A 230,686-nucleotide genomic window follows, 5' to 3' on the forward strand; every position below is an offset into this window, starting at 1 on the left:
AAAGATTACACAACGAAAATTGATCAAAACACATATACAATTGTGAACCGTCATCGTCAACCGGCTAAACCAGTTCCAACACCAAAAGAACCAACTAAACCGGTGAAACCAGTTCTACCAAAAACCGGGATGAACACAAATGATTTAATGTCATTTATTGGTTTATTGTTCTTAATTACAGCTGGTGGCTTTATGTTGTTAAAACGTGAATTAATGAACTAGTATCAATAAACAAAACACCTCACATTTTGTGGGGTGTTTTGTTATTCGAGCGGTCTGAGTAGATAGTTTGACACTGGAGTAAATCAATGATAAAATGAATTAATATTAAAAAATATACAAAAATAAAACTATGAAGGGATTATATTTAGAGGTGAGGTTATAAATGTTCAAAAAAACTAAAACCTGGGTAATGTTAGCAAGTATGTTGGCGTCATTTGCGGTGATACCAGTTAGTAGCGTAATCCAGGCTAATCAGATCAAAGAGGCGAAAGTTACACCGCAAGTAACTCAGCCCGCACCAGCAGAGCAAAAAAGGAATGATTGTCGAGACAAATGTCCGTTGGGCAAATGCAGCTTTCAATCATCCATCATTACTAATACTAATGACAGTCAAAAAATTTCCGTTGTGATAAAATGGGATGATGATCAAAACCGTGACAAGCTACGACCAAATCAAATTAATATTCAATTATTAGCGAATTGGCAAGTGGTAGGCGAGAAGTACGCATATGAAGGTAATCAATGGCAAGTTGATTTTACTAAATTACCAATTTATGAAAATGGTCAAAAGATTAAATATACGGTTCTAGAAGATCTAGTTAATGGTTATCAAGCAACACTCGAGCAAAAAGATAATAACTTTATTATTATTAATAAGCACGAAGTGGCTTTAACAACGATTGCCGGAAAAGTTGTCTGGGATGATCAAAATGATGTCAATCATATCCGACCAACAGCTGTTAACGTGACGTTATACGCCAATGGAAAAGAAGTAACAACGATTCCTGTCACAGCTGATTGGAAATTTACTTTCAAAGATTTACCAATGAACGAAAACGGAAAACCAATTGTCTATACAATCGGTCAAAACGTAATTAAAGATTACACAACGAAAATTGATCAAAACACATATACAATTGTGAACCGGCATCTTCAACCAACTAAACCGGTGAAACCTAAAGAACCAACTAAACCGGTGAAACCTAAAGAACCAACTAAACCGGTGAAACCAGTTTTACCAAAAACAGGGATGAACGCCAATGATTTAATGGCATTTATCGGTTGGATTTTCTTAATTACAGCTGGTGGATTTATGTTGTTAAAACGTAAATTAACTAACTAGAAGCGAACTAAAACACCTCACAAAATGTGGGGTGTTTTTTTGTGTTTTAGGAGTAAGCATATCGATTGACTCTGGTTTTGAGAGTAATATATTAAAGGTGAAGGGATATATTAATGGAGGGGATTCGATTGAAAAATAAGAATCATGTTAAATCGCGGTATATTGCACAAGCGGTTGTCTGGTTAATTTTATTAATTGTCGCCATTGTGGCCTTACCGAATATTAATCAGTTAGTTCGGGAAAAAGGGCAAATCACAGTTCCAAAATCGGCAACGAGTCAAGTTGCGGATGTTATCCAAAATCATTGGGGACGTCATGAAGATAATACGCGCCAAGTTGTAGTCGTGTTTAATAATGGTGAACAACCACTCACGACCAAACAACAAGCAAAGATTGATCAGACGATTAGTTCTTTACAAAAGCATTCCAAGCGTTATCACATTAAGTCCATGACGGCTCCGAACGAAAATAAATATACAAAAAAACAGTTAATCTCACATGATAAAACAACGCAAATCTTAGAATTAAACGTTGATAAAGATCAAGCCGTTGGTGAGATGACGCAAACAATTACCCAAGCTGCTAAAACGCCCGGTGTGAAAACTTACGTCACGGGGGCGGATATTTTAGATGATGACTTTATTAATGAAACACAAAAAGGCATTAAAAAGACGGAATTCATCACAATTGTCTTTATTTTTATTGTGTTGATGATTGTCTTTCATTCGGTGATTACACCAATTATTTCTTTATTATCAGTTGGTGTGTCGATGTTAATTTCTTTAAGTGTTGTGATGAATTTAGCGAGTCACTTTAACTTTCCTTTATCCAATTTCACCCAAGTTTTTATGGTTGTGGTGTTGTTTGGGATTGGGACGGATTATAATATTTTACTATTTGATCGCTTTAAAGGTGAACTCAGTGATGGCTTAAGTCCGATTGAAGCGACACATTCAGCGCTCAAGAGTGCCGGGAAAACTATTTTATTTAGTGGTTCCTCGGTTTTAATCGGGTTCTCGACCTTAGGTTTAGCCCGCTTTAGTTTGTATCGTTCCGCAGTTGGTGTGGCAGTCGCCGTGGCCATCTTGTTATTAGCGTTATTAACTTTAAATCCATTCTTTATGGCGATTTTAGGGAAGTATGTTTTCTGGCCTAGCAAAAAATTTGACGGTGACGCCAAAAATAAAATGTGGCACGGTATTTCCAAAGCCATGGTGAAACGACCATTTATCGGTTTAGGGATCGCTGTGTTATGTGCTATTCCTTTATTATTAGCTGGTAAAAATGCTTTGAACTATAATACTTTAGTTGAACTACATGATAATATTCCGGCTAAAGAAGGTTTCAAAGTCGTTCAAAAACATTTCTCGAAAGGGACAGCTGAACCAACTACAATTTATATTAAGAGTGACCATCCGTTAAATAATGAAGCTGCCTTAAAAGATATTGATCAAGTTGCGAATAAAATCAAAGCAGTTTCCGGCGTAAAAACAGTTGCTACAGTTACGCAACCGGGTGGGAAAAAGATCAAAGAATTGTATGTCAATGATCAATTAAAAACAGTCACTCAAGGAACTAAAGAAGCCCGCCAAGGTTTAAGTCAAATTAGTAATGGTTTAAATCAAGCGCGGCAAAAATTACAAAACGCCAACCTTGCAGCCGGAATTGCGGGCGTTAATGAACTTTATCACGGCAGTCAAGAACTCCAAAATGGTGCGCAACGATTGGCAAATGGTAGTTCCCAATTCCAACACGGTCTGATTAAATATGCGAATGGCGTTTATTCAGTCCAACAAGGGCTCAATCAGCTCGCCGAGGGAACAGAACCACTTCAAGCGGGCGTTAAACAGCTCACGAATGGCGCTACACTATTAAATAATGGTTTAATGACGCTTAACACGAAAACAACCGCTTTAGTGAATGGTGTTGGTCAATTAACAACTGGTAGTCAACAATTAGCGCAAGGAACGACGGAATTTTATGATAAATTAAACGCCGTGGCACATAATCCGCAAGTTGTCATCATGAACAATCTCTTTAATGATTTGAAAACAGGGGCCGCCGATTTAGCACAAGGTTTACAAATGATGCAAAGTAAACTCACTCCAGCGCAAATTCAAACCCTCGATCAACAAATTAGTGAGTTGGTTAAGGCTTTAAATCAATTACAAGCTGTGGCAACACCGGATATTTCTAAGTTGCAACAAATGACAACTGATTTAGCGCAAAATAATACGAAAGTTCAACAAGATGCCACCAAATTGAAGAACTCTTTAACTCAATTACAAAACACAACAACAGGTATCTTGAATAACCAACAACCAGTTCTTTCGGATGCAGAAATTACCCAAATTATTCAACAAATTAATCAAAAGAGTGGGCAAACATTAACCCCACAACAAGCTCAAGCTGTGACGGCCACATTAAAACAAGTTTCCCAACAAATTGGTCAAAAACAAAAAACAGCTTTACAAGGTTTGATTAGTGGAATTAAGACGGTTAACCCACAAACAACGACTTTACAAAATGATTTACAAACATTAAACGGAACGGGCAATGACTTACAACAACAGCTCCAACAACTAAAAGTCGTTACGGATCAACTTACCAAATTGAAAGTCTTATCTTCGAAATTTAAGACGGTTCAAGCTCTAACTGAATTAAATGCGGCTTTACAAGAATTTCATCTTTTAATTCAAAAATTAGCGCCCGGTGCGGATCAAATCGTGAACGGTTTAAATCAATTTAGCCAAACAATTGGTAAAGTTCAACAACTGATGCAAGCAACATTAAACGGTTCCCAACAAATTAATCAAGGGGCCGTGCAATTAAAGAATGGTTTAGCTGAATTGAACGCACAAATGCCAGTCATGAAAAATGGTATCGCTAAATTAAGTCATGGTTCAACTGAATTGAAGAATGGCTTAGTCACGATGCAAGGCAAGATTCCTGTCTTAGTTAATGCGATTACAGCACTTAACCAAGGAACAAATGAATTAGCTGCGAATAATCCAAAACTCCTCGCTGGCGCTAGTCAAATGGCCACAGGAGCACAATTACTCGCACAAAATCAAGGTCGCCTCACAAATGGTTTAGGCCAAATGGCTACCAAAATTAAGAGCTTAGTTGGGCAAATGGCCGCCTTAGAATCTGGTTTAGCCGCAGCGAGCGATGGAGCGCAACGAATCAATAACGGAATGGGACAAGCTAATGATTACCTCACTGGTTTGATGAATTCCGCTGCAGCCGACACATATTATGTACCACAAAACATTTTAAACGGTGCAGAATACGGACAAGCCTTGTCAGCCTTCCTTTCAGAAGATAATCACGCTGTGAAGTTAGTTGTGATTTTAGATGAAAATCCAGAATCATTGAAAGCAATGCATTCCGTTGAAAAGATTCAAAGTTTAGTTAAAAAATCAATTAAAGGAACATCCTTAGCTGGTGCGACAGTCGCAACTGGTGGGCAAACATCTTATATTAATGATATTCGCCAATTAGCTTCGAAAGACTTCATTCGCACAGCAGCGATTATGTTAATCGGGATTTCCTTAGCGTTAATGTTTATTACGCGTTCCATCTTACAACCAGTTTATATTTTAGGAACGTTGATTTTAGCTTATATTATGGCGCTAGATTTAACGGCGATTATCAGTAAAATAGTCTTACATCAAGATATGTTAACGTGGAATACACCATTCTTTGGTTTTATTATGTTAATCTCACTTGGTGTTGACTATAGTATTTTCTTGATGAATAAGTACCAAAACACCGCCACCTTAGTACCTGATCCAAAAGAACGTATTATCCAAGCTGCCGCCGAAATTGGAGCCGTAGTAGTCTCGGCCGCCTTTATTTTAAGTGGGACATTCGCAGCTTTAATGCCTTCCGGTGTTTTGACTTTAATTCAAGTCGCAACGGTTGTAATTGTTGGTTTAATGTTATTAATCTTCTTAATTCCAACGATGATTCCAAGTTTGATGAGTTTAACGTATGCCGTCAAACAAAAACAATCTAAAAAGAAATCAGAATAACTAAAAATCCCCCCTGGACGCAAGCAGCTAGTCGAGGGGGGATTATGTTATGATAAAGGTATCTTAATAATCAGGAGAAAGAATTATAAATAAACAGATCGCATAACTGGATATTTTAATTCATTAAAAAAGACAAAACATAAAATGAAAAAACTAAAAACGCACAACATCCAAAAAATATTAATCATCTTGGTCGTCATGTTGCTGTCGGGGTGTTCCATCACAAATCAACGCTTGAATATGTTAAACGAAACGTCCCAAACAGAAAGAGACTCAAGCAACCAGATTGAAAAAACGGTTATTAAAGCTTTAGACACAAAAGATCGGAACTTGATTAAAAGTTTATTTTCCAAGCGTGCTTTAAAATATGCGGCTGATATCGATGAAGGAATCGATTATATGTTTCAAATCTATGAAGGACAGTTCAAGAAAAAATATCTGATAACTATGCCTCGGATATGGAGCTGGATGCCGGTAAGAAAAGCTTAGATTACAGTGCCTGGTATGAATTCGCTACAACTAAAGGGAATTATCGCTTAGATTGGGCCACTTATGTCGTGAATGATTTTGAACCAGATAAGACCGGGTTGAAATTTTTAAGATTAAGAAAACAATCCCAACCAGGATCGGACTATTTTGGAATCTTAGGTGTCGCTTATCCTAAAAGAATGCATATTAATCAAACACTTGCTAAGATAGCTGATGCTTTTGAGGGGGATACTTTACAACCTCAAGCAATCTTAGACGTCTTATCAACTCGCACGCTCCAAAATCCAACAACAGCGCAAAATGTACAAAGAATTGTCAAAAAATTAGACATTAGTTCTTATGACGATTTCTGGGTGGAAAATATGGACGTGAATGGTCATCAAAAACAAAATGTCTATGCATATATCAAAAAACATATCAAAGGGACAGATAAGTATAAATTGTATATTTTATATTTTAATTATGATCCGGTCGCTCTCGATAAAATCTCCGTGATGAAATTAACGCAAATCAATCATTTGAAACATAAAGACAAGTATCAATTAGGTGATGCAATTACGACACCGGGAGTGTATTTATCTGAATAAACCGCATAATAAAACCCTTGCTTGAGCAGCACACGCTCTCAGGCAAGGGTTATTTTAATATTATTAATTACGACTGCGCCAACGAGGATCTGTTAAAACACGGGCGACAGTTAAGCCTAAAGGTAAGCTAATCGCTAAAATAATTGCTTTCGAAATCCATAAAGCAGCTGGGGCAACGGCGACATTACCTAAATAATAAAAGGCTTTATACATATCTAAACCGGGCACCATAATCACTAAGGAAGGAACAGTAAGGGAAATGCGTGGGAAACCCGTTTGTTTAAAGAATAAAACAGCTAGTAAACCGGCTGTCATCGCACCAATAAAAGTTGCAGGGGCAGGAAACATTCCCTGACCAATTAAAGCTAAACGTAAAGCATTCGCTAAAGTCCCAATGATGCCGGCACTGGCAGCCATTTTAACGGTACTGTTGAACATAATCGAAAAGCCAAAAACGCCAAAAAAGCCAAAGAATAAACGTAAAGCTAATAATAACCAAGTGTTTAGATGCATTGGTGTAAAGTCACGGGGGGCTAGATGTAAGACGCTGGCAACCATCCAACCAATAATCGTAGCGACAATAATAACAATCAAAGCATGAAAGAAACGTTCAATCCCGGAACGCATATCTTGTTTTGCTAAATCCAAGCCACTCGTAATCAAAGGAAAGCCCGGAATCACGAATAACATGGCGCCGATATAACCGGTAATGTGACCGGCGCTCAAATGTAATAAAGGCATCGAGATCATCACGCAAATCCGATAAATCGTACAAGCCACCGTCACGGAAATGGCGATAGCGACGAGGGGCATTAATTTCTTCGCTAATAATTTAGCCCGGGTAAAACTCCCGGCACCGGCACCCAAGAAGGCGAATAGCATCGCAATCGGATGACCGCCTAATAAAAAGACGAAAGAAGCACACGCAAAACCAGCCGCTAAACCAATTTGCCACGGACGATAAAGAATCGGTGTTTTTTCGATGTTTTCAATTTCGGAACTAATTTGGTGGAGCGTTTTGTTGACGGATGAGAACTCGAAATTCGCAATATATTCTTCTAATAAGCTTAATTTAGCTGTGTTCACGCCACTAGTGGGGATCGTGAGACTCGTTGAGTGGGATTCACCCGAATTCGCATCAAAACAAGTATAGTTAATATTCACTAAACCGATATCAGCATCACAACTAATGCCTAATGCGGCCGAAATAATATTCATCGCTTCCCGAATGCGCCAAGCACCCGTCCCACAACTTAACATCCCCATGCCAATTTGGCCGACGATTAAAGCTTTGTCTTTTAAATCAGCTTGCTTAATCGTACAGTTGGGATTTTGACACATTTTGTCCCAGGGAATCGGGGTATGATGACACATCTTACTGTCGGTGCGCTCAATTTGTGTTCGATTTTCCATAATAATCTCCTACTATTTTTAATCTATTAGTATAATTATAAAACTTATTGTCCGTTTAATCATCTAATGTGACTATTAGTTTTCTTTTTTAAATGAAAAATTATATAATAAAATTATCAAGATAAGAAAGGTTCTGATTAGATGGCGACTATCTTGTTACATGGATTAGGACAAACGGCGGCGAGTTGGAAACAAACACTGCAACATATCACACAAGAAGATGTTGTTTGTCTAGAGTTAAAAGACTTGATTCAAGATCAAACATTGAACTATCAGAATTTGTATCAAAGTTTTGAAGATTATTGTCAAACATATGATGAACCATTAAATTTGTGCGGCTTATCATTGGGTGGGATTTTAGCTTTAAATTATGCGCTAAACCATCCAACGAAAACCCAGTCACTCATCTTGATTGGAATTCAATATAAAACACCACAAAAATTAATTAAATTACAAAATAAAATTATGAAATTTTTACCGGAGCGTGTTTTTGGATCGGCTAGTTTTAGTAAAAAAGAGTTCTTAAGCTTGAGCCAAAGTATGCTGGAGATAGATTTCACGCAAGATTTAACTACAATTACATGTCCGACTTTAGTTATTTGTGGTGAAAAAGATCACTGGAATAAAAAAGCAGCCATTACCTTGAATGATCAACTCGTACACGCGAAATTAAATATTATGCCCAATGCCGGCCATGAAATCAATCGTGATAATCCAAGTGAGCTCGGCCAGGTGATGCAAGAATTTTTAGCGAAAAATAATTTATCAAAGAGATAAAGAGTTAGATAGCAAGATTTATAAAAACAAAAAGAAGTGAGGTTATTTAGATGAATAAGTATGTCATGATTTTTTTGTTGCTAGTATCAATTTATTTAATGATCAAACAATATACAGAATATAAAAACACTCAAAAAATTAATTATTTTGTATTAATTTGTACATTGATTTGTTTTATATGTGCTGTCGCATATATCGTGTTAATGTGGATGGGACTGGCATAATTCACCTCTGTAGAGATTGGTAATATAAAAAGAAAGCATAGGAATTGGTAGATGAATAAAAAAATTCGAATTTTAAATCTGTTAGTCAAGTTGACGGCGATTGTTCTTATAATCGATGGTATCTTAATTCTGGGCGGTATTTATTTTAGTACATTGTCATGGGTGGTTAATATGATTATTGGCCTGCTTTGTTTGGGCGTTGGATATTATTATTACAAAAAAGAAACCTTATTAATCCAACTATACTCACAGCAGTTTACATTCCATGCTCCACCAAAAGCACAAATTGTGGTGGAAGTGGTAGTAATAATCATGAAGTTCATCTTGGCACTTGTTTGTTTAAATGGGATTTTATTTAGATTATTCATCGAACATATGGCAGTTTTTGGTTAAATAAAGCAAAAGAGTATCTCACAAAAAATGTGGGATGCTCTTTTTTGCGTTAAATTGCAATTTTATACATGAAATACGTATTAAAATACTGATTTCCATCTAAAATATTCAAGAGAAGTGATATAATATACTCTGTATACTTATATAGAAAATGATTATAATAATAATAGCGAAATTATACGAAAAAGTTCAAATAACAAGGAGGATTAGATGAATCAAAATACACCTTATTTAGCTTCTCTGACAAGGGAGCCTTTTATGTATGTTGAAATGAAAACCACTGCTTCTCTTTTAAACCAAGGACTAAATGAATTTGAAATAATCGAAAAAGTATTAAATGAAAATCTCTTCCAATATCCTACAGAAAGAACACTAGAAAGAAGAGCAAAAGCCTGTCTCAAACGCTTAAATCATCTTGATAAAGAAATGATTGAGTGGATAGAAAATAGATCAATGGAAGCTTCCAAACAAATTTGTTTATACGCTTTTATGAAAGATAGTCGCTTGATATATGAATTTATGTTGACAGTGATTGGCGAAAAATATGAAACCTTAGATTTTTCATATAGTAGAAACGATATCGCGAAATTTTTTAATAGATTACAAGAACAAAATGAACAAATAGCTTCTTGGTCTGATAGTACTATCAATAAGCTCATCTCAGTATTGGGTGGTGTCTTACGTGATGTTGGATATATTGATACTACTAGAAGTAAAAAATTAAACAAACTGCTACTAGACTATAAACTAAAGGAAAAAATCATAGCAAACGGAGATGCACATATGCTTCCTGCTTTTGATTGTTTTGAGGTATAACTATGAGCGTATTAAACGAAAAAATGGATCGGTTAAAAGTCAAAATGTCAGATGAAGACTTTTTGCACGGTAAAGGATTAAGTAATGAAGTCAATATAAGAATGTTTACCTATGATCCCCAAGATGAAATGGAAGTTCGATATTTTATAGAACAACTCAAATCAGATACACACCTTAAATGTAATATCAAAGAATATAATCTCTACAGTATATTTTTAGGTATTTGTGAAGACAAAAAACTGTTACATAAGATACCTGATATGGAAGCTAAAAAAGGATCTGATTTCTTGCTTAGTAAGATATTAAAGTTTTCAACTACTAAGGCATTTATAGATAAGATGCAAGATGAAGATAGACAACATGGTGATGTAATTTTTCTAACAGGAGTAGGCGAAGTATTTCCGTTTATGAGAGTTCATTCATTACTGGAAGAAATGCAAGTAGCCTTTGACGATGTACCAATCATTGTGATGTATCCAGGTGAATTCAATGGTAGAGAAGTAGTATTATTTAACGAATTTAAAGCGAATGAATATTATAGAGCTTTTAATCTGATATAAAGTGAGGATAAAATTATGAAAATACAAAATATGTTTTATGATGACATTAATCGTAAAATCAATGGTGTTATCAAAGTAGATCAAGACACATTAGATGTAACAAAACAAGAAGTCGATGAATATGTTATTACAAGAGAATTAAAAAAACATTTTATTACATTTTTTAATTCTTATTCAGACTCTTTTAAACAAGAAACAGATGATATTGGTGTTTGGATCTCAGGTTTCTTCGGCTCTGGTAAATCTCACTTTCTTAAAATACTTTCATATATCTTAGAAAATAAAGAAATAGACGGCAAAACTACTGTTGAGCGATTTAGAAATAAATTGGAAGATGATCCAGAAACTTTTATGTTAATTGATCAATGTACGAAAACACCAGCTGAAACTATCCTCTTTAATATTGATATAGAAGGTCCAATGAATAAAGATAAAACTGCAGTCATGCAGGTCTTTGCCAAAATGTTCTATAATCATCTGGGATATTATGGAGATAATTTCAAAGTTGCAAAACTTGAACAATATATTGATAAAAAAGGCAAATTAGATGAGTTCAGACGAGTATTTGAAGAGAAAAATGGTAGTTCTTGGGTAGATTCAAGAGATTCATTTGATTTCCTTGAAGATGAAGTAGTAGAAACACTAGTAGAAGTAGTAGGTATGAGTGAAACTGCAGCAAGAAACTGGTTTGATTCAGAAGAAGAAATCAATCTATCTATAGCAAATCTTGTCAAAGAAATGAAAGACTATGTCAAAGATAAGCCAAAAGACTATCGACTCTTATTTATGATTGATGAAGTTGGTCAATATGTCGGTGGCGATACAGATATGCTATTGAACCTTCAATCTTTAGCTGAAAAAATAGGTTCAGAGTGCGGTGGTAAGATTTGGATCATGTGTACCGGTCAAGAAGCTATCGATGAAATCATTCGCACAAGAACAGATGAATTCTCTCGGATCCAAGCCCGTTTTAAAACTAGATTATCATTATCTTCATCTTCTGCTGATGAAGTTATTCAAAAGAGAATACTTAGAAAAAATAATGAATCCAAGCTATTTTTAGAAAACACTTATGAAAATAGAAGAAATGAAATGGCAAACCTCTTTAAATTTAGAGAATCTGTAGGTGATATTAGAGGATTTGAAAGTGCTGAAGAATTTTCTGTTAACTTTCCATTTGTGCCTTATCAATTTATCCTAATGCAAAAAGTATTTAGTGAAATCAGAAAACACGGGAATGCTGGTAAGCACTTGTCTGGTGGAGAAAGATCAATGCTTTCTGGATTCCAAGAAGCAACACAAAGAATTCAAGACAAAGATGAAAATGCTATTGTGCCATTTTATATGTTCTATGATACAGTTCACACATTCCTTGATAGTTCTATTAGACAGGTCGTAGAAAGATGCGAAAGAGCTATTCAAGATAATAAAGGTCTGGAACCAGGCGATGAAAATGTGCTGAAGCTGCTCTATATGATTAGATATGTCGATGATGTTCCTGCCAAACTGGATAATATTATTATCTTAATGGCAGATGATATCCGAGTAGATAAAATCAACGAAAGAACTAAAATTCAAGAGTCTCTCGATCGCCTTATTAAGCAAAATTATATTGCGAGAACAGGTGATACTTATAACTTCTTAACAAACGAAGAACAAGATGTTGAACGTGAAATTAAAAATGAATATGTAGAACCATCAGAAGTTAGTAGAGATATTGCTGAAATTATTTTCGGCCAAATTTATAATGCTAAAAAATATCGCTATAACAATAAATACGACTTTGATTTTGATAAAAAAGTAGATGATTCCTATATTGGAAAACATTCTGACAATATGGAAATCCAAATACTAACACAAGCAACATCTCAAATAGATAAATATGAGCTTAAATTAATTGCAGCTTCTAACAAAAAAGTGATATGTGTGCTTGCAGAGACAGAGTATTATAACTATCTTGAAGAAGCGAAGAAAATTAAGAAATATGCCCGGAAAAAGAATGTATCTCAACTTCCAAAAACAATGCAAGATATCATTAGAACGAAGCAAGAATTAGCAGAAACATATGAACAAGATGCTAAAGAACAATTAATAGAAGCATTCAAGCAAGCTATCTTCTATATTGATGGAGAAAATGCAAATATCACTTCAGGTACTCCAAAAGAAAAAATTGATATGGCTTTTTCAAATCTTGTAGGTGATATTTATAGAGATCTTAACATGATTGAAGAAAACGCTGATTCAGATGAAGATATCTTGAATTTATTAAGTGGTAAAAACGATGATGGTACGATGAAAGGTTTTGAACCAAATAGAAAAGCTGCCAATGAAGTAGAAACATTTATTGATTTCCAACATAATCAACAACTACCTACTACTATGGCAGATGTACAAAAACGATTCCAAGCAATTCCTTATGGTTGGAAAGAAATAGATGTAGCCTATGTAGTTGCGAGACTGATTTATGAACAAAAAGTAACCATTAAATATGGTGGCGAAACTATTAGAGCAGATAACAAAAGACTACCTGACTTATTAAGAAAGAAAACTGAAATCGGCAAGACACGGATTCAAAAACGTAAAGCAATAGCTTCCAAAGATATCAAAGAAGTAAAAGAATTCCTAAGAGATTTCTTTGGAGCTATGACTTTACCACAAGATGATGATGGCTTAAGTATTTATATTGTAGATAAGTTTGAAGAACTTCAATCACACTATAATAATCTTTTACAAAAATATCAGACTAGAACCTACCCAGATAAGAACAAAATTCACGAAGCAGATAGTACTATTTCAGCATTACTAAAAGCTAAAACTGATAACATAGCTCTAGTTAAAAAACTAATAGATATGCAAGATGATTTATACGATATGCAAGATGATATGGATAAAGTTGAAAGTTTCTTTGACTCTCAAGTAAATACGTTCAATGCAGCGGTAAAACTCGAAGCTGATTTAAAACATGATAGAGAATATTTAGTAGAAGAAACAGAAGTAAATGAAGCTCTTAATCAAATTAGACTAATAGTTTTAATAAACCCTTCAAAAGATAATTATAACTATACAGATATTACAAAGCTTAATAATCTTATGAAGATAGTTCATGATGGTCACGATAAACTTCTTGATGCCAAAAAAGAAGATCTGTTTGAAATAGTGAGAGCATGTATGGAAGAAATTCACTCTGCTGATACTGATACTTTAGATACTAATATAAAAGCTGTAATTAAGCGAAGTGATGATTTCTATACTAACAGAAAAGAAAGTATTACAAATGCAACATCACTAGCAATCCTTGAATCTTATATTCCAGGATTATGGACGCAAAAAGATAAGTTCACAAAACATATAACAGACTTAACCAAGTCTAATCAACATGAAAAAGATTTACTTGAAAAGAAAAGAACTGCACAAGAAAATAAAGCTGTTAAAGAAGAAGTCAAAGAACCTGTAAAAGTTAAGCATATTAAAAGCTTGCATAGACAGATTTTATTCCCAGCTAAAAGAATTGAATCTGAAGAAGAAGCAAGAGCTTATGCCAAAGAAATAGAGCAAAAACTCTTAATATCTATTAGAGATTGTGATGGAATAGATATCAGCTAATAGCTAAAAAGTACAATGAGAGGTAATTTATGAATAAAACTGCGATTAAAAACTTTGCTATCTGGGCTCGTCAAGAGTTGATAGCTTCAGTTAAAAAAAGAGCAAAAGAATATGAAATAGAAAAAGATAATATTAAACCTGCTATAGAGGCCACGATACAAGGTAAGTTATTATCTCTTGAAGAAAAACGGCAAAGACAAATACTGATAGAAAAAATTGAAAAAGATGGCTTTGATGAGACTGTAGAAGAAGTAGCCTATACTTGGTTTAATAGATTTGTTGCAATCAGATTTATGGAAGTCAATGGATATCTACCAAGTCATATTAGAGTCTTTTCCAGTGAAAATGGCGACTTTTCGCCAGAAATACTAACTGAGTGTCTGAACATCGACATGAATGGACTGGATCAAACTAAAGTATTAGAACTTTATCAAGCAGCTGATAAAGAAGCTCTATTTAGATATCTTTTTATTACTCAGTGTAATGCATTATCTGATATCTTACCTGGAATGTTTGAAGAAATATCAGACTATACAGAGTTACTCTTGCCTACAGGACTTTTAAAAGATGAATCTGTTCTCCACTCTTTAGTAGTTGATATTCCAGAAGAAGATTTTAAAGAGCAAGTTCAGATTATTGGATGGATGTATCAGTATTATAATACTGAACCTAAAGATGAAGTATTTAGTCGACCAAAGTCAAAAAAAATCAACAAAGAAGATATCCCTGCAGTTACTCAGTTATTTACACCAGATTGGATTGTAAAATATATGGTAGAAAATTCTCTAGGTAGACTTTGGTTAGAAGGACATCCTAATGAATCAATCCAAGAAAATTGGAGATATTATATTGCTGAAGCAGAGCAAGAACCTCAAGTGGAAGAAAAGTTAAAAGAAATCCGCAAAGAATATGAACTTATTGAACCTGTAGATATTAAATGTATAGATCCATCTATAGGAAGTGGTCATATAACTTGTTATTTATTTGATGTTTTGATCCAAATTTATGAATCTTATGGATATAGATCTAGAGATGCTGCAAAACTGATAATAGAAAATAATATATATGGACTGGATATTGATGAACGAGCAAGACAGCTAGCGTATTTTTCTGTCATGATGAAGGCCAGACAGTACGACAGAAGATTCTTATCCAGAAAAGATAGTCCACAGCCTAAAATTTATGCAATTGATGAAAGTAATTTATTTATTACAGAGAATGGTAAATATGCATTAGACTATTTTATAGATGGAAGACCTGAGTTATCAGAAGCTATCCACTCAATTGTTAATGATATGATTGATGCCAAGGAATATGGATCTATTATCGATGTAAAACAAGTAGATTTTAAAATTCTATATGATAGATTTGATGAACTGATAAACGGAAATCCAGATATGTATAGTATGTTCCTGATTGAAAGTTTATTACCTCTTGTTAAACAAGCTGAAATTTTAAGTCAAAAATATGATGTTGTTGTAACAAATCCACCATATATGGGTGGTTCTGGTATGAACAAAAAGTTATCTAAATATGTAAAAGATAATTACAAAGATAGTAAATCAGACCTCTTTGCTGTATTTATTGAAAAATGGAATGATATGATTAAACCTTATGGGTTTAATGCTATGGTTACAATGCAAAGTTGGATGTTCTTATCATCATATGAAAAATTCAGAAAGAAAGTTATTGAAAATATGACTATATCTAATCTAATGCATATGGATAATATGGTTATGAGAATAGCGTTTGGGACTGCAGTAACTGTATTTAGAAATATGCGTTTAGATGGATTTAAAGGAACTTATAACCATATAAAACTTGAAGATATTATTGAAGATGAAAGAACTAAAGAAGATCGACCTAAAGAATTTCCAGTTCAAGGTAATAGATTTGCTAAAATTAGTACTGAGAACTTCAAGAATATTCCTGGAATGTCAATAGCTTATTGGGCGAGTGATAGTATTTTGGATGCTTTTGAACATGGGGTAATTTTAAAAACTGAAGGTGATACTAGACAAGGAATGGCGACTTCAGATAATAATAGATTTTTAAGATTATGGCAAGAAGTGGACTTTAATAAAACTGGAATAGGTTTTCAAAATTCAAATGTAGCAAAAGAAAGTAAAAAGAAATGGTTTCCATATAATAAAGGCGGAGAATTTAGAAAATGGTATGGAAATATAGATTATTTAATAAATTATGAAAACGACGGTAAAGAAGTTAAAGACTTAGCAGCCCACAAATATAAATCATATACAAGAACTATCAAAAGTATTAGTGAATATTATAAAAAATGCTTAAGTTGGTCTAAAATATCAAGTGGTAGTATAGCGTTTAGATTTTATCCAGAAGGATTTATATTTGATGTTGCTGGATGTTGTATTTTTTATAAAAAAGATGAATATATGTTGTATGATTTTGCACTTTTGAATAGCAATGTTTCTAAATATATTTTTAGTATGATATCACCTACTTTGAATTATGAAACAGGTCATATAGCATCACTTCCAGTAATACGAAATAATTCTAATAAATATAATATTTCTGAAATTATTTTTCAGAATATCAGTCTAGCTATGAGCGACTGGGATATGCACGAAACTTCTTGGGATTTTGAGAAATCACCATTACTTGCCAACAAGCAAGATGGCTTACTTTCATCTGCCTATGAATCATATAAAGAGGAAATTAATACTCGTTTTGCTACATTAAAAGCAAACGAAGAAGAGCTTAATCGTATCTTTATAGAAATTTATGGTCTTGAAGATGAGCTTACTCCGGAAGTATCAGATAAAGACATTACAGTTTCCAAAATCTTTGATAACAAAAAAGACATCTATGAAGAAATCAAGGGGAATAAATATATTCTTACTAAAGAAGATGTAATCAAGAACTTCTTATCATACTTTATAGGCTGTTCTTTAGGTCGCTATTCTCTTGATGAAGATGGTTTGATTTATGCTGGTGGTGAATTTGATCCAAATAAATATACTAAATTCCCTGCTGATGAAGATGGAATTATTCCATTTACAGATAAGGAATATTTTGAAGATGATGTACTAGTACGTCTTAGAAACTTCTTGAAAATAACTTTTGGTGAAGAGACAGTCAATGAAAACTTAGATTTTATCGCCAGTGTTCTTAAAGGCAAAGCTTCTGATAATTCAACTGAAAAGATCAGAGCTTACTTTATGAATGATTTTTATAAAGAACACGTTAAGAAATATAAAAAACGACCAATATACTGGCTTGCAGATAGTGGCAAGTTAGGATCCAGTAGAAACTTGATTTATATGCATCGATATCAAAAAGACACCATAGCACGACTTAGAATCCGCTATCTCTTTGAGATTCAAGATAGATATAAGCAAGAACTAGAGCATTTAGAAAAACAAATAGAAAGTGCTAGTTCAGATAAAGTTACCTATCAAAAACAAGCTAATAGACTTAAGAAACTAATTCTAGAAACAGAAAAATATGAAGAAAAAGTACAACACTTTGCCGATGCAAGTTTAGCAATAGATCTTGATGACGGAGTCAAAGAAAATTACGCCAAATTTAAAGATATACTCGCAAAAATATAGGAGGTATGCTTATGGACTTAAACGATATTACAAAAGATTTAAATAAGAAATTTGCAGCTGAACTTCCTGAATTTTATAACCGACGAATTGTTATATGGATGGATCAGGAACAAGAGTTTGAAGATCTTATAGATGAAGTATCTATCGAAAATGTAAAAGTCCTTAAGATGACCGATAATAACAAATTTTTCGTCAAAAAGACTTTATGTTTTGATGATACGGAGTCTGATTATTTGCTATATTGTCCAATTGAATTCAAGTCAAATGAAGACAATTGGATTACAGATATCTTTAAACTTAAAGGAACAGAAGATTTTAGAGCAGATAGAGTCTCTATTGAAATAGCTGAAATGGGACTGGATGATTATAGACCCTTTAGAAAAATAGTTAAACAATATAAAAAATTCTTTAATGCCAAGAAAAGACGCGAAGATATCAAGAAATTATCTAACAAGATTGATAGTGAGTCTAAATTTGTACTTGCTATTATGAGTGTTATAGCAAATTGTGAAATGATACCTGCTACTATCATTAGAGAAGTCATCAAAGCTGGGTTAGATAAAAATGAAAACTCAATCTATCAAGAAATGAAAAAATATGATATAGATAAAGCTTTCTGGGAATTAGCTAATCAAGGCAGTGGATATCATGCAGAAGATCCTTCTATTAAGGATCTCTTTGTAAGTATTTTGCTAACAGCTTCATTAAGAAATATAGATAAGTCTGTCTTTGATGACTTGGATAAGTATATTAATATCCCACAAGAAACATTTTGTTTTGAGTTTGTAGAAGATTGGATACGAGATACTCATGATAAAGAATTGTTTAAACAATTTTCAAAAGAGATTGCTGCAGAAATAAATCTTTATGACAGATTAAAAGAGACTGATTTGGTGAAATTTGAAAATTCAGAGGCTTTCGAAGAAGTTGATGAAGCTATTTTGTATAAACTACTCGATAATATTGCCAACAATATCATAGATACAGAAAGCTTGATTAAAATTGTAGAAAATAGACGAGTTATGGCTTGGCATCACGATTTTGAACATTATTATGAAGGTATTTATTACATGGCGAAGATGAAGGAATTTTACAATCAACACCAACAATCTTTCCATGAAATAGAACCGCAAAAACTTTGGGAAAATTATGCTAATGACTTTTATATTATGGATACTTACTATAGAAAGTTCCAAAGAGCTTTACAGGAAAGTTTAACCAATCATAATTTAAGACTGGATGATGTGTTCAAAAGAGCAAGTGAACGTGCTGAAGGTATATATAAAAACTGGTTCTTAGATAATTTACTAAACAACTGGTGTAATATAGCTGGAGAAAGTTTAGAAAAATATGGTTATATTCCAGAGTTAAATAGACAAGTCGATTTTTATCAGGATAATATCAAATATGCTAAAACAAAGATGTTTGTTATTATTTCAGATGCAATGCGTTATGAGGTTGGGGTCGAGCTTGCTGAAGAACTTAAGAAAGAAATGCAATGTCAAGTAGAAATGAATAATATGGAAGGGATTTTCCCAACTATTACACCTTTTGGAATGGCAGCCTTACTTCCTAAAAAAGAGCTTAGTATAGATATTAAAAATGATAATATCAAGGTCTTAGCTGATCAAGAATATACAGATTCCAACTATCGAGAAAAGATACTCAAAAAAGCTAATGATAAATCTGTAACTTTAAAATATGATGATTTAATACAGATGAAACGTGACGAAAAAAAAGCTTTAGTGAAGGGTATGGATGTAGTTTATATTTATCATGATAGAATTGATGAAGCTGGACATGGATCTGGCAATGAAGTCTTCTCTGCTTGTGACGTTGCAATCAGCGAACTCAAAAATTTAGTTAGAATTATTGTGAATGATTTTTCTGGTGTCAATATTATGATTACAGCAGATCACGGTTTTATCTATACTTATAATCCATTTACTGAAGAAGATAAAATCCAAAAGAAAGGCTTTGATGGTGCAGTAGCAGTTGGTAGAAGATACGCTGTTATGAATGATACTGCTGAGCCGGATTATTTGATGCCTGTGAAAATAATCGCTGACAATCCAGGTCTGAAAGGTTTTACACCAAGAGAAAATAGCCGTATCAAAAAACAAGGCGGTGGAATTAATTTTGTTCATGGTGGTATCTCCTTACAAGAAATGATGGTTCCGCTAATTTCTTATAAACATCTAAGAAACGCTAGCAAGACTTATCAGGAAAACAAAAATAAGTATGATACAAAACCAGTTGAACTGAAAGTTCTTTCAAATAGTAGAAAAATTAGTAATATGATATTTAAGATGTCATTTTACCAAAGTGAAATGGTGTCAGTTAATCGGGTAGCAGCTAATTTTACATTGTACTTTGTTGATGAATATGGAAGTAAAATTTCAGATGAAGTCAGAATAATTGCTGATAGAAAAAATGTAACTGATGATACAGATAGAAAGTTTGATGTTAGTTTTAACCTCAAAACTGGAAATTATAACAGTAAAAACCCTTATTACCTGATGATAATAGAAGAATCAAATCAATTACCACCTGAAAAAATAGAATTCTCTATCGATATTCCTTTTCCTACAGGTGAATTAGATTTCTTTAGTTAAACCCCAAGCCAGCAGAATTTCTGCTGGCTTTTTATTGTACTTTATAGAAAATCAGATAACTATATAAAATGAAGCGGTCTATAATGTTTTTCTCAAAGATCTGTATGGATTATGGAAGAATATAACATATTACGGTAGAATAGGATTAGATTTAACTAAATAAAGGAGTCCCAAAAGATGGCAGAAAATAAGCATAAACCAGAGCAAGTTATATTGACGAATATGTGCGTCATAGAAGACGATCAGGGAAATGTTGTTGCCATAGATAAGGTAACAGGTTCATACACAGGAACTACATTTCCAGGTGGGCATATAGAGAAGAATGAGATTTTTAATGACTCAATTATTAGAGAAGTAAGAGAAGAAACAGGTCTTATAATTAAACATCCTAAGCTTAAAGGAGTCTATCATTGGTACAGAAATGATATTCACTATGTGCTATTTATCTACCACGCAAAGGACTTTACAGGAGAATTGACAAGCTCACGTGAAGGCAAGGTTTACTGGATAGAGCTTGAAGAACTAAAGAAGAAAAAGCTTGCCACAGGCACAGAACACGTCATAACTATGATAGAAAATGATGATATAAATGAATGCTTTATGAAACCTGATGGAGATACGTATAAGGGTGAGTTGTATTGATTAGAGTTAATACATATTAAATAAGAATACTTCTGATAGATATCGAATTATATTATTGGAATTCTTTTAACTGTTATAGTATTCATTTTAGTTTTAGGAGAGTGATTGTAGTAATGGAAATAAACAGGGACATTTGTCAAAACAAAAGTCTTAATTTTATATACTGTAATCATCCGCTATATAAAAATAAAGTTGATTTTGGTTATGAAGAAGAATTTGAAATCAGCAAAAAATTAGGCAATAATTGTGCTTTATTTAGCTTTGAAGATATGGCAGATGGAAAATTAAAACTCTCTGGAGATGAAATAAAAGGTCAAGCGATTTATAGAGGTTGGATGATGAAACCTAAAATGTATAGGACTTTTTATGAAGCCTTATCTCAAAAAGGGATCGAACTTATTAATACTCCAGAAGAATATGAAAAATATCATCTTTTGCCTAATTGGTACGATGAATTTCAAAAATTAACAGCTAAATCTGTATGGACAGAGGACTTGTCAGATGAGTCGCTAAAAGAGATTTTGCAAAACTTTTCTGAAGATGTTATTGTGAAGGACTATGTAAAAAGCAGAAAACACGAATGGGATGAAGCTTGTTTTATTCCAGATGTTAAGGATGTAAATAAAGCTCTGGAAGTAATAAAGACCTTTATAAAAAGGCAAGATGAATACTTAGTAGGAGGAATTGTTCTTAGAGAATTTCTTGAATTAAAAACTATTGGACATCACGAGAAAAGTAATATGCCGATATCAGAAGAATATAGAATATTTATTTTGAATAATATTCCTATAGTGATGGATTCATATTGGCATCACGCAGAAAGTAATTTATCATCTGAAGAAAAAGAATGGATATCAGACATTTCTAAGCAGTTGAAAAGCAAATTTGTAACCATAGACCTTGCAAGAAAAACGGATGGAAAACTGGTTATTATGGAACTTGGAGATGGTCAAGTATCCGGACTTCAAGATATACCTGAAGATATATTTTATAATGCTTTTGAAAATTATAAATAAACCAATTGATCAAATTAATCACCATTTAAATATTCCAAATTAAACCACCAGCCAGCAGGATTTCTGCTGGTTTTTATATTGTACTTTATAGAAAATCAAAAAATGCTAAAGTTTGCTATAATAATATCAGATAACTATAAAATAAAATTAATATTGTAATCTGAATTTTAAATGTTGAACACTTAGGAGAAGAGAAAATGGAAAATATTCAACTAGGAAAAGAAAGCCTGTTGAAACTTTTTATCAAATATGTTCTACCTGCCATTATTTCTATGGTAATTACAGGTATTCAAGGAATGATAGATGGTATCTTTTTGGGGAATTATGGCAGTATCAATTCAATGGCTGCTGTCAATGTCGCTACGCCATTTATGCAACTATGGATAGGGACCGGAATGATTATCTGTATCGGCACATTAAGTTATTTAGGTATTACCTTAGGTCAAAACGATAATGCTAAAGCCAAGGATATTTTTAAAAGTGCTGTAGTCGGACTAAGTATTATATCTATGATTATTACTGTTTTAGGCGTATGCTTTTCAGGTGATTTTGCCAGATTATTAGGTGCCAATCAAGTCCTAATGAATGATACAAAAGCCTATATCTTTACCTTTTCATTCTTTATCTTTTTTGCTACATTTATGCTTTTATTTGGCTTTGTCGATCGACTAATTGGCAAGCCGCGACTCTATTTATACGCTACTATTGGTGCCCTGATTACAAATATCACCGGCGATTTTATAGCTATAAAAATTCTCCATTTAGGAGTAGTCGGTGCTGCGATTGCTACAGGATTAGCATATTTAGTAGGTTTTTTAATTACATTACCACCACTTATGAAAAAATCTTCTGCTGTCAATATTTTTGATGGTAGATTTAGATTAGATATTTTTATCAAGGCATCCGTTAATGGATCATCAGAAGGTATTAGCTATTTAGCAACGGCACTTGCTTTATTTTTATTTAATCGTGCTTTTTTACAGTTTGCAGGAGAAGGTGGCATTGCTGCTTTTACCGTAATTATGTATATTCAAAATTTTGCTGTTCTTTTAATGTTTGGAGTATCTGATGGTATTTCTTCAATAGTCAGTTACAACTATGGAGCAGGCAATCATCACAGAGTTCGCAAGGTCTTTTATCTATCAGCAGTGCTTAACTTTGTCTTTGGTTTGCTTTCGTTTTTAGTTTTATTCTATTTTGGAGAAGATTTGATCCTGCTCTTTATTAAAGATAATCCTGCCATTTTAAAATTTGCCCTCGATGGAATGAATCTCTTTGCGCTTAATTTATTTTTCTGTGGCTTTAATATACTTCAGTCTGGCTTTAATACAGCAGTCGACAATCCTATTACTTCTATGTGGATAGCTATTAGTCGGGGCTTTCTGCTGATTCCGCTGGCAGTCCTTGTCTTGCCTCGAGTTATGGATGTCCAAGGTCTCTGGTTAGCACTTCCCATGGCAGAGCTTGGAACAGCACTTATTTGTCTCTGGATAATGTTTAAGAAAAGGGATTTATATTTTAAATAGTTATATTGTAAACAATTAATTATCTAACTATAAGCTTTCCTTAAATTAATCTTAATTAGATAGTATTTTCAACTTGTAATTTATATAATTAAGTTGAAGGTTAGTCTTGTTATTAGTGTTTGGAGGAGGATATCTTGAAAAATAAAAAAGTTATTATCGTCTTTTCTGTCATTATCGGTGTTGTTTTAGCCGTTGTTTTAGGTAAGAATCTCGTTAGTTCCAATTCCCAGCATCACTCAGATCATGCGCCGTTAGCTGATAAATATTTAATCGCGCAATATCACGCCAAAAGTTGTGAAAATTTCAAAGTCTTTCAAAAAGATCACGAACTTGTCTTTTATAGTTATAATACGAGTGATGATCCCAAACTGAACGACCAATATCAAGTCTACAAGATGAAATGTGACCATAAAATTACGAAAGATGATATTAAAATCATTTGGGAAGATCAAAAGCATCATGTCGTGAGTCATAATAGTCCAAAAGCGACACTGATGCATGTCAAAGTCCATCACGATCAACAGTTAGTCTATGAAGGTGAATGTAATCACGCGAAAAATCATTGTAATTTCAAAGATGGCATGAAACATCATCCGGTTCCAGCGCCAGCTGCTGCTTCTCACGCGCAACAAGCTAGTGAGCATCATAATGAACCACATCATGCTAATCAAACGCCCAAACCAGCTCCTGTGGCTCCACAGCAGCATCACACAGAGGTTCAGCATCAACAACCGCAACATCATGAACCAGTGCAGCATCATCAGGCTAAACATCACCAAAATAAACATCATCATCAAGCAAATCAACAATAATATTAATAACTACAAGCCATCACATAAATTGTTATGTGATGGCTTTTTTGAATTGTTTTATGATATGATGATAAAGAATATTATTTAAAAATATTAAGATGATAATTACATAAATCGGACTAAGGAGTTGAACGAATGTATGGAGGAAATTATTAACTTTATCAAATATGTGAACTGGTTTTTATGGTTAACGAGTATTAGTGCGTTCTGTTTTATTGTGCTAGCTTTTATCACATTGCTAGATAAACCACTGGTAATGGCTTTAATCATGGGAATCGGGTGTATGATCATTACGATGTATTTAAAAATTAAAAAAGACTATTTATTAAAGTTAGTTATTGATGATAAGATTACGAATTTTGATTTTCTCTTTTATGCCAATATTGCGCTCTGGATTGCGATTCCTTGTTTCGTGGCAGCTTTTGTGATTCCACTTTTGCGTATGATTCGTGATACTCTGATGGGAGGTATATCATGAAAAAGCTCAAAAAACAGCAACGGCGCATCAAACGTCTCAAAAGATTAAATATCACAACTTTTGTGCTAGTGATTTTCCAATTTATCTTACAGATTATTATTCATCCGCATCAATTTAAATACGTGGCATATTTGTTGATCAGTATTTTTTGTTATTTAGCGCTTTATTATCAAGTTAAAAGCTTAGTAAAATTATTTAAAGATAATGATTATTATGATAAACACCTCGTGAATTGGAAGGTAATGTTTTTGATAGTATTGGTATTAGTTTTCATCGTGCTGGATTTTCGCGCACTCGACTTCTTATTAGGTTAAGTCCTCAAAGTCAAAAGGCCCTGAACCATACAATTAAGTATCGTTCAGAGCCTTTTTTATTTGATAATTAAATTAGTCTTTCACAACACCTGAGCAGACAACATCAACACCATTTGTTAAGTTATCGAAAACAGGGCAGCGTGATTCTACGAAACGAGTGAATTCTTCACAACGTTCTTGTGATTCATCTGTCTTAAAGTGCATTTTAAAGCGGATTTCTTGGAAACCGTTCCGGACATGTTTAGAACCTTTGAAACCAGCAAAGTCTAAATCGCCTTCTAATTCAACCCAGCAATCTTCGAAAGTGAAGTTTTGTGATTTCGCAAAAGCAGCTGCTGTAATAACTTCGCAAGCACCTAATGCACTCAACATTGCTTCAACAGGGTTCATTCCTTTATCAGATCCACCTAATGATTTTGGTTCATCTAAACGAATTTCAAAATCACGCGCTGTGGTGGAGACTTCTAAACCGATTGGAGTTTTCTTTGCGTTTGCCTTAAATGTATGTAACATAATTTATCATCCTTTCAAAAAAACATCTTCCCTTACTACATATTTATCGTACGCTTTTACGTAAGCGTTTTCAAGTATTCCGCTCAGAACTGTTCTTTTTTTCGATATTTAAGGAGGGGCGCTTAACTCAGCGTAAATAATTTATTAACTAGTTTATGAATGGAATAATTGTCTTTTTGATGAGAAAGACATGTAAATTATAAAAAAACATTAAGCCGGTCGTTTTCGGGTCTAAAAAATCGATAATTATTGTTATAACAACATTATGTATTATACATATTATATTTATGTAATATACAAATATATCGCTATTTTTAGTCAAAAAGAAGATTTCAGCAGTTTAAAACTGATTAAAAAGTCCGTTTTTAAAGCGGTCTGCAGTCGTTATTCGTAAGCAATTTAGTTTAAAACATTAAGTTATCATGATACGATGAAGGGGAAGGATATAAGGGAGGCTTTATTATGAAAAAGAAGTTAGTTATTGTCGGTGGGGTTGCTGGCGGTATGTCGGCTGCAACCAGAGCTCGTCGTTTAAATGAAGATTTAGATATTACAGTTTATGAAAAAGGTGATTATGTCTCATTTGCCAACTGTGGATTGCCTTATCATATCTCAGGAACGATTCCTGAAGAAGAATCATTGCTTGTGCAAACACCACAAGCTTTGAAAGATCGTTTCAATATTAATGCTTTAGTTGCTCATGAAGTAATTGATATTGATCCTGAAAATAAAACAGTCACCGTGAAACACAATAATGAAACATTTACAGATTCTTATGACTCTTTAGTACTTTCTCCCGGGGCAGCACCTTTTGTTCCACCAATTAAAGGGTTAGCAGATGCTGATAATGTCCATACATTAGTGAGCATCATGGATTTAGAAGATATTATGCACCAACTTAATGATACAGAAGTGAAGAATGCAGTTGTGATTGGTGCTGGGTTTATCGGTGTGGAAGTCGCTGAAAACTTAGCTCAACGCGGTTTAAATGTGCATTTAGTCGAAAAAGCACCACATATCTTGCCACCAGTTGATATTGAAATGGCAACATATTTACAAAATGTTTTACGCAAAAACAAAGTAAACGTCTTAACAAATGTCGCTGCCCAAGAATTCCAAAATAACGGTCACAAGATTATTTTAGATGATGGTAGTTTCTTAGAAGCTGATTTAGTCGTGATGTCTGTTGGTGTCCGTCCAAGAATCGCACTCGCTCAAAAAGCAGGCGTTCAAGTTACAGAACGTGGCAGCATTATCGTTGATGAACATTACAAAACAAATGTGGCTGATATTTACGCTGTCGGTGATGCAATTGCTGTTAAAAATCAAATTAGTGGTCAGTTAGGGATGATTGCTTTAGCTTCACCTGCTAACCGGGAAGGTCGCCAAGTAGCTGATAATATTATCGGTCATTTACCACATAAAAACCGTGGTAGCATCGGAACATCGATTGTTGGTGTCTTTGGATTTGCTTTAGCATCAACTGGTTTAAGTGAAAGAGCCGTACGTGCTTTAGATATTGAACCAGGAATCTTACATGTGTCTGGTCCAGATCATGCGAAATACTATCCTGGTGCTAAAGGAATCACTTTGAAAATCATTTTCGATCAAACAACTGGTAAAATTTACGGCGCACAAGCCTTTGGTCCAGTCGGCGCTGATCGTCGGATTGATGTGATTGCAGCCGCTATTAAAGGTAATTTAACGATTCAAGACTTACCAGAAATGGAATTAAGCTACTCACCTCCATATGGTGTCGCAAAAGATATCGTGAATATGGCTGGTTATGCCGGAATGAACTTATTAGAAGGCTATTCTCATAATGTGCAATGGTATGATTTACCAGATAAAATGAAAGACGGCGCGATTGTTTTAGATGTGCGTGCTCACCAAGATTTCATCAAAATGGGACATTTACCAAATGCGATTAATATTCCGTTAAATGAGTTACGTGCTCGGGTCGGTGAACTTGATAAAGAACAAAGTTATCTAATTGCTTGTTACTCTGGCCAACAAAGTTACATTGCTGAACGTTTCTTAGTCGGAACAGGTTTCAAAGATGTGAAGAACTTTGATGGTGGTTACGCCGTATACAACGTGATGTTCCCAGATTTATTAATTAAATAATTTATAATCACAAAAAAGCTATGAGCTGTACTAATTTGTACGACTCATAGCTTTTTTAATTAATCTTTTAAAACATCGTTCAAGGCTTCTGTCATAGTCGGATGCGTATAAATTTGATCACGTAAGATTTGATATGGAAGGTTATTTTGCATAGCTAACGTAATTAGATTAATAACTTCATGTGATTCAACTGCATAAATAGTTGCACCTAAAATTAAATCTGTTTTTGGATCAACTAAAATCTTAAAAATACCGCGTGTTTCATTCATAACACGTGCTTTAGGAATAGCAGCAACTGCTAGTTTAAAGAGTTTATATTCAATCCCTTGTGCTTTGGCATCTTGTTCATTCAAACCAATCCGTGAGAGTGGTGGTGTTAAAAAGACACTATAGGGAACTAATGTCCGATCAGATAACTTATATTCTTTTTTACCAAAAAGTTGATCTACAACAATTCTTTGATCATCAAGTGAAATATAAGTAAATTGGGGACCACCTTTAACATCACCTAAAGCCCAAACGCTGGGAACTGTAGTTTGTAAATCATCAGCTACCACAATTGAACCTGTTTGATCGGTTGCAATATTGGTATTTTCCAAACCTAATTCAGCTGTGTTTGGACGGCGACCAGTTGCCACTAAGATTTTATCGGCTGTGATTGTATGCAATTTGCCATCTTGTTCAAATGTAATAATATCTTGGTTAACTTTTTTAATCAGCACATTCATTTTAATGTCAATTTTTTCGGCAATCATATCGTGATAAACGGCATCAGCCACATCACGATCTTCACGGGGGATAAATACATTATTATGATCTAACACAGTTACCTTGGAACCATAATGTTGGAACATGGAGGCAAATTCTAATCCGATATACCCTCCACCAATAATGACCAGATGCTGCGGTGCTTTTGTTAAATCCATCGCTTGAGTTGAATCAATCCGATATTTGGAAGCGGCTAATCCAGGAATAGGCACCATAAAAGGGGTTGATCCAGTATTAATAAAAATCCGTTCTGCTTGATAGTTAATTTTACTACCATCTGGTTGGAGAACTTCGACTAGATGATCAGCTAAAAAGCGTGCTTTACCATCGATAACTGTAATTAAATCTTGATCAGCTAATAAATGATAGTTCTTATCACGTAAAAATGAAGTCATCTGATTTTTATCATGAACAGCTTCTGGGAAAGGGACTTGTTGTTCACCTTGCAAAATTAATTTTTTAGAAGGTAAGCAACCAACATTAATGCAAGTTCCGCCATACATTTGATTAGATTTTTCAATAATAACAACGGGTTCACCTTGATTAGCTAATTTTCCTGCAAGAGTTTTACCACCTTTACCAAAACCGATAATTAAATTTTTAACTTGATATTCCATAAAATAACCACCTTTATAAGTTAATCATTTTCTTATTTATTGTAAGGGAATTTTAACACAAAAATATAATTGTGCGCAATCTTTTTTATCAGGTTAATTCCTACTAGATATCATATTGACTAAAGAACCGAGAAAGGTTATTATGTTTTTGACAAGCGTACTTGTCAAATTAAGGAGTGATTAAATTGAAAAAAGCAGAACTTTTCTTCGTTTTCTTATTATCAGTAATCACAGGACTAAATAATCTTTCGCCCGTACAGGAACTTTAGACGATGAATGACGAATTAAAATTAAAAAACAATCTAGCAAAAGTCCGCAAAGAACACAAACTCTCACAAACGGCCTTAGCGAAATTAGTCGGTGTTTCACGACAAACGATTAGTTCTATTGAAAACGGACAGTTTAATCCAACGGCCAAACTAGCCCTGATATTATGTATTGCACTTGATAAGAAATTTGAAGAATTATTTTATTTTGACTAAACAGCTCAACTTTTTTAGTGGGGCTGTTTTTGATTGTTTAAGATTCAACTAACTTACTAGCACTTAAATAGTTAATATTGTAAAATGAAAAAAGTATATTATTTATTAAAGGGAGTAAAAACAAAAAATGAATGTGTTAATCCTGACCGGAAAGTTTGGAATGGGGCACGTCTCAGTTGCTGAAGCGATTCGCCAAGAAACATTAATGGATGATGAAGATATTAACGTCACCGTCCTTGATTTTGTGGAGTATATTACACCCAATATGGCGGACTCAATTTATCGCAGCTTTGCCTTTTTCGTCAAACATAGTTCCGATTTATATAATAAAGTTAATCTACTCGCCGATCGGCATACCATGGTTCCGTTCAAAAGTATGATTGAAAAAAGAATTAAAGAAATGATTGATGAATATCAACCGGATATTATTGTGACCACTTTCCCAAGTTGTGGGAAATATATTGGTCATTATAAAGCTGATTATCATGATGATATTCAACTCTACACTTATATTACTGATATTACCCTCCATGATGAATGGGTAGCTTCCAATACTGATTTATACTTTGTTGGGGGCGATTCGACCAAAGAAGCGCTCGTGCAGCGTGGTGTGCTAGCTGAAGATATCAAAGTGGTCGGTATTCCCGTGAAACAAGCCTTTAAACAAGCGACACAAACGATTGCACCACCTGAAAATGCCACACAAAAACAAATCCTATTAATGGGTGGTGGTCTGGGGTTAATTCGCGGCATTGATGAATTAATTGCGGAATTACTCCAAAATCCCAACGTGGCACTAACTGTGATTGCTGGTAATAATCATGAACTCTATGAAAAATTATCGACTGAATATCCTAACGTGCGCTGTGTCGGTTATACAACGAAAGTCAATGAATATATGCGCCAAGCTGATATGATCATTACAAAACCGGGCGGCATTACGATGTTTGAAGCAATCAATTGTGAAACACCTTTATTAATCTTACCGCCATTTTTATTACAAGAAATTGGGAATGCGCGCTTTATTGAAGATGAAAAGATTGGTGTTGTGGCTTGGGAAGATGATCAAATCGTACCGCAAGCCCAACAATTAATTAATGATGATCAATTTTTAACTGAAATCAAAGCTAAAATGGCTCATTTAAAAGCCCAACATTATGATGTTTCACCCGTGACTGCTTTTCGAAAGGAAGAAGAACAACGATGTCAAAACATCTAACAACCATTGCTAAAATCAGTGCCGGTGTGCTGGCAACTGCTGCTTTAGTTTATACCGGTTTACCAACGGCTTATTATCGGGGACGCCAAAAACTCAAAAAACAGTCTACAACTGACAAAGTTGTTTATTTAACTTTTGATGATGGACCTTCCCAAGATACACCAGCATTATTAGCTTTATTGGAAAAATATCATGTGCCGGCTAGTTTTTTTGTAGTTGGTGATTTTGTGAAAGACCATCCCGAAACTATTTTAGCGATGCAAAAGGCGGGGCATGCGATCGGTACACATTCCAAAGATCATACTAATGCGATGTTTTTCACACCGCAACAGACAGTGACTGATTTTGCAGCTAGTCAAGCTAGTTTACGTGCTATTGGTGTCGAGCCACATTTTTATCGTCCACCTTGGGGGCAGTTTAATCTCTTGACAGCACCCGTTGCTCACAAGGCCCACACGAAAATTATCCTGTGGGATGTAATGGCTGAAGATTGGCGTGCTACAAGTACTGTGCAACAAATCACGCATAAATTAAGAAAACGGGTCAAACCAGGTAGTATCATTTGTTTACATGATGGACGCGGTCGTAACCAAGCACCAAAAAGAACGATTGCTGCTTTAGAAATCTTTATCCCAGAATTATTAGCTCAAGGGTATCGTTTTGCGACAGTTGCTGAAATTGAATAAATATCACAAAGACATCTTAACCGCTTCGTGTTAGGGTGTCTTTCTTTGTGGTCTATGTTACAATAATTTTTGAAAATTAAATGTTTGGAGGTGAAAAATTGGACAAGTATCCAATTCCCAAAACAAAACCTGAATATCATTATGTTGCTACGAAAAAGAAAAAGAAAGCCCGCGTCTATATTGCGGTTGATCGCTTTTTAACTGTTTATGGATTCTTATTAGTTTTTGCCTATGCTTTAACTTTATTACTGTCATCATTCCATATGAAATTATCAAGTCTGATTTTCTTTGTTTTATTTTGGTGTATGTTATCTTATATCGCTTTGCCGCGCTTGCATAGTTTCTTAACGACTTTATATTTACCTGATTACTTCCTTTCCCGAACTAAAACTGGTGATGGGATTCTCGGTGATCCCGTTAATATAAGTATTTTAGGGACAGAAGCTGATATTCACGCAGCGATGCGGCAAGCCGGTTGGACGAAAGCTGATCCAATTACTTTACGTTCTTCACTTGGAATTATTTTTTCAACATTGAAACATAAACCATATCCAGCGGCACCCGTTTCTAGTTTATATTTATTTAATCGTAAACAAGACTTTGCCTATCAAATGGAAGTCAATGGTAGTGCTTCACAGCGCCACCACGTGCGTTTTTGGAAAGTGCCTGAAGGTTGGCATTTGCCGGGTGGTAAGAAGGTGGAATGGTTAGCGGCCGGAACTTTTGATAAAGGGGTCGGGTTAACTTCTACGACTTTACAAGTAACGCATAAAATCGATAAAGATGTTGATAAAGAACGTGATTATATTATTGAATCATTACTATACATTGATCATGATATTACTGTTGATGTGATCGATGAGTTCACGATTCCTTACCATGATGAAAATGGTGGGGGCGATCCGATTGAAACAGATGGTAATATGCCAATTGTTGATTTACATGGAGTTGCCAAAAGAGCGCATGAGCATCACGTTGATTTAATCCAACAAGATAATTTGAAAATTACTAAAGACAATAAAGCTTTAAATAAAGAATTACCACCGAAATCATTAATCTATATCGGAACTTTTATGATTATTAAACTAGTTTTAGTCGTTTTAAGTTTCTTCTCTTTCGTTTATTTAATTAATGACCAGCTTAGTATGTCAGAAATAGAAGGTGTCATTACTTTATTTGGTATGTTAATCGGTAGTATCGTTAACTTAGTGTTATATATCTTAACTTTGAAAAAATTCAAGTGGAGTCGCTTGATTTTCTTAATTATTGCTTCGATTTCCGCCACGTTAGGTATTATTAACACCTATACTGATCATTCATCACTACTTTACAATCTTGTTTATACCGGGGTCTCAATTGCGGTGGTTATTATTTTATCATCACCTGATATTAGACAATGGGTTTACACGATTCAACGGCGGGGTGAATAATTCAAAAGAGTTGCCATTTTTGGTAACTCTTTTTTACTGTTCTGAGATAACTTGTTATAATGGAAATAACAACTATGTTAAGAAAGAGGTTTCATTATGCCACGTAAGAAAAAATATCATAAAACACAAGCCAAAAAACAAGCACCTGTTCAACAACAGCCATCACAAGCTGATGTGAAAAAGGCCACAATTAAAAATTTAGTGTTCGGAACAATTAGTATTGTAGTCTTATTCTTGATTTTCCATTTCTTTTTCTAAATTAAATCCAACATGTAAAGTCTGTTAATCACAGGCTTTTTTGTTAGGTTCTAAAATGTGTTAGAATGAAGATGAAATTTAAGCTTTATTCACGAAAGGAAGAGTAATATGCGTAAATTATTCAAAACAATCAAAACCTTAAATAAAATTCTCGTCTTTGCATCGATTTTTGCCCGTTTCTTATTCATCGGTGTCTTAGTTGGTCTGCAATTGAAAAAAACATTTGAATTTGGTAAAAAAATTTTGGTGAAAACAGGCGTTATTCTACCTAAAAAATTAGAGGGCTAAAAATGATTTTAAATCAACATCTGACCTCAAAAGAGGCCGAACTTTTTTATCAAAAATACCAAAATCCACTTACATTGCACCAATTTTTTCATAAAAATAAACTTTTAAAGAAAATCAAAAACCAAAATATTCTCTTACTGACCGTACTTGTGATGACCTTGATTAGTTTCTTGATAGCTTGGTGGTCAGTAAAGTTATTTGGTGTTAATATCGGTCCAATCATTAACTTAATTATGTCGTATGTGGGTGTCTTTTATAGTGCCATTTTAATTTTGCTTTTAATGAGTCGAATTAGCCAAAAACGGACTTCTCGCTTTTTAGAAAATGCTGATCTTAGCTATCAACCGGATGAGCAGACTATCACATTTAAAAAGTACACATATCCAGTCGCTATTGTAACTCAGCTGGCTTTTTATGATGGTTATGTCACATTTATTTTGAAAAATAACAAACAACTGCATTTTAAATTAGCAACTGATTTAACGCTGGCTGACTTGGAAAGTTTCTTCCCACAAGCCGAAGTTATCAAACCAGCTGCCAGCCAAGAACTTTTAACTCCACCACAGAAAAAGAAAAAATATCAACGCCGCCTACACGGGTTAATGCTGCTGAATGCTTTGACCGTAAGTGTGTTGTTCATTATACTTTCAGTTCCCAAAGGGCTGTCTTTACGTTGGTATTGGTTGAGTATTGTTATTTTGATTTTAGAAATTGGTTGGTTTTATTATTTTTATCTATTGATACATCACTTTGATAAAAAATATGCCTTTATCAAACATAATACCGTCCAACCAAGTGCTACCTGGCGGACTTTGCAGTATTACGTTCAGATTTTGCTGTTCTTTTTTGTGACAATTATGTTCATTTTACTAGCAGTCTACTTGTTTTTATTCGCTAGTGAGTCAAAAGAAAAACCACTACCAAAGCAGCCAAATTATATCCAAATCCAAACAGACTCATACGATCCCGTCATCTATGTTTACAAAAAAGTCGGCTGGTTATACAAACAACCAGCAATCAATCAGTTTGAATTGCCCAAGGTCACTCAAAAACCAAAAATTAAAGCGCCAAAGACACCAGTCCAACCACAAGAAAGCGAACCGAAACAGGAGTCTTTGTCCGTTCAAATTGAAAAAGGGATGCACCAAATTTTCGCACAAGAATTCGCAAGTCATAGCGGTTTTCAATATCGTCAAGATTACAACGCTCAAGGCCAACCGATAGGTATTGTTTTTGAAAATCAACACCACATTAATTATTTACTATTTGATAAAAAAAGTTCCAACCAAAAATGTTTACTGTATATCTATTATCAAAGTCAAAAAAATTCGGATGGATCATATAGTCCATCCGAGGCGGAATTTTTAAATAGTTATGCTTATAATATAAATACGCAAAAAGTAGTCGCATCTGGTCAAAAAGATTGGTCAGATCAACCGACACAAGCCTTTTTAAATATGACTGAATAAACCTTTAGAATTAAGTTTCTAAAGGTTTTTTTGTGCTATGATATAAATGAAAAGAGTTTTAACTAGGGGGCTTTGGAATGGAAGATTGTATTTTAAATGAAATTACCGCAAATTTAAATCATAATGATGAATTACCACGTGATTACCATCTACCCAAGCAAATGACGGCTACTGATGAATTATCAGAATTGGCGTTCGCTGATGGAGCTTTAGATGGTATTCGCATCTACCATACAGATCAACCGACTGATGTCTTAAATCACCAAGAACTCAAATTACTTGATACGCTAGTCGCCGCAATCGGTGAAAATGATGTTGATTTAGTGAGTGAACTTTATCGAAAACTAATGCAAAATCATAGTACGTTGTCTTTAATTGATGCTTTAGAAGAACGCTTTGATACATTTACTTATGAAAAAAATTTCAATAATATTTATCAAGTCGGTGGAACATTAATCGTAACATCCGATTACCATGAATTAGTTAAACTTGGGATGTTGCTGCTGGAAAGACTGTCTTATCCGCAAGATGCTAAAAATGTCATTCGGGTCCTGGGATTATGTAATGAATTCACTTTATACGCCATTTATAATATGCGTCATTGGGAAGATGGCCAACAAGAAATCTTCAATTTAGCCCAAAAAGTTCATGGTTGGGGCCGAATTCATGCCTTGAATTGGTTAAAACACCCGACAAAACCGGCCGTGAAGGATTGGATTTTATATCATGGTTTAAATAACACGATTGATCCGGTCTATTCTAGTTATAACGTCTTTATTAAAGCTGAATGTGGTGAACGCCTCGCTAAAAAGAATTTATCAGACAAAGAATTTGCAGCACTTTCAAAAGTTATGACGACTTTAATTTCTGGGGGACCTTGTTTAGGAATTAATAATATTGCTGAAGCATACGATGTAAAAACTGTCTTATTAGATTATTTACGGCATTTACAACAACATCCTTTACCAAAAAACGCCTTACAAATTAAAGAATACTTACTAATTTTAATGGATAATTCAACTTTAGATTTAACAACTGAAATTAATGAAGCGTTCAAAATCGCCGCTCAGACACCCCCGGTAGAACAAGAAGTATATAATTATTGTGAAGTTATCCCACGTGATATCAAAAAAACATATCATTACATTTATCAAGGAGATCTCTTACCAAGTGGTACAAAAGTTCTCGTTCCATTTGGCTATGACAATAAATTACGCATCGGAACAATTAAATCCAGTGAGTTTTACACGAAAGATGAAGCACCATATCCAGTCGCTAAAACCAAACGGATTCATAAAGTTTTAACGGAAGAAGAAATTGCTGAAGAATTCCCGGAACCAATGGAAAGTTTAAGTGATTATGAAAAAGAAAAACTCTTACAATTAGAACTTTATTTAAATGAGAAAAATTATGACGCGCTCTATAAATGGGTTTTCAAATGGCTAGATAAAGATGAGCTGCCACTCGCAATTTCCCAAAAAATCGTACCTGTCTTAGAAACTTGTTTTGCGGCCACGCAAGATACAGCGACTGCAACACTTTTAGGGAGCTTATATTATTCAGGAACCTATGTAGAACAAGATTTCCAAAAAGCTTATAAATATTATGCGATTGCGGCAGATCATAGCTCGATCGATGCGATGAGAAATCTCGGTTATTGTTATTACTATGGCCGGCATACGGCTGTTGATTATGCACAAGCAGGCCGTTATTTTACTAAAGGCATGTTACACCAAGATATTGAATCTTTCTATAAATTAGGTGATATGTATGCGAAAGGTTATTTTTATGTTCAAGATACTGATTTAGCAGCTGATTTTTACAAACAGGCTTATAATCTTTTGAACCAAAAATTAAAAAACACGGACGTTGACTACTTAATTGATACGAAAGATGATAAGTTAGCTTATGAAAAATCCATCTTACCCGATGTATTGTTGCGCATGGGTAAGTGCAATTTACATGGTTGGGGGCAAGAGCCAAATATTGATCAAGCTTATCAATATTTCATGAAAGCTTTGCCACTCTTTTACAGTCGCCGGAAATCAGATCCTTTTGTCCGCGGACCAATTAAAGACTGCCAAAATCTCATTAAAGAATGTGAATTATTGTTAAACCAAGATTTAATCTAAAAACTGGGCTAATTGCGCTAATCCACGCGTAGTTAGCTCTTTTTATTTTGTAAGTCATTATATTTTTCAAAACCAAAAGACTATTTTATAATAAAAAACAGACATTTTCTGACCAGAAACTATCGTTTTTGATTGGAAACAATATGCTAAAATAATGAACAAGGATGAGGAAACTGATGCATTATCTCAAAATTCTTAACGCTATGTTACATTACATTGAACAAAATTTAAAAAAAGAAATTGATCTTCAAAGCTTTGTGAAAGGAACTGCTTTTTCATACGATTTATTATCGAGACTATTTAGTATTTTAGCCGGAATTTCCTTAAAACAATATATCCGCGCGCGTCGTTTAAGTGAAGCTGCTAAAGAATTAAATATTTCTCAAGTTAAAATCAATCAAATAGCGAACTTTTATGGTTATGATTCCGTTGATAGCTTTAGATATGCTTTTAAAAAATATCATGGTGTGACACCATCGCAAGTCAAAAAGGGTGCCAGTTACAAATATTTTCTCCCTTTAGAATTTCAAACAAGTTTAAAAGATGGCTGTAATATTCCTGTTGAAGTTCTTTCCTTACCACCATTACAAGTTAGTGGTTATCGTGTTCCGATTGTTGCTGAAACGATTGTAAAAGAGAATTTATTTGCGCAACTGTGGGAAGAATTTCTTACTAAATTGAATTCTGTCACAAATTCCAACAAATTAAAGCTTTATGAGTTTTTTGATTTTACAATGGAAGGCGAAAAAGTTTACTACTTAGCTTGTGAAGGTTTATCCTTGGCTGACCAACAAAAGATCGGTTTTGCCCAGTTGAATTTTCCAGCAGGTAAATATGCAGTTTTTACAATGCCAGCTCAAGAAATTCAAAATAGTAGTGAACCATCCAAATATATTCGTGAAACGTTTTTTGTTGATGAAAATGATATCAACTACGATGTTCCGGATTTCTTTTGCCACCAAATTGGTAATCGTCAACAACGTAATTATGATATTAAAGCTTATATTGCGTTAAAAAATTAATTATTTTAAACAGAAAGAATGTGTTTTTATGAGTAAAAAAGAAAAAGCTGCTTTATGGGCAGCTCTAGTTTATATGGGAATTATGATGATTGGGATGTATGTGATGAAACATCACTTCCAGATTAATTATGACCAACCACAAATGGTTTCCGTTTTAGTATATTTCATGCCATTTTCAGCAGGTAGTGCTTTAATTTTTTATTATAAATTTTTCCGCGGCACAGCTTTTAAAAAACTAAAACTAAACTTTTGGATTATTGAATTTTTTATTGCCGCAATTATTTTAGCCGCTTTACAAATTTATTTTGGCAATTATCAAGGAAAAGATATGTCTTTAGTATGGACGATTGTCGGGACAACTTTCATGGTGGGAATTGGTGAAGAAATGTTATTTCGGGGCATTATCTTTAATGCTTTCAAAGAAAAACACGGTGTCTATGCTGCGGTATTAATCTCAGCTGTGATTTTCGGTGCTTTACACATTACTAATATTTTAGGTGGCGAATCACTCTCAAAAGCAATCTTCCAATGTTGTTCTGCCGCTTTAACGGGAATTGTCTTCGCGTGGGTTTACTATAAAACAGAAAACCTTATTCCAACAATGCTTTATCACTGGGTGTGGGATATGTTCTTAATTTTAGGTTTATATGTCCATGTTGATCAAACCGCTAGCATTTTAATGTTCCAAAATATTTTCTCTATTATTGCTTCAATTGTTTTATTATTTATTTGTATCAAAAAAATTATCCAAGCTAAAAAAACAACTTTAAAGCTTTAGAACTGAAAAAGCCTTTAGAACTTAGTTTCTAAAGGTTTTTTTGTGCTATGATAAACTTGAATATAATTAAATTAATAAAAAACCTGTGAGAGGAGCTTGAAAATGAAATTAAAACAAACCTTAGCACTAATTGGTTTTAGCTGTTTAATCAGCTTAACTAGCTTGTTAAATAGCCACGTCCAGGCGCAATCTTTATTGTTAGCGGCTAAAACGTCCGACCAAGCCAAAAAAGGCGGTCTAATTATTGGAATTTTTATTATTTTAATCGTGATCAGCTTAATTGCCGGACGCAAGAAAAAACAATAATCACTAGGTATTTGTAAGAATATCTAAAAAAGTTTTCGAATGCTTTACCACCGAAAACAATTGCTGTAAAATTTTAAGAGTAGAATTAATATTTTTGTTAGGAAATGAGGGTTTCAGATGATTAATGAAAATGCCAAACGTTTTTTTGAAGACTTAGCTCAAGAACACTTAGTAGTCGAAAATCCATATTTCGCGTTTTACGATACAGTTAACACCACAGCTTGGGATGCTAACAAAACTTATAATGCTTTTATGGTGAATAAGCTGGAAAACACCGTTGCGTTTTTAAAACTTGAAAAGAGTGATTTTGCTTTACTCAAAAAACAAGTCCAAGACCAACAAGATTTCATTGATTATGCAACAATTGAATATCAAGAATATGATTTAGATTTAGAAAAATAAGATCGAGGAGTTTTTGAATGAACGCAAATAACAAAACACCCAAACAAATCGTAGCGGAATTAGATCAATTTGTAATTGGTCAACAAGCCGCTAAAAAAGCGATTGCGATTGCTTTACGGAATCGTTATCGTCGTATGCAGTTATCCGCTGACATGCAAGAAGAAATCACACCAAAGAATTTATTAATGATTGGACCTACTGGGGTCGGTAAAACAGAAATCGCGCGGCGTTTAGCTAAGATTGTAAAAGCTCCATTTGTGAAAGTGGAAGCAACTAAATTTACGGAAGTAGGTTACGTTGGTCGTGATGTAGAATCAATGGCACGTGATTTAGTCGAAGTAGCTTATAAGATGGAACAAGATGAAATGTTCGCTAAAGTCCGGAGTCAAGCCAGCCAACGTGCTAATGAACGTTTATTGAAATTAATTGTCCCAGCTGAAAAGAAAAAAGACGATAATGCCTCTAATCAAAACTTCTTCAAAATGATGCGTGATTTACAAGCTGGTAAAATGCCAGAAAACTTCGCCAACTTACAAGAAGAACCAGAAGAAGTCTTAACTGACAGCATTCGTCAAGAACGTCAAACAACAGCCGAAAAATTACGTAATGGCTTCTTAGAAAATCAAGAGGTCACGATCGAAATGGATGATCCTGCTCAAAAATTCCAAGGTCAAGCCGGCATGTTAGGCCAAATGGGGATTGATTTATCAGATACACTAGGAGCTTTAACTCCCAAAAAACGTGTTACTCGGACAATGCCTGTTAAAGAAGCACGGGAAGTTTTAATTAAAGAAGAATCACAAAAATTAGTTAACGAAGCTGATTTAGCTGATTTAGCTATTAAACGGGCTGAAAATACGGGGATTATTTTCATCGATGAAATTGATAAAATCACATCCAAAGCAAAACAAAATTCCGGGACAGTTTCACGTGAAGGTGTCCAACGTGATATCTTACCAATTGTCGAAGGTTCCCAAATTAAAACAAAATACGGGATGGTCAAAACAGACCACATTCTCTTTATCGCATCTGGTGCTTTCCACGAAAGTAAACCAAGCGATTTAATTGCCGAATTACAAGGTCGATTCCCAATTCGTGTGGAACTCGATGATTTAAGTGCTGATGATTTTGTGAAGATTTTAACAGAACCAAATAATGCTTTAGTGAAACAATATATGGCTTTAATTGGAACTGATAATATTAATATTACTTTTACCATCGAAGCCATCCAACGTTTAGCTGAAATTGCTTACCAAGTAAACCATGAAACAGAAAATATCGGGGCACGTCGTTTGCATACGATTTTAGAAAAATTACTCGAAGATCTGCTTTATGAAGGTCCAGATATGCAGATGGGTGATATTCAAATTACACAAGCTTATGTTGATCAAAAGATTGGTAATATTGTCGCTGATAAAGATTTAAGTCGTTATATTTTATAAGACAAAAATAAGAGACTATGGAAAAATCCATAATCTCTTATTTTTTTTGTTCATGTTGTGCTGCTTGTTCTTTTTTTAAACGATGTTTATAGCCTAAACCAAAATGAACCATATTTTCAGTTCCATTTTTAATGCGGGCAATATTCCCCCAATGGCGATAAAAGACAAATATCGTTAAAACTAAGGCCACTAAAGTTAACACTGTATCATTGAAAAACAATGAAATAATTGTAATTAAAGTAAAACCTAACATGCTGGCAACACTCACCATACTTGTCACATATAAAGTTGTTAAAAAGATCGCCCAAACAACACAAAAGAAGATTGGATTATAAATTAATAAAACACCAACACTCGTTGCAACGGCTTTACCACCTTTAAAATGTGCAAAAATCGGAAATGCGTGCCCAATAATAGCTGATAAACCAATTAAGAGTGCATTAACTTGAACACCGAAGAAAAGCGGTAAAAGAGCAGTTAATGTCCCTTTTAACATATCCATTAATAAGACAATGATGCCGGCTTTTTTCCCGAGAACCCGAAATGTATTCGTTGTTCCCATATTGCCGCTACCATAGTCACGAATATCTTTACCGTAAAAAAGCTTGCCAATCCAAACTCCAGACGGAATGGAACCGAGTAAATACCCGATCACTATCATAATAAATATTTTAAGATCCAATTATCGTGACCTCCTTGATAAATTCAGGCTTTATTGTATCATTAATCGGCTAACTTCTTCAATAATTCTTTCAAAAGCAATTGGAGACAGCACTTTTTTAAGAATATGTTATGATAGAAGATGTGGTATCTACGTTAACACTAGTTAGGATATAGCTTTATTAATTAGATATAATACGTTATGATATTAAAAGTTGTCGAATTTTATTCGATTCAAAAATATACTCCCAAGAGTTTAAGAAGGAGTTTTTTAAATGGGAAAACCAAATTATGATGATTCATCTATTCAAGTTCTCAAAGGGCTTGAAGCTGTTAGAAAACGACCTGGGATGTATATCGGGTCAACAGATGCACGTGGTTTGCATCATTTAGTTTATGAAATTGTTGATAATGCGGTCGATGAAGCATTATCAGGTTACGGAAATGAAATCAATGTCACTATTCATGCAGATAACTCAATTACTGTTGCAGACTCCGGACGGGGAATGCCAGTCGGAATGCATGAATCTGGTATTCCAACTGTTGAAGTTATTTTTACAGTGTTGCATGCCGGTGGTAAATTCGGCCAAGGTGACTATAAAACATCCGGTGGTCTCCACGGGGTAGGTGCTTCAGTTGTTAATGCCTTATCATCACATTTAGTTGTTAATATTGTGCGTGATGGCGTTGAATATGAAGAAAGATTCGCTGATGGTGGTCAACCACAAGGAACTTTACGTGAAATTGGTAAAACGAAAAAAGCCAACGGAACAATCGTAACTTTCAAACCAGATGAAACAATTTTTACAACAACCAAATTCAACTATAATACATTAGCAGAACGCTTACGAGAATCTGCTTTCTTATTGAAAGGTGTTAAGATCACTTTAACTGATGAAAGAACAAGTGAAGAAGATGTCTTTCATTTTGAAGAAGGTATCAAAGAATTCGTTTCTTACTTGAACGAAGATAAAGATACTTTAGGCGATGTAATGTATTTTGAAGGCGAAAAAGATGGAATTGAAGTAGAAGTAGCCGCTCAATATAATGACGGTTACTCAGAAACTATTCTGTCATTCGTTAATAATGTCCGCACTAAAGATGGTGGGACACATGAAGTCGGGATGAAATCAGCTTGGACGAAAGCATTCAATGAATATGCCCGCAACGTTAACTTACTCAAAGAAAAAGATAAGAACTTAGAAGGTAGTGACGTTCGTGAAGGGTTAGCGGGAATTGTTTCTGTGCGCGTCCCTGAAAAATTATTACAATTTGAAGGACAAACAAAAGGTAAATTAGGTACCTCAGAAGCACGCTCCATTGTAGATAGTGTTGTCAGTGAACAATTAAGTTATTACTTACTAGAACATGGTGAATTCGCGCAAAACCTTGTCCGAAAATCTTTAAAAGCTCGCGAAGCTCGTGAAGCTGCCCGGAAAGCCCGCGATGAAAGTCGTAACGGCAAGAAAAAGAAACGGAAAGAACGTCTTTTATCCGGTAAATTAACACCTGCTCAATCACGTAATGCGAAAAAGAATGAATTATTCTTAGTCGAAGGGGATTCTGCTGGGGGATCTGCTAAACAAGGTCGTGACCGCAAATTCCAAGCAATTTTACCTTTACGTGGGAAAGTGTTAAATACTGAAAAAGCTAAATTACAAGATATCGTTAAAAACGAAGAAATTAATACAATGATTTATACAATCGGGGCTGGTGTCGGACCAGAATTCAACTTAGAAGACGCTAATTACGATAAAGTTATTATCATGACCGATGCGGATAATGATGGTGCTCACATCCAAACCTTATTATTAACTTTCTTCTATAAATATATGCGCCCAATGATGATGGCCGGTAAGATTTATATTGCTTTACCACCATTATATAAAGTACAAAAGAAAATTCAGAAAAAACAAGTGCTCCGTTATGCTTGGACTGATGAAGAATTAGCTGAAATTACCAAAGAATTCGGCAAAGGCTACTCCCTACAACGTTTTAAAGGTTTAGGTGAAATGAATGCCGATCAGTTATGGGAAACAACTATGAACCCGGAAACACGGACTTTAGTGCGCGTCACAATCGATGATGAAGCAATTGCTGAAAAACGTGTCACAACCTTAATGGGTGATAAAGTTGAACCAAGAAGAAAATGGATTGAAAAGAATGTTAAATTCACACTTGAAGAAGATGGCAGTTTACTTGATACAACTGACGTTTCTCAAAGTGAAACAGCTCCCGTAACGGAAGTTAAAGTCCAACCTACAAATACAGAAAATGAACAAACGAGTCTCTTTTCCGATTAAAGAGCTTAAAAAGGAGTGAAAGCATTTGAAGATAAAAGAAGCAGCCGGCCATATTGAAGAAATCTCCCTTGAAAATGTGATGGGCGATCGTTTTGGACGCTATTCTAAATATATTATTCAAGAGCGTGCTTTACCTGATATTCGTGATGGTTTAAAACCGGTACAACGCCGGATTCTTTTCGCAATGAACGAAGATGGAAATACTTTTGATAAAGCTTTCCGGAAATCAGCGAAATCAGTCGGTAATGTCATGGGTAATTACCACCCTCATGGTGATAGCTCAATTTATGAAGCAATGGTTCGTTTAAGTCAAGATTGGAAACTCCGCGAACCTTTAATTGAAATGCATGGTAATAACGGTTCGATGGATGGCGATCCACCAGCTGCCATGCGTTATACAGAAGCACGTCTTTCAGAAATTTCATCTGAATTATTACGCAATATCGATAAAGATACCGTGGAAATGGTACTTAACTTCGATGATACAGAATATGAACCAACTGTTTTACCAGCTGGTTTTCCAAACTTATTAGTGAATGGTTCTACAGGTATTTCTGCTGGTTATGCCACATCAATTCCAACACATAACTTAAAAGAAACCATTGAAGCAACAACTTACTTAATTGATCATCCCCAAGCTAGCTTAGATAAATTAATGCAATTTATTAAAGGACCTGATTTCCCAACTGGGGGGATTATGCAGGGGCTTAGCGGGATTAAAAAAGCTTACGAAACTGGTAAAGGGCGTGCTGTTTTACGTGCACGTACTAAAGTGGAAGACCTCAAAGGTAATAAACAACAAATTATTATTACAGAAATTCCATATGAAATTAATAAAGCCATGTTAGTCAAACGCATCGATGAGTTACGCTTATTGAAAAAAGTGGAAGGGATTGCTGAAGTTCGTGATGAAAGTGACCGTGAAGGGTTAAGAATTGTAATTGAATTGAAAAAAGATGCCAATGCATCCGGTATTTTAAATTACTTATTCAAAAATACTGATTTACAAATTTCTTATAACTTTAATATGGTTGCCATCAACAACAAGCGTCCGGAATTAGTTGGTTTACACCAAATCTTAACAGCTTATATTGAACATCAACGTGTGATTACAACACGCCGCATTCAATATGACTTGAATAAAGCACAAGCTCGTCAACATATCGTATCTGGTTTAATTAAAGCTTTATCAATCTTAGATTTAGTAATTAAAACAATTCGTGCCTCTAAAAACAAGAAAGACGCGAAACAAAATTTAATTAAAGCGTATGAATTTACTGAAAAACAAGCTGAAGCAATCGTTTCTTTACAATTGTATCGTTTAACAAATACTGATATTACAGCTTTAGAAACAGAAGCAGCTGATTTAGCTTTCAGCATTCAACAATATGAACTAATTTTAGGCGACGCTAAAGAACTTGATAAAATTATCAAAAAAGAATTACGTGATTTAGCTAAAAAATACGGAACTTCTCGTTTAACAGAAATCCAAGCCGAAATTAGTTCCTTAAAGATTGAAACAGAAGTCCTAGTTGCTCAAGAAGATGTACAACTCTTAGTTTCTCATGATGGTTATCTGAAACGTTCTTCCTTACGTTCTTTCAAAGCCTCTCCCGGAAATGAAAACGGCTTGAAAACTGAAGATTATCCAATCTTACAAGAAACAGTGAACACCTTAGATCATCTCTTTATTTTCACTAACAAAGGTAATTTAATTTATCGTCCAGTGCATGAAATTAGAGAAGTTCGTTGGAAAGATATGGGTGAACACTTATCCCAATCTGTTGGTTTGAACCAAGATGAAAAAGTCGTCAATGCTTATTGCATTAAAGATTTAAAAGCTGATTTAAGTTTCTTATTCGCAACTGCAAACGGCTTTATCAAGCGGACTGCATTAAGTGATTTACAACCCGGACGCACATATAAAACACGTCCAAGCATGTACATGAAATTAAAAGGTGATGACCAAGTCGTTGCTGCACTTGATTTAGCGAACGCTACAAGTGATAGTTTACAAGTCTTTTGTGCCACTGAAACAGGTTATGGTTTACGTTATGCCATAAATGAAATCTCTACCTTAGGTGCTCGCGCTGCCGGCGTCAAGGCGATGGATTTACGTGATGATCATTTAGTTAATGTCTTACTCGTGACAGAATTAAGCCAGGTGGGCATTTTAACGCAACGTGGAGCCTTTAAACGGATGAAGGTAGCTGAAGTTGCCGTTTCATCCCGAGCTCGTCGTGGTGTCCAAATTCTCCGTGAATTAAAACGTGAACCACATCGGATTAAATTTATTGATGTTGTAACTGATGATTCTTTAATTAATGTCATTACTGATCAAAGCGAAGAAATCATGTTAGAACCAAAAGAATATCCATTTGGTGATCGTTATTCCAATGGATCCTTTGTAATTGATATTCTCAGTCAAGGTGCAATTGATCGTGTTTACTTAATTGAAAACTTAACTGAATAAAACAAAAAAGCATTTTGGTAGATTAAATACCAAAATGCTTTTTATTATGCTTTTAATTGTTGTACTAGCTCAGCAGAAGGGATCACTGATAATGTTTTTTGACCTTCATAAATCACGAATCCTGGTTTGGATCCATTTGGTTTGCGGACTTTTTTCACGACCACATAATCCACTAAAACGGAAGCAGCTGAATTACGTGCTTTCGAATAATAAGCTGCCAACACAGCTGCTTCATATAATGTTTCTTCACTCGGATCACTACTATCAATAATCACGTGGGATCCAGGCAGATTCTTCACATGTAACCAAATATCTGTTTTATGAGCTGTTTTGAAAGTTAATTGATCATTTTGTAAGTTATTTTTACCAACTAAAATAGTTGTACCATCAGTTGCTTGGAATTTTTCCGGCTTACTAATTTTAACTTTGCGTTTTTGATTCTTTTGTTGGAATCTTTGTTTTAAATAGCCTTCTTGTTTTAATTCAACTTGAATATCTTCTAAATCTTTCGGTGTTGCTAGTTCGATTTGACTCGCAATATTTTCTAAATAATTAATTTCTTGCGTTGTTAATTCGATTTGTTGCGTAATAAAAGCAACCGCATTTTTTAACTTTTGATATTTTTTAAAATACTTTTGCGCATTTTGAGAAGGGGTTAATTGATTAGAAAGACTAATTTTAAGTAGTTTTTCATTATCATAATAGTTTGGTAATTCAACTTCTGTCATTCCGCGTTTAATTTGGAATAAATATGTTGTAATCAATTCACCTTTAACTTTGAAACTCTCAGCATTATCCGTATCTTTTAATTCTTTAGTTAATTTCTTTAATTTTTTCTTGTTCTTTTTCAATTCATTTTTAACAGTGGCAATTAATCCCGATCCTAATTGTTGCACACGATCAAGATTAGCTTTTTCTAAATAATAATTATCGAGTAATTCGCTCAAACTCGTAAAATGTTTTTGCGGTAAATCAGCCGCTTGCGCATAACAACTAAACTGAATTTTACCTTTATTTTGATATTGCGTAGGTGTGGGATGATTCGTTTGTTGTAAAAAGTCATTAAACCCAACTGTTAAATCTTGTGCCTGATGTAAAGCATCAGCTAAATTCAACGCTGTATCATAGGCAAAACCTTGATAATTAGCGACAATTTCTTGTGCCAAAACTTCTCGATTCGGAAATTCCTTCACTAATGTTTGATAACGATGTGTTTCATCTAAGAAAGGATTAATTTTTTCTTGTTTTGGTGGTAAACGATAGGTCGAACCAGGTAACAATGTCCGAAAACGGTTTTGATCCATGCTGATATGACGAATAGTATCAATAATTTTATTTTCTTGATTATTAATTAAAATAATATTACTGTAACGATTCATCATTTCTAAACTTAATGTCAAATCCATTTGATCGCCTAATTCATCACGTGTTTTAAAATCAAGATTGATAATTCGATCATTTTCCACTTGGCGAATCGCAACTAACTTAGCACCATCTAAATATTTGCGTAAAATCATGGTGAAATTCGTTGGTGTTGGTGGATTTACAAAAGGGATTTGCGTAATTTGCATCCGTGCATAGTTCGGGTGAGCTGATAATAGCAACGGGTGATTTTTACGATTAGCTCTGATTGTTAAAATAATTTCATTTGGATATGGTTGTGAAATTTTATTGACACGACCATCTAGTAATTTTTCATTTAATTCATGAACCATCGCATGAGCAAAAACTCCATCAAATGACATTTTTAATCAACTCCTTATTAAAAGTATGTTTATCTATTTTACCGTTATTTTTGAGAATGTGCAAAAATTAATTTTTTAAATTTAAACCAAGATCAATTACTTTTATTTGCTATTTTATTTTAAGTAGCGCATAATTTAATTATTGTATTATACATACAAACAAAGGAGGCGGACGATTTTGAAAGATTCACTCGAAAGTTTGCTTGATATTCAAAAAATTTACCAAAAGAAACTTCAAACTTTAGCTAAAAAACATCATTTAACAATTTCTGAATGGCGGATTTTACAACAAATTCAAGCTGGGCAAAACACCCAAGCCTTGCTAGCTGCTGAAAGTGATCTTGATGTTTCAACTTTAAGTCGCCAAATTGCTCGTTTAGTCAATAAAGGTTACTTAGATATTGAAAAATTAGCGGCACAACAACGCTATGCACGTCGCATTAATGCTTATCATCTGAATGATTTAGGTGCGACCCAATTAACAAATATGAATCAAGATTTTCAAAAATTATCCCAAATTATTTTTTCTCATTGGGGTGACGAAGAAAAAAATCTCCTAAAGATCTTATTAAATCGATTAGAAAAAAGTTTAATTCGTTCTTTAGAAGCTTAAAAAATAATTAATTCAACAAATAAAAACTGACCGATTCTAGTAACCATATTTAAATTATGGTATTATAGTGTTTATCAGAAACTACAAAGCAGGTGTATAATCTATGAAAATTGCTGTTGTTACGGACAGTACTGCTTATTTAACTCAAGAACAAGCAGAAAAATATAACATTCATGTAGTTCCAATGCCTTTCGTGTTAGATGGTGAAACATACGAAGAAGGCGTTAATATTACTACTGAAGATTTTTACTATAAACTAAAAAATTCTAAAAATTTTCCTAATACTTCACAGCCACCTGTTGGAGAAATGATTAAATTATATAAATCATTAGCAGAACAAGGTTATGACACAGTTATTAGCATTCATTTATCAAGTACAATTTCCGGATTTGTACAAACTTTAGAAAATTTAAAAGAAGAATTAACAGAAATTGATATTGTTCCTTTTGATTCAGAAATTACTGTAATCTTAATGGGTATGATGGCCATTGCCGCTTCTAAATTAGCTGCTCAAGGTGCCTCAGTTGCAGAAATTATGAATAAATTAGAAGAATTACGTCAAACAACCGGTGAATGGTTCGTTGTTGATGATTTACAAAACCTCGTGCGTGGTGGTCGTTTATCTAATGCATCCGCTTTTATTGGTAGTGTTTTAAAAATCAAACCAATTTTAACTTTTGATAACTCCACACATAAGATCTTCGCTTATGATAAAGTTCGTTCTACTAAACGTGCTTTAAACCGCGCTGAAGAACTATTCGCAAATGAAATTGCTGATGTCAATTATCCAATTCATTTATTCGTGATTCACGCTAACAACGAAGAAGCCGCTATGAAATGGCGCGATCAATTAGTTAAAAAATTCCCAGATATGAAGATTAGCATCAGTCATTTTGGACCAGTTGTTGGGACTCATCTCGGTGATAAAGCCTTAGCACTTGGTTGGATTGAAGACGTAGAAGCATAAGCAACACAAATAATAGGTGAATAAACATGAAACTTTTAAAAAAGATTTTTAGTTTTGTCTTACCAATTTTAATTGGTCTTGCTTTAGCATTTGTAATTAAAACATATGTCTTTACAATTGTTAAAGTTGACGGTCTATCTATGTATCCGAACTTACAAAACAATGAACGTGTGATTGAATTAAAATCACATAACATTAAAAGGGATACAGTAATTGTCTTTGACGCATATGGCGTTGATAAACACAATTCAGCCGTCAAACCGGATACTCAATACGTAAAACGCGTTATCGGGTTACCAGGTGATCATATTGAATATAAAAACAATGGTAAACTTTATATCAATGGTAAATTCCATCAGCAAAAATTCATTTCTAAATATGAAAGCATGCAAGGGACTTTACATTTACAACTACCAGAAGCAAAAGGTGTCACATTAGGAACTGGTCATATTTTTACAGTACCTAAAGATAAATATTTTGTTTTAGGTGATAATCGTTCCATTTCCAATGACAGTCGTTATTATGGATTTGTTCCTAAAGATAAAATCCAAGGAATTGTTAAAGCACCATTTTGGAATGATAAAAAAGATATGATTAATAATTAATAAAATAAATTACTTTGAACTAGAATGATAACTTCATTCTAGTTTTTTTGTTATCTAGGGCAGCTGGGGCGGTTTTTCTTTTTAGATTCTACTTTATATAATGTATATTATGTAAACTAGATAAAACAAATTTTTAAGCAAAGCCCCCCTCATTAATTAGCTACTAACAAGTGCTAAAAACCAATGTTTTAGCTAATTTGTAGCAATTATTTACAAAAAATAAAATAAATTTTCCATCATAAAGATAAAAAAATAAGTTCCGCATAAATTTATGTACACAAAAAAACGATCTTCAAACATGAAATTTTCCGCTTAAAAATCGTTTTTTGATCTCTATATATAATAAATTCAGCTAATTAACAGCTAAATTATTGTTTTTTTTGTAATATACATCTAATAAAAATGTATATTACAGAATCCTTGATATTATTGACTTTTGTTATTTCTAATCAATTTCATTTTAGTTTTACAACGTTCTTCATAAGCTCGTTGAATCTTACGTTTCGGCCATTCGGAAACCGGCGTGAATTCATAGTTTACGTAGAACAAACCATCTTCAATTCGTGTATTTAAAATATTAGTTACGCGTACCCAAATCTCGGCGTTTTTATCAAAAACAACTTCGCCGACTTTGGCAATTTTAAAATAATCATGACTATTATATGGAATTTCTGCTTGGGTCACCGTATAATTTTTCGATAAATCAGGTGTTCCCATTTCTTGAGCTAAGCAATCAATCACTTGAAACTTATCTTGCTCTAAAGGATGGTATATATGAATACTCATGATATTGATGATGACATAAGTTCGCTTTTTATATTGAATCACTTCGCCAACTTGGACTGCTTCAGAAAGTGTTCTTTTTAAGCGAATTTGCTCAAGCATGTCAATCGACCTCCAAAGTTTAAATTAATTATAGTATATCATTTTTTATATATATCAGTCATTAATTTTAACTTATTTTGGAAAAAAGATGGATATTTACTATTGAAATATCCATCTTCCCCCTTTTATTATACTTAATTTTTAAAGCTGAAATAACTTTTGACTTAAAGCAATTTCATTTTGATCTTGTTTACTATTCGTAAAATGAACTTGCCCTTGACGTGGTATTGTTCGCAACAAATGCCGCTGTTCTAAAGATGATTTCAAAACGCGTGCTACACCCGCCCCGCCATCAATCACTGCAACATCTGCCGGGATAACCGCAGCCAGAGCTTCTTTAATAAATGGAAAATGTGTGCAGCCTAAAACAATTGTATCAACATCATCTTTATACGCTGCTAATAAACTATTTAAATAACTTTGCACAGCAGGACTATTCAGTTCGCCATTTTCCACGAATTCTACTAATTTAGGTGCAGGCACATCAATGATTTTAGCCGCTCTTGGTAAGCAACGTTGTTTTAAGTTTTGATATGGTGCCCCTTTTAAAGTTAACGGTGTGGCCATAACAACGACACGAGCTTGTTCTTTAGCATCCACAGCCGCTTTAACAGCTGGTTCAATCCCAATAATTGGTAAGTCTGGGTATTTTGCCCGTAACATCTTAACAGCCGCACTAGTAGCCGTATTACAAGCAATCACTAACGCCTTAATATCTTTTTTTAGTAAATGTTGTGTCACAGCATCACTGAGTTCTTGTACTTCTTGAATTGATTTTGTTCCATAAGGTGCATTTTTAGAATCACCGAAAAATTCAAAATCTTCATACGGCATTAATTTTGTTAATTCTTTTAAAACACTAATTCCACCCAAACCAGAGTCAAAAACTCCGATTGGACAGTTTTGTTTTTGTGAGTTCATCAAATCCCAACTTTAATCTTTAATTTAGCTTAGAAGCTACTTTAATTTGTGTATGTGGTGAAAATAACATCTTTTCTTCCGGTGATAATTCTTGATCTGTAATAAAGACGGAAACTTGATCTAAACTACAAATTCGATAATATGATTTATTAGTAAATTTTTGATGTTCAGCAACTAAAATAACTTGACGAGCTCTTCTAGCTGCCCGACCAACAATCTCAGCGTCTTCTTGATCTAATAAATAAACACCATGTTCATCAATTCCTGACGCAGCAATAAACACTGTATCAAAAACGATATTTTCCAATTCACGCATCGCTGTATTGGAATAGAAAAAGCGATTCTCGTGGTTCAATGTTCCACTTAACACTTTAACTTTAACTTTATTTTGTTCCGCTAACGCAATACAGTTATCTAAAGAGTGTGTCACAATAGTTAATGGTAAGCTTAAATTTTGGCATGTTTTTAATAAGATTGTTGATGCATCAACAAAATAAACATGATGCGGTTTAAAATATTTAGTTGCTTCTAAAGCAATTTGTGTCTTTTCGCGGGTAAAGCTTGCGAGACGATTTTGGAAATTTGGTACACTACGGCCAAAATCTAACGGTAAGATCCCACCATGTGTTCTTCTAACTTCTCCCCGTTTAGTTAGTAGCACAATATCGCGGCGGGCAGTATCTTGTGAGATACCAAACTCTTCCATAATATCTTTCGTTGATAATTCTTGGCGTTCATCTAATAATTGTTTAATTAATTCTACTCGTTTTTCTTGACTCAAAAAATCCAATCCTCTCCCAATTTATTCACTAGTTATACAATATCTTATTATAAATGTTTTCCTTATAGAATAAAAGGATTTATAAGGGTTTAATTAAAAAATCATTAATTATCTTGCATTCCGGTTTAAGGGAACGTTTTATTTCAGTTTATTACCTTATTTTTATACATAAAAAAAGCCCGCCAAAAACTGGCGAGCTTGCTTAATTATTCAATTAAAATGCTTGTTGCATTTGTGGTACGATTTGTTTTTTACGTGATACAACGCCTGGTAATTCAGCTTTGTTATCAACTAATTTAGTTGCGAAAGCTTTTTCTACGACGTCTTGTGGTTCACCGACAACTAATAAACGTGTATGTGAGTTTAAGATGTCTGTCACCATTAATAAGAATAAGTCATAGCCTTCAGCAGCGTTTTGTGCTTCAATGGCTTGACGTAATTCAGCTTCGCGTGCAAACACTTCATCAAGATCAACTGTATTAACTTGATCGACACGAACTGTTTTTCCACCCATTTCAAATGATTTAGCATCAGCTGTAATTAATTCTTCAGCTGTTTTAGTTGCAAGGTTTGTACCAGCTTTAAGCATTTCTAAACCATAAACTTGGCAATCAACGCCAGCAATTTCAGCTAATTTTTCTGCAACTAATTGATCCATTTCAGTTGTTGTTGGTGATTTGAATAATAATGTATCAGAAATAATAGCTGATAACATTAAACCAGCAATATGAGCTGGGATTTCAACCGCATGACGTTCAAATTCACGGAAAATAATTGTACATGTACAACCAACTGGTTCAAGGTGTGCATATAATGGGAATGCTGTTTCAAAGTTAGCAATTCTGTGGTGATCAATTAAATCAGTCACAGTAACTTCACGAATATCTTCAATACTTTGTTGCGCTTCATTATGATCCACTAAAATAACTTCTGGATATTCTGGTAAAGCTTTTGTCACTACACGTGGAACTGGTTCGTTAAAGTAGTTTAAAGCGTATTTTGTTTCTTCATTTGGTGTTCCTAAAGCAACAGCTTCAGTTTCTTCACCTAATTGATTTTTTAAGTATGAGTATGCTTTTGCGGCTGCAATCGCATCTGTATCTGGGTTTCTATGACCGAAAACAATTTTCTTCATAATTATTCTCTCCTTAAATTAAAAAATTTAAACCTTTAATATATCTAATCTTATTTCTCTAATTCTGTCAAGCGTGTAATATAATCTTTTTCGAGTAAATATTTGTCAAAAGATTTCAATAAATGTTCAATGCGTGGAATCTTATCTTTTCCTTTACGATAAACAAATGCTAAATCAAAATTGATTGCTGGTTCAAAATCAGCTGTATAAACACCTTGATCTTTGTTATGTGGAATCACAAAACTATTTGGCAAAGCAGAATACGTATTTGTTTCTTTCACAAAGTTGAAAATCCGATCTGGTTTAGAATAATATGCCACACAATTTGGTTTTGTAATCATTTCTTGTTCAAACAGATCTGTTAAAACATCATTCAAATAATATGTTGGTGGATAAATTACCCAGTTATTATCAATTGTATCTTTCAACTTAACTTTCTTACGTTTAGCCATTGTTTCATCAGTATGAATAAAGACTAATTTTTCTGAAATAACTTTTTTCGTTTCATATGGTTTCCAGTTTTTAATGTTTTTATCTGGAAGATACATCACAGCTAAATCGATTGTATTGCTTTCAAGGCGTTCCCAAAGTTCTTTTCTGGTTAACATTTGAATAATCAATTTAACATCTTTATTAGCTTTATAATATTCAAGACCAAAATCAAAGAAAATCTTTTCTTCTAAAGTTGTTAAACAACCAATTGTAATTTCCCCTTGCGTAGCACTTGTTGATTGTTGAATTTCATCTAAAGCTGTATTTAAAATACCATAAATTTGATGAGTAGCATCTAACATTGTATAACCAGCATCTGATAAGTGTAATTTCTTACCAACTGAATAAAATAAAGGTGCTCCAACTGTTCTTTCTAATTTTTTAATTTGTTGCGTTAATGCGGGCTGAGTAATACCTAAAATATTAGCAGCCTGAGTATAGCTCATCGTTTCCGCTAATTGTAAAAAATAACTGAGCGTTTTCGATGAAAAGATGTTCTCTTTTTTCGTTTTCATATGCTATTACTTCTTTCTAATGAAATTATTAAATTAAAAGTTAGTTAACTCCAAAACAAATTATAATATAAATTCTATTAAAAGTATAATATAAAGTTATGATTTTCTAACTTTTTCTGAATTAAAAAACAGGCTAACTTTTCTACAAAAGTTAACCTGTTTGAGTGCATCTTTTTATTCGCTAAACGCTTTTTCCGGTAAAATTAAGTTTAAAACAATTCCGAATAAAGTTGCTAAAGCAATACTTGTTAATTGGAAGTTACCAAGTTGTAAGTATGTGCCACCAATCCCCATAACTAAAACGACCGATGTAATTACTAAATTCCGTTTTAATTCATAATTAATCTTATTATCAACTAAAATTCTTAAACCATTTGAAGCAATAATCCCAAAGAGTAAGAAAGAAATCCCGCCGATAACTGGACCTGGAATTGATTGAATCAAAGCCGAAACCTTACCACAAAAACTAAAGAGAATGGAAAAGACTGCGGCACCACCAATTACCCACACTGAGTGAACTTTTGACATGGCTAAAACCCCAATATTTTCACCATATGATGTTGTTGGTGGGCCACCCGCAAATCCGGCAATAATACTGGATAATCCGTCACCTAATAAAGTCCGATGTAAACCGGGATCTTTAAAGAAGTTCCGTTTTGTTAATTTATTCAAGACCATAATATGTCCCATATGCTCTGTCATTGTTACAAAAGCAATTGGTGCCATACCTAAAATCGCTGCTGGATACCATTTGAAATCATAGTTCACAAACATCACATCAAATGCTGGCAATGAGAACCAAGATGCTTCCATCACATGTGTGAAATCAACAATTCCCATAAAGAGCGCAAATAAATATCCCGAAACAATTCCTAATAAGACTGGAATCAAACTGGTAAAGCCGCGTAAAAACATATTAAAGATAATTGTAATAATTAATGTAAACAAAGCTACACCAAAATATTTTAAATCGTAAACTGAATTATTCATCATAGCATCATTGGCTGCTGTAGTTGCTAATGATAACCCAATCACAATGATAATGGGCCCCACAACAACTGGTGGTAATAATTTATCAATCCAACTAGAACCATAAAAACTAATAATAATAGCTACTACAACATAAACTAATCCTGCTGCAATCGCACCTTGACCAACTGCTGGATAGCCGTAAGCTTTCATTAAAGCTTGCATCGTCATAATAAAGGCAAAACTTGAACCTAAATAAGCTGGGATCTTAGCTTTCGTACAAATTAAATACACGATCGTCCCGACACCCGAACAAAATAAAGCAATACTAGGATTGATTCCCACTAATAAAGGTACTAATACAGTTGCACCAAACATAGTAAATAAATGTTGCACTGATAACAGAAACCACTGTGGAAATGGCGGTTTATCATGAATATCTAAAACGGCTTCTTCATTACGAAATTCTTTTTTTGTAGTCATAAATTACTCTCCTTTTTTATCTTGTAAGACAAGTTCTTGAAAAAAACTTTTTTCACTCCGAGTCTGGCAAATACAAAAACAATTGAGTAATTTCTGTATTATTTAGACAACCTGTTGGGCTCTCTCTGGAGTCTTTTAAACTGTTGTAAATATTATTTTTTTAAATCTTTTAAAGTGATTTCATCGATACCATCGATTTCTTTCACACAAACGGCTACTTGTTCATTTAATGATGTCGGAATATTTTTCCCAACAAAATCAGCCCGAATTGGTAATTCACGATGACCACGATCAACTAAAACTGCTAAATTAATTCGTTTGGGACGTCCTTGATCCATTAAAGCATCTAAAGCAGCCCGAATCGTCCGACCTGTATATAAAACATCATCGACTAAAATCACAATTTTATTGTTAATATCAAAATCAAGTTGGCTATCTTTGACGATTGGTTCTTTATCTAAAGTACTATCATGACGATCATCGCGATAAAGTGAAATATCTAAAGCTCCGACCGGAATTTGACAATCTTCTAATTCATTGAGTCGTTGAGCAATCCGTTCAGCTAAATAAATACCGCGTGTTTTAATCCCAACAATCACAACATCTTCAATGCCTTTATTTTTTTCGATGATTTCATACGTCATCCGTGTCACAGCACGTTTCATGGCGATTTCATCTGTAATAATTTTTTTCGTCATTTTTTCATCCCTTTCCTAATAAAAAATGCTTAGCCCCATCCCTGAGACTAAGCAGTTAAATTGTCATTTTATGAAATATCTTCATTTAAATTCTGATTTAACTTTTTAGCCTCACGGGACTAATTAAAAGTTTCTTAATTAAATTAACTTTACTGAATTGCATCTTCTTTGTCAAGTCTTTGTAAAGTCCGTTGGAAGATTTCTGGCATTTCTTTTTCAAAAATCAGCTCTTCATCTGTCCCGGGATGTTTAAAGCCTAATTTACCCGCATGTAAGAATTGACCCGCACCAGCAATTGTCTTGCGTGGTCCATATAAAGGATCTCCCACTAATGGATGACCGATATATTTTAAATGAACTCTAATTTGATGAGTCCGACCTGTTTCTAAAATACATTTTACCAATGTATAGTTCCGATAGCGTTTTAACACTTCATAATGCGTTACAGCCGGACGCCCATTCGCTACGACAGCTTGTTCTTTACGTTCCTTAGGATTACGACCAATTGGTGCATTAATGGTTCCTTGATCATATTTCATACGTCCATGAACTAAAGCCACATATTCACGCACATTGGTTTTTTCACGTAATTGTTCCGTTAAAGCATAATAAGCGCGCGGACTTTTAGCAACCATTAATAAACCGGATGTATCTTTATCGATACGATGGACAATTCCTGGTCGCATATCTTCGTTAAATTGAGCTAAAGTCGTATGTGCTAATAAACCATTCACTAAAGTATGATTAGGATGTCCTGGTGCTGGGTGCACGACCATTCCTTGCGGTTTATTCACAACTAAAACATCATCATCTTCATAGACAATATCTAACGGCATGTCTTCTGGTTCCATTTTAATTTCAATTACTTCTGGTTCTTCTAAAGTAATCACATCTCCTGGTTTCACCGCATAACGTGCTTTAGTTTGTTGTTGATTAACCATGACTTTTTGCGCCGTTAATAATTTTTTAATTTGTGAGCGGGTAAATTCTGGAAAAGCGTCCGCTAACACTTTATCTAAACGTCCAGTTTCATTTGTAATTGTTAGTTCTTTCATCATAGTGTGTCATCCTTTGCCATTGCGATTAATAAAATAATAACTCCCACCGTCAGCGCGCAATCCGCTACATTAAAAATTGGGAAATTAATAAACTCTAATTGGAACATATCAATCACATAACCTAAATGAATCCGATCGATAAAATTCCCGATTGTTCCGCCAATCATCAACGAGATACTGACGGCATATAAAATATTTTGATGTTTTCGTTTAAATGCATAACCTAATATAACCAACGCAACGATACTAATAATGAAAAAGAACCATCTTTGGCCAATTAAGATACTCCACGCAGCGCCATAATTACGAATATACGCTAATGATAAGAAATGCGGAATTGCATTCACCGCTGTATTTAAAGCAATATGTGTTACGACATAATATTTTACAAATTGATCAATAGCGACAATCACCGCCATCAAAATTAAATAAATTGGCATTTTGTCTACCTCAACTTTATTATTTCTGTTTAAATATTAATTATACCTTATCTCTCCTTAATTTAGATATAAAAAAAGAAAATATCGCGTAATCTTTAACAAACTACGCCATATTTTCTCGCATTAATTTTTAATAAATACCGGATAATTTACCATCTGCATCAATATCCATACCATCAGCAGCTGGTTTCTTTGGTAAGCCGGGCATTGTTAAAACATTACCTGTTAAAGCTACTAAGAAGCCGGCACCAAGTTTTGGTACAAATTCACGAATATGAATTGTAAAGTCTTTTGGTGCTCCTAAGGCTTTGGCATTATCAGATAATGAATATTGTGTTTTAGCCATACAAATTGGTAATTTATCCCAACCTAACTCAACGAATTGAGCCATTTGTTTTTTAGCCTTCAAACTATATTCAACATCAGAACCACCATAAATTTCAGTTACAATTTTTGTGATTTTTTCATCGATTGAATCTTCAACTTGATAAAGTGGTTTAAAATCAGCTTCATTTTCGCATAAAGAAACAATTTCTTCTGCTAATTGTAAGGCACCTGCTCCACCTTGAGCCCACACATCAGCCACAATTGCTTTTACGCCATCATCTTGACATGCGGCTTGTAAAGCGGCAATTTCTTCTGGAGTATCACTCACAAATTTATTAATCGCTACTACTACTGGGACACCATAACGTTGCATGCTGCCAAGGTGTTTTTGTAAGTTTGCATAACCTTTTAATAAAGCTTCCACATTTGGTTGTTCTAACTCGTCTTTTGCAACACCACCATGCATTTTCAAAGCACGGACAGTAGCGACAATCACTACCGTATCTGGTGATTTACCTAAAGCTGGAACTTTAATATCGAGGAATTTTTCAGCACCTAAATCAGCACCAAAACCAGCTTCAGTAATTGTATAATCAGCTAAACTCATACATGTTTGTGTCGCAATAATACTATTGCAACCATGAGCAATATTTGCGAAAGGTCCACCATGAATAATCGCTGGTGTATGTGCTAGTGTTTGCACTAAGTTTGGTTTAATCGCATCTTTTAATAATAAACTAATAGCACCAGTTACACCTAAATCACCAACAGTTACAGGTTCTTTCGTGAAAGTATAACCAATGACAATTTTACTAATTCTTTCTTTTAAGTCGTTAATATCAGTTGCTAGACACAAGATAGCCATCATTTCTGAAGCAACAGTAATATCAAAACCATCTTCACGTGGAATACCTTGCATCACACCACCTAAACCAACAACAACATGACGCAATGCACGATCATTAATATCTAAAACACGTTTCCAAATCACACGTCTTTGATCAATGTTCAAAGCATTACCTTGAAAAATATGATTATCAATTAAAGCTGATAATGTGTTATTAGCAGCTGTTAAAGCATGCATATCACCTGTAAAGTGAAGATTAATATCTTCCATTGGAATTACTTGTGAATAGCCACCACCTGTTGCGCCACCTTTAATCCCCATCACAGGTCCTAAAGAAGGTTCACGCAAGGCAATCATTGCTTTTTTATTTAAGAGATTAAATGCATCCCCTAAACCAACTGTAACAGTTGATTTACCTTCTCCCGCAGGAGTGGGATTAATTGCAGTTACTAAAATTAACTTTTCCTTTGTCTTTGGATGTTCTCCTTTTAAAGGTAAGGTTAACTTTGCTTTATATGGTCCATATTGTTCGATTTCATCTGAATCTAAATTAACTTTTTGAGCAATTTCAATAATAGGTTTAATTTGAGCGTTTTGTGCAATTTCGATATCTTTCAAAGTTTTGGCGTCCTCTCTGTTTAATCTAGCTACATTATAGCCTAACTCCGAACGTTTGTCAGTTACTGTTCAACGTTTATTTGTGTCTTTAGATAATCATAAAAAACTCGTGCCTTTTTAGGCTTCATTAAAAACGCATAATTTCTAAAACGCGTTTTGATTTTAATTTGATATTTACCAATTTGAAGATCAGTAATATCAGCATAATTTATTTCTTTTTTATTTAAAGGTACAACCGTCTTTAAGACTACTTTATCGTCTAGAACTTGGATTTTACGTAACACAATTTGTAATCCCGCTACGATTAAAAAGAGGACAAACGAGATTACTGTCCAAATTTGAAAAACGGTAATTTCTAACCAAAGAAATAAACTAAACACTAATAACATCAATGTATATGACCAGCAAATTATACTAGTCGAAATGTTAGGTTGATAATAATAATTTTTCTGCAAATTCATCATCCTTTTTAAATAAATGTATAAACTCCCCAAATGGCCATCACAATAATAATAATCACGAAGACTAATTCACGATATGAGAATACGCGTTGATCACGTTGATATTCTTTGCGTGCCCAAATATATACTGGAATTCCTAAAGCATAAACAATAAACGAAATTAAAATATAGTGAATACCTGCAGCGTATCCCATAATTAATGTATATAAGAACGCTAAAATCCCAATCACTAATGCTTTATTACGACTATGTTTATCATGTGTTGGGAATTGATCTTTTCGCCAACTTAACTTAATTAAGAATAACGCACTTACCATGTAAGGGGCAACTGTCATTGTCCCCGTAATCGTTAATAACATTTGATAAGCATTGTGGTTATAGTGTGCCATAATAATAATAATTTGCATCACAACAGTCGCAATTAAGACTGAAGTTACTGGTACATCTTTATTAGAACGTTTCGCAAAAATCTTAGGAAATGTATGATCTTCTTGAGCTGCTCTTTGTGGTAATTCCGCTAACATTTGCACCCAAGAAATCCAACTAGATAAAATCGCAATTAATAAAGCAAAAGTAATTAAATTTCTTCCCCAATTATTATGCCATAAACTCATTAAGATTTGGGCAGTTGATGGTGAAGTCATATTAGCTAATTGTCCATATGAAAATGAACCTAATGGTAATAAATTAATACAAGCAAAAAGAATCGAACAAAATACGAAACCTAAAATGGTTGCTTTAGGGACTTGTTTAGGATCACGAGCTTTCCCAGACATAACAACTGCACCTTCAATCCCACCAAACAACCATAAAGTAATCATCATTGTTTGAAGCCATTGGTGACTAATAGAACCTTTATTTGTATCCATTAAATGTGGAATAGTTTCTTGGGCATTCATATTAGTGAAAAAAGTACCTAAATCAAAGTGCCATAAACAAGTTACGATAAAGATAATCATAATTGTTAAGGTTGTTCCTGTTACGATTTTTTGAATTTTACCTGATGTTTTATTACCACGTAACACTAACAAAGAAATAATCCAAGTAATAATGGAAGCTCCAATCGTTGCTAACCAATTATTCCCACCCGAAAATTCTCCCGGGAAAAAATAATTAAATGTGCTCATAATTAAAACTGCATACGCCACATTCGCAAAACATTCACAAATAAAATAACCCCATGCAGTAAAAAAGCCGACAAAAGGTCCAAAACCAACTTCTCCGTATTTATAAAGTCCTGCAGTTAAATCAGGACGTGTTTCACTTAAAATCACAAACATTTCAGCAATAAACCAAATGCCGACAATCGTTGTCCCCCAAGCTAAGAGTTGCGCTTTTAAACCGGCAACTTGTGCCATGTTTTTAGGCAAATCGAAAATCCCACTCCCAATCATGGCACTCATTACAAGGGCGATCATCCCAAATAAATTTAATTTTTTAATATTCTGTCTTTCTGTTTCCATCTCAAACGCCTCTCGTTTTACTAATATCAATATTTTTTTCTGATCTAAAGATAAAAGTAATTATAACACTAGATATTTCCAAATACTACATTTCAATTCTGAGTTAAGAATATATTAAAAAAGCAACCTTCCTAACGAAAAGTTGCTTAATTTCTAAAGTAATGGCGCGATTAATTTCGCTAATTTACCACTAATTTTCAATGATAGTTTTTCATCTTTAATTGTTTGATACGTCACACGTTCACATTTAGCCATTGTGTCATTAAAATCAGCTGCAATTTGGGAAATATTAGCTGTTTTATACATATAAGTAGCACATTCAAAATGATGATACAAACTCCGATAATCTAAATTAATCGTTCCTACTACTGCTCTGACATCATCACTGACGAAGACTTTCGCATGCACAAAGCCAGGCGTATATTGATAAATTTGAACACCAGCATCTAACAATTCTGCATAATGAGATTTAGCTAAAGAATAAGCTACTTTTTTATCCGGAATTCCCGGTAAAATAATCTTCACTTCAACACCACGTTGCGCCGCAAATTTCAACGCTGTAATCAATTCTTCATCTAAAATCAAATATGGTGTCATAATATGCACATAATGTTTAGCACGGTTTAAAATATCTAAATAAACCATTTCACCAACTTTATTCTCATCTAAAGGTTCATCTGCATATGGTAAGACATAACCAGCCGCTTCTGGATAGCGTTTAGGTTCAATTGCTAAATATTGCGCAAAGTCTTGATCATGTTCATGAATAATATTCCACATTCGTAAAAACATCAACGTGAAATTCTTAACAGCTGGTCCTTTTACTCGGACAGCAGTATCTTTCCAATGACCAAAACGGTGTTCTTTATTAATATATTCATCAGCTAAATTCACACCACCCGTAAAACCAACTTGACCATCGATGACTAAAATTTTCCGGTGATCGCGATAATTATAATGCGTCGAAATAAAAGGGACTAATGGTGAAAAAATCTTACATTCAATTCCCACTGCCGCTAATTTTTCTGGATAATCATGTGGTAAAGCGGACAACTCATTCATGCCATCATACATCACCCGGACAGTCACACCTTGTTGGGCTTTTTTAATTAGCACATCTAAAATATTTCCCCACATATAACCTTCTTTAATAATGAAATATTCTAAAAAGATAAATTTTTCGGCCTTTTCTAGTTCTTCCATCATAGCTTGAAACTTATCTTCCCCCAAAGGAAAATACGTTACTTCACTATTACGATAAACCGGATAATTACCGACTCTTTCTAAATAAGTCGCTAAATTTGCTTCAGCTAAATTATCCGCTGCTAAAGCTTGATATGTTTGCGGATTTTGTTTTAAATCATTTTTCGATAAATTAATTAATTTATCAACTTGTTGTTTTATTTTCCGGTGCCCAAAATCATTTTCAACATAAAGTAATAATAAGGATCCAAAAATTGGCAAACTTAATATAATTAAAAGCCAAGTAATCTTCGCCGTCGGATCCATCCGATTATTAAATAAATAAATCACCATAATAGCATCTAAAATAAATGTTGCCCCTAAAAAGTGGGGTAATAGATTAATAAAATAGGCAAACAAGCCAAATAAAATTACAAATTGAATAATTAACAGTACGAAAATTAAGCCAAAACGGCTAAAAATTGCTCTTTTAAAACCATAATGACCTTTATTAATCAAATGTTTTTCTTCGTGTTTCATTGGTAAACTCATCTTATGCATCACCTTTATTATTCATGATTTCCGAACACACAACTATTAATTAATAATTCAAAAGCTTTAATAGCCTGATATTCTTCCGGATTATCAAAATTCGCAATATCTTCTTTAAAATAATTCTCATCTTGATCGACATCATAGATTGCCAACGGTTCTTGTTCATCTGGTTGATATAAAGCATAACAATCATTTTGATTGATAATAGCATGCTCAATCCGATATAAGTCCGGTAAATTCAGTCCATTATCAGCTAAACTAATGAGATATTCAACTAAAAAGCGTCCGGCGTGTGGGTTTTCATCAAATAACGGCTTAACTTCTTCTTTTAAAGTGATTAATTCTTCTTTTGATGCCGTTAAATTACTCGTTAAATTATAGCGAACTGCATTTAAAATTTTAACTTCTTCATCTTTATATTCAGTTAAATACAAACGATTATTTTCACGTATAATACTTAACCCTTGTGTAAAGACTAATTTATCCGCTTGAACCAACTCATTAATATAGTCCATCGTTTCCCAATCAACTACTTGGGCAAACACGTTTAAGGCTTTGAGAGCTTTACGATCAACTAAACGTAAATACTTTTTATCTGTCACGATTTCAGTCCGATTTTCGATATGAGCAATCGCTTCCCAACCTTTTTTTAAACTCTTTTTACGAAACATATAAATAGTATCTGGGTTATCATTATGCATTCTAAAATTAACAATCGCATAACCTGCTAATAAGCGTATTTTTTGCTGACGACAAGCTTCAAAAAAATGAATCAATAACAAGCGTGTCACAGCATCTTCTGGCGCAGTGGGACAATCCTCTTCTTCGGTATAGAAAATTTTACCTGGTTTTTTAAAATACATTTCTGCAATTTTACGATCCGTTTTATTATCTTCAACCCGTAGTAATTCGTGTTCAGCAACAATCCGACAATCTGGTGGTAAAATGCCTCGATCGATAATAATCACTCCCTTTTAAAATTATTTAACATTATTATATACCATTATTATGGAAATGTCGGTTTCAAACGTTTTTAACCAACAAAAAAGCGCACTACCATTTTGGTAGTACGCTTTAAAACTGATTTTATTCTAAGTTAGCATGTTTGCCATACATTTTATTTGTATCAAGTCCTCTTTTTTCCATAATGCGTAAAATTGTTGCATCAAAGAATAAAAGCATGATTTGTTCAAATAATGATCCCATTGGTTGAATTGTTTTATATTCACCTTGGTCTTGATCTTTTGGTGCACCTGGTAATTGAACAATTAAATCAGCTAATTTCCCAATGGATGAATCAGGTGATAAAGTAACTGCTGCTACTTTGCCGCCTAATTTTTTAGCTTTTTGTGTAATTGGAATTAAAGTGTTTGTTTCACCAGATCCTGTGCAAACAATTAATAAATCATCTTCTGTATATGTTGGTGTAACTGTTTCACCAATTACATAAGCATCAAATCCCATGTGCATCATACGCATCGCAAAAGCTTTACCCATCATACCGGAACGACCTGCACCAACTACAAAAATTTGTTTTGCATTTAAAATTTCATCAGCTAATTTTTCAGCATCTTGTTCAGAAATCAATGGAACAGAATTTTGTAATTCATTAACGATTGTTGTTAAATATTCAACTGTTTTCATTTGATTTAATCCTCTTTTTAAGTTTAGCCTTCGTTAATCATTGCTTTCATTGCTTTAGCAACTTCTTGTTTGTTATCAACTGTTGTGATACCACCACCAACGATGATTAAGTCTGGATGTTGTTCAACAGCTTCTTTAAGTGTATCTAATTTGATACCACCAGCGATAGCTGTTTTAGCATTTTTAACTGCTGCTTTGATTGTTTTTAAGTCTTCAAATGAGTTTTTACCAACTGCTTGAAGATCGTATCCTGTGTGAACACAAATGTAGTCTACACCAAATTCATCTACTTCTTTAGCACGAGCTGCTAAATCTTTAACTGCGATCATATCAACAAGAATTTCTTTACCATCTTTTTTAGCTTCGGCAACAGCACCTTTGATTGATTCGTCTTCAGATGCACCAAGAATTGTGATGATATCTGCACCGGCTGCAGATGCTTGGTTTACTTCATATCCAGCAGCATCCATAATTTTTAAGTCAGCTAAAACTGTTAAGTTAGGGAATGCTTCTTTGATTGCTTTAACAGCATGAAGTCCTTCGTTGATTACGACTGGTGTACCAATTTCAACAACGTCAATATTTTCTTGACCTACTTCATTCACCATATCAATGGCACCTTGAATATCTACTAAATCTAACGCTAATTGTAATTTCATTTGTTAATACACTCCTTAAATTTTTTATGTTTAATCATTTCCGTTCCAGTGTTCTGATTAGAATAGATTTAACATTACTAATATTATAATCTGAATTGATTCAATTTACAATATAGGAACGAGACAAAAAAAGCTAGGTAAATCACTTTACCTAGCTCTTTTCATACAATAACTTGTAACTTATTTTGTTGCGACTAATTTAATGATTTCAATAATCACATCTGTTGCTTTTTCCATTGTTTGAACAGACACATATTCAAAACGAGCATGCATATTTTCGCCACCTGCAAACAAGTTTGGTGTTGGTAATCCCATAAAGGAAATCATCGATCCATCTGTACCACCACGAACTGGGAAAATATCTGGTTGCACGTCAACATTTTGCATAGCTTCTTCTGCAATATCAACAACTGTCATATCTTTTTGGATAACTTCAGCCATATTATAGTATTGATCTTCTAATTCAACGATTACACGTTCAACACCATATTTTTCGTTCATTTGTTGTGCAATTTGTTGTAAGAAAGCTTTTCTGGCTTCAAATTTTTCACGGTCATGATCACGAATAATATATGTCATTTTAGCAGCATCAACGTTTCCTTCAATCGCAAAGCCTAAGAAGAAACCTTCACGGCCATCTGTTTTTTCAGGAACTTCACCAGCTGGTAACATACTATCAAATTCCATTGCTAATTTAATTGCATTCACCATAATATCTTTAGCTGATCCGGGGTGAACATTTTTACCGATAAATTTAACTTCAGCTTGAGCAGCGTTAAATGTTTCGTATTGTAATTCACCTAAAGGGCCACCATCAACTGTATACGCGAAATCTGCGCCAAAATCATCAACTTCAAAACGAGTTGCACCTTTACCGATTTCTTCATCAGGACCAAAACCGATTTTAACTTCACCGTGTTTGATTTCAGGATGTTGAATTAAATATTCCATCGCTGTCATAACTTCAGCAACACCGGCTTTATCATCCGCACCTAATAAAGTTGTTCCGTCAGTTGTAATTAAATCTTGACCTTGATATTTTTTAAGACTAGCAAATTCAGCTGGTGATAAGGAATAACCACTGTCACCTAATTTAATTTCAGAAACACCATCATAATTTTCGATAATTTGTGGTGCCACACCAACTGCATTAAAATCAGCTGTATCAATATGTGCAATAAAACCAACCTTTTTAACATCTGTATCATCATCTAAGTTACTTGGTAAAGTAGCTAACACATAGGCACTTTCTGGAGAAATCCGGACATCTTGCATCCCGATATCTTTAAGTTCTTTAGCTAAATCTTGTGCAAATTCAACTTGTGTATGTGTTGATGGAACTGTTGTTGATGTTTCATCAGAACGTGTTTCTGTTTTAACATATTTAATAAAACGTGGAACTAAGTTTTGATAGTTTTTCATAATTGCATCTCCTTAAATTAAATAAAGATAAATGGATCAGTATTAACTGTTGATATCATTATATCAAAATTCCAATCATTTTCAGCAGACCATTTGTTAAAAATTTTCAACATTTCTGGTTTGCAGATGGATTCAATGTAATGTCCTGGATCTAAAACACTTAATCCGCTGGCCAACATATCATGTCCTGTATGGTATGTGACATCGCCCGTAATATATAAATCGGCACCTTTTTTAACAGCAGCTGGATAGAATTTACTACCACTACCACCTAAAATAGCGACTTTTTTAATAATTTTATTTTTTTGTTGGCTGATCAAACGTAAACCCGCTGTTTGGAATTTACTTTGACAAAGTTCACCACACGCTTGTAAAGTCATTGGTTTTGGTAATTCACCCACACGACCTAAAGCATATGTTTCGCTGCTATCATTTTCCAAGGCGAAAATATCATAAACAACTTCTTCATAAGGATGAACCGCTAAAATCGCATCAATAACTTGTTGTTTATTCTTTTCTGGAATCACGACTTCAATCTTTTGTTCACGAACTTCTTGCATTTTACCAACTTCACCAAAAACAGGTTCGGCACTTTCGTTGGGAATAAATCGACCTAAACCAGTCGAAGTAAAGGAACAACCAGTATAATTACCGACTTCACCAGCACCTGCTTCTTCTAAAGCTTCAAGTACATGACGAACATGACTTTCTGGTACATAAACTACTAACTTACAATTTTTTTGACTATGAACAGGAATTAAATTAGTTACATTTTCTAAGCCTAAACTTTTAGCTAACCAATCATTCATCCCACCATTAGTATTATCTAAATTAGTATGAGCTGCATACACAGTAATATTATGCTTGATTAATTCCGCATACATTTTATTTTGCGGATCACTCAAATCGAATGTCTTAATCGGTGAAAACATCATTGGATGATGTGCAAAAATAAAATCAACATTATTTTCAATTGCTTCTTGGACAACTTCTGGTCGCACATCTAATGTGATCATCATTTTATGCACTTCTTGATTTAAATCACCAAGTTGTAATCCAACATTATCCCATTTTTCCGCTAACCATTTCGGTGCAAATTTCTCAAAACGAGCAACAACTTCACTAACCTTAGTCATTTAGCATCCCCTCAATTTCTTGATATTGCGTTAAGAGCGCTTCTTTTTTCGCAACTGGCATGTTTTTAGCTTGTTCCAATTGTTTTAAAACAGTTTGGATTTTAGCTTGTTCACTTTGCCATTTTTTGATAAAAATTTCACCTTTATTTTTACGTAAATAAGGCCCAAAAGTCAAATCAGCTAAACTTAATTTTTCCGCTGTTTGTGGTGCATATTCAGCAACAATAATTTCATAAATATGATGATCTTCTTCTAAAATTTCTTCATTTAAAATACGATAACCATGATCAACAATCCATTGGCGGACATTTTTTTCACCAACATTAGGTTGTAATACTAAGAGGGGATGATTGTTTAATTTTTCTGGATTAGCATTCAAAATTTCAGTAATCAAAGTCCCTCCCATACCACAAATTGCGATTGTATCAATTTGATCTTCAGGGTGAATCGCTGCTAAACCATCCGCTAAACGGACAGTAATTTTATCGTTCAAATTTTGTTTTTTGACTTCGTGACACGCATTTTCATAAGGTCCAGGGACAACTTCACCCGCAACCGCAAAAGAAATTGCATCATTTAATAATAAATAAGCTGGTAAATAAGCATGATCTGAACCAATATCGGCTAAACGTGCTCCTTGCGGGATGTAGTTAGCCACTTTTAATAAACGTTGTGATAAATTATTAGAATCCATTGATATAACACTAATTTGCAATATACATTTAAAATGATTGTATATTACAAATTAACTCCTTTTCTTTCATTATCTTCTAAAAAAGGATAATCACTTACTAGCAATTATCCTTTATTTTATAAATCTTTTATTCTAAGAAATCTTTTAATTGTTTGGAACGTGATGGATGACGTAATTTACGTAAAGCTTTTGCTTCAATCTGACGAATCCGTTCACGTGTAACACCAAAGACTTTTCCGACTTCTTCTAAAGTCCGTGTACGTCCATCATCTAAACCGAAACGTAAACGTAAAACATTTTCTTCACGATCTGTTAATGTGTCTAAAACATTTTCCAATTGTTCTTTCAATAATTCATAAGCAGCATGGTCAGCAGGACTTGTTGCTTCTTGATCTTCAATGAAGTCACCTAAATGAGAATCATCTTCTTCACCAATTGGTGTTTCTAAAGAAACTGGTTCTTGTGCGATTTTAAGGATTTCACGAACTTTTTCGGTTGGCATATCCATTTCTGCACCGATTTCTTCTGGAATTGGTTCACGTCCTAAATCTTGTAATAATTGACGTTGGATACGAATTAATTTATTAATTGTTTCCACCATATGAACTGGAATCCGGATTGTTCTTGCTTGATCGGCAATCGCACGTGTAATAGCTTGACGAATCCACCATGTTGCATATGTTGAGAATTTGAAACCTTTACGGTAGTCAAATTTTTCAACGGCTTTCATCAAGCCCATGTTACCTTCTTGAATTAAATCTAAGAAGGACATACCACGACCAACATAACGTTTTGCGATCGAAACAACTAAACGTAAGTTAGCTTCAGCCAAGCTTTGTTTAGCTTCTTCGTCACCTTGTTCAATTCTTAAAGCAAGTTCAACTTCTTGTTCACCTGTTAAAAGATCAACACGACCGATTTCTTTTAAATACATCCGAACTGGATCATTAATTTTAACACCGGAAGGAGCTGTCACCTTAGAGCTTTTTTTAGCTTTAGGTTTTGCTTTTTCTTCTTCTTTTTCAGCATCACTTACAAGACGTAAACTGTGTTGACTTGGTTCACCATTTTCGTCAACAACAGCAATCCCAGCATCTTCCATCGAACCGATTAATTCATCCATTCCTTTGGCTTCTAATCCAAATGGTGTTGCCATGATGTCTGTTAAGTCATCATATTTAATTTGTTTAGCAGGCTTGTATTGCTTGATCAATTCTTTCAATGCTTTTTCGTATGCTGCTTTATCAAGTTGGTTGTTATTTTTTTCTACCAAAATGAAGTCCTCCCTTATATATCTGAGTTATCAATTTGTTTTTTCTTTAATAAATTAACTAAATCAATCGTTAATTTAGTTATTAAATTCGTATTATTAACGCGTGTTGCTTGTTGCAACTGCATTTGCAGATCTTTAATCTGCTGTTCTAAAGGTGTTGTTTTCATAATGACATGTAAACAATCATTTACTTCTTCAGGGCTAACTTCCTCAGCATAATTGGCCATTTCTAAAGCAATAATAACTTGCTGTAAATGCTCATTATTAATATAGTCTAAAAAACTAGCGCTATCATAATTTTGATATGCATTAAAATACCCTTCTGTTAAAGTATAAATCGACTGATAATTATCATGAATAAATGAAAAATCAGGAATCTGACTAACTTGACCTCGCACCGTGTAATTATGCAACATCCGATATAACAACAATCTTTCCGCACGTTCAACTTTTGAAAGTTGATGTGTTTCTGTTGCTAGCTTCGTTGAGCGTTGTTGACTTGGTGGTAGATAATTTGTCTGTACTTCTTTTTGCTTTTGTTGTAAATATTGTTGACGAAGCGTTTTTAATTTTTCTTCTAAATAATATTTATCTAACTGTAAGCGTTCGGCCAATTTATTCAAATATAAATTCTGTTCTAAAGGATCGTTAAGTTTTGCAATTTCAGCTAAAACATCACTTAAATAATCCAATTGATCAGCTTCGTTATCCATATTACGCCCTTGTTCATAAAAATGCATATAAAACGCAAGGGGTGTTTCATGACTATCATTAATTAACGTCCGGAATTTTTCCGCACCATATTTTTGCAGATATTCATCTGGATCCATCTTATCTGGTAAAGCAATCACCCGCAAATTAAATTTGTTTTGCGGCGTTAATATTTCTAACGCCCGTTTGGTAGCTTTTTGTCCAGGTAAGTCTCCATCATAACAAAGATCGATATTTTTCGTGTTCTGTTGTAACAAATAAATCTGTTCATCTGTCAAACTCGTCCCCATGGAGGCAACACTATTTTTGACACCGGCACTATAGGCAGCTAAAACATCCATAAAACCTTCAAACAACAGACATTTCTTCTCGCGCCGAATAGCTCCTTTGGCTTTATCAAAGTTAAAGAGTATTTTTCGTTTGTTGAAAATAGTTGTCTCTGGAGAATTCAAATACTTCGGTGTATTCGGATCATTAGCTAAACTTCGACCGGAAAAAGCGACAATTTTACCCGTGGCATTGCGAATCGGAAACATCACCCGATCTTTAAAACGATCATTTAAAGAACCATCTTCATAGACTGAAAACAAACCTGATTTACGTAAAATTTGATAGTCTAAGTTTTTATTTTTTTCTTTTAAGACCGCTTGTAAGACTGCTTTAGGTGGTGCATACCCTAATTGAAACTCCGCAATCATATCATCATTTAAACCACGTTGATGAAGATAAGCTAACGCCTGCTCCCCAATCTGGGTATTAACTAAAATATGATGATATAACTCATTAGCAACTTGATACATGGCCGTAATTTGACCATTTTCAGAACTTGTTTCACCACCAACTTGCTGCGTTGCTTGATTTTGATATTGTTCATCAACTGGGATATTCCCCAATTCAGCAACTTTTAAAACAGCTTCAGGAAATGATAAGCCTTCGATTTCCATAATGAATTTAAAAACATTCCCACCTCGATGGCATGAAAAACAGTTAAAAATCTGTTTTTGTTCATTTACGGAAAAAGAAGGCGTTTTTTCAGGATGAAAAGGACAGAGCCCAAACCAGTTTTTCCCTGAACGATGGAGCTCAACATATTGTCCAACAATATCTAAAACATTAACACTTGAACGAATAGAATCGATAACTTCTTCTGGAATTCTCCGACTCAATCGACCACCTCTTTTATCAATTATAAGAGCTTTTCAGTAATGAAAAAGGCTAAATAGTAATTCTATGCCCATTTTCAATAATCAACGTTAATGATACATCAAAAAAGACTGCTTGACAAGTCCTTTTCCCACGATGAAAAAGGACGCTGTTTACACAACGTCCTTTCATTCAAATCATTTATTCTAATTCAGGATACAACATTTTTAAAATATCCATCGTTAAGCGATGACTTGCTCCTTTATATGGATAAGCATGCATATGCATTGCTGGATTAAAATTCGCTTCAATAATGCTGTACGCTCCAGGAGCTGTCACCTTTTGTTTTGGATCTGTAATAATGACATCCAAACCACAAACTTTCGCACCTAAAGCATCACTCGCTGCAGCAATGACTTTTTGATATTCAAATGGAATCTGATCCGTGACATCAATAGAATCTCCGCCGGTACTAACATTTGAATTAACTCTTAAAAAGATTTTTTGGTTTTTAGGCAAGATATCAGCAACGGTTAATCCTTGTTGAGCTAATAAAGACTGTTCAATTTCTCCTAACTTGATGAATTCTAAAGGAGTTTGATAATGTGAACCACGTAAAGGACTCTCATTCTTCAAAGCCACTAATTGTGCAATTGTATGTTTACCATCACCAATCACATTCGCAGGTTCTCGTAAAATAACTGATTTAACTTCCCCGTCTAACACGAAGAAGCGATATTCTGTTCCTGGTACATATTCTTCTATTAAAACAGTTTTATCTTGCTGAAAAGCTCTTTCTAAAGCTAATTGATATTCCGGCTCTTTAGCACCCGATTTAAAAATAGTAATACCTAAACCAAAATTAGTTGATTTTGGTTTGATAACGAAACCACTTTGGGCAAATTTTGGATAATATTTTTTAGCTTCTTCTATGGCATTGCATTCTATCCCTTTTGGAACTTGATATCCGGCTGTTTGAAGAACTTTTTTCGTAACTAATTTATTCTCCATCATTAACGGTACAATATAGTTATCTTTGCTTGTCATATTAGCATTTTTGACATACTCAATATGCCCTTTATATTGTAATTGAATAAATTGTTCAGATTCATCTAACACTTTCACTTGAATTCCTTTTTGAATTGCATCAAACATTAAGATTTGCGTTGATAATTCCATCGTTGTAAAACCAGCTAATTGATATGGTTTTAAAAGCGCTTCTTGTTTATTTTCTAAAGCGAATTGTACACTGATTTTTGTTTGATCAAAATGAATTTGTTGTAACCAGCGTGCAGATAAAGTTTCTTTTGGTTCTTCAAAATAAAGCTTAGCTTGTTGGATAACTTGATCATCGATATCTGCATTAATTCGTTGTATCCATTCTTCAAAACCGGCTAAGAATTGTAAACCTAACATTTGGTATTGCGACACTTCATTAGGTTTTTCGGCTGCAATTATTTTACTAATTTTATTTCCTTGTTCCATTGTATTTAATTCATCGTTTTCTGGTAAATAAGCTAAATACACCATAAGAGCTTGTAAAAAACTAATTTGTTCATTTGTGACACCATATGCTGAAAATGGATTTAAATCAATATTACGTAATTCAATATATTCAATTCCATTTTCTAACAATTCCGTTAAACTAGCTCCACCTTTCAATCTGACTGGTGCATAATATTCTTTTTCACAAATAATTTTTTGTTGTTGAATCAATTTTTCTAAATCATGTACATAATCCGCTAGATTATCATATGAAACATTTAATTTTTCATGATTAGTATATCCATAAATACTATTTCGAATACTTCTCATCGTCCCCTGGAAATCACCGGCACGACTTGTATAATTAGCATTCGCCACTGGGGAAGCTCCCATTAAATACGTAATTAACCATTGATATCGTAAATAGTTACGCGCAACTTTTAAATATAAATCATTTTTAAATGTTTTAAAAGAATCAGTCGTCTGACTAACTGTATATAATTTGTCTAACAACTCATCATCAAAAGAAAAATTAAAATGAATACCACAAATCATTTGTTGGGCTTTTCCATAAGTTTTCGCTAAATAACGACGATATAAAACATCACAATATTTTTCTAACCGAGCAATTTTAATTTCTGTTAAATCATCACTAAAACTAGGCGGCATACTCAAAGGTGATAATAATTCATTTTCTGGCAAAGTACGATAAATCACATCATGTAGGGCTGCTAACCATCTCATTAATTCTGAAACTGATTTAGTTACAGGTGTAATAAGTTCAACTTGTGATTCTGAAAAATCCGTCTGAAGATAAGGATGATATCTGCGCTTGCCTAATAAACTAGGATGATTAGTCTGTGCTAATTGACCATGAGTTGTAACACGTTGACTTTCTTTTTCCAAACCAAGGTTATGTTGCCATAAATACGGTAAAACCCTAGAATCCATAATAATTTCAGCTAATTCACTCATAATCCATTTCACCCTTTCTGATCTTTAGCGTTTTTTAATTACTCGCGCTAAGATGCCACCCACTGCTGCCGCAAAAATATAAATAAAAACATATACTAATGCAGTTGAGTTGTAATAAATATACACGGCCGGAATAAATAACGCCCCATATAATCCGTACAACAAATGAGATGTTTGGCAGAAACACATTTCATTACGTGTATAAATATAACTCAAAATCAAATTAGCTAATGGATTAACTACTAAAATCACCCAGATGATGCCATTCATAGAAACTATTAACGGTAAAATATAATAAACCGCTGCTAGGATCAACATATTCAACGCAACTTTTTTATAATTCATAATTTTCTCCTTATATCTTTCAACTTAATTACATTATACCTGATTACTGAATTTTTTCGTCAAAAAAACACCTCATATTTCTATGAGATGTTTCCTAGGCAATCTTTATTTAACGTTTAATTCTGTTAAATCACCAAAGACACTTGTTAAAGCTGCTAAGCGTGATAATACTAATAAACGATTATTTTTAACTTTTTCATCATCAACCATAATCATTGTTTCATCAAAGTAAGCATTGATCACTTCACGTAAAGCATGTAAAGCTTCATATTTACCATCAAGATCTAATGATTGGTATTCAGTTGTTAAATGTTCTAAAGCAAGATATAAGGCTTTTTCACTTTCATTTTCAAAGAGAGCTTGATCAACTTGCGCATCTACCGCAAATTCAGGAGCTTTCTTAGCTAAACGAATCACACGTGTTAAAGCTTCAATTGTTTCTTTGAAATCTTCATCAGCTAGATGATTTTCTAAAATTTGTGCTGCTTGCATAATTTTCACAAAACTATTGTCTGGATTAGCTACAACAGCAGCCACGATATCATGACGAACGCCTCGTTGTAACAACATCTTACGAACACGTTCCATAATAAATTCATCTTCAACAGCTTGATTTGCGAATAAATCACCACGATAAAGGTCGCCGCCTTCTTTTGCGACTGTTTGTGCCATTTCATGTAATGTCACTAAACCATTATCCCAACCACGGTCAATAATAATGCGAATCAAACCTTGTGCTTGACGACGTAAGGCATATGGATCATTAGAACCGCTTGGAATCATACCTGCAGCGAAGAATGTTTGTAATGTATCTAACTTATCAGCAATTGATAATACAGCCCCAACTTGACTAGCAGGTAATTCACCTTGCGCACTTGTTGGCATATATTCTTCACGGATTGCTTGTGCTACGGCTGGTCGTTCACCTTGTAATGTAGCGTAAATTTCACCCATTACACCTTGTAATTCAGAAAATTCACCAACCATACCTGTGACTAAATCAAATTTATAAATTTCAGCAGCGCGTGCCACATCAGCTTGTTCTTGTTCTGTTAAACCTAATTTTTCAGCTAAGTAAGCTGCAATTAATTTAACACGAGCCATTTTTTCATAAATAGTTCCAATTTTTTCATGGAAAGTAACATTTTTCAAACGTTCTACATAATCAGCAATTGTATGTGTTTGATCTTCTTTGAAGAAGAATTCAGCATCTTCTAAACGAGCTGTTAACACTTTTTCATTTCCGGCAATCACATTTTCTAAATGATCTGCATTCCCGTTTCGTACTGAGATGAAGAATGGTAATAATTCATTATCTTGATTCATCACATAGAAGAAACGTTGGTGATCTTTCATCGATGTAATTAAAACTTCATCTGGAACTTGTAAATATTCATCCGCAAAGCTACCTGCGAAAACAGTTGGATATTCAACTAAGTTATTTACTTCTTCTAGTAAATCTTCATCAATATCTACTTTCCAATTACGTTCTTTCGCTAAAGCGTTAATTTGTTCTCTAATCATTTCTTTTCGAACAGCGGCATCAGCAATAACACTTTGTGCTTCTAAAGCTGCTGGATAAGCAGTTGCATCAGCGATTTCAGTTGTTTCACCTAAGAAGCGGTGTCCTCTAGTTGTCTTACCTGTTTTAACTGTTAAAATTTCAAAATCAATTACTTCATTATCTAACAAAGCAACTAACCATTGAATTGGACGGATATATTCAAAATCATTTGATCCCCAACGCATCATTGTTGGGAATTTAAGATCCATCACAACTTCTTTAACACCTTGAAGAACTTCTTGAGCTGATTTGCCGGCGATAAATTTATTAACGTAAACATATTCAACGCCTTTTAATTCTTTAAAGAAGATATCATCAGTTGTCACACCTTGACCACGTGCGAAACCTTGTGCAGCTTTAGACCAGTTACCTTCAGCATCTAAAGCGATTTTTTTCGCAGGTCCTTTAGCTTCTTCTTGGATATCAGCTTGTTTATCAGCTAAACCTACAACTTCAACTGCTAAACGACGTGGTGTGGAATAAGATTTAATTTCAGAAAAGTCTAAACGTTCTTCCTTTAAAAAGTTGGACATTTTTTCGACTAATTGTTCCACACTAGGTGTCACAACATGAGCCGGCATTTCTTCTAAACCGATTTCTAATAAGAATGTTTGTGTCATCTTATTTGTCCTCCTTCAATAATTCTTGGCGTAATTCTTCATCTTTAATTAATGGGAAACCAAGTTTTTTTCGTTCTTGTACGAATACTTTCGCTACGGATTTAGCCATGTTACGGATACGTGATAAATAACCTGCACGTTCTGTTACAGATACGGCACCGCGCGCATCTAATAAGTTAAAAGCGTGGCTACATTTCAAAATATAATCGTAAGCTGGGTGAACTAAACCATTTTCAATTTGTTTTTTAGCTTCTGCTTCATAAGTATCAAAAGCTTTTAATAACATATCTTGATCGCTATCTTCAAAAGCATATTTTGAGTTTTCATATTCTGGTTGTTTGAAGATATCACCATATTTAACATCATTTGTCCAAATTAAATCATAAACAGAGTCTACATTTTGCACATAAGATGCTAAACGTTCTAAACCGTATGTGATTTCAGAAGCAACTGGACGTACTTCTAAACCACCAACTTGTTGGAAGTAAGTGAACTGTGTGATTTCCATCCCATCAAGCCAAACTTCCCAACCAACACCGGCACAACCAAGTGAAGGGTTTTCCCAGTTATCTTCAACGAAACGAATATCGTGAGCAGCTGGATCAATTCCTAAAGCACGTAAACTATCTAAGTATAATTCTTGAATATTACTTGGAGATGGTTTCATTAATACTTGGAATTGATGGTGTTGATATAAACGGTTAGGGTTTTCACCATAACGGCCATCAGCGGGACGGCGTGAAGGTTCAACGTAAGCAACGTTCCAAGGTTCTGGACCAATCGCACGTAAAAATGTATAAGGGCTCATTGTACCGGCACCTTTTTCGGTATCATAAGCTTGCATTAACATACAACCTTGTTTAGACCAAAATTGTTGTAATGTTAAAATCATATCTTGTACAGATAATGTTTTTGTCATCGATAAAACTCCTTTGTAATGTTAAATTATTTCGACTGGCTGAATAACATAGAAAAAGCCCCTATGCGACTCATCCAAGTCACATAGGGACGATAATTGATATATCGCGGTTCCACCCTACTTCTAGAAAATTCTAGCAGCTTAATTCGTTGTGCATTCGACTCCAAAAACGCCTACTACATAGTCCTTTTGCCTTGCTTACACTATCCAAGGTCGCTGTTCAAAATTACTAAATAGCCTTTTTTATCATCATCAAATTGCATTATTAAATTCTATCTAAGAATAAGGGATTGCTTCTTTTTTGTCAATCTAAACCTTTTAATTCTGGCAATTTATTCATTTCATCTAAATACTTCTTAGTTTTCAAATAAATACCGACACTATCTTCATAAATTAAGTCTAAAGTTCGCCGCAAGTTTTGAATAGTTTGCGGATTCACTTTAATGGAATTAATTTTGTGTAAGTCCAATTCGGAAAACATCCGCAAATAATAAAGCGTCTTTTGATCTAAATGTAACCGCTGCGGATCAAGATGCCAGTGTCGTTGGCATAATAAACCACCATAACTTTGTGAATAATCAAACGGTAAATCACATCGTTGACAAATAACGCATTCCTTCAAATTAGGTTTAACCCCAAAATAAGCTAGCAGCTGAATTTCAATCACATTAGTAATGATTTCCGGGGCTAAACCAGCATCGATTAAATGCAAAGCTTGTTTAATCTGCGGATACCACAACATTGCCGCTTTTTCTTGGTCACGCAAAGCCACTTGCGCTAAATTCAAAATATAAGAAGCATATGCATTCAACATAATATCACTACAAATATTTTGATATTGTTTAATTTCTTTAGCTGTTGTGATAAATGACAAATGTTGATCACTAACATCGCCAATATAAGTTCCCTGCGTAAACGGTAAGATGGCAGCCGCCAATTTAAAACCTCTTTTCCGAACTCCCCGGACGAAAAAAGTCTTAAAACCAAAACGATTAGTGTACATCTGAACTAACATATCACGTTCTTTATAATTTTTACGCGAAACAATAATACCTTCAAACTCTTCATTTTTATAGACTGCCATACAACTCACCACCTTTGAAAATCTTATCTGTTTGATTTTAGCACAATTCCGTACTTTTGAAAAAAGAAGCTGCCGAGATTTCTCAGCAGCTCCTTAATTTAGGGTTGATTTTTATTTTTTGATGAAAATGATTGTATATGATTCGTGTAAACGTTGACTAACACCAACGTACTTAGGTAATGTTAAACCTAATTTAAGTTCACGTTTCTTGTATTCTTTCTTGTCATATTCACTGTTTGGACTTTCGATAAAGTTAATATAACCACTAACATCTTCTAAAGACATATCTTTGTCATTAACTTTAACAGATTGAACCTTCAAGTTAATCATTTTACCGTTTGAGTTTTTATCGACAACTTTTTTATTAATTTCATATTTACCTGTCACTACTAAGGTATAGTTATCTTTTGGAAAATATTCATTACTGTAAGACATATTTAAAACAAAAGTATCTTTTTTGAAACTCAAATTATAATTTTCGCGATTTTCACCTTGCCATGATGTTTCAGGTAAAGTTTTTTGAGCTGTTTTAATCGCCTTTAATTCTTTTTCTTTACGATTTTCTTCTTTGCGCAATTCTTCTTTACGACGTTTTTCACGTTCTTTTTCAAATTTAGCTTCACGAGCTTTTTTAATCTTTTTGGCACCTTCTTCAGTCTTGCACCAATATGGTTCTTTACTGTTATCGATGAAAATACAATCTTCACCTTCGTATTCTGCAAAGTGTAATTTATGTTTAACATCACCAAAACGAGTTAAAACAATAGCATCTTTGTCATCTTCATCTTTAGTGTATTCATATGTTTGTAAATCATAATTATCAATGATTTCTTTATCTTTGATTTCTAGTGTATGTTTCGCACTTTCTGGATTATAGATGGAATAATATGTACCTTCAAAATTATGTCCACACCCAGCTAAGATTAAAACCATTGAAAAAATCATCCCGAATGCAGCGATTATTTTCTTCATAAAAACGCCTCTTTTCTAATATATTATTAACTTATACCCTATAATTTAATAATACTACAAGCTAATAATCAATATCAACAAATACTATAACATCAGCAAGAAAACGTTTTAAAAACACAATAAACTTCATTGTTAACCAGAATCTATTAGTTAACAATGAAGTTTAAGTTAGTCAAATTCATAATTTTATTTGAGTAATAACAATACAAAAACGATTAATGTTGCGATTGAAAGAATTAAGTTAACAATCGATAATTTTAGTGTGAGTTTCATTTTTGTGCAGCTTATGATAATATAAAGATACAAAGGGGCGTTAACCTCTTCGCATTACTTTAATAGCGATATGATACCGACTATTAAAGATAACATACTGATAATTACTGAAATAAATTGTAATCTTATTTGTACAATTTCAAATTCAGTAAATTGAGCCTTAGGTTTGGTCGAACCTTGAGGCTCTTTTTTATTATCATATACTGCTTACGCCTCCCTTCTTATTTTATTGATATAGCCATTTCATTCAATTAATTAAAAAAACAGTGTTTCGTCCATAATCATAATGTGGTTAACTATTTTCTAACATATTTTTTCTATCTTGAAGTAATTGTTCAATTTCTTCTAAATCTTCTAATGTGGCTAATTTTTTGATAAAATTACGGCACGTTGAACGTCTATTTAAATATTGTATACATTGTAGCCAACCATAACAATATCAGCGCCACTATTCTAAGCAATTCATGTTTATCTAATTTCATTTTATCCTCATTTTTGATACAATTGAATTGAGTATTAACTCAATAAATAAATTAACCACGCGGTTATGATTGCTAAGATTGATAGAACATTTGACAAACTCATCAATCTGTGTGGTTTTTCAATTAAGATGATAACGATTTTCATTTCGTTATCGTCTTTTTTATTTTTGTTCAATAACAATTTAAGTCAATAATTTATAAATTATAACCCCAAGCACAATTAATGATCCTGTACTAAGTAACGCTTCTTTCCAAGTTGCTAATCTTATGTCTACTTTTAATTTACCTTTCATAATAAAGTGATATCTGTTAAAATTTAGGTACACAAAGCAAGGGTTTTATTAGCCACTTACTTTGCTAATTGGTTATCTATCCCAACTATATGTTATTGATAAGCTTAGAAAAATCACGGTGATTTCGAATGTTAAAGTGATTTCTTCTGAGCTTATTTTATTTCAATAGATATCACCATCACACCACCTTTTATTTATTAATCCAAACTAATATTAACATATCAACTACACTTTTATCAAAGTTCACTTACCAATAATATTTAACTTTAATGCATTAAAGTTTTTCTGTATCAAAAAAGCACTCACTAGTTAGTGAATGCTTTAGTATTTTTATTTTTCATTTTTGCTAATATTATACATGTATTCAATAATAAAATCCTCTTCTTCTTCTGTTAAAATTTTAAAAGGGTTAGGCGTTTCAATATCACATTCATTTTCTATCCCAAAACCTTGAGTATAAGTCACAAAATCAAACCCTAATTTTTTATCAATGCTTTCCTTTGTAACTTTCATACTAATCACCCCAATATAGATTATTATCATCTTAATTGTAACACCAAAACAAGTCGAAAAAACATATCTATGTTAACCAGAATCTATTAGTTAACAATGAAGTTTAAGTTAGTCAAATTCATAATTTTATTTGAATAATATTAATACCAAAACAATTAATGTTGCGATTGAAAGAATTAAGTTAACAATCGATAATTTTAGTGTGAGTTTCATTTTTAGGCAGATTATGATAATATAAAGATATAAAGGGGCGTTAACCCCTTCGCATTACCTTAATAGTGATATAATACCAACTATTAAAGATAATAAACCAATAATCACTGAAATGATTTGTAATTTAATTTGTACAATTTCAAATTCAGTGAATTGAGCCTTAGGTTTGTCCGAACCTTGAGGCTCTTTTTTATTATCATATACTGCTCACGCCTCCCTTCTTATTTTATTGATATAGCAATTTCATTCAATTAATTAAAAAACAGCGTTTCGTCATAATCATAATGTGGTTAACTATTTTCTAACATATTTTTTCTATCTTGAAGTAATTGTTCAATTTCTTCTAAATCTTCTAATGTGGCTAATTTTTTGATAAAATTACGGCACGTTGAACGTCTATTTAAATATTGTTTTCTTTCTTTATTTGCATTATCCCATTTAAGATTAGCTTTCTTTTTGGATTCAGTTACCGCCATGTTTATCACTCCTATTTCAAGAATATATACATTAACAACAATATAATATTAAGAATTTGTAGAGCTATAATATATGTTGTTTTGTCTTTTTTCATAATATCATCCTCCTAATTCAATTAAAAAATCTCATGTTTACTATCTATTGTTTGTTCAATAACAATTTAAGTAAATAATTTATAAATTATAACCCCAAGCACAATTAATGATCCTGTACTAAGTAACGCTTCTTTCCACGTTGCTAATCTTATGTCTACTTTTAATTTACCTTTCATAATAAAGTGATATCTGTTAAAATTTAGGTACACAAAGCAAGGGATTTTTTAACCACTTACTTTGCTAATTGGTTATCTATCCCAACTATATTCTAACGATAAGCTTAGAAAAATCACGTTGATTTCGAATGTTAAAGTGATTTCTTCTGAGCTTATTTTATTTCAATAGATATCACCATCACACCACATTTTATTTATTAATCCAAGCTAATATTAACATATCAACCACACTTTTATCAAAGTTACCTTATCAATAATATTTAACTTTAATGCATTAATTTTTTCTGTATCAAAAAAAGCACCCACAAAAAGTGAATGCTTTTAAATTATTGATTCTTTGTCGTTCTTTCTTAGGTTATACCTGTATTCGAGAATACATTATTCCAAGATCTACAAAAGAGTACAGTGTTCTTACATACACATTTTTAAACACAACGTGGGAATCGAACCCACCAAGAAGCCTTTCTTTTGTGTTCTTTTAAGTACAAGGTGGTTGTACTCAACTAACTTACAATAACTATATTACACTATATTCTACATGATTATCAATATATCTACTGAAATTCATCAATTTTTTTATTTTAATCAAAACTGATAAATTTTTATAACCTTTTGCCCATTCTAGAATAATCATATTGTTATGAGTGAGTACTTTATTTTTTATCGTTCTTTCTTAAGTTATACATATACTCAATAATAAAATCTTCTTCTTCACTTGTGAGTCCTACAAAAGGGTCAGGTGTTTCTACATCACATTCAGTACCTAATCTACATCCTGAACTGTACGTAACAAAATCAAATCCTAATTTTTTATCAATGCTTTCTTTTGTAACTTTCATTAAAATCACCTCGCTACGATTTAAAACAAACAACCTTGTTATAAGTAATTGTATTCACATATTCATTTAAATCAAAATTATAAATATCATACGTTACAAATTGATCATCATTACTTACCAGTGTCTACCATCATTTAATTTAATCACCTTAACCCATTTTGAATAAATATTTTTATATTTTTAATCAGTAGATAATCTATTTTTCCTGGATTTTTGACATTTGTTTAAGCTTTAAGTCTATCAAATAATCAGTTACAAAATCTAATTCATCATCATCTAACACATCGAATGGATTCATCGGAATGATATCACACTCTTGTTCTATGCCATATTTAGACGGATAATCTGTCCAATCAAACCCTAATTTTTTATCAATGCTTTCCTTTGTAACTTTCATACTAATCACCCCAATATAGATTATTATCATCTTAATTGTAACATCAAAACAAGTCGAAAAAACATATCTGTCCTGGATTCTTTAGCTAAACACTGCTGATTTTTCCACTTTTTGAATAATGAAAACCAAAATAAAAAAGCACTACACAAAAATTGTTTTACCAACATTTGTGTAGTGCATCATTATTTTTTAATAATCATCTTGCTTATAGCCAAAGGAAGCTAAATCAATTTTACGATCTTTCCAGTTAGGTTGAACTTTAACCCAAAGTTCTAGATATACTTTATCACCTAACATGAGCTCGATATCTTTTCTAGCTAGCACACCGATTTTCTTCAACATGCTACCGCCTTTACCGATAATGATCCCTTTTTGACTCTTACGTTCTACCATGATCGTTGCTTGGATCAAGACTTTTTCTTCATCTTCACGCGCAATTCGTTCCACCACAACAGCTACAGAGTGCGGAATTTCTTCACGTGTTAAGTGTAAAACTTTTTCACGAATTAACTCACTTGCGATAAAACGTTCCGGGTGATCAGTAATTTGATCTTCTGGATAGAATTGTGGTCCTTCAGGTAAATCATTAATTAAACAATCTACTAATTCAGGACAGTTATTTCCTTCTAAAGCAGAAATTGGGAAAATTTCTTTATAATCTAAAGTTTGACGATAATCATCCATAATTTCTAGTAAACGATCTGGATGAATTTGATCAATTTTATTAATTACCAAATAAATTGGTTTTTTAACATTTTTAAGTCTTTCAATAATGAAATTATCACCAGGTCCACGTTTTTGAGTTGCATTGACCATAAATAAAATCGCATCGACTTCATTTAAAGTTGATAAGGCAGATTCCACCATAAAATCACCTAAGCGACTTTTTGGTTTATGAATCCCTGGAGTATCGATGAAAATAATTTGTGCATCATCAGAAGTATAGATACCTTGAATCTTATTACGCGTTGTTTGCGCTTTATCACTCATAATGGCAATTTTTTGTCCTACCACACGGTTTAAAAATGTTGATTTACCAACATTCGGACGGCCTAAAATCGCTACAAAGCCGGAATGAAATTCTTTATTCATTTATTATATCCCTTTCATAGTGCTTAGTTTCAAAACCAAGCTAACACTTTCGGCAAAAGAATAACCGCCGCAATAATCAATGAGAAAATCGCCGCAATCAAGACAGCACCCGCTGCCATATCTTTTGCTTTTTTAGCTAACGGATGTTTTTGATAATCCGTCGCCAAATCAACAACACTTTCAATTGCAGAATTAATCACTTCTGTAATTAAAACAATACTAATACTTAATAATAACCAAAGCCAGTCACTTAAACTAACTTGTAAGACGAAACCTGCAATCACGACCAGGATTACAGCTAAAATATGAAACCGGAAGTTGCGTTCTTCTTTATAAGCCGTTTTTAAACCTGCTAGGGCATAATAAAACGATTTATAAAAACGCCGATTCTTCCAAATTCGATTATCTTTTGAGTCCATAATTATCCAAGATTTTATTTTGTAAAGCAAACATTTCTTTTTCATCTTCGGCGCGCATATGGTCGTATCCGTTGAGATGCAAGAAACCATGGACAACAAGAAAACCTAATTCACGATCTCTAGAGTGACCTAGATATTCAGCTTGTTCTGCCACACGATCCATCGAAACCATAATATCACCAATATTTTTCGCTTCGCTAAATTCCATATCTTCTGGAATAATAATCGGTAAAGCATCGATGTCATCTTCTTCAATCGCAAAACTAATCACATCAGTTTCTTTATCTACTCCACGATATTCTTTATTGATTTTATGAATAGCTTCATTGTCCATTAATGTAACTGACATTTCTGTATTTTCTGGTAAATCCAATTCTTTACCGGCAAATTCTAAAATATCTTCAATTAACGCAATTTGTTCTTTTGAAACTTGTTGTGTTTCATCATAGATTTCTAAATCCATTAGCGTCTCCCTTATTTCTTCTTATTTTCTTTCGCATAAGCATTAATAATTTCAGAAACAACTGGGTGTCTTACAACGTCAGCTGCATCGAATTTCACAAACGCAATATGTGGTAGATGTTGCAAGATATGTTCCGCATCAACTAAACCACTCTGGCTATGACCTTTAGGTAAATCAATTTGTGTTTTATCACCATTCACAACCATTTTTGATCCAAAACCTAAACGAGTTAGAAACATCTTCATTTGCGCACTTGTTGTGTTTTGCGCTTCATCCAAAATGACAAAAGCTTTTTCTAAAGTCCGTCCCCGCATATACGCTAGTGGAGCGATTTCGATAATCCCACGATCAATTAACCGTTCAGTATGTTCTACACCTAAAACAGCATGTAAAGCATCATAAACAGGGCGTAAATAAGGATCGACCTTTTCTTTTAAATCACCTGGCAAGAAACCAAGTGATTCTCCAGCTTCCACCGCCGGACGTGTTAAGATCAAACGATCAACTTCATTCCGTTTCAAAGCTGCAACCGCCATTACCACCGCTAAATATGTTTTACCGGTTCCGGCTGGTCCAATCCCGAAAATCAAATCATTATCACGAATTGCTTTGACATATTGCCGTTGACTATAATTTTTCGCCCGAATAGAACGCTTTTTAAAGTCTTTCAATAATGTTTCGTTATATAAATCGCGGAAATACTCTAAAGTTTCCCGTTCCGCCATATTTAAAGCTGAAACAACATCGGCGCTACTAATCTTAATACCTTTTTCTAAAAGGTTAGTTAATTCTTCCAACACCATATAAGCTTGTTGGACATCGGCTTGTTGACCAATAATTTTAATTTTATCCCCGAATGGTTGGATTTCTACCGCACGTGTTTCTTCGATTAATTTTAAATGGGCATCATTGACCCCGAATAAAGAAACTTCTAATTGCGGATTACGCATCCAATATTCTTTTTCAAATAATTGTTCTTTTGACAAATAAATGTCTCCTTTTATCAATATTAATTGGTTAGTCCTAATTTATTTCCGATTCATGTATTATATTAGTTTAATTTGACCCGTTTTTCAATCAAAAGAGCCGTTTTTTCAAGCACTTTCACCTAAAATTAAGATTTATGATAACAATAAAAGCACCCCAAACGAGATGCTTTTGTAATTTAATAAAAATTAAGCTGAACGCCCTTCTTCGATTAGTGTCACTAATGTCTGAACATCTTGTTTCGAACGAATCACCACCTGCATATCGTTAAGCTGAATCGTCTTCACAAACAATCCTTTTTGAACTTTTAGAGTTGTAATATCTTTACACCAAATTAACTCTGTGTATTTCACCTGAGAATAGACTAATTTACATAACTTAGGTTCTTTCATCGGATACAAAACAATTCCTGCTTCACCTGGAATCTGCCGGTTAATAAACACTACTAATTGTTCTTTGCCTGCATATTTGCCTGTCGTCACATAATCAATACTCTGAAACATCACATCAGCTGTAAAATCATGTATTAATAAACTAATTGGATACTCAGTATCAGCTGTCAACTTCACACCTAAATCGGCTAAATTTTGTTGGATTTGAGCTTTAGTCATTCTTTGAATTCCCATTCATCCGTGCTCCCTTCCTAATTCTCTTTAAATTAATTATAGCACCACCAGCCCTGGTTCTCATCCGAAACGCCTCTTTTTATTTCGTTAACTTATAAAAATCATTAGTTTCTTCTATGGTGTTACGTTTAATTTTATACCTAAAAGAAAAAGTTATCTAAATGTTGTTAAATCAAACTTTAGCCAAATAAAAAAGCACCTACTATAAGCAGATGCTTTTACTATATATTATTAATAATTAATCTTCAGAACTTAAATCTTCACAAATAATATTATGGTTTGTGAAAATATCAATATCTCCAGCAATTGTAATTGCCGCTTTCGCCATTTCAGCTGCTGTCATATTTGTAGCATGTTTTTTCAAAGCTTTAGCTGCTGCATAAGCATAGTTCCCGCCTGAACCAATCGCTAAAATACCATCATCTGGTTCGATCACTTCACCAGAACCGGACACCATTAATAAATCTTTGTCATCCATCACAATCAATAAGGCTTCTAATTTTTGTAAAGCTTGATCACTGCGCCATTCTAAAGCTAACTCAACAGCCGCTCTTTGTAAGTTACCACTATATTCATTTAATTTCTTTTCAAAACGTTCTTCTAAGTTAAATGCGTCCGCCACACTACCAGCGAAACCAACAATTACTTTATCATTATAAATCCGGCGTACTTTACGCGCTGTGCCTTTCATAATGACACGTTCTCCCATTGTTACTTGACCATCACCGGCCATTGCGTTGTGACCATTATGTTTAACGGCACAAATTGTTGTTGCGTGAAATGAAACATTTGCCATTTTCAAATCCTCCTCAATTTTCTTCTAATTATATCTTAGCTTATTTTTAAGCTCGGGGGAAATACTTTCGATAATCCCGTTGTAAGTGTTCTGTCGTCACATGGGTGTAGATTTGTGTTGTCGATAAACTACTGTGACCTAATAATTCTTGTACAGCACGTAAATCAGCACCATTACTCATTAAATGTGTCGCAAATGTATGCCGCAATTCGTGCGGATGAATCGTTGTTGTCAAACTACTTCTTTTGACAATTTGATTTAAAATATAAGTCACTCCAGCCGCCGTTAATGGTTCACCATGATGATTCACAAAAACTTTTTGATGATCTTTTTGATATTTTTCCATTAAAGGTTGGCGTGTTTTCACAAAATATTCATTTAACGCACTTTCACAATATTGCCCAAAAGGTACGTAGCGTTCTTTTTTCCCCTTCCCTCTTAGCAACATCGCTTTCGCACTATAATCAATATCATTCATTTCCAAACCAATACACTCACTAACCCGCATCCCGGTGGCATATAAACTTTCCAATAATGCATTATCTCGCAACATTAAAGGATCGTCACCTTGCGTTGCTTCAAATAAAGCCATCATTTCCTTTTCATAGAAAAAATGCGGCAAAGAACGCGGTTGGCGTTTCAACTGCACATACGCAAACGGATTCTCAGTCACATATTCACTTTTATCTAAAAAACGATAAAACGAACGCATACTCGAGATAATACGTGAGATGCTGGTCGTTTTGTATTCTTGATCATATAAAAAACTCATATAAACATGAACATCAAAATTATTAATCTCTGCAAAAGACTTCGCACCACCATTATCAGTAATAAACTGACAAAAAGTTTGGATATCACGACTATAAGCTTTCACTGTATCATCAGAATATTGTCGTTCAACACGTAAATATTTTTGAAATTCTGTAATCCATTCTTGTTCCATCTTTTCACTCACCATTAAAATTATTAAATACTACTCTTTTATATTTTCTAATATCCTCGCCCGAGCGTCAAGGTATGTCACGAATATTAACAAGTCTTTAAACAATTAAAAACACCCCTTATAAAAAGGAGTGTTTCCAAATTATAAATTCTTATCCATATCAAAAGTTAATTTCGATAATGTCAAACCTTCCACAACTAAATCCGCAATCATTTGCATGGTTTTATCTTTCATGGCAGCTGAAATAGCGTAATTAGCTTGGGTTAATTCATCAGTAATTTCTGCTGGTGTTAAGTTTTGCACTTTTTGATCAAAGTCCGCAATCATCGTTCTTTGTTTTTCACGTAAATCTTTCAAATAATCCAAATCTTTTTGAATAAAATTACTATGATGTGATTCAACTAACATGGATAATGTGCGATACATCCAATAAGCACTCTTAATATCATATTTAAGCGGTGTTTCACTCCAAGCTGGATCGGTATCATGTGCATTCGTATAAAATGGCACAAATGGCGCAAACGAAGGAACCCCAAAACAGATCCACATTAAAGCGGCATTTTCTTTTGGTACATCATTTCTGATTTGTAAGACGTGTGCATTTTGAGTACGATTGAGCGAAATCGGACGAAAACGAACTTTATCTTCTTGTGATCCTTGGCCCAATGGATCATATTGTGTTTCATTATAGTGTGAACCTAAAATATATTCTAAATCTTCCACCGCTAACAGACGTTCTGCCCGACAAATGAAAGGCAAATCGCTAGAAGTTGGTTCTTGGATAGTACTTGGATTAAAGCAGCGTTGGCCATACCAAACACGTGGTGTATTGTAATGACGATCTTTATTATTATCCGTACCAAAGATTCGTCTAAAGTTAAAACCTTCTCGATCAGGATTAAGATGATGTTCTATCACAAATTCTTGTAATCCAGCGGACCACATATAATTATCTGGATCATTAAAATCAATTTGTTGTTGCGCTACTTGATTAGCCGCAATCGCATAAGCATCATCCGGAATTCTCGTAGCAGCCCAATGATGTCCAGTTACAATTTCCATATACCAAACTTCATCTTGATCAGCAAATAAGACACCATTTCCTTCAGCAGAACCATATTTTTTAATTAAATCACCTAAATATCGCACACCTTCTCGCGCAGAATTAATAAATGGAGCGACCATATGTTGCATACAATCTTCAGCCAAACCATCAGATACCAAAGGATCATACGCTAAGGCTTTTTCATTACCATAAACACTTTCCGTACATGACATAGCGACATTTTTTTCATTAATGGAACTTTCACCATAAAGGCCTTTTTCTTGCACTTCAACATTCGGTGTCATTGTGGCACGATATCCTGTAGTAGGTAGTGGTGCTTGAAAACCATTTTGTGTTGATTTTAAAATTTCATGACGATTTTGCGCAGCTGGCTGCATCAAAAATCTTTGTGGTGTAATCGGCATAAAAGTATCATCGTTACGGGCAATCATTGTGGATCCATCGATTGTTGCTTTTTTACCAACTAAAATTGAAGTACATGCTTGTTCATTCATTGAAAATTCCTCCCGAAACACTTTTTAATTGTTCTTAGTTTATACCTGTTTAATCCAAACTACCAGAATTTAAATCTTAATTTTAGTTAAAGCTTTTATCTGTTAATCAATAAAATTCTAATTGCAAGCACGGACAGAAATTGATATAATTTATTATTGTTATGGAGAGTTGGCAGAGTGGTAATGCACCGGACTCGAAATCCGGCGAACCGGCTAATACCGGCGCGCAGGTTCAAATCCTGTACTCTCCTTATCAGTGTGCATTAGAATGAATTATGAAAAATAAAACGCTCAAGCCTAGTGAATCAAATCACTTGCTTGAGCGTTTTTATTTTGTCTAGTTGTTTTTAAGAAAATTATTTTTATCACTTTAAATAAATGCTTATACGTTAGGAATCTTTGGTAAAGATTCTCCTAAAAGAGTTTTAACTGTTTTAACTCATCGATAACTTGATGCATCTAATTAATTTTTCTTGTTTCTTCTGTTTATATAAAAATATAATACAACCATTCCAATAAATATAATCAATGTACTCTTCATTGTATTATCTCCTTTTGTTTATTTATTATTTTTAACTAAACCACAGAGTCCATACAGATTTTAAAAATATCATTACAATAATAAGCGCCATACATATCAAAAATAAAACATACCCACCAACCATAGCATATTTCGCCCATTTTCTGTACTTTTGAAATTTATCGAATAAAGAAAAAATGAATATCACTGGTCCAACGATGAAAACTAAAATCAAGCTTATTTTACCTAAAAAGCCTATAATGTTATCAGTCGTTATAAAATATCCGCCGCATACTAAATATACAAATATATCCCATTTTGTTAAATGGACACTATTTTTTCCTACATCTTCCATTTTTATTGTTCACTCTTTTTCTACCTTGACTAACTACTTATATAATTACTACACTATCTATCTTTTTGTTTAAGCGAAAATAATCACTGAGAACGATTTACATATTAACATCAAAAAAAGAAGCGCCATACTAAGTCCAAATAACATATACCCACCAACCATAGTATATTGCACCCATTTTCTGCACTTTTGAAATTTATCGAATAAAGAAATAATGAGTAGCGCTGGTCCAACTATGAAAAATAAAATCAAGCTTATTTTACCTAAAAAGCCTATAATGTTATCAGTCGTTATAAAATATCCAGCACATAATAAATACACAAATATATCCCATTTAGTGAAATGCACGTCATTTTTTTCTTCATCTTCCATTTTTATTGTTCACTCTTTTTCTACCTTGACTAACTGCTTATATAATTACTACACTATCTCTCTTTTTGTTATTAAATAATCATAGATATTGATTGCCACATTAACATTACTACTACTAAAAATACACCCAATCCAAACAATGCCATTCCTGCATGAAATGTTTTTTGTGCATATTTATCTAATGAATTAAACTTTTTAATTAAAGATACTAAAAATAATATTGGCGATACTATAAAAATCAACGCTAGACTAATTTTTCCTAAAAGCCCTATTAAATTATTTTCGGTTAAAAAATATACACTACAAATGAAATAAAAAAATATATCCCATTTAGTGTAATGAACGTCAATTCTTTCTTTATCTTCCATGTTTAATGTTCACTCTTTTTCTACCTTGACTAACTACTTATATAATTACTACACTATCTCTCTTTTTGTTTAAGCGAAAATAATCATTACGAATGTTAGCACTATGCTTAACGAAAGCAAAGCTCGTCCTGCATCAAATGTCATTTTTACATATTTATCTAATGAATTAAACTTTTTGATTGCAGATAATAAAAATAATATTGGTGCTACTATAAAAATCAACGCTAGGCTAATTTTTCCTAAAAGCCCCAACAAATTATTTTCAGTTAAAAAATACACGCTGCAGGTGTAATACAAAAATATATCCCACGCTGTAAAATGGACGCTAATTTTATCTTTATCCTTATCTTCCATGTTTAATGTTCACTCTTTTTCTACCTTGACTAAATTCATATCTACTCTCTTATTATACCATATTCAGACATTTAGTTATATACATTTAGGTAAACTTTGCCTCCCTAAACCTTGTTATATCACCTTTGCGGGCGTTTTCTAAAAGGTACTGATCACCTAAACAACATCTTGAATAACTGTTAAAACAAATGTTAATAGTACGGAAATATTTCACGGAGTTCTTTTTGTTTTGTCACTCCCCCTTGTCGATAGTGGTTAATTCACATTAATGTTATAGTAACTTATTACATATTATAAACAAAAAAAACAAGCTACCATATTCGGCAGCTTGTCTAAAAATTATTTTTATTTAATGTATGCTTCTTTCCAGTTATGAGAAACTCCGGCTGAGTTATGCACGACATCTTTCACGTTTGAACGAAGCATTTGTGGTGTATTACGTTGTACCAATGGGATAACACCTTGTTCACGGTTAAGCAATTTAGCAGCTTTCACTAAATCATCCCAACGTTTGTCTGGATCGCCTGCATCTGTTGTCTTAGATGCTTGGATTAACTTATCGTATTCTGTATTTGTCCATTTACCGTTGTTATAAGGACTACCTGAAACCATTAAATCTAAGAAACTAATTGGATCAGAGAAGTCAGCACCCCAAGCGGATAAGACGATATCAAATTCACCTTTTTCAGAACGGCTTAAACGTGTCTTAAATGGAATGTTATTTACACTAACTTTAATTCCTGGTAAAGTTTGTTCTAATTTACTTTGTAAGTATTCTGTTAATTTCTTCGTTAAATCAGAATCATCACCTAAGATATTGACAGAGAAGCTTGTTTCTCCAACTTCTTGCATACCTTCTTTGAATAATTTTTGTGCTAAAGCTTTATCATATGTGACACCAGCTTTTGTAGCTGCATCTGTTGTAAAGTCTTTACCATCATGTTTAGCCAAACCTTGAGATACGAAACATTTAGCTGGTAAAGTACCACTACCTAAGATTGTTTTAGCAATTGTTTTCCGGTCAATAGCATATGAGATAGCTTGACGGATTTTCTTGTTAGCTAAGAATTTATTGTTTTGGTTTAATTCTAAATAACTTAAGTTAGAATTTTTCACAATTGAGAAATCAGGATTATCTTTCAATTGTTTTGCTTGTTCTGGACCTAATGTTGATTGATCCAATTTATCAGATTGATATAAACTATATGATGTTGTTGTACTCTTATTAACTTGGAATTTAATTTTATCTAATTTAACTTTTTTAGCATCCCAGTAATTTTTATTCTTCTTCAAACTCCAGCTCAAGTTCGTTCCTGTCCAACCTTCCATCTTGAATGGTCCGTTATACACTACGTACTTAGCAGATGTTCCGTATTTCTTACCAAATTTTTCAACTGCTTTTTGGTTTTGTGGGAAGAATGATGGGAATCCCATTAATAATTTGAAATATGGAATTTGTTTATCTAATGTAACAACTAATTCATATTTACCTTTAGCTTTTATACCTAAATCTTCAACCGGTTTTTTACCTTCATTAATATCGAGGGCATTTTTAATACCTTCATACAAATATGCGTATTGTGAACCAGTTTTTGGATCAACTGTTCGGCGCCAGCTATACACGAAGTCTTGTGCTGTTACAGGGTCACCATTGGACCATTTAGCGTCTTTACGTAGTTTAAATGTATATGTTAAACCATCTTTAGAAACTTTAGTTGCAGTCGCAATCCCAGGTTCAATCTTACTATCTTTACCTAAACGATAAAGACCTTCCATACTATTGCTTAACATATCAAAACTATAGTTATCAGTTGCTAAGGACGGATCCATTGTTGAGATTTCTGCTGGTAAACTCCATTTTAAAACTTGATCTTTTGACTCTGTGCTTTTTTGACCACATGCTGTTAAAGCCACAGCTCCTGTTAAGACAACACCACTTAAACTTAAAACTTTACTCCACTTCATACACATCTCCCTCTCGATTAATATTAAGTAATAATTAGCTTGTGATTAATATACATTAGAATAACATTAAAAGTCAACTACTTTTTTATAATTTATTTTACAGCTTTTTCTGATCCCTTTGGTAGATATAAGTTTATCCAGGGTATATCTATTCTAATTTATTTTTAATTTAATTATAATCACTCTAAAAAAAGAGTTACAAAACAGTTGGTTGCACTGCTTTGTAACTCTTTTTTATTTTTCACATTTTTGCCAAACTTCTTGTAAATAAGCTAAATTCAAATCCTTCGTTGTCTCAACAATGTCGATATCAGCACCTAAATCTTGTGCTTGGCCCACACCAACTGGCACAGCTCCACTCGCTTGAATCGCTTGTATTCCAGCTAAGGCATCTTCAATACCTAAACATTCCTGAGCGTTTAAACCAATTTCTTTAGCTGCCAACAAATAAATATCTGGTGCTGGTTTCCCCGCAGCTACTTGCTTGGGATCAGCTATCCCTAAAAAACAATCCGCTAACCCTAATTTTTCTAAAATAACCGGACCATTTTGACTCGCTGATGCTAAAGCGATTTTAATATTAGCTGCTTGTAATTCAAATAATAACTCTTTAATACCCGGCAATATATCGGCCGGGGTAATTTTTTGAATCATTTTTAAATAATTTTCATTTTTTCGTTGCATCAATTCTTGAAAAGCTTCACCTTGATAAAGTTCAGTTTGTTGACCTTTTTGTAAAATCAACCGTAATGAATCAGCACGACTCAAGCCTTTTAATTGTTGATTAAATTGACGATCAATTTCAATACCTAACTCCGCTGCCAAAGCGCGCCAAGCTAAATAGTGATACTCAGCCGTATCTGTAATCACACCATCTAAATCGAATAACACACCTTTAAACATGTTTACTCCTCATTTCTGTGTACAGGAACTTGAATTTCATTTTGTAAAGTTAATAAATATTTTTCTGCATAAACGTTTAATTCTAACGGTTCACCCGCTAACAATGTTACTTGCACAGTTGTAGGCGTGACATTCACTTTCAATAATCGTTGGCGATAATTAATCCGAAAACGATAACCTGACCATTGTTTAGGTATCACAGGCGCAAACGATAATTGATTATGATCGGTTTTCATTTGGGCAAAACCGTGTACTAAAGCTAACCAACTACCTGTCATCGATGTAATATGCAGTCCATCTTCGGTATCATGATTATAATTGTCTAAATCTAGTCGTGCTGTGCGTAAATATAATTCTAAAGCTTTACTCGTTAACCCTAATTCGGCCGCTAAAATCGCATGAATACATGGTGATAAAGATGACTCATGCACTGTTAAAGGTTCATAAAATTGATAATTACGCTCTTTTTCTGCCTGACTAAACTGATCATTGAAAAAATATAACCCTTGCAGCACATCGGCTTGTTTAATATAACAAGAACGTAAAATCTTATCCCAGGACCAGTTTTGATTTAAAGGTAAATCTTTTTCGCTTAACTCAGTAACTGGTTTTAATTCTTTATCTAAAAAAGTATCATGTTGCACAAAAATTCCCAAGTCAGCTGAATACGGTAAATACATCTTATCAATAATTTGTTGCCAGTCAGCTAATTCTTGTTGATCAACTGTAATAGGACTACTTGCTGCATATTTGCAATACATTTCTTTAGTATATTGTAAAACCCATCGCGCCAAATAATTAGTGTACCAGTTATTATTCACGTTATTTTCATATTCATTCGGACCGGTCACACCATGGATCATATATTGATCTTTGTGTGGGACATAATGAACCCGATCCGCCCAAAAACGGGCAATTCCGACTAAAACTTCTAAACCAGTTGTTTTTAGATAAGTATCATCACCAGTGTAATTTGTATAATTATAAATAGCGTAGGCAATGGCTCCATTACGATGAATTTCTTCAAAAGTTATTTCCCATTCATTATGACATTCAACACCCGTAAAAGTTACCATCGGATATAATGCACCCTTTAAGCCTTGTTGTTGGGCATTGTGATAAGCTTGTGGTAATTGTTGATGACGATATTTCAGTAATTGCAATGGTACTTTCGGCTCAGTTAAGGCTAAATATAAAGGCAATGCATATGCTTCCGTATCCCAATACGTTGCGCCGCCATATTTTTCACCGGTAAAACCTTTGGGACCAATATTTAACCGTTCATCTTCACCATAATATGTTTGGAATAATTGAAATAAATTAAATCTTAACCCTTGTTGAGCAGCTGGATCACCACTAATCGCCACATCAGCTTTGTCCCACCGTTTTTTCCAGGCCTGAGCTTGTTGTTGTAAAGCTTGCGAAAAATCATTTTGACTAAAGCGATTTAATAATTTTTGTGCTTGTGATAACTGGTTCTCCAATGGATAATCACGGTCCGTCACTACTGCCACATATTTAGTGAATTCTAGTTTGGCATCCGCTGTGGTTAAAGTTTTTTGATACTTTTGTTGCACACCAGCTTGATCAAAATGTTCTGTTTGTAATGTGCCATTAGTTTTGTTTTTCATCATCGTTGTCACTACAAATTGCGGCACACCAAACGCATTCTCTTTTGTTTGATTAGTGAAATAAGCATTTTTATCTTCGGTAATCCCGCTTGCTTTAGTTTTCCAAAAATATTCTTCATAATTACTATCTTGATTTTGAATATCGCCTTGCAGCTCAGAGCTAATCTGCACTTCACAGCCCGGCCCAGCTAATAATTCAACTTCCAAATTAAAAACTGCAATCTCTTTTTGAACTAAACTAAAAAATCTTTGCCAACGAAAAGCTAAATGATTGCCAGCGATGTTCACAGTATAACTCCGCCGTAAGACCCCGGCTTGCAAATCTAATTCTAAGAAATAATCACTTGGTGGCTGTTTTGTTAAATCCAATACTTCTCCAGCTACTGTAATTTTTAACGCACTAAAATTAGTTGCATTAATCACTTTGCCAAAATATTCCGGATAACCATTCTTCCACCATCCAACTCGTGTTTTATCTGGATACCAGACCCCGGCTATGTATGTACCTTGATGTGTTTGACCACTATAATCTTCTTCGAAAGTTCCCCGCATCCCCATATAACCATTCCCTAAACTTGTTAAGGATTCTTCTAATAAACGTGTCTGAGGATCAAAATTAGTTTTACTTAATTCCCAGGAATCAGTAACCGCAAATAACTTTTGTTGTGCTTGTTCCATAACAACCAACCTCTCTTTAACCTGCTATTAATTTTAATTATACGTTGCAGCGAACTTTTTAACAAACAACATTACTTACTACTGTCTGACTTAGACCCGTTAGCCTTTTAAAAAGCAGTAACAAAAAAGGACAGCTAACACTGTCCTTGTTGTTCTTTAGAATTATATTCACGGCGCGCCTTCACTAACTGTACAATTTAATCATTGTACACTCCTTTTTAAGGATGTAAGATAGCAAACATAGTTGCCAACCACAATGAAATTAAAGCTATATATCTAAACATTTTAGAATAATTAATTTTCATTTTAGGCACGAATTTGTTATACTCAAACAAGAGGCAAGCTGTAATCTTACCTCTCGATAGCTAACTTAGTAAGTTAAAGTTAGCCAACAAATGAGCCACGCGCTGACAATTCCAATTATAGTAAAGACATCAGAAAAAGTTAACTTTCTCTGAGTAGGCTCGTTAATTTTGACGACGACAATGAATATTTTGTTGTCGTCTTTTTTGTTTGAGTTTGACACTTCGTATCACATCTCACGAATATATCATATAACAATATCATAATATATTCGTGAGTATTCGTTAAAAAACATCAAAAATATCCTATCGATTTAATTTTATTATCTTTTTTTATTTTTTAATTTGGTTTAATTTATCATTTAGTTCTTTTACATTCTTTTTATTTTTGAAATATGTTACTACCCATATAGCTATAAAAATCACTATATACACAGATAAAAAAGAAAAATAATTTTTTATATTATGAGAAAACCAGTATAATCTATATCCTGCACAGCTCATAACTAAAAGATTAATTGTAAAATATACGAAAGAGCTTTTTACTAAACTCCATTTTTCTATATCCCAAATAAATTTTGTTCCTGCAAATACAGCACCTACAAGCCCTGAATATAAAGCCAACATTTCAGCTGCCTTTATATTTCCTACCTTTTCTACAAGAACTAAAGGTGCTGGAGAAAATGCTCCCCATTTCACAGAAAAACACAAAGCAATAATATAACCTATACCTACTCCCATCAAAGCACCTACTAATATTTTTCTGATTCTGTCATAGAGATTTTGCTCTTTCATTTTAAACACCTAACCTTTCTTTAATCCCCTTTACATACCTTCTTGACACATAAGTTTTTTTGTCGTTTTTAAATACAATCTCAATAGTTCCTGTAAACCCTGATTCAAAATACTTTACATTGTCAATATTTATAATTTTCGACTTACTTATCCTTATAAATGATAGATGAGATAATTTTTCTTCTACCTCATATAATCTTAACTTAATTTCAAATTTATCATCAGCCGTTTCTACAAACACTTTGCCACCTTCAGCAAAGACTGTAAAAACATCAGCTAATTTTATCAAGAGAATTCTTTCATCCTTGATGACAGTAAGCTTTCCTGTATTATCTTTATTTATAAACTCCATAATCTTACGTATTTCTTCAGTCATCTCATAAGATTGAATATTGATTTCTGTTTCTTTATATTTTTTATCTATATCAAGATTTATTATCATCTCTATCATCTCCTTTCATTGATAGTATAGCAAAACTTTTTCTGTATGTACGCAAATTCCTATAAACGGTTATTATTAGGCTACAAGTGGTAAAAAATAAAGCGATAGCCGTTTAATCTATCGCTCTAATGCTTATTAATACTGTTGTAATTTACTTTCTCATCTTTCTTTATCACCAACAAACAGGTCTATCTTTCATTGCGTTTTCTTTTTAGTCATAACATTTCTTAATCCTTTTATAACATCATATTTATTATATTAACTTTATTATGACATAAAGGCAAAGTTATCTATACAAAGTAAGCGCATTTATGATAAACTGTATTTGAATGAGAGGTGTTGTCTAATGGGAAAACAAATCGCAGTCATTGTGTGGAGTGTATTATATGGTGAAATCTTAGCCTATGTAGTTTCTGCTCTAACAGGATTAACATTCGATCCTAAACTAGCTGCTATTATTCCTATTATTGCCGGATTAGTTTTAAATAACGTTCTTAATGTATTCATTAGCGATCCGAAAGCAAAACAGGAATAACAACCTACATAAAAAACGTCGCAAAAGATTAATTAATCTTTTACGACGTTTTTTATTTTGTTCTAATAATCTTCTAAAGCTTCTTGAAGTTCTAAAACTTCGCTATCATTTGGTCTTTCTTGCAAATAAAGATTCAAACATTCTAATGCTAGGTTTCGTTCCCCTGCATTACGATAAACAAAAGCTGCATCTTTTAAGAAATCTAAATTATTATGCAATGCTTCTTGAACTGCTTGATAATTTTTAACAGCTTCTGGATAATCATCAATTGCCGCATAAGAACGACCTAAATTCCAATGAATTTGCGGATCAATTTCACCTTCTGCTAAATACTCATTTAAAAAGGCAATATTTTCTTGATGCATATCATGTTGTAAATATAAATTACTCAACGCTAACACTAATGTTAAATTATGTTCATCTTGACTCAATGCTGTTTTTAAATAACGTTGTGCTAATTCAACTTCACCTAATTGTAAAGCTAATTCACTTGCTTTACGATAAAGTTCAATATTATATTCATCAACTGCTAAACCTTCTTGATAAGTCTTTAAAGCTTCACCGAGTTGACCTTTTTCTTGTTGAATATCAGCTAAATATGGGTACGCTGTCGCATATCCTGGGTCTAATTCGATTAATTTTTCAAAACTATTTTGAGCTTCATCTAACATCCCTAATTGTAATTGGGTAAAAGCTAATTGGAAACGTGTATCAATATCCAATTTTTCTTCATGAATTTGATCTAAATAAGCTAAAGCTTTTTCAAATTTACCTTGTCCTGCATAAGAAACACCTAATCTTTGGACTAAATCAACCCGTGATAATTCAAGTACACCGTTTTTAATTAATTCTAAATAAAGTTTTTGTGCTTTGTGATATTCTTTAATATTAAAATAAAATTCTGCTAAGGCAAATTGGATAATTGGCTCATCTGGTGCTAAAGATAAAGCTCTTAATAATTTACTTTCACTTACTTCAAACATCGCTTGTGTTTGATAATAATCTGCCGCTACTAATAATGATTGTAAATAAGCATCAGAATCTGGTTTAATATCTGCTAAATATTGAATAACTTCATCATCATGCCCTTCACTAATCGCAATATCAGCTAAAGCGGTCCGAATTTGATCTTCATCCGGATAACGTTCTAATAATAATTGATAAGCTTTTTTTGCTAAATCAGAAAAACCTAAAGAATATAATTCTTCAGCTAAACTGTATAACATCTCATCGTCATCATTTTCTAAAGCTTTTGGAAAAATCGCATAAGCTTCATCAATTTGACCCATTTCTAACATGTCGATTAATTGTTCTGAATATGTCATATATAACTCTCCTTTTTTGTTTGAAAACATCTGACAAACATCCCAGCGCGCTAAATTCAGCGTTTTAAAAAAGCCGGAACTTTACAGTCCCGACTTTATGCAAAATAAGTTTAAATCTTATTTAACAGCATCTTTTAAAGCTTTACCTGGTTTGAATGCAGGAACTTTACTTGCTGGAATTTGGATTTCTTCACCTGTTTGTGGGTTGCGACCTTTACGAGCTGCACGATCACGAACTTCGAAGTTACCAAAACCGATTAATTGAACTTTTTCGCCTTCTTTAAGAAAATCTTGGATTGAACCAAAAACAGCATCAACAGCAACTGTTGCGTCTTTCTTTGTAAGACCTGTACGTTCTGCTACTGTTTCAATTAATTGTGCTTTGTTTGCCATATGTTTCACCTCCTCAAATGAAGATTAGATGTAATATCATCATCTCTTGATAGCTCATTTTGGGTTTCCCAAAAATGATGAAACAATGACTTACAAATCATTGTCCATTTGATAGAATAGCATAAAAACCTTACTATAACAAGGTTTTTAACCTCTGATTAAACTTTTTTTATCTAAGATTGACCCTTAGTTTATTTACGACGTCTTTCGATTAAATGAATTGGTGTTCCTTCAAAATCAAAGGCTTCCCGAATTCTATTTTCTAAGAAACGTTCATAAGAAAAGTGCATTAATTCTGGATCATTTACGAAAATTACAAATGTTGGTGGCTTAGTTGCCACTTGAGTTGCATAGTAAACACGTAAACGTTTGCCGTTATCTGTTGGTGTTGGATTATAAGCAATCGCATCCATCACAACTTCATTTAAAACAGCTGATGGAATTCGTTGCGCATGGTTAGCGTTAACTTTTTCAATCAATTCTGGTAATTTATTCAAGCGTTGACCTGTTTTAGCAGATACATACACAATTGGTGCATAGCTTAAATATTGGAATTCTTGACGAATTTTTTGCGTGAATTCTTGCATAGAACGACCATCTTTTTCGATGGCATCCCATTTATTTACCGCAATAATGATCCCACGACCAGCTTCGTGCGCATAACCAGCAACGTGTTTATCTTGTTCACGAATACCTTCTTCAGCATTCAAGACCACCACAACAACGTCGGAGCGATCAATCGCTTGCATCGCACGTAAAACAGAGTATTTTTCAGTATTTTCATATACTTTACCCCGTTTCCGAATTCCGGCTGTATCGATCATAGTATATTCAGTACCATCATCAGTTGTGAACTTCGTATCAATCGCATCACGTGTTGTACCTTCAACATTAGAAACAATTACACGATTTTCACCTAAGATACTATTAACTAATGATGATTTACCAACATTAGGACGACCAATAAAACTAAATTTAATTGAATCATCTTGTTCTTCTTCTGTTTCAGATGGGAATTCTTTCACAACGCAATCTAAAAGATCACCTGTTCCGATCCCGTGAGATCCAGCAACTGGTACTGGTTCTCCAAAACCTAAGGCATAAAAGTCATAAATTTCTGAACGTAATTCAGGATTATCAACTTTATTAACAGCTAAAATAACTGGTTTATCTGAACGATATAAGATTTTAGCTACTTTTTCATCAGCTAAAGTTAAACCTTCTTTGATACTTACTACAAAGACAATAACATCTGCTTCATCAATCGCAATTTGCGCTTGTTCTGTAATTTGAGTTAAGAAAGGTTCATCACCAATATCAATCCCACCAGTATCAATAATGTTAAAAGAGCGACCTAACCATTCACTTGTAGCGTAAATACGATCACGCGTTACACCCGGAATATCTTCCACGATGGAAATTCTTTCACCGGCTAAACGGTTAAAAATTGTTGATTTACCAACATTTGGACGACCAACAATCGCAACAATTGGATTTGCCATTTAACATTCCTCCTTTTATTTTTTCATTTTCTTTAATAATTATTTGTTTTTTAATAAATAAAAAACTGACCCAGAAGATCCGATCCTTTGGGTCAGTTTAAAAATCGACTTTATTAATGATTATTCGTTAATTTCGTCACCAATAAGATCACCAAGTGTGAAACCTGTGTTTTCTTCAGGAATTTCAACAACTTCTTCCACTACTTCTTCAGCAGCTTCTTCAGTTTGTGGTCTTTCTTGTAATGCTTTAATAGATAAAGCTAAACGATGTTCTGGTGCATTAACACTTAAAACTTTAACTTTAACTGTTTCACCAGAAGTTAAAACTTCACTTGGTGTTGCAATATGTTTGTGAGCAATTTGTGAGATGTGAACTAAACCTTCAACACCTGGCATAACTTCAACAAAAGCACCAAAGTCTGTTAAACGTTTAACTGTTCCTTCTAATTCATCGCCTTCAGCAATTTCTTCTGCAACAACATCCCATGGTTCTGGTAATGTTTGTTTGATAGATAATGAAATACGGCCTTTTTCTGTATCTACGCCTAAAACTTTAACTTTAACATCTTGACCAACTTCTAAAACATCTGAAGGTTGGTTAACACGTTCGTATGAAATTTCAGATACGTGAACTAAACCATCAACACCACCTAAGTCAACGAATGCACCAAAGTTTGTTAAACGAGCTACTTTACCTTCAATAACATCGCCTTCAACTAATTTAGCCATTGTTTCTGCGCGTTGTGCTTCACGTTTAGCACGTGCAATATCACGGTGTGATAAGATTAAGCGGTTTTCGCTTGGATCGATTTCGATAATCTTAAGTTCTAATTCTTGACCTTTGTATTGGTTTAAATCATCAACATATTGGTCTGAAACCATTGATGCTGGGATGAAACCACGGATACCAGCGTCAACTACTAAACCACCACGTACTACTTGAGTAACAGGTGCTGTAATTGTTTCACCAGCTTCAAATTTTGCTTTAACATCTTCCCAAATCTTACGGGCTGCTAAACGACGTTGTGATAATAAGTAGCTACCGCCTTCTTTATCAGAACCGATGCGTGATACAACTACTAAATCAAGTACGTCACCCATTTTAATTTCTTCTTTAATATCATCTCGTTGTACTGTTAATTCACGGACAGGTACGACACCTTCAACGCCTGCACCTTCAATTCCGACAATAACTTGCATTGAATCGTCAATAGCTAAAACTTCACCTTTAACTACATCACCTACGTTTACTTCTTGAACACTGTTCAATGCTTCTAATAAATCCTTGTTTGCTTCTTTACTCATGGACTATGTCCTCCTTAACGACTAACTTCGTGTACCATTTTACCTTATTTTTTAAACAAATACCAGCTAAACATGTTTATTTAGCGTTCTTTTTTATAATTTTTTTGATTTCAGCAACAACTTGTTCAATATTTAAGCTTGTTGTATCAAGTTTAATTGCATCTTCAGCACAAATTAATGGTGCTTCTTTCCGTGTTGAATCTTTATAATCACGTGCCGCAATTTCTTCTTCTAACACTGCTAAGGGAGTTTCAATTCCTTTAGCTTGATTTTCGCGATAACGACGTAATGCTCGTTCATGAACTGTTGCTTCCATAAAGACTTTGACTTGGGCATTTGGTAAAACAACTGACCCAATATCACGTCCATCCATCACAATTCCACCAGCATCAGCAATTTCTCTTTGACGTTGAGTCATAGCTTTACGAACACTAGGTTGTGCCGCAACTAAAGAAACATTATTTGTAACATCTGGCATCCGAATTGCATCAGTAACTTCTTCACCATTTACAAAAACTTTTTGTACTGGTTCAGCTGGTACAAATTCTAATTGAACATCTTTTAACATTTCTTCTAATGCTTGATTATCATCTAAAGCTACATTATTTTTCAATGCATACCAAGTTGCCACACGATACATCGCACCTGTATCACAATAAATGTAATTCATTTCTTTCGCAACTAGCTTAGCAACCGTACTTTTACCAGCAGAAGCCGGTCCATCGATTGCAATTTGCATTTTCGTAGTATTTTCATCCATCTTTATCTATCCTCTTTCCAGCGCTTAATTCAAAATAAATAGAGGTCATAAATGACCTCACATTTACTTAACTCTAATTTGTTGTCCTGGTGTGATTGTTGAATTAGCTGTCATACCTGGATTTAATTGTAATAATTGATCAACTGTTAAACCATTATTAACTGCAATCCGGTAAATACCTTGTCCATTAGCAACTGTCACATATTTTTTAGCACTATCATTTGTAGATGCTTGTGAGCTAGCTTCATCAGCTGGCTTTTCAGGTTTTTGATCAGGATTATCTAAATCTTGATCAACATCATCTTCTGGATCAACTTCTTCAGCTTTGTCTTTTTTAGAACTAGCTTTTTTAGCTGATTTTTTCTTTTTCTTAGCTTTACTTTCTTTTTTAGATGTTTCTTTATCAACTGAAGTTACCACTTCAATCTTATCATCGTTCATTGTATCGTTATTAGCTTTCTTTTGTGACACAAAATATAAAGCAATTGTTCCTAAAATAATGACTAAAAATATCACTAATAATGATGTTGTTAAGACCGTATGATTTTTGCTTTTCTTACGTGTTGCTGTCCGTGAATAGTTACCTTGTTCATCACGTTCATCTTCAAATTTCTTTTCCCAAGGTTTGTTTTCTTGTTCTGGATTTTTCATTTCTGGTTCTTGATGCTCGTTTTTTGGATCCATGTTATTCCTCCTCAGACCTTTTATAAATTATTTTATCATATTCTCGATTTGATTGCCTACAATTAGCTAAAGTTTTCTGCTGCTTTTAGTAATATTCACAATCTTTTAATTATTATATGATGGTTTTCATTCCAAACTTACTTAGTTTTAAATAACTTAGCTAAAACATCTTGATACGTGGCTATTGGTTGTACACTTAGTTTCTGAGCATCACTTTGATGCATTAAACCTAATTGTTCATAACTAACACTCGTTTCACAACAACAATATCGCGGTTTTTGCGTTTGTTTTTCTTCACCAAAATAACTTAGAATCTCATCACGTTTGCAACCATCACTCGTTAAATAAGTAATCATTCCGGCAATCCCTTGATATTTTTCATTTCGCCGTTGTTTAAAATACTGCAAAATTTGCTCTTCAGTTTGTTTTTTAGCTAATAAATGTTGAATTAATTGAATCCTTTCTGGTGAATCCGCCGTAATCAATTCTGGATTTTGACTATAATAACGAATTTCATTTTGATCGGGAATTGTTTTTTCTAATAAATTAACTTGTAAATTATAATCTTGCTTCGCATATATCAACCCCGCATAACTTTGTTGACCGTCACGGCCAGCTCGGCCAATTTCTTGCACATAACTTTCTAAATCACTTGGATAATGATAATGCAATACATAACGGATGTTTTTCTTGTTCACACCCATTCCAAAAGCACTCGTTGCACAAATAATATCTAATTCATCATCTAAAAATTGATGTTGAATCATATAGCGTTGTTCCAAACCTAAATCCGCATGATAGGTCGCAACACGTAAATTGGTTTGAGCATTTAATAACGCGCTAATTTCTTCGGCTTTACGTTTACTTGAAAAATAAATCAAGCCCGGGCCTTGTAAATTTTGTACCATTTCAACTAATAGATCTTGTTTAGCTTGATCATCAGTAACTTCTTTCACATCTAAATAGATATTAGGACGATCCACTGAGCACCGCACAATATTAGCTGGATTTAATTCTAAATTCTCCAAAATATCTTGTGTAACTTTAGTTGTGGCTGTTGCCGTTAAAGCTAAAGTCAAGGGATTACCTAATTGCTTTTTCAATCGGCCTAACTCTAAATAATCAGGTCGAAAATCCGGTCCCCACTGCGAAATACAATGTGCTTCATCGATTACTAATAAACCTAGATTAAGTTTTCTTATCAAAGGAAAAATATCCTGATTTTGTAACATTTCTGGTGACATATAAATAAAATCATACATAGATAAATGCTGCATCACATACTGACGTTCGGCATAGCTCAACTGTGAATTTAAAGCCACCACTTTTTTATCACCTAAATATTTCAATTGCTCAACTTGATCTTGCATTAAAGATATTAAAGGCGAAATAATCAAGACAGTTTTCCGCTGAATTCTTTGATAGAGTTGATAACATAAACTTTTACCCGTCCCTGTAGGCAAAACTGCTAAAGTCGCTTCATTATTTAATAATTTTTGGAGCGTTTCTACTTGTCCAGGTCGAAAACTCGGATATTGATATTCTGTTTGTAAAATTTCTAATAATTTTGCTTCTTCCACGCCTAATTATTTCGCTCCTTTCGTAATAAATCTATTTGGAACATTCTAAATTGTAAAAAAGTTAATTCAGGAAGTTTTTCTTTCAGCTCTTTATACTGAATAGTTGCCACATTCTGAATTGACATCATTTGACTTAAAGCTGTTTTTAATTCCGGTGTTAAAAATGCATCCCGGGGGAAATCCCGTTTAATAATAGCTACATCAATCAAATGTTCTTCTACTGTTGCTGGTTTAACATGTCGCCGTTGACTAATCGTTGCAATATCAAACCCTTGTAAATACATTTGATATGTAACTAAGGCACTTTGTGGTACACGACGTTCATTTTTCGTCCAAGCAACTAATTCTTTTAATATACTTTGTTCTTGAACGATATATTGAGCATAGCGCAATAAGAAATCAACTTGCATCAAGGAAATTTCGGCTGGGCTATATGGCGTCATTTCCGCAATTTGTAGAGCTGTTTTCCCGTTAACTTGATAGCCGACCAAACTAGCACTAAAAGCTGCAGCTAACTGTGGATCTTCTTGTGCTAAAAATTTATTTAAAGTTTCATTTAATTCAGTCACTAATTGAGCTAATGAATATTTTTTAATCCATTGTTTAACATAATATTGGGCCTGTAAATTAGAAGTAATCACATAATAACGTTTTTGGTCATAAGCATATTCTGAAGCAGCTTGTACACTTAAATAAAAAACATCTTTCCATAATGGGTAATCAATTTGGGCTAATAATTGTGGCTTATGTAAATATAATCCAGCCTCTATCATAGCTTGCTTTTTTTGTTCCCCTTGTGGTGTTAATTGATAAAATCCTTGTTGTGGCATCATCAAATCGCCTAATTTAACTAGTTGAGCTAATTCTTTTAGAAAAATACTTTCTTGTAATTTAGGTTCTTCATTAATATATCCTAACCAATCATAATAAAAACCCCAAAACAAACTCGAACTGGTAATTTTATTTGTCATTAATTGTCGCAAGACACTAGCTTTTTTTAATTTTTCTGGCTCAAAATACAGAATCCATGGTTGGTGCATTAAAAAATCACACTCCCTCTTCCAATCTCTCTCACTTTATATAATACGTCTTCTCTCCTTTTTTAGCATGCTTTTTCAACTTTTTTATTGAATCAATTATTTTTTAAATGGTATTAGTTGAATTATTAGAAAACAAATATTATTATAATAATTAAGGCGCACCTAAAAAAAGATTTCTTTTAGACAAAATAAGGTGTAAAATACAATTGTTAATTTAAACATTAAGAAAGTGAGGGTTGATTCTACTGTGAGTCATACACAAAACAAACATAAATTTATTGAATACGCGAATGGTCCTTCGCTTGAAGAAATTAATGGGACAGTTTCTGTTCCTAAAGGACAAGGTTTTTGGAAAACATTATTTGCTTACTCAGGTCCTGGTGCCTTAGTAGCGGTTGGTTATATGGATCCGGGTAACTGGTCCACTTCCATCACTGGTGGGCAAAACTTCCAATATCTTTTAATGTCAGTTATTTTAATGTCAAGTTTAATTGCCATGTTATTACAATATATGGCCGCCAAACTTGGGATTGTTAGTCAAATGGACTTAGCTCAAGCAATTCGAGCTCGGACAAGTCGTTCCTTAGGGATTGTCCTCTGGGTTTTAACTGAGTTAGCTATTATGGCAACTGATATCGCGGAAGTTATCGGGGCTGCGATTGCTTTATATCTCTTATTTGATATTCCTTTAGTCGTCGCCGTCTTTATTACTGTTTTTGACGTTTTATTACTTTTACTGTTAACTAAAGTTGGTTTTAGAAAAATTGAAGCTTTAGTTGTTGCTTTAATCTTAGTAATTTTATTCGTCTTTACTTATCAAGTTATCCTCTCAGATCCTGATTGGAGTGCTGTTTTCGCTGGATTTATTCCTACTTCCCAAACATTCGCATCTAAACCAGTAATTGCTGGGATGGATCCTTTACATGGGGCTTTAGGTATTATCGGTGCAACAGTTATGCCGCACAACTTATATCTTCACTCAGCTGTTTCTCAAACAAGAAACATCGATCATAATAACGAAGATGACGTGGCAGAAGCAGTTCGTTTTAGCGCATGGGATTCTAACATCCAATTAACATTCGCTTTCGTTGTTAACTCATTATTATTAATTATGGGTGTTGCTGTTTTCAAATCTGGTGCTGTTAAAGACCCTTCATTCTTTGGTCTTTACCATGCCTTATCTGATTCCTCGATGTTAAGTAATGGTGTTTTAATTAAAGTAGCACAATCTGGTGCTTTATCTGTCTTATTCGCAGTTGCTTTACTTGCTTCCGGGCAAAACTCGACAATTACCGGGACATTAACAGGACAAGTTATTATGGAAGGTTTCATCCATATGAAAATGCCACTTTGGGCACGTCGTTTAATTACACGTTTAATTTCTGTTATTCCAGTTTTAGTCTGTGTCATGTTAACCAACAGCAAAAATCCACTCGCACAACATGAGGCCCTGAATAATTTGATGAATAACTCACAAGTCTTCTTAGCCTTTGCCTTGCCATTCTCAATGATTCCATTGCTGATGATGACAAATAGTACCGCTGAAATGGGAAGTCGTTTTAAAAATGGTCTCTGGTTACGGATTTTAGGTTGGCTCTCTGTTATTTCATTAACACTCTTGAATTTACGTGGTTTACCAGATTCAATCGCTGCCTTCTATGGTGATAATCCAAATGCTGCTCAAATGCATCAAGCTTATATTATTGCTTACTTTGCAATCGCAGCTATCTTAGCCTTACTTGTTTGGACAATTTGGGATCTCCATCGTGGTAATAAAGAACTTGCCTTAAAACAAGCAGCTTTACAAAATGATGCAAAATAAATAAATAAAAAAGAACGATATAAATTGATTTAATTAATCAACTTATATCGTTCTTTTTTATGCACTAATTTTTTCTTGAATTGCTTTACTTAATTTCGGATAAATCACACCAAAGATAATCCCAATAACAATTCCTTTAATTAAATTAAAAGGAATCACACCATACAAAATCATTTGGCCTAAACTAATATTTAACTGCATACCCAACACATTCAAATATAAAGGTGTAATAACCAACCAGTTAGCTAAAGCCATCGCTATTGTTAATAACAATGTCGCTAATAATACAATACCTGCATATTTTTTACCGTGTCGCGCCCCACGTTTTAAACCAGCGTAAATAGTTGTACAAAAGATTGCACTCGCTAATAAACTAGCTCCAACACCAATTAAGTTCGGTAAACTCGGACCACTTAATACAAAATAAATGACTGTCCGCAATAATAAAATTTCCCATCCACCACGATAACCTAAAACAATAAAACCTAATAAAACTGGTAAATCGCTTAGATCAAGTTTCATCCAAGGTACTAGTGGAATAATACTAACCGCTAAAAACATTAATAAGTAAGCCATCACAGCCAAAACTGCTATTAATGTATATTTTTTGGTTTTGCTTTGTTGCATGTTCAACCTCCATTGAAGGTTATCTTCACCGCGGACTTTTAACTAAAAAAACTCTACCAACTTAGCTTGTTGATAGAGTTTTATTTTTAATCATCATTAAAAAAGCCCTATCTTCTTCCATCCAGACTATACTGTCGGTACTGGAGTTACACCAGTTCAACTCTATTACTAGAGGTCGCGGACTATTACCGCCGGTCGGGATTTACACCCTGCCCTGAAGATAAACCAAAATATTATTTAATTTCTTTTAAATTATAACACAACTTATTTAAAATAAGTTATTAATTATTTGCCTTTACGAACTGTTTTTTTCAATTCACTAACTTCTAAACTTGTTAAAGGTCTGAAATCGCCTGATGTTAAGCCATTTAAGTTTAAAAAGCCATATGTTTCACGTTTTAATTTTTGTACGGGATGGCCAATTGCTTTAAACATTTTCTTAACTTGATGGTTACGACCTTCATGAATTGTTAATGACACAACTGATGTTTTCTTTTGAAAATCACTTGATAAAACTTTACATTTTGCTCGAGCTGTCTTTTTACCATCGATCACAACACCTTGACGAAGTTTTTGTAATTCTTCATTTGTTGGTGTTCCTTCAACTTTAGCAACATATGTTTTATTAACTTTATAACGTGGGTGCATTAATTGATTAGCTAATTCACCATCATTCGTCATTAATAATAATCCAGATGTATCATAATCTAAACGTCCTACTGGGTAAACCCGTTGTTCAAAATCAGTAAAGTAATCTGTAACTACTTTACGACCTTTATCATCTTTCGCTGCTGAAATCACGCCACGTGGTTTATATAACAAGAAATACACTTTCTTTTCTTTATCAATAGGATTTCTATCGACTAACACGAAATCTTGTGAGCCAACTTTCACTCCTAATTCCGTCACGATTTTACCATTCACGGATACCCGTCCTGCTTGAATTAATTTTTCGCTTGCGCGACGCGATGCCACACCAGCATTTGCCATAACTTTTTGTAATCTTTCTGCCATTATATTCCTCCTAATTTAATCTATTTCTTCTGTAATTGTTGTTTCAAATAGTTCTAAATAATCATTAACTTCTAATTCTTCCGACTTTTCATCTTGAATCTTAGGTAATTCTGGTAAATCAGCTAATGTTGTAATTCCAAAATAATCTAAGAATGCTTCTGTCGTCACATAAATCAAAGGTCTTCCCGGTAATTCTAAACGACCAGCTTCTGCAATCAAGCCTAATAAAAGTAATTTTTGCAGCATCGAACTCGATTTCACTCCGCGAATTTCATCGATATCAACCCGTGTCACTGGTTGTTGATATGCAATAATTGCTAAAGTTTCTAAAGCTGCTGCCGACAGTTTCACAACTGAATCCGTTTCAAAATAACTCTTCACTAAAGTTGCTAAAGGTTTTTTAGTTGCTAAACGATACCGTTCTTCAGCACATAGTAACATTAAACCACATGATTGATCACTTTGATATTTTTGTTTTAGTTTTTCAAGTTGTTCTAAAACGGCCGGCTTTAACAGACCTGTTAAATGAGCAATTTCAGTCACGGTAATGCCTTCATTCCCACTAACAAATATTAAACTTTCAATTTTAGCTTGATTCGCTAACATATGATTTTACCTCACTTTTTAAATACAGTGGTCCTAAGGTTTGTTTTTGTTCTAAATGAACTTCTGCTCTTTTATTTAATTCTAAAACTGCCAAAAAGACAGTCACGATTTTTTCTAAATCGACATTTTGTTTAAATAAATCAGAAAATAAAATTGGTTCCTTAGTACTTTGTAATAACTGCCGAATGTTTTTAATTTCATCTTTAATTGTATATTTTTCAGAATTAATAACTCTTTTTTGTGGTTTACTAATTTCTTTTTGCAATAACAATCTTTGCAAAGCTTGTGTTAATAACTGAACATCCAAGCCTTCCGCACTTAATTGTTGTTGCTGAATATCATCCGGAGGCGTTAATTCTTCACGTGTATAATTTAAAGAACGTTCTGCTGCAGCCACTTGTAAATTTTCGGCAGCTTCTTGATAACATTTATGTAATAATAACTGTTTTACTAAAAGTTCGCGCGGATCTTCTTGAAAATCAGATTCTGCCAATTCCATTTGTTCTTTTTCATTTGGCAATAACATTTTACTTTTAATATTCAATAACATTGCCGCCATAACTAAATACTCCCCAGCGATATCGAGCTTCAAGCTTTGCATTTGCTTTAATGACTCGATATACTGCGAAGTAATTTTGGCAATTGGAATATCATAAATATCCATCTCGTTTTGTTTAATTAAATGTAATAATAAATCCAACGGACCTTCAAAACTTGGTAATTTGAAAGTTAATTCCGTTTGTGAATTTTCTTTAGTCATCTTTTTTACATTCCCATTTATTAATAATACTTGCTGTTTCAATATTCCCCATCAGCTTACAATGCGGATAACGTGCTGCTAAATCGGATAACATAGCATATGTTAACCCTTCATTTCGTGCACTAGGTGAGACAGCAATATGCCGAATAATCAACAAATCATCAGTGATTTCAACACCTAAGATTCCAATAAAGTCACCATTTGGATTTTTCCATAAAAAGAGACTACGATCATCTTCTGCGGTGTACCATTTGATTTCAGATTGTAAATGAGCAATGTCTTTTAAATCTGGTATAAAGGATAACAATCCCATTGCAATTTTTTCATAATCACTTTTATATTTATAAAGCATTTTGACCTCCTGTGATCTTGCCAATAAACTATCCCTTAATTTACCATATTTTCCAACTTATCTCAAATCGCTTAAGCTCGCGGATGTGCTTGATTATAAATCTCTGCTAAGCGTCGTTTGGAAAGATGGGTATATATTTGCGTCGTGGAAATATCAGCATGACCTAACAATTCCTGCACGATTCTTAAATCAGCACCATTTTCTAAAATATGCGTTGCAAACGAATGTCTTAATGTGTGCGGACTTACTTCTTTGGTAATCCCTGCTTGTTGGACTTGTTTTTTTAAATTCTTCCAAATTCCTTGGCGTGTTAATTGATTACCATGAAAATTCAAAAATAAATAGGGACTCCGTTTATTTTTCAATAATTTTGGTCGACTTAATTGTAAATATTGTTCCAACCAATGAATCGCTACATCGCCAATCGGGATAATCCGTTCTTTTTGACCTTTACCAATTGTTTGAATGATACCTAAACTCAAATGCAGATCATTTAATTTCAGATTAACAATTTCACTCACACGTAACCCTGTAGCGTACATCACTTCTAAAATCGCCCGATCACGCATCCCTAAGGCTTGGCCCGTATTCGGTGTGTTCAACAAAGTTTCCACTTCTTTAGTCGTTAAAACTTCTGGTAAATGTTGTTGTTTTTTCGGTGTATCAATTAACAACATCGGATTTTGTGTAACAATTTGATCCTGAACTAAATATTGATAAAACTTGCGTAAACTTGTAATACGATGAATAATCGTTGCGTTAGTTTTACCAGTATCCATCTCTTTTTGAAGATAAGCTAAAACATCGTCTTTAGTAACCGATTGATAGCTTAAGTTTTGTTCTGCTAAATAAAGTGCAAAGGTTTGTAAATCATTACGATAACTAGCCACTGTATTGGCAGAAAGCCCTCGTTCAACTTTTAAATAATGCAAATAATCATTTAAAATCTGTTCTATTGTAATTCACCCTCACCTTAGCTGTTTTAAGCTTCGTTTAAACGTAATTCACCATCGATTTGTTGGACTAAACCAGCTTTCATTAAATGGCCCACAGCACGTTTAAATTGTCCTTTACTAATACCAAAATATGCTTTGATTTCAGCTGGAGAACTTTTATCTGTATATGGTAAATGACCATTATTATGTTGTAACGCTGCAATTAACATTTGTGCATCATCACTAATTGCTTCATAAGCACGTGGTCGTAAGGATAAATTCATTGTTCCATCTTCACGCACACCAATGACACGTGCATTCACAACTTCACCTAAACGTGGTTCTTGATCACGTTCTGTATTATGAATAAAACCTAATTGATAATCATTTGTTAAAACATAAGATCCTACCATTTTCAAACGATAAACTGTCCCAGTAACATCTTTATTACGTAATTTCGCATCTGCTTTAACACTAATTGCTCTAAACATTTCTTCTGTCGCTAAATCTCCCCAAAGTCGACCTTTATGATCTACTTTTAAACCAATTAAAAGACGATCATTTTTCTTAGGCCAAAGATGTGTTAATTCTGGTAATTCATCACAAGAAACAACAATATCTTTATTAGGTAAGCCAATATCAACAAAGACTCCTAAGTTTTTGCGCACAGCAACAACATCACAAAATGCATATTTACCAATCCCGATTTTAGGAATTGTTTTTGTAATTTGTAATTGATGCTTATCATTTTCATAGGCAAATCCAGAAACATTTGCCCCCATTTTAGGAATACTCCGTAATTCTTCCTTAGCTAAACGATATGTTTCGCCATCATGTTGTCCAAAAACATACTTATCATTTTCATCAATAATTTTAATCGTAATAACGCGTCCAATTTTATTTTCCATCTTGACACCTTTTCTTTCTTCTAAGATAAACTTAAATTCAATAAACTAACAATACAATACGTAATCCCGCTTGCAATAACCGGGCCTGAGGCAATCCCTTTGAAAAAAACAACACCAATAATTGTTCCGAAAACAAGAACAACGGTAATTTGTGGTGATGTTGCTAATAAGGAAACGCCATTCTTAGATAAAATAGCAACTAAAGCCCCACACGCTAAAGCAATCCAACCGACAGGTGATTTTAATATTTCTAATAAATCTTTAAACCCTATTTGTCCTGTGGCAATTGGAATTAAGATGGCAATTGAAATAATTGTCACACCCCAGTTAATACCTTTAGCATGAATTAAAGGAAACAACTTATCACTAATTGGTAATAATTTAATTAAAATTACAACACTCGACGCTATAATTAAAGACATATTTTTACCAAATAAGGCTACTACTAAAATTACAGCTAAAAATAACCAACTTTCCAATTTATAACACCTACTTTTATTTATTAATTCTAACATATTTTAATTCAACAATACTTTTTCATTTCCGATTATAATTCATTAGAACTTTAATTTTAACACATTTTATCTTTTGGTTTTTAATTTTTTGTAATTCTCAGCAATTAAACCCCACTTTTTGAAAAAATGATGTATGATAGTTTTAAATTTAATTTTGAAGGAGCATTTAATAATGAACATTTATGACTTTGCTGTCCTTGATCATCAAAATCAAGAAGTTTTATTAAAAGATTTCCAAAACAAAGTAATTTTAATCGTGAATACAGCTGAAAATGATCCCCTTTTTCCTGAACGATATGAAAAATTAACCGAACTTTACCAAAAATATCATCAACAAGGTTTAGAAATCATCGATATCCCATGCCAAGAATTCACTCCTGATGATGTAGAAAATATACGAACAGCTCAACATGTTTTTCCAAAAATGCAAATTTCAGCTGTCAACGGAAATTATGAACTACCTTTATATACTTTCTTAAAGACTAATCGTGGCTTTGCCGGATTTGGGAATGATGAGTTAGCTCATAAAATGGAAGTGCTAGCCGCTCACAATGATCCTGATTACAAAGCTACACCCGATATTAAATGGAATTTCACCACTTTTATTATCGATCGCCAAGGTGATATTTTTGCCCGTTTTGAACCTAATTATAGTTTTTCTGATTTAGAAAATATCGTCAAAATGTTACTCGCCTCAAACTAAGAAATCTTTTTAGGGTCTTTGCTAATATATTCGCAACTTGGTATAATATAGTGATAGGAGTTTGATAGCATATGGTTATTAATTACCCTAATGGGGAAAAATTTCAAAAAGCTACCTCCGCTCAACCGTCACTAACTAAAAAAGTTAATTACGGAAACCGCGGGATGTCTTTAGAACAAGAAATCAATAAAACTAATCAATATTATCGTGAACGTGGAATTGCTGTTATTCATAAAAAACCAATCCCTATTCAAATAGTCAATGTTGATTATCCCAAAAGAAGTGCCGCAGTAATTAAAGAAGCCTATTTTCGTCAGGCTTCAACGACTGATTATAACGGGGTGTACAAAAGTCACTATTTAGATTTCGAAGCCAAAGAAACTAAAAATAAAACATCTTTTCCTTTAAATAACTTTCATGAACATCAAATTGACCATATGAAAGCATGTCAACAACAAGGTGGAATTTGTTTTACAATTATTAAATTCTCTTTAACACAAGAAATTTATTTAGTTCCGGCAGAAATCATTTTTGAATATTGGGATCGACGTTTCAAAGAACGAAAATCGATTCCAAAATCAATTATTCAAGAAGCTGGTTATTTTATTAATTATAAAATCCAACCACTTATCCCCTACCTTAATATTGTCGATCATTTAATTTCACAACGGCAAAAATAAACTTATTAAAGGAGTTCATTATGGCAAATCAAGAAAAACCACAAGAGCAAAACTCGCGTGTTGCTCGCCGGAAGAAAAACAAGCCGAAAAAAATGGCTATGTGGAAAAAAGTTCTCATTGGACTTGTGAGCTTTTTCGTTATCTGTTTAATAGCTGGTTTTACAACTTTTTATGTTTATGCATCAAAAGCACCTAAATTAGACGGTGATAAATTAGCTAGTTCCGGTTCGACCATCATTTATGATGCCCATGATAAAAAAATCACTACACTTGGAACGGAAAATCGGATCTATTTAAAAGAAAAGGATATTCCTAACCAATTAAAAAATGCGATTACTTCTATCGAAGATCGTCGTTTTTATAAACACAACGGGATTGATCCCCTTCGAATTATTTCTGCTGCCTTTTCTAACTTGACTCACTCATCAGGTGGTTTACAAGGTGGTAGTACTTTAGATCAACAATTGATTAAACTATCATTTTTCTCAACTAAACATTCTGACCAAACACTTAAACGTAAAGCACAAGAAGCTTGGTTAGCACTTAAAATGGATAAAAAATATTCTAAAGATCAAATTTTAGACTTTTATATTAATAAAGTCTTTATGGGTCATGGTTGTTACGGAATGCAAACAGCAGCGAACTATTACTATGGTAAATCACTTGCAAAATTAGACTTACCTCAAACAGCTTTAATCGCTGGTATTCCAAATGCTCCTTCAGATTACAACCCTTATTCCAATCCAAAATTAGCTAAAAAACGTCGCGACGAAGTTTTAAATGCAATGGTTGATAATGATAAAATTTCACAAGAAGTAGCTGATAAAGCGAAGAAATTACCAATCACACATGGTCTTTTACCAAAAAATCATAAACATCATTTATCAACAAAAGCAAAAATTGCTGATCCATATTTAAAACAAGTTATTTTAGATGCTAAGAAAAAAGGCTATGATCCTTATGCTGGCAGTTTAAAAATTTATACAAACTTAGATATGAAGATTCAAAAGAAAATGTACGACGTAGCTAACAATAATGTATCTATCCACTTCCCTAATAATCGGATGCAAATTGCTGCAACTATTATTAACCCTAACAACGGTAAAGTGGTCGCTATGTTAGGTGGTCGTAAGATTCCTGATGATGTAACATTTGGCTTAAACCGTGCAGTACAAACTGATCGTTCCAACGGTTCTACAGCAAAACCTTTAATGGATTACGGTCCTGCAGTTGAATATCTTAGTTGGGCAACTTACCACGCTTTAGCTGATAAACCTTACAAATATGCAGGTACAAATATTTCCCTTTATGATTGGGATTTTAAATACCGTGGCATGATGACAATGCGTGATGCTCTTGTACAATCTCGTAACATCCCTGCTATTCATACTTTAAATGCAGTCGGTGTTACACGTGCACAAAACTTTATTGGTAAATTAGGTTTTAAATATAAAAAACGTTTAGAAACACAAAACGGGATTGGTTTACCAAGTTCTACTTTACAAAACGCTGCTGCCTACGCTGCTTTTGCTAATGGTGGTACTTACTACAAACCAAGCTTTATCCGGAAAATCCAAACAGCTGATGATCAAGTTAAAACTTTCTCAAGCGAAGGTAAACAAGCTATGAAACCTTCAACAGCTTATATGATCACAGATATGTTAAAAGGTGTTTTAACTAACCCGATGGCTACAGGTCGCTTAGCTCATATTCCTAATCTCTATGAAGCTGGTAAATCTGGGACAGTTGGTTACCCTGCCAATGCACCTGCTTATATTCCTAAGAACGTAACAATGGATGCTTGGTTTAATGGTTATACAAAACATTATTCTATGTCAATTTGGACAGGTTATGATCATCAATTTGAACCAAATAGCTATATTACTGATTCAGCCTTCCCTATCTCTATGTATTTCTACAAAAATATTATGGCTGATATCTCGAAAGGTAAATCCAATACAGATTGGGTTAAACCAAGTAATGTTTATGTAAAATATGTGAAAGATGTTCGCCAATTATATCTTGCTGGATCTGGTCCAGTTGTTGATATTGACGCTTTGAATAACTCAAGTTCATCAAAATCAAGTCGTTCAAGCTCATCTTCTTCAGCTAGTTCAAGCTCTGTTTCATCAGATATTTCTAGTGCCGTTGAAACATCTGCTAGTTCTACATCAGATACTTCTTCAGCATCAAGCGCAAGTTCCGTGTCGATTTCATCTAATAAATCTTCACAAACATCATCACAACAACCTTAAAATCAAAAAGACTAAACTCATTAAATTTGAGTTTAGTCTTTTTTTAATACATATTTTTTTGACCTGTCATACACATCGCTAATAACGGACAATCAAAACATCTCGGTTTCCGAGCAGTACATCGTTCTCTTCCCCAATAAATCATCCTAAAATGCGCTGCACTCCATAAATTTTTGGGGATTTTGCTCATTAAAATTGTTTCAACTTGAGTCACGCTAGCATCTGATGGCACCATCGCTAACCGCTTTGACACACGACTAACATGTGTGTCTACCGCCAAAGCGGGAACATTAAACCGATCAGACAAGACCACATTCGCTGTTTTTCGTCCCACTCCCGCTAAAGACATTAAATCTTTTTTATTTTGCGGAACTTGACCTGAAAATTTAGTAACAATTTCTTTGGCACAGGTAACAATATATTTGGCTTTATTTTTATATAATCCGATACTTTTTAAATAATATTCTACATCTGCCTGAGCTAAACTTTTGGCATCTGGATAACGCGCAAAAAGTGCTGGTGTTAGTTTGTTAACGGCTTTATCAGTCGTTTGCGCACTCAAAATGACCGCGATTAAAAAATGAAAATCACTATCAGCATCTAACGTCGATTTAATCGCTTCTGGATATGTTTTACCCATCACTTCAATCGCATATGTTGTTTCTTGTGCATTTAACATCATATTTCACCTGCTTTTTTAATCCGTCCAATCATACAATGGCACACGTGGTGCAGCTGCTTTATTTGGTTGACTACTTGGTTGCGGTTTAGCGTTTGCTTTACGTTGTTCATGCATCTCGCGCATTCGTTTAACATCTTGAATCGTTTTAATATTTTGTTTTTCCCAACTAATTAAAATGCGATCCATATATTTAAGGCTATACGCTTGATTTAAGACCGCTTCACGTAAAGCTTGCATAATTAACTCAATCGAATAATTATCGTCGTCAATCCACGTTTTTACCGTTTCAAACTCAATCGGCGATAATGCCCGACCAAATTCTTTTTCTAAATTCATAAATAATGTTTTTTCTGTCAAAACTTGCGTAGCTTGTTCTTGAATATTTTGTTTTTGAATAATTTTACCAAATAGTTTATCAGTCACATTATCTAAATTATACCGATCTTGTTTTTTACCATCTTGATTAGTAACTTGTTCAATCATAATTAAATTTTTTTCAATCATGGCTTGCAACACTAAGTAAACCTCATCAAGTGATTTTCCCATACTTTGAGCAATTACTTGTAAATCTGGGAAAACATTCCCTCTTTGTCGATAGCTATCAATTTGTAAAAATAAAACAAATTCTGTATCAGTCATGCCTATTTCAGCGTAATGAGCCAACAATAAATTAGCTACTGTCATTTGTCCAGCTTGTAAATACGCTTGAATTTTATCTGTCATTTATATCACTTCCTACCACTTTAGTTTACCACAATTCATTTTAAGCTTTTAGTTTAGTTATAAAAAAATAAAACCCATACAACATAACGTTGCATGGATTTTAAATTGTTTAATTTTTATGGATAAATTCTGTTTAATAAACGTGGGAATGGAATAGCTTCACGAATATGGCTTTCACCTGTAATCCAAGTAACAGCTCTTTCTAAACCTAAACCAAAACCGGAGTGTGGAACACTACCGTAACGACGTAAATCAATATACCATTGATAGTCATCAACATTTAAACCAGCTTTTTCAATTTCAGCTGTTAAATAATCTGTATCAGTTGCACGTTCTGAACCACCAATAATTTCACCATAACCTTCTGGAGCTAATAAATCAGCACAGATCACAACATCATCACGTGTTGGATGAGGTTTCATGTAGAATGGTTTAATTGCTTTAGGATAATTCATTACAAAAACAGGTTTACTGAAGTGTTCTGCTAAATATGTTTCTTCTGGTGAACCAAAATCTTCACCCCAAGTAACATTAAATTTACCTGATTCGTTTAATAATTCAACCGCATCATCATAAGAAATACGTGGATATGGTAATTGTGTATAACGTTTCAAGATTTCTTTATCACGGCCTAAAATATCTAATTCATAATCACAGTGATCTAAGACACTTTGAACTAAATAAGCAACATATTTTTCTTGCACTTCTAAACTTTGTTCTTGATGTGTGAAAGCCATTTCTGGTTCAACCATCCAAAATTCAATTAAGTGACGACGTGTTTTTGATTTTTCAGCTCTAAATGTAGGACCGAATGTGAAAACTTTACCAAATGCCATAGCACCTGCTTCAGCATATAACTGACCAGATTGTGATAAATAAGCATCTTTTTCGAAGTATTCTGTATGGAATAATTCTGTTGTTCCTTCTGGTGCACTACCTGTTAAAATTGGTGAATCAATTTTAATGAAACCTTCTTTAGCGAAGAATTCATATGTAGCACGAATAATTTCATTTCTAACTTTTAAAGTTGCAAATTGACGTTTAGAACGTAACCATAAATGACGGTGATCCATCAAGAAGTCTGTTCCGTGTTCTTTTGGTGTAATTGGATAATCGCCACTTTCACCAACAACTTCTAAATCTTCAATTTCAATTTCATAACCAAATGGTGAACGTTTATCTTCATGGATTGTACCAATCACATATAAACTTGATTCTTGTTTGACATTTTTTGCTAATTGGAAAACTTCTTCACTAACATTACTTTTAACAACAATACCTTGGAAAAAGGCTGTCCCATCACGTAATTGTAAAAAGGCAATTTTACCACTTGAGCGTTTATTTGTTAACCAAACACCGATTTTTACTTTTTCATCAACATGGTTTTTGGCATCAATAATACTAATTTCTTTCAAATTAAAACCCTCCTATTAATTATTAATATGTTTTTTAATGAAATGGTCAATTCGTGCTACAGCTTCATTTAAATTCTCTAAACTAGCTGCATAACTTAAACGAATATGATTTTCCATCCCAAAAGCACTCCCGGGAATCACGGCCACATGAGCTTCCGTTAATAAAGCAAAAACGAAATCTTCAGTTGTCGCAAACCCTGTCAACTTAACGGCTTCACTAATGTCAGGGAACATATAAAATGCTCCAGCTGGTTTTTCTAATAACTTAATTCCAGTAATTTTTTGCAATTGCGGATAAATTAAATTTAACCGTCGTTGATATTCTAAACGCATCGCTTGAATACAACTTTGATCGCCTTGCAAAGCTGCTAAAGCAGCATATTGACTAACAGCTGTTAAATTACTTGTTGAATGACTTAAAAATGAGCTCAATTTAGCTATTAAAGCCGGATCAGCTAATACATAACCAACACGCCAGCCTGTCATGGCATAAGTTTTTGAAAATCCACTCACAACAATTGTTTGTCGTCTAATTTCAGGTGAAAGTTCCCACAGTGACTTAAACTGATTACCATTATAAACTAACATTCCATACATGTCATCAGCAAGTATCATTATCTGATGTTTCACAGCCCAATTTCCAATTTCCCAGAGCTCTTTTTCTGTATAGACAGTCCCTGATGGATTTTGTGGCGAATTGATAATAACTAATTTTGTTTTATCAGTCCGTGCTTGTTCTAATTGAGCAACTGTGACTTTCATTTGACCAACGGCTGGGTGCACAAAAACTGGACACCCTTCAGCCATTTTGACTTGTTCTCCATAACTCACCCAATATGGTAATGGAATTAAAACTTCATCATCTTTTTCGATTAAAGCCTGCATCAATGCATAAAGAGCATATTTCCCACCAGTGGTTAAAGCTAGTTGATCACTAGTTGTTTCAACTTGATAAGCTTGCGTAATTTTACGAGCTAATTCTTCTCTTAAAGATAAAATTCCTGCAGCAGGTGTATAAAAATCGGTATCCCCACGTTCGATAGCAGCAATCGCCGCGTTTTTAATATGAGACGGTGTATTAAAGTCTGGTTCTCCGATTGTTAAATTAATGACATCTAAACCTTGTGCTTGCATTTTTTTAGCCTGAGTTGATAAGGCTAAAGTTGCAGAAGGTTTAATATTGTTAATTCTCTTTGAAAAATACATATAAAACCAAAAGCCTTCTTTCTTCTTTACATCAATTAAATATTTTGAATCGTTTTTACAATTTTCCCATTGCGATAATCAATCAAGTCATAACATAAATTACCTCTTTGATTTAAATAAGTAATCTCCCAAGTTGGATCTCCATCCCAAAAACCTAAGGCCGCTTTTTTGACTTTGATTCCTTTATTTAATTTTTTAGTAATCGCAATTGCTTTTTTAGCTGTAATTCCTTTACTTTGTAGAAAAATATTAACCTTATTTCCTTTTTTAGGAATAACAACATAAACTTTATTATTTTTATTATCTGTTCCAGCTACCGTATAATATACCGACTGACGATCATAAAGATAAAAATCATCAACATCTTCAAGATGACCATATTTTTCAGCCATTGCTATCGCTTCTTTTTTTGCTTGGCGTCGGGGTGATTGTGCCATGGTATAAACCATAATCCCACTAAACACAATAATGATAACTAAACTCCAGATAATCCATTTCTTTTTAGATGGTTTTTGTTCAATTATTTGCATAACTTACCTACCATTCTTTTTTATATAGTGAAGTACTTCTTATTATATAACAAACCGATATCCCTTTCACGCTTGTTTTACTAGTATTCAAGATTTTTTAAAAGAATTTTTAATCTTATACCACTACAACTCCTAATTTTCAGGTGAATCTTTATAAATTCGTTATTTGTATATAACAAACAAATATCTAGAAGTTCATTTGCATATAGCAACTTTCTCATAAAAAAACGGTAAGCAATTGAAATCAAGCGCTTAATACAGTATAGTTAATTAAGTAATTTATTTGAAAGGGTCTGTTTTATGAATAAGAAAAAAATTATCCGACTCACACCTGCTTTCTTAGCCTTAGTGGTTTTATTAAGTGGTTGTGTTCGTCGTACAAGTAGCGGAGAGCCTTATGGTTTTGTTTATGAACATTTAGCTATCCCTACACAACACTTACTAACATGGTTAGCTAACTTACTTGGTGGCAGCTATGGTTGGTCAATCATCGTAATTACCTTTGTAGTTCGTTTGATTTTAATGCCAGTTATGGTTAACCAATCTAAAAAAGCTACTATTCAACAAGAAAAAATGGCTACTATCAAACCAAAAATGCAAGATATCCAAAGACGCCAAAAAGAAGCTACTACACCTGAAGAAAAAACAGCTGTTAGCCAAGAAATGATGGCTCTTTACCGCGATAATGGTATCTCAATGACTGGTGGGATTGGTTGTTTACCTATTTTAATCCAAATGCCTATCTTTGCTGCTTTATATTCAGCAATTCAATATTCACCTGAACTATCTAGTTCATACTTCTTAGGCATTAACTTAGGTCAACGTAGCTTGATCTTCGTAGCACTTTCATTTATCACTTATGGGTTACAGGGCTGGCTATCAACACTTGGCTTACCTGAATCACAAAAGAAACAAATGAAATCTATGATGTTAATTAGCCCCTTAATGATTGGTGGGATGACCTTCGTAGCACCTGCTGGTTTAGGTCTTTACTTCTTTATTGGTGGTATTTTCGCTTGCTTGCAAACATTGATTATCAATTCAATGCGTCCAAGAATTCGTGAAAAAATCCAAAAAGAATTAGCTCAACGTCAAGCAGAAACATCACAACAAGTGGTTAAAACAGTTACAGCAACTGAAATGCCAACTGCTGATATCACACCTGAACCAAATCCTGGTTTAGAAAAAGAAGTTAGTGTGAAAGTTGATGAAACACCAAAAAATAATAACCGTCGAAATGCCGGTAAACAAAATCGTTCTAAAGATTAAAAGATAAAATAAAAGGATGATACTCACTAAATGAGTATCATCCTTTTTTGTTTTATTCATCTTCTAATTCAGCCACTGGTAATGAAATCCGAAAGACACTTCCGCGACCTTCAACACTCTCAACTGTTAAATGACCTTTATAACCTTCAATCAAACGTTGAGCGATCGAAAGACCTAAACCATTCCCGCCTTTATCACGACTTCGCGCTTTATCCACTCGATAAAAACGATTGAAGACTTTTTCAATATTTTCTTGTGAAATACCTTCACCAAAATCTTGAATAGCAATTTCAACAAATCGTTCTGTTTTACCCATACTTACATGGATTTCTTTCCGATCTGTCGAATATTTAACTGCATTATCTAATAATATAATTAAAACTTGTTCTAAATGATTTCGATAAATTTGCACTGGAGTCACATCGCGAATTTCATTATCTAATACAAATAGAAAATCAGGATGGATCATATTCAAATTATTATAAACTTGCATCGTAACTTCACAAACATCCGTAATTTCTTTACCAAAATGAATTTCCACTTGTTCAGCACGTGATAAATCTAGCATTTCTTGCACTAAACTTCTCATACGTGTAATTTCTTGTAAAGAAGCGGTAATCGACTCTTCCAGTACTTGAGGATCATCTTTCCCCCAACGATTTAATAATTCTAAATGACCTTGAATAATCGCAACTGGTGTCCGTAATTCATGTGAAACATCTTCAACAAACTGTTGTTGTTGATCAATATAGCGTTCCATCCGATCTAACATATCATTAAATAACTCTGCTAATTGTGATAGTTCATCATGAGTTTGAATCGCTGGTACACGAATATCAGCAAAAGAATCGCCATCTTTAGTTGTATTAATTTTATCAATCGTTTTACTAATATCATCAATTGGACCTAATAACCAATTAGATAGCACATACCCTAATAAAATACTTGTTAAGCCCGCAGTAATCCCAAAGATAATAAAAATTAATAATAATTTCCGCTTGGTATTATCATAATTAACTAATTTATTCGTGACTTGCACATAACCTATCACATTATGGGTAACTTGTGATTTAACTGGTTGATTAATTACAAAAACTGTATTGCCATCAACTTCTTGTAAATGATCAGTTTCAGAATTGTTTTTACTATATTTAATAGGAACATTTCGTGAAGCATAAATTAAATCCCCAGAAATACTATATACACTCACACCTATATTTTGTTGTGATAACGAACTGAATAAACTATCTTGATATAATGGATGCTGCTCAGACGGTATTTGTTTCGTCTCACGATTCCGATAATCTAACGCTTTGCTAACGCTATTTTTATTTAATTCCGTCGTTCCCTGACTTAATCTTTTACCTGCAGCAACTAACGCATTATTCGCATATTGTTTTTCTTGTTTTAATAATAAACTAGTAAAACTATTAAACAATAAACAAGAAAATAACGTAAAAATTGTTAAAACACCAATTCCTGTTCCAATTGACCATTTTAATTTAACTGAGATAAATCTTTTTTTAGGTTGTTTTACTTCTTCTTGTGCATTCATACGCTTAAAATCCTAAGAACGCATTACATAACCCGTTCCACGAACAGTTTGAATATAACTATCTTCTCCTGGACGGTCGATTTTATTTCGAAGGTAACGGATATACACATCAACAACATTTGTTTCAATTTGTGATTCATAACCCCAAACTTTACGTAATAAAACATCACATGCTAAAACGACATTAACATTTTCCATTAAGGCTAATAATAATTCATATTCACGTTTTGTTAACTCAATGATTTCATCCCCACGACGAACAATCCGATTTTCTTTTTCGATCATTAAATCACGATAGCTAACTGTTGTTTGTTTAGATGCATTAAGTTCACCTTCAAAATCAACACGACGTAATAAGGCACGTAAACGAGCTAATAATTCTTCAATCGCAAATGGTTTTACAATGTAATCATCCGCACCATGATCCAAACCAGATACCCGATCAATCACAGAATCACGTGCTGTCATCATAATAATTGGTGTATTTTTTACTTGACGCACACGACGACAAACTTCTAAACCATTTAATTCTGGTAACATTAAATCTAATAAAATAGCATCCCAGCTACTGGATAATGCATGTTCTAAACCTTCACGTCCATTTTTAGCAATTTGGGTTTCATAACCTTCATGTCTTAACTCTAATTCAACAAAACGAGCAAGATTTTTTTCATCTTCAATAATTAATACTTTACTCATATATACGCTCCTATAACCGATATTCTTTCCATTAAAACATCAATTTTTCATAATATTTTAACTTACATTGTCATTCTAACATTTTAATATTTTTTTTCATAGAAATCTCTTTAAATTTTTTAATAATTCGAAAAAATAAAACAATGAGCCTTTTTCAAGACTCATTGCTCAACGAATTTTCATTTGTAGATTCTTAAAATCTATTCTTCGTCATACCAACTATAGTGGTAATTACCTTCTTTATCAACACGTTCATACGTATGTGCTCCAAAATAGTCACGTTGCGCTTGAATCATATTAGCTGGTAAAACTGGGGCACGATATTGATCGTAATATGTGATTGCACTTGTAAATCCTGGACAAGGTTCACCTAATTGGATTGCTAATGCTGAAACATCACGAACTGATTGTTGATATTCTTTTGTAATTTGTACAAAATATGGATCTAACAATAAATTCTTAAGTTCTGGATTTGTTTCAAAAGCATCTGTAATCTTTTGTAAGAATTGAGCACGAATAATACAACCTTCACGCCAAATTTTAGCTAATTCACCATATTGTAAATCCCAACCATAGTGTTCGGAAGCTACGCGTAATTGTTCAAAGCCTTGCGCATAACTCATAACTTTACTAAAGTATAAAGCTTCTTTGATTTTCTTAATATATAAATCTTTATCAATTTTAATATCTTTTGTTGTTGGTTTTGGTAAAATTTCACTCGCTGCCATACGTTCATCTTTTAAAGCTGAGATATAACGAGCATAGACAGATTCAGTAATTAATGATTGTGGAACACCAAGTTCTAACGCACTTTGTGAACTCCATTTACCTGTTCCTTTATTACCAGCACGATCTAAAATAACATCTACAATTGGTTGATCTGTATCTAAATCATCCTTACGAGTTAAAATATCAGCTGTAATATCAATTAAATAACTACTTAATTCACTTTGTTTCCATTCATTGAAAACTTCAGCAATTTCGGAAACTGTTAAGCCTAAAACATTACGTAATAAACTATAACTTTCAGCGATTAATTCCATATCACCATATTCAATCCCATTATGCACCATTTTAACATAATGACCAGCACCATCTGGACCAATATATGATACACATGCATCTCCATCAACTGCTAAAGCAGCGATTTCTTGTAGGATAGGTGCAACTAAATCGTAAGCAGCACGTTGACCACCTGGCATTAAAGAAGGACCGTGTAATGCCCCTTTTTCGCCACCAGACACACCCATACCAATAAAGTTAATGCCAGAATTTTCTAACTCTTTGTTACGTCGAATTGTATCTTCAAAATACGTATTACCACCATCAATCAAAATATCATCTTGATCTAAGTATGGTAATAAATTACTAATCATTGCATCTGTAGGCATACCTGCTTTTACCATTAAGATAATTTTACGTGGTTTTTCTAATGATGCTACAAAATCTGCTAATGAATAGCTAGGAATAAGCTTTTTATCTGGATTTTCTGCGACTACTTGTTCTGTTTTTGAACCTGTTCTATTGTAAATCGCAACTGTATAGCCTCGACTTTCAATATTTAAAGCCAAGTTCTTACCCATAACAGCCATTCCGATAACACCGATTTGTGCTTTACTCATTTTTACAATTCCTCCAAAAAGTTAATATTATTTAATGTATTCAATTTCTGGTTCTGCTAAGCCTAAAACTGTATCTTTAGTAATAATAATCTTCTCAACATCATCACGACTTGGGATATCATACATAATATCAGTCATTGTTGCTTCAATAATTGAGCGTAATCCACGAGCACCTGTATTGCGTTCAATCGCAAGATGAGCAATTTCATGCAGTGCTTCGCTAGTAAATTCTAATGCAACACCATCTAATGAAACTAAAGCTTGATATTGTTTAACTAAAGCATTCTTAGGTTGTGTTAAAATCTCAACTAAATCTTCTTCTGTTAATTTTTCTAAAGCTGTTAAAATTGGTAATCGTCCAATAAACTCTGGAATTAAACCAAATTTCAATAAATCTTCTGGGATAATTTGTTGAATTAAACTTTCATCATCCGTATATTTCATTTTTGATCCAACGCCAAAACCGATTGTCTTATCACCGAGACGTTGTTTAACAATATTTTCAATACCGGCAAACGCCCCACCAACAATAAATAAGATATTTGTTGTATCAATTTGTACAAATTCTTGTTGCGGATGTTTACGACCACCTTGAGGCGGAACATTAGCGACTGTACCTTCTAAGATTTTAAGTAAGGCTTGTTGTACCCCTTCGCCTGAAACATCACGTGTAATAGATACATTTTCACTTTTCTTAGCGATTTTATCAATTTCATCAATGTAAATAATTCCACGTTCAGCACGTTCAATATCATAATCTGCATTTTGAATTAATTTTAATAAAATATTTTCAACATCTTCACCAACATAACCAGCTTCAGTTAATGTTGTGGCATCTGCAATTGCAAAGGGTACATTTAAAATTCTTGCTAAACTTTGAGCTAAAAATGTTTTCCCTGAACCAGTTGGTCCGACTAAACAAATATTACTCTTTTGAAGCTCAACGCCATCTTCAATCGTTGTAGGTGAACTAATTCTCTTATAGTGGTTATATACCGCTACTGCCAATGTTTTCTTAGCTTTTTCTTGTCCAATGACATATTGATTTAAAATTTCTACAATTTCTTTTGGCTTCGGTATATTTGTTAAATTACGTTCGTTGATTTCTTGCTTAGCTGAAGAAATAATTTCAGCTGCAGCTTCAACACATTCATTACAAATATAGACACCAGGTCCCGAAATCATACTTGCTACATCTTCTTCTCTGCGTCCGCAAAATGAGCAAATAATTGGGCCTTTCTTATCAGTACTTTCCAACATTTAAAACCACCCTATGCTATTAATAATATATTCATTTTAACAAAAATCAGCTTGAATTGCTATCACTAGCTTTAGTGATTTTGTTAAATCATTCTAGTTTTTTTCACTCTTAATGGGGCGTTTTATATTAAATTTAACTTTACAAAAAAAGACTTAAATCTCTAACGAAATTTAAGTCTTTTTATTAATTGTTTAAAAATTATTTATCAGCTTTACGTGTTTGTTTAGCTGAACCTGCAATTTCTTCAACAACTGTTCTGATAGCAATGTCATGTTTTAACATATCTGTTGATAATGCACCACGAACTGCTGCTTCTTCCATGTTGTATTCTGCTGCAAGTTGTTTGATTTCTGCATCAACTTCTTCATCTGTTGGGTTGATGTTTTCTGCATCAACAATAGCTTGTAAAACAAGATTTGTTTTAACGCGGTTTGCTGCGCCTTCTTCAAATTGTTTATGCATATCTTCTTCAGTTGTACCTGTTAATTGGAAGTACATTTGAGGACTGATACCTTGTTGTTGCATTCCTGCCATATATTGATCCATTTGACGGTGTACGTCTTCTTCGATCATAACTTCTGGAATTTCTTCAACTGTTGCATTGTCAACTGCAAGTTTGATTGCTTCATCTTGGATAGCTGCTTTAGCTGCTGCAACTTTTTGTTCTTTGATTTCATCTTTGATTTTTGCTTTTAATTCTTCTAATGAAGATACTTCTTCATCAACATCTTTAGCAAATTCATCATCAAGAGCTGGTACTTCTTTAGCTTTTACTTCATGAATTGTTACATCAAAGACAACTTCTTTACCTTTAAGATCTTCTGCATGGTAGTCTGCTGGGAATGTTACAACAACTGTAACTTCTTCGCCTGCTTTATGACCAACTAATTGATCTTCGAATCCTGGGATGAATGAGTTAGAACCTAATTCTAATGAATAGTTAGCTCCTTTTCCACCTTCGAATTCTTCGTTGTTAAGTTTACCAACAAAGTCGATAACAACTGTATCGCCTAATTCTGCTGCAGCATCTTCTTTAAGAACTAATTCTGCATTTTGTTTTTGAAGTTCTTCTAAACGACCTTCAATATCAGCTTTTAAAACGCGTGTTGATTGAGGTGTTACTTCTAAGTCTTTGTATTGACCTAATGTAACTTCTGGTTCAACTGTAACTTTAGCTGTTAAAACCCATTCTGAATCTTTACCCATTGATTCAACTGAAATTTCAGGTTGAGCAACTGGTTTGATTTGTGATTCATCAACTGCTTTTTGGTATTCTTCAGGTAAGATTGCATTTAAAGCATCTTGATATAAAGCTTCTTCGCCGTACATTTTGTTAAAAATTTGACGAGGAACTTTACCTTTACGGAATCCAGAAACATTTAAAGAATGTTTTACTCGATCAAAAGCTAAGTCTAATCCTTCCTTGATTCGATCTGCTTTAATGGCAAATGTTAATTTACCATCATTTGCACCTTGTTTTTCCCATTTTACTGACATTATTTTTCCCTCCGAGTGAAAAAATTTTACAATTTTTTTATTAACTGCATACTAGATAATTTTAACGTACATCAGATAAATTGTAAATATTTTGGTATAAAAAAGTTCTTTATATAATAAAAAGGGCTCGGAAGCTACCTTCCGAGCCCTTCAAAAACTAATTAAATATTAGTCTAAAATTTCAGAAACCACACCAGCACCAACTGTACGGCCACCTTCACGAACTGTGAATTTAAGACCTTTTTCGATAGCAACTGGAACGATTAATTCAACTGTGAATGTTACGTTATCGCCAGGCATAACCATTTCTACACCTTCAGGTAATTCAATAACACCTGTTACGTCTGTTGTGTGGAAATAGAATTGTGGACGGTAGTTTGAGAAGAATGGAGTATGACGTCCGCCTTCTTCTTTAGATAATACATAGACTTCACCTTTGAATTTCTTGTGAGTCTTGATAGAACCTGGTTGAGCAAGAACTTGACCACGTTCGATTTGTGTACGATCTACACCACGAAGTAAAGCACCGATGTTGTCACCAGCTTGACCTTCGTCAAGTGATTTACGGAACATTTCAACACCTGTAACAGTTGTTTTAATGCTTTCGTCTTTCAAACCGATGATTTCGATTTCGTCACCAACGTGAACAACACCACGGTCGATACGACCAGAAGCAACTGTACCACGACCTGTGATTGTAAATACATCTTCAACAGGCATTAAGAATGGTTTGTCTGTTGGACGGTCTGGAGTTGGGATATATTCGTCAACTGTATCCATTAATTCCATGATTTTAGCTTGTGCATCAGCATCGCCTTCGATAGCTTTAAGAGCTGAACCATGAATAACAGGAACATCGTCACCAGGGAAATCGTATTCTGATAATAAGTCACGAACTTCCATTTCAACTAAGTCAAGTAATTCTTCGTCGTCAACTAAGTCACATTTGTTTAAGAATACGATGATGTATTCAACACCAACTTGGCGAGCAAGAAGGATGTGTTCACGTGTTTGTGGCATAGGACCATCTGTTGCAGCAACAACTAAGATAGCACCGTCCATTTGAGCAGCACCAGTGATCATGTTTTTAACATAATCCGCGTGTCCTGGAGCGTCAATGTGAGCATAGTGACGTGGTTCTGTTTCATATTCAACGTGAGCTGTGTTGATTGTGATACCACGTTCACGTTCTTCTGGAGCAGCATCGATTGCTGCATAGTCTTCAGCTTTCGCTAAACCTTTAGAAGCTAATACAGTTGTAATAGCTGCTGTTAATGTTGTTTTCCCATGGTCAACGTGTCCGATTGTACCGATATTTACATGGGGTTTTGTTCTTTCGTAATGTTCTTTTGCCATTAATAGAACCTCCTGTAGTTTGTAAGAAAAATCTATCAACATCACTGTTTTCTAGATTGTTCTTTAATTATTATTATACTACTTCCAGCCAAGAAAACCAACTTTTTTTATTGGTCTCGAAAGGAAGAATTCTTAAAATATTATATAGATAGATTCGCGGTTTGTAAATACTAAAAATGAAATTTATTCAAAATAATTGAAAATTATTTCAATTCCTGGTTAAACTTGCCATTTTTGGACTTCCGCTTCTAAAATATCACGCATTTTAGTTTCTTTTGATGACATTTCACAAGTTTTATCATTTAGTAAAATTTCATACCAATTTGATTCAGAAGATAAAAACTGCTCATTCGTCGGATATAACAAAATCATTTTTAACGTTAAATCTTTCCAAAATAACATTTTTTGATTATCTGTTAAATTAGTATCGGCCAATAAGCTATTTTGCATAACTTGATAACTTGCCATTTTTTCCAGTTCTGCTAATTCGCTCGGAACTAATAAATGACAATTTAAAAAAGCGTCAACAAATTCAACTTCTCTAGCATAATCTAATTTACGTAATTCGTCTAGTAAATTTACCCGAATAAATGCATTTATATTATCATCTTTTAATAATTGACTAGTTATTGTGGTATATGTCGCATAATCAAGTGCTTGAGCAGCTTTAACCAGTTGTCTTTGCACAACTAATTCATTAACGCCTAAATAACGATATTGTCGTTTTAACTCATTCACTTCGCGCTGATGCTCGGTTTGATATTTCATATCGGCCTTTTCTAAAATTTGTTTAAAAAAAGCGATTTCCCCATCGTTCATATATTGTTTTAAATTTTGCAATAACTGCCAAGCAAAAATTTGTTGTCCTGCTGCGACTACAACTTCAAAATAAGCTTGTAACTTATTATTATCAGCAATATATTCTTTTAAATAGTCATTAGCTATTTGCATCGCACTAGTTAATTCATTCAATTGAACTAACACTTGAAACAATAAATAATTCACCGTAAAAGTCTGATTCTCACCATACAATACTTCTAATTGCGCTTTAGCTTTTAAATAATCCGCTTGTTCAAAAGCTATTTTGGCATTTTTTAAGGATATTTCTTTTTCCATGTTTAAATCTTCCTTATATCGTTTTAACAAAAAAGAGCTGTGAAAAAATCACAACCCTTTTTTATTTTTAATTCTTTTTCTTATGATCTTTATTTTTACGATAGTTATTATATTGATTAATTTCCATAATAACTGGCAAAATCACAGGATGACGTCGTGTTTGTTCATAAAGATAACGATTTAAATTATCACGGATATCTTGTTTTAAATGACTCCAATCAAATTCTTTATTATCTAAATTAGCTTGAACAACTGTTTTAACGATTTTGGCACTTTCATCCATTAAATCACGGTTGTTCTTCACATATACAAACCCTCTTGATGTTAATTTTGGTTCATCAACAATCTTTTTCTTCTTACGATCAATTGTGATTACCGCAATAAAAATACCATCTTCTGATAAGACTTTACGATCGCGTAAAACGATATTACCGATATCACCAACACCAATTCCGTCAATCATTGTATTACCAACTTCAACAGAACCTGTAATCGCCATCTTACCTTTTGTATATTCTAAAACATCACCTTTTTTCAAGATAAAGATATTTTCTTTTGGAATACCGATTTCTTCAGCCCAACGACGGTTAGCTGATAATAAACGATATTCACCTTGAACAGGTACAACGTATTTAGGTTTTAGTAAATTCATCATCAATTGTAAATCATCACGATTAGCATGTCCGGAAGAGTTTAATTCTTCAGAAATAGCTTTGACAGTCGCACCTGCACGATAAATCATATCCCGCGTCTTAGCCATCATAGTTTCCATCGCATGCGATGGTGTTGTTGTAATAAAGACTAAGTCACCTTCATGCAAGTTAACTTTACGATGACGTTTTTGTGCCATTTTTTGCAATGATTTTAATGGTTCACCAGAACGACCCGTTTCTAAAATAACAATCTGATCTTCTGGATATTTATCAATTTCATTTAAATTAATTAACATGTTTTCATCTGGTAAATGAAGTTTGTTCAATTTCATCGCTGTACGAACGATTTTCTCAACATCATAACCTGTTAAAGCTACTTTGCGATTATATTTAGCCGCTGCATTGAAAACTTGTTGGACACGTAAAATATTAGATGCTTTACAAGCAACGATAATCCGACCTTTACTATCTTCAAAATTTTCAGCAATAAAATCATAAATTTCACGTTCATCAGCAATCCGTTTAGCCGCTGCTGAATCATCTGCATTCGCAGAATCACTCAATAACGCTAAGACGCCTTCACTACCAATTTCAGCCAAACGTGCTAAATCACTCCGATAACCGGGTGCAGCTGTTTGATCAAATTTGAAATCACCTGTGTAAACAATACTACCTTTAGCAGTCTTCACAACAATCCCTAATGATTCCGGAATGGAATGGGTTGTTTTAAAGAAAGAAATAGTTGTATCGTCAGAAAAATCAATTTCTGTTTGTTCTGTAATTACATGGAAATCTCTAAATTTCTTAGATTTTTCTTCACCTTCACACGCAATTCGTGCCAAAGCAATTGTTAATTCGGAACCAAAAACAGGTACTGAAAATTCACTCACGAAATATGGTAATGCTCCAATTGCATCTGCATGTCCGTGTGTTAAAAAGACACCTTTAATTTTGCTAGCATTTTCTTTTAAATAGCTAAAATCAGGAATAACAATATCAATCCCTAATAAACCACTTTCAGGGTATTGCAAACCACAATCTAAAATAAAAATATCTTCATCGACTTCAACTGCATACATGTTTTTAGCATTTTCACGTACCCCACCTAATGGGATAATTTTAATATCACTCATTCTTTCACCTCACTTAATAATTTAATCTTAACTTGAATAATAATAATTTGTTTGTTTATCCAAAATCTTTAATGATTAATCAACTATATATTATAACACAAAACGTTTTTTTCTGCTTTTTACAGACGTTTTGGTTTAGTCACGTTGTTTAATAACGAAACCTTTTCCAGCTGGTTTTTCTTTTTTAGGTTCTTCTTTTTTTGTTTCAACTTGCACTTCTTTAGTTTCTTCTTGTGTTAGTAAAACTTTATGAGAAGCATTAATTCTATTTTGACGATCAATTTCAGTAATCTTAACTTGTAATGTATCTCCAATTGAGACCACAGATTCAACATCTTTTACACGTTCATTAGATAATTGAGAAATATGAACTAAAGCTTGTTTACCTGGTAAAACTTGGACAAAAGCACCGAATTTTTCAATGCGAACAACTTTAGCATCATAAATTTCGCCAACTTTTACTTCTTTAGTTAAGACTTCAATAATTTCTTTAGCGCGTGTAATTGCTGCTTGATCAGAAGAAGCGATTCTTACTGTACCATCTTCATCGATATCGATTGTAACACCTGTTTCATCGATAATCTTATTGATAGTTTCGCCACCTTTACCGATAACAACTTTAATTTTATCTTTATCGATTTTAATTACATCGATCTTAGGTGCATATTCACTTAATTCATCACGGTATTTAGGAATTGTTGTTGTAATCACATCTAAAATTTGTAAACGAGCTTTCTTAGCTTGAGCTAAAGCTTCTTCTAAAATTTCACGTGTAATACCATCTGTCTTAATATCCATTTGTAAAGCTGTAATTCCGGCTGTTGTTCCGGCAACTTTAAAGTCCATATCACCTAAATGATCTTCTAAACCTTGAATATCAGTTAAAATAGTATAATCATCATTTTCTTTCACTAAGCCCATTGCAATTCCGGCTACAGGCGCTTTAATAGGAACACCACCCGCCATCAAAGCTAAAGTACTTGCACAAATACTTGCTTGTGAAGATGAACCATTTGATTCTAAAACTTCAGCAACTAAACGAATTGTATATGGGAATGTTTCTTCATCTGGAATCACTGGTAATAAAGCTCTTTCACCTAAAGCACCATGTCCGATTTCACGTCGTCCTGGAGCTCCATTACGACCTGTTCCCCCAACACAGAATTGTGGGAAATTATAATGATGTAAGAAACGTTTTGATTCAACAACACCTAAATCATCGATAATTTGATGTTCTGATAATTGTCCTAATGTTAAGACAGATAAAGCTTGTGTTTGTCCCCGAGTAAACAAACCTGAACCGTGTACACGAGGTAAGTAATCAACTTGAGCATCTAATGGACGGATTTCATCCACTTTACGACCATCTGGACGAATCTTATCAACTGTAATTAATTCACGAACAATTTGTTTTTCTAAATCTTCTAAAATAGCTTTAACTTCAGTAATTTTTTCATTGATTTCATCAGCTGTTAATTCTGCTTCTGTAAATTTGTTTGTATATGCTTCAACATATTCTGCTTTTAAATTAGCAATATTTTCTTCACGAGCTAATTTTTCTTCAGTTAAAATAGCAGCACGCATTTCGGCAGCAATTTTTTCATTGATTTCAGCTTTTAACTCTTGAGAAACAGTTAAAATTTCTGGAATCATTTTTTCTTTACCGATTTCTTTAATAATTTCAGATTGGAATGCACATAAACGTTGCACTTCTGCATGACCTGCCATTAAACCAGCTAAAATTTCTTCTTCACTAATTTCGTTAGCACCAGATTCAACCATGTTAATAGCTTGAGCAGTACCAGCAACAGTAATATCTAAATCACTTTTTTCTTTTTGTTCAATAGTAGGACAGATAATTAATTCTCCGTCCACACGGCCGACATTAACACCTGCAATCGGACCTTCAAAAGGAATATCAGAGACACCTAAAGCTAAAGAAGAACCAAGCATAGCTGCCACTTCTGGTGAACAATCTGGATCAACACTTAAAACAGTATTTGTTACTTGCACTTCATTGCGGTAACCTTCTGGGAAAAGTGGGCGAATTGGTCGATCAATTAAACGTGCTGTTAAAGTTGCATGTTCACTTGGTTTACCTTCACGTTTTAAAAAGCCACCAGGTACTTTACCTGCTGCATATAACTTTTCATTATAATTAATTGTTAGTGGAAAGAAGTCACCTTGTCCTGCTTCACTACTACCAACTGCAGCTGATAAAACTGTTGTATCACCATAACGTACAACAACTGCACCATTTGCTTGTTTCGCTACTTCACCGATTTCAACTTTCATCGGTTTATTATTTATTTCAATCTCAAAAACATGTTTATCCATTATTGAGCCTCCGTTAATCTATTTAAATTCTTACTTTTATAATTATACCGTAATCTGACGCTAAACGCTTAATGAAAACTTAAAATTCATAAAAAAAAGCAACGAATCATCTAAATGACCGTTGCTTTGTAGGATTTTTTCGTTGATTAACGACGTAAACCTAAACGTTTGATTAATTCACGATAGCTTTGAACATCGTTCTTACGTAAGTAAGCTAAGAGATTACGACGGTGACCGATTTTCTTCATCAAACCACGTTGTGCAGAAAAATCTTTCTTGTGTGTACGTAAGTGATCGTTAAGTTCGTTAATGTCAGCTGTTAAAACTGCGATTTGAACTTCTGTTGATCCTGTATCTCCTTCATGACGAGCGAAGTCTGTCATGATTTGTGTTCTTTTTTCGTTTGAAATTGCCATTGTTAATTTCCACCTTTCTGATTGTCACCTAAAACCGAGTAAAACACCGGTGAAAGTTGTTAAACTAAGTTAAAGGTCTACGCTTATTAGCGTACTCAATTAATTTACAAGATTTTGGCCTAAAATGCAAGTTTTTCTGAACTTTTTTCTCATTTTTTATCTGTCAAGGATATTTTCTTGACATCAATTGCATTTTTTTATTGCATTGTCTTATCAGCTCTTGTATAATAATCACTGTTGAAAATTTAAATGATACTATCTCAGTAATCATAAATAAAACGTGGAGGTGACTTTGATGCCAATTATTAAATCCGCAATCAAACGTGTAAAAACAACAGAAAAAGCTAACGCTCGTAACTCTGCTCAAATGAGCGCAATGAGAACAGCTGTTAAAAAATTCGAAGAAGCTGTAACTGCAGGTGCAGAAAACACTGAAGATTTATTCAAACAAGCAGTTTCTGCAATCGATAAAGCTCATTCTAAAGGTTTGATTAAAGCTAATAAAGCTGCTCGTGATAAATCACGCATGGCTGCTCGCTTAAACAAATAATCTTTAAAAAAACGCCAACTATTAAGTTAGTTGGCGTTTTTTTATTTTAAAGTTATATAATCTAACAAAAACAATTGAAAAATATAACTTGGATCTAAAGATGTCGTCTTTAACTTCTTATCAACTTCAAATAATCCATAGTAAGCTTTTTTTAAATCTTCTCGCTGAAACTTTTGCGCTTGTCGCATTACAATTTCAATTCGTTTCGGATTAGCTTTTAACGCTTTAGTAATTTCACCTTGGGCATAGCCAATTTTTGATAAAATTTGAATTTGTAACATTAATCTAAACTGACTCATTAATAACGCGTTAATCTGAATCGGATTATTTTCATCTTTGCTACCAGTTTTATTACTCAAAATATCGCGATAACGTTCCAAACTATGTGCAATATCTTTTTTCAAAACAAAATCAACCAAATCAAAAACATTTTGTTCAACTGATTTTGGTACTAAACCAGCAACGGTCTGATAATCAATCACTTGATTTTCTACACTTAATTGTAATTTAGCAACTTCATTCATCGTTAGTTGCATCTCAAGATTCGTCCGCTCCAATAACAATTCTAAAGCAGCTGGTTCAATCGTAAATCCTTTTTGTTTTAATTCGCTTTGAATTAATTTCTTTAACCCATATTCATTCAACGGCTGATTTTGCACGACTAAAGCTAAACGTTTTAAATCTTTAACGATTTTTTTACGTCCATCTAATTTTTTATAATTAGCTAAAATAACTAACAATGTAGTTGGTTGGGGATTTTTTAAATAATTTTCTAAATATTTCACATCATGTTCTACTTTATTTTTCGCCTTAGCCCCTGTTAAAAATACTGGATTTTGTAAAAAAACAATCCGATATTCACCAAAGAAAGGAACTGACTGCGCATCATCGAGCGCTGTCGCTAATGGGATGTTTTCCAAATCATATTTTCCAACATTAAATTCTCGTTCAGCAGCTGGAATCTTATCCAAAAAAGCTTGTTTAATTTTTTCTAAATAATATTTATCTTCCCCCACCACTAAATACACTGGTGAAAATTGATCTTTTTCAATATTCTTCAATAAAGTTTGAACTGTTATTTCATTACTTTTTCCCATTAAACAACCTCCTTTCCTTTATTTTATTCTTATTTTACGCCATTTTCCCATTTGATACAGCTGTAATTCCACATGACGACCAACTTTTTTCACTTTCATCATACCATCATGCGCGGTTAGATAATATGGTATTTGATACTTTTCTAAATTTTCTAAAGTGATTTGCGCTGGATGGCCATAGCGATTTTTACGACCACAAGAAATCAAAGCGACGCATGGTTTGGTGCTTTGTAATAATTGAGGGTGTGTTGATGTTTGACTGCCATGATGCCCTGTTTTTAAAATATCAATTTTTAAATTCGGGTGCTCTTTTAAAATCTTCAATTCTCCTGCTTGATTTAAATCTCCAGAAAAGAAACATTGTAATCCAGCGAATTGTTTAATAAATGTTATTGAATCTTCATTTTTACCAGCACCAACTTGTATAGGGTACAAAATTTCAGTTTGTGAAACACCCCAATTCATACCTTTTAAGACTGGATAAACATCAGCTAAGGTATTCTCAGATTGATCTAAACGCCGTAAAAATGCAGATTGTTTTTCCATCCCCGCTGGAACATAAATTTTAGCGATCTTAATATGGCGAGAAATAGCAGGAAAATCACCTATATGATCAGTATCTTGATGTGTTAACACTAAGTGATCTAAGTGCATCAAGCCTTTACTTTTCAAATAATTAACAATAATTTTTTCACCATTCGTTTTGCGTTTCTTTGGATTACGCTGCTTCATAGCAGAAAAATTCAACTTCCCACCTGTATCTACTAAAGTAACACTGCGATTAAACCTCTCACGAATTAAAGTACTATCACCTTGTCCAATATCAAAATAAACAATCTCCGGTGCGATGGGATACTTAATTACAATGAAATTCCCTACTATTAATATACTTAAGCAAGTAATTAATTTTTGTGGTTTAGTTAATTTTTGTGCATAAAACACACTTATCACAATCATTAAAACAACAAGCAAAGACGGTTTTCCATAAGTTATTTCAGTTGGTAATTGCCCAATTTTCACTAATATTAAAGTTAAAATTTGTAACACTTGATTGCTCATCATCAACATCCACTCTGGACCTAATCCCAACAATAATAACGGAATAAATACAACCGCAAAAATCGGTGTAATTACCCAAGTTAAAAGTGGTGTTAATAAATTATATTGATACGTATGCCATAAAATTAGCGGTAAAGTTAAAGCATTAATTTTAAGATTCAATTTAAAATAATTAGCTTCTTGCAATAAAATCAAACCTAACGTTAATAAATAACTTAACTGCACGCCTAAAGAAAATATACTTTCTGGGGCCAAAAATAAATTAACTGCTAACAAACATGACCAGGTTGTCAATTTTGTCAATTTAATAACTTTAATTTTCTGTCCCAAAATCAACAACCATGCCATTCCGATCGCACGCACTAAACTAGCTGATCCCCCAGCCAAAATTAAATATAACGGCAATACTATTAATAATATGGTCAATTGAGTTTCTTGGGTCACGTGTAAATACGTTAAAATCGTTTTAATAATCCAAATTACATAAAAAACATGCATTCCTGATAAACAAAATAGATAAATAATTCCTAATTTGCTATAAACATTAGTTAATCCTTGAAAAACTTCTGATTGATACCCTACTAATAAAGCTTGCGCATAACTTGCATATGGTTCAGGATACCTTTTTAACTTTTGAATAATCTGCCAACGCAGTGTATGTAATTGATTTACAATATTTTTCCTAACAGGTTTAATACTAATAATTTTTTCAATTTTTAATTTGTAAAAAACTCTTTTACCATAATAATAACGACGCGCATCAAACTGATTTTCATTAGTTGCCCCTATAAAAGGTTGTAACTGACCAGAAACTTGTAGATAACAACTTTCTTGGAGTTTCAACACTTTGATGTCATTTGTCTTTTTAGGATACCAGGTACAATTTAATTTGCGCCGAAATTGATCAACCCCACTAAAATAAACACTATTACCATTTATTTTCACTTGATCAGGTTGAACCTTTAAACACAACTGCAGCATTTGCGGTTGTTTATTTTCAATTAAATGCACCTGTCTTTGATGGGACAACAAATAACAGCTAAACAGAAGTGTTATTAAAATAACACCTCTGATTAACCGTTTATTACGTGTTAAAATCAGTCGCCCTTGCCAAATAACCAGACATACTAAAAAGCTATAATGGAAATCCAACGCTAAAAAAGTAACTAAAACTACATTGATTACACTAAAAAAACAAATTCTTTCTAAAATTTAAAACCCTACTAATTTTTAAAGATATCGTTATTAACCAATGAGTCTAAGTAAATCGGATCAACTTTAACTTGCTCCACTTGAACATTTTTCATTTTAAATAATTCAACTGCATATGGATCGTTATGATAATTACGTAAATAATAAATTTTCTTAATACCAGCTTGTAATAATGATTTTGTACATTGTAAACATGGAAAATCTGTAACGTACACTTCAGCACCTTCTGTAGCAACGCCAAATTTAGCACATTGTAAAACAGCATTCATTTCAGCATGAATAGTCCGTACGCAATGGCCTTCTACCATATAACAGCCACCTTCAAGACAGTGTGTATCACCTGATACCGCTCCATTATACCCACCGGCAATAATCCGGCGATCACGTACTAAAATTGCTCCCACAGCAAGTCGTTCACATGTACTACGCATCGATAACAAGACTGCTTGCATCATAAAATACTGATTCCATGGTATTCTTTTATCTTCCATAGTTATCCCCCTATATCATTTAATCACTTTAAAGTATAACAAATCCCTTTGAATTAATCACACTGTTATTTGTTCTGCTAAGCTGGCATAAATTTTGTCTCCAATTCCAGAAACATTTTTTAAATCTGTAACATTTTGAAACGATCCATTTTTTGTTCGATAAGCAATAATTTGATCCGCTTTTTTAGCACCGATCCCATTCAAACTCATTAATTCATTTTTATCAGCTGTATTTAAGTTAACTTTCCCAGCTGAACTTGTATTTTGACTCTTTTGTGTAGTTGCTTGTGCACTTTGTTGTTTGAAATCATGAATATTTTCACCTTTATACGGAATATAAATGACATCTTCATCATTTAATTTTTGTGCAAGATTAACTTGTGAAAGATCAGCTTCTTCACTAGCTCCACCCGCTTGTTTTAACAATTTGGTAATCCGGCTCCCTTTTACAACAGCATAAACACCAGGCTTTTTAATAGCACCTTTAATATCAACATAATATTTTTTCGTTTGAGAATGACTACTGCGTTGCGAATAACTAATAGTTTGACAATCTACACCTCCACTTGAACTATTAGCTAAGCTTTCTGTTGGTTGCTGTCTAAACCACCAAAGAGCACCAACAATCATCATAATTAATAGAATTCCTCCTCCAATCACCCATTTACGTTTTTCTCGCCAAACAACTTTGATTTCTTGCCATAAATCCATCCTTATCCCCCTTTGTTAAGCGCTGTTCATTGTTAAATACGCAAAAAAAGTTTACGCATCCAACGATACGTAAACTTTTTAATTATTTTGCAAATATTCAATTACATCTTGAAAATTCTTCACAGGAACCACTTTTATTTTCAAATTCCGTTGTTTAACAACTTTTACAGCTTCTTCGTAATTACTCATTTTTTGTTGAGAATATTTAATTTCTGGTACAAAAAAGATCTCTGCTTTAGCTTTAGCACAGGAAACAACTTTCTTATCAACTCCACCAATTGGTCCAATTGTACCATCTAAATTCAATGTACCTGTTCCGCCGATAATTCGTTGCTTTTTAAAAGCGTTCGGCTTCAATTGGTTATAGATATCTAAAGCCATTATCATGCCCGCTGAAGGACCAGATAATGAGTTTAAATCAGCTGTAATCTTTTCTTTCGAAACAACCTGCAACTTATTTATAAAATTAATACCGAGTCCAGCTTGCGTCGTCTTATTATCTCTCAATTCAATTGCCTTTGCCGTAGCGGTATATTCTTTTTTATCCCTTAAATAAGTAACAGTAATCGGATCTCCAATTTTCATTTTAGCAAATGATTTTAAATAATCATCCAGGTTTGTAAATTTATGACCATTAATTTCAGTAATCACATCACCGAATTTTAATTTATCTTTAAATTTAGATTCTGGGATAATCCGCGCCACGTAAAGTCCCTTAGTTTGTAGTTCAACCGGACGTTTTGCAGCTGTCAAAGCCACATATTTAGCTGTTTCATAAGAATTTTCCATTTGATAATGATCAAAGTTATTTTTATCATCATCGCTATAATTTCCAACAATTTTCTTTGCTGGGATAATTTGTGATTGCGGTTCAAACTTACTCATAATATACGTTAGTGGGGTCATCCGCCCCACCCGAACATATACTAATAAATACTCATTCGTTTTCCCTGACTGATGTGTTGGTTGTTCAACTTTAATATAATTCGAAACTGGTTTAGCAGCTCCTGGGAACTCCACATAATAAGGTAATGGTATCAACATCACAATAACAATTGATAAAATAACAACAATACTAATAAAGATGTTTCTAATTTTTTTATATGTCATTGGCTGTCATCTTTCTACATAAAGCTCGTGCAACATTTTCCGGAACTAATTTGGTTAAATTCCCTCCAAAAAACGCTACTTCTTTAATCATACTTGAAGAAATAAATGCATATTCTGGTTTCGCTAATAATAAAACCGTTTCAATATCTGGTGCTAAATGCGCATTCATAGCTGCAATATCTCGTTCATAACTAAAGTCTTGTTCATTCCGGATACCCCGAATTAAAACTGTAGCTTGAAGTTTGTGCATGACATCGACTGTTAATTCATCGGCAACAGCTACAACTTGAACATTAGTATAATTTTGGACTGCTTTTTGAATAAGTTCAATTTTTTCATCAACTGTAAATAACGGTTGTTTTTGCGTATTAGTTACTACCACAACATCGAGATGCGTAAACAACTTGCTGGCTCTTTGAATTAAATCCAAATGGCCATTTGTCAAAGGATCAAAACTCCCTGGAAAAATTGCTTTTGTCATCTAATCACCTACTTAATCTGTTGTTAAACGATAAAAAGCTAAACGAGTAATACCATAATCAGCAGCTTTAATAAAATTAAAACCTGAGATTTCTTCTGGTAGATGTGCATCTTGATCAGTTTCACAAACAATCAATGCATCTTCATTTAAAATGCTCAACTCCACCATTTCTTGCATTAAATTAACAATTTCTTGTTCTTTATATGGAGGATCTAAAAATACATAATCAAAAGTCATTTCTTTTTTAGCAAATTGTTTTAAAATCCGTTTGGCATCACCTTTTAAAACAGTAAATTTATCTTCTTCTTTAGTAATCGCAATATTTTCATTAATTGTTTTAATCGCTTGATATTGGCGATCTACTAAAATCGCATGTTCTACCCCACGTGAAACAGCTTCAATAGCTAAACCACCACTACCTGCAAACAAGTCTAAAGCTTGTCCACCGGCAAAATAAGGGCCTATAATGTTAAACATCGATTCTTTCACTTTATCTGTGGTAGGTCGTGTTTTCATACCAGGAACAGCTTTTAATTTTCTCCCACCATAATTACCAGCTACAATTCTCATTTTTTATCACTCTTATTCTTATATTTTTCACGATCTTCATCTGTTAATTTATAAATACCTAACGTTTGATCAAAATTCGTGACTAATTCATTTCGTTTTGATTTTTCAACTTTACGAACAAATCTTAGTTTATTAATTTTTTCCATTGTTTCTGGAAAATCTTCTTGGTTTAAATATAAAATAACGTATTTCATCTTTCGGGAAACATAGTGGATATCACCATATTTACGTAATTGTTTACTTTGGCGAAGATGATATACATAAACGACTAAACCTTGTCGTTCTTGAATTTCAAATTCCATTTTAACACTACTTTCTGTCATTATAAGCTTGATTTTTAATTTTAATATCAGCTTGAAAATTTTTATTTTTCTAAAAAATCATTCCGCTTCGTTTCAATCATAACATCTACTTTAAAAGTCGGTTTCACTCCATTTTACCACATTTACCCCCGACTAACCGCAAAAAAACTAAGCTTCACTCTCTTATTTGAGAGCAAAGCTTAGTTTCTAATTTATTTATTTTATTCAGCTGGTTCTAATTCTAATAATAAGTCACGCGTTTCAAGCATATCGCCATCTTTAACATAAACGTGAGTTACTTTACCATTAAATGGAGCTTGAATTGTTGTTTCCATCTTCATAGCTTCAGTTACAACTAATGGTTGACCTTTTTCAACAACTTGACCTTTTTCGACAAGTACTTCTAAAACAGAACCACTTAATGTTGCACCAATATGACTTGGGTTAGTTGGTTCAGCCTTAGGAATGCTACTTACTGTAGCTTGTTTACTGCGATCATTTACAGAAATTTGTAATGTTTGACCATTTAATGAGAAGAAGAGACTACGGTTACCATCTTCATCTGCTTCAGAAATAGAATCCAATTTAACGATACTGCTCTTACCTGGTTTAAAGTTAATATGAATTGTTTCACTTGGACGCATACCTTGGTAGAAGGTTGTTGTATCAAGCGATGTCATTGAACCAAATTTATTACAGTTTGTTTCGTATGTTAAGAATACTTCTGGATATAAGATATAACTTAAAACTTCTTCAGCTGTTGGTTTGCGTTTGATTTCAGCTTCTAATTCTTTTGCTGTTGCTTCGAAATCAACTGGTTCAGCTAAGCTACCTGGACGTTCTGTAATAGCAGTTTTACCTTTAAGAACAATTTCTTGTAATTCTTTAGGGAATCCGCCTACAGGTTGGCCTAAATTACCAGCAAAGAAGTTAACAACAGATTCTGGGAAATCAAGTGTTTGCCCTTTAATCATAATAGATTCTGGTGTTAATTCATTTTGAATCATAAAGATTGCCATATCACCAACAACTTTAGAACTTGGTGTAACTTTAATGATATTACCTAATAATTGGTTAACATCACGATATGTTTCTTTAACTTTTTCAAAATCTGTAATACCTAAAGCTTTAGCTTGTTGTTGTAAGTTAGAATATTGACCACCAGGCATTTCTGTTTGGTAAATATCTGTTTGTGGAGATGTAATACCATTCATGAAATCTTGATAGAATGGTTTAACACCAGCCCAGTAACGATTAATTTTTTCAACGTTATTAATATCCATTTTTGGACAACGTTGTTCATTAGCTAAGGCATAGTAGAAACTACTCATACTTGGTTGACTAGTTGTTCCTGAAAGTGAACTTGTTGCCACATCAACAACATCAACACCTGCGCGAGTTGCTTCAACATATGTTGCAACACCATTACCTGTTGTATCGTGTGTATGCAAGTGAATTGGAACATTAACTTCTTCTTTCAATGCACCAACTAATTCATAAGCTGCTTTTGGTTTAAGTAAACCGGCCATATCTTTAATACCGATAATATCAGAACCTGCATCAACTAAATCTTTAGCAAGTTTCAAATAGTAATCTAAGTTATATTTAGTTTCATTTGGATTTAATAAATCACCTGTATAGCACATTGTACCTTCTGCAATCTTACCTGCATCACGTACATATTGAATACTTTTTTCCATTTGTGCAATCCAGTTTAAACTATCGAAGACGCGGAATACATCCACACCATTTTCTGCACTCTTTTCAATAAATGCTTTCAAGACATTATCTGGATAGTTCTTATAACCAACTGCATTGGAACCACGTGTTAACATTTGTAACAATGTATTTGGCATTTTCTCACGCATAATACGTAATCTTTCCCATGGATCTTCGTTTAAGAAACGATAAGCAACGTCAAATGTTGCTCCTCCCCAAACTTCTGCAGAGAACATGTTTGGTAAAGCTTGATCGTAAACATCTAAAACTGGAAGCATATCTTTTGTACGCATCCGTGTTGCGAATAAACTTTGGTGAGCATCACGCATTGTTGTATCAGTTAACAAGACATCTTCTTGTTGTTTAACCCAATCCATTGTTGCATCAACACCATATTTATCAAAAATTGTCTTCGCATTTTCAATTCCGGAAACTAATTCTAAGCCATCTTCCATTTGGTTATCTGGCACGAAAATTTTCGGATGTTGTTCCACTCCTGGGAAACCATTAACTGTTACATCACCAATATATTTAAGCAATTGATCATTTGTATTTTGTTCACGCTTAAAGTTAAATAATTCTGGTGTATTATCAATAAATGTTGTACTTGCATTACCAGCCATAAATTCTGGATGTAAGATAACATTACGCATAAAGTTAATATTTGTTTTAATACCACTAATTCTAAATTCAGATAAAGCACGATCCATTTTTGCAATTACATCTTCAAATGTATATGCTTGCACACATGCTTTTACTAATAAGGAATCAAAGAATGGTGTAATAACAGCACCAGTATAAGCATTACCACCATCTAAACGTACTCCGAAACCACCTGGAGAACGATATGTTTCAATTTTACCTGTATCAGGCATAAAATTATTTTCTGGATCTTCTGTTGTAATCCGGCATTGCATAGCTACACCGTGATATTCTAAATCTTCTTGTTGTGGTAAATCTAAATCTTTAAATAAATCTTTACCAGCAGCAATTTCAATTTGTGATTGAACGATATCGATTTCTGTAATCATTTCAGAAACAGTATGTTCAACTTGAACACGTGGGTTAACTTCAATGAAATAGAAATCATCATCTGTTACTAAGAACTCAACAGTACCAGCATTTTGATAGTTAACATCTTTCATCAATGTAACAGCAGCATCACAAATTTCATTACGACGTTTATCACCTAAAGACATACTTGGTGCAAATTCAATAACTTTTTGGTGACGTCGTTGTACAGAACAATCACGTTCGAATAAGTGTAAAACATTACCGTGTTCGTCAGCTAAAATTTGAACTTCAATATGTTTTGGATTTTCTAAATATTTTTCAACATAAAGTTCATCATCACCAAATGATTGTTTAGCTTCACTACGAGCACGTTCATAAGCTGTCGCAACTTCATCTTCGCTACGAACAATCCGCATCCCACGGCCACCGCCACCAAGAGCAGCTTTAACCATAATTGGATAACCATATTCATTAGCAAAATCAACAACTTCATCCAATGATTGTACAGGTTCTTTGGAGCCTGGAATTGTTTTTAAACCAGCTTTAATCGCAGCTTTTTTAGCAGCAATTTTATCACCAAATGTTGCTAAATGTTCCACAGAAGGTCCAATGAAGACAATTCCTGCTTCCGCACATTTTTTAGCAAATTCTTCATTTTCAGCTAAGAAGCCATATCCAGGGTGGATGGCATCAGCATTCGTCATTTTAGCAACACGAATAATATCATCCATATCTAAATATGCTTCAATTGCTTTTTTGCCTTTACCTACTTCATAAGCTTCATCGGCTTTGAAGCGATGAACTCCATATTCATCATCCTTAGCAAAAACCGCAACCGTTTCTAATTCTAATTCATGACAAGCACGAATAATACGTACTGCAATTTCTCCACGATTAGCAATCAAAATTTTCTTCATAAAGAACCCACTTTCTTCAAAAATAATTTTAAATTTTTTGAGTGTTTATTATATTTATTTTATTTCTTTTGTCTTCTTTGATTAGCGGAAATATTCATTACAATTCCTAATGATGCTGTTAAAACCACCATACTTGAACCACCGTATGAAACAAATGGTAAAGTAACACCCGTAATTGGGAGGAGTCCATTCACACCACCAACATTAAACATTGTTTCAATAAACATAAAGGTTCCAATTCCATAACAGATTAAGCTCTTATATAAATCTTGTGAACGAATCCCAATTTTAAAAATCCGGCCGATCAACAAAAATAATAAGATTAAGACAACTACTGTGCCGATTAATCCTTTTTCTTCTGCAATAACAGATAGGATAAAATCCGTATGCGGTTCTGGTAAATAGCCTCGTTTTTGAATACTATTACCAATCCCTACTCCGAAAATCCCACCATTACTAATTGCATAATAGGAATTCACCAACTGTTTACCTTCTGCATTAGCATATTTAAATGGTGTAAAGTAAGCTGTAAATCGTTGATACATATAACCCCAATGTTTTAAAGGTCCATATGCAAATGGATTAAAAAATCTTAAAACTTGTAAACCAACTAAAGCAACTGTAAAACCAGTCGCTAGTAACTTAAAACTCTTTTTAAAATCATTTAAACCAGCTAAATAAACAACTAAAACAATTGATAAATTAATTAAAAAACCACCTAAATCTGGTTCAATTAAAATTAAGAATAGCATCCCTACCACAATAATAATTGGGAATGTATTTTTAATTTCAGCTCCGATTTCACGCTTGTGTGCGCGATCAGCAACTTTTTGCGCCATGTATAAAGCCAGAAAAAGTTTACACATTTCCGCTGGTTGAATATTAAATAAACCAGTCGAAATCCAACCTTTCGCTCCATTAATTGATGCTGAATTCAAAGCAATTAGCAACAATACAATCAAAAACACAGCATTTCCAAATAAAAATTTGGGATTTTTTAAAAAATCAATTTTCAAATGCGCCATAACCAACACAATACAGACTCCTAAACCAACATAAATTGTTTGTTTTAAAAAGTAAATCGCACTGTTATGAGCATTCACACCACTAGCTGAATAAACAGCCATAATACTAATAATGCATAACGTTATAAAAGGAATAAATAATTTCCAATCAAAATATTTAAACTTGTTCCGTAATTTCTTAATCATAATCTTCAAAAACTTAAATTTAACACTTATTTTCATTACATTTAATCATTACTTGTAATTGTTATTTATTTAAGTTATTGCTCCTTTCATTTCCTTTCAATTATAGCACAATTCCTAAATTGGTTTAGTACCTAAGAAAACAAAAAAAGTTAGTTTTTATGCATCAGAAATAACACTTTAATTATACGTTTTCATAAATGGTATTTAAATAAGATTTAACGATTTTCATATATAATAACTATAAAATCTGAATAATTAACTAGTATTTCTTAAGATATGTTAATTTTTAGATGAAAACGCTTTAAACCGCTCTAGACCACTAAAAAAGCGTAGCAGGAAATTTCTTTCCTACTACGCTTTTTTTAACTTTTTTATTCTTGCTCTTTAGCTTTTTTAGCTTTTTTAGCAGCTTTTTCACGTAAGTTTGTATCTAAAATACGTTTACGTAAACGAATAGTTGTTGGTGTAATTTCTAATAATTCATCTTCATTTAAGAATTCTAATGATTCTTCTAATGTTAAATGAGTTGGCTTCTTAATTGAAGCTGTTTGATCTTTATTAGATGAACGAACGTTAGTCATGTTCTTACCTTTTGTAACGTTAACAGAAATGTCACGTTCACGAGAAGATTGACCAACAATCATACCTTCATAAACTTCTGTACCTGGATCAACAAAGATTGTACCACGACCTTCAACACTCATAATTGAATATGTTGTAGCTTTACCTTGGTTAATAGATACTAAAGCACCGTTACGACGGCCTGGTTCCCAATTACGGATAACTGGTTTATATTCAGCAAATGTATGGTTCATAATACCATAACCACGTGTCATTGATAAGAATTGTGAATCATATCCGATTAAACCACGTGTTGGTGTTGAGAATGTTAAACGTGTTTGGCCATTTTGACCTGTTTCCATGTTTACCATTTCACCTTTACGTTCTGCCATTGATTCAATAATTGAACCAGAATATTCATCTGGTGTATCGATAATAACATTTTCATATGGTTCGCTTAATGTACCGTCAATTTCACGGTAAATAACTTTAGGACGTGATACAGCTAATTCGAAACCTTCACGACGTAATGTTTCAATTAAGATTGATAAGTGTAATTCCCCACGACCAGAAACAATCCATGCATCTGGAGATTCTGTATCTTCAACACGTAAAGACACATCTGTGTGTAATTGCATCTTCAAACGATCTTCTAATTTACGAGCTGTAACATGATCACCTTCACGACCTGTAAATGGTGAGTTATTTGTCATAAATGTCATTTGTAATGTTGGTGGGTCAATACGTAAAACTGGTAAAGCTTCTGGTGAGTTAGCTGGACAAACAGTTTCCCCAACGAAGATATCTTCCATACCAGATACGGCAATCAAGTCACCGGCTTTAGCTTCTTGAATTTCTTGACGTTGTAAGCCAAAGAAACCAAATAATTTTGTAACACGGAAGTTTTGTTGGCTACCATCAAGTTTCATAACTGTAACAGCATCCCCAACTTTAATAGTTCCGCGGAACACACGACCAATACCAACACGACCAACGAAATCATTATAATCAAGCATTGAAACTTGGAATTGTAATGGTTCGTCTGAGTTATCAACTGGTCCTGGAATAGCATCAATAATTGTGTTAAACACTGGATCCATTGTATGTTTTTGTGTTGATAAATCTGGATCATCAGATGATGTTCCGTTCATAGCTGAAGCATAGATAACAGGGAAATCTAATTGATCTTCATCTGCACCTAATTCAATGAATAAGTCTAAAACTTCATCAACAACTTCTTCTGGACGTCCACCTGGGCGGTCAACTTTATTAATAATAACAATTGGTGTTAAGTGTTGTTCAAGCGCTTTTTTCAAAACAAAACGTGTTTGTGGCATTGTTCCTTCAAAAGCATCAACAATAAGTAAAACACCATCAACCATTTTCATGATACGTTCTACTTCACCACCGAAATCGGCGTGTCCTGGTGTATCTAAAATGTTAATTTGTTTTCCTTGATATTTTACGGCTGTATTCTTAGATAAAATAGTAATTCCACGTTCTTTTTCAATATCGTTGGAATCCATGGCACGATCGCCAATTTGAGTATGTTCATCTAATGTATCTGATTGTTTCAATAATTCGTTAACTAATGTTGTTTTACCATGGTCAACGTGGGCAATAATAGCAACATTACGAATATCATCACGATTTTTCAAATTTTTTCTTCCCTTCAAAACTTAAATCTTATTATAAACTTTACAACAACCATAGTTACTTTTCATATAAAAAAAGCTGTGACATATTAGTCACAGTCAGGGCTATCATCAATCTTGATGAATAGCTTTTAAAATCTCTTTATGTGCACTTTTGGTTGCTACTAATACATCTGTTGATGATAGCATATTTACAGGCTGACCGTCAATTGTTTTCACAACTAATCCTAATGTTTCAGCTAAAATTGTTCCCGCGGCATAATCCCACGGACATAAACACGCTAAATACCCAACTGTCTTACCAGTTAAAACACGTGTGAATTCAATCCCTGCACATCCATATACTCGCACACCTAAACTTTGTTGTGCAATCTTTTGAATATTATACCGATTATGTAATACTAAATTACCGCCCATTGCAAATAAGCCTTTTTCCAAAGGACAATTACTTGGTGGAGTTATTTCTTTTTCATTACAATAAACACCACATTCTGGACCACCCCAAAACAACTCATCATGCATAACATCATAAATATAAGCTAATTTGGGTTTACCATTTTCAAAAATAGCCAACATAGTTGCAAAATCAGCCTCTTGTTGGATAAAATTCAGCGTTCCATCAATTGGATCAATTAACCAAAATAAACCTGGATGTTCATGTAATCCCGTGGCATGTTCACACTCTTCACCATGAATTTTAGAATTAGCAAAAGATTCTTTGATTTTTTGACTGTAAAAAGCTTCAACTTCACGGTCAACATTCGTAACTAAATCTGTACGACATGTTTTTTGTTCAACTTGAATTTGTTGTTGCTTCATTTCTGCCAAAATCATTGTACGTACTTCTTTAAGCCAGCTTTGCACTTGGTGATTTATTTCTTGCCACGCAACCATTATCCATCACTCCTATTTTTTATGCTTGAATTTTAACTTGTTTTTTCGAACTAGCTTGCGCAAATTTGACGGCTTGATAAATACTATAGCCTGACTCTTGAGAAAAAGCGCGATCTAATTGTTTTTGTGCCATTTTACTTGGTTCTACTTTAATATATTCTTGATATTTATTTAAAAATTCTTCACGATCAATTCCGGTTGTATATATCTGTTCTACCGCCATAAAGAATTCACTCATAATAATAATCTCCGCTGTTGACCATTCAGGCATTAACGGATAACTAATCATTTGTTTCATTAAATTATCTAACTCTTTTCTTTTTTATTTTTCATTATACCATAGACCTATTTTCTTCTTATATATAAAAGCCTTTTCAATTTGCTTTTTTCATTTAATCCAACCTATAATTCATTTTTTTATGATATTATTATATTATTAATAAGAAATTATTTAGGAGGTTTTAGAATTGATTACAATGGATGATATTATTCGTGAAGGTCACCCTACTTTACGAACACGTGCTGAAAAATTTACTTTTCCAATGTCAGATGAAGACAAACAAACAGCACTTGAAATGATGGAATTTCTTGAAAATAGTCAAGATCCCAAATTAGCTAAAAAATATAAATTACGCGCTGGTGTTGGTTTAGCAGCACCGCAAATTAACGTGCCTAAACGCATGACTGCTGTTTTAGTCCCTGATGAAGATGGCAATCCGTTATTTAAAGAAATTTTAATTAACCCAACAATTCTTAGTGAATCAGTCCAAATGGTTGCTTTAGGTGAAGGTGAAGGTTGTTTATCAGTTGATCGTGTAATCCCAGGATACGTTCCTCGTCATGACCGTATTAAATTACGTTGGTATGATCTTGATGGAAATCAACATACTAAAAAATTAACTGATTATTTAGCAATTGTAGTCCAACATGAAATTGATCACTTAAACGGAATTCTTTTCTTTGATCGTATTAATGAAAAAGATCCTTTCCAAGCACCTCCAGGAACATTTATTCTTGAATAGACTAAAAGAGGACGGTAATTACCGTCCTTTTTTTTATTAGTCAATTTCTAACTTATTAATATCATTCAAATAAGAAAGCGTGGCTTGATTGACAACATATGAAATATCTAGATGTAATATCCCTTTCAGTATCCAAATATCAGATACAACAAAAATATCATGACCTTGATACCCTTGAAGTTGCTGCTGTTGTGCATAATCGTTTAAATGATTAGTTAATTCAAGCTTAATCGCTTTTAAATCATTAATAGTTGTTACTTGTAAAGGTAGTTCATATTCAAAAGCCATCACACCCTTACCCCAAACATCCGAAATCAATTCTGTTTCAATGGCGTTGGGATAATAAGAACCTTTAAATTCAGTAGTAATGACTTTGACTAAACTCGCTTTCAAAGCTTGATTAACTACTTTTTGACTAGCTGTTTGCATCACTAAGAGTGCCTTATTTCTTCTAATCCGCCGGACGCTTAAATAAAGTATCACGCTGACAATTAAAACAATCCCCCATAATAAGATGGTTTTCATAATTTACCCTCATTTCTCCATAATCCCCTTTAATTATACTACAAACATGACTGCCACGGGCTTAATTCAATTATTTTTTATGTTTATGTACTTAATCTTAAAAATATGCTAAAATGAACATAATTATTGTGAAAACAATCTTAAGTTCGGATATTTTTATTTTTTGTTAAATAGCAGTTTAACACAACCAAATTTTAGATATATAAAAGGAGAAATATTTATAATGATTTTTAAAGTTTATTACCAAGAAGACCCAACAATTAACCCACTACGTGAAAGCACACAATCACTTTATTTAGAAGCTGATTCAGAAGCTCAAGCTCGTGCCATCGTAGCTAACAACGTCGACTACAATGTCGAATTTATCGAAGCACTTTCCGAAGCTGCTTTAGAATATGAAAAAAATAGCAAACCAGACTTCGCTATCGTGGAGTTTGATAAATAATGAAACACCTCAAAGTTAAAAACAACGAAACTGCTGTTTTTGCAATTGGTGGACTCGGTGAAATCGGAAAAAACACATACGGCATTCAATTTCAAGATGAAATTATTATTATCGATGCTGGTATTAAATTCCCTGAAGATGAACTTTTAGGAATTGATTACGTTATTCCGGATTACCAATACCTCATTGCAAACCAACAAAAAATAAAAGCCTTAGTTATCACCCACGGTCACGAAGATCACATTGGTGGTATTCCTTATTTACTTAAGCAAATTAATGTACCAATTTATGCTGGTCCATTAGCACTCGCTTTAATTAAAAACAAACTTGAAGAACATGGTCTTTTAAGAACAACTGAACTTCATGAAATTAACGAAGATTCTATTATTAAATTTAGAAAAACTAGTGTTTCATTTTTCAGAACAACTCACTCAATCCCTGATACATTAGGGGTTGCGGTTAAGACTCCTTCAGGTACAATTGTCGCTACAGGTGACTTTAAATTTGATTTAACACCAATCTCTAACCAAGCTCCTGATTTACAAAAAATGGCTAAACTTGGTGCAGATGGCGTGTTATGCCTCTTATCTGATAGTACTAACGCTGAAGTTCCTGATTTTACAAAATCTGAACAATGGGTTGGACAATCAATTAAAAAGATTTTCGAAAAAATTGAAGGTCGTATTATTTTTGCGACATTTGCTTCTAACATTTCAAGAATTCAACAAGCAGTCGCTGCCGCTTTAGCTAAAGGTCGCAAAATTGCCGTCTTTGGTCGTAGCATGGAAGCTGCTCTTGTTAATGGACGTGAATTAGGTTATTTAGATATTCCTGATGATGCAATTGTCCAAGCACGTGAAATTAATAGCTTACCAGCTAATAAAGTTATGATTTTATGTACTGGTTCTCAAGGTGAACCAATGGCTGCTTTAAGTCGCATTGCGAACGGGACACACCGTCAAGTTTCCATTCATCCTGATGATACAGTTATTTTCTCAAGCTCCCCTATTCCTGGTAATACTTTAAGCGTTAATAAAGTTATCAACGAATTAGAAGAAGCTGGTGCAACTGTTATTCACGGTAAAGTTAATAATATTCACGCTTCTGGTCACGGTGGCCAAGAAGAACAAAAATTAATGTTACGTTTAATGAAACCTAAATACTTCATGCCTGTTCACGGTGAATATCGTATGTTAAAAGTTCATACAGATTTAGCTGAAAAATGCGGTGTTCCACGTGACCACTCATTTATTTTAGAAAATGGTGATGTCTTAGCTTTAACTAAAGATTCAGCTCGTATTGCTGGTCACTTCACTGCTGAAGATGTCTATGTTGATGGTTCCGGAATCGGTGATATTGGTAACGTTGTTTTACGCGATCGTAAAATTCTTTCTGAAGAAGGAATTGTCGTCGTAGTTGCCACAATCGATATGAACAAACGTAAAATTATGTCAGGTCCTGATTTATTATCACGCGGTTTTGTTTATATGCGTGAATCAGGCGAATTAATTAACGACGGACGTAAATTACTTTATCGTTCTATTATGAAGAATCTTAAAAATCCTAAGATTTCTGAAGCTAAATTAAGAGAAGCTATCATTAATGATTTACAAGCTTTCTTATTTGAAAAAACAGAACGTCATCCAATGATTTTACCAATGTTAATTACTGTATAATCAATTAAAACGAGCAGACTTCAGATCTGCTCGTGTTTTATTTCATAAAACTTTTAAAGATCGGAGGTTCAGGAAACATGCGTTCTTATTCGATTATTGTTAATGAACATGCTAACGAAGGTCATACGAAAAAAATTTGGAATCAAGTTCAAGATGTATTAAATCAACGGCAAATTCAATATACAGCATATTTTACAGACCATCCCGGTCATGCTTTTAAAATAGCCAAAAAAATAGCTAAAAAAATAACATCTAATGACAATTATGAAAATATTATTTTGACTATTGGCGGCGATGGAACATTATATGATGCTATCAACGGAATTAAAGCTGGGTCTGATTTAAATATTCCCATTGGTTTTATTCCTTCTGGTAATAAAATGGGATTTGCTGCTAATATCGGTGTCGCAAACGATCCCCTTTTAGCACTAGAACAAATTTTAAATACTACCGAACCAACACTTTATGATATTGGTTCTTATCAAGAAACAACACATAAAAAGCAAGGTTATTTCTTAAATAATTTTAGTATTGGACTCGATGCTTATATCATTAGTTTAGCTAATCAGCAAAAACAATCTAAATTTTGGAAATTTTTAAAAATTGATTTCATCCACTTTTTATTCCGCACATTCGAAGCTTATTTAAACCAAGAAGCTTTCTCTTTAACTGTTAGAATGGATGATCATTATGAATTTTTTAAAAAAGCTTATTTAGTAAATGTTTCCAATCACCGGTACTTTAAAGGAAGTTTGCCCCTTCCCACTGAAGATTTAATCCAAGATCAACAATTAGAACTTTTAATTATCGAAAATATGAATTTCTTTAAATATATTTTATTAAGTATGATTGTTTATTTCCGCAAAGAGTTAAAACTTCCTTCAATTCACCGATTTCAAAAAAATCAACTTCATTTAACAATTAACTCACTGGAATTTTATCAAGTTGATGGTGAAGAACAAGGTAATCAATATTTGGACATTTATTTTAAAACTGAAAAATATCCATTTTGGATTGATTTAACAAGTGTTCCTCGTGAACAACGTGCAAAAAAGGACTAAGAATAGTTAATTCTTAGTCCTTTTTTATTATAAATTCAATTCATAAGCTAAACGTTCTGGATCATTTTGATCAGATAAAATCATAATGATTCCCCGATACTCAAAACCTTGTTTTAAAACAATTTTTTGCATTCTCTGATTCATCCGATGTGTATCAATCCGAACATTCTTAAACCCTTTTAAAGCCACCACAGTTAATAAATTACTAAAAAGATATTCTGACAAATGTTTTCCACGATAATTTTTAGCTAAGGCAATGCGATGAAAAGTACAATATGGTTCTTCTTTACACCAACTACCCTCATAAATTTTTTGATAATTTTCATCTGGTTCAGTCAAAATTGTTGTAACACCTGCAATTGCTTGTTCTACCATTAAAACATAACATTCTTGGCGTTGGATATCCCTTTGAATTTCTGCCAGACCAGGATCGCCATTTTGCCATTGTGGACTACCATCATCTTTTAAAAGAGTTCTTCCATCTTCTAAAATCTCCAAAATTCTAGGTATATCTTCACTTTGTGCTTTACGTAAATAAATCATTAATTTTATCCTCATCTTCTTTTTTCATAAAATCAAATGGTTTCAGGTTATCCATCCCGATTAATGGATCAATTTTACCTTGTTGAATTAATTCAACTGTTAAACGTTTATCTTGCTGATCAGATATTAAAGCAACTTGCTTTTCATCTGTTTTATTTGATTGGGATTCTGCTACACTATTTTTTGAACTTTCACCCTTAATCAAATCCTCAAAAAAGACTTCAATCCGTTCTTGTAAGCTAGTTTGACGATTCAGCGATAATGTTTCTACACATTTTTGATAGGCTGCTGGTTCTCCTAACAAAATCAACTTTTCCTTAGCACGTGTAATTGCTGTATATAATAAATTCCGTGCAAACATTCTTGAATATTGACTAACCATTGGTAAAATCACAATTGGAAACTCACTACCTTGCGCTTTATGAATAGTCATACAATAAGCCAAGGTTAGATTCCGCATTTCCTTTAATGTAAACTCAACTTCTAATTCATCAAATTGTACAATAATATTCACAACTGTGTCTGGATCTTTCGCACTCATTTCTAAGCCAACTACTTTACCAATATCACCATTAAAAATACCTTTTTCAGGTGTATTCACTAAATTTAAAACACGATCACCAATACTGAAGTTTTGATTATTAATTTCTACATGTTTTTTAGCTTGATAAGGATTAACTAATTTTTGAACAGTTTCATTCAAATAATTAATCCCTGCCAATCCACGATACATTGGTGCTAGTACTTGAATATCATCAATTGGCGCTTCTTTTTGTAAAGCAATTTTTATAATTTTAGTCATTAAAGTTGGTATTTGTTCTGCATGACAAGGTATAAATGAACGATCTGCATATTTATTTTGTAAATCACTGGCAATAACGCCATTTTTAATATCATGTGCTAACTTAACAATAGTTGAATCTTCACTTTGGCGATAAATTTGATTTAATTCTTTTTGTGGTAAAACTTTACTCATTAATAAATCAGAAAATACTTGACCCGGACCAACTGAAGGCAACTGATTTCGATCTCCTACAAAAACAACCTGAATTTCAGCTGGTAAATTTTTAATTAATAAATACATCAAATCTGTATCAATCATAGAAGCTTCATCTACAATTAATAATTTTCCACTAATAAATTCACCATCATCAAAAGCTTGATTATCATACCCATTCAGCTTTAACAAACGGTGCAATGTACTTGCTGGTAAACCCGTTGTTTCGGACATACGTTTAGCAGCTCGCCCAGTAGGTGCTGCTAATAAAATCGGATATTCTTCATCATCATACTTTTGTGGATCAATAGGAATTTTTTTCAAATTAGCATATGCATTCACAATCCCATTAATAATTGTTGTTTTCCCTGTACCTGGACCACCTGTAATTAACGAAACTGATGATGTTAACGCCATTTTAATCGCTTCGATTTGATCCTCACCATAAGTAACTGAAAAATAATCTTGTAAACTATTAATTTCAGCTTCTAATTCTTTTTCATCAAACTGATTATGTGGCCCTTGATCAAATAACTTCCTTAAATCACGTGCAATTGCAATTTCACGATAATAATATTTACGTAAATATACTTTCTTTTCTTCAGCAAATAATAATTCGTCCTGGACTAATTGAATCATTTGATCAGCTACTGCATTGGGATCAATGGCTTCAGTACTACCGTTTTCTAATAAAACTAAAGATTGTTCTAACACTTCTTTTAAATCTTGATAAGTATTCCCTGTTTCATTGGTTAATTCCAACATAACTTGCATAATACCTGCGCGTAACCGCATTTTAGAATCAAAAGCAAATCCTAATGATTGCGCTAATTGATCAGCCCGCACAAATCCAAACCCTTTAATTTCTAAAGCTAAACGATATGGATCTTCATGAATAATATCGAGTGTTTTTTCTTCATATTCAGCATAAATTTTAGCCGCCATTTTACTAGTTAGTCCTAAATTATTTAAACTAATAATAATTTGTTCATTACTTTGATCATCATTTAATACTTGTAGTAATGTTGTATATTGTTTTTTGCTGAGTCCTAATTCTTTAGCTGAATATTCATTTTTTAAAATTAAAGAAATAGCATCTGGACCTAAACGATCAACAATTTTTTCAGCTGATTTCTTCCCTATCCCCGGAAAATTATCACTTGATAAATAAGTTACTAACCCCGTTGCTGTTGACGGTAACTCTCTTGTATAATTAAATACTTTAAATTGTTGATTATATTTCGGATGCGTAACTAATTCACCTTTAAAACGATACATTGATTCAATTTGAATATCGCCTAAATCACCAACAACAATGATATATTCATCTTTCCAATTAAAGTCACATTCGTGAATTTTAACTTGAATAACTTTATAAAAACTATCCGTGGCGGCGAAAAAGATATTTTTAACTTCCCCAACTAAGGTTAATTGTTTATTTTCTGCAAATAAATCTACATTTTCACTTACCATCTAAATCGTTCCTTTAATTTATAATTTATCTGGTCCAAAATGTTGCACAAATTGTTCAATTTCAACTAATTTTTGTTGCATTTGTGCAAAATATTCTGAATCTAATTCTTTCACTTTGGCAAAATATTCTGCTTCGTCTTCTTCTAAAATTAAGGCCACTACACCTCTTTGGAAATTAGCTTCTAAATTATCAGTTTCAATTTTTAAAACTTGATCATAATAGTTTTTAGCTTGTTGAAAATCTCCCATAGCTAAAAAGATATTCGCCATTAATAATTTAGCACTAATCGTATTGTCACCTTCATATTCAGTAGCTGTTAAGGCGAAAACTAAAGCTTGTTGATATTCACCTTTCGCATAATAACTTTGCGCTACCATTAAATACGCATCATATTTTAATTTATCAGCTTGAATTAATTGATATTCTAAAATTGCTTGTTCATATAACTCACTACTGTAATAAACATTTCCTAATCCATAATGTAATAAATCTTTTTCAGATTGCTTTTTAAAAATTGTCAAAGCTTTCTTTAATAATTCTTCAGCTTGTGGATAGCTTTTCATCTCAACTAACGCCACGCTTAAATTATAATAATTTTGAACATTGTAAGGATCATTATCAATTGCTTGAATTAATTTATTAACCATTACAGCTGCTTTTTCTTGGGCAATTGTTCGTTTTTTCATCATTATCCTCCTAGATTTAAATCTTCCTAATTATTATTGCATACTTAAGCTTTTTCTCAAAACTTTTTCAAAAATCACGCTTACGAAAACACATATCTCCCCTATATTTTAGTACTTTTGTGATAAAATTTAACCAGAATCATTTATTTTCAAAAGAGAAAGGTTGTTGTTTGAAATGTCACTTACTTTAACAAATGATGTTGCTTCTGTAACCATTAATGAATTTGGTGCTGAACTAACCAGTTTTTATCATAAACTCAATAACTTAGAATATATCTGGTCCGGCGATGCTAAATATTGGGGACGTCATGCACCTGTTTTATTCCCTATTGTCGGGCGCTTAAAAGATAATACTTATTATCTCGATGATCAAAGTTATAATATGTCTCAACACGGTTTCGCTCGCGATCTCCCATTTGAAATTACCTATCAATCAGCTACAAAAGCGACTTTTACGCTTTATTCATCTGAAAAAACTAAAGAAAAATATCCTTATAATTTCAAATTGTCAATTCATTATCAGCTCATAGAAAATAATTTAAAAATCACTTATGAAATTAACAATCCTAATCCAATTCCACTTCCATTCGCAATTGGAGCTCATCCAGCTTTTAAAGTACCCTTAAAAGCTGATGAAGAACGCTCAGATTATTATTTAAGCTTATCACCTACTAAAGCCCGTACTTTTTTACCTTTAAAGAATGGTTTACTCGATTTAGAAAATAAATCCTTGCATAACGCAAAGAAAATCCATTTAAATCCAGAGACTTTTAAAAATGATGCTTTAATTTTTGATTTACAAGCCGATGAAACTAATATTTGCTTAAAATCAAGAAATCATCCCTATGGTGTCTCTTTAACCACTACTGACGCTCGTTTTATAGGACTTTGGTCAAACTATCCTAACTCTGGACAATTCGTCTGTATCGAACCATGGTGGGGAATTACAGATACAGTTAATACAACTCAGCAATTATCCGATAAATACGGTATTAATATCTTAGCTCCATTTGATACTTTCACTACTATGTACACCATTTCAATTTATTAACAAACAAAAGAGCGTACCTACTCCTAAATGAGAGGTAACGCTCTTTTTGTTGTGCTAATTCTAAATTATGGTTAAATAATCACTGTTTATTTTGCAATAAAAAAAGCCATGGAACTTTATTAATAAAGTTCACACAGCTTTGAATTTATTATTCAGCGATAGGATAAACAGATACTTGTTTTTTATCGCGACCTTTGCGTTCGAAACGAACAACACCATCAATTTTAGCAAATAATGTGTTGTCGCCACCCATACCTACGTTAGCACCTGGATAGATACGTGTACCACGTTGACGGTAAAGGATTGAACCACCTGTAACAGTTTGACCATCAGCACTTTTAGCACCTAAACGTTTTGAACGTGAGTCACGACCGTTAGTTGTGGAACCACCACCCTTTTTATGAGCGAATAATTGTAAGTTCATTAACATAATTAATTCCACCTCCTTGGTGAATATTTTCATTTAACGATTTTTAAATAATCTGGATAATTTTTGGCAATCTCTTTGATACCTAGTTCAAAACTAGCTAACAATAATTGCACTTCTGGCCGCTGTAAATCTTTGATTTCTAAAGTGACATAAAGATAACCATCGTTTTCTTCTTCACCTTCTGTAATTACCATTAACTTTAAAAGTTGTTCTAAACTATTTAAAGTATTAATAGCTAATACAGAAGTTGCGGCACAAATAATATCTTGACCCTCAACGGCATTAGGATCTGCATGTCCGGATAATTCATACCCAGCTAACAAATCTCCTTCATGAAACAATCTTGCTTGTATCATGTTATTTACCTACTCTCAAGAAATTATGCGTTAATTGCATCGATAACAACTTTTGTATAAGGTTGACGATGACCTTGTTTTGTATGTGAGTGTTTCTTTGGTTTGTATTTGAAAGTAACAACTTTTTTAGCACGGCCTTGTTTTTCAACTGTACCTGTAACTGTTGCGCCTTCAACTAATGGTGTACCGATAACAGTTTTTTCACCACCAACTAAAACAACTTCATCAAATGTTACTGTATCACCTGCGTTAGCAGCTAATTTTTCAACATAGATTGCTTGGCCTACTTCAACTTTAAGTTGTTTACCACCTGTTTTGATAATTGCGTACATTAATGTGCACCTCCTTAGTATTTAAAACTTAGACTCGCCGTAATTTAGTGATCTACTTGTAGATTCTTATAAACTTAAAACGGGCGGTTGCAGTTGTGACATGCACAATTACAACATGAATATATTACCAAATATAAAACTTGAAGTCAACACATCACATTAAAAATATTTTCAATTCAAAAATAAGCACCTACTTCAATAAAGTAGATGCTTATAATTTTATATCATTTAAATTTTATAATGATTTAGAAACACCTTTGTAGATAACACCACGACGTGAATCTACTGTCACCATTTCTTGATCAGTCATAACTGTTGTTGCTTTCTTAGCGCCAACAACTACTGGAATACCTTGAGCTAAACCAACAACAGCTGCATGGGATGTTAAACCACCATTTTCAACTACTAATGCAGCAGCTTTGTTAATAGCTGGCATATAAGTTTTATCTGTTGTTTCTGTTACTAAAATACAACCATCAAATGCTTTTTCATTAGCTTCTTGTGCTGTTTTGGCAATAACTGTTTTACCAACTACTGTTTCTTCACCAACACCTTGGCCTTCTGTAAGCTTTGTACCAATCAATTGGATCTTCATGATGTTTGTTGTACCTTTTTCACCAACTGGAACACCAGCAACGATTAAGATCAAGTCACCTTCTTGAGCTAATCCAGCTTTGATAGCTTCTTCTGTAGCTAAGTCAAACATTTCATCTGTTGATGCAGGAGCTTCTGCAATTACAGGATAAACACCCCAGTTTAATGTTAAAGCGTGACGTGTTTTTTCATCAAATGTCACAGCTAAAATATCTGCATCAGGACGGTATTTAGAAATCATACGAGCTGTGTAACCAGATTCTGTTGCAGCAACAATTGTCTTAATATTTAAGTTGTTAGCTGTTTCAGAGACAGCACGACCAATCGCTTCTGTCACATCTGTTTTAGCAAATCCATCTAAAGAATATTCTTTATGTTCACGTAAAACATTTTCAGCTTTAACGTCAATACGAGCCATTGTAGCAACTGCTTCAACTGGGTAATCACCATTTGCTGATTCACCAGAAAGCATTGTTGCATCTGTACCATCAAAAACAGCATTAGCAACGTCAGATGCTTCCGCACGTGTTGGACGTGGGTTTTCTTGCATTGAGTCTAACATTTGTGTTGCTGTAATAACTGGTTTACCTAAAATATTACATCTCTTAATTAATGATTTTTGAACTAAAGGAACATTTTCTGGTGGAATTTCCACACCCATATCCCCACGAGCAACCATTAAACCATCAGCAACTTTGATAATTTCTTCAAAGTTATCAATACCTTCTTGAGATTCAATCTTTGGAATAATTTGAACATGAGTCATGTCTTTTTCTTCTAAAAGTTCATGAATTTCTAAAACGTCAGCTGCTTTACGAACAAATGAAGCTGCGATAAATGTAATATCGTTATCTAAACCGAAACGAATATCTTCTTTATCTTTAGCTGTTAAACCAGGTAAGTTAATTGAGACGCCTGGTGCATTAACACCTTTACGTGATCCTAAGAATCCTTCGTTTAAAACTTTACATACTAATTCATGATTAGCTTCATCTTTTTCTAAAATTTCAAAATCTAAAAGACCATCATCAAATAAGACATGTCCACCAATCTTGACGTCATCATATAGACCAGGATATGTGACAGCAATCTTTTCTTTAGTACCTTCTAAAGTTTCATCCATGGAGATGCGTACAACATCACCAATATTAAACTTAATTTTACCTTCTTTTTGGACAGTTGTCCGGATTTCAGCACCTTTTGTATCTAACATGATACCAACTGCTTTACCTGTAATCTTTTCAGCTTCACGAACTAATTGCATCCGGCCTAATTGTTCTTCATGGTTACCATGTGAGAAGTTAAAACGGAATACATTAGCACCTGATTCGATTAATTTGCAAATTGTATCTAAACTATTACTTGCAGGTCCGAGGGTACTTACAATCTTGGTTTTTTTCATTTCTAAAAACTCTCCTTTGAAAATAAATGACTATTTAAATCTCTCTTTAATAATACTAACTACTTTAAATTACTTACTAGAAACGTAAGCGATTATTTAAATCTTGTAAAGCCACATCTGTATGATGTTTATGATTTTCTAAAGTATCAATAATATCATGCGCTTCTAACTCATTATTATGAATACCGATGGCTAAACCACCTTTACCTTCTAATAAAAGTTTCACCGCATAATCTCCGAATAAACTAGCTAAAACTCGATCCTTTGCAGTTGGACGACCACCACGTTGGATATGACCTAACGTAATTGCACGACTATCAAAATCACCATGTTCATCCAATTGACGTTTAAAGTCATCAGCTGACATAACACCTTCTGCAATTACAATTAAAGAATGTTCTTTACCATGTTCTTTATTACGAACAATAATATCAGCAATTTCTTGAATATCATAATCACGTTCTGGAATAATAATTGCATCAGCACCACAAGCAATTCCTGACCAAAGTGCGATATCACCAGCCCCACGTCCCATAACTTCCACAATGAAAGTTCTTTGGTGAGAACGAGCTGTATCATTAATACGGTCAAGTGCTTCAGTTGCGCAATTAACAGCTGTATCAAAACCAATTGTAAAATCAGTTCCTGGGATATCATTATCAATTGTACCTGGAATACCAATAGAGTTAAAACCATGTTTTGTAAGTTTTAATGCACCATGATATGATCCGTCACCACCGATAACAACTAACGCTTCAATACCATGTCTCTTTAATTGTTCGATACCTTTTAATTGAACAGATTCTTCAGCAAATTCTGGGAAACGAGCAGAATGTAAAAATGTCCCGCCAGATGCAATGCGTCCATCTAAATCTAATGGTTCTAATTGAACAATATCACCTTCGACTAAGCCTTTATATCCATAATTAATACCATATACTTCTAGTCCAGCACTCATACCAGCACGAGATACAGCTCGAACAGCTGCATTCATACCAGATGAATCGCCACCACTTGTTAAAACAGCTATGCGTTTCATATGTTCACCTCAAGTAATAATTTATACTAGTTATTATATTCTCCGATTGTAATAATATCACTTTTATCACTAAATGTCTTGTAAAACATTCAAAACATTAAGGATTCTTACGTATTTTAAATGCTATTTCTGAAATGCAGCTAATCAACGTAGTACCACGTTGTCAGAGCCTAAAAGGTTTGTTAACGCTACCATAACCTCATCGTTTTTTCTCAACCAAAGTTTCTGATTTAGTACGTACTTTTTCTTAGTAGCCGCTTCATAAATGATCACAGGTTGTTCTCCTTGATAATTTAAGATTAATTTTTGAAGCTTTTCTTTGTCTGCTACTGAAAATTCAACTGGTAAACGTAAATAATAAGCTTGTTTAACTAACTCATCTGCTAATTTAACATCATCAGCAATCAACGAAATATTATCTGCTCGTTGATTATAATGACATCTCAAATAAATAACCTGTTCTTTTTGCAACCACGATTTGATTTTGGCATACGTTCGTGGGAATATCGTAACTTCACTTTCACCACTTTTATCACTGACTGTGACAAACGCCATTTCAGAACCTTTTTTCGTACGAATAACTTTAATCCGCGTAATATAAGCTAAACAAGTAAATTTATCCCCGATATTTTGTTGACGTCCACTATTTAAAGTAATAGTTTTTTGGATTACTGCTACTTCTTGATATTTATCAACTGGATGACCTGTCAGATAAGCACCTAAATAATAATATTCTTTAGCTAACAATTCACTCACACTCAAAGCACTTTTTTCAGTTGTTTTCTTCGGCGCTAAATAACTAAATAGTTCCACATTAGATCCACTTAAATTAATATTGCTAATCAATTTAGGTAATAAATCTAATAATTTATTTCGATCATCTTCCAAATCATCAAAAACACCTGCATAAATTAAAGGTTCAATATATTCAGCACTTAAATATTTTTCATTAATTCGATTTAAAAAATCAGCTAAAGATTTATATCCACCTTGATGTTTTCTTTCTGCTAAAATATCGCGTACAAAATCGCGTCTCACAAATTTAATTGTATTTAACCCTAAATAAATTTGCTTATCTTGAACAGTATAACTCGCATAACTTTGATTAATTTTAGGACCATTTATTTTAACGTGATGTTTTAACGCATCTGTCAAATACATTTTCACTTTATCTTGCTTACCTTGAACTGAATTTAATAAAGCTACATAAAAAGCTGCTGGATAGTGCGTTTTTAAATATGCTAATTGGAAGGCCATTTTCGAATAAGCCACCGCATGAGAACGGTTAAAACCATAATTAGCAAAACGACTAATATATTGATACACAGCTTCCGCCTCTGCTTTGGTATATCCTTTTTCCAAAGCACCCGTTATAAAAGTAGCCTCCATTTGCGTAATAAATTCTTTTTTCTTATCACTCATCGCTCGCCGTAATAAATCAGCTTGTCCTAAAGAAAATCCGGCCATTTGAGCGGCAACTTGCATAACTTGCTCTTGATAAACCATAATCCCATAAGTTGGTTTTAAAATATTTTCCAAGCCAGCCGCTGGATAACTAATTGGAATTTCTCCATGCTTCCGCTTCACAAATTCAGGAATATTCTCCATCGGACCCGGACGATAAATCGCATTAACCGCAGCTACATCTTCAAAACTAGTTGGTTTTACTTGTTTTAAAACATTCCGAATACCGCTAGATTCAAACTGAAAAATACCTAACGTATCCCCTCGGGCAAACATCTCTAACGTAGCCTTATCATTTAAAGGAATTTGTTTGATATTAATTTTTTCTCCTGTTTGTCTAACAACTAAATCAACAGCTTCTTTTAAAATACTCAAATTTCGCAAACCTAAAAAGTCCATTTTTAACAAACCAACTTGTTCAACTTCATCTTTATCATATTGCGATAATAAAATTCCATCGTTACCGATTTGTAACGGTACATAGTTATCTAATGGATGATCACTAAAAATAACTCCGGCTGCATGTTTAGAATAATGTCTTGGTAACCCTTCTAATTTTAAAGCTGTTTTATAAATCAATTCATTTTTTTGACTATCAGCTACTAAATTACGTAAACGTTGGGAAATCTTATATGTGGCTTGTAATGTTTTGGCACCATTCGATAAAGCTTTACTCCATTCTTTTAACTCAAAAGAACTCGCACCCATAACCCGCGCCACATCACGGATTGCTTGTTTCATAGCTAATGTTCCAAAAGTAATGATTTGAGCCATCTTTTCATGGCCATATTTTTCATGGACATACTTAATAATTAAATCTCTTTTTTCATCTGGTATATCTAAATCAATATCCGGCATTTTACTTCTTTCAGGATTTAAAAATCGTTCAAATAGTAAATTATATTGCAGTGGATCAACATCAGTAATAGCTAGTGTATACGCTACTAAAGATCCTGCCGCCGACCCCCGTCCTGGACCTATTAAAACCCCAGTCCGATGTGCATAATCTGTAACATCCCAAACAATTAAAAAATAATCATCATACCCCATCTCATGAATAACTTTTAATTCATAATTTAAACGTTCTTGATATCGAGCTTGGTCTGCCGGTTTAATTTGCTGCTTAATAAAAATTTGTTCTAAACCTTGCTGACATAATTTTTTCAAATAACTCGCTGCATCTAATGATTCGGGAACTTTAAAATGAGGCATATGGACTTCATTATGATTCAATTCCAAATTAATTTGTGCTATTAAATCTTCAGTTTGCTCTAAAAGTAATTGATCCCCTCGCTGTTGATAAGCACTCACATATTCTTGTTTAGGCCGCAAATAATGTTGCCCTTTAATTTGTTGACTCATTTGCGTCGTTGTTAATTTTTCGCTTTGACGAATAGCTCGTAAAACTTCAACTTCAAAATGATCATCTTGATATAAATATTGTACTTGCTCACTCACAACCGCTTTAATACCAACTTGTTTCGCTAACGTCAGTAAAGAATCTTTTAAGACTAAAGGCATATCTAACGAAACACCTAAATATAAATTATCACCTAAGACTTCTTTAAATTTCATTAACCATAAGCTAGCTGCTTGGTCATCTTGTTGAGCTAAAGCTGCTCGAACATAACTATTTTGCGTTGGTATAATTGCGATCACATCTTCTAAATACGGGGCAATTTCACTTAACCGTAAATCATGTTCAGCTGGTTGATTAATATTATGTGCTAACTTCATAGTCGAAATTTTCATTAACGAATGATAACCTTTTTCGTTTTTAGCTAATAAAAGCAAATCATTCGGATATTTTCCAACTGCTCGTTCACTTGTCATTTCTAACGTAATTCCAACAATCGGTTTAATTTGATGTTGTTGACATAATTTATAAAATTCTAAAGCGCCATACATCACATTAGTATCTGTTAAAGCTAAACTTTGATAACCTAATTGTTGCGCTGTTTGTAAATATGCTTTTAAATCTAATGTACTATTTAACAAACTATAACTACTATTAACTTGTAATGGACAATACATTATTTCACCTCTTCTCACTAGTTCTTCTTGTGTTCAATTATACACTAATCTACTAGCTTTACTTATAAAATCACCTAGACTAAAAAATAAAAAACCTCAAACCATTACAGTCTGAGGTTAAAAGTTTTATACGTATTGTAATAATTGTTTTTCGCCAGCAATCACTTTATAAGCATGATCAATTGTGCCACTACCTAAGCATTCTTCTCCATCATAAAAGACTACTTCTTGACCTGGTGTAATAGCGCGAACTGGTTCATCAAAAATAACTTCTACTTGATCACGCGCTTCATTAAATCGAACTGTTACACCGGAATCTTGTTGCCGATAACGGAATTTAGCTGTGCAATGAAATTCTTGTCCACGTGCTTCAATTGGAGCAATAAAACTAAGTCGAGATGCATCTAATTGATCAGCATATAAATGATCATGATGATATCCTTGACCTACATATAGTGTATTAGTGGATAAATCTTTTCCAACTACAAACCAAGGTTCGTTACTCTCGCTACTACCACCAATACCTAAGCCTCTTCTTTGTCCAATAGTATAGTTCATTAAACCAAAGTGTTCGCCCATTTCTTTACCTTCTAAAGTTTTCATTTTACCTGGTTGAGCTGGTAAAAATTCACCTAAGAATTTATTGAAATTACGTTCACCAATAAAACAAACACCTGTTGAATCCTTTTTCTTAGCAGTAGCTAAACCAGCTTCTTCTGCAATTTTACGAACTTCTGGTTTAGGAATTTCACCAATTGGAAACATTGTTTTTTGAAGTTGTTCTTGTGATAATTGACTTAAAAAATATGTTTGATCTTTATTATTATCAACACCACGTAACATATGAACAATTCCGTTGTCATCACGTTTCACACGTGCATAATGCCCCATTGCAATATAATCTGCATCTAATTGCATGGCATAATCTAAAAACGCTTTAAATTTAACTTCTTTATTACACATTACATCCGGATTAGGTGTTCGTCCATTACGATATTCATCCAGAAAATATGAGAAAACACGATCCCAATATTCTTCTTCAAAATTCACAGAATAGTATGGAATTCCAATTTGATTAGCTACAGCTGCAACATCTTCATAATCTTCTGTTGCGGTACAAACACCACTATCATTTTGGTCGTCCCAATTTTTCATAAATACTCCGACAACATCGTAACCTTGTTGTTTTAATAAGTATGCAGTAACAGAAGAGTCAACTCCACCACTCATCCCAACAACAACCCGAATTTTACTTTTATCTTCCATTAGTTCACCATCATTTCTTAAAGATTCTGAATCTTAGACGATTTGAAGGTCGTTTTTATTCAGTAATAAAAATTATATCATGCTATCACACTTTGACAAGGTATTCTTAGCATTACTAATTTGTTTTTCAAAAACAATAAAAAAGTTAGCGTAAGATTTCTCTCACTCTAACTTTTTACTGATAAACATTGTATATTACAATATATACTATTTGCACATTGCAATTTGTTTGATAGATTAACCTTTTACTAAAACATCGCGTTCAATCAAGTCTTTTAAAATATAATTCAATTGTTCAGTATAAACATCAGCATTTTTATGTTTAAAAATATTAACTTCTTGTAAACCATTTTCAGTTGTTGTAGCCATTTTAAAATTTTGCAAATCTGCTTTAACTGTAATTTTTAACAAGAAACTATTATTATGTGGTGAACTAGGATCAAGTGATCGTTCTAATTGAAAGCGTCCATTTTTAGATTCTTGGAATCCTGTATCTCTTAATGAATATTTTTTGATGTTTGGTGATAATTTATAAGTTACATCATCACCTTTTAATTGAACTGAATTTGTATATGCCATGCTAAAACCACCCTTTTATTTTTTTATTGTTTTTACTAACGCTTTAATTAAATCATCAATATCTTCACTAGTATTATAACGCCCAAAACTAAATCGTAGTGATTCACGAATCCGCTTTTGTTGTTTTGGATACATAGCTACTAAAACATGCGAATCTTGCATATTGCCTGCAGTACATGCTGATCCTGCTGATACCGAAAGGCCTTGTAAATCTAGATTAACTAACAAGCGATCACTTAACTGATCTTTAAACCAAATATTAATCACATGTGGTAAGCTCTTTTCAATTTGATCACCATTAATCATAAACTCAATATCATTTGCTTTTAATCCTGCAATTAATTGCTGTTTAAAAGCTAAATATTTCGCTGTTTGCGTTTGCTTATAATCATCACTAATTAATTGAACTGCTTTAGCAAATCCTGCAATTGCTGGAACGTTTTCCGTCCCTGCTCGTCTTTTCAGTTCTTGATCTCCACCTTTAATAAAAGCTGGTAAATTTAATCCTTGACGTTGATATAAAAAGCCTAAAAATTTAGGTCCATTTAATTTATGTGCTGACGTTGATAACAAATCAATTTTATCACGTTGAACATCTAAATCCAAAGTTCCATAAGCTTGAACAGCATCTGTATGAAACCAAGCATTCGTTGGAGCAACTATTTCACCAATTTCATGAATTGGCATAATACTGCCAACCTCGTTATTTCCAGTCATAATGGAAACTAATATAGTTTCTGGAGTAATAGCATCCTTTAAATCAGATAATGATATTACGCCTTGTTCATTAACAGGTAAATAAGTGACCGTGAAACCTTGTTCTTCTAAATAAGCTAACGGTTTTAAAATTGCTTCATGCTCAATAGCTGTTGTAATAATATGCCGACCTTCATTTTGGCGTAAAAATGCCGTTTGAATCAATGCTGTATTATCACTTTCACTACCGCCACTTGTAAAAACAATTTCATCTGATCTTTTAGCATTAATCGAATTTGCAATTAACTTGCGACTTGCATCTAAATTCGCTTTAGCTTCACGACCAAATTGATTCACGCTTGAAGGATTACCATAAATATTGTGCATTGTTTCTGTCATCACAGCAATAACTTCTGGAGCCATTGGAGTTGTGGCAGCATTATCTAAATAAATTCTTCTCATATCCGACTCCTTTTAGGTTTATTTTAATAAATTCAAAATCATTTGCGCAGAGCGTTTACCTGCTTCAATAATAAATTCATCAAATGATTGATCTGCTTGTCCATCTGCTACATCAGACATTGCTCTAACAACAACATACGGTACTTTAAATTGTTGGGCTACTTGCCCTACTGCAGCCCCTTCCATTTCACAACATAACACTTCTGGATAAATCGCTTTAATTTCCGCAATTTTAGCTTCGTCAGCAATAAATTGATCACCAGAAACAATTAAGCCTAATTTAACGTTTAAACCTGTATTTTCAGCTGCTAATTTAATATTTTCACCTAACACTCGATCAGAGACAAAAATTTGTGGTTGTTGTGGTAATTGTCCTGGTAAATAACCAAAGGCTGTCACATCAGCATCATGATAAGCTGTCCCTGTTGAGATGACAACATCCCCAACTTGTAAGCCAGCTCCGATTCCCCCTGCTGAACCTGAATTGATCATATAATCAATTTTAAAATTAGCAATTAATAAAGTTGTTACAATTGCAGCTTGGACTTTACCAATTCCAGATTGGACAATCACAACTTCATGATTATTAATCAACCCTTGATAAAATGTAAAATCTGCTATTTTTATTTCTTGAACATCTGTCATAGCGACTGACAATTCTTTTAATTCTTCTGCCATCGCACATAAAATACCGTATTTCATTTTTCCACCTACTTTTAAAAATTAATAAATCGCATAAATAAATATACTAAAATAATCGCTACGATTAAACCAAATATTGTCCAATTCAATCGTTTAGCTAATTTTTTAGTTTTGATACGTTCTTGTTCGACTAAATTCTGTTTCCGATAAGCTTTTCTTTGTAATGGCTGTATATCTTCTGTTTCTTCTTGTGTTGGACTAGCATTAATTACCTGCTGATTATCTAAGGAATCATTGCTAGTGACTGATGTTTCTTCACTCACGATCTGTTGATCATCTATTACATCTGTTTTTAATTCTTCTGGGCTTATTTTCATATAATCACCTATTTACGTAGTAACTCCCAATACCATAAAGCCATAATTGTTTTGCTATCACAAATTTCTGTGCCTTTTTTCAGTTCAGCTTGAGCTTGTTCAAATGTTAACTCCACTACTTCAATAAATTCACCATCATCACGTGGTAAAGGTTCTTCAACCGGTTTTAAATCAGTTGCATAGTAAAAATACATAATTTCATCTGAATAACCAACAGAGTTATAGTAACTATTTACTTCTTGAATATTCCCTGCTTGATAACGGACTTCTTCATTTAATTCCCGTTTAACTGTTGCTAACGGTGTCAACTCTTCTCCGGGATCAATTTTTCCAGCCGGAATCTCCAGCGTAGTCTTCCGTAATGGTGAACGCCATTGTCTGACAAGTACAATTTTATCTTCTGGTGTAATAGCTAAAACACCTACCGCTCCACTATGATGGATAATTTCACGGTATGCAGTTTGACCATCTGGTAAACGAACAGTTTCTTTAGCTACATCTAAAATAGCTCCTTGATAAATCTCTTCAATTTTTTCCACTTTTTCTTCAAATTCCATGGATTTCACCTCTGTTTAACAGCTTTCTTTTAGAATAAATCTTTTTAGTGATAATTATCCATTACTAAACCATTTTTAATTTTTTTATTCTATTGATTCCATCTTATCAAAATTATACTAAAAACGCTAAAAAACACCCAAAAAAATTGGATGTTTTCTAGTAATTAATTATTATTTTTCTAATCCTTCAGTTAATGCTTCTGGATAATTTTCTTTAACTAATTCAGCACATTTATGACAAAGTGTTGGGAAGTTTGCATCTTGACCAACTGTTTCACTAACCATGCGACAACGTGGACATACTTCACCTTTAGCATGTTTAACAACAACAGCATCTTGATTAAATTTCATTGCTTCAGCTGGTGCATCAGCTAATGGCATTACATTCAAGACAGATACAATCATTGCTTGGCGTAAATCAGCATTTAAAGCATCTAATGTAGCTGCTAATTCTTCAGAAACATACAAATCAACTTCAGCTTCAAATGATTTTCCAATTAATTTTTCATTACGAGCTTCTTCTAAAGCTTTATAAACATCAGAACGAACTTGTAAGAATGTTTGCCAATCTTCTACTAATTTGATTTCGCCATCAAAATGTTTCACTTCTGGCATTTCTGCTAATTGTGCAAATTCTTCATTTTCTTTCAAATATGCCCAAACTTCTTCAGTTGTATGTGGCATAACTGGTGTTAATAATTTTGTAATTCGAACTAAAACATCATATAAAACAGTTTGCATAGAACGACGTTTGTTACTATCAGCAGCTTCAATATAAACAACATCTTTAGCTACATCTAAGTAAAATGCTGATAAATCAGTTGTGATAAAGTTAATTAATTCTTTGTAAATATCCATAAATGAATATGTTGCATATGCATCTAAGATATCTTTTGTAAATTGATTAATTTTAACTGTCATATATTGATCAATTGATTCCATGTTCTTATATGCAACTGTATCACTTGCTGGATCAAAATCAGTTGTATTAGCTAATAAGAAACGTAATGTGTTACGTACTTTTCGATATGATTCTGAAATTTGTTGGAAACTATCCATAGATACACGGACATCAGCTGAAGTATCGACACTTAAAACCCAAAGACGAATAATTTCAGCACCCATTTGCTTAATAACTTTTTCAGGTACAATTGTATTACCTAAAGATTTACTCATTTTACGGCCTTTACCATCTAATGTAAATCCTTGAGAAACAATTTGTTTGTATGGAGCATGTCCAGAAACAGCCACACTTGTAATTAAACTAGAGTTAAACCAACCACGATATTGATCTGATCCTTCTAGATATAAATCAGCTGGATATGTTAAATAATCACGTTGTGCGCAAACACCTTGGTGAGATGATCCAGAATCAAACCAAACATCCATAATATCAGTTTCTTTTTTGAAAATACCATTTGGTGAATGTTCGCTTGTAAAGCCTTCTGGTAATAAATCTTTGGCATCACGTTCAAACCAAACATTTGAACCATGTTCTGCAACTAAATCAGCAACATGATCAATTGTTTCTTTAGTCATAATTGCTTCACCATCTTCAGCGTAGAAAATTGGTAAAGGAACACCCCAAACACGTTGACGAGAAATTACCCAATCGCCACGATCACGAATCATGTTATAAAGACGTTTTTGTCCCCATTCAGGTAAAAAGTTCACATCATCAATAGAATCTAAAATGTTTTGACGGATTTTATCAACAGATGCAAACCATTGTGGTGTTGCACGGAAAATAATTGGTTTTTTAGTTCTCCAATCAAATGGATAGCTATGTTCATAATCACTTTGTTTTAATAAAAGACCTGCTTTTTGTAATTTATCAAGTGCAATATCATTTGCATCTTCATAAAAGACACCTGCAAAATCTTCACCTGTGTCAGCTGTTAAATAACCTTTATCATCCACTGGCACATAAATATCTAAACCATATTGTTTACCAATACGGTAATCATCTTCACCAAACCCAGGTGCTGTATGGACTAAACCAGTACCTGTTTCTGTTGTAACGAAATCACCTAACATTGTCACTAATTCACGTTCTGGATAGAATGGGTGTTGCGCTAAAACATTTTCAAGTTCTTGACCTTTAACTGTCTTAACCACTGTAAATTCTTCCCAGCCAAATAATTCAGCACATTTATTAACTAAATCATTAGCAATAACGAATTTACGTTCATCATTAGCCGGTGAGACCACTGCATAGTCAAATTTAGCATCAATTGTTACCCCTTCTGATGCAGGAATTGTCCATGGTGTTGTTGTCCAAACAACTAAATAAGTGTTGTCATCTAAAACACCTTTACCATCAATAACTTTTTCAGCATAAAATGCGGATGGTGATGTTACATCATGATATTCAACTTCGGCTTCTGCTAAAGCTGATTCTGATGACCATGACCAAAAGACAGGTTTTTTACCTTTATAAATTAAACCTTTTTCAGCCATTTTACCAAAGACACGAATTTGTTGTGCTTCGAATTCTGGTTGTAATGTTAAATATGGATTATCCCATTCAGCTGCAATTCCTAAACGTTTAAAGTCAGCTTTTTGTTTAGCAACTTGTTCTAATGCATATTCATGACATTTTTCTCTAAATTCGTTAACTGTCATTGTTTTACGATTCACACCAGCTTTTTTCAATTGTTGTTCAATTGGTAAACCGTGTGTATCCCAACCTGGGACAAATGGTGCACGAAATCCCATCATAGATTTAGCACGAACAATAATATCTTTAGAGATTTTATTCATAGCATGTCCCATATGAATATTACCGTTTGCATATGGAGGTCCATCATGTAAAACGAAAGTTGGTTTGCCTTCGTTTAATTTTTGACGTTTTTCATAAATTTTATTTTCTTCCCAGATCGCTTGACGTTCTGCTTCTTTAACTGGTAAATTTCCGCGCATTGGGAATTTTGTTTTACCTAAGTTTAATGTTTCTTTAATTCTCATTAATTTTTCGCTTCCTTTTCTTTTAAAAAATAAAAAAATCCCGTTCCAACAAGGGACGAGATTTTCCGTGGTACCACCCAATTTAAAAATCATAACTGATTTTATCTTATTGCATTTGTTAACGGTTATGAGCCGGAATAACTTACTCTAAGTTCAGTTATTAATTAAAAAAGGTGATAAATGTTGCTAGAGGGATACATCGGACTTCCACCATTCACCGACTCGCTAAGTATATCTAACACATTCGTGTCCTTTAAATTTTAAATTTATTATTTTTATTCTGCATCATCAGGGAAGATAACAACTGTTTCTGTTGTTTCTTCAACAACATTCAACATTTCTTCTTCATCTTCTGGTGATTCTGCAACTTCATTCAGAATTGATTTTACTTCTTTTGCCATTTCTTTGTCAAGGGTCTCATCGTTGCGAATTACATCTTGGATAGCTTCATAACTTGTTGTTTCTCCACGTTGCAAGATTTCATCCCATTCACTACCTTTAACAACTTCTAATTGTGAATCAAGCATAACTTGTAATTTTTGACGGAAGATACGTGCTTGTTTCTTCAAATCATCAGTTTCAAATGCAAGACGTTTTGCTTTATCAGAAGCTTCGTCGATAATGCTACGTGCTTTTTCATTTGCTTGATCAATAATATCTTGACCTTGTTTTTGTGCTTCACGATTAATAATTTCTGCTTCTCGTTGTGAGTTAGCACGAACTTTATCAGCCGCTTCTTGAGCTACAATAATTGATTGATTTAATGAATCTTTTAAATCGTTGAAATATCTAAGTTTTTCTTCATGTTGATTTAATTCATCTGTTAATCGATCTTTTTCTTTTAAAACAAGTTCATAATCTTTCATGATTTTGTCTAAAAATTCATTAACCTGATCTTTATCATAACCACGTAACTTTGTATCAAATTCTTTATTATGAATATCTAATGGTGTAATTGCCATTGTAAGTTCCCCTCCACTTAACTATCTTGCTTTTTTATTTAAAACTGCTACTAATATTTTAAATTTATCTTTTTTAGTTTTGCCTAATACTTCTTTAACTGCGATCCTGCCAAATCCACGCACAGAAATTATATCATGTTCTGCTACTTCATAATCCAGCTTATCAATAGTCATCCAATTTAAAGTAACAACCTTCGCATTGATTAACTCTTTTGTTCTTTGACGTGAAATATTATAAACATTAGCAATTAAAGTATCCAAACGCATTGAATTTGCGGTAATAAAAGCTTCTTCATACTCAACAACTGGCTTAATAATAGCTTGATTACTTAACTCAATTCGAACTTTAACCTTACCAATTTGTTGAACTTGATTAATGTAATAACTTGCCAATTGTTTTTCAACAACAAACTGCCAAGTCGTACCATCAGTTATAATATCACCTAAAACAAATCGTTCTAATCCACTATTAACTAAGGTGCCTAAGACATGTCTATGATGCAATTGCGCAAATTTTTGCGGATATTTAATCTGTAAAACAGCTAACTCAAAATCATCATCTTGTACTGTATAATATTCCGGATAAATTAACGCTCTTTTTCTTTCAGACTCTATATATCCACCTGAAAAAGCTACTTTAACATCATTTTCACTAGCTACTAACGTTTCAACAATATATTGTTGTCGTGGATCTAAAAAATGAGTCAATATTGGACAATATTCTTGTTTTACTTTATAAATATCAGTTAAAACTTCATCTATAAAACCAATCTCTTCTTTTCGAAAATGCTGATAAATATCTTTTCTCATATGATCACTCCTTAGTCAAAACTTCAACCAAGGGTTAATAAAGACCTAATAAGACCATCAGATAGATCAATCCTCGTTGAATAAATTGTAACGCGAAAATAGCCACAAGCGGTGCGAAACTAATATTAGCGATGGGTGGAATAAAATTAAACAAGTCTAAATACGGGTTGATAATCTTCCCTAAAAATTCTCCTAATTTTGTCTGGTAGGCTCCTGGAAACCATGACATTAAAACATAAATAACGAGCGCTATTGTGTAGGCTCTAAATAACTGTGAAACAATATATATCACTAAAATTCTCCTTGTTCAAACTGACTACGCGTTGCATTTGTCAACGACCCTTCCACAACATAATCATGTGGTGTACATAAAAAGATTTGTTCACCGATTCGTTGCATATCTCCATCAATGGCAAATATCACCCCTGATAGAAAATCTACTACTCGATAAGCTTGTTCTTCACTCATACGTTGAAAATTAACAACAACAGCTTGATCGTTTAATAAACGACCAGCCATTGTCTTAACATCTGAAAAAACGCGTGGTTCAAATAACATAATCTTTTTTTCGTTAATTTGAGTTGTTTGCTTCGAATTAACCAACGACATCACCTGCTTAGAATTGGTTTTTACGGGCGGTTGTTCATTTGAAATCTCATCTTCTTCTGGATAACTCCCAAACCAATTATTAATCTTTTCACTAAAAGACATAAGTTATCCTCCCTTAAAAAATCTAAAAATTATTGACGACGATGACGTAAAAATGGTGGTGTATTTAAGCTATCTTCATTGTCAGATGGTTCTGATGATTCAGCTTGGAATACATCAAAATCTGTTTTTTCAACATTTTCAAATTCTGTATCACGTCTTGGTTGTTCCACATGACGTTCACCATTCAATTCTTGACGTAAATCCCAATTATTTAATGATTTTTCTTCACGGGCTTCTTCATGTCCACCCATACGACCATTTGTTCTTGGGCGTGATGCTTTAGGACTTTGTTTATTTTTATCAATACCTGTTGCAATAACAGTAACAATTACTGAATCATCTAAATCTTCATTAATTGATGTACCAAAAATAATATTCACATCATTTGTCGCTGCCTGAGATACAATATTAGATGCATCTTGAGCTTCGAATAATGTTAAGTCCATACCACCTGTAATATTTAAAAGAACTTGTTCAGCACCATCAATTGACACTTCTAATAATGGAGATGAAATGGCTTTTTTAGTAGCTTCAACTGTTCTGTTTTCACCATTTGCCATACCAATACCCATTAAAGCTGAACCTTGATCTTTCATAACTGTTTTTACGTCAGAAAAGTCTAAGTTCACAAAACCAGGTGATGTAATTAAGTCAGAAATACCTTGCACACCTTGACGTAAAACATTATCAGCTTCTTGGAAAGCTTGCATCATCGGTGTTTTCTTATCAACAACTTCTAATAAACGGTTATTAGCAATAATAACTAATGTATCAACATGTTCTTTTAATTGTGCAATACCTTCTGCAGCAAACATTGAACGTTTTGGTCCTTCAAAACTAAATGGGCGTGTTACGACACCAACTGTTAAAGCACCTTGTTCTTTAGCAATTCGAGCAATAACAGGTGCAGCACCTGTCCCTGTTCCGCCACCCATACCAGCTGTAACGAAAATCATATCAGCACCTTGTAATGCTGCTGTTAAATCTTCTTCGCTTTCTTGAGCTGCTTTACTACCGATATCAGGATTAGCACCAGCACCTAAACCGCGTGTTAATTTAGGTCCTAATTGAATTTTTGTTTCTGCATTAGATCCATTTAAAGCTTGAATATCTGTATTAGCAACAATAAATTCGACACCTTTAACATCATCAGCAATCATCCGGTTAACTGCATTACCACCGGCACCACCAACACCAATTACTTTAATTCTTGTTCCTAATGAATCCATTACATCAACTGAGTATTCCATATCGTTCATCTTTTTCCTCCATCTGACTTAAATTAGTCTAATAATTCGCTAAACAAGCCTTTAAACTTATCAGCTAGACCTGATTTATTCTTTTTCTTCTTATTTCTCTTAGCTTTTTTAACTTTTTTAGGTTGGGGATAATCTTCAACATCATCTATTGAAATATCATCTTCATTTATTTCTTCATATTCATAGTCTTTATCAAGAGTATGCGTTACAATTTGTTCAATTTCACTTTGATCAGTTACATAATCAACTAATCCAATAACTTGTGTAAACGCTGGGAAACGCAAGTTCATTTCTTCTGGAATATATATTTTGACATTAACACCCAAAATATCTTCTGCTAATTCTCGAATGCCAGGAATAGCTGCCATACCACCAGTTAAAACAATTCCTCCTGGTAATTGCAAAGCATTCACAGATTCAAGCGCTTGGTTTAATTTTTCTAAAATTTGCACCATTCTAGCTTCAATAATTTCTGCTAAATATTCTTCTGAAACTTGTTCAGGTTCTTGTTGTCCAACAACTTCAACAGGGAAGACATCATCAGGTGAAGCAAATGAGGTATGAGCATAGCCATATGTTCGTTTAATTTTTTCCGCATTTTCCATGGACGTATTTAAAACGATTGAGATATCACGGGTTACATAATCGCCACCTTCTTGATCAACATACGTATATTTCAACTTATGATCATGAATAACAGCGGCTGTTGTTTGTCCGCCACCTAAATCGATTAAAATCGTTCCGAAGTCTTGTTCTGCATCACTTAATGCTAAGTGTGCCATCGCTAGTGGAGCTACGACTGTATTTTTGACTTCTAAACCAGCTTTTTGCACACATTTTTTAATGTTATGTAAAATTGTTTTTGGTCCTGTATACATAACTGCTTTCATTTCCATGCGTACTCCCACCATGCCACGTGGATCTTTAATGCCATCAAATCCATCAACAATGAATTCATCTGGAATAACATCAATAACATCACGTTCTGGTGGCAAACTCTTCACTAAGGCTGCTTTTGTCACTTGAATAACATCATTAGCATCAATTTCTTTAGCATTTCCATCTTCATTAGCCACAGAAATCATACCTTGACATTGTTCAATTTGTAATAAGTTAGCAGGAATCCCTACTGTAACTTTCGTTATTTCTTTATTTGCTTTTTGTTCTGCTTGTTTAATAACATTTTTAATCGCTTCGACAACTTGATCAATATCAACGATCACACCCCGATTTAATCCGGCTGAGCGTGTATTGCCATAACCAATAATATTAAGCTGTTTTTTAATATATTCCGCTACAATGACTTTGATCGAAGTCGTTCCGATGTCCAATCCTACATAAATTCCAGAATGATCCATCTTAAGACCTCCCATACTCTAATTTAATAAATTTTTAATTATATTTAATACTTAAATTTTACCATACTATACCTGTTTTTAGCTATTATTCTCACTTTTTGTTGGTGTTTTTTTAACTTTTTTAGGTTCTTTTTCATCTTTTTTAGGATATGGATAAGAATATGCCCCTACTTGTAAATCAACAATCCCTTTTTGCTTCATTTCAGAAATAATTTTAGGATAATATTTCATTTTGGAAGCAAATGTTGAAATTTTAGCAATAACCTCATTTCCATCATTCATATAAAGTTTAATTTTTTCATGATCGATTTTGCTAGGTTCATAATGAACTTCTGAGATGGCTTGCTGCAAACCGGGTGATAACTTTTGATATTCTTTAACCATCATCCGTAGCTTCTGAGGTTTTTTGTAAAAATTATAAAAAATTGGATAATGACTATTTACATTATCAAGTGCATAATTAGCTAATTTCCCAGTAGTCATAATTTTATAAAATTTCTTATTATGTTCGGCATACCCCACTACTGGATGTTCTTTAATATCAATTGTAATGTGGTTTCCACTATAATTTATTTTGGCACTTTTCACCGAATTAACATCATTTTGAATGGTTTGTTCAATTTTATTATTTCTAAAATGAACACCTATCAAAGATTCATAATACGTTAAATTACTTGCTTTAATAACTAATTTTCGTGTCTGATAGTCACAATTTTTAACCCGAACCGCTGTTAGACGTGTACTTGGTAATATAAAAATCAACGATGAAATTGTAATAATTGTAAATACAACCAGGAGGCTGACTGTTTTACGCCGCAAACGTTTTTGATGTTGTTGATTAGTTTTGGGTAAACGATTCTTAAAAAAGGCTTGCCGTTCTTTTTTCTCTAATTTTTTTTGCCTTTTTAATTGTGCTTTTTGTAGTTTCGCTGCTCTTTTTTGAGCTTGTTTGGCTTTATCGTTAGTGAAAAAAAACATTTTCAGCCGCCTCCTTTCATTACCTAATTATTATCAATTTTATTGACTAATTTCTTCTAATACAGCTAAAACTTGATCTGCGGCTTGTGGTTTACCAGCTGTTTTCATTTGTTCTGACATTTGTTGATAAGTTTGCTCATCATTTAAGATGGCTTGTAAATTATCAACTAGGTTTTCAGCATTTAATTCTTGTTCCGTAATCAACTTAGCAGCACCTAATTTAACCAAACTTTGAGCATTTTTTGTTTGATGATCATTAGTTACATAAGGACTTGGGATTAAGACACTCGGAATTCCCAAAGCTGTTACTTCTGCTAAACTTGTTGCTCCTGCACGCCCAACAATACAACTGATTTCCGGGAAAATTGCCGGCATATCATTAATGTAAGGCACCACTTTAACATTTTCTGGAACAGTCATATTATCAAGTTCCGCCTTTATTTTGTCATAATGAACTTGTCCTGTCACGAATAACACTTGAAAATCAACTTGACTTAAAAGTGGCATAGCAGCTAACATCGTTTGATTGATTTTTAAAGCGCCTCGAGACCCCCCGAAAACCAACACTGTCTTTTTACCATCAACCAACCCATATTGTTGTAATTGGTGTGTATTAGTAATTTTAACTACTTGTTGTGCCCGTGGGTTACCAGTAAATACGACTTTTTCTTGCGGGAAATTGCTAGCAGCATCAGCAAAACAAATCCCTACTTTGTTAGCATATCGACTCAAAAATTTATTAGTAATTCCAGCGACACTATTTTGTTCATGAATAAATGTTGGTATTTTTAATTTAGCGGCAGCATATACAACCGGTCCACACACATAACCACCAGTCCCAACAACAACATCTGGTTTGAATTCTTTAATAATTTTTTTAGAATCAGCGACACTTTTGAAAAATAATTGAATAGTTTTGAAATTATCCAAAGAAAGTGAACGTTTAAAACCTTGAATTTCAATTGTTTTTAAAGGTATTCCGGCATTAGGAACAATTTTACTTTCTAATCCTTTGGCAGTTCCTACATATAAAATTTCAGCTTTAGGATCTTTTGCTTTTAAAGCTTCGATTAACGCTAAAGCAGGATAAATGTGACCACCAGTACCACCACCAGATATTAATAATCGCATTACACTTCCTCCACTTCTGTTTTTAATTCTTCAATAGCTTCTATATATTTATCGCCACGAATTTCAAAATTTTTCCATTGATCCCAACTAGCGCATGCTGGAGATAATAATATGACATCTTCAGGTTGACTAAGTTGATACGCAGCTTTGACAGCTGTTTGTGCATCTTTTGTATAGATAATGTCAGCTACTTGTGCTGTTTCACCAGCTTGGGCTAACAGATCAGCTGTTTCACCAAAAACAACTAAAGCTTTAACTTTGTTTTTTAAATCTGGTACAAGCGCATCAAACGTAAATCCTCGATCTAACCCACCAGCTAATAAAATAACATTCTTAGAAAAACCAGTTAGAGCTTGTTTAGTCGCTTCCATATTAGTTGCTTTAGAATCATTATAAAATTTTCTACCAGCAATTGTTGTTACATATTGAGTCCGATGACGAACACCTGTAAATGTACTTAGGACTTCTACAATGTCCGCTGTTGCTACTCCCATTAATTTAGCTACACTAGTTGCAGCTAAAGCATTTTCTAAGTTATGCAATCCTGGCAAACGCAATTCCGCAACAGCAATAATTTTTTCATTTTTATAATAAATCGCACCATCTTTAACCATTGCATCAGCAGTGTCTTTTCTTGAAAATGAAACAACTTCTGCCGCGCTATTTTCAGCAATAGCTCGCACTTCTGCTTGATCAAAATTAGCTACAAAATAATCTTCATCCGTTTGATTCATTAAAATTCTTTGTTTAGCTGCAACATAATTATCACGACTACCATGATAATCAGTATGGGCTTCATATAAATTCGTTAAAACAGCAATTTTCGGACGGAAAGTTTGAATCCCCATTAATTGAAAACTCGACATTTCAAACACTAAAACATCATCAGCTGTTGCTTTTTGAGCGATTTCACTAGCTGGAACACCAATATTCCCAACCGCATAAGCATGTCCTTGGGAACGATTTTGATTTAGCATCGCTGTAATTAAAGTTGTTGTCGTTGTTTTCCCGTTAGTACCAGTAACAGCTATAACAGGAGCTTTTGATACCATAAATGCTAATTCTGGCTCAGTAATAATTGTTAAACCTTGTTTTTGAGCGGCTGCTACTAATGGATTTGTATATGGAATCCCAGGATTTTTGACCATTAATTCACATTGCTCTAAAAGTTCTAAAGGATGACTACCTAATACGACTTTCATCCCTTGTTCTTCTAATTGATGAACAATACTTAAATCTTCAGGTACTTTAAAATCATTAATCGTAACATTAGCACCTAATTTATTTAACAAATCAGCAGCTGCTAAACCACTTTTCCCTAAACCTAAAACTAAAACATTTTTATTTTGATATGTTGTAATGTTTTTCATCATTTCAAACTTCCTTTAAATAACTTTTTATTATAAAACAGCAAATACCACACTAATAATCGCTGCAATTGCTCCAATTGACCAAAAAACAATATCTATTTTCCACTCACTCCAACCACACATTTCAAAATGATGGTGAATTGGGCTCATTTTAAAAATTCTTTTACCTGTTGTTTTAAATGAAATAACTTGTAAAATAACACTAGCTGTTTCACAAACAAAAATAATACCGATTAATAATAGTGATAATTCATGATGTAATAAAATAGAAACACCTGCTAAAGCACCACCTAAAGCTAATGACCCCATATCACCCATAAAAATCTTAGCCGGTTTATGATTGAAAATTAAAAATGCTAATAAACCACCAACTACAGCCATACAAAAGATTAATACTCCTGTTTGATGCTGCACATAAGCAATAATGGCATAAGCTAAAAATGCAATACTAGCTTGTCCGGCTACTAAACCATCAATCCCATCCGTTAAATTCACGGCATTAGAAAACCCAACCAACCAAAAAATTACAAACAATAAATAAAACCAACCTAAATATAATTCATACCCAAAAACATTCACAGCTAATGGTAATCCTTGTTGATAATAAACAGCAAAAAAGATTACACCTGCAAAGATTTGTCCAATCAGTTTTTGTTTAGCTGTTAAACCTTCATTTTGTTTTTTCCATAATTTAATGGAATCATCCCAAAAACCTAGCACACCATACATAAACAAAATAAATACTAAAATTAATAATTGTGGACTAAAACCGACAAATAAAATCCCTACCACTAAAGAGGCAATAATAATAGCGATATTAAAAACCAAACCACCCATTGTAGGAGTACCTGATTTAACTTCATGCCATTTAGGACCTTCATCACGAATCATTTGTCCTTGTTTTTTTCTATGTGCATAATCAATAAACAGTGGTAAACCTACCACTGTTAAAATAAAACTTATAATCATTGGCGATAGCCATTCTATATAATTCAACAATTTAATTTCTCCTTTAAAAAATCATTTTTATTTTCTCTATTATACGCTTCTTTATTTCATTGTAAGCCTATATTTTTATTTTAATTTCACAATAATTGTTTTTTTATTTGGTACATGCGTATTAGGTTTTACACTTTGTTCATATGCATAACCTTTACCTTTAATCTTAATTTTAACGTTCATAATATTCGCTAAGCGAGCAACATCACTCCGCGACCAACCGCTAACATCAGGCATAATTTTTTCACCATCTGTTAATAAAATGATTTTTTCACCAACTAAGACCGTTTCCCCTTTAGCTACTGATTGTTTTTTGATTTCTGGACCATTCCCAATAACAACCACTTTTAATCCTTGAGCAATTAATTCTTTTTTAATTTGCTCAATCTGTTTATTTTTATAATTTCCAATTTTAACTTGATTCTTATTATTCAACGGATGTAATTCAACATCATCATCTAATACGCGCTTCATCATTGGATTAAAAATACTTGCTAAAATCTTATTAGAAGGTGATGTCCCAAATGTTTTTGGTTGTTTCATGGTAATATACATTAAATATTTTGGATTGTCAGCTGGAGCCATGCCAACTACTGAGAAAGTATAATTACGGCTCCCTGTTAAATAACCACCTTTTGGATTAGCAATTTGAGCGGTCCCTGTTTTAGCAGCAACTTTATAACCCGGAATACGATACTCAATCCCTGTCCCATCTGGTTGATTAACAACATCTTGCATATATGTTAACAACTTTTTGCTAGTAGAAGCTTTGATCGGTTGTCCCACTACTTCTGGTTTAAAGCTTTGAATAACTTTATTTGTATTAGGATCAACAATTTTTTTAATCAATTGTGGTTTTAACATTTTACCGTTATTAGCTACCGCCGTAAATCCTTGTAACATTTGCATAAACGATACATTAATACCTTGTCCAAAGGCTGTATTAGCAGCATCAATCGGATATTCATATTGAATAGTCCCTTGTTGTTCTGGTCCCATATGAAGGTTTGGTTTTTTCAACAAACCGAATTTCTTAATATATTTCAACCAAGTATCTTGACCCATCTTTTGCTCTAAATTAACCATTGCTGTATTAGATGAGAGATAGAAACCTTTACGATAAGAAATCATTCCCCAACCTTTTCGATTCCAATCGTGAATCGGAATTTTATCAACTTTAATCACACCTGATTTATATAACGCATTAGGATTAAAAACTCCAGACTCAATTGCAGCTGAAACAGTAAAAATTTTCATTGTAGAACCAGGTTCATAAGTATCATTTAACAATGTATTAATCCAAGTATCCGAAATACCTGCTTTAGTTTGCGCATTAAATGTTGGTCTTTGACTAGCTGCTAAAATAGCCCCCGTCTTAGCATCAATTAACGCAGCGTTTAAAATTTTAGGATGATGTTTTTCATAAACTTGATTCATTAATGATTCTAAATATGTTTGTAACTTAGGATTCAATGTTGTATAAATGTTATCCCCGTTTAAAGGTTTTTTATATTCATCTACCCCTGTTGACAACTCTATTCCGCGACTATCACGATCATATTTTTTAACGCCATCACGGCCTTTTAATTGCTTATTATAGGCTGCTTCCAGACCTGTAACCCCCACAATATTTCCATCTTTAACATGAGTTATCCCAATTAAATGAGAGGCAAACATCCCATTTGGATATAATCTTGCTGGACGTGACCAGAATTTAATTCCTTGTATTTTTGCGGCTTCTATTTTGTTCTTAGTTTCTAAACTTAAATTTTTACCAGCATTCCCCAACTCAACTTGATATAAATCTTTATTTTCTGGTGAGAGCATTTTTAAGACTTTATTATATTTAATTTTTAGATTCTTGCTTAAAACTTTTGCTGCTTTTTCTTTATCTTTTTCTTTTAAATGTTGACCATCTGTAATATTAGGTTCATCTTGTTTAGGCAAAACAACATAAATATCATATGTCGTTGTATCTTCCGCAATTGGTTGATTAAACGCGTCATAAATCGTTCCACGTTTAGCTTTTAAATCAAGTGTACTTGCATATAAATTGGCCACATCTTTTTTCAAATCATGATCTGCCACATTATGGAAAACGGCTACATAAAAAAAACGACCTATGCAGATCGAAAAGAACAGCATTACAATTAATAGTAATAATTTACCAAATTTTTTACGATTGTAATTTTGATTCCGATGTAACATTTGTCGTTGATTTTTCTTACTCATTTTAGTATATTCCTCATGTTTTTTTCGTTTAAAGTTAATCCAGCTTTTTTAGCAATTTCGCTTAAACGGTCTTGTGACCCAAGTTCACTAATTTCTTGTTTTGCATTATTATTATTCGTTACCATAACACTTAATTCATTAACTGTTTGTTGATAACTTTGTTGTGCTGCTGATAATTTAATGGTTGTACCAATAACAATAATACCCAAAACAACCATCCAAGTTAAAGTTGCAATGAAAATTTTTAATTCTTTTTTTAAGTATGGTGATTTTTCTTTAGTTGTACTTTTATGTATGTGCTGGGATCCAGCATATGTGTTAAGTTGGCGAGCTGTACTTTGAGGCATACTCTTGACTCCTTTATTTTTATTCCATAATCCGTTCAATAACTCTTAATTTTGCGGAATGAGCTCGACGATTATGTTCGATTTCTTCTTCAGTCGGAAGAATTGGTTTTTTAGTAATAACTTTATATTTAGGTTTCATTTCTTCAGGAATAATTGGTAATCCTGGTGGTAAATCTGGTAAGCTAGCACGTTCTTTGAACATGTTTTTCACAATTCGATCTTCTAATGATTGAAATGTAATTACGCTAATTCGACCACCAACATTTAATAAATCTAATGCTTGTTCTAAAGATGTTTCTAATGCTCCTAACTCATCATTAACAGCAATTCTAATTGCTTGAAAGACTTTCTTAGCTGGATGTCCACCTTTACGTCGTGCTTTAGCAGGAATACCGGCTTTGATTAATTCAACTAATTGACCAGTTGTTTCAATTGGTTCAATTTCTCGTTGTCGTTCAATTTGACGTGCAATTGATTTAGCAAATTTTTCATCCGCATATCGGAAGAAAATACGCACTAAATCAGCATATGACCATTCATTTACAATGATTTTCGCTGTTAATGTTTGACTTTGATCCATGCGCATATCTAATGGCGCATCATATCGATAACTAAATCCACGATCACTAACATCAAACTGTGGCGAAGATACTCCGAGATCATAAACAATCCCATCAACGTGATCAACACCTTCTTGCGCTAATTCTTCAGTAATATTACGAAAATTACTCTTAATAAAACTAACTTTATTCTCGGCTAATTCTTCAGCTAAATTCTTTAAATTATAATCAATAGCTGTTTGATCTTGATCAAACGAATACAAATGACCATTTTCACTTAACTTACTTGCAAGCAATTTCGAATGGCCTCCGCCACCTAAAGTACAATCTACATATGTACCATCTGGTTTAATATTTAAATTATCAATTGCTTCTTCAAGCAAAACTGTTATATGTGAAAATTCTGTCATTATGCCACCCTTTTTTATAAATCAAAATCAATCATTTTTTCTGCAATTTCATCAAAGTTTTCTTCAGCACTTTCCGCAAATGCATCCCAACGTTCTTGTGACCAAATTTCAATTCGATCAGATACACCGACAACTACACTTTTTTTCGTTAATTGTGCATGTTCTCGTAATGCTTTTGGAATGTTAATCCGTCCTTGCTTATCAAGTTCACATTCAATTGCTGCTGAATAGAAAAATCTGACAAAGGCCCGTGCATCTTTTTTAGTTAATGGCAATTTTTTCAGCTTAGCTTCCAAAACTTGCCATTCATCCATAGGGTAACCAAATAAACACCCGTCCATCCCACGTGTTACGACGAACGTTGTACCTAATTCTTCTCTAAATTTGGCTGGTATAATCATCCGACCTTTACTGTCGATCGTATGACGATATTCTCCCATGAACATAATTTGCACCACCTTATCTACTAGTACAAATAAAGTTTACCACAATCAACCACTTCGCACCACTATTCCCCCTTATTTCTCCACTTTTTCATAAAAAAAAGAAGTTAGATGATCTCTAACTTCTGAAAACGCTTTATTTTTATGTTTTTTGCTCCAAATAATACAATTAGATCACTTGAACAACTTGATAAACTAACAAAACAAAATAAATAATAATGACAATTAAATCTAAAATTCGCCAATAAACAATAAAAAATCGTTTATAGCGAAATTCTTCATGTAAATATTGGATTATCGCTAAAACAATCCCAAAAAATCCCATCCCAAAAACAATAAAAGGAATCAAAGATAATTTGAATAATCCAACTGAAATAAAATGAATTGCTATTAAAATCGGAATTGTTAAAAAATCTAATTTTTTCAAATGTGTCTTTTTAAAAAAATTCGGAACATACTTTTTGAAAATTCTTAATATAATGGCTAATACAATTATTAGTCCCAACTGTATATACCATTGTAAGAACAGATCTCCCATGAACTTTACACACTCCACTTTTTATTCCATTTAATTAAACGAACGATTTTTTAAATTCTAACACTAATGATATAGTGTAAAATCATTATTTTCAATCTTTTTAAACCATTATCTTCCTACTCATATCGTTAGTAATCGGTTGACAATTGATAGGCTAACATCTTACACTAAATAATAATGATTAATCACTACATTTTTATTAAGGATGAATATTATGGCGAGAAAGAAAAAGCAAAAAACAACATTTCAAAAAATCACATTAGTTTTCGTTTGGATTATGTTGATTTTTACACTAAGTTCTATTATTTTATCAGCAGTCTCAGCATTTATGTAATAAAAAAGTGTTGCCGGAATTTTCCAGCAACACTTTTCTTTTACGCTAATTTCGGTTCTAATAAATGACCTGATTTTTTCGCAATCGCAAAAATAATAATTGTACTAATAATGAAGTTAACCACAAAACTACCACCATTAACTACTAAAGAATATAAAATTGGTCCTAAGCCCCATTGAGCATATGATCCCCAAAATACAACTCCAGCATAAAAGTGAACTAAATATTTAGCGAACGTTCCAATAAAAACAGCTCCCATAACAGTTAAAAATATTGAACCTGTTTTACCACTATCAATAGCCATTTTACATTTAACAGCCATCACACCAGCTAATCCTGTAACCATATTAGCTAATGGATATTCTAAGAAACCTTGGAACAATGTTAAAATATAAGCACGACCCATTAAAATTGGAATAATCCCCCACAAAAGGCCCGCAAACAGCCCAGCTTTTAACCCACGTCGTAAACTATAAATAACAATCGGAATAATCCCTAAAGAAATATCAAACCATTCTACCGATGGAACTACAGCTGATAAAATTGCAGCAATTGCAGCCATTAACGTTCCTTCCAACAATACCTTCAACTTCTCATTCTTCATAAAAAAATCCTCCTTTGTTTTTATAAATTCCTTATAAACACAAAAGAAGATCACTAAGTTTTTACACCAATCCCTACGCTCGTACTAACGAACAGGTTCAAAGGGTCTGAATTTACATTCACTCTCAGCCAATTATGGCTCCCCCTGTGTTTATTCAGTTTTTATAACAACATCATTTTAACTCTCTTGAACTTTTTTAGCAAGCTATATTTAAATATTTTGTTATAGAGTTGTCGTTTTTATAAAATAGGTGATAATAAACGTGAAAAATACTGTTTGAATTTCAACCAACTAGACTGTTTTTCAAAATATTGTGGTGTTAGTTTTTGACTATGAAGCATATCTTGATGGAATATTTCACTTAATTCATGAGCTATTTCTTGATCATACATAAAAGCATTCGCTTCAAAATTCAGTTTAAAACTCCGAAAATCCACATTAGCTGATCCAACGGATGAAATTTGTTCATCAATAACAATCATTTTGGCATGTAAAAAGCCATTTTCATATTGATAAATTTCAACACCTTTATCTAATAATTGCTTAGCGTAATATTGCGTTGCCCGATAAACAAATGGATGGTCCGGTATCGCAGGAATCATAATTTTCACTTTTACACCTGATAAAGCAGCAATACTCAATGCTTCCATAACAGAATCATCAGGAATTAAATAAGGCGTTTGAATATATAAATAATCATTGGCTGTATTAATTAATTTTAAATAACCTAATTTAATAGCTTCTGTATCACTATCCGGTCCAGAAGAAACAATTTGAATATTAGTTTTGCCATCACCTTGAAATAAAGGAAACAATTGTTCTTGATAATCAAGCTCATCACGAATTTTAGAATTTTTAATTGTTGCATTCCAATCCATAATAAAACGCGATTGCATGGCAATAACTGCATTACCTTTAATCTTCAAATGAGTATCACGCCAATAACCAAACTTCTTAAACCGACCTAAATATTGATCACCAACATTAAAACCACCGATATATCCAATTTGACCATCAATAATTACCATTTTACGGTGATCACGATAATTTAAGCGTAAACTATGCATTATAGCTTTCTTACTACCAAAAAACGGTTCAGCTTCTCCACCATTTGCTTCTAAAACATCAAAGAAATGACGACTCATCCCACGTGAACCTAAATTATCATAAATAATCCGCACTTTAACACCTTTTTTACTAATCTCTTCTAAAACACGTAATAATTCGTTTCCAATTTGATCATCAAAAAAAGAATAATATTCTAAATGAACATGATGTTGAGCTTGTTTAATATCTGAGATTAATTGTGCAAATTTAGCTTTTCCATCAGTAAAAACTGCAACTTCATTATCTTTAGTTAAAATAGCTTGATCAGTTTCTAAAAACAAATGCACCGTTTCACGCGCTTCTTCATGTAATTTATCTGCAGGAGGTAACAATCTTTTTTGCTGCCATTGCATTTTTTGGACTGCAACTAATTGATTAATCCCTACGTGTTCTTGTTCTTTCAAATCAAAAATCTTTTCTGCTGAAATTTTCTTCCCTACAAATAAATAAAAAATAAATCCTACACCTGGTAACATTAATAAAACTAACAACCAAGCCCATGTCGCTGCAATATCACGACTATCTTTAAAAATCGTAATAATAGCAGCGAGAGTATTGAATAGTATAATTCCTAATACAATTAACGAAAAAAGATGCATTTTATTAACTCACCTCAAATCTTTTGAATTTAATTAAAAAATAAACCTTACAAAATTTGAGTTCAAACTGAATGCGCAAATTTCATAAGATTTAATTTTTTATTTTTTAAACCAACTTGCAAGTTTTCCAAAGAAACCTTGTTCTTTTTGTTGTTTAATTGTCATCAAAGGAATTGTTTCTCCTTCTAAACGACGAGCAATATTCCGATAGCCTTGCGCAACAATATTATTTTCATCCATGACAATTGGTTCTCCTGTATTTAAAGAACGAATAACTGAATCATCATCGAAAATAATCCCTAAAAGTTTAATAGATAAATGACGTGTAACTTCATCAACATCCATAATTTGACCATCATTCATCATATGACGACGAATCCGACTAATAATCAACATTGGTGGTTGTTCTAAGTTTTGTTGTTCCAATAAACCTACCACCCGATCAGCGTCACGCACAGATGGAATTTCTGGTGTAGTAATCACAATTGCTTGATCAGCACCAGCAACTGCATTCGCAAAACCTTGTTCAATTCCGGCTGGACAATCTAATAACACATAATCAAATTCATCTTTTAATTGATCAACAATCTCTTTAACTTCATCAGGTTCCAACGCTGATTTATCAGTATTTTGAGCTGCTGGAATTAAAAACAATTTATCATTGAAACGTTTATCTTTAATCATAGCTTGATGTAATCTAGCACGCCCTTGTGCCACATCAACAATATCATAAATAATTCGGTTGTCTAAACCTAAAATAACATCCAAGTTACGCAAACCAATATCTAAATCGACTAAACAGACTTTTTTATCTGCTAATGCTAAAGCTGTTCCGAGATTGGCTGTGGTTGTTGATTTACCAACCCCACCTTTTCCAGAAGTAATTACTATTGCTTTTCCCATTTTAGAAGCCTCCTGTTTTCAAAAATAATTTTGGTCGTAAATTTTTTAATTTATCTAAAGTTGTATATTCTAAACTATGTAAATCATTTACATAAACTAAAGCTTTTAACAATCTTTCTTGATCCTCTTCTTCAACAATATTAACAACATCACCTACACGTAATTGTTGAGCTTGAGAAACATCACCCACAATAATAGCTTGGGAATCATCATTAAATCCTGCATGAATAATACCAGATACTTCACCTAAAACAAAGATACTCCCTGTAGCTTGTAAAGTAGCACCTTGATGTAAATTACCTAAAAATAAAACATCACCGTTTACTTTTTCAACTTGTCCATTTCGAATAACTTTACCATTAATATGAATATTACGACTTTCCATAATATTTAAAGCATCTTCAATTTTAATAACATCAGCTGTAATTCTGTGTATTGACAGTCTAGGATAATTAGAAACTTGTTTTTCGATAGCTTGTTTCTCATCTAAAGACAAAATCCGATCCCCTGTATCAATATCAAAAACAACTTTCTTATCAATATCATGTTTAATATCAGCTTGTAATTTAGCAAATAATTCTTCTAATTCAACTAAAATATCAGCAAAACTTGCTGCTGTATCTAATGTAATCTTATAACCTTCTTTGTACCCTTTTAACGTAACAAATTGCATTAAGTTGCACTCTCCTTACTGAACATCTTCAAACAAACGTTCTAATGGATAATATAAAAGAACAAACCATAATAAATTATACACTAAAGTTGGCCCTAAAGTCCTACTAATAAACTCAGTTACTGAAACAGATGTGAAGCCAATTAAACTATTCACCCAATAAAATAAAATCGTCACAACTGTAATATCAATTAAATATACTAATAAAACAACAATAAATGATCGATTCAAAAACTGCATAATTTCTCGTGTTAAATACACAATTAAGGGGAAGATTAAAATAAAAATACCCATCACACCCAGATAATAAATATCAAAAATAGCCCCAACAAAACCAGACCATAAAAGTATATGTTCTACTTCACTATAACAGACAGCCATAATTAACCACAATAACACTAAGCGACTTTCAATCGCAATAAATGGTGTGAAAAAATATTGATCAAAAGCTAATGTTAACGATCCATCTAAAAAAAGTGCCAAAAATAAACCAATTGGAAATAGATATTTCATTTTAATAAATTTCATAATCCATCACCATCTTAGTCCTTTCGCAATGCAACCGTTACAACACTTAAATCATTTGTAGCTGCAGCTGGTTTAATATAAATTTTCGTTGGAAGTCCGGCCTCATTATTGCTGATGTCGGTTACTTCTCCCACAAACAAACCTTTAGGGATACTACCACCCATACCTGATGTAATAACATGAGCTTTATTTTTAATTTTTAATTTAGATGTAATTTGTCCCATAATCAAACGGTTACTATCAATATCATAACCTGTAATCAACCCATTAATTACATCCCCATTTTCACTTAACACTTGCACAGAAAAACGATCAGTTTCTTCGTTTTTGGTTGTAATTAATTCCACTTTACTATTAGTTTTATTAACTTCAACAACTCGACCAACTAATCCTTTCCGTGATAAAACAGCAGAATTTTTAGTCACTCCAGCTAAAGATCCTTTACTAATAATAATTTGATTTTGCCATGTTGATGGTGTTCGTGAAATAACATAAGCAGTCACTTTATTATAAGTTGTCAAACTGCGATTTAATTTCAATTGTTCTTTTAATTGTTGATTTTCTTTATGCAATGTTTGATTTTCAACTTTTTCAGCCGCAATTTGATCCACTTGTGCTTTTAATTTTTGGTTTTCTTGATAAGCATTAATTAAATCAATTACAGAACTATTTGCTTTCTTAATACCAGCAATCGGAAATTCAACTACTCGATTCACAATTCCTGCAGCTTCGTTACCGATTTGTTGTACAAAAGTCGGTGTATTCCGTTTATCACGAACTGATATGGAAAAAGCAATTAATAAAAAGCTCACAATTAAACTAATTAAAATAATGACTAACTTTTTATTTAATAGGTACTTTTTCATATTATCCTCCTAAAAACACTAAAAGTCGTATCAGTTAAAGAAGCTAGAAATATTTTTCTAACTTGCTTAATCCGATACGACCTCTAACGTCAGATTTATTTCTTCTTCATAACGTCAATGCTCTTCAAAGATTCTCCGGTCCCAATAGCAACACAATCTAATGGGTCAGAAGCAACAAAAACTGGAACTTTAGTAGCATCAGAAATAACTTCTGGTAAGTGACGCAATTGAGCTCCACCACCAGTTAAAACAATCCCATGATCAATTACATCGGCTGCAATTTCTGGAGATGTTTCTTCTAAAGTTTCTTTAATAGCTGTAATAATTTCATCGACAACTTCTTGAATAGCTTCAGCAACTGCTTCTGCTGGAATTTCAATTGTTTTTGGTAACCCAGTTACCAAATCACGTCCGCGAATTGTTTGGCTATCTAATTCTTTAGCAAGTGTTGTTGAAGCTGAAGCAACATCAATTTTCAATTGTTCAGCTGTACGTTCACCGATTAACAAATTATAATTTTGACGAACATAGTAAATAATACATTCATCTAATTTATCACCAGCCATACTAATTGAACGACTGGAAACAATCCCGCCTAAAGAAATTGTTGCAACATCTGTTGTACCACCACCGATATCAACAACCATACTACCTGTTGGATCCATAACTGGTAAACCTGCACCAATTGCAGATGCGAAAGGTTCTTCAATTACATAAGCATCGCGTGCACCAGCAACACGAGTAGCATCGATTACAGCACGTTTTTCAACTTCAGTTACTCCACTTGGTACACAAACCATTACATATGGTTTACTTCCTTTACCACCTAAAGCTTTTTGAATATAATATTTCATCATGGCAACTGTTGTATCATAATCAGCAATTACCCCATTTTTCATTGGACGAATAGCAACGATACTTGCAGGCGTCCGACCAATCATATCACGCGCTTCTGAACCAACAGAAACGATTTCACCTGTTTTTGTATTTTTAGCAACAACGGATGGTTCGCTTAACACGATTCCTTTACCTTCAGCATATACAATTGTATTAGCTGTTCCTAAGTCAATACCAATATTTTTTGCTCTCATTCCGAACACTCTGATTCATCCCTTCACATATCATAAACTTAATTTAATAAGTATAATTCATAATAATTAATTATAGCACATTTACTCTTTATAGTTACTAATAAATTGCCTATTTTATAGCATAACTGATTGTTATATAATTTGGCTTTTTTTAACTATTTCTTATAAATATCTTTAATTTTCTGGTGTAATAACTTCAACATTAATTGCTTGCATTCCACGTGGACCTTCAATGGCAATATAACGTACTTTTTGACCTTCTTCTAATGTTTTAAATCCCTCTGTTTTAATACCAGTAAAATGAACAAAAATTTCTTCACTACCATCATTTGGTTTAATAAAACCAAAACCTTTATCTTTATTAAAGATATTAACAATTCCTTCTAACATAATTTTCTCCTTTATTAAATAAGTTTAAGGTGTCTTTTAAACTCTAAATCTTAAAAGACACCTAAATCAATTTATTATTTTTCTTTTTTTACTCTTTCAGCAGCTTTAATAACTTCCGCTCTTTCATCATAAAACACATGTTTACCATCGATTACTTGGTATTTTTCATGACCTTTACCAGCAATCACCACCATATCACCTGGTTGAGCTAATTTCATCGCTTCATACATTGCTTCTGAACGATCAGCTATTTTTAAAACTTTACATTTAGAATCAACAAAAGATTCCGCAATTTCATCAATAATAATTTGTGGATCTTCACGATCAGGATTATCAGCTGTTAAGACCGCTACATCACAGTATTTAGCTGCCACATCGCCCAATTCTTTACGTCGAATAATCGCCCGATTACCAATTGAACCAAACACACAAATTAAATGTTTAGGATGATAGTCTAATAATGTAGTTAAAACATTTTCTAAACTAATTCCATTATGTGCAAAATCAATCACAACAGTAACATCATCTAAAACAGGTAATACTTCAACCCGTCCATCAATCGTTACTCTACTTAATGTTTTTAAAATTTCATCCTTAGGAACACCTAAATATTGAGTTGTAGCAAGAACAGCCAAAGCATTTAAAACGCTAAATTCACCTGGTGTACTAATATGAGTTTGCGTCTTTTCACCTTTGTGATCATAAGTAAACGCCACACCTAAATGCCAGCCATCTCGAGTTAACTGAATATCATGTGCTTGATAATCGCTCGCATGATGCACCGAATACGTCGTTGTAGGACACGTTGCATGTTCTATCATATATTCCGCATATTCATCATCTGCATTAATAATGCCATATTTACATAAATTAAATAAACGACTCTTGCAATCACGATAATGTTCAAACGTTGGATGTTCCCGTGGACCAATATGATCTAAAGATAAATTAGTAAAAATACCAATATCAAAATCAATATCATCAACACGATTCATCATCAATCCACCAGATGAAACTTCCATCGCTACTGCTGTGACACCAGCATCTAACATAGCACGCATCGTTTTATTTAATTCATAACTTTCTGGTGTTGTATTAATTGTTTCAATTTCTTGATCATTGTAAAAAATCCCCATCGTCCCAATAACACCAGCATTAATCCCTACACCACAAAGAACTTTTTTAATATAATTAGCTACTGTTGTCTTTCCTTTAGTACCAGTAACACCAACCACGGTCATCTCTTTAGATGGATGCCCGAAAAAGTTAGCTGACATTTTAGATAACGCTTGGCGCGTATCACTTACAAGTACCACAGTTGTATCAGTAGGTAAATCTTGTAGCTCTTGTTCCAAAATAAAAATTCGACAACCTCGTTCATAGGCGTCTAAAACATAATCATCACCATTTAAATCAATTCCATGAATGGATAAAAATAAAGTTTCTGGTTGTGCTTTACGCGAATCATAAATAATATCATTAACATCTAATTGTAAATCTTTTTCATTATTAATTTCATAATCTAAACCTAAAAGAAGTTGAGATAATTCCATAAAATCCACCTCATCACTCGTTTTTAATCTCCAATGCAGATTTGCATCTCTTCGAATTATCATTATAACACTTCTTGATTTTAATTTTAACAAACTTTATCGTAAGATTTGTTCTTCACGCATACTAAAATAAGAATGATCCCCAACTATAATATGATCCAATAAATTAATCCCGATTAATTCTCCTACTTTAGACATTCGTTGCGTAAAATCTAGATCATGTTGTGAAGGTGTGACAATTCCACTAGGATGATTGTGCACTAAAATAAACCTTGCTGCTGAATAATACAAAGCACATTGACAAATTTCGCGTGGATGAACAGTAGCTTGATTTAAAGTTCCTTTAAACAGCTCTGCTTGATGAATGATTTGATTTTTAGTATCTAAAAACACTCCATATAAAACTTCTTGTTTTAAACAGCCGATTTTAGCAACCATCACTTCACCTATCTTTTTACTAGAACAAACTTGCCCCAAGACTAAGTCAGGTCTTTTAAAAATTCTACGTACAAACTCACACATCACTTGAAATTGCATAATATCAGTCTCTTTATCCAAAAAGAGTTGATTTTCTAGCGTACTTAATTTTTGTAATTGGCGTAAATCGCTATATTGCCGCCAAAATAACTGTGCTTTCAATTGGGCTATCTCAACTGGATACCATTGATTTAAAATATATAATAAAATTTCATGATCATTTAAAACTTCTACTCCAAATGTTTTCATTTTATTTTCTAATCGTTGAATATCATTATTTCGCATATAAAAAAACTCCCTTCATCTTTAAATAAGCATTTTCAGGAGTTTTTTCGTTTTTATTATTTAGAAATATATTTTTGAACCGCATGCAAGTCATCACACACTGTAAAATCTAAATCTGCAAATTCTGCAGATGGTTGAATTAAATCGGGTACCATCACCACTGGAATACCCGCGTTATTAGCTGCTTTAATACCATTAATTGAATCTTCAATTACTAAAGTTGTTTCTTTCGCAGGTGCACCACCTTTTTCCCAGGCTGCTAAGAAGATATCTGGTGCTGGTTTAGTAGCCACTACATCTTCTGCACTTAAAATATCTAAAAATCCATCACGAACTTGCAATGAATCTAAGTAATAATAAATATCTTTTTTATCATTACTAGAAGCAACTACATAAGGAATATTATTATCTTTTAAATAAGAACTTAATTCCAAGAATCCAGGTTTTAAATCTAATTCACCAGCATCGACAATCGGATGAATATGTTTAAAACTCAATTCCATAAACTTCTCAATTAATTCATAACTACCATAATCTTTAGCCATTTCATTCATCATAACTGATGTTCCAGCACCAATAAAACGTTGATAATATTCTAAAGTATAATTTTCCATCCCTAATTTTTTAGCTGCAATTTGATTCGCTTTAAAATACATTTGTTCCGAATCAATCACAACTCCATCCATATCAAAAATAACTAAATTAATTTCCATTCTCATTCTCTCCTTGTTCTTTAAAATAAGCTCTAACTTCTGATACAAAATATAATGAACCAGTAAAAACTAATAAATCATCAGCATTCATCGTTTGAAGAGCTGCTAACAAAGCTGTTTGCCAAGTTTCATAAGCTTGTGAATTTTTTATTTTACGACTTAATTCTATCGGATCGCTAACTAAACGCGGCCCGTCAAAATTAGTGATCATCACATGATGTTTCGGATTTTGCGCGAGTGCACACAAACTTTGTAAATTATCTTTGTCAGCTAAAACTGCACAAATTAAATACACTTCTTTTTGAGCAAATTTATGCTCTAACAATGCTTGCAAACTAGTTAACCCCGCTTCGTTATGTGCGCCATCTACCACTATTAATGGATCTGCATTCAACATTTCAAAGCGACCGGGCCACTGTGCTTTAGCTAAACCTTGCTTAATTATTTTCTTAGTTTCACTCGTAATTTGTGGAAATAAAGTTAAATAAGCTTGAATAGCAACAGCTGCATTTTTAACCTGATGTTCCCCTAATAAACCAATTTGTAAATCATGAATATTAACTTTTTGATTAGAAAAATTAAATTTTTCACCCCACAGATTACTTGTTTGTTGTAATTCAATGCCAAAATCATCACGATAAAACAATGGCTGAGCTTTCATTTTTTGAGCTTGTTGTATAATAACCTGCTTAACATCAGAAGTAACATCACCAACAATAACCGGTACTTGTTCCTTAATAATTCCAACTTTTTGCTGAGCAATTTCAGTTAAAGTCCCACCAAGTAAATTTTGATGATCATAAGCAACATTCGTGATAATTGAAAGAATAGGATGAATCACATTCGTTGAATCATATGTACCACCAATTCCAACTTCTACTAAAAGATAATCAATATCTTTTTTAGCAAAATATAAAAACATCACAGCTGTTACAATTTCAAATTCCGTTGGTCCACCACCTGTTAACGCTAAATCTTGATCCAATTGTTGAACAATCGGTTGGATTTTTTGTACAAGGGTTACCAACTCATCATCCGGTATCATTACATTATTATATTGAATCCGATCATTAAATCGTACTAAATAAGGTGAAGTAAACGTTCCGACGTTATAACCTTGTTCTTGTAAAGTAGTACTTAAATATGTCAACGTTGACCCTTTTCCATTGGTACCCGTAATATGAATCATCGCTAAATGTTTATCAGGACGTCCTAATAAGTCTAAAAAAAGATTCATGCGAGCTAAAGTTGGTGCTTTTTTGAACTTATGTCGTCCATGAATAAATTCAAGTGCTTGCTGATAATTTGTAATCATTATTAACCGTCCTTTCCATTCAAAATTAATGATATAAAAAAAGAGATGGCTTTTCAACCATCTCTCAAAACAAGATTTATTTAATTTCTTTTTGTAATGCATTAATTCGTTCTTCAGTGGCAGCTAATTTAGCTTGATAATCAACTAATTTAGCTTTTTCTTGAGCAACAACAGCTTCTGGGGCATTTGCCACAAAACGTTCATTACCTAATTTCTTTTCACAACGAGTTACTTCACCTTGAAGTTTAGCAACTTCTTTTTCTAAACGAGCTACTTCATCATTTAAATCGATTAAATCAGCTAAAGGTAAATAAACTTCTGCACCTGTAATAACAGCAGTCATAGCTAAAGTTGGCGCTACCACATCAAACCCAATTTCCAAATGTTTTGGATGACAGAATTTTTCAATATATTCTTCATTACTTTCAAAAACAGCTTTTGTTGTTTCAGATGTAGTTTTAACTAAAATATCAATAGCAGATGACATTGGTGCATTAACTTCAGCGCGAACATTACGAACTGCTTTAATTAATTCAATTAAGTTATTCATTTGTTGTTCAGCTTCTGGATTAAAGTCTGCTTCATTCACAACTGGATATTTGGCAGTTACCAAAGTATCACCTTCATGTGGCATTGTTAACCAAATTTGTTCAGTTACAAATGGCATGATTGGGTGTAATAATCGTAAAATTTGATCTAATACATAACACAAAATGTTTTGTGTATTACGTTTAAGTTTTTCATCAGTACTATTCAAATCAGCTTTCGCCATTTCAATATACCAATCACAAAAATCATTCCAAATAAAGTTATACAATGCTCGTCCAGCTTCACCAAATTCAAACTTATCAAAATTACGTGTTACATCCGCAATTGTATTGTTTAAACGACTAATAATCCATTGATCAGCTAATTGCCATTCTGATTTAGCTGGTAATTCTGGTTTTGTATCATCATCTAAGTTCATAATTACAAAACGACTAGCATTCCAAATCTTATTAATAAAGTTCCAAGCAGCATCCATCTTAGTATATGAAAAACGAACATCTTGTCCTGGAGCAGAACCATTAGATAAGAACCAACGCAATGAATCAGCACCATATTTGTCAATAACATCCATTGGATCAATACCATTGCCTAATGATTTACTCATTTTACGACCTTGTTCATCACGAATTAAACCATGAATTAAAACATCATTAAATGGACGTTCTCCTGTAAATTCTAAACTTTGGAAAATCATTCTGGAAACCCAGAAAAAGATAATATCATAACCTGTTACCAATGTATTAGTTGGGAAATAACGTTTAAAGTCAGCAGCATCTTCATTTGGCCAACCCATTGTTGAAAATGGCCATAAAGCACTTGAGAACCATGTATCTAATACGTCAGAATCTTGTTCCCAATTTTCCAAATCAGCCGGTGCTTCTTCACCTACGTAAATTTCACCAGTTTCTTTATGATACCAAGCTGGGATTTGATGTCCCCACCATAATTGACGTGAAATAACCCAATCATGTACATTTTCCATCCATTGTGTAAATGTATTTTCAAAACGTTCCGGTACAAAGTTAACACGATCATCAGTTTTTTGATTTTCTAAAGCAGCTTGTGCTAAAGGTTTCATTTTTACAAACCATTGTGTAGATAAACGTGCTTCAACTGGGACACCAGTTCTTTCAGAGTGACCAACACTATGCACAAGTGGTTCAATCTTTAACATATAGCCTTGTTCTTCTAAATCTTTCACAATAGCTTTACGTGCTACAAAACGATCCATACCTTCGTATTTACCTGCACGTGCATTCATTGTTGCATCTTCATTCATAGTATTGATTCGTTCTAAATCATGACGATTACCAACTTCAAAATCGTTAGGGTCATGAGCTGGTGTAATCTTAACCATACCAGTTCCGAATTCAATATCCACATAATCATCAGCAATAATTGGTAAACGTCGGCCATTTAAAGGTAAAATAACGTCTTTACCAATCAAATCTTGATATCGTTCATCTTTAGGATTAACAGCTACTGCCACATCACCTAACATTGTTTCTGGACGTGTTGTTGCAATTTCAATATAATCTTTACCATCATATGTGACACCATCAGCAAATGGATATTTTACATGATAGAATGCACCTTGATCATCTTGGTGAATAACTTCAATATCAGATAATGCTGTTTTAGCTTTGGGATCCCAGTTAATGATATATTCACCACGATAAATTAAGCCTTTTTCATATAAGTTTACGAAAACTTTTTTAACAGCTTGTGATAAACCATCATCTAATGTGAATCTTTCACGATCATAATCTAAAGATAAACCTAATTTAGCCCATTGTTGATGGATAATATCAGCATATTCATCTTTCCATTCCCAAACTTTATTGATAAATGCTTCACGACCTAAATCATAACGTGAAATTCCATCTTCAGCTAAACGAGCTTCAACTTTTGCTTGAGTTGCAATACCAGCATGGTCCATACCTGGTAACCATAATGTATCGAATCCTTGCATCCGTTTTTGACGAATAATAATATCTTGTAATGTTGTATCCCAAGCATGACCTAAGTGTAATTTACCAGTCACGTTTGGTGGTGGAATTACGATTGAATATGGTTCAGCTTTTTGATCGCCACTAGGACGAAATACTTTTTGATCTAACCAAGCTTGATAACGTCCTGGTTCAACTTGACTTGGATCATATTTAGTTGACATTTTAATTTCTTTTGTCATTGTCTAAATTCCTTTCTTTTTCCAAATAAAAAGGCACTGTCGCTCATATAATAGGACGACAGTGCCGTGGTACCACCTAAATTGGGTTTTTTACCCCTCTTTAAATATCTTTTTAACGAATGATAATCCGGTTATTTTTACTCCAATTTCAAAATAACAGTTCCCAAGCTACAATTTCAATCTTGCTCGAGGTTTTTTCCAGCTACCAAACCTTCTCTGAACGAGCATTTGTAATTAAAATATTCTTGTTCTTAACTTTTTATTTATAATAAATAAATTTTATCGTTGAATCATTAAGGTGTCAAGGTTGAAATCAAATCTTATTAGTCTTCTTTAGATCGAATTTTCTTATATCCAAAAAATGCCAAAAGTAAACTTAACCCAACTAAAACTCCACCTAAAATTCGCGATGTTACTCGTTCTCCATCAAGCGGCAGTTGACCATGATGTTTATGGTCAGTTTCTCCGTGCTTTTCAGTAGCTTCTTGGTGGTGTTCTTTATTTTGAACTACAGACTTGTCTTTCACAGCTCCATGTCGATCATGTGATACTTCACTACCAATTAGTATATGCTCATTGGTTAATTGCTCTGAAACCGAGTTTTGACTGTGTTCGCTATTTTTTTGATCAGTCGTTGGGCTTGAACCATTTGGTTGATTTTGAACATGATCTGTCGGTGTTAAAATAGTTGAATCTGTTGTTTGATCTTTGGTTGGCTTGTTATGATTTGAATCTGTTGGCTGCTGCGGGTTTGTTGTTTGCGCTAAATTAGCTTGAGCTTGCGCTTTAGCTTGTTCCAAAATTAAATTAGTATCACAGCCTACTTCACAATCAATTAAATCATTAATATATTTTGTTTTTTCTTCATCTGTTAATCCATTTAATTTTTCTATAATCGCTGTTGCCTGTTTCACATTTTCTTCATGACGTTTTTTCTGAGCCGCTTGTTGTTTAGCGATTTGATTCTTTTGAGCTTGCTTTTTAGCATCAGTAACTAATTGCTTAATTTGACTTATCGTTGTAGTTTGAGCTAATTCTTTTTGATAATGCATTTGTTGTTGCTCTGTCAAATCAGTTAATTGTTTAATTTGATCTTGCGCTAAACGAATTCGTGCTTGTTGTGCTTTAGCTTGTGCAATTTTATCAGCAGACTCTTGTTGATTCTTTTGTGCTTGTTTTTTAGCATCTTGCAAAATATTGTCCACTAAACTGCTTGATTGTGCATTTTGAACTTGTTTAATATAAGTTGTTTGTTCAGCGGTAGTCAAATCCACCATTTGTTTAATTGTTTTAATAGCTTCCGTTTGAGCTAACTTCAAAGCAGCTTTTTGAGCTTCTTCTGCAGTTGCTTTTTGATTAGCTTGCACGATTTGCTCAACTTTATTTTGAGCTTGCTTAAGTTTTGTTTGCAACTGATCCGTTGTTAACCCTAAATTCAAAGCTACTTTTAACTCATTAGCAACATCTTTTAATTGCGTTGCATATGGTTCTTTAACTTTGGTTTGTTGTTGGGAAACTTTTGTTAATTCAGCTTGAACTTCTTGAGCAACTTTTTGATACGCTGCTTTTTTAGCTTGCTGTTGTTCTTTTTCAACTTGTCTTTGTTGTAATTTCACTAAATCTTGTTGAATTCTTTGAACATGTTGTTTTAAATCACGTAAATTATAATTTTGTAAATTTTTTGCTGTATGAGCTAAAGCTTGAAATTCAGCTAAATCTCCACCTGTTAATTTAGCAACATCGATTTTTTGTAAATCTTGATTTAACTCTCTTAATAAGGCATCTTTTTGCGCTTGTTCATCCGTTTTATGCAATTGCGCTTTATTTTGAGCTTGTGTATAAAGTTGTTTAATATCATCTACATTATCACTCTTTTGAATATTGTCTAAATATTCATTTTGCTCTGTAATACTTAACCCTTTTAACGCTCTCACTTTTAGACTAAACATTTGTTTAGCATCTTGTAATTGCGCATATTCTGTTTGTTTATGATTTTGTTTAATTTTAGCAATTTTATTTAACAACATTTGCATATGTTGGGCTAATCGATCAGCTTCAATTAAAGGTTTTACGTCTTTTGTAATTTGTTTTAAATGTTGTTGTCCCGCGACTAACAAAGCTTCATCAGCAAGACGAACATTATCCACTGTCAGATGATCTATTTTTTCAAAATAAATTTTTTCTAGTTGAATTTTTTGATTTAAATCACTATTATCTTGTAAAATTTTACCTAATTCAGCTATCAAAGCCACTGACGCTTGCGCTTTATGCTGCTTAGTAGATTGTGCTTTATTTAACAAACTTTGTAATGCTGGTTTAAATTGAGCTAAAGTTGTTTTTTCTTTTTGTGCCGCTTTAATTTTGGCAATGACTTGAGTTAATTGTTTTTGTCCTTCAGGTTTTAATTTAGCTTGAATTTCAGCTAATTTATTTCTTTCTGCAACCAAATAACTTTGACTAACTTGATCAAGTCGCCGGAATTGATCTTCAGCTTTATCTAACTGTTTTTGATCTGCTGGTACAATTTGATCTAACGGTTTTAACAATAACGTTTTAAAGCGTTCTTTAAATTGATCAGCCCGGAATTTTTCGTCTTTTTGCAATGCAATCTGATACTCTAATGACGCTTTAGCTTTCATTAAATCAAGCACACCTTGATCATATACAGCTTTAGTTGGTGTCTTCGTTTGTAACACAACACGTGCTTTCGTTAAACTTTGTTGCCAAATTGCTTGATATGTTGGCGTTTTCGCAAAACTCTGTTCTTCATTTTGGATTGCTTGCACTAATTTTTCTCGAGCTTGTTTGACAGCTAACTCTGCAAGCACTGCTTTAACTTTATCCAATTGAGTTTGTTCAGCTACTAATAACTTTTGAACTTGCTTTGGTAAATAAACATAATCATTTTGTGCATTATTAACTAAATGTTGGTATTCACTCTGATTATCTGGATTAATTTTACTTAAATCAACGTTTAAAACTCGTTGATTTGCTTGTTTGTATTGTTCTGCTTCTTTTATAAATTCAGCTTGTTGATTATCTAAATAATCAATTAAACGTTTTAAATGAATTTGTTCTTGAACTAAACCAGCTTGCGCAGCATCAGATAATGCAAAACTATTATAATATGCTTCATTCAAATTATTATAATCCCGCTCTTGAACTGTTTTTTCTGTTAAAGATATCATCTTTTTAAATGTTTGTTTAAAGACTTGGGCTTGAACCCCCACTAAATATTCATTTTGTTTAGTTAGTAAATTCACCTTCAAATAAGCAAATTTTTGTTGATCTGCTGCAGATAACTTAGCAAACGCAGCTAAACCTGCTTTGATTTGCGTAGCTATATCTTTAGTAATTGGTAAAATTTGTGGCTGAAAAACCGTTTGATATTGCTGCATAAATTCAGCAAAGGCTGGACTTGTTTGGATTATACTATGTTCCATTTGATCTAAAATGACTTGATTACGTAATGTATCTAACTGAATTTTAAACTGTACAATATTCTTTTCTGATAATACCTTCTTTTGTTGTTCAGCTCGTATTGCTTGAGTTAAAGATTGTAATTTGGCTTTAATATCAGCATTATTAGTTAAATCACTCACCACTGAAACATTAGGGATTAAAGCTTTAAGTTGGGCTTGTAAATCTTTTTGAGCTGCTTGCGTAATCTGTTGAGCACGTTCATTTTTTTCTGCTTGTGCTGCTTGCTTAGTAATTTCAAAACTAATTTCTGCTGCAGAACCAAAATTGTTCACACCATGATTGATTTCTAATTTTAAATATTGTGTTGGTGCTAAATCAGTTGGTAATTGAATTGCTCGTCTTTGTTTACGATTAGCATGTGTATACGTGAAATGACCACTTAAAACTTTAGTGAAATGTTGGCCATCTTGACTAGTATAAATTGTATAATCTTCAATATTCCCGTTTGTTCCGCTATCCTGTCTTGGTGTATACCAAATTGTTTGGACTGGATATTTGTGATTAAACTGAAATGTTAATGCTGGTGTATGATCTCCACGATTCCAAACAGTATGCCAAATAGTGTTAGAATCTCCATCTAAAACATTTTTAGCACTTTGATCTGTATCATTTTGTTGAGAAGTCCAATGAAGTAAATTAATATTGTCTCGATAAATATTACGATAAAGTTCTTTATTTGGTGTAAATTGTAATGTTTTAACATCACCACCCAATGTAGTCCCAGTATTTTGGTATCGCACTAACACTGTTTTTTCTCCAGATAAATCAGCGGGCACACTCCCTGCTAGCCAACTCTTACCTTGATCTAATGAATATTCCATATCTGGTTTCAAACCAATAATTTGGTTAGCTTGATCATCAACATGTACACTATCTGGAATGTTTTTTTGTGTAAATTTAATTTGTAATGCTTCTGTCATTCCTTTCAGCCGCAATAAAATACCATTTTTAGCTGTAATTTTAGCTACATCTGATGTTAATAACATTTGGTTTTCATCTGTAATCGGAATATAACTAATTCCACCATCTAATGAATACTCTGTATCGGTTTTAGAGCCCATTAAGCGATTCTTATTCGGACCGTTTAAACTAAATGATCCCAACATTGTCATAAATTCTTGAGCTTGTTTTTGATACTCTTCTTCTTGAAAAACATCTTTTGCATATGGATCTGACATTTGTTGAACCATTTGCGAATACTTCACCGCCACATCAAAAACCAACCGCCGATTTTCCGCCCCTTTTAAATGATTCATCACTGGTTTTAATAAATCTAGCATTGGTTTCGGGAAATTACGGAAATTTTGAATAATACGAATTGCTAAATCATGATACATTTGCGGATTAGCTTGAGCTTGTTGTTCCAATTCACTCAATTTATCTCGATAAATAGGGACAAATAGTGGTTCTAACTCTAAAATTTTTTCTGCTAGAGCTGTTTTAATTTGATAATCGGTTGTTTGTTGATAGATTCCATAATATTCTTTCGCTAAATAATAATTTTGAGGATTTTGTCGAGCAGCAAAGTCCAATAAATTATAAGTATTATTAAAACCTTGAGAACCTTGAGCTAAAGTCGTGGCTGTCCCACCTTGAGTCCGCCCCCAAGAAGAAATATTATTGTTGCGAGACCAATTACCATCATCTTTCATATAAGTGACTGCCGCATGTCCTGGTTGCCCTACTAAGTTAGCTGGTACACCAAAAGCACGTAAAACACTTTCATCAAATTTGGAAATTGAACCACAAACACCACCTAATTCAATCACTTTAGCTAAACTAGGATTTTCCCCATAATAATTTGGTCTTTGAACATCATCACCATACTTATTAAATGGATTATAAGCAATGTATTTATAAACAATATTAGATAATTGACTATTGCTTGTTAGTAGTTCTGGATGTTCTTTTTGAACTTTAGCTCGAATCCATAATAAATCTTCATCACTTAAGCGTGCAGAAACAACATTCCGCATTAAATCAACATCCAACGTTTTAAAAATTGGACGTAATTGTCCTGGTGTATTATTTAAATCACGATAAATTTCATACCGACGAACAGCATCAGATTTTGCATTAGCATTAATCCATAAACTAATATCATCATTGGCATATTCTAAAGCAACTGCCATTGCTATTTTTTGATTCATTGGATTAGTTTTTGCACTAGCATCTTTTGTAACAATACGTTGTAATTGGTTTAAAAATCCAATTTTATTATTACCACGTGGGTCTAATCCATGATTATAATAATCTAACATTGTTTCATTATTTAATAGCCATTCTAAAAAATGATGATTCTTTTCATTTTCTGTTAAAAAAGTAAATAAATTAACCTTACCTAAATCTTTAATGAATTCAGCTTGTGCTTGTGTTAAGCGATAATTACCATTTTTCAAAGCTCCAAAACTAAATTTTGGTTCTTGAACATTTAATTGGCTTAAATCATATCCTGATAAATCTTGTTGATAAAATTCAGCTCCCGCCAACATCGAATGATCTTGACTAGCGCTTCCCACCGTATCAATCATAACTTTTAATTCTTTTTTGCCAGTCACATTTAATTTAATATGTTTAGTATTATTCCGGTTAACATGCCCGCTTGTATAAACTAGATCATTATCTAAATATAATTTAAATTCAACCGTCCCGTTTTGATGGTCATCAACACCTAAATACGTTTCAAAAACATTAACATTTTTTGGTATTTGATAAATTAATTTAGCATCAGCGTGAGCCGTGATACCTTTTTTAAAGATTTTGTCTTTCCCATTAACTTTCAATTCAATTGGTTTTCCAGATAAATTAGTATCTTTTTTCAAAGAACTCCAACCAACATGTACAAATCTAGGTGTTAGATTACTTAAATATACTTCATTTTTCACACTTGGTTGTACTTTTAACGTTTGGACTTCATCCATGGTTTGGCTTAACATTGTTATCGGTTTCTTATTGTTAATATCAGTTGTATTATCAGCTAAAACGACACTTGTTTTAGCACCTAACACTAATAAATTCATACCTAAAATAAAAGAAAATTGATTTTGTAACTTTCTCTTGTCTAATTTCATTCTCAGACTCCGTTCTTAAAAAAACTTTTATGCTTTATATAATTTTGATATATTCTAAATATACCCTATAAAGCTATCAAACTGCAATCAAAACGCGATTTATAAAAACAACAAAAAAAGTAATTAGAAAAATATTTCTTCTAATTACTTTTAAAATATAATATTTATTTTTTATAATAACCCAGCAAATTCATCTTTCTTTTCATTCAAGAATTCATCATTTACTTGTACACGTGTGACTTTCACACCGGCCAAAGCCCGCTCCATTAATCCTTCCACATCTAAACGTGATTCATAATGTCTTGCTTTATCAAGTTTTGGTCTTGTTTTTGGTGCAGGTGGTGCAAAAATTGTACAACAATCTTCGAATGGCATAATTGATAATTCAAAAGTATCAATCTTCTTAGCGATATCAATAATTTCATTCTTATCTAATGACAATACTGGTCGTAAAACTGGCATCGTTGTCACATCATTAATAGCAACCATACTTTCTAATGTTTGTGAAGCAACTTGACCTAAAGCTTCACCATTAAAAATAGCCAATGCATTTCTCTTTTCAGCTAAAGCCACAGATAAACGTAGCATAAAGCGACGTTGAATTGTCATTAAATAACCTTCAGGTACATTTTCTTTAATTGTTTCTTGAATTTCAGTAAATGGAACTTCTAAAAATTGAATACTTCCAGCATATGGAGTTAACTTAGCTGTTAATTCTTTAGCCTTATTTAAAGCTTTTTCACTTGTATATGGAGGACTAAAGAAGTGTACCATTTCGATCTCTACACCACGTTTCATTGCCATATAACCAGCAACTGGTGAATCAATACCACCAGATAACATTAACATTCCTTTACCTGCAGTCCCCACTGGTAATCCACCAGCACCATCGATTTTTCCAAATGATAAATAAATACCATTCAAACGAACTTCTACACGTAATAACAAATCAGGATTTTTCATTTTAACTTTAATTCCAGGTACTGTTTCTAAAATGTGTCCACCTAACATATCGTTCATTTCGTTTGTATCATAAGCATAATTATGATCAGAACGACGAGTATTAATTTTAAATGTCATCCCTGGTTCGTAATATTCAGCCACCATTTTAGTAGCCATTTCTTTAACAGCTTCAATGTCTCGCTCTACTCGAATAGATGGTGAAAAGTTTTGAATACCAAAAACTTGACTCAAGCGATCCATCACAGCTTGTGCATCTTCTCCATTTAATTTAATATGCATCCGATCACGTTGAGCTTTAATTTCTAAATTTTTAAATTGATGTAAACTTTGACGAACATTATGTCCTAAACGATCGATAAAGTTACGACGGTTCTTACCTTTAGTTGAAAGTTCGCCATAACGAACCATAATTTCTGTATATTGCATTATTAATTCCTTTCATTGTACCTAATTCTTTTATGAATTTATTTTCTTAAATTGTTCATATAATTCATCAAAAACATCAATAAATACTTCTGCTTCTTGTAACGTATTATGTTCGTCCAAACTGACACGAACAGCTGAAGTTGCGATAGCTTCCGGTACTCCCATAGCTTTTAACGTGCCTGCAGCTATATTCTTCTTTGATGAGCACGCACTAGTAGTCGAGATATAAATATCATGATTTTCAAAAGCATGCACGATTGTTTCGCCCCGCACTCCTTGAATAGCAAAGCATAAAATATGAGATGCATAATTTGATGTTATATCTGAAAAAATAGTAACTTTACTCTTATTTTTTAAATGTTGATAAATTTTTTCTTTAATAACTTGTTGTTGCTCCACTTTACTTTGTTCTTGATCTAAAATAATTCTCAATGCTTTAGCTAAAGATACATCTGCTGCAACATGTTCTGTTCCACTGCGATAATTTTTTTCTTGACCGCCACCACTTAAAAGCGGTGCTAATTTCCGACCTTTTTTCAAATAAATAAATCCACTACCACGTGGAGCGTGAAATTTATGACCCGAAAAAGTTAAAATATCAATTCTTTCATGTTGTAAAACAGCAGCTAAGCCTTTACCAATAGCTTGCACAGCATCAACGTGAAAATGAACTTTAGGATAAGCTTGTAAAATGTCACCAATTTCACGAATTGGTTGAATACTTCCAATCTCGTTATTAACTGCCATAACGGAAACAAGAATAGTATCAGGTCGCAGGGCTTTTTCTACATCAGCAACTTGGACAAAGCCTGCTTCATTCACTGGTAAATATGTTACTTCATAACCCATTTTTTCTAGTTGTTTTAATGAATTTAAAACAGCTGGATGTTCAATTTCGGTTGAAATAATATGTTTACCATAATTTTGCTTTTCAATCGCTGTTCCTTTCACAGCCCAATTATCGCCTTCTGTTCCCCCGCTTGTAAAATAAATCTCATCACTATTAACTTTCATTAAATCAGCAATTTGTTGTCGTGCTTGTTCTAATAAGTTAAAAGCTGTTTCTCCTAACTTATGTAACGAAGAAGGATTTCCCCAAATTTTCTGACTAACAATTTGATAAGATTCTAAGACTGTGGGATCTATCTGTGTTGTAGCACTATTATCAAAATAAATCATTCGTTTCCCTGAACCTTTCCTAGCCTATTGAATGGCAATTTTTACAATTCACTATACCGAGTTTCCCCTGATAAATCAATACTTTTTTCTAGCTACCAACTCAAAAAGAAAGGTAAGGCAGCTTTTGAACTACCTTACCTTTACATGTTAAATCAGCTAACAACAGCTTAATCTTCTTTCTTATGTTGTTTATGCTTTAAAACACGAATTGCAATTGTTAATCCAAATGTTGCAATCATAAATGCAATCCGAATGATATCTAATACTAAGACGGCTACTTGTGAAGCTGTTTTCTTTTGCATATCACTAACCTCCTCTGATATTATTTTAAATTCTTAATTCAACGGATAACGAGTTTGTTCGCGTTCTTCATAATTTTGCGCAATCCGATCAAAAGCCCCTGGTTCAACAGCATCTACAGCTTGAGAGATAGTATCTAATGCGGCCACATAATCATATTTACGATTAAATAATTCTAATGCTGTATTATATGCCTTGGCAACTTCCGGATGACGTGTCCGATAGCGATTTGAATATTGCATTAATTCTTCCGCTAAAATCGAACTATCAATAATTTCTTTTGTTTTATCACCTAAAAAATCTAAATCAGATTGGGTATTAATTAAATCTTTAGTAATTTGATCCATATCAATTTTAACATGATTTAAATCTTCTTCTAAAGTTGTAATTTCACGACTAACTTTATAGAAATAATCCATATATTCTTCAGTTAAACCGGGTAAGTTTAATTTTTCAATATCACGTTGCATCCGATGAATTTCAATATCAAAATTTTGAATACGCGCTTGAGCATCTTTTTCTTCTTGCCATAAATCAGCCACGCTATCACTAATATTTTTTTGTGTTTCTTCAATTTGTTTTAAGTTCGCAAACATTTCTTCTTGCTCTGCTTTTAAAATGCTATATACAAAAACTGCATCTTCAGTTCTTTCATGGAATTTAAGATATTGTTTTTCGATTATCTTAATTTCTTGTTCTAATTTATGTGCTTTTTCCAGTTCTTGATGAGACAAAGTATAATTTTGTTGCAAACGATCTAATTCCACAAGTAAGTTTTGTTCTTGCTTTTGAGCATGTTCGATAAACTCATTCAATTGTTTTTCATTACTTTCAACAACTTGACGAGCAACATATTCTTTTTCAACAGCATCATAAACACCATCAATATCAATAACAATTTGTTGATTTAATTCTTGTGCTTGTTCAACATCTAATGTTTTTATTTGTTCATGGTTAACTTGACACTTAGTTTCAATATCTGCAATTGTTGCTAATAAATCTTGTGTAAAACCATAATATTCAGAAGTTAATTGTTCAACCCCTGCTTTTAATTCGGCTAATTGAATTGGGAAAACAGACACTAATTTATGTTGTAATTCTGGAATGATGGTTAAAGCTACTTCCATCTGAGCCGTTTGTTCTTCCAATTGTTGCATTGGTTGTTGAGCTTTAACATAATCCCCACTTAAAGTAATTTCAACATATTGATCAAAATCATATTCTAATTGAGTTAATCGATTTTCTAATTCATCTAAAGCTGGTCCATAACTTTCGTTTTTAGCTAATAATTGTTTACGAATATCTTGATATTTATCTTTCAATTCAGCTACCACAGCTTGTTGCGCTTTTGTATCTTCAATAATTAAATCTAAACGTTGCTTAATATCAGCATACGTACTTTGAGCACCTTCTAAATCACGATTTAAAATAGATAACTCACGTTTAAAACCAAAAACTTTAAATTGTGTTAATTTTTTGTGTAAAGCTAAAATAAATTCTGAAATTTCAGGTAATTGACGATTCATTAAATAACGATAGCTTTTCTCTAATTTTTCTAATTCAGTTAAACTATCACCCGTTAAATTTAATTTATTTAAATCAGCAAATGTTCCCTCTAAACTATTTTCTAATACAGCTGTTACTTGTTTTTGTTGTTCAATTAAGACTTTTTTATATGTATGTTGAAAATACATTAAAGCTAGATAGATTCCAACGACAATTAAAATAATTGCGATAAAAAAGTAAAGCATATTCATATCTATCCCCTCTTCCTAACGTTCTATTTATGTATGTTTATTTCAGTATAAAACCGCTTTTTATTATATCATATCTATACCACTCTGACATCAATTACTACTTATAATAAAGCGGCTTTTACATTTTTATAATTTTAAACTGTTTTTTAGCGAAAAATTTACTATTTTGCTAATTTTCGCTTGAATTCACGTTGTTTTTTCGTTATACTATTTTTTGTGTAAAATAATGCAGCAGTGAACGGTAAGCACGTCAACAGTTTTTTACCAAGTTTTGGTACTACAAGTAACTTTTCGGCTGCAAAAGCGAACGGTCAAAAAAAACTGCACGAATACTAAATTCACATCGTTATTTTACTCCAAACAAAATTATTGGAGGAATTTATTTATGTCACGTTATACAGGTCCAAGTTGGAAAGTTTCTCGTCGTTTAGGCGTTTCCCTTTCCGGTACAGGTAAAGAATTAGCTCGTCGTCCATACGCACCAGGTCAACACGGTCAAAACAACCGTCGTAACCTTTCAGAATACGGTTTACAACTTCGTGAAAAACAAAAGTTACGTATGACTTATGGTTTGACAGAACGTCAATTCTCAAACTTATTCGTTAAAGCTGGTAAGATCCGCGAAGGTAAACACGGTGATAACTTCATGGTTCTTTTAGAACAACGTTTAGATAACATGGTATACCGTTTAGGTCTTGCTACAACACGTCGTCAAGCACGTCAATTAGTAAACCACGGTCACATCACAGTTGATGGCAAACGTGTTGATATCCCATCATACGAAGTAAAACCTGGCCAAGTTATTTCATTACGTGAAAAATCAAAAGATCTTAAGATTGTTAAAGAAGCTTTAGAAGCTATCGTTGGTCGCGTACCATTCGTTACTTTTGACGAAAACACAATGGAAGGTTCTCTTGTTCGTTTACCAGATCGTGAAGAACTTGATGCTAACATTGATGAAGCACTTGTTGTTGAATACTACAACAAACTTTAATCATTACCTTTCTAATTCTAAAACAGCTTTCCTATTTATTAGGAAGGCTGTTTTTTTAAACTTATAATTCAAACTTATTAAGGAGGTTAGATTTATAATGGCAAAACCTTTAGCTTATCGTATGCGCCCTACTCAAATTGATGAAGTTGTCGGCCAACAACATCTCGTGGGGCCTGGTAAAATAATTCGTAGAATGGTTGATGCTAAACTACTTTCATCAATGATTTTATATGGACCACCCGGAACTGGTAAAACTAGTATCGCTAGTGCCATTGCCGGATCCACCAAGTACGCATTTCGGACCTTAAATGCTGCAACCGACTCAAAAAAAGAGCTCGAAATCGTCGCAGCTGAAGCAAAAATGAGCGGAACAGTTATTTTATTATTAGATGAAATCCATCGTTTAACTAAACCCAAACAAGATTTTTTACTCCCTCATTTAGAAAATGGCCAAATTATTTTAATTGGAGCAACTACAGAAAATCCTTATATTGCAATTAATCCAGCGATTCGCAGTCGTGCTCAAATTTTCGAAGTGAAACCTTTAGCCGAAAATGATATTAAAGATGCTATTTTACGCGCTTTAAATGATCCAGACAAAGGTCTCGGAAAATACAACGTCGATTTAAAAACTGAAGCATTAAATTATTTAACCCATGTAACTCACGGTGATTTAAGAAGCACATTAAATAGTTTAGAATTAGCAGTGTTGTCCACCACTCCTAATTCCAATAATGTTATCGAAATTGATTTAGAAACTATTGAAAATTGCGTTCAAATGAAAGCTCTTGTGCATGATAAAAACGGTGATGCTCATTATGATGTAATTTCCGCTTTTCAAAAATCAATTCGAGGCTCAGATCCTGATGCGGCACTCCACTACATGGCTCGCCTTTTAGAAGCTGGCGATTTAATTAGTGTCAACCGTCGTTTATTGACCATTGCTTATGAAGATATCGGACTAGGTAATCCGGCCGCAGCAGCACGAACTGTGCAAGCAGTCACTGCAGCAGAAAAAATCGGTCTTCCCGAAGCGCGCATTCCTTTAGCAACAGCGGTAATTGATTTATGTTTATCACCAAAATCAAACTCGGCATATGTCGCAATTGATAGTGCTTTAGCTGACTTAAAAGATGGCAATTATGGTGATATGCCCCCTCACCTCCAAGATTCTCATTATAAAGGTGCTGAAAAACTTGGTCGTGGCGTCGGGTATCTTTATCCTCATGACTACCCCAACAGTTGGGTTAAACAACAATATTTACCTGATAAATTAAAATACACACAATACTATCACCCAAAATCAACCGGACGCTATGAACAAGCATTAAAACAACAACTTGATAAACTTAATCAAGCAAAATTATAAAAACGTTTTCTAACACCCTTGCATTATTATTTTTTTGTGCTAAGATATAGATGAAATTCTTAAGTGTACGCGTTATCTCATAAAGGTAAGGTTGACCGAACACTTTAAATTTAGTTATTTAGATACTTATTGAATGACAGGCCTATTTAATTTAGGAAGTTTGAATTTAAGTTATAAATACATTCCTGCTTATGAGCGGGTTCAACTACAGAGATGATTACCGGCATATTCGGATTTTCGGCGAACAAAGTTTTTCTTTGTTCGCTCTTTTTATTATAATGATTAAAAACTTTATTTTTATAGTTTTTTCAAGTAAAATGAAGGTAAGGAATTATGAAAGGATGATTTTTATGTTACAAAAATATCAAAATATTCTTGTACCTGTGGATGGTTCATACGAAGCTGAATTAGCCTTCAAAAAAGCTATTGCAGTTGCTCAACGGAACGGTTCTGATACAACACTTCACCTTGTTCACATTGTCGATACACGTGCTTTCCAAAACATTTCTAGTTTCGATACAGAAATGGTCGAACAAGTTACTGAAACAGCTCGTCAAACAATGGAAGGTTATGTGAAAGAAGCCAAAGAAATTGGCATGACTAACATCACTTACTCCATCGAATACGGTGCTCCTAAAGTACTAATCGCAAAAGAAATTCCTGAACAACAAAAAACAGATTTAATCGTTATTGGTGCAACTGGTTTAAACGCTGTAGAACGTTTATTAATCGGTTCTGTTACAGAATACGTAACACGTACTGCTACATGTGATGTTTTAGTTGTAAGAACAGATTTAGATAATAAATTAGCTTTAACAAAAGAACAAAAGAAAGCTGCTAAAAAAGATTAATTAAATACAAAAAAGGCTTGGATTTAAAAATCCAAGCCTTTTTAATTTATATTTTTAATCATTATCTAAAACTAAATCAAAACTTAATTTAGCGTTATAATCATATTCTTCCAATGCTAAATTAATTAACCGATCTAATGTCTCAGCATAGCTAATACCTTCTAATTCCCATAATTGTGGGTATAATGAAATATTTGTAAATCCAGGTAAAGTATTGATTTCACCTAAATAAGGTACATTATCTTCATCAATTAAAAAGTCAATTCTTGATAAACCTTTATTATCTAATACATGATAAGCAGCTACTGCCATTTCGCGAATTTCTTGTGTTAATTCACTTGGTAAATTAGCTGGTAGTTCAAAAACAACACCTGATGCATCAACGAATTTATTATTATAATCATAAAATTCGCCCTTATCTTGTACTGCAATTGCACCTAATTGTGAAGCCTTAGCATCACGATTACCAATAACAGCACATTCTACTTCACGTACATTTTTCACAGCTTGTTCAACAACAACTTTATAATCGTATTTAAAAGCATCCTCAACTGCAGCTATAAATTCTGCTTCATTTCTTGCTGGGTGAATCCCAATTGAAGATCCTTGTCGTGCTGGTTTAATAAATAAATCAGTACCTAATTCAGCAACAACTTTTTCATATGTGTAATCTGCACGATTTTCTGGTTTGATTGTAATATATTTTGTATTACGGATTCCATTATATGTTAAAAGTTGTTTTGTTAAATCTTTATCAAATGAGTTAGCAGATGCAGCAATTCCACTACCAACCCATGGCTTATCTAACAAGCGGAAAAGACCTTGAATAGTACCATCTTCACCCATATTACCATGAATAACTGGCATAAAAAGATCAACATCTTTAACTTGAGATAAGTTTTGTAAATTAGCTAATGGATTTGTAAAATCAACATCTTGCATAACTTTTTCAACGATTGTAGCTTCATCGCCACCTTCTAAAATTTCAAGTGATGCTTGATTATCTAATAAATAACCTTGTTTAGTAAACATAAATACTGAAACTTCATATTTTTGGCGATCTAACGCTTCATAAATATTCCGAGCTGAAAGTTTTGAAACATCATGTTCAGAAGAATTTCCCCCGAATAATAAAGCGACATGTAATTTTTTATTTTCCATCTTTATATCCGTCCTATCAAATTTATTAATTAAATTCGTAAACCCTATTATATAATATAATTTTCATTTTAGGTAATTTTTTCGTCAATTTATCTTGATTTTTATCAAAAAACACCCTAATTATTTTAGTCAAAATAAAAAAGATGCACCAAGTGTTATCCTTAGCACATCTTTTTTTAACACTCTTTAATTTTTAGAAAATAATTGTGTTAAACGATTTTTCAAACTAACTTTACTACCATCATCTTGTTTTTTACGTCCGCTTTTCAATAATGTATAGTTACAGTTAACGTGAACTGGTCCGTGATTTTCTGGCATTTCATTTTGATTTGAAGTTATTTCTTTATTCATTTTTTAACTCACCTTTCATTTTACGTTGGAGACTAAATTTATGTTCTGTTTTCGTTACTTGATAATTAATTTTTTGATTCATTGATTGCGTTTGTAAGGATAATGCTTGAATAAATGCTGTAGATAAAATTAAAACAGCACCTAAAATTTCGATTGGACTCATTTGTAATTGCATCCAAATCATAGCTACAAATGTCGCTGTTAATGGTTCAAACGCACTTAACATCCCTGTTGTAGCTGGTGAAATAGTTTGTAAACTCTTTAAATAAAATAGATAAGCAAACATTGTTCCGAAAATAATAATATAACCTAAACTTAATAAACTCATTGGCGTAATTTGAGGCATTGGTTGCGTAATCACAATCGGTAAAAATGTTAACCCACCTACAACCATCGCTGCTCCAGTTACTAACCTTGCATCAAATTCTTGTAATAATTTACGTGGTAACAATGTATATGATGCTTGACTAACGCCAGCCATAATTCCCCAAAACAAAGCAAGGGGCGCTAAACTTAAACTTGCTAAATTGCCATTAGTTACTAACAAGACCGTCCCGACAATGGCAATAATAATTGAAATAATATCAACTCTTCGTGGTAATTGACGTGAACGTAATGCTAAATAAATAATAATAAATAATGGTCCCATAAATTGTAAAACTGTTGCAGTGGAAGCATTTCCCCATTCAATAGCACAAAAATAAGTTAATTGTGATGGTACCATTCCTAAAAAAGTAAATGCCAACACTTGCATAATATTTTCTTTGTGCCAAAAACGTCGCCATTCTTTACGGCTAACCGCAATATAAGACCAGACTAGAATAATAAAACCCGCTACTATCAAACGAACACCAACAACCCAAAACGCGGAATATTGATATCTAGTAAATAAATATTGGGCAAAATTACCGGAAATCCCCCATAACATTGTTCCTAAAATCGCAAAAAAGATGCCTTCTTTTGAATTTTTCATTTAAATGTTTCACCTACATTCATAAACTTAATTTATTTTTCATTCTCATAATATTAAGTTAATCGGCATGAAATAGCAATCTTTTTTTGCCTCTATTTTGAAAAACACTTTTAACAACTAGCTAATAAATTTTACTTATTATTTAAAATCATTTTACCCAACAGAGCCCTCCATTTGATATTCAATCAATCGATTTAATTCCACGGCATATTCCATTGGTAATTCTTTTGTAAATGGCTCAACAAAGCCCATAACAATCATTTCAGTTGCTTTTTCTTCACTTAATCCACGACTCATCAAATAATAAAGTTGCTCTTCGGAAATTTTAGAAACTTTTGCTTCATGTTCTAAAGAAACATTTCCATTTAAAATTTCATTATATGGAATTGTATCACTAGCTGATTTATCATCCATGATAATCGTATCGCATTCAACATGTGATATCGATCCATCACTTTTACGACCAAAACGAACTTGTCCACGATAATCCACACGACCACCATCACGACAAATCGATTTTGAAACAATAGAAGATGATGTATTTTTAGCATTATGCAACATTCTGGCACCAGTATCAGAAATAATGTCTTTACCAGCGAACGCGATTGATAACATTGTACCTCGAGCACCTTCACCGTTTAAATAAACACTTGGATACTTCATTGTCATTTTAGAGCCTAGATTTCCATCTACCCATTCCATCGTAGAATTCTCTAAAGCTTGTGCACGTTTCGTTTCCAAACTATATACATTATCAGACCAGTTTTGGATGGTTGTATAGCGACAATATGAATTTTTTAAAACATTCACTTCTACTACAGCTGCATGTAAACTATCTTCAGAGTAATTCGGTGCAGTACACCCTTCTACATAATTCACACTGGCATCTTCATCCACAATAATTAAAGTTCTTTCAAATTGACCAGAATTACCTGCGTTAATTCTAAAATAACTTTGAATTGGAGTCGTAACTCGTACACCTTTTGGAACATAAATAAATGTACCACCAGACCACACCGCTGAATTTAATGCCGCCATTTTATTATCTGTTGGTGGGATTAATTTCCCAAAATATTCTTGGACTAATTCAGGATATTCTTGTACAGCTGCATCCATACTCATAAAAACAATCCCTAATTTTTTAAAATCTTCACACATATTATGATAAACAACTTCTGATTCATATTGAGCTGAAGAACCAGCTAAATATTTTCGTTCAGCTTCTGGTACTCCTAAACGTTCAAAAGTCTCTTTAATCTCTTCAGGTACGTCATCCCAATCCCGTGCCACATGGTCAGCATCTCGTCGAAAATAATTAATATTTTCATAATCTAATTGGCTTAAATCTGGTCCAAAATTAGGCATTGGTAATTCCCGATAAATCCGATAAGCTGCTAACCGAAATTCTAACATCCATTCAGGCTCATTTTTAATTTCGGAAATTTCACGCACAATATCTTCAGATAAACCTTCACCTGTTGTATAAGTTGGGGTGACATCATCTTTAAAACCATATTGATAAGCTCCCCCCAATTCATCGATAATCTGATCACTCATTTTTTTCACCTACTTTCGCTAAGACTTGTGCCAATCCTTTCCACGCTAATGTTGCACATTTAATCCGTGCAGGAAATTGTTGAACACCTGCTAGGACAACTGCATCACCTAAAAGTTCATCTTCACCGTCAGTAATTTCTTCTCCCATCACTAACTTTGAAAAAGCTTGCGCTGCTACTTGGCAGGTTTTAATATCTTTTCCAACTAATTCTTCTGCCATCATACTCGCTGAAGCTTTAGAAATTGTACACCCTTGTCCTTGAAATTTAATATCTTGTATTTTTTGATCAACAATTTTAACTTGTAATGTTATTTCATCGCCACATGTAGGATTAAACATTTCAATTTCATTTGTCTTGTTGTTTAATTCTCCATAATGTCGCGGGTGTTGCCCATGTTCTAAAATCACTTGGCGATATAAATTGTCTAATTTAGATAATGCCATTTTCAAAATACTCCTTCGTTTTTAACAAAGCTGTCACTAAACGATCCACATCTTGCTTCGTATTATAGAAATAAAAACTAACTCTTAAACTAGCTTGAATCTGTAAATACTTCATTAAAGGCTGAGCGCAGTGATGCCCTGCTCGTAATGCAATCCCTTGTAAATCAAGAACTGTCGCTGCATCATGCGCATGAATTCCTGTTAAATTAAATGAAATAATACTACTTTTATGCTTGGCTTTTTCACCATAAATTTCAATCCCCGAAATACTACTTAATTTTTCCAAAGCATAACTTGTCAATTCTTGTTCATACGTTTCAATGTTATCCATGCCTATATTTGTTAAATAAGTCAATGCTGCACCTAAGCCGATAACACCGGCAATATGTTGTGTACCAGCTTCAAAACACCATGGAATAGGTTTAAATGTTGCTTCTGTTAAACCGACTTTAGAAATCATTTCACCACCAAATTCAATAGGACGCATTTCTTTTAAATATTCCATTTTTCCATATAAAACACCAATTCCGGTTGGAGCTAGCATTTTATGTCCTGAAAAAGCTAAAAAATCAATATCTAACTTCCGCACATCCAGTTGATGATGTGGAACACTTTGAGCTCCATCCACTACTATTAAAGCGTTATTTTCATGTGCTAAACGACTTAATTCGGCAATCGGTGTTACTACACCTAAAACATTCGAAACATGTGTAATCGCAACAAGAGCAGTCTGAGAATTGATTATTTCTTTCGCTGCCATTAAATCAAGATCTCCATCTTCGTTCAACGGAATAAACTTTAAAGTAGCACCTGTTTTTTGCGCTAGTTGCTGCCATGGTATTAAATTACTATGATGCTCCAAATAAGATAAAACAATTTCATCTCCTGGATGGATTTTATCCAAAAAATAACCTTGAGCAATCCAATTTAATGCTTGTGTCGTCCCTTTAGTAAAAATAATTTCTCGTTCACTAGCACTATTAACAAAAGTACTCACTTGCTTTCGAACAGTTTCGAATTTTTCGGTTGTTTTTTCGGCAATTTGATAAATACCTCGATAAATATTCGCATTTTCTTGCATATAATATTGATTAATCGCTTCTAAAACAACTTGCGGTTTTTGCGTAGTCGCTGCATTATCTAAATAAACTAACGGTTCTTCATTCATTGTCGTTTGTAATATAGGAAAATCAGATTTTACTGTATCCACATCAATCATCTTGCATTTTCCTTTCTAACAAAGCTAACATTTGATCTTTCAAATTTTGACTAGGTAATTTAGCTAAGACTGGTCCAAAAAAACCTAATACGACTAATTTTTGTGCCACTTCTTTAGATAACCCTCGACTCATTAAATAATACATCTGATCTTCATCAACTCGCCCTACACTAGCAGCATGCCCTGCTGTCACATCATTATGATCTATTAAAAGAATCGGATTTGCATTACCTTTGGCTTGTGGTGTCAACATTAAAACCCGACTTTCTTGTTGAGCATCAGATCCAGTTGCTTTTGGAAAAACATGACCAATTCCATTAAACGTTAAAGTTGCTTTTCCAAGAATAGCTCCATGCTGCAAAATATGTCCTTGAGTGTAGCAAGCTTTATTATTAACTTTAGTATCAATTCCTTGTGTTTGTTTTCCCGTTGCCAAAGCTACAATTTGAAGATCTGCTTGAGCACCATTTTCAATTAAATCAGCTTTAAAATCAGCTAAAACATGACCATCATTCAACATAGCAGTTGACCAAGTCACAGTTGCATCTTGAGCAACTTGTGCTGTGCGATTTAAATAAGTTGTTGTTTGAGCGCCTAATTGATCACAACTTGTGAATGTCACTTTACTATTCGCTTTGGCAATTACTTCCACTACAATATTAGCCGTTGTTTTTTGTGAACCAATTGTCATTAAATTTTCTAAGTAATTCACTTCACTATTTTCATCTACTACTAACAAAACATGGGTCACATAATCTTGTTGAATAGTAGCATCCTGAATTAAATAACTAGTCAGCACATCCTGAAGATTGACATTTTTAGGAATATAAATAAATAATCCATTTTGAAAATTAGCCTGATGTTCATTTAATAATTGATGCGATTGTTGAACCAAACTTTTTTGATAATATTTACGCACTAACGCTTCATGTTCTTGCAACGCAGTTTGAAAATCACACATAATAACACCTTGCTGTGTATATTGTGAACTTAATGTATTCTGCGTTGTTTGCGAACCGAATTGTACAAATGTATTAACTGTATTCTGATCCAAATTAATTTTCGCCAATTTTGTTTGATCTGCTACATGTTGTTGCGGCTGAGTAACATGTAAATTCCAACGTTTAAATTTAACTTTTTTAATAGCTGGCATTTGTTGTGTTTCTTGCTGCTGAGCTGCTGTACGCAAATCTTGAAACCATTGTGGTTCATAATTTATTTCGTTTCTTTGATTTCCATTCATATTATGATGTACCTTTCTCTGGTTTGTTTATTTATCGGCTAAATCAATTCCTAATTTAGCTGCTAATTCAGTATATCCATTCGCTTCTAGTTCTTTTGCCAACTCTGGTCCACCTTCTGTTACAACACGACCATCCATCATAATATGCACTACATCCGGTACGATATAATTTAATAATCTTTGATAGTGCGTAATAATCAACGCTCCAAAATCATGCGGACGCATTTGATTCACACCTTTAGCCACAACTTTTAAAGCATCGATATCTAACCCTGAATCAATTTCATCTAAAATAGCAAATTTTGGTTCAATCATCATCATTTGTAATATTTCATTACGTTTCTTCTCTCCGCCGGAAAAACCTTCATTCAAATAACGATCCGCCATCGATTCTGGCATTTCTAACAACGCCATTGTTTCATCTAATTTTTTAATAAATTTACGAATACTCAAAGGTTGATCACTCGGACGTTGTGCATTAATCGCATCTTTAATAAAACTAGCATTTGTAATGCCAGGTATTTCAGAAGGATATTGCATCGCTAAAAAGATCCCTGCTCGAGCTCTTTCATCGACTTCTAATTCTAATAAATTAACCCCATCTAATAAAATTTCACCTTGCGTGACTTCATAATTAGGATTCCCCATAATAGCAGCTGATAATGTTGACTTACCAGTTCCATTAGGTCCCATAATAGCGTGGATTTCC

Annotated in this window: 208 protein-coding genes, 1 tRNA gene, 2 riboswitches and 2 other annotated features (1 of these 213 cut by a window edge); of the genes, 54 read left to right on the forward strand and 155 right to left on the reverse strand. The window is 33.3% G+C overall.

All coding sequences use genetic code 11. The annotated features are described in order from the left end of the window. The 5 genes from G540_RS0105120 to G540_RS0105140 form a co-directional block, all read left to right on the forward strand. Positions 1-222 (forward strand): LPXTG cell wall anchor domain-containing protein (locus tag G540_RS0105120; RefSeq protein WP_027107201.1); only part of this gene is annotated, 222 nt, incomplete at its 5' end. 163 nt (positions 223-385) lie between these two features. Continuing rightward, entirely contained in the window at positions 386-1,345 is a 960-nt protein-coding gene (locus G540_RS07295) for a Cna B-type domain-containing protein (protein ID WP_051188971.1), read from the forward strand. Positions 1,346-1,473: 128 nt separating this feature from the next. Then, positions 1,474-5,382: an MMPL family transporter gene (locus tag G540_RS07120; protein ID WP_051188972.1), complete on the forward strand. Its 3,909-nt coding sequence runs from the start codon at positions 1,474-1,476 to the stop codon at positions 5,380-5,382. Between the two features lie 144 nt (positions 5,383-5,526). After that, entirely contained in the window at positions 5,527-5,871 is a 345-nt protein-coding gene (locus tag G540_RS0105135; protein WP_081653550.1) for a DUF5104 domain-containing protein, read from the forward strand. Further along, positions 5,841-6,458 carry a hypothetical protein gene (locus G540_RS0105140; RefSeq protein WP_027107203.1) on the forward strand — a complete coding sequence of 206 codons (618 nt, stop codon included), beginning with the start codon at positions 5,841-5,843 and terminating at the stop codon, positions 6,456-6,458. The genes G540_RS0105135 and G540_RS0105140 overlap by 31 nt, the downstream gene beginning before the upstream one ends. A 63-nt stretch (positions 6,459-6,521) precedes the next feature. Here G540_RS0105140 and G540_RS0105145 read toward each other — a convergent pair whose 3' ends face one another. Then, on the reverse strand, positions 6,522-7,871 hold the full coding sequence (locus G540_RS0105145) for a threonine/serine exporter family protein (RefSeq protein ID WP_235807547.1): 1,350 nt from the start codon (positions 7,869-7,871) through the stop codon (positions 6,522-6,524). A 141-nt stretch (positions 7,872-8,012) separates the two neighbouring features. Here G540_RS0105145 and G540_RS0105150 point away from each other — a divergent pair, with 141 nt between their 5' ends. From G540_RS0105150 to G540_RS0105210, 13 genes are all read left to right on the forward strand, one after another. Beyond that, a complete protein-coding gene (locus G540_RS0105150) occupies positions 8,013-8,648 on the forward strand; it encodes an alpha/beta fold hydrolase (RefSeq protein WP_027107205.1) in 636 nt (211 codons plus the stop codon). A gap of 275 nt (positions 8,649-8,923) precedes the next feature. Then, positions 8,924-9,265, forward strand: coding sequence for a hypothetical protein (locus tag G540_RS0105155; RefSeq protein ID WP_027107206.1), 342 nt, complete (start codon positions 8,924-8,926; stop codon positions 9,263-9,265). A 210-nt stretch (positions 9,266-9,475) separates the two neighbouring features. Next, positions 9,476-10,081: a DUF1819 family protein gene (locus G540_RS0105160; protein ID WP_027107207.1), complete on the forward strand. Its 606-nt coding sequence runs from the start codon at positions 9,476-9,478 to the stop codon at positions 10,079-10,081. Positions 10,082-10,125: 44 nt separating this feature from the next. Then, a complete protein-coding gene (locus G540_RS0105165; protein ID WP_202804129.1) occupies positions 10,126-10,641 on the forward strand; it encodes a DUF1788 domain-containing protein in 516 nt (171 codons plus the stop codon). Between the two features lie 15 nt (positions 10,642-10,656). Beyond that, a complete protein-coding gene (gene brxC, locus G540_RS0105170) occupies positions 10,657-14,244 on the forward strand; it encodes a BREX system P-loop protein BrxC (protein WP_027107209.1) in 3,588 nt (1,195 codons plus the stop codon). Positions 14,245-14,273: 29 nt separating this feature from the next. Continuing rightward, entirely contained in the window at positions 14,274-17,831 is a 3,558-nt protein-coding gene (pglX, locus tag G540_RS0105175; RefSeq protein WP_027107210.1) for a BREX-1 system adenine-specific DNA-methyltransferase PglX, read from the forward strand. 11 nt (positions 17,832-17,842) lie between these two features. Next, complete coding sequence (pglZ, locus tag G540_RS0105180; protein ID WP_027107211.1) at positions 17,843-20,446, forward strand: BREX-1 system phosphatase PglZ type A; 2,604 nt, start codon at positions 17,843-17,845, stop codon at positions 20,444-20,446. 177 nt (positions 20,447-20,623) lie between these two features. Further along, the gene (locus tag G540_RS07125; RefSeq protein WP_035463620.1) at positions 20,624-21,088 is read left to right on the forward strand and encodes an 8-oxo-dGTP diphosphatase; all 465 of its coding nucleotides are present in this window, start codon (positions 20,624-20,626) and stop codon (positions 21,086-21,088) included. 101 nt (positions 21,089-21,189) lie between these two features. Next, positions 21,190-22,104, forward strand: coding sequence for an ATP-grasp domain-containing protein (locus G540_RS0105190; RefSeq protein WP_202804130.1), 915 nt, complete (start codon positions 21,190-21,192; stop codon positions 22,102-22,104). A 197-nt stretch (positions 22,105-22,301) separates the two neighbouring features. Beyond that, positions 22,302-23,630 carry an MATE family efflux transporter gene (locus G540_RS0105195; protein WP_027107213.1) on the forward strand — a complete coding sequence of 443 codons (1,329 nt, stop codon included), beginning with the start codon at positions 22,302-22,304 and terminating at the stop codon, positions 23,628-23,630. Positions 23,631-23,764: 134 nt separating this feature from the next. After that, positions 23,765-24,442, forward strand: a complete 678-nt coding sequence (locus G540_RS0105200; protein WP_027107214.1) for a hypothetical protein — start codon at positions 23,765-23,767, stop codon at positions 24,440-24,442. Positions 24,443-24,581: 139 nt separating this feature from the next. After that, complete coding sequence (locus G540_RS0105205; protein ID WP_027107215.1) at positions 24,582-24,920, forward strand: hypothetical protein; 339 nt, start codon at positions 24,582-24,584, stop codon at positions 24,918-24,920. Continuing rightward, positions 24,917-25,234: a hypothetical protein gene (locus G540_RS0105210; protein WP_027107216.1), complete on the forward strand. Its 318-nt coding sequence runs from the start codon at positions 24,917-24,919 to the stop codon at positions 25,232-25,234. Before G540_RS0105205 ends, G540_RS0105210 begins: the two co-directional genes overlap by 4 nt. Positions 25,235-25,306: 72 nt before the next feature. On the opposite strand, the gene G540_RS0105215 is transcribed toward G540_RS0105210, so the two are convergent. Then, complete coding sequence (locus tag G540_RS0105215) at positions 25,307-25,747, reverse strand: OsmC family protein (protein ID WP_035463622.1); 441 nt, start codon at positions 25,745-25,747, stop codon at positions 25,307-25,309. Between the two features lie 462 nt (positions 25,748-26,209). Here G540_RS0105215 and G540_RS0105220 point away from each other — a divergent pair, with 462 nt between their 5' ends. Then, entirely contained in the window at positions 26,210-27,874 is a 1,665-nt protein-coding gene (locus G540_RS0105220) for an FAD-dependent oxidoreductase (protein WP_027107218.1), read from the forward strand. A gap of 59 nt (positions 27,875-27,933) precedes the next feature. Here the strand turns inward: G540_RS0105220 and G540_RS0105225 are convergent, their stop codons facing one another. Continuing rightward, positions 27,934-29,259 (reverse strand): FAD-dependent oxidoreductase, encoded by a 1,326-nt coding sequence (locus G540_RS0105225; RefSeq protein ID WP_027107219.1) that lies wholly within the window; start codon positions 29,257-29,259, stop codon positions 27,934-27,936. A gap of 272 nt (positions 29,260-29,531) precedes the next feature. Between G540_RS0105225 and G540_RS0105230 the strand changes: the two genes are divergently transcribed. The 13 genes from G540_RS0105230 (at position 29,532) to hslU (ending at position 41,173) form a co-directional block, all read left to right on the forward strand. Beyond that, entirely contained in the window at positions 29,532-29,741 is a 210-nt protein-coding gene (locus tag G540_RS0105230; protein WP_027107220.1) for a helix-turn-helix transcriptional regulator, read from the forward strand. 127 nt (positions 29,742-29,868) lie between these two features. Beyond that, on the forward strand, positions 29,869-30,960 hold the full coding sequence (locus tag G540_RS0105235; protein ID WP_027107221.1) for an MGDG synthase family glycosyltransferase: 1,092 nt from the start codon (positions 29,869-29,871) through the stop codon (positions 30,958-30,960). Beyond that, positions 30,945-31,646, forward strand: coding sequence for a polysaccharide deacetylase family protein (locus G540_RS0105240; RefSeq protein ID WP_027107222.1), 702 nt, complete (start codon positions 30,945-30,947; stop codon positions 31,644-31,646). Before G540_RS0105235 ends, G540_RS0105240 begins: the two co-directional genes overlap by 16 nt. A gap of 98 nt (positions 31,647-31,744) precedes the next feature. Then, positions 31,745-33,076, forward strand: a complete 1,332-nt coding sequence (locus tag G540_RS07355; protein ID WP_027107223.1) for an LssY C-terminal domain-containing protein — start codon at positions 31,745-31,747, stop codon at positions 33,074-33,076. A 96-nt stretch (positions 33,077-33,172) separates the two neighbouring features. Then, complete coding sequence (locus G540_RS07425; RefSeq protein WP_155885139.1) at positions 33,173-33,334, forward strand: hypothetical protein; 162 nt, start codon at positions 33,173-33,175, stop codon at positions 33,332-33,334. Positions 33,335-33,442: 108 nt separating this feature from the next. Then, a complete protein-coding gene (locus G540_RS0105255; protein WP_027107224.1) occupies positions 33,443-33,622 on the forward strand; it encodes a hypothetical protein in 180 nt (59 codons plus the stop codon). A gap of 152 nt (positions 33,623-33,774) precedes the next feature. Then, entirely contained in the window at positions 33,775-35,091 is a 1,317-nt protein-coding gene (locus tag G540_RS0105260) for a hypothetical protein (RefSeq protein WP_155885140.1), read from the forward strand. A gap of 77 nt (positions 35,092-35,168) precedes the next feature. Continuing rightward, on the forward strand, positions 35,169-37,223 hold the full coding sequence (locus G540_RS0105265) for an SEL1-like repeat protein (RefSeq protein WP_027107226.1): 2,055 nt from the start codon (positions 35,169-35,171) through the stop codon (positions 37,221-37,223). A 176-nt stretch (positions 37,224-37,399) separates the two neighbouring features. After that, the gene (locus G540_RS07305; protein ID WP_051188973.1) at positions 37,400-38,245 is read left to right on the forward strand and encodes a helix-turn-helix domain-containing protein; all 846 of its coding nucleotides are present in this window, start codon (positions 37,400-37,402) and stop codon (positions 38,243-38,245) included. 28 nt (positions 38,246-38,273) lie between these two features. Beyond that, positions 38,274-39,023: a CPBP family intramembrane glutamic endopeptidase gene (locus G540_RS0105275; RefSeq protein WP_027107227.1), complete on the forward strand. Its 750-nt coding sequence runs from the start codon at positions 38,274-38,276 to the stop codon at positions 39,021-39,023. Between the two features lie 102 nt (positions 39,024-39,125). Further along, positions 39,126-39,329, forward strand: coding sequence for a hypothetical protein (locus G540_RS0105280; protein ID WP_027107228.1), 204 nt, complete (start codon positions 39,126-39,128; stop codon positions 39,327-39,329). 117 nt (positions 39,330-39,446) lie between these two features. Beyond that, a complete protein-coding gene (locus G540_RS0105285) occupies positions 39,447-39,731 on the forward strand; it encodes a hypothetical protein (RefSeq protein WP_027107229.1) in 285 nt (94 codons plus the stop codon). Between the two features lie 17 nt (positions 39,732-39,748). Continuing rightward, positions 39,749-41,173 (forward strand): ATP-dependent protease ATPase subunit HslU, encoded by a 1,425-nt coding sequence (gene hslU, locus G540_RS0105290; protein ID WP_027107230.1) that lies wholly within the window; start codon positions 39,749-39,751, stop codon positions 41,171-41,173. A 37-nt stretch (positions 41,174-41,210) separates the two neighbouring features. On the opposite strand, the gene plsY is transcribed toward hslU, so the two are convergent. Continuing rightward, on the reverse strand, positions 41,211-41,855 hold the full coding sequence (plsY, locus tag G540_RS0105295) for a glycerol-3-phosphate 1-O-acyltransferase PlsY (protein WP_027107231.1): 645 nt from the start codon (positions 41,853-41,855) through the stop codon (positions 41,211-41,213). 253 nt (positions 41,856-42,108) lie between these two features. On the opposite strand from plsY, the gene parE reads away from it, so the two are divergent. Beyond that, positions 42,109-44,136 (forward strand): DNA topoisomerase IV subunit B, encoded by a 2,028-nt coding sequence (gene parE / locus G540_RS07135; RefSeq protein ID WP_051188974.1) that lies wholly within the window; start codon positions 42,109-42,111, stop codon positions 44,134-44,136. Positions 44,137-44,215: 79 nt separating this feature from the next. Further along, complete coding sequence (parC, locus tag G540_RS0105305; RefSeq protein ID WP_051188992.1) at positions 44,216-46,609, forward strand: DNA topoisomerase IV subunit A; 2,394 nt, start codon at positions 44,216-44,218, stop codon at positions 46,607-46,609. Between the two features lie 44 nt (positions 46,610-46,653). Here parC and G540_RS0105310 read toward each other — a convergent pair whose 3' ends face one another. Then, the gene (locus G540_RS0105310; protein WP_027107233.1) at positions 46,654-48,354 is read right to left on the reverse strand and encodes an NFACT RNA binding domain-containing protein; all 1,701 of its coding nucleotides are present in this window, start codon (positions 48,352-48,354) and stop codon (positions 46,654-46,656) included. Positions 48,355-48,532: 178 nt separating this feature from the next. Here G540_RS0105310 and G540_RS0105315 point away from each other — a divergent pair, with 178 nt between their 5' ends. From G540_RS0105315 to lepB, 3 genes are all read left to right on the forward strand, one after another. Beyond that, positions 48,533-48,967 (forward strand): MarR family winged helix-turn-helix transcriptional regulator, encoded by a 435-nt coding sequence (locus G540_RS0105315; protein ID WP_027107234.1) that lies wholly within the window; start codon positions 48,533-48,535, stop codon positions 48,965-48,967. Between the two features lie 103 nt (positions 48,968-49,070). Further along, positions 49,071-49,934, forward strand: coding sequence for a DegV family protein (locus G540_RS0105320; RefSeq protein ID WP_027107235.1), 864 nt, complete (start codon positions 49,071-49,073; stop codon positions 49,932-49,934). Positions 49,935-49,960: 26 nt separating this feature from the next. Then, on the forward strand, positions 49,961-50,539 hold the full coding sequence (gene lepB / locus G540_RS0105325; protein WP_027107236.1) for a signal peptidase I: 579 nt from the start codon (positions 49,961-49,963) through the stop codon (positions 50,537-50,539). Positions 50,540-50,965: 426 nt separating this feature from the next. Here lepB and G540_RS0105330 read toward each other — a convergent pair whose 3' ends face one another. The 39 genes from G540_RS0105330 to G540_RS0105530 form a co-directional block, all read right to left on the reverse strand. Next, on the reverse strand, positions 50,966-51,424 hold the full coding sequence (locus G540_RS0105330) for a hypothetical protein (RefSeq protein ID WP_027107237.1): 459 nt from the start codon (positions 51,422-51,424) through the stop codon (positions 50,966-50,968). 141 nt (positions 51,425-51,565) lie between these two features. Continuing rightward, a complete protein-coding gene (murI, locus tag G540_RS0105335; RefSeq protein WP_027107238.1) occupies positions 51,566-52,345 on the reverse strand; it encodes a glutamate racemase in 780 nt (259 codons plus the stop codon). Positions 52,346-52,364: 19 nt separating this feature from the next. Beyond that, the gene (locus G540_RS0105340) at positions 52,365-53,126 is read right to left on the reverse strand and encodes a DeoR/GlpR family DNA-binding transcription regulator (protein WP_027107239.1); all 762 of its coding nucleotides are present in this window, start codon (positions 53,124-53,126) and stop codon (positions 52,365-52,367) included. A 214-nt stretch (positions 53,127-53,340) separates the two neighbouring features. After that, a complete protein-coding gene (locus G540_RS0105345; RefSeq protein ID WP_027107240.1) occupies positions 53,341-54,261 on the reverse strand; it encodes a manganese-dependent inorganic pyrophosphatase in 921 nt (306 codons plus the stop codon). A gap of 50 nt (positions 54,262-54,311) precedes the next feature. After that, positions 54,312-55,268 (reverse strand): LysR family transcriptional regulator, encoded by a 957-nt coding sequence (locus G540_RS0105350; protein ID WP_027107241.1) that lies wholly within the window; start codon positions 55,266-55,268, stop codon positions 54,312-54,314. A gap of 174 nt (positions 55,269-55,442) precedes the next feature. After that, positions 55,443-56,720 carry a solute carrier family 23 protein gene (locus G540_RS0105355; protein ID WP_027107242.1) on the reverse strand — a complete coding sequence of 426 codons (1,278 nt, stop codon included), beginning with the start codon at positions 56,718-56,720 and terminating at the stop codon, positions 55,443-55,445. Positions 56,721-56,872: 152 nt separating this feature from the next. Then, entirely contained in the window at positions 56,873-57,418 is a 546-nt protein-coding gene (gene pyrR / locus G540_RS0105360) for a bifunctional pyr operon transcriptional regulator/uracil phosphoribosyltransferase PyrR (RefSeq protein WP_027107243.1), read from the reverse strand. Between the two features lie 149 nt (positions 57,419-57,567). Beyond that, positions 57,568-58,473: an RluA family pseudouridine synthase gene (locus tag G540_RS0105365; protein WP_027107244.1), complete on the reverse strand. Its 906-nt coding sequence runs from the start codon at positions 58,471-58,473 to the stop codon at positions 57,568-57,570. Next, positions 58,473-58,916 (reverse strand): signal peptidase II, encoded by a 444-nt coding sequence (lspA, locus tag G540_RS0105370; protein WP_027107245.1) that lies wholly within the window; start codon positions 58,914-58,916, stop codon positions 58,473-58,475. The genes G540_RS0105365 and lspA overlap by 1 nt, the downstream gene beginning before the upstream one ends. Before the next feature lie 130 nt (positions 58,917-59,046). Then, positions 59,047-60,708 (reverse strand): formate--tetrahydrofolate ligase, encoded by a 1,662-nt coding sequence (locus G540_RS0105375; RefSeq protein ID WP_027107246.1) that lies wholly within the window; start codon positions 60,706-60,708, stop codon positions 59,047-59,049. A gap of 62 nt (positions 60,709-60,770) precedes the next feature. Further along, positions 60,771-61,163, reverse strand: coding sequence for an EbsA family protein (locus G540_RS0105380; protein WP_027107247.1), 393 nt, complete (start codon positions 61,161-61,163; stop codon positions 60,771-60,773). 14 nt (positions 61,164-61,177) lie between these two features. Continuing rightward, entirely contained in the window at positions 61,178-62,632 is a 1,455-nt protein-coding gene (gene hdcC / locus G540_RS0105385) for a histidine-histamine antiporter (RefSeq protein ID WP_027107248.1), read from the reverse strand. Between the two features lie 153 nt (positions 62,633-62,785). Continuing rightward, positions 62,786-64,330, reverse strand: coding sequence for a cardiolipin synthase (gene cls / locus G540_RS0105390; protein ID WP_420865049.1), 1,545 nt, complete (start codon positions 64,328-64,330; stop codon positions 62,786-62,788). A gap of 53 nt (positions 64,331-64,383) precedes the next feature. Then, entirely contained in the window at positions 64,384-65,337 is a 954-nt protein-coding gene (locus G540_RS0105395; protein WP_027107250.1) for a hypothetical protein, read from the reverse strand. Positions 65,338-65,455: 118 nt separating this feature from the next. Further along, positions 65,456-66,013 (reverse strand): 6-phospho-3-hexuloisomerase, encoded by a 558-nt coding sequence (gene hxlB / locus G540_RS0105400; protein ID WP_027107251.1) that lies wholly within the window; start codon positions 66,011-66,013, stop codon positions 65,456-65,458. A 23-nt stretch (positions 66,014-66,036) separates the two neighbouring features. Then, complete coding sequence (gene hxlA / locus G540_RS0105405) at positions 66,037-66,672, reverse strand: 3-hexulose-6-phosphate synthase (protein WP_027107252.1); 636 nt, start codon at positions 66,670-66,672, stop codon at positions 66,037-66,039. 180 nt (positions 66,673-66,852) lie between these two features. Further along, positions 66,853-68,094 carry a peptidase T gene (pepT, locus tag G540_RS0105410; protein WP_027107253.1) on the reverse strand — a complete coding sequence of 414 codons (1,242 nt, stop codon included), beginning with the start codon at positions 68,092-68,094 and terminating at the stop codon, positions 66,853-66,855. Between the two features lie 17 nt (positions 68,095-68,111). Further along, positions 68,112-69,230: a Nif3-like dinuclear metal center hexameric protein gene (locus G540_RS0105415; RefSeq protein WP_027107254.1), complete on the reverse strand. Its 1,119-nt coding sequence runs from the start codon at positions 69,228-69,230 to the stop codon at positions 68,112-68,114. Beyond that, positions 69,223-69,924 (reverse strand): tRNA (adenine(22)-N(1))-methyltransferase, encoded by a 702-nt coding sequence (locus tag G540_RS0105420; RefSeq protein WP_027107255.1) that lies wholly within the window; start codon positions 69,922-69,924, stop codon positions 69,223-69,225. The genes G540_RS0105415 and G540_RS0105420 overlap by 8 nt, the downstream gene beginning before the upstream one ends. A gap of 127 nt (positions 69,925-70,051) precedes the next feature. Further along, positions 70,052-71,197: an RNA polymerase sigma factor RpoD gene (gene rpoD / locus G540_RS0105425; RefSeq protein ID WP_027107256.1), complete on the reverse strand. Its 1,146-nt coding sequence runs from the start codon at positions 71,195-71,197 to the stop codon at positions 70,052-70,054. 14 nt (positions 71,198-71,211) lie between these two features. Then, positions 71,212-73,074 (reverse strand): DNA primase, encoded by a 1,863-nt coding sequence (dnaG, locus tag G540_RS0105430; protein WP_027107257.1) that lies wholly within the window; start codon positions 73,072-73,074, stop codon positions 71,212-71,214. 178 nt (positions 73,075-73,252) lie between these two features. Then, positions 73,253-75,511 carry a bifunctional glutamate--cysteine ligase GshA/glutathione synthetase GshB gene (gene gshAB / locus G540_RS0105435; protein ID WP_027107258.1) on the reverse strand — a complete coding sequence of 753 codons (2,259 nt, stop codon included), beginning with the start codon at positions 75,509-75,511 and terminating at the stop codon, positions 73,253-73,255. 24 nt (positions 75,512-75,535) lie between these two features. Continuing rightward, positions 75,536-75,856 carry a hypothetical protein gene (locus G540_RS07310; protein ID WP_027107259.1) on the reverse strand — a complete coding sequence of 107 codons (321 nt, stop codon included), beginning with the start codon at positions 75,854-75,856 and terminating at the stop codon, positions 75,536-75,538. Positions 75,857-75,961: 105 nt separating this feature from the next. Further along, entirely contained in the window at positions 75,962-78,040 is a 2,079-nt protein-coding gene (gene glyS, locus G540_RS0105445) for a glycine--tRNA ligase subunit beta (protein ID WP_027107260.1), read from the reverse strand. 1 nt (position 78,041) lies between these two features. After that, on the reverse strand, positions 78,042-78,959 hold the full coding sequence (gene glyQ / locus G540_RS0105450; protein WP_027107261.1) for a glycine--tRNA ligase subunit alpha: 918 nt from the start codon (positions 78,957-78,959) through the stop codon (positions 78,042-78,044). A gap of 304 nt (positions 78,960-79,263) precedes the next feature. Beyond that, a complete protein-coding gene (gene recO / locus G540_RS0105455) occupies positions 79,264-80,043 on the reverse strand; it encodes a DNA repair protein RecO (RefSeq protein WP_027107262.1) in 780 nt (259 codons plus the stop codon). A 111-nt stretch (positions 80,044-80,154) separates the two neighbouring features. Beyond that, the gene (locus G540_RS0105460; RefSeq protein ID WP_027107263.1) at positions 80,155-81,015 is read right to left on the reverse strand and encodes a hypothetical protein; all 861 of its coding nucleotides are present in this window, start codon (positions 81,013-81,015) and stop codon (positions 80,155-80,157) included. Positions 81,016-82,393: 1,378 nt separating this feature from the next. Continuing rightward, positions 82,394-82,576 carry a hypothetical protein gene (locus tag G540_RS0105470; RefSeq protein WP_027107264.1) on the reverse strand — a complete coding sequence of 61 codons (183 nt, stop codon included), beginning with the start codon at positions 82,574-82,576 and terminating at the stop codon, positions 82,394-82,396. 503 nt (positions 82,577-83,079) lie between these two features. Then, positions 83,080-83,265 carry a hypothetical protein gene (locus G540_RS0105475; protein WP_027107265.1) on the reverse strand — a complete coding sequence of 62 codons (186 nt, stop codon included), beginning with the start codon at positions 83,263-83,265 and terminating at the stop codon, positions 83,080-83,082. A 925-nt stretch (positions 83,266-84,190) separates the two neighbouring features. Then, positions 84,191-84,376 (reverse strand): hypothetical protein, encoded by a 186-nt coding sequence (locus tag G540_RS0105485; protein ID WP_027107266.1) that lies wholly within the window; start codon positions 84,374-84,376, stop codon positions 84,191-84,193. Positions 84,377-84,572: 196 nt separating this feature from the next. Further along, a complete protein-coding gene (locus tag G540_RS0105490) occupies positions 84,573-84,773 on the reverse strand; it encodes a hypothetical protein (protein WP_027107267.1) in 201 nt (66 codons plus the stop codon). A 189-nt stretch (positions 84,774-84,962) separates the two neighbouring features. Continuing rightward, complete coding sequence (era, locus tag G540_RS0105495) at positions 84,963-85,865, reverse strand: GTPase Era (RefSeq protein ID WP_027107268.1); 903 nt, start codon at positions 85,863-85,865, stop codon at positions 84,963-84,965. A gap of 29 nt (positions 85,866-85,894) precedes the next feature. Continuing rightward, positions 85,895-86,284, reverse strand: a complete 390-nt coding sequence (locus tag G540_RS0105500) for a diacylglycerol kinase (protein ID WP_035463625.1) — start codon at positions 86,282-86,284, stop codon at positions 85,895-85,897. Beyond that, positions 86,268-86,747, reverse strand: a complete 480-nt coding sequence (gene ybeY / locus G540_RS0105505) for an rRNA maturation RNase YbeY (protein WP_027107270.1) — start codon at positions 86,745-86,747, stop codon at positions 86,268-86,270. Before ybeY ends, G540_RS0105500 begins: the two co-directional genes overlap by 17 nt. 11 nt (positions 86,748-86,758) lie before the next feature. After that, positions 86,759-87,697 carry a PhoH family protein gene (locus G540_RS0105510; protein ID WP_420865050.1) on the reverse strand — a complete coding sequence of 313 codons (939 nt, stop codon included), beginning with the start codon at positions 87,695-87,697 and terminating at the stop codon, positions 86,759-86,761. 225 nt (positions 87,698-87,922) lie between these two features. Beyond that, positions 87,923-88,360 (reverse strand): hypothetical protein, encoded by a 438-nt coding sequence (locus tag G540_RS0105515; protein ID WP_027107272.1) that lies wholly within the window; start codon positions 88,358-88,360, stop codon positions 87,923-87,925. Between the two features lie 238 nt (positions 88,361-88,598). Continuing rightward, positions 88,599-89,156 carry an ATP-dependent protease subunit HslV gene (gene hslV, locus G540_RS0105520; RefSeq protein ID WP_027107273.1) on the reverse strand — a complete coding sequence of 186 codons (558 nt, stop codon included), beginning with the start codon at positions 89,154-89,156 and terminating at the stop codon, positions 88,599-88,601. 46 nt (positions 89,157-89,202) lie between these two features. After that, entirely contained in the window at positions 89,203-90,102 is a 900-nt protein-coding gene (gene xerC, locus G540_RS0105525) for a tyrosine recombinase XerC (protein WP_027107274.1), read from the reverse strand. A gap of 141 nt (positions 90,103-90,243) precedes the next feature. Continuing rightward, complete coding sequence (locus G540_RS0105530; RefSeq protein ID WP_027107275.1) at positions 90,244-91,662, reverse strand: C69 family dipeptidase; 1,419 nt, start codon at positions 91,660-91,662, stop codon at positions 90,244-90,246. 163 nt (positions 91,663-91,825) lie between these two features. Between G540_RS0105530 and G540_RS0105535 the strand changes: the two genes are divergently transcribed. Continuing rightward, positions 91,826-91,913, forward strand: a tRNA-Ser gene (locus G540_RS0105535). 321 nt (positions 91,914-92,234) lie between these two features. On the opposite strand, the gene G540_RS0105540 is transcribed toward G540_RS0105535, so the two are convergent. The 9 genes from G540_RS0105540 to G540_RS0105580 all read right to left on the reverse strand — a co-directional run bounded on the left by G540_RS0105540 (position 92,235) and on the right by G540_RS0105580 (position 100,356). Then, entirely contained in the window at positions 92,235-92,537 is a 303-nt protein-coding gene (locus G540_RS0105540) for a hypothetical protein (RefSeq protein ID WP_027107276.1), read from the reverse strand. A gap of 69 nt (positions 92,538-92,606) precedes the next feature. Then, positions 92,607-92,909 (reverse strand): hypothetical protein, encoded by a 303-nt coding sequence (locus G540_RS0105545; RefSeq protein ID WP_027107277.1) that lies wholly within the window; start codon positions 92,907-92,909, stop codon positions 92,607-92,609. Between the two features lie 71 nt (positions 92,910-92,980). Continuing rightward, positions 92,981-93,277, reverse strand: a complete 297-nt coding sequence (locus tag G540_RS0105550; protein WP_027107278.1) for a hypothetical protein — start codon at positions 93,275-93,277, stop codon at positions 92,981-92,983. 69 nt (positions 93,278-93,346) lie between these two features. After that, entirely contained in the window at positions 93,347-93,631 is a 285-nt protein-coding gene (locus G540_RS0105555) for a hypothetical protein (protein WP_027107279.1), read from the reverse strand. A 345-nt stretch (positions 93,632-93,976) separates the two neighbouring features. Next, positions 93,977-95,596 (reverse strand): peptide ABC transporter substrate-binding protein, encoded by a 1,620-nt coding sequence (locus G540_RS0105560; RefSeq protein ID WP_027107280.1) that lies wholly within the window; start codon positions 95,594-95,596, stop codon positions 93,977-93,979. Between the two features lie 234 nt (positions 95,597-95,830). After that, entirely contained in the window at positions 95,831-96,499 is a 669-nt protein-coding gene (gene pgmB, locus G540_RS0105565; protein ID WP_027107281.1) for a beta-phosphoglucomutase, read from the reverse strand. A 2-nt stretch (positions 96,500-96,501) separates the two neighbouring features. Beyond that, positions 96,502-98,808, reverse strand: a complete 2,307-nt coding sequence (locus G540_RS0105570) for a family 65 glycosyl hydrolase domain-containing protein (RefSeq protein ID WP_027107282.1) — start codon at positions 98,806-98,808, stop codon at positions 96,502-96,504. A 635-nt stretch (positions 98,809-99,443) separates the two neighbouring features. Further along, positions 99,444-99,905 carry a DUF3021 domain-containing protein gene (locus G540_RS0105575; RefSeq protein ID WP_027107283.1) on the reverse strand — a complete coding sequence of 154 codons (462 nt, stop codon included), beginning with the start codon at positions 99,903-99,905 and terminating at the stop codon, positions 99,444-99,446. Between the two features lies 1 nt (position 99,906). Next, positions 99,907-100,356 (reverse strand): LytTR family DNA-binding domain-containing protein, encoded by a 450-nt coding sequence (locus G540_RS0105580; RefSeq protein WP_081653555.1) that lies wholly within the window; start codon positions 100,354-100,356, stop codon positions 99,907-99,909. 337 nt (positions 100,357-100,693) lie between these two features. On the opposite strand from G540_RS0105580, the gene G540_RS0105585 reads away from it, so the two are divergent. Continuing rightward, complete coding sequence (locus tag G540_RS0105585) at positions 100,694-100,882, forward strand: YjzD family protein (RefSeq protein WP_027107285.1); 189 nt, start codon at positions 100,694-100,696, stop codon at positions 100,880-100,882. A 62-nt stretch (positions 100,883-100,944) separates the two neighbouring features. Here the strand turns inward: G540_RS0105585 and G540_RS0105590 are convergent, their stop codons facing one another. The 8 genes from G540_RS0105590 to G540_RS0105625 all read right to left on the reverse strand — a co-directional run bounded on the left by G540_RS0105590 (position 100,945) and on the right by G540_RS0105625 (position 109,471). After that, a complete protein-coding gene (locus G540_RS0105590) occupies positions 100,945-102,207 on the reverse strand; it encodes a tetratricopeptide repeat protein (RefSeq protein WP_027107286.1) in 1,263 nt (420 codons plus the stop codon). Between the two features lie 117 nt (positions 102,208-102,324). Continuing rightward, entirely contained in the window at positions 102,325-102,600 is a 276-nt protein-coding gene (locus tag G540_RS0105595) for an HU family DNA-binding protein (RefSeq protein WP_027107287.1), read from the reverse strand. Positions 102,601-102,791: 191 nt separating this feature from the next. Beyond that, a complete protein-coding gene (der, locus tag G540_RS0105600) occupies positions 102,792-104,102 on the reverse strand; it encodes a ribosome biogenesis GTPase Der (RefSeq protein ID WP_027107288.1) in 1,311 nt (436 codons plus the stop codon). Between the two features lie 120 nt (positions 104,103-104,222). Next, the gene (rpsA, locus tag G540_RS0105605; RefSeq protein ID WP_027107289.1) at positions 104,223-105,407 is read right to left on the reverse strand and encodes a 30S ribosomal protein S1; all 1,185 of its coding nucleotides are present in this window, start codon (positions 105,405-105,407) and stop codon (positions 104,223-104,225) included. Positions 105,408-105,483: 76 nt separating this feature from the next. Next, positions 105,484-106,167, reverse strand: coding sequence for a (d)CMP kinase (gene cmk, locus G540_RS0105610; RefSeq protein WP_027107290.1), 684 nt, complete (start codon positions 106,165-106,167; stop codon positions 105,484-105,486). A 63-nt stretch (positions 106,168-106,230) separates the two neighbouring features. Further along, positions 106,231-106,851: an SAG1386/EF1546 family surface-associated protein gene (locus G540_RS0105615; protein ID WP_235807549.1), complete on the reverse strand. Its 621-nt coding sequence runs from the start codon at positions 106,849-106,851 to the stop codon at positions 106,231-106,233. Between the two features lie 137 nt (positions 106,852-106,988). Next, positions 106,989-108,431, reverse strand: coding sequence for a RecQ family ATP-dependent DNA helicase (locus G540_RS0105620; protein ID WP_027107292.1), 1,443 nt, complete (start codon positions 108,429-108,431; stop codon positions 106,989-106,991). A 2-nt stretch (positions 108,432-108,433) separates the two neighbouring features. After that, on the reverse strand, positions 108,434-109,471 hold the full coding sequence (locus G540_RS0105625) for a helix-turn-helix domain-containing protein (RefSeq protein ID WP_027107293.1): 1,038 nt from the start codon (positions 109,469-109,471) through the stop codon (positions 108,434-108,436). Between the two features lie 247 nt (positions 109,472-109,718). On the opposite strand from G540_RS0105625, the gene G540_RS0105630 reads away from it, so the two are divergent. Beyond that, positions 109,719-111,293, forward strand: coding sequence for an Nramp family divalent metal transporter (locus G540_RS0105630; RefSeq protein WP_027107294.1), 1,575 nt, complete (start codon positions 109,719-109,721; stop codon positions 111,291-111,293). 57 nt (positions 111,294-111,350) lie between these two features. On the opposite strand, the gene G540_RS0105635 is transcribed toward G540_RS0105630, so the two are convergent. From G540_RS0105635 to G540_RS0105670, 8 genes are all read right to left on the reverse strand, one after another. After that, positions 111,351-111,920 (reverse strand): ECF transporter S component, encoded by a 570-nt coding sequence (locus tag G540_RS0105635; protein ID WP_027107295.1) that lies wholly within the window; start codon positions 111,918-111,920, stop codon positions 111,351-111,353. Between the two features lie 105 nt (positions 111,921-112,025). After that, a riboswitch (FMN riboswitch) is annotated at positions 112,026-112,146 on the reverse strand. A gap of 59 nt (positions 112,147-112,205) precedes the next feature. Further along, positions 112,206-112,934: a pseudouridine synthase gene (locus tag G540_RS0105640; RefSeq protein WP_027107296.1), complete on the reverse strand. Its 729-nt coding sequence runs from the start codon at positions 112,932-112,934 to the stop codon at positions 112,206-112,208. Between the two features lie 15 nt (positions 112,935-112,949). Next, on the reverse strand, positions 112,950-113,540 hold the full coding sequence (gene scpB / locus G540_RS0105645) for an SMC-Scp complex subunit ScpB (RefSeq protein ID WP_027107297.1): 591 nt from the start codon (positions 113,538-113,540) through the stop codon (positions 112,950-112,952). Next, positions 113,521-114,300 carry a segregation and condensation protein A gene (locus tag G540_RS0105650; RefSeq protein WP_027107298.1) on the reverse strand — a complete coding sequence of 260 codons (780 nt, stop codon included), beginning with the start codon at positions 114,298-114,300 and terminating at the stop codon, positions 113,521-113,523. Before G540_RS0105650 ends, scpB begins: the two co-directional genes overlap by 20 nt. Then, positions 114,293-114,652: a GNAT family N-acetyltransferase gene (locus G540_RS0105655; protein ID WP_027107299.1), complete on the reverse strand. Its 360-nt coding sequence runs from the start codon at positions 114,650-114,652 to the stop codon at positions 114,293-114,295. The genes G540_RS0105650 and G540_RS0105655 overlap by 8 nt, the downstream gene beginning before the upstream one ends. 71 nt (positions 114,653-114,723) lie before the next feature. After that, positions 114,724-115,608 (reverse strand): site-specific tyrosine recombinase XerD, encoded by an 885-nt coding sequence (gene xerD / locus G540_RS0105660; RefSeq protein WP_027107300.1) that lies wholly within the window; start codon positions 115,606-115,608, stop codon positions 114,724-114,726. Between the two features lie 26 nt (positions 115,609-115,634). Further along, positions 115,635-116,495, reverse strand: a complete 861-nt coding sequence (locus G540_RS0105665) for a CvfB family protein (protein ID WP_035463627.1) — start codon at positions 116,493-116,495, stop codon at positions 115,635-115,637. A gap of 20 nt (positions 116,496-116,515) precedes the next feature. Next, a complete protein-coding gene (locus tag G540_RS0105670) occupies positions 116,516-116,974 on the reverse strand; it encodes a DUF441 domain-containing protein (RefSeq protein ID WP_027107302.1) in 459 nt (152 codons plus the stop codon). A gap of 208 nt (positions 116,975-117,182) precedes the next feature. Here G540_RS0105670 and G540_RS0105675 point away from each other — a divergent pair, with 208 nt between their 5' ends. The 3 genes from G540_RS0105675 (at position 117,183) to G540_RS0105685 (ending at position 120,648) form a co-directional block, all read left to right on the forward strand. Continuing rightward, on the forward strand, positions 117,183-117,713 hold the full coding sequence (locus G540_RS0105675; protein WP_027107303.1) for a redoxin domain-containing protein: 531 nt from the start codon (positions 117,183-117,185) through the stop codon (positions 117,711-117,713). A gap of 71 nt (positions 117,714-117,784) precedes the next feature. Continuing rightward, the gene (gene recU / locus G540_RS0105680; RefSeq protein WP_027107304.1) at positions 117,785-118,393 is read left to right on the forward strand and encodes a Holliday junction resolvase RecU; all 609 of its coding nucleotides are present in this window, start codon (positions 117,785-117,787) and stop codon (positions 118,391-118,393) included. A 20-nt stretch (positions 118,394-118,413) separates the two neighbouring features. Next, a complete protein-coding gene (locus G540_RS0105685; RefSeq protein WP_027107305.1) occupies positions 118,414-120,648 on the forward strand; it encodes a transglycosylase domain-containing protein in 2,235 nt (744 codons plus the stop codon). 43 nt (positions 120,649-120,691) lie between these two features. On the opposite strand, the gene nth is transcribed toward G540_RS0105685, so the two are convergent. From nth to G540_RS0105710, 5 genes are all read right to left on the reverse strand, one after another. Then, the gene (gene nth / locus G540_RS0105690; RefSeq protein ID WP_027107306.1) at positions 120,692-121,327 is read right to left on the reverse strand and encodes an endonuclease III; all 636 of its coding nucleotides are present in this window, start codon (positions 121,325-121,327) and stop codon (positions 120,692-120,694) included. 18 nt (positions 121,328-121,345) lie between these two features. Then, a complete protein-coding gene (locus G540_RS0105695) occupies positions 121,346-122,053 on the reverse strand; it encodes a DnaD domain-containing protein (RefSeq protein WP_027107307.1) in 708 nt (235 codons plus the stop codon). A gap of 116 nt (positions 122,054-122,169) precedes the next feature. Then, positions 122,170-123,468, reverse strand: coding sequence for an asparagine--tRNA ligase (gene asnS / locus G540_RS0105700; RefSeq protein WP_027107308.1), 1,299 nt, complete (start codon positions 123,466-123,468; stop codon positions 122,170-122,172). A gap of 15 nt (positions 123,469-123,483) precedes the next feature. Beyond that, complete coding sequence (locus G540_RS0105705) at positions 123,484-124,674, reverse strand: pyridoxal phosphate-dependent aminotransferase (RefSeq protein ID WP_027107309.1); 1,191 nt, start codon at positions 124,672-124,674, stop codon at positions 123,484-123,486. A 35-nt stretch (positions 124,675-124,709) separates the two neighbouring features. Next, entirely contained in the window at positions 124,710-125,204 is a 495-nt protein-coding gene (locus tag G540_RS0105710; protein WP_027107310.1) for a cell wall elongation regulator TseB-like domain-containing protein, read from the reverse strand. Positions 125,205-125,504: 300 nt separating this feature from the next. On the opposite strand from G540_RS0105710, the gene yidC reads away from it, so the two are divergent. Continuing rightward, positions 125,505-126,473: a membrane protein insertase YidC gene (gene yidC, locus G540_RS0105715; protein ID WP_027107311.1), complete on the forward strand. Its 969-nt coding sequence runs from the start codon at positions 125,505-125,507 to the stop codon at positions 126,471-126,473. Between the two features lie 52 nt (positions 126,474-126,525). Here the strand turns inward: yidC and G540_RS0105720 are convergent, their stop codons facing one another. The 10 genes from G540_RS0105720 to rpsO all read right to left on the reverse strand — a co-directional run bounded on the left by G540_RS0105720 (position 126,526) and on the right by rpsO (position 140,118). Beyond that, positions 126,526-128,028 carry a HAMP domain-containing sensor histidine kinase gene (locus G540_RS0105720; protein ID WP_027107312.1) on the reverse strand — a complete coding sequence of 501 codons (1,503 nt, stop codon included), beginning with the start codon at positions 128,026-128,028 and terminating at the stop codon, positions 126,526-126,528. A 12-nt stretch (positions 128,029-128,040) separates the two neighbouring features. Further along, positions 128,041-128,727 (reverse strand): response regulator transcription factor, encoded by a 687-nt coding sequence (locus G540_RS0105725; RefSeq protein WP_027107313.1) that lies wholly within the window; start codon positions 128,725-128,727, stop codon positions 128,041-128,043. Positions 128,728-128,927: 200 nt separating this feature from the next. Continuing rightward, positions 128,928-130,349 carry an NADP-dependent phosphogluconate dehydrogenase gene (gene gndA, locus G540_RS0105730; protein ID WP_027107314.1) on the reverse strand — a complete coding sequence of 474 codons (1,422 nt, stop codon included), beginning with the start codon at positions 130,347-130,349 and terminating at the stop codon, positions 128,928-128,930. A 27-nt stretch (positions 130,350-130,376) separates the two neighbouring features. Then, complete coding sequence (gene clpX / locus G540_RS0105735) at positions 130,377-131,609, reverse strand: ATP-dependent Clp protease ATP-binding subunit ClpX (RefSeq protein ID WP_027107315.1); 1,233 nt, start codon at positions 131,607-131,609, stop codon at positions 130,377-130,379. A 199-nt stretch (positions 131,610-131,808) separates the two neighbouring features. Further along, positions 131,809-133,107, reverse strand: a complete 1,299-nt coding sequence (gene tig / locus G540_RS0105740) for a trigger factor (RefSeq protein WP_027107316.1) — start codon at positions 133,105-133,107, stop codon at positions 131,809-131,811. A 168-nt stretch (positions 133,108-133,275) separates the two neighbouring features. Next, positions 133,276-134,463 carry an elongation factor Tu gene (gene tuf, locus G540_RS0105745; RefSeq protein ID WP_027107317.1) on the reverse strand — a complete coding sequence of 396 codons (1,188 nt, stop codon included), beginning with the start codon at positions 134,461-134,463 and terminating at the stop codon, positions 133,276-133,278. A 219-nt stretch (positions 134,464-134,682) separates the two neighbouring features. Further along, positions 134,683-135,579: a hypothetical protein gene (locus G540_RS0105750; protein WP_027107318.1), complete on the reverse strand. Its 897-nt coding sequence runs from the start codon at positions 135,577-135,579 to the stop codon at positions 134,683-134,685. A gap of 67 nt (positions 135,580-135,646) precedes the next feature. Beyond that, positions 135,647-137,365, reverse strand: a complete 1,719-nt coding sequence (locus G540_RS0105755) for a ribonuclease J (protein ID WP_027107319.1) — start codon at positions 137,363-137,365, stop codon at positions 135,647-135,649. Positions 137,366-137,500: 135 nt separating this feature from the next. Beyond that, complete coding sequence (gene pnp, locus G540_RS07145) at positions 137,501-139,702, reverse strand: polyribonucleotide nucleotidyltransferase (RefSeq protein WP_152973852.1); 2,202 nt, start codon at positions 139,700-139,702, stop codon at positions 137,501-137,503. Positions 139,703-139,848: 146 nt separating this feature from the next. After that, entirely contained in the window at positions 139,849-140,118 is a 270-nt protein-coding gene (gene rpsO / locus G540_RS0105765) for a 30S ribosomal protein S15 (protein WP_027107320.1), read from the reverse strand. A 295-nt stretch (positions 140,119-140,413) separates the two neighbouring features. On the opposite strand from rpsO, the gene rpsT reads away from it, so the two are divergent. Then, entirely contained in the window at positions 140,414-140,668 is a 255-nt protein-coding gene (gene rpsT, locus G540_RS0105770) for a 30S ribosomal protein S20 (RefSeq protein WP_027107321.1), read from the forward strand. 41 nt (positions 140,669-140,709) lie between these two features. On the opposite strand, the gene holA is transcribed toward rpsT, so the two are convergent. From holA to G540_RS0105835, 13 genes are all read right to left on the reverse strand, one after another. Continuing rightward, positions 140,710-141,765 carry a DNA polymerase III subunit delta gene (gene holA, locus G540_RS0105775; protein WP_051188975.1) on the reverse strand — a complete coding sequence of 352 codons (1,056 nt, stop codon included), beginning with the start codon at positions 141,763-141,765 and terminating at the stop codon, positions 140,710-140,712. 18 nt (positions 141,766-141,783) lie between these two features. Further along, a complete protein-coding gene (locus G540_RS07150; protein WP_338048134.1) occupies positions 141,784-143,976 on the reverse strand; it encodes a DNA internalization-related competence protein ComEC/Rec2 in 2,193 nt (730 codons plus the stop codon). A 71-nt stretch (positions 143,977-144,047) separates the two neighbouring features. Then, positions 144,048-144,527: a ComE operon protein 2 gene (locus G540_RS0105785; protein WP_027107323.1), complete on the reverse strand. Its 480-nt coding sequence runs from the start codon at positions 144,525-144,527 to the stop codon at positions 144,048-144,050. Positions 144,528-144,584: 57 nt separating this feature from the next. Beyond that, the gene (locus G540_RS0105790) at positions 144,585-145,238 is read right to left on the reverse strand and encodes a helix-hairpin-helix domain-containing protein (RefSeq protein WP_027107324.1); all 654 of its coding nucleotides are present in this window, start codon (positions 145,236-145,238) and stop codon (positions 144,585-144,587) included. A gap of 78 nt (positions 145,239-145,316) precedes the next feature. Beyond that, positions 145,317-146,348 carry a SepM family pheromone-processing serine protease gene (locus G540_RS0105795; RefSeq protein WP_027107325.1) on the reverse strand — a complete coding sequence of 344 codons (1,032 nt, stop codon included), beginning with the start codon at positions 146,346-146,348 and terminating at the stop codon, positions 145,317-145,319. After that, entirely contained in the window at positions 146,338-146,829 is a 492-nt protein-coding gene (coaD, locus tag G540_RS0105800; RefSeq protein ID WP_027107326.1) for a pantetheine-phosphate adenylyltransferase, read from the reverse strand. Before coaD ends, G540_RS0105795 begins: the two co-directional genes overlap by 11 nt. A 12-nt stretch (positions 146,830-146,841) precedes the next feature. Then, complete coding sequence (rsmD, locus tag G540_RS0105805) at positions 146,842-147,399, reverse strand: 16S rRNA (guanine(966)-N(2))-methyltransferase RsmD (RefSeq protein WP_027107327.1); 558 nt, start codon at positions 147,397-147,399, stop codon at positions 146,842-146,844. Beyond that, a complete protein-coding gene (locus G540_RS0105810) occupies positions 147,396-147,722 on the reverse strand; it encodes a YlbG family protein (RefSeq protein WP_342341105.1) in 327 nt (108 codons plus the stop codon). The genes rsmD and G540_RS0105810 overlap by 4 nt, the downstream gene beginning before the upstream one ends. Positions 147,723-147,922: 200 nt before the next feature. Further along, a complete protein-coding gene (locus G540_RS0105815) occupies positions 147,923-151,351 on the reverse strand; it encodes a pyruvate carboxylase (RefSeq protein ID WP_027107329.1) in 3,429 nt (1,142 codons plus the stop codon). A 59-nt stretch (positions 151,352-151,410) separates the two neighbouring features. Then, positions 151,411-152,562, reverse strand: a complete 1,152-nt coding sequence (locus G540_RS0105820; protein WP_027107330.1) for an FtsW/RodA/SpoVE family cell cycle protein — start codon at positions 152,560-152,562, stop codon at positions 151,411-151,413. A 371-nt stretch (positions 152,563-152,933) separates the two neighbouring features. Beyond that, complete coding sequence (gene typA / locus G540_RS0105825; RefSeq protein ID WP_027107331.1) at positions 152,934-154,781, reverse strand: translational GTPase TypA; 1,848 nt, start codon at positions 154,779-154,781, stop codon at positions 152,934-152,936. Between the two features lie 108 nt (positions 154,782-154,889). Then, positions 154,890-155,672 (reverse strand): inositol monophosphatase family protein, encoded by a 783-nt coding sequence (locus tag G540_RS0105830; RefSeq protein ID WP_027107332.1) that lies wholly within the window; start codon positions 155,670-155,672, stop codon positions 154,890-154,892. Between the two features lie 19 nt (positions 155,673-155,691). Next, positions 155,692-155,970 carry a UPF0223 family protein gene (locus G540_RS0105835; RefSeq protein ID WP_027107333.1) on the reverse strand — a complete coding sequence of 93 codons (279 nt, stop codon included), beginning with the start codon at positions 155,968-155,970 and terminating at the stop codon, positions 155,692-155,694. 169 nt (positions 155,971-156,139) lie between these two features. Between G540_RS0105835 and def the strand changes: the two genes are divergently transcribed. Continuing rightward, entirely contained in the window at positions 156,140-156,694 is a 555-nt protein-coding gene (def, locus tag G540_RS0105840; protein ID WP_027107334.1) for a peptide deformylase, read from the forward strand. 36 nt (positions 156,695-156,730) lie between these two features. Here the strand turns inward: def and G540_RS0105845 are convergent, their stop codons facing one another. After that, a complete protein-coding gene (locus G540_RS0105845; RefSeq protein WP_027107335.1) occupies positions 156,731-157,219 on the reverse strand; it encodes a hypothetical protein in 489 nt (162 codons plus the stop codon). Positions 157,220-157,442: 223 nt separating this feature from the next. On the opposite strand from G540_RS0105845, the gene G540_RS0105850 reads away from it, so the two are divergent. The 3 genes from G540_RS0105850 to G540_RS0105860 all read left to right on the forward strand — a co-directional run bounded on the left by G540_RS0105850 (position 157,443) and on the right by G540_RS0105860 (position 160,401). Then, positions 157,443-157,664, forward strand: coding sequence for a DNA-directed RNA polymerase subunit epsilon (locus G540_RS0105850; protein WP_027107336.1), 222 nt, complete (start codon positions 157,443-157,445; stop codon positions 157,662-157,664). After that, the gene (rnjA, locus tag G540_RS0105855) at positions 157,664-159,340 is read left to right on the forward strand and encodes a ribonuclease J1 (protein ID WP_027107337.1); all 1,677 of its coding nucleotides are present in this window, start codon (positions 157,664-157,666) and stop codon (positions 159,338-159,340) included. Before G540_RS0105850 ends, rnjA begins: the two co-directional genes overlap by 1 nt. A gap of 77 nt (positions 159,341-159,417) precedes the next feature. Beyond that, entirely contained in the window at positions 159,418-160,401 is a 984-nt protein-coding gene (locus G540_RS0105860) for a diacylglycerol/lipid kinase family protein (protein WP_027107338.1), read from the forward strand. 27 nt (positions 160,402-160,428) lie between these two features. Here G540_RS0105860 and G540_RS0105865 read toward each other — a convergent pair whose 3' ends face one another. From G540_RS0105865 to G540_RS0105875, 3 genes are read right to left on the reverse strand one after another with little or no spacing between them, the layout of a single operon-like run. Then, positions 160,429-160,944 carry a GNAT family N-acetyltransferase gene (locus G540_RS0105865; protein WP_027107339.1) on the reverse strand — a complete coding sequence of 172 codons (516 nt, stop codon included), beginning with the start codon at positions 160,942-160,944 and terminating at the stop codon, positions 160,429-160,431. Next, positions 160,928-163,414: an SF1B family DNA helicase RecD2 gene (recD2, locus tag G540_RS0105870; RefSeq protein ID WP_027107340.1), complete on the reverse strand. Its 2,487-nt coding sequence runs from the start codon at positions 163,412-163,414 to the stop codon at positions 160,928-160,930. The genes G540_RS0105865 and recD2 overlap by 17 nt, the downstream gene beginning before the upstream one ends. Positions 163,415-163,432: 18 nt before the next feature. Then, positions 163,433-164,101, reverse strand: coding sequence for a tetratricopeptide repeat protein (locus G540_RS0105875; RefSeq protein ID WP_027107341.1), 669 nt, complete (start codon positions 164,099-164,101; stop codon positions 163,433-163,435). A 175-nt stretch (positions 164,102-164,276) separates the two neighbouring features. Between G540_RS0105875 and G540_RS0105880 the strand changes: the two genes are divergently transcribed. Then, the gene (locus G540_RS0105880; protein WP_027107342.1) at positions 164,277-165,152 is read left to right on the forward strand and encodes an aldose 1-epimerase family protein; all 876 of its coding nucleotides are present in this window, start codon (positions 164,277-164,279) and stop codon (positions 165,150-165,152) included. A 148-nt stretch (positions 165,153-165,300) separates the two neighbouring features. Here the strand turns inward: G540_RS0105880 and rpmA are convergent, their stop codons facing one another. The 28 genes from rpmA to G540_RS0106020 all read right to left on the reverse strand — a co-directional run bounded on the left by rpmA (position 165,301) and on the right by G540_RS0106020 (position 194,457). Continuing rightward, positions 165,301-165,576: a 50S ribosomal protein L27 gene (gene rpmA, locus G540_RS0105885; protein WP_027107343.1), complete on the reverse strand. Its 276-nt coding sequence runs from the start codon at positions 165,574-165,576 to the stop codon at positions 165,301-165,303. 35 nt (positions 165,577-165,611) lie between these two features. Continuing rightward, positions 165,612-165,938, reverse strand: coding sequence for a ribosomal-processing cysteine protease Prp (locus G540_RS0105890; protein ID WP_027107344.1), 327 nt, complete (start codon positions 165,936-165,938; stop codon positions 165,612-165,614). A gap of 23 nt (positions 165,939-165,961) precedes the next feature. Continuing rightward, complete coding sequence (rplU, locus tag G540_RS0105895; RefSeq protein ID WP_027107345.1) at positions 165,962-166,270, reverse strand: 50S ribosomal protein L21; 309 nt, start codon at positions 166,268-166,270, stop codon at positions 165,962-165,964. A gap of 20 nt (positions 166,271-166,290) precedes the next feature. After that, positions 166,291-166,369: a sequence feature (ribosomal protein L21 leader region), on the reverse strand. A 136-nt stretch (positions 166,370-166,505) separates the two neighbouring features. Beyond that, complete coding sequence (gene pyk / locus G540_RS0105900; RefSeq protein WP_027107346.1) at positions 166,506-168,266, reverse strand: pyruvate kinase; 1,761 nt, start codon at positions 168,264-168,266, stop codon at positions 166,506-166,508. A gap of 76 nt (positions 168,267-168,342) precedes the next feature. After that, positions 168,343-169,305: a 6-phosphofructokinase gene (gene pfkA, locus G540_RS0105905; protein ID WP_027107347.1), complete on the reverse strand. Its 963-nt coding sequence runs from the start codon at positions 169,303-169,305 to the stop codon at positions 168,343-168,345. A gap of 144 nt (positions 169,306-169,449) precedes the next feature. Further along, a complete protein-coding gene (gene dnaE, locus G540_RS0105910; protein ID WP_027107348.1) occupies positions 169,450-172,803 on the reverse strand; it encodes a DNA polymerase III subunit alpha in 3,354 nt (1,117 codons plus the stop codon). A gap of 126 nt (positions 172,804-172,929) precedes the next feature. Further along, positions 172,930-174,069, reverse strand: a complete 1,140-nt coding sequence (gene mnmA, locus G540_RS0105915) for a tRNA 2-thiouridine(34) synthase MnmA (protein ID WP_027107349.1) — start codon at positions 174,067-174,069, stop codon at positions 172,930-172,932. A 237-nt stretch (positions 174,070-174,306) separates the two neighbouring features. Next, a complete protein-coding gene (locus G540_RS0105920; RefSeq protein ID WP_027107350.1) occupies positions 174,307-174,648 on the reverse strand; it encodes a DUF1831 domain-containing protein in 342 nt (113 codons plus the stop codon). Positions 174,649-174,663: 15 nt separating this feature from the next. Then, positions 174,664-175,806 carry a cysteine desulfurase family protein gene (locus G540_RS0105925; RefSeq protein ID WP_027107351.1) on the reverse strand — a complete coding sequence of 381 codons (1,143 nt, stop codon included), beginning with the start codon at positions 175,804-175,806 and terminating at the stop codon, positions 174,664-174,666. Between the two features lie 18 nt (positions 175,807-175,824). After that, a complete protein-coding gene (locus G540_RS0105930; RefSeq protein ID WP_027107352.1) occupies positions 175,825-176,508 on the reverse strand; it encodes a 5'-methylthioadenosine/adenosylhomocysteine nucleosidase in 684 nt (227 codons plus the stop codon). Between the two features lie 14 nt (positions 176,509-176,522). Further along, complete coding sequence (locus tag G540_RS07155) at positions 176,523-176,825, reverse strand: hypothetical protein (RefSeq protein ID WP_051188978.1); 303 nt, start codon at positions 176,823-176,825, stop codon at positions 176,523-176,525. 8 nt (positions 176,826-176,833) lie between these two features. Next, entirely contained in the window at positions 176,834-177,382 is a 549-nt protein-coding gene (locus G540_RS0105940; protein ID WP_027107354.1) for an NUDIX hydrolase, read from the reverse strand. A gap of 171 nt (positions 177,383-177,553) precedes the next feature. Further along, positions 177,554-180,349 carry an isoleucine--tRNA ligase gene (gene ileS / locus G540_RS0105945; protein WP_027107355.1) on the reverse strand — a complete coding sequence of 932 codons (2,796 nt, stop codon included), beginning with the start codon at positions 180,347-180,349 and terminating at the stop codon, positions 177,554-177,556. A gap of 275 nt (positions 180,350-180,624) precedes the next feature. Further along, complete coding sequence (locus G540_RS0105950) at positions 180,625-181,311, reverse strand: DivIVA domain-containing protein (protein ID WP_027107356.1); 687 nt, start codon at positions 181,309-181,311, stop codon at positions 180,625-180,627. Between the two features lie 21 nt (positions 181,312-181,332). After that, entirely contained in the window at positions 181,333-182,121 is a 789-nt protein-coding gene (locus G540_RS0105955; protein WP_027107357.1) for a YlmH family RNA-binding protein, read from the reverse strand. Positions 182,122-182,155: 34 nt separating this feature from the next. Further along, entirely contained in the window at positions 182,156-182,413 is a 258-nt protein-coding gene (locus G540_RS0105960; RefSeq protein ID WP_027107358.1) for a YggT family protein, read from the reverse strand. After that, on the reverse strand, positions 182,413-182,832 hold the full coding sequence (locus G540_RS0105965) for a cell division protein SepF (protein ID WP_027107359.1): 420 nt from the start codon (positions 182,830-182,832) through the stop codon (positions 182,413-182,415). The genes G540_RS0105960 and G540_RS0105965 overlap by 1 nt, the downstream gene beginning before the upstream one ends. 29 nt (positions 182,833-182,861) lie before the next feature. Then, a complete protein-coding gene (ftsZ, locus tag G540_RS0105970) occupies positions 182,862-184,082 on the reverse strand; it encodes a cell division protein FtsZ (RefSeq protein ID WP_027107360.1) in 1,221 nt (406 codons plus the stop codon). Between the two features lie 32 nt (positions 184,083-184,114). Continuing rightward, on the reverse strand, positions 184,115-185,449 hold the full coding sequence (ftsA, locus tag G540_RS0105975; RefSeq protein ID WP_027107361.1) for a cell division protein FtsA: 1,335 nt from the start codon (positions 185,447-185,449) through the stop codon (positions 184,115-184,117). A gap of 78 nt (positions 185,450-185,527) precedes the next feature. Further along, on the reverse strand, positions 185,528-186,427 hold the full coding sequence (locus G540_RS07160; protein ID WP_051188979.1) for a cell division protein FtsQ/DivIB: 900 nt from the start codon (positions 186,425-186,427) through the stop codon (positions 185,528-185,530). A 39-nt stretch (positions 186,428-186,466) separates the two neighbouring features. Beyond that, positions 186,467-187,558: an undecaprenyldiphospho-muramoylpentapeptide beta-N-acetylglucosaminyltransferase gene (gene murG, locus G540_RS0105985; RefSeq protein ID WP_027107362.1), complete on the reverse strand. Its 1,092-nt coding sequence runs from the start codon at positions 187,556-187,558 to the stop codon at positions 186,467-186,469. After that, a complete protein-coding gene (gene murD / locus G540_RS0105990) occupies positions 187,558-188,928 on the reverse strand; it encodes a UDP-N-acetylmuramoyl-L-alanine--D-glutamate ligase (RefSeq protein WP_027107363.1) in 1,371 nt (456 codons plus the stop codon). Before murD ends, murG begins: the two co-directional genes overlap by 1 nt. Positions 188,929-188,958: 30 nt before the next feature. Further along, entirely contained in the window at positions 188,959-189,897 is a 939-nt protein-coding gene (gene mraY / locus G540_RS0105995) for a phospho-N-acetylmuramoyl-pentapeptide-transferase (protein WP_035463708.1), read from the reverse strand. A gap of 105 nt (positions 189,898-190,002) precedes the next feature. Further along, positions 190,003-192,159, reverse strand: a complete 2,157-nt coding sequence (locus G540_RS0106000; RefSeq protein WP_027107365.1) for a penicillin-binding transpeptidase domain-containing protein — start codon at positions 192,157-192,159, stop codon at positions 190,003-190,005. Further along, complete coding sequence (ftsL, locus tag G540_RS0106005) at positions 192,156-192,506, reverse strand: cell division protein FtsL (protein ID WP_027107366.1); 351 nt, start codon at positions 192,504-192,506, stop codon at positions 192,156-192,158. The genes G540_RS0106000 and ftsL overlap by 4 nt, the downstream gene beginning before the upstream one ends. 19 nt (positions 192,507-192,525) lie before the next feature. Continuing rightward, entirely contained in the window at positions 192,526-193,476 is a 951-nt protein-coding gene (rsmH, locus tag G540_RS0106010; RefSeq protein WP_027107367.1) for a 16S rRNA (cytosine(1402)-N(4))-methyltransferase RsmH, read from the reverse strand. Positions 193,477-193,490: 14 nt separating this feature from the next. Further along, on the reverse strand, positions 193,491-193,922 hold the full coding sequence (gene mraZ / locus G540_RS0106015; RefSeq protein ID WP_027107368.1) for a division/cell wall cluster transcriptional repressor MraZ: 432 nt from the start codon (positions 193,920-193,922) through the stop codon (positions 193,491-193,493). Between the two features lie 166 nt (positions 193,923-194,088). Then, positions 194,089-194,457, reverse strand: coding sequence for a DUF3397 family protein (locus G540_RS0106020; protein ID WP_027107369.1), 369 nt, complete (start codon positions 194,455-194,457; stop codon positions 194,089-194,091). Positions 194,458-194,671: 214 nt separating this feature from the next. Between G540_RS0106020 and G540_RS07360 the strand changes: the two genes are divergently transcribed. Continuing rightward, positions 194,672-194,791: a DUF4044 domain-containing protein gene (locus G540_RS07360; protein ID WP_027107370.1), complete on the forward strand. Its 120-nt coding sequence runs from the start codon at positions 194,672-194,674 to the stop codon at positions 194,789-194,791. Positions 194,792-194,831: 40 nt separating this feature from the next. Here the strand turns inward: G540_RS07360 and thiT are convergent, their stop codons facing one another. The 18 genes from thiT to ezrA all read right to left on the reverse strand — a co-directional run bounded on the left by thiT (position 194,832) and on the right by ezrA (position 219,814). Next, the gene (gene thiT / locus G540_RS0106030; RefSeq protein WP_027107371.1) at positions 194,832-195,395 is read right to left on the reverse strand and encodes an energy-coupled thiamine transporter ThiT; all 564 of its coding nucleotides are present in this window, start codon (positions 195,393-195,395) and stop codon (positions 194,832-194,834) included. A 51-nt stretch (positions 195,396-195,446) separates the two neighbouring features. Next, positions 195,447-195,550, reverse strand: a riboswitch (TPP riboswitch). 84 nt (positions 195,551-195,634) lie between these two features. Further along, positions 195,635-197,101, reverse strand: coding sequence for a cardiolipin synthase (gene cls, locus G540_RS0106035; RefSeq protein WP_027107372.1), 1,467 nt, complete (start codon positions 197,099-197,101; stop codon positions 195,635-195,637). A gap of 99 nt (positions 197,102-197,200) precedes the next feature. Continuing rightward, positions 197,201-198,004: a septum site-determining protein MinD gene (minD, locus tag G540_RS0106040; RefSeq protein ID WP_027107373.1), complete on the reverse strand. Its 804-nt coding sequence runs from the start codon at positions 198,002-198,004 to the stop codon at positions 197,201-197,203. Between the two features lies 1 nt (position 198,005). Beyond that, complete coding sequence (locus G540_RS0106045) at positions 198,006-198,677, reverse strand: septum site-determining protein MinC (protein WP_027107374.1); 672 nt, start codon at positions 198,675-198,677, stop codon at positions 198,006-198,008. A gap of 15 nt (positions 198,678-198,692) precedes the next feature. Further along, positions 198,693-199,205 (reverse strand): rod shape-determining protein MreD, encoded by a 513-nt coding sequence (mreD, locus tag G540_RS0106050; protein ID WP_027107375.1) that lies wholly within the window; start codon positions 199,203-199,205, stop codon positions 198,693-198,695. Positions 199,206-199,219: 14 nt separating this feature from the next. Beyond that, positions 199,220-200,071 (reverse strand): rod shape-determining protein MreC, encoded by an 852-nt coding sequence (mreC, locus tag G540_RS0106055; protein ID WP_027107376.1) that lies wholly within the window; start codon positions 200,069-200,071, stop codon positions 199,220-199,222. 95 nt (positions 200,072-200,166) lie between these two features. Then, a complete protein-coding gene (locus G540_RS0106060) occupies positions 200,167-201,171 on the reverse strand; it encodes a rod shape-determining protein (protein ID WP_027107377.1) in 1,005 nt (334 codons plus the stop codon). 165 nt (positions 201,172-201,336) lie between these two features. Next, positions 201,337-201,552, reverse strand: a complete 216-nt coding sequence (locus tag G540_RS0106065; RefSeq protein WP_027107378.1) for a cold-shock protein — start codon at positions 201,550-201,552, stop codon at positions 201,337-201,339. Between the two features lie 74 nt (positions 201,553-201,626). Next, positions 201,627-203,105, reverse strand: a complete 1,479-nt coding sequence (locus tag G540_RS0106070; protein ID WP_027107379.1) for a UDP-N-acetylmuramoyl-L-alanyl-D-glutamate--2,6-diaminopimelate ligase — start codon at positions 203,103-203,105, stop codon at positions 201,627-201,629. 96 nt (positions 203,106-203,201) lie between these two features. Next, positions 203,202-203,867: a JAB domain-containing protein gene (locus tag G540_RS0106075; RefSeq protein ID WP_027107380.1), complete on the reverse strand. Its 666-nt coding sequence runs from the start codon at positions 203,865-203,867 to the stop codon at positions 203,202-203,204. Positions 203,868-203,923: 56 nt separating this feature from the next. Beyond that, the gene (locus G540_RS0106080; RefSeq protein ID WP_027107381.1) at positions 203,924-204,580 is read right to left on the reverse strand and encodes an HAD family hydrolase; all 657 of its coding nucleotides are present in this window, start codon (positions 204,578-204,580) and stop codon (positions 203,924-203,926) included. Beyond that, complete coding sequence (locus G540_RS0106085; RefSeq protein WP_027107382.1) at positions 204,570-205,895, reverse strand: bifunctional folylpolyglutamate synthase/dihydrofolate synthase; 1,326 nt, start codon at positions 205,893-205,895, stop codon at positions 204,570-204,572. Before G540_RS0106085 ends, G540_RS0106080 begins: the two co-directional genes overlap by 11 nt. A 76-nt stretch (positions 205,896-205,971) precedes the next feature. Continuing rightward, on the reverse strand, positions 205,972-208,635 hold the full coding sequence (locus G540_RS0106090) for a valine--tRNA ligase (RefSeq protein WP_027107383.1): 2,664 nt from the start codon (positions 208,633-208,635) through the stop codon (positions 205,972-205,974). Positions 208,636-208,683: 48 nt separating this feature from the next. Next, positions 208,684-208,897: a binding site (T-box leader), on the reverse strand. A gap of 61 nt (positions 208,898-208,958) precedes the next feature. Next, entirely contained in the window at positions 208,959-215,189 is a 6,231-nt protein-coding gene (locus G540_RS0106095; RefSeq protein ID WP_027107384.1) for an NPCBM/NEW2 domain-containing protein, read from the reverse strand. A 171-nt stretch (positions 215,190-215,360) separates the two neighbouring features. Next, complete coding sequence (thiI, locus tag G540_RS0106100) at positions 215,361-216,578, reverse strand: tRNA uracil 4-sulfurtransferase ThiI (protein WP_027107385.1); 1,218 nt, start codon at positions 216,576-216,578, stop codon at positions 215,361-215,363. 30 nt (positions 216,579-216,608) lie between these two features. Then, positions 216,609-217,757 carry a cysteine desulfurase family protein gene (locus G540_RS0106105; protein WP_027107386.1) on the reverse strand — a complete coding sequence of 383 codons (1,149 nt, stop codon included), beginning with the start codon at positions 217,755-217,757 and terminating at the stop codon, positions 216,609-216,611. 167 nt (positions 217,758-217,924) lie between these two features. Then, positions 217,925-218,059 carry a hypothetical protein gene (locus G540_RS07540; RefSeq protein ID WP_268888561.1) on the reverse strand — a complete coding sequence of 45 codons (135 nt, stop codon included), beginning with the start codon at positions 218,057-218,059 and terminating at the stop codon, positions 217,925-217,927. A gap of 33 nt (positions 218,060-218,092) precedes the next feature. Continuing rightward, the gene (gene ezrA, locus G540_RS0106115) at positions 218,093-219,814 is read right to left on the reverse strand and encodes a septation ring formation regulator EzrA (RefSeq protein WP_051188980.1); all 1,722 of its coding nucleotides are present in this window, start codon (positions 219,812-219,814) and stop codon (positions 218,093-218,095) included. 385 nt (positions 219,815-220,199) lie between these two features. On the opposite strand from ezrA, the gene rpsD reads away from it, so the two are divergent. The 3 genes from rpsD to G540_RS0106130 all read left to right on the forward strand — a co-directional run bounded on the left by rpsD (position 220,200) and on the right by G540_RS0106130 (position 223,028). Continuing rightward, positions 220,200-220,808: a 30S ribosomal protein S4 gene (gene rpsD / locus G540_RS0106120; RefSeq protein WP_027107388.1), complete on the forward strand. Its 609-nt coding sequence runs from the start codon at positions 220,200-220,202 to the stop codon at positions 220,806-220,808. 97 nt (positions 220,809-220,905) lie between these two features. Continuing rightward, positions 220,906-222,177, forward strand: coding sequence for a replication-associated recombination protein A (locus tag G540_RS0106125; RefSeq protein ID WP_027107389.1), 1,272 nt, complete (start codon positions 220,906-220,908; stop codon positions 222,175-222,177). Positions 222,178-222,527: 350 nt separating this feature from the next. Continuing rightward, the gene (locus tag G540_RS0106130) at positions 222,528-223,028 is read left to right on the forward strand and encodes a universal stress protein (RefSeq protein ID WP_027107390.1); all 501 of its coding nucleotides are present in this window, start codon (positions 222,528-222,530) and stop codon (positions 223,026-223,028) included. Positions 223,029-223,082: 54 nt separating this feature from the next. Here G540_RS0106130 and G540_RS0106135 read toward each other — a convergent pair whose 3' ends face one another. From G540_RS0106135 to sufC, 8 genes are all read right to left on the reverse strand, one after another. Then, positions 223,083-224,189: a D-alanine--D-alanine ligase family protein gene (locus G540_RS0106135; protein WP_027107391.1), complete on the reverse strand. Its 1,107-nt coding sequence runs from the start codon at positions 224,187-224,189 to the stop codon at positions 223,083-223,085. Positions 224,190-224,375: 186 nt separating this feature from the next. Next, positions 224,376-224,540: a hypothetical protein gene (locus G540_RS07430; RefSeq protein ID WP_155885142.1), complete on the reverse strand. Its 165-nt coding sequence runs from the start codon at positions 224,538-224,540 to the stop codon at positions 224,376-224,378. Then, on the reverse strand, positions 224,533-225,513 hold the full coding sequence (locus G540_RS07165; protein WP_051188981.1) for a DMT family transporter: 981 nt from the start codon (positions 225,511-225,513) through the stop codon (positions 224,533-224,535). Before G540_RS07165 ends, G540_RS07430 begins: the two co-directional genes overlap by 8 nt. 153 nt (positions 225,514-225,666) lie before the next feature. Beyond that, entirely contained in the window at positions 225,667-227,070 is a 1,404-nt protein-coding gene (gene sufB / locus G540_RS0106150) for a Fe-S cluster assembly protein SufB (RefSeq protein ID WP_027107392.1), read from the reverse strand. Next, positions 227,063-227,515, reverse strand: a complete 453-nt coding sequence (gene sufU, locus G540_RS0106155; protein ID WP_027107393.1) for a Fe-S cluster assembly sulfur transfer protein SufU — start codon at positions 227,513-227,515, stop codon at positions 227,063-227,065. The genes sufB and sufU overlap by 8 nt, the downstream gene beginning before the upstream one ends. Continuing rightward, positions 227,502-228,734: a cysteine desulfurase gene (locus G540_RS0106160; RefSeq protein WP_027107394.1), complete on the reverse strand. Its 1,233-nt coding sequence runs from the start codon at positions 228,732-228,734 to the stop codon at positions 227,502-227,504. The genes sufU and G540_RS0106160 overlap by 14 nt, the downstream gene beginning before the upstream one ends. Further along, entirely contained in the window at positions 228,727-229,977 is a 1,251-nt protein-coding gene (sufD, locus tag G540_RS0106165; RefSeq protein WP_027107395.1) for a Fe-S cluster assembly protein SufD, read from the reverse strand. Before sufD ends, G540_RS0106160 begins: the two co-directional genes overlap by 8 nt. Positions 229,978-230,004: 27 nt before the next feature. Beyond that, positions 230,005-230,686 carry the 3' portion of a Fe-S cluster assembly ATPase SufC gene (gene sufC / locus G540_RS0106170; RefSeq protein WP_027107396.1) on the reverse strand. Its footprint extends 86 nt past the window's final position, so the window shows 682 of its 768 coding nt (coding positions 87-768); its start codon lies beyond the right edge, outside the window — the gene reads right to left on this strand; it ends in the stop codon at positions 230,005-230,007.

The organism is Ligilactobacillus ceti DSM 22408 (assembly GCF_000423245.1).
In the GTDB taxonomy this organism is placed as follows: Bacteria; Bacillota; Bacilli; order Lactobacillales; family Lactobacillaceae; genus Ligilactobacillus; species Ligilactobacillus ceti.

Excerpts from the sequence above, each read along its gene's own strand:
- G540_RS0105955 (WP_027107357.1), bottom strand. The coding sequence starts at position 182,121 with ATGAGAAAAGATATTTATCAGCATTTTCGAAAAGAAGAGATTGGTTTT.
- G540_RS0105550 (WP_027107278.1), bottom strand. The coding sequence starts at position 93,277 with ATGGAAGATAAAGAAAGAATTGACGTTCATTACACTAAATGGGATATA.
- pglZ (WP_027107211.1), top strand. The coding sequence starts at position 17,843 with ATGGACTTAAACGATATTACAAAAGATTTAAATAAGAAATTTGCAGCT.
- era (WP_027107268.1), bottom strand. The coding sequence starts at position 85,865 with ATGAATAAAGAATTTCATTCCGGCTTTGTAGCGATTTTAGGCCGTCCG.
- G540_RS0105860 (WP_027107338.1), top strand. The coding sequence starts at position 159,418 with ATGCGTTCTTATTCGATTATTGTTAATGAACATGCTAACGAAGGTCAT.
- G540_RS0105615 (WP_235807549.1), bottom strand. The coding sequence starts at position 106,851 with ATGGATCCAAAAAACGAGCATCAAGAACCAGAAATGAAAAATCCAGAA.
- G540_RS0105165 (WP_202804129.1), top strand. The coding sequence starts at position 10,126 with ATGTCAGATGAAGACTTTTTGCACGGTAAAGGATTAAGTAATGAAGTC.
- G540_RS0105320 (WP_027107235.1), top strand. The coding sequence starts at position 49,071 with ATGAAAATTGCTGTTGTTACGGACAGTACTGCTTATTTAACTCAAGAA.
- ftsL (WP_027107366.1), bottom strand. The coding sequence starts at position 192,506 with ATGCCTCAAAGTACAGCTCGCCAACTTAACACATATGCTGGATCCCAG.
- G540_RS0105530 (WP_027107275.1), bottom strand. The coding sequence starts at position 91,662 with ATGAATGAACAAGCATGTACTTCAATTTTAGTTGGTAAAAAAGCAACA.
- rsmD (WP_027107327.1), bottom strand. The coding sequence starts at position 147,399 with ATGAGAATTGTAGCTGGTAATTATGGTGGGAGAAAATTAAAAGCTGTT.
- G540_RS0105235 (WP_027107221.1), top strand. The coding sequence starts at position 29,869 with ATGAATGTGTTAATCCTGACCGGAAAGTTTGGAATGGGGCACGTCTCA.
- G540_RS0105820 (WP_027107330.1), bottom strand. The coding sequence starts at position 152,562 with ATGATTAAGAAATTACGGAACAAGTTTAAATATTTTGATTGGAAATTA.
- G540_RS0106020 (WP_027107369.1), bottom strand. The coding sequence starts at position 194,457 with ATGGGAGATCTGTTCTTACAATGGTATATACAGTTGGGACTAATAATT.
- thiT (WP_027107371.1), bottom strand. The coding sequence starts at position 195,395 with ATGAAGAATGAGAAGTTGAAGGTATTGTTGGAAGGAACGTTAATGGCT.
- G540_RS0105210 (WP_027107216.1), top strand. The coding sequence starts at position 24,917 with ATGAAAAAGCTCAAAAAACAGCAACGGCGCATCAAACGTCTCAAAAGA.
- G540_RS0105140 (WP_027107203.1), top strand. The coding sequence starts at position 5,841 with ATGGAGCTGGATGCCGGTAAGAAAAGCTTAGATTACAGTGCCTGGTAT.
- G540_RS0105485 (WP_027107266.1), bottom strand. The coding sequence starts at position 84,376 with ATGAAAGTTACAAAAGAAAGCATTGATAAAAAATTAGGATTTGATTTT.
- lepB (WP_027107236.1), top strand. The coding sequence starts at position 49,961 with ATGAAACTTTTAAAAAAGATTTTTAGTTTTGTCTTACCAATTTTAATT.
- rsmH (WP_027107367.1), bottom strand. The coding sequence starts at position 193,476 with ATGACAGAATTTTCACATATAACAGTTTTGCTTGAAGAAGCAATTGAT.
- ezrA (WP_051188980.1), bottom strand. The coding sequence starts at position 219,814 with ATGAATATGCTTTACTTTTTTATCGCAATTATTTTAATTGTCGTTGGA.
- ileS (WP_027107355.1), bottom strand. The coding sequence starts at position 180,349 with ATGAGAATTAAAGAAACATTAAACTTAGGTAAAACAAAATTCCCAATG.
- G540_RS0105330 (WP_027107237.1), bottom strand. The coding sequence starts at position 51,424 with ATGCTTGAGCAAATTCGCTTAAAAAGAACACTTTCTGAAGCAGTCCAA.
- rpsO (WP_027107320.1), bottom strand. The coding sequence starts at position 140,118 with ATGGCAATTTCAAACGAAAAAAGAACACAAATCATGACAGACTTCGCT.
- recO (WP_027107262.1), bottom strand. The coding sequence starts at position 80,043 with ATGGCAGTCTATAAAAATGAAGAGTTTGAAGGTATTATTGTTTCGCGT.
- G540_RS0105795 (WP_027107325.1), bottom strand. The coding sequence starts at position 146,348 with ATGACATATAAAAAAATTAGAAACATCTTTATTAGTATTGTTGTTATT.
- sufB (WP_027107392.1), bottom strand. The coding sequence starts at position 227,070 with ATGAGTGATCAGATTATCGATGAATTGGGGGGAGCTTATCAATATGGT.
- cmk (WP_027107290.1), bottom strand. The coding sequence starts at position 106,167 with ATGGATGAAAATACTACGAAAATGCAAATTGCAATCGATGGACCGGCT.
- G540_RS0105585 (WP_027107285.1), top strand. The coding sequence starts at position 100,694 with ATGGGAAAACAAATCGCAGTCATTGTGTGGAGTGTATTATATGGTGAA.
- G540_RS0105830 (WP_027107332.1), bottom strand. The coding sequence starts at position 155,672 with ATGGTTGCGTGGCAAGAAATAAATCACCAAGTGCAAAGCTGGCTTAAA.
- G540_RS0105205 (WP_027107215.1), top strand. The coding sequence starts at position 24,582 with ATGGAGGAAATTATTAACTTTATCAAATATGTGAACTGGTTTTTATGG.
- G540_RS0105515 (WP_027107272.1), bottom strand. The coding sequence starts at position 88,360 with ATGGGAATTCAAAGAATGACTAAAGCTCAAATCCAACAAAATTTAGCC.
- G540_RS0106045 (WP_027107374.1), bottom strand. The coding sequence starts at position 198,677 with ATGCAATTTGTTACGTTAAAAGGGTACAAAGAAGGTTATAAGATTACA.
- G540_RS0105255 (WP_027107224.1), top strand. The coding sequence starts at position 33,443 with ATGCGTAAATTATTCAAAACAATCAAAACCTTAAATAAAATTCTCGTC.
- G540_RS0105650 (WP_027107298.1), bottom strand. The coding sequence starts at position 114,300 with ATGACTAAAGAAAATTCACAAACGGAATTAACTTTCAAATTACCAAGT.
- scpB (WP_027107297.1), bottom strand. The coding sequence starts at position 113,540 with ATGTTAGCGAATCAAGCTAAAATTGAAAGTTTAATATTTGTTAGTGGG.
- G540_RS0105555 (WP_027107279.1), bottom strand. The coding sequence starts at position 93,631 with ATGGAAGATAAGGATAAAGATAAAATTAGCGTCCATTTTACAGCGTGG.
- G540_RS0105705 (WP_027107309.1), bottom strand. The coding sequence starts at position 124,674 with ATGTATTTTTCAAAGAGAATTAACAATATTAAACCTTCTGCAACTTTA.
- pglX (WP_027107210.1), top strand. The coding sequence starts at position 14,274 with ATGAATAAAACTGCGATTAAAAACTTTGCTATCTGGGCTCGTCAAGAG.
- clpX (WP_027107315.1), bottom strand. The coding sequence starts at position 131,609 with ATGTTGGAAAGTACTGATAAGAAAGGCCCAATTATTTGCTCATTTTGC.
- G540_RS0105470 (WP_027107264.1), bottom strand. The coding sequence starts at position 82,576 with ATGAAAGTTACAAAGGAAAGCATTGATAAAAAATTAGGGTTTGATTTT.
- xerC (WP_027107274.1), bottom strand. The coding sequence starts at position 90,102 with ATGGAACAAGAATGGATTACAGAATTTCAAAAATATTTACGTGTTGAA.
- G540_RS07125 (WP_035463620.1), top strand. The coding sequence starts at position 20,624 with ATGGCAGAAAATAAGCATAAACCAGAGCAAGTTATATTGACGAATATG.
- pepT (WP_027107253.1), bottom strand. The coding sequence starts at position 68,094 with ATGAAAAACTATCAAAACTTAGTTCCACGTTTTATTAAATATGTTAAA.
- parE (WP_051188974.1), top strand. The coding sequence starts at position 42,109 with ATGGGAAAACCAAATTATGATGATTCATCTATTCAAGTTCTCAAAGGG.
- hslU (WP_027107230.1), top strand. The coding sequence starts at position 39,749 with ATGAACGCAAATAACAAAACACCCAAACAAATCGTAGCGGAATTAGAT.
- G540_RS0105475 (WP_027107265.1), bottom strand. The coding sequence starts at position 83,265 with ATGGCGGTAACTGAATCCAAAAAGAAAGCTAATCTTAAATGGGATAAT.
- brxC (WP_027107209.1), top strand. The coding sequence starts at position 10,657 with ATGAAAATACAAAATATGTTTTATGATGACATTAATCGTAAAATCAAT.
- minD (WP_027107373.1), bottom strand. The coding sequence starts at position 198,004 with ATGGGAAAAGCAATAGTAATTACTTCTGGAAAAGGTGGGGTTGGTAAA.
- parC (WP_051188992.1), top strand. The coding sequence starts at position 44,216 with ATGGGCGATCGTTTTGGACGCTATTCTAAATATATTATTCAAGAGCGT.
- G540_RS0105510 (WP_420865050.1), bottom strand. The coding sequence starts at position 87,697 with ATGCGTAATCCGCAATTAGAAGTTTCTTTATTCGGGGTCAATGATGCC.
- G540_RS0105350 (WP_027107241.1), bottom strand. The coding sequence starts at position 55,268 with ATGAAAACGAAAAAAGAGAACATCTTTTCATCGAAAACGCTCAGTTAT.
- tuf (WP_027107317.1), bottom strand. The coding sequence starts at position 134,463 with ATGGCAAAAGAACATTACGAAAGAACAAAACCCCATGTAAATATCGGT.
- rpsA (WP_027107289.1), bottom strand. The coding sequence starts at position 105,407 with ATGAGTAAAGAAGCAAACAAGGATTTATTAGAAGCATTGAACAGTGTT.
- G540_RS0105835 (WP_027107333.1), bottom strand. The coding sequence starts at position 155,970 with ATGAAACAAATGATTAGTTATCCGTTAATGCCTGAATGGTCAACAGCG.
- mnmA (WP_027107349.1), bottom strand. The coding sequence starts at position 174,069 with ATGGAAGATAAAAGTAAAATTCGGGTTGTTGTTGGGATGAGTGGTGGA.
- der (WP_027107288.1), bottom strand. The coding sequence starts at position 104,102 with ATGGCAAATCCAATTGTTGCGATTGTTGGTCGTCCAAATGTTGGTAAA.
- mreD (WP_027107375.1), bottom strand. The coding sequence starts at position 199,205 with ATGAAATTTATTAAAATGAAATATCTATTTCCAATTGGTTTATTTTTG.
- G540_RS0105595 (WP_027107287.1), bottom strand. The coding sequence starts at position 102,600 with ATGGCAAACAAAGCACAATTAATTGAAACAGTAGCAGAACGTACAGGT.
- G540_RS0105785 (WP_027107323.1), bottom strand. The coding sequence starts at position 144,527 with ATGGAAGATAAAAGAATACCATGGAATCAGTATTTTATGATGCAAGCA.
- rpsT (WP_027107321.1), top strand. The coding sequence starts at position 140,414 with ATGCCAATTATTAAATCCGCAATCAAACGTGTAAAAACAACAGAAAAA.
- sufD (WP_027107395.1), bottom strand. The coding sequence starts at position 229,977 with ATGAATGGAAATCAAAGAAACGAAATAAATTATGAACCACAATGGTTT.
- ybeY (WP_027107270.1), bottom strand. The coding sequence starts at position 86,747 with ATGGATTTAGAAATCTATGATGAAACACAACAAGTTTCAAAAGAACAA.
- G540_RS07360 (WP_027107370.1), top strand. The coding sequence starts at position 194,672 with ATGGCGAGAAAGAAAAAGCAAAAAACAACATTTCAAAAAATCACATTA.
- murD (WP_027107363.1), bottom strand. The coding sequence starts at position 188,928 with ATGAAAAACATTACAACATATCAAAATAAAAATGTTTTAGTTTTAGGT.
- mreC (WP_027107376.1), bottom strand. The coding sequence starts at position 200,071 with ATGAAAAAGTACCTATTAAATAAAAAGTTAGTCATTATTTTAATTAGT.
- G540_RS0105755 (WP_027107319.1), bottom strand. The coding sequence starts at position 137,365 with ATGAGTGATATTAAAATTATCCCATTAGGTGGGGTACGTGAAAATGCT.
- G540_RS0105285 (WP_027107229.1), top strand. The coding sequence starts at position 39,447 with ATGATTAATGAAAATGCCAAACGTTTTTTTGAAGACTTAGCTCAAGAA.
- G540_RS0105230 (WP_027107220.1), top strand. The coding sequence starts at position 29,532 with ATGAATGACGAATTAAAATTAAAAAACAATCTAGCAAAAGTCCGCAAA.
- G540_RS0105310 (WP_027107233.1), bottom strand. The coding sequence starts at position 48,354 with ATGTCATTTGATGGAGTTTTTGCTCATGCGATGGTTCATGAATTAAAT.
- G540_RS07155 (WP_051188978.1), bottom strand. The coding sequence starts at position 176,825 with ATGAAAATAAGCCCAGAAGAATTAAAAACAGATGTAATAGATGATCAA.
- sufU (WP_027107393.1), bottom strand. The coding sequence starts at position 227,515 with ATGGCATTATCTAAATTAGACAATTTATATCGCCAAGTGATTTTAGAA.
- G540_RS0105145 (WP_235807547.1), bottom strand. The coding sequence starts at position 7,871 with ATGGAAAATCGAACACAAATTGAGCGCACCGACAGTAAGATGTGTCAT.
- G540_RS07310 (WP_027107259.1), bottom strand. The coding sequence starts at position 75,856 with ATGAATTATAAAAAAGTTGCGTTGAATATGTTGATCCTAGCAGCGGTT.
- G540_RS0105225 (WP_027107219.1), bottom strand. The coding sequence starts at position 29,259 with ATGGAATATCAAGTTAAAAATTTAATTATCGGTTTTGGTAAAGGTGGT.
- G540_RS0105810 (WP_342341105.1), bottom strand. The coding sequence starts at position 147,722 with ATGACAGAAAGTAGTGTTAAAATGGAATTTGAAATTCAAGAACGACAA.
- G540_RS0105280 (WP_027107228.1), top strand. The coding sequence starts at position 39,126 with ATGAAATTAAAACAAACCTTAGCACTAATTGGTTTTAGCTGTTTAATC.
- G540_RS0105580 (WP_081653555.1), bottom strand. The coding sequence starts at position 100,356 with ATGATAGAGATGATAATAAATCTTGATATAGATAAAAAATATAAAGAA.
- G540_RS0106075 (WP_027107380.1), bottom strand. The coding sequence starts at position 203,867 with ATGCGAAATAATGATATTCAACGATTAGAAAATAAAATGAAAACATTT.
- G540_RS0106130 (WP_027107390.1), top strand. The coding sequence starts at position 222,528 with ATGTTACAAAAATATCAAAATATTCTTGTACCTGTGGATGGTTCATAC.
- rnjA (WP_027107337.1), top strand. The coding sequence starts at position 157,664 with ATGAAACACCTCAAAGTTAAAAACAACGAAACTGCTGTTTTTGCAATT.
- G540_RS0105640 (WP_027107296.1), bottom strand. The coding sequence starts at position 112,934 with ATGGCAGAAAGATTACAAAAAGTTATGGCAAATGCTGGTGTGGCATCG.
- glyQ (WP_027107261.1), bottom strand. The coding sequence starts at position 78,959 with ATGACAAAAACATTATCTGTACAAGATATGATTTTAACATTACAACAA.
- mraY (WP_035463708.1), bottom strand. The coding sequence starts at position 189,897 with ATGATTATAAGTTTTATTTTAACAGTGGTAGGTTTACCACTGTTTATT.
- G540_RS0105590 (WP_027107286.1), bottom strand. The coding sequence starts at position 102,207 with ATGACATATTCAGAACAATTAATCGACATGTTAGAAATGGGTCAAATT.
- G540_RS0105925 (WP_027107351.1), bottom strand. The coding sequence starts at position 175,806 with ATGAGAAGAATTTATTTAGATAATGCTGCCACAACTCCAATGGCTCCA.
- G540_RS0105135 (WP_081653550.1), top strand. The coding sequence starts at position 5,527 with ATGAAAAAACTAAAAACGCACAACATCCAAAAAATATTAATCATCTTG.
- G540_RS0105875 (WP_027107341.1), bottom strand. The coding sequence starts at position 164,101 with ATGAAAAAACGAACAATTGCCCAAGAAAAAGCAGCTGTAATGGTTAAT.
- G540_RS0106070 (WP_027107379.1), bottom strand. The coding sequence starts at position 203,105 with ATGGAATTATCTCAACTTCTTTTAGGTTTAGATTATGAAATTAATAAT.
- G540_RS0105355 (WP_027107242.1), bottom strand. The coding sequence starts at position 56,720 with ATGACTACAAAAAAAGAATTTCGTAATGAAGAAGCCGTTTTAGATATT.
- G540_RS0105850 (WP_027107336.1), top strand. The coding sequence starts at position 157,443 with ATGATTTTTAAAGTTTATTACCAAGAAGACCCAACAATTAACCCACTA.
- G540_RS0105720 (WP_027107312.1), bottom strand. The coding sequence starts at position 128,028 with ATGAATGCACAAGAAGAAGTAAAACAACCTAAAAAAAGATTTATCTCA.
- G540_RS0105540 (WP_027107276.1), bottom strand. The coding sequence starts at position 92,537 with ATGGAAGATGTAGGAAAAAATAGTGTCCATTTAACAAAATGGGATATA.
- G540_RS0105260 (WP_155885140.1), top strand. The coding sequence starts at position 33,775 with ATGACCTTGATTAGTTTCTTGATAGCTTGGTGGTCAGTAAAGTTATTT.
- G540_RS0105750 (WP_027107318.1), bottom strand. The coding sequence starts at position 135,579 with ATGGAAAAAGAAATATCCTTAAAAAATGCCAAAATAGCTTTTGAACAA.
- G540_RS0105215 (WP_035463622.1), bottom strand. The coding sequence starts at position 25,747 with ATGTTACATACATTTAAGGCAAACGCAAAGAAAACTCCAATCGGTTTA.
- G540_RS0105725 (WP_027107313.1), bottom strand. The coding sequence starts at position 128,727 with ATGAGTAAAGTATTAATTATTGAAGATGAAAAAAATCTTGCTCGTTTT.
- G540_RS0105845 (WP_027107335.1), bottom strand. The coding sequence starts at position 157,219 with ATGAAAACCATCTTATTATGGGGGATTGTTTTAATTGTCAGCGTGATA.
- pyrR (WP_027107243.1), bottom strand. The coding sequence starts at position 57,418 with ATGACGAAAAAAATTATTACAGATGAAATCGCCATGAAACGTGCTGTG.
- G540_RS0105345 (WP_027107240.1), bottom strand. The coding sequence starts at position 54,261 with ATGAAGAAAATTGTTTTCGGTCATAGAAACCCAGATACAGATGCGATT.
- G540_RS0106160 (WP_027107394.1), bottom strand. The coding sequence starts at position 228,734 with ATGATTGATGTGGATACAGTAAAATCTGATTTTCCTATATTACAAACG.
- thiI (WP_027107385.1), bottom strand. The coding sequence starts at position 216,578 with ATGCAATATACAGAAATTATGGTTCGTTATGGCGAACTTTCAACTAAA.
- G540_RS0105365 (WP_027107244.1), bottom strand. The coding sequence starts at position 58,473 with ATGAAAGAACTAACAATTACAAATGAAACTGGACGTTTAGATAAAGTG.
- G540_RS07540 (WP_268888561.1), bottom strand. The coding sequence starts at position 218,059 with ATGCAAAAGAAAACAGCTTCACAAGTAGCCGTCTTAGTATTAGATATC.
- G540_RS0105710 (WP_027107310.1), bottom strand. The coding sequence starts at position 125,204 with ATGCAAATAATTGAACAAAAACCATCTAAAAAGAAATGGATTATCTGG.
- hxlA (WP_027107252.1), bottom strand. The coding sequence starts at position 66,672 with ATGAAATTACAATTAGCGTTAGATTTAGTAGATATTCAAGGTGCCATT.
- G540_RS0105940 (WP_027107354.1), bottom strand. The coding sequence starts at position 177,382 with ATGGAATTTGAAGAAAAAGTGGAAAAAATTGAAGAGATTTATCAAGGA.
- G540_RS0105150 (WP_027107205.1), top strand. The coding sequence starts at position 8,013 with ATGGCGACTATCTTGTTACATGGATTAGGACAAACGGCGGCGAGTTGG.
- G540_RS07425 (WP_155885139.1), top strand. The coding sequence starts at position 33,173 with ATGCCACGTAAGAAAAAATATCATAAAACACAAGCCAAAAAACAAGCA.
- G540_RS0105220 (WP_027107218.1), top strand. The coding sequence starts at position 26,210 with ATGAAAAAGAAGTTAGTTATTGTCGGTGGGGTTGCTGGCGGTATGTCG.
- lspA (WP_027107245.1), bottom strand. The coding sequence starts at position 58,916 with ATGCCAATTTATTTAATTTTGATGGCGGTGATTGTCGCTATTGATCAA.
- G540_RS0105965 (WP_027107359.1), bottom strand. The coding sequence starts at position 182,832 with ATGTCTTTTAGTGAAAAGATTAATAATTGGTTTGGGAGTTATCCAGAA.
- G540_RS0106090 (WP_027107383.1), bottom strand. The coding sequence starts at position 208,635 with ATGACAAAAGAAATTAAAATGTCAACTAAATATGATCCAAGTCAAGTT.
- murI (WP_027107238.1), bottom strand. The coding sequence starts at position 52,345 with ATGAACTCACAAAAACAAAACTGTCCAATCGGAGTTTTTGACTCTGGT.
- G540_RS0105265 (WP_027107226.1), top strand. The coding sequence starts at position 35,169 with ATGGAAGATTGTATTTTAAATGAAATTACCGCAAATTTAAATCATAAT.
- G540_RS0105240 (WP_027107222.1), top strand. The coding sequence starts at position 30,945 with ATGTCAAAACATCTAACAACCATTGCTAAAATCAGTGCCGGTGTGCTG.
- G540_RS0105890 (WP_027107344.1), bottom strand. The coding sequence starts at position 165,938 with ATGATACAAGCAAGATTGTTTCATGAAGGAGATTTGTTAGCTGGGTAT.
- G540_RS0105625 (WP_027107293.1), bottom strand. The coding sequence starts at position 109,471 with ATGCACCAACCATGGATTCTGTATTTTGAGCCAGAAAAATTAAAAAAA.
- G540_RS0105790 (WP_027107324.1), bottom strand. The coding sequence starts at position 145,238 with ATGGATTTATGGCAAGAAATCAAAGTTGTTTGGCGAGAAAAACGTAAA.
- G540_RS07165 (WP_051188981.1), bottom strand. The coding sequence starts at position 225,513 with ATGAAAAATTCAAAAGAAGGCATCTTTTTTGCGATTTTAGGAACAATG.
- G540_RS0106000 (WP_027107365.1), bottom strand. The coding sequence starts at position 192,159 with ATGAGTAAGAAAAATCAACGACAAATGTTACATCGGAATCAAAATTAC.
- recD2 (WP_027107340.1), bottom strand. The coding sequence starts at position 163,414 with ATGGTAAGTGAAAATGTAGATTTATTTGCAGAAAATAAACAATTAACC.
- G540_RS0106125 (WP_027107389.1), top strand. The coding sequence starts at position 220,906 with ATGGCAAAACCTTTAGCTTATCGTATGCGCCCTACTCAAATTGATGAA.
- pyk (WP_027107346.1), bottom strand. The coding sequence starts at position 168,266 with ATGAAAAAAACCAAGATTGTAAGTACCCTCGGACCTGCAAGTAATAGT.
- pnp (WP_152973852.1), bottom strand. The coding sequence starts at position 139,702 with ATGGATAAACATGTTTTTGAGATTGAAATAAATAATAAACCGATGAAA.
- G540_RS0105570 (WP_027107282.1), bottom strand. The coding sequence starts at position 98,808 with ATGGAACAAGCACAACAAAAGTTATTTGCGGTTACTGATTCCTGGGAA.
- gshAB (WP_027107258.1), bottom strand. The coding sequence starts at position 75,511 with ATGAGTGAATTAGCTGAAATTATTATGGATTCTAGGGTTTTACCGTAT.
- G540_RS0105635 (WP_027107295.1), bottom strand. The coding sequence starts at position 111,920 with ATGCAACAAAGCAAAACCAAAAAATATACATTAATAGCAGTTTTGGCT.
- G540_RS0105560 (WP_027107280.1), bottom strand. The coding sequence starts at position 95,596 with ATGAAGTGGAGTAAAGTTTTAAGTTTAAGTGGTGTTGTCTTAACAGGA.
- G540_RS0105155 (WP_027107206.1), top strand. The coding sequence starts at position 8,924 with ATGAATAAAAAAATTCGAATTTTAAATCTGTTAGTCAAGTTGACGGCG.
- G540_RS0105545 (WP_027107277.1), bottom strand. The coding sequence starts at position 92,909 with ATGGAAGATGAAGAAAAAAATGACGTGCATTTCACTAAATGGGATATA.
- G540_RS0105695 (WP_027107307.1), bottom strand. The coding sequence starts at position 122,053 with ATGACAGATAAAATTCAAGCGTATTTACAAGCTGGACAAATGACAGTA.
- yidC (WP_027107311.1), top strand. The coding sequence starts at position 125,505 with ATGAATAAGAAAAAAATTATCCGACTCACACCTGCTTTCTTAGCCTTA.
- G540_RS0105415 (WP_027107254.1), bottom strand. The coding sequence starts at position 69,230 with ATGACTAAGGTTAGTGAAGTTGTTGCTCGTTTTGAGAAATTTGCACCG.
- cls (WP_027107372.1), bottom strand. The coding sequence starts at position 197,101 with ATGCATCTTTTTTCGTTAATTGTATTAGGAATTATACTATTCAATACT.
- coaD (WP_027107326.1), bottom strand. The coding sequence starts at position 146,829 with ATGACAAAAGCAATTTTTCCAGGGAGTTTTGATCCTTTGACAAATGGC.
- murG (WP_027107362.1), bottom strand. The coding sequence starts at position 187,558 with ATGCGATTATTAATATCTGGTGGTGGTACTGGTGGTCACATTTATCCT.
- G540_RS0106135 (WP_027107391.1), bottom strand. The coding sequence starts at position 224,189 with ATGGAAAATAAAAAATTACATGTCGCTTTATTATTCGGGGGAAATTCT.
- ftsA (WP_027107361.1), bottom strand. The coding sequence starts at position 185,449 with ATGGATCATTCTGGAATTTATGTAGGATTGGACATCGGAACGACTTCG.
- G540_RS0105195 (WP_027107213.1), top strand. The coding sequence starts at position 22,302 with ATGGAAAATATTCAACTAGGAAAAGAAAGCCTGTTGAAACTTTTTATC.
- G540_RS0105920 (WP_027107350.1), bottom strand. The coding sequence starts at position 174,648 with ATGGCATATACAAATTCAGTTCAATTAAAAGGTGATGATGTAACTTAT.
- ftsZ (WP_027107360.1), bottom strand. The coding sequence starts at position 184,082 with ATGGAATACTCAGTTGATGTAATGGATTCATTAGGAACAAGAATTAAA.
- G540_RS0106085 (WP_027107382.1), bottom strand. The coding sequence starts at position 205,895 with ATGATTACAAATTATCAGCAAGCACTTGAATTTATTCATGGACGACAT.
- G540_RS07295 (WP_051188971.1), top strand. The coding sequence starts at position 386 with ATGTTCAAAAAAACTAAAACCTGGGTAATGTTAGCAAGTATGTTGGCG.
- glyS (WP_027107260.1), bottom strand. The coding sequence starts at position 78,040 with ATGACACAAACATTCTTATTAGAAATCGGTTTAGAAGAAATGCCGGCT.
- G540_RS0106105 (WP_027107386.1), bottom strand. The coding sequence starts at position 217,757 with ATGATTTATTTTGATAATAGTGCTACAACACAGATAGATCCCACAGTC.
- tig (WP_027107316.1), bottom strand. The coding sequence starts at position 133,107 with ATGTCAGTAAAATGGGAAAAACAAGGTGCAAATGATGGTAAATTAACA.
- mraZ (WP_027107368.1), bottom strand. The coding sequence starts at position 193,922 with ATGTTCATGGGAGAATATCGTCATACGATCGACAGTAAAGGTCGGATG.
- hxlB (WP_027107251.1), bottom strand. The coding sequence starts at position 66,013 with ATGAAAACAGTTGAATATTTAACAACAATCGTTAATGAATTACAAAAT.
- G540_RS07305 (WP_051188973.1), top strand. The coding sequence starts at position 37,400 with ATGCATTATCTCAAAATTCTTAACGCTATGTTACATTACATTGAACAA.
- pfkA (WP_027107347.1), bottom strand. The coding sequence starts at position 169,305 with ATGAAACGCATAGCTGTTTTAACAAGTGGTGGCGATTCATCTGGTATG.
- G540_RS0105880 (WP_027107342.1), top strand. The coding sequence starts at position 164,277 with ATGTCACTTACTTTAACAAATGATGTTGCTTCTGTAACCATTAATGAA.
- nth (WP_027107306.1), bottom strand. The coding sequence starts at position 121,327 with ATGTTAAATGCACAAGAAACAACATATGCGATTGAAGTGATGGGTAAA.
- G540_RS0105865 (WP_027107339.1), bottom strand. The coding sequence starts at position 160,944 with ATGATTTATTTACGTAAAGCACAAAGTGAAGATATACCTAGAATTTTG.
- G540_RS0105500 (WP_035463625.1), bottom strand. The coding sequence starts at position 86,284 with ATGGACTCAAAAGATAATCGAATTTGGAAGAATCGGCGTTTTTATAAA.
- G540_RS0105460 (WP_027107263.1), bottom strand. The coding sequence starts at position 81,015 with ATGAAGAAAATAATCGCTGCATTCGGGATGATTTTTTCAATGGTTTTA.
- rpmA (WP_027107343.1), bottom strand. The coding sequence starts at position 165,576 with ATGAACTTACAATTATTCGCTCATAAAAAGGGTGGTGGTTCCACAACT.
- pgmB (WP_027107281.1), bottom strand. The coding sequence starts at position 96,499 with ATGTTTAAAGGTGTGTTATTCGATTTAGATGGTGTGATTACAGATACG.
- G540_RS0105275 (WP_027107227.1), top strand. The coding sequence starts at position 38,274 with ATGAGTAAAAAAGAAAAAGCTGCTTTATGGGCAGCTCTAGTTTATATG.
- G540_RS07160 (WP_051188979.1), bottom strand. The coding sequence starts at position 186,427 with ATGTTTTTTTTCACTAACGATAAAGCCAAACAAGCTCAAAAAAGAGCA.
- G540_RS0105420 (WP_027107255.1), bottom strand. The coding sequence starts at position 69,924 with ATGGATTCTAATAATTTATCACAACGTTTATTAAAAGTGGCTAACTAC.
- G540_RS0105930 (WP_027107352.1), bottom strand. The coding sequence starts at position 176,508 with ATGAAATACGGTATTTTATGTGCGATGGCAGAAGAATTAAAAGAATTG.
- rpsD (WP_027107388.1), top strand. The coding sequence starts at position 220,200 with ATGTCACGTTATACAGGTCCAAGTTGGAAAGTTTCTCGTCGTTTAGGC.
- recU (WP_027107304.1), top strand. The coding sequence starts at position 117,785 with ATGGTTATTAATTACCCTAATGGGGAAAAATTTCAAAAAGCTACCTCC.
- G540_RS0105665 (WP_035463627.1), bottom strand. The coding sequence starts at position 116,495 with ATGGAAAATAAAATTGGACGCGTTATTACGATTAAAATTATTGATGAA.
- gndA (WP_027107314.1), bottom strand. The coding sequence starts at position 130,349 with ATGAGTAAAGCACAAATCGGTGTTATCGGAATGGCTGTTATGGGTAAG.
- G540_RS0105160 (WP_027107207.1), top strand. The coding sequence starts at position 9,476 with ATGAATCAAAATACACCTTATTTAGCTTCTCTGACAAGGGAGCCTTTT.
- G540_RS0106095 (WP_027107384.1), bottom strand. The coding sequence starts at position 215,189 with ATGAAATTAGACAAGAGAAAGTTACAAAATCAATTTTCTTTTATTTTA.
- G540_RS0105685 (WP_027107305.1), top strand. The coding sequence starts at position 118,414 with ATGGCAAATCAAGAAAAACCACAAGAGCAAAACTCGCGTGTTGCTCGC.
- hslV (WP_027107273.1), bottom strand. The coding sequence starts at position 89,156 with ATGGCAAATGTTTCATTTCACGCAACAACAATTTGTGCCGTTAAACAT.
- G540_RS07430 (WP_155885142.1), bottom strand. The coding sequence starts at position 224,540 with ATGAATAAAGAAATAACTTCAAATCAAAATGAAATGCCAGAAAATCAC.
- rplU (WP_027107345.1), bottom strand. The coding sequence starts at position 166,270 with ATGTACGCAATTATCAAAACAGGTGGTAAACAACTTAAAGTTGAAGTA.
- G540_RS0105950 (WP_027107356.1), bottom strand. The coding sequence starts at position 181,311 with ATGGCAATTACACCATTAGATATTCATAATAAAGAATTTGATACAAAG.
- G540_RS0106065 (WP_027107378.1), bottom strand. The coding sequence starts at position 201,552 with ATGTTAGAAGGAATTGTTAATATCTTTAATAAAGATAAAGGTTTTGGT.
- G540_RS0105575 (WP_027107283.1), bottom strand. The coding sequence starts at position 99,905 with ATGAAAGAGCAAAATCTCTATGACAGAATCAGAAAAATATTAGTAGGT.
- G540_RS0105490 (WP_027107267.1), bottom strand. The coding sequence starts at position 84,773 with ATGAAAGTTACAAAGGAAAGCATTGATAAAAAATTAGGGTTTGATTGG.
- dnaE (WP_027107348.1), bottom strand. The coding sequence starts at position 172,803 with ATGTATTGTCCATTACAAGTTAATAGTAGTTATAGTTTGTTAAATAGT.
- G540_RS0106080 (WP_027107381.1), bottom strand. The coding sequence starts at position 204,580 with ATGGAAATTAATTTAGTTATTTTTGATATGGATGGAGTTGTGATTGAT.
- hdcC (WP_027107248.1), bottom strand. The coding sequence starts at position 62,632 with ATGGAAACAGAAAGACAGAATATTAAAAAATTAAATTTATTTGGGATG.
- G540_RS0105655 (WP_027107299.1), bottom strand. The coding sequence starts at position 114,652 with ATGCTTTATAAATATAAAAGTGATTATGAAAAAATTGCAATGGGATTG.
- G540_RS0105675 (WP_027107303.1), top strand. The coding sequence starts at position 117,183 with ATGAACATTTATGACTTTGCTGTCCTTGATCATCAAAATCAAGAAGTT.
- G540_RS0105815 (WP_027107329.1), bottom strand. The coding sequence starts at position 151,351 with ATGAAGAAAATTTTGATTGCTAATCGTGGAGAAATTGCAGTACGTATT.
- holA (WP_051188975.1), bottom strand. The coding sequence starts at position 141,765 with ATGGGAAAAAGTAATGAAATAACAGTTCAAACTTTATTGAAGAATATT.